The sequence below is a fragment of the Pseudomonas lactucae genome (genome assembly GCF_036688725.1).
In the GTDB taxonomy this organism is placed as follows: domain Bacteria; phylum Pseudomonadota; class Gammaproteobacteria; order Pseudomonadales; family Pseudomonadaceae; genus Aquipseudomonas; species Aquipseudomonas lactucae.
This window is the reverse complement of record NZ_JAQQPT010000005.1, coordinates 1-225,127: the sequence shown is the minus strand read 5'-3', so window position 1 is coordinate 225,127 and position 225,127 is coordinate 1. Positions and strand designations below refer to the sequence as shown.

The window sequence follows — 225,127 nt, the reverse complement described above, 5'->3', positions numbered from 1 at the left end:
CACCTCTTTCTGCAGTGGAAGTGATGCGCCGTCTGCCGAAGAATCTTGCCGTTGAACGGACGCGCCGACCCGAGCCCCCGATAGCGTCTGTATCCGGCTGCCTTTGACTTGTCAAAGTACGCACTATTCAGTAAGATCCGCCGTCTAATTTACAGGGCGGCCCCTGAGGCTATTAAAGAATGACAACTTTTACTGCAAAACCGGAAACAGTTCAGCGCGACTGGTTTGTCGTCGACGCCGCTGGTCAGACCCTGGGTCGTCTGGCCACTGAAGTCGCCAGCCGTCTGCGTGGCAAGCACAAGCCTGAGTACACCCCTCACGTTGACACCGGTGACTACATCGTGATCATCAACGCTGAGCAGGTACGTGTTACCGGCAACAAAGCGCAAGACAAAATGTACTACCGTCACTCCGGTTTCCCAGGCGGTATCAAGTCTTCGAACTTTGAAGGCCTGATCTCCAAGAAGCCTGAAGCCCCGATCGAAATCGCGGTCAAAGGTATGCTGCCTAAGGGCCCTCTGGGTCGCGATATGTTTCGCAAGCTGAAAGTCTATGCGGGCGCTGTACACCCTCATGCTGCTCAGCAGCCCCAAGAACTGAAGTTTTAACGGAATAGTTCATTATGTCGGCGACTCAAAATTACGGCACTGGCCGTCGCAAAACCGCAACCGCTCGCGTTTTCCTGCGTCCGGGCACTGGTAACATCTCGATCAACAACCGCACCCTGGACAACTTCTTCGGCCGCGAAACTGCCCGCATGGTAGTTCGTCAGCCGCTGGAATTGACCGAGACCGTTGAAAAGTTCGACATCTACGTCACCGTTATCGGTGGCGGTGTAAGTGGTCAAGCTGGCGCAATCCGCCACGGTATCACTCGCGCTCTGATGCAGTACGACGAAACCCTGCGTGGCGCTCTGCGCAAAGCTGGCTTCGTGACTCGCGATGCCCGTGAAGTTGAACGTAAGAAAGTCGGTCTGCGTAAAGCGCGTAAGCGTCCGCAGTACTCGAAGCGTTAATTCGCTTTACGTTCCACAAAAACGCCCAGCCTCCTCACGGAGCTGGGCGTTTTTTATTGCCTGCGATTTATGCACATTTTTTACCGTGACAACTTGCCACATCCGTAGACCCCCTATACTACAAGGCCTGGGGGTAGTGGTCCGGGCAATTCCCTTGTCATACGTGGGGCTTTTCATTACCATCCGTCAAAATTTTTATAAGTAAAGATTCAACACTTAGTAGACGCCTGATTTAACAGGCCAAAAAGCTGATGGGAGAGGACTGAATGAGCAATGACGGCGTGAATGCAGGCCGGCGTCGCTTCTTGGTAGCAGCCACATCCGTGGTGGGTGCTGCAGGAGCGGTGGGGGCTGCGGTCCCGTTCGTGGGGTCATGGTTTCCCAGTGCCAAGGCGAAAGCCGCAGGTGCACCGGTGAAGGTGAATGTCAGCAAGATCGAGCCAGGCCAGCAAATGATTGCTGAATGGCGCGGCCAGCCGGTATTCATTGTTCGTCGTACCGAGGAAATCCTGGGAAATCTGAAAAAGATCGAAGGTCAGTTGTCCGACCCGAAATCCGAGAAATCCGACCAACCCGCCTACGCCAAAAACGAAGCACGTTCGATCAAGCCAGAGATTCTGCTGCTGGTCGGGCTGTGTACCCACCTGGGTTGCTCGCCCACGTTTCGCCCGGAGGTCGCGCCTGTCGACCTGGGCAAGGACTGGGTTGGCGGTTATTTCTGCCCATGCCACGGTTCTCACTACGACCTCGCCGGTCGCGTCTACAAGTCCCAGCCTGCTCCATTGAACCTGCCCGTGCCCCCGCATACCTACGAAACTGACGACCTTATTGTCATTGGCCTCGATAAGGAGAACGCGTGATGAGCAAGTTCATGGATTGGGTCGATGCGCGCTTTCCCGCCACTAAAATGTGGGAAGACCATCTCAGCAAATATTACGCGCCAAAAAACTTCAACTTCTTCTACTTCTTCGGCTCCCTGGCCCTGCTGGTGCTGGTCAACCAGATCGTCACCGGCGTCTGGCTGACAATGAGCTATACCCCGTCGGCGGAAGAGGCGTTTGCCTCCGTCGAATACATCATGCGTGACGTCGAGTACGGCTCGATCCTGCGCCTGCTGCACTCCACCGGCGCTTCGGCGTTCTTCATCGTGGTCTATCTGCACATGTTCCGTGGTCTGCTCTACGGTTCCTACCAGAAACCGCGTGAGTTGGTGTGGGTCTTCGGCATGCTGATCTACCTGGCGCTGATGGCTGAAGCCTTCATGGGTTACCTGCTGCCATGGGGCCAGATGTCGTACTGGGGCGCCCAGGTGATCATCTCGCTGTTCGGTGCTATCCCGGTGATCGGCAATGACCTGACCCAGTGGATCCGCGGTGACTACCTGATCTCGGGCATCACCCTGAACCGCTTTTTCGCCTTGCACGTCGTGGCCCTGCCTATCGTGATCCTGGGCCTGGTGGTGCTGCACATCCTGGCGCTGCACGAAGTGGGTTCCAATAACCCGGATGGCGTGGACATCAAGAAGCACAAGGACGAGAACGGCATCCCGCTGGATGGCATTCCGTTCCACCCGTACTACACCGTGAAAGACATTGTCGGCGTCGTAGTGTTCCTGTTCGTGTTCTGCTCGATCGTGTTCTTTTTCCCGGAGATGGGCGGTTATTTCCTGGAGAAGCCTAACTTCGAACAAGCCAACGCCTTCAAGACACCTGAGCACATTGCTCCGGTCTGGTACTTCACGCCGTTCTACGCGATCTTGCGGGCGATCCCCGACAAGCTCATGGGTGTGATCGCCATGGGCGCGGCCATTGCGGTGCTGTTCGTACTGCCTTGGCTCGACCGAAGCCCGGTCAAGTCCATGCGCTACAAAGGCTGGCTGAGCAAGATCTGGCTGTGGGTGTTCTGCATTGCATTCGTGATCCTGGGCGTGCTGGGTGTGCTGGCGCCAACCCCTGAGCGTACGTTGCTGTCGCAGGTCTGCACCTTCCTGTATTTCGCCTACTTCATTCTGATGCCGTTCTACACCCGGCTCGAGAAGACCAAACCGGTTCCGGAAAGGGTGACTGGCTGATGAAAAAATTATTTGTTGCATTGATGCTTGCGGCGCTGCCGCTACTGTCCTTCGCCGCCGAGCACGGTGGCCCGGAACTGGAAAAAGTCGACATCGACGTGTCTGACAAGGCTGCCCTGCAAGACGGCGCGCGCACCTTCGCCAACTACTGCATGGGCTGCCATAGCGCCAAGTTCCAGCGTTATGAGCGCGTGGCCGATGACCTGGGCATCCCCCACGAGTTGATGTTGGATAAACTGGTGTTCACCGGCGCCAAGATTGGCGACCACATGAACATCGGCATGAAGCCGGCGGACGCCAAGGCCTGGTTCGGGGCTGCACCGCCCGATCTGACCCTGGTAGCCCGCGTGCGCGGCACCGACTGGCTCTACGGCTACCTCAAGTCCTTCTACGAAGACCCGGCGCGCCCTTGGGGTGTGAACAACAAGGTGTTCCCGAACGTCGGCATGCCTAACGTTCTGGTCGGCCTGCAGGGTCGCCAAGTGGTAGGATGCAAGCAGGTTCAGGTCGTTGATAACGGCAAGAAGCAATATGATCCGTTGACCGGTACGCCTCTGACTCATGAAGCATGCGATCAACTGACCATCGTGCCCAAGACCGGTACGCTGAACGAAGAGCAGTTTGACGAGAAGGTCAGGAACCTGGTGACCTTCCTGGCCTACTCGGCCAACCCGGTCAAACTGCAACATCAGCGCATCGGTACGTACGTCTTGCTGTACCTGGCTTTCTTCTTCGTATTCGCTTATCTGCTCAAGCGCGAATACTGGAAGGATGTGCATTGATCCAACCGTAAGCAATTGCTGTTAATCTTGCGCGCCCAGCGGCATCTCTGAACACGTAGCGACCCGGTTATCGGGTACTACAGAGATGCTCTCTGGGCGCGCTCGTTTTTGAGCTTTCGATAATTTCAACAAGCGAGGAGGACCGCCATGGGCGTGACCAATCGGTTGGCCTGTTACTCCGACCCCGCCGACCACTATTCCCACCGGGTACGTATCGTGCTCGCAGAGAAGGGTGTCAGCGCCGAGATCATCAGTGTGGAGGTGGGTCGTCATCCGCCGAAGCTGATCGAAGTGAACCCTTACGGCAGCTTGCCCACCCTGGTCGATCGTGACTTGGCGTTGTGGGAGTCGACCGTGGTGATGGAATACCTGGATGAGCGTTACCCGCATCCGCCTTTGCTGCCGGTGTATCCGGTGGCGCGTGCCAACAGCCGTCTGCTGATCCATCGGATCCAGCGTGACTGGTGTGGGCTGGTGGACCTGATACTCGATTCGCGCAGTAAAGAGGCGGCCCGTGTTGTGGCGCGTAAGGAATTGCGCGAAAGCCTGACAGGCGTTTCGCCGTTGTTCGCCGATAAACCTTTTTTTCTCAGTGAGGAACAAAGTTTGGTGGATTGCTGCCTATTGCCGATACTCTGGCGTTTGCCGATCCTGGGCATTGAACTGCCACGGCCGGCCAAGCCGTTGCTTGATTACATGGAGCGCCAATTTGCGCGTGAGGCTTTCCAGGCGAGTCTGTCTGGTGTAGAACGCGATATGCGCTAAGGCTTAAGGAGCCGCTGATGAACTCCAGTCGACCCTACCTGGTCCGCGCGCTCTACGAGTGGATTGTGGACAACGATTGCACCCCGCACATGCTGGTCAATTCCGAGTTTCCTGCGGTTCAGGTACCGCAGGGTTTTGCCAGTGACGGGCAGATTGTGCTGAACGTGTCACCCAGTGCCGTGCGCCACCTGCACATGGACAATGAAGCAGTCAGCTTCGAAGGGCGTTTCGGCGGTGTGCCGCACACGCTGTACGTACCGATTGGCGCCATCCTCGGGATCTACGCCCGGGAGAATGGCCAAGGCATGGTGTTCGATCTGGAGTCGCCTTTCGAGGATGACGAAACGATCGAAAGTGAAGACGGTGATGATCTGCCGCCGCCCGATTCCGAGCCACCGCGTCCAAGCGGCCGGCCGAGTCTGAAAGTGGTCAAATAAGCGGTTTTTCCGTCAGACCTGCCTGAAAAATGCCTCGATTGATGTCGGGGCATTTTTTTGCGCGCAGGATATGGATGAAAGTCGTGCCCGGACGGTGATCGTACAACCGCCATGGGCTATGATGCGTGCTCAAGTTCACCGAGAAAGATGATCCATCATGGAAAACGCCAACACCGCCTCTCGTCTTCCCCGCAAGCGCCGCAGCCTTGCCCAGGAATTGGTCACGGTGTTGTCCGAGCAGATCCGCGATGGCGAGCTTAAACGGGGCGATAAACTGCCCACCGAATCGGCGATCATGCAAGCCCACGGTGTAAGCCGTACGGTGGTACGCGAAGCCATTTCGCGCCTGCAGGCGGCGGGGCAGGTGGAAACCCGTCATGGCATCGGCACCTTTGTACTGGATACGCCGAGCCCCAGCGGTTTTCGCATCGACCCGGCCACGGTGGTCACACTGCGTGATGTGCTGGCGATCCTGGAGCTGCGCATCAGCCTGGAAGTAGAGTCGGCCGGTCTGGCCGCACTGCGTCGCAGCGACGAGCAACTGGCGGCCATGCGCGCGGCGCTCGATGCCTTGAATGAAAGCGCCGCCCATGCGGGCGATGCGGTCGCTTCCGACTTCGCGTTCCACCTCGAAATTGCGCTGTCCACCGGCAACCGCTATTTCACCGACATCATGACTCACCTGGGCACCAGCATCATTCCGCGAACCCGTCTGAACTCGGCGCGCCTGGCTCATGACGACCAGCAGCATTACATGGGGCGTCTGAGCCGCGAACACGAAGAGATTTATGAAGCGATTGCCCGTCAGGATTCGGATGCAGCGCGTGCGGCGATGCGTTTGCACCTGACCAACAGCCGGGAGCGGCTGCGCCATGCGCATGAAGAGGCGCAGGCGCAGCGGGGGTAATAACCACGTTCAGCCTTTGAATCGTACTTCTACTTTTTTGGAGAGGATAGTCTGTCCTCCGTAGGTTTGGACCTCGTAGGCCAGCCACGCAGTTTTGCCTCGTAGTCGTTGTTGTGTTTCGTCATCCGGCGCCGTGGTGAAGCTGACGATGCGTGGTATTTCGATCGCATTGCCCGCGTGGGCTTCGAAGTACTCTTTGCTGTCCAGATCACGAGTGTCCTCTGGATCAGTTTCCAATAAAACTGCGCGAACGCTGACAGGGTTATCAGGCAGCGTCAGGGTCAAACCGGGCAAATCCTTGAAGTCGAGTTCATAAACGGGCGGTTCTCCTGTTGGCTTAATTCCATCGAGAGTTGGTTTTGAGTATTCCATGTTGATCGCTCCTTTTGTTTGCATCGGTAGCTGTTGATCAGCGCCGAAGCGTGGCTTCAGCTTTCAGCGGGTTATCCTCCTTCTTCTTCCAGGCGTTCTGTAACTGTTAGAAATTACAGTTACGACAGACGGTCCCCTGCGCTGCTCAAGGGCGACACGGGACCGATTACGTCAGGGCTGTGGGTGGTTTGGCTTATAGTCCTTGAGCAACAAATACGTACTCCACCCCCACCAGTCATTGGTCCAGCGCTTGTCGTTCAAGTCATTCACGTCCTTGCGACGCAGCACCTTGTCATCCTCCACTTTGAACAACGGCGAAAAATTGTTCGCCGGATTTTGCGCGGCGTTCAAGTCCGGTACATACAGCGGCGCCTTGAAATTGGCCGGGGAGGGCGTTGCACCGCTGATAAAGGTTTCAAAGATTTCATCAGCGGAAGCTTGAACCGCACGTTTGACCTGTGCCCGATTAGCCGCATCGAGGGTGTCGAAGTAGCGTTTGTCCCCATAGGCGTGCCACTCATCGCCCATGGCATTTTGCACCTTGAGCCCGAACTTGCTGTCTTCGTCGTGCATGAAGCGGCTGATCAGCGAACCGAGTTCGCTGGGTGTCACCACCGCAGCCAATTGCTTGCGTGGCACGCGCAGATGGCCTGCGGAAAACAGGTCGGTCAAAAAGTGATCAGCAAAGCCGTTCATGGCGTAAGCCAGCTCCAATGCCTGGTCGGTGCCGGTCTGGTGCGCCACCAACGCTTGTTGCAGCGCTGCGGTATGCCCGGCGAGGTACGCCGATAAGGCCCATTCACCGAAGTGGTCGGCATTGTCCGCCGCCAGTTTCAGGTAGCGCCCCAAGGGAATCAGCGCCGAAACCGCGCTGCCGCCGCCGGTGATGCGGTTCCATTCCTCGGACAACGTATCACCGAGGGCATCGTAGGCTTCGTGGGGTTGTTTGCCATCCTTGATCGCCTGGTTGACCGCGTTGATCTCCATTTGCATCACGGCGAGAATCTTGCCGGCCTCCATCCGTGATGCCGGCAATACCGCCAGCGAGTTGAAGGCGGCGTTGAAGCGTTGCACCCGCTCAGCCGGGGAGGCGCCATCGCTGATGGGGTGGCCGGGAATGCCATAGAAATCACCACCCAGAGCGATCACTTGGCCGTAGGTCAGCGCCAGCCCGTTGGGCAGGTGCAGCTCGATTTGGCGTGCGGGAATCGCCGGGGCGTCCTTGGCGAAGCGCAACAGGGTATCGTCGCCGATGGCGGTGTGTTCGCCGCCTTCGAAACGCAGGGTAGGTGGGTTCTTTTCGGGGGTTGCGAGTTCAAGACCTGACATGTTAGCTCCTTGCTATGTCGTAGGAATCTTCCTTGATAGCTGTATGTATATACAGTTAATTCGAGTATATGCCGGAAAATTCCTACGTCAAGGGCGCACCTATCGACCAACCTGAAGATGAAGGTCGATGAATTGCAGTTGACGAATCTTTTTATAGTTGTACGATGACGTACGACATCACCAAAACCGACAACAATCTTTCGACAGAAAGTCTTTACCCAGGGTGTTCGAATAATGAATCCACAAGAACTGAAGTCCATCCTTTCCCACGGTCTGCTGTCTTTCCCCGTGACCGATTTCAATGCCCAGGGTGACTTCCACCAGGCGGGCTACATCAAGCGCCTTGAGTGGCTGGCCCCTTACGGCGCCACTGCTCTGTTCGCTGCCGGCGGCACCGGTGAGTTTTTCTCCCTGGCCGCCAGCGAATATTCCCAAGTGATAAAGACCGCTGTTGATACCTGCGCCACCAGTGTGCCGATCCTCGCGGGTGTCGGCGGTGCTACTCGCCAGGCGATCGAATACGCGCAAGAAGCCGAACGCCTCGGCGCCAAGGGCCTGCTGCTGTTGCCGCACTACCTCACCGAAGCCAGCCAGGACGGCGTTGCCGCCCACGTTGAAGCGGTCTGCAAATCGGTAAACATCGGCGTGGTGGTCTACAACCGCAACGTGTGCCGCCTGACCGCGCCGCTGCTGGAACGCCTGGCCGAGCGTTGCCCGAACCTGATCGGCTACAAGGACGGCCTGGGTGACATCGAGTTGATGGTGTCGATTCGTCGTCGTCTCGGCGACCGTTTCAGCTACCTCGGCGGCCTGCCGACCGCAGAGGTTTACGCCGCTGCCTACAAGGCTCTGGGCGTGCCGGTGTACTCCTCGGCGGTGTTCAACTTCATCCCGAAAACCGCGATGGACTTCTACCACGCGATTGCCAAGGACGATCACGCCACCGTTGCCAAGATCATCGATGACTTCTTCCTGCCGTACCTGGACATCCGTAACCGCAAGGCCGGTTATGCGGTGAGCATCGTCAAGGCCGGTGCAAAAATCGTCGGCTATGACGCAGGCCCGGTGCGCACGCCGTTGACCGACCTGCTGCCGGAAGAATACGAAGCCCTGGCCGCGCTGATCGACAAGCAAGGCCCGCAATAACTTATCTACAAGGCCGCTGAGCAATCAGCGGCCTTTTGCGTCAGGAGAAGATTCGTGTCCCAAGCCAAGCGTTATGAAAACTATATCAACGGTCAGTGGGTGGCCGGCGCCGACTATTGCGCCAATATCAACCCATCGGAGTTGTCCGATGTCATCGGCGAGTATGCCAAGGCCGACGTCGCTCAGGTCAACGCCGCTATCGATGCTGCCCGCGCCGCGTTCCCGGCCTGGTCCACCTCCGGGATCCAGGCTCGCCACGATGCGTTGGATAAAGTCGGCAGCGAAATTCTCGCGCGCCGCGAAGAACTCGGCACCCTGCTGGCCCGTGAAGAGGGCAAGACCCTGCCCGAGGCTATCGGCGAAGTAACCCGCGCCGGTAACATCTTTAAATTCTTCGCCGGCGAGTGCCTGCGTTTGTCCGGTGACTACGTGCCGTCGGTGCGTCCGGGTGTCAATGTCGAAGTGACCCGCGAAGCCCTCGGCGTGGTCGGCTTGATCACCCCGTGGAACTTCCCGATTGCCATCCCCGCGTGGAAGATCGCCCCGGCCCTGGCCTACGGTAACTGCGTGGTGATCAAACCGGCCGAACTGGTGCCGGGCTGTGCCTGGGCCCTGGCGGAAATTATTTCCCGCGCCGGTTTCCCGGCCGGCGTGTTCAACCTGGTGATGGGCAGCGGCCGTGTGGTCGGCGATGTGCTGGTCAACAGCCCGAAAGTCGACGGCATCAGCTTCACCGGTTCCGTCGGTGTGGGGCGTCAGATCGCAGTCAGCTGCGTGTCGCGCCAGGCCAAGGTGCAACTGGAAATGGGCGGCAAGAACCCGCAGATCATTCTCGACGACGCCGACCTCAAGCAGGCTGTCGAGCTGTCGGTGCAGAGCGCGTTCTACTCCACCGGCCAGCGTTGCACGGCATCGAGCCGTTTGATTGTCACCGCCGGTATTCACGACCAATTCGTCGCAGCCATGGCTGAGCGTATGAAGTCGATCAAGGTCGGCCACGCGCTCAAAAGCGGTACCGACATTGGCCCGGTAGTGTCCCAGGCCCAGCTTGACCAGGACATGAAATACATCGACATCGGCCAAAGCGAAGGTGCGCGGCTGGTCAGCGGTGGCGGCCTGGTGACCTGCGACACCGAAGGCTACTACCTGGCGCCGACGTTGTTTGCCGACAGCGAAGCCCAGATGCGCATCAGCCGTGAAGAAATCTTCGGCCCGGTGGCCAACGTAGTGCGCGTGGCGGACTACGAGGCGGCGCTGGCCATGGCCAACGACACCGAGTTCGGGTTGTCGGCGGGCATTGCCACCACTTCGCTGAAATACGCCAACCACTTCAAGCGCCACTCCCAGGCCGGGATGGTAATGGTCAACCTGCCGACCGCCGGTGTGGACTATCACGTTCCATTCGGTGGCCGTAAGGGCTCGTCCTACGGGTCGCGTGAGCAAGGTCGCTATGCGCAAGAGTTCTACACCGTGGTGAAAACCAGCTACATCGGTTCGTAACACGCAGTATCCGTGGGAGCCGGACGCCTGCCGGCTCCCACACTGAACACACATAACTATTACCCGCAAAAAAAATAATTAGTGGGAGTACATCTACATGCAAGCGACCAAGCCGACCCACGTCCGCTATTTGATCCTGCTCATGCTGTTCCTGGTGACCACGATCAACTACGCCGACCGGGCCACCATCGCCATCGCGGGCTCCAGCCTGCAAAAAGACCTCGGCATCGACGCGGTCACCCTCGGTTATATCTTCTCCGCATTCGGTTGGGCCTACGTGGCCGGGCAAATTCCCGGTGGCTGGCTGCTCGATCGTTTCGGCTCGAAAAAAGTCTATGCCCTGAGCATCTTCACCTGGTCACTGTTCACCGTGCTGCAAGGCTATGTCGGTGAGTTCGGTGTCTCCACCGCAGTGGTTGCGCTGTTCATGCTGCGCTTCATGGTGGGCCTGGCCGAAGCGCCGTCCTTCCCGGGTAATGCGCGAATTGTCGCCGCCTGGTTCCCCACCGCTGAACGCGGCACGGCATCGGCGATCTTCAACTCGGCGCAATACTTCGCCACGGTGTTGTTCGCGCCGCTGATGGGTTGGATCGTCTACCGCTTCGGCTGGCAGCACGTGTTTATCGTGATGGGCGTGATCGGCATTCTGTTTTCACTGGTCTGGCTGAAAGTTATCCACAGCCCGCGCCAGCACCCGATGATCAACGAAGCCGAGTTCAATCATATCGCCGCCAATGGCGCGATGGTCGATATGGACCAGGACAAGGGCAAGGGTAAGAAAACCGACGGGCCGAAGTGGGATTACATCCGCCAACTGCTGACCAACCGCATGATGCTGGGCGTTTACCTGGGCCAGTACTGCATCAACGGCATCACCTACTTCTTCCTGACCTGGTTCCCGGTGTACCTGGTGCAGGACCGTGGCATGACCATCCTCAAGGCCGGTTTCATTGCCTCCTTACCGGCGATTTGCGGGTTTATCGGCGGCGTGCTGGGCGGAGTGATTTCCGACTATCTGCTGCGCAAGGGCCATTCGCTGACCTTCGCGCGCAAGGCGCCGATCATTGCCGGTTTGCTGGTGTCCAGCAGCATCATTGCGTGTAACTACGTCGACGTTGAGTGGATGGTGGTGGGTTTCATGGCCTTGGCCTTCTTCGGCAAGGGCGTTGGCGCACTCGGTTGGGCGGTGGTGTCCGACACCTCGCCGAAACAAATCGCCGGCCTCAGTGGCGGCCTGTTCAACACCTTCGGTAACCTGGCCTCGATCACCACCCCGATCGTGATCGGCTACATCATCAGCACCACTGGCTCGTTCAAGTGGGCCCTGGTGTTCGTCGGCGCCAACGCGCTGGTGGCGGTGTTCAGCTACCTGGTCATCGTCGGCCCGATCAAGCGTGTAGTACTCAAAGAGCCGCCAAGCAAGGGGCCAGAGTTGAACAACCTAACCCAAGCGCATTCCTGAGAGGCACCGTGATGCAGTTGATTGAACATGCCGACTCGCCACGCTCCATTCGTTTGCACGAGCGCGACAACGTAGTGATCGTGGTGAATGACCAGGGCGTACCGGCCGGGACCGAGTTCCCGGACGGCCTGGTGACGGTGGATTTCATCCCCCAGAGTCACAAGGTGACCCTGGAAGATATCCCTGAAGGCGGAGAGATTATTCGCTACGGCCAGACCATTGGTTACGCCTTGGCGCCGATTCCACGCGGCAGTTGGGTCCAGGAAGATCAACTGCGCATGCCGACCGCGCCACCCCTGGACAGCCTGCCACTGTCCACCGAAGTGCCGGAGCGCCAGGCGCCGCTGGAAGGCTTCACGTTCGAGGGCTATCGCAACGCCGACGGTACTGTGGGCACGCGCAATATCCTGGGTATCACCACCACGGTGCAGTGCGTGACCGGGGTGCTGGACCATGCGGTCAAGCGCATCAAGGACGAGCTGCTGCCCAAGTACCCGCATGTCGATGACGTGGTGGCGCTGACCCACAGCTACGGCTGCGGGGTGGCGATCACCGCCACTGACGCTTACATTCCGATCCGCACCGTGCGCAATCTGGCGCGCAACCCGAACCTGGGAGGCGAAGCATTGGTGATCAGCCTGGGCTGCGAGAAATTGCAGGCCGGGCAGGTGATGCATGACAACGACAGCTCGGTCGACCTGAGCGAGCCGTGGTTGTACCGGCTGCAGGATTCCAGCCACGGTTTTACCGAAATGATCGAGCAGATCATGGCGTTGGCTGAAACCCGCCTGAAAAAACTCGACCAGCGCCGCCGCGAAACCGTGCCGGCCTCCGAGCTGATTCTGGGCATGCAATGTGGTGGCAGTGATGCGTTTTCCGGCATCACCGCCAACCCGGCGCTGGGCTACGCCTCGGACCTGTTGCTGCGGGCCGGGGCGACGGTGATGTTTTCCGAAGTCACCGAAGTACGCGATGCCATCTACCTGCTGACTTCTCGTGCGCAGACAAAGGAAGTTGCCGAAGAGCTGGTGCGTGAAATGGACTGGTACGACCGTTACCTGGCCAAGGGCGAGGCGGACCGCAGCGCCAACACCACGCCGGGCAACAAGAAGGGTGGGTTGTCGAATATTGTCGAGAAGTCCTTGGGCTCCATCGTCAAATCCGGCAGCAGCGCGATCAATGGCGTGCTGGGCCCTGGCGAGCGGTTCAAGGGCAAGGGTTTGATCTTTTGCGCCACGCCGGCCAGTGATTTTGTGTGCGGCACCTTGCAACTGGCGGCGGGGATGAACCTGCATGTGTTCACCACCGGGCGTGGCACGCCTTACGGGCTGGCGATGGCGCCGGTGGTGAAAGTCTCGACGCGTACGGAGTTGGCGCAGCGCTGGCCGGACCTCATCGATATCGACGCCGGGCGCATCGCCACCGGGCGGGCGACTATCGAGGAGCTGGGCTGGGAGTTGTTCCACTTCTACCTGGATGTGGCCAGCGGCAAGAAGCAGACCTGGGCGGAGCATCACAAGCTGCATAACGACATCACCCTGTTCAACCCTGCGCCGATTACCTGACTGTGGTGAGCGGGCTTGCCCCGCGTTGGATGGCGAAGCCGCCCCATCTCCGGCACTGAGTTTCTCCAGTTGGAACTCAGTCGCTTGGGTTTGGGCCGGCTTCGCCACCCAACGCGGGGCAAGCCCGCTCATTACAAGGATCTAGACCAGACGAAGCGGCCTACACTGGCTTATCATTAGCCACCTAACGACGCTCACCAAGGTTCTTCCCGGCATGCTGGTTATCTTCCTCACCACCCTCACCATCACCGCGCCGGTGTTTGCCATGCTGTTTCTCGGTGTGCTGCTCAAGCGCATCAACTGGATCAACGACAACTTCATCCACACGGCTTCGTCCCTGGTGTTCAACGTCACCATGCCGGCGCTGCTGTTCCTGGGCATCCTGCATGCCGACCTGCATTCGGCGCTCAAGCCGGGGCTGCTGATTTATTTTTCAATCGCCACGTTGGTGAGCTTTGCCCTGGCCTGGGGCTGGGCGATCTTTCGTTGCAAGCGTGAAGACCGCGGCATTTACACCCAGGGCGCGTTTCGCGGCAATAACGGGGTGATCGGCCTGGCGCTGGCGGCCAGCATGTACGGCGACTATGGGATCTCGCTGGGCGCGGTCCTCGCGGCGCTGGTGATCTTGTTCTACAACACCCTGTCGACCATTGTATTGGCGGTGTATAGCCCGGTGATCAAGTCCGACCCCTGGAGCATTTTCAAGAGCGTGGTGGCCAACCCGTTGATCATCAGCGTGATCGTGGCGGCGCCGTTCGCCTATTTTCAGATTGGCCTGCCCGGCTGGCTGGAAAAGTCCTTGGCGTACTTGGCCGATACCACCTTGCCACTGGCCTTGATCTGCATCGGCGGCACCTTGTCCCTGGCGGCGCTGCGCAAAAGCGGCAACATGGCCTTGAGCGCGAGCTTGATGAAAATGGTCTGGTTGCCGATTGTCGCCACCCTGGGTGCCTGGCTGCTGGGCTTTCGCGGGCCGGAACTGGGGATTCTGTTTTTGTACTTTGGCGCACCGACGGCTGCGGCGAGCTTTGTGATGGCCAGGGCGGCCGAGGGCAATCATGAGTTGGCGGCGGCGATTATCGTGATCACCACGCTGATGGCGGCGGTGACCACGAATATCGGTATTTTTGTGTTGCAGGCGGGTGGGTGGATCTGAATGCTGCCTGACAGTTACTGCTGATCGGCCTGATACGCCTCGATCACTTCCTGCGCCGCGCGAAACGCATCAATCGCCGCCGGCACGCCCGCATACACCGCGCAATGCAGCAGCGCTTCGCGAATCTCTTCCACGGTGCAGCCATTGTTCAGTGCGCCGCGCACGTGGCCTTTAAGCTCCTGCGGGCATTTGAGTGCGGTGAGGGCGGCGAGGGTGATCAGGCTGCGGGTCTTGAGCGGCAAACCTTCGCGACTCCACACGCTGCCCCAGGCATGTTCGTTGACGAAATCCTGCAGCGGCTGGGTGAATTCAGTGGCGTTGCCCAGGGCGCGGTCGACGAATACGTCACCCATGACCTGGCGGCGCATTTCAACTCCGGACTTTTTCTGATCGGTCATTGCGATTCCCTCTTGTGTTGGCGGCGCCAGGCGCGCAGTGAGGTGAACACCAGGAACACCACCAGCGCCGGCAGGACGTAATGCAGCATCAATTGTTCCAGCTTGTTGGCCAGGGGCATGCCGGTGGTGAATGACATCACATGCAGCCCATACGCCAGGTACAGCCCCAGCAGCACCAGGCCTTCGGCGCGGGTCACGCGGTAGCCGGTGTAGAACACCGGCAGGCACAACACCACCACGCCGAGCATCACCGGCAAGTCGAAGTCCAGAGCGTTGGGTGATACCGACAACGGCGACGGCGCCAACAGCGCGGTGAGCCCCAGCACGCCGAGCAGATTGAACAAATTGCTGCCGATCACATTGCCCACGGCAATTTCCCGCTGGCCGCGCAACGCGGCAATCAGCGAGGTGGCCAGGCAGGGCAGCGAAGTGCCGACGCCGATCAGCGTCAGGCCGACAATGCGTTCCGACAAGCCCAGGTCGCTCGCCACATCCACCGCCGCGCCCAGCAGCAGATGCCCGGCCAGCGCCAGGATCAGAAAGCCGCCGAGCATCAGCAGCACGCTGCTCAGCCAGGGCGCCTGGGCTACGGTGTCCAATGTGCGCGGGCGGCGCGAGTGGCGGGTCTGGTAGTGCAGCACCGCGAGGTAGGCCAGCAAGGCGATCAGCAGGAAAAGCCCGTCGATCGGGGTCAGCTCTTCGTTGGCCGCGAGGATAAACACCAGCAGGCCGGCAAGGATCATCACCGGGATATCCAGGCGCACCAGTTGCCGCGAGACGCGCAGGGGAATGATCAGCGCCGACAGGCCCAGGGTCACCAGGACATTGAAGATACTGCTGCCGATCACACTGCCCACGGCGATATCGGTGTTGCCGGCCAGGGTCGCCTGCAGGCTGACCGTCATCTGTGGTGCGCTGCTGCCGAAGGCCACGATGGTCAGGCCGATGATCAATGGCCGCACCTTGAGGCTTGCCGCCAGGCGCACGGCGGCGCGCACCAGGATCTCGGCACCAACGATCAGCAGCAGCAGGCCGCTGACCAGCTCGAGCAGGCTCCAGGGCGAAAGGGCGGTTAATCCGAAAATGGCCAGGCTCCCTCGTTCAGTTGCTCATGGCTTGCACGCGAACCCTGGCGGTGCCGCTGCGCAGCATGCCCAGTTGTTCGGCGGCGCGCCGTGAAAGATCAATCAAGCGCCCACGGGTATGCGGGCCGCGATCATTGATGCGGACCACGACGGATTTGTCGTTGTCCAGATTGGTGACCTTGACCTGGGTGCCGAAGGGCAGCCGCCGGTGGGCAGCGGTCAGGGAGTTTTGGTTGAAAGGTTCACCGCTGGCGGTTTTTTTGCCATGGTGCCGGGCGCCGTAATAGGAGGCGGTACCGGTTTCGTCGTAGCCGTTGGGGTCGATGAGGCCGCTGGCGCAACCGGTCAGCAGAGAAAACAGGGCCAGGAGGCCCAGTAGACGCTTCATTCAAGGAATCCCATATCAAATGTGGGAGGTCCGAGCCGAGCATGAGATCACACCCGGCCCCTTCATCGCAATCAGCCTTCGAGCTTGCTTTTGAGCAGTTCGTTCACCTGTTGCGGGTTGGCCTTGCCCTTGGAGGCTTTCATGGCCTGGCCGACAAAGAAACCGAACATTTTGCCGCGCTTGGCTTCGTCTGCCGCGCGGTATTGCTCGACCTGTTCGGCGTTGGCCGCCAGCATTTCATCGAGTACGGCCGAGATGGCGCCGCTGTCGGTGACTTGCTTGAGGCCGCGCTTCTCGATGATTTCGTCGGCAGTGCCTTCGCCAGCAGCCATCGCTTCAAACACGGTCTTGGCGATTTTGCCGGAGATCGTGTTGTCCTTGATGCGCAGCAGCATGCCGCCCAATTGCTCGGCGGTCACCGGGGCGTCGTCGATTTCCAGGCCCTGTTTGTTCAACAGGCTGCCCAGTTCGACCATTACCCAGTTGGCTGCCAGTTTGGCGTCACCGGCAATGCTCACGACTTTTTCGAAGTAGTTGGCTTGTTCGCGGCTGGAGGCCAAAACGCTGGCATCGTAGACCGACAGGCCGAACTGCGCCTGGAAGCGTTCGCGTTTCTGCTGCGGCAGCTCCGGCAGGGTGGCGCGCACGTCATTGAGGAACGAGTCCTCGAGCACCACCGGCAACAGGTCCGGGTCGGGGAAGTAACGGTAGTCGTTGGCTTCCTCTTTGCTGCGCATGGCGCGGGTTTCGTCTTTGTTCGGGTCGTACAGGCGCGTTTGCTGGATCACCTTGCCGCCGTCCTCGATCAGTTCGATCTGGCGACGCACTTCGGTGTTGATCGCCTTCTCGATGAAACGGAACGAGTTGACGTTCTTGATCTCGCAACGCGTGCCGTACTCGGCCTGGCCTTTGGGGCGCACCGACACGTTGCAGTCACAACGCAGCGAGCCCTCGGCCATGTTGCCGTCGCAGATACCCAGGTAGCGCACCAGCGCGTGGATGGTCTTGACGTAGGCCACGGCTTCCTTGGCGCTGCGCATATCCGGTTCGGACACGATCTCCAGCAGCGGCGTGCCGGCACGGTTCAGGTCGATACCGGTGGCCCCGGGGAATTCTTCGTGCAGGCTTTTGCCGGCGTCTTCTTCCAGGTGCGCGCGGGTCACGCCGACACGCTTGATGGTGCCGTCTTCCAGCGGAATATCCAGATGGCCCTTGCCGACGATCGGCAGCTCCATCTGGCTGATCTGGTAGCCCTTGGGCAGGTCCGGGTAGAAGTAGTTCTTGCGCGCAAACACGTTGTGCTGGCCGATCTCGGCGTCAATCGCCAGGCCGAACATCACCGCCATGCGCACCGCTTCCTGGTTCAGCACCGGCAAGACGCCGGGCATGCCCAGGTCTACCAGGCTGGCCTGGGTGTTGGGCTCGGAGCCGAACGTGGTGGCGCTACCGGAGAAAATCTTCGATTGGGTGGCGAGCTGGGTATGAATCTCCAGCCCGATCACAACTTCCCATTGCATAGTGTTCTCCTCAGAAGCCGGTAGGGGTGCGAGTGTGCCAGTCGGTGTTCAACTGGTACTGGTGCGCCACATTGAGCAGGCGGCCTTCCTGGAAATACGGGGCGAGCAATTGCACGCCCACCGGCAGGCCATCGACGAAACCGGCGGGCATAGACAAGCCCGGCAGGCCCGCGAGGTTGGCGGTGATGGTGTAGAGGTCTTCCAGGTACTCGGCGATCGGGTCGCCGGTCTTGGCACCGATCTTCCAGGCCGGGTTCGGCGTGGTCGGGCCGAGGATCACGTCGACTTCTTCAAAGGCGGCCATGAAGTCGTTCTTGATAAGGCGACGGATTTTTTGCGCCTTGAGGTAGTACGCATCGTAGTAGCCGGCCGACAGGGCGTAGGCCCCGACCATGATGCGGCGCTGTACTTCGGCGCCGAAGCCTTCGCCACGGGAGCGTTTGTACAGGTCAGTGAGGTCCTTCGGGTTTTCGCAGCGGTAGCCGAAGCGCACGCCGTCGAAACGCGACAGGTTGGAAGAGGCTTCCGCCGGCGCGATCACGTAGTACGCAGGAATCGCGTGCTGGTTGTTCGGCAAGCTGACTTCCTTGATCACGGCGCCGAGCTTTTCCAGCTCTTTGATGCTGTCGTGCACCAACTCGGCGATACGCGGGTCGAGGCCGGCGCTGAAGTATTCCTTCGGCACGCCGATGCGCAGGCCCTTGATCGAGGTATTGAGGCTGGCGCTGTAGTCCGGCACCGGTTCATCGATGCTGGTGGAGTCCTGCGTGTCGAAGCCTGCCATGCCTTGTAACAAGATCGCGCAGTCTTCAGCGGTACGGGCCAGCGGGCCGCCCTGATCGAGGCTGGAGGCGTAGGCGATCATGCCCCAACGGGAGACGCGACCGTACGTCGGCTTCAAACCGGTGAGGTTGGTGAACGCAGCGGGTTGGCGGATGGAGCCGCCGGTGTCGGTGGCCGTGGCGGCCGGCAGGAAGCGCGCGGCAACGGCGGCGGCCGAACCGCCGGACGAACCGCCAGGCACGTGCTCCAGGTTCCACGGGTTTTTTACCGCGCCGTAGTAGCTCGATTCGTTGGCCGACCCCATGGCGAATTCGTCCATGTTGGTCTTGCCCAGGGTCACTGCGCCGGCGGCGGCCAGCTTGGCGACCACGGTGGCGTCGTAGGGTGCCTTGAAGTTGTCGAGCATCTTCGAGCCGCAACTGGTGCGAATGCCCTGGGTGCAGAACAGGTCTTTGTGGGCGATCGGGGCGCCCAGCAGTGCGCCGTTTTCACCGTTGGCGCGACGTGCGTCGGCGGCCTTGGCCTGGCTCAGGGCCAGCTCTTCGGTGAGGCTGATGAAGCAGTTGACCTTGGGGCCCAGCTCGGCGATACGCGCCAGCAGGGTCGTGGTCAGCTCTTCGGAAGAAAACTTTTTGTCGGCGAGACCGCGGGCGATCTTGGCCAGAGTCATGTGATGCATGAAAGGCTCTTTCCCTTTAGTCGATGACTTTCGGAACCAGGTACAGGCCGTTTTCGACCGCTGGCGCGATGGATTGGTAGGCCTCGCGATTATTGCGTTCGGTCACGACGTCCGCGCGCAGGCGCTGGCTGGCTTCCAGCGGATGAGCCAGGGGCTCGATACCGTCGGTATTTACCGCCTGCATTTGGTCAACCAGCCCGAGAATGCTGTTCAGGGCTGCGGTGGTCTGTGGAAGATCGGCTTCATTCAGGCCAAGCGAGGCCAGATGAGCGATTTTTTCCACGTCGGAGCGTTCAAGCGCCATGGGAATCTCCAGTGGAAAACAGAACGGAAGCTGTCCGTGTGTTAGATTGTCGGAACACTACCGCATTTCTACGGTCTTACGGCCGCGATTGTGGGGTTAGGTGCACAGAAAGTCGGCCAATTTAGCACATTGGCGCCTTGCCCAAAATCCCTGTCGTTGTTAGAGTTTGCCGCACTTTTTTACCCACGCGTTGCCTAGGGTCCCTTTCCCATGTTCAAGAAACTGCGTGGCATGTTTTCCAGCGATCTTTCCATTGACCTGGGCACTGCCAACACCCTTATTTACGTGCGCGAGCGCGGTATCGTTCTGAATGAGCCATCGGTTGTGGCCATTCGGACCCATGGTAATCAGAAAAGTGTCGTTGCCGTCGGCACCGAGGCCAAGCGCATGCTCGGCCGAACACCGGGCAATATTGCCGCCATTCGTCCGATGAAGGATGGCGTGATCGCCGACTTCAGTGTCTGCGAGAAGATGCTGCAGTACTTCATCAACAAGGTTCACGAAAACAGTTTCCTGCAGCCCAGCCCTCGTGTGCTGATCTGCGTTCCGTGCAAGTCCACCCAGGTGGAGCGACGTGCCATCCGTGAATCGGCCCTCGGTGCCGGTGCCCGCGAAGTGTTCCTGATCGAAGAGCCAATGGCCGCTGCGATCGGTGCCGGCCTGCCGGTTGAAGAAGCGCGCGGTTCGATGGTGGTGGATATCGGTGGTGGTACCACTGAAATCGCCCTGATTTCCCTGAACGGTGTGGTGTATGCCGAATCCGTACGCGTTGGCGGCGACCGCTTCGACGAAGCGATCATCACGTATGTGCGTCGTAACTACGGCAGCCTGATCGGCGAATCCACCGCCGAGCGCATCAAGCAGGAAATCGGCACCGCTTACCCGGGCGGCGAAGTTCGCGAAGTCGATGTTCGCGGCCGCAACCTGGCCGAAGGCGTTCCGCGTGCCTTCACCCTGAACTCCAATGAAGTGCTGGAAGCTCTGCAAGAGTCCCTGGCCACCATCGTTCAGGCTGTGAAGAGCGCCCTGGAGCAATCGCCGCCGGAACTGGCTTCCGATATCGCCGAGCGCGGCCTGGTGCTGACCGGTGGTGGTGCATTGCTGCGCGACCTCGACAAGTTGCTGGCCCAGGAAACCGGTCTGCCGGTGATCGTCGCCGAAGACCCGCTGACCTGCGTTGCCCGTGGCGGTGGTCGTGCACTGGAAATGATGGATAAACACACCATGGACCTGCTCTCCAGCGAATAAGATCGTTGGTGGCGCCATGTTTCGCCCGCAGGCAGCACTTTGCAGTGCTGCCTGTTGGCGTTTATCGTCTTCAATCTGCATCCAGGCCGGTTAGATGCCGTATGAATAAAGAAAATATTTGCCTGGGAGGAGCGGCTTATTAAACCGCTTTTCGCCAAAGGCCCCTCATTGGGCGTGCGCTTATTGGTGCTGGTCGTGCTTTCGGTCGCGCTGATGGTGGTCGATGCCCGCTTCGCACTGCTCAAGCCCGTGCGCAGCCAGATGTCGCTGGTGTTGATGCAGACCTACTGGATCACCGACCTGCCGCAACGTCTCTACCAGGGCGTGGCCAGCCAATTCGGCAGCCGCACCGAGCTCGTCGCCGAAAACGAAAAACTCAAGACCGAAAACCTGCTGCTGCAGGGGCGCATGCAAAAGCTCGCGGCCCTGACCGAGCAGAACGTTCGGCTGCGCGAGTTGCTCAATTCTTCCGCGCTGGTCAACGAGAAGGTCGAAGTGGCCGAGTTGATCGGCATGGACCCCAATCCCTTCACGCATCGCATCATCATCAACAAGGGTGAGCGCGACGGCGTGGTTCTCGGCCAGCCAGTGCTCGATGCTCGTGGCTTGATGGGCCAGGTGGTGGAGTTGATGCCCTACACCTCGCGGGTCCTGCTGCTGACGGACACGACCCACAGCATTCCGGTGCAGGTCAATCGTAACGGTTTGCGCGCAATCGCCAGCGGTACCGGCAACCCGGAGCGCCTGGAGTTGCGGCACGTGGCCGACACCGCCGACATCAAGGAAGGCGACCTGTTGGTCAGTTCCGGCCTGGGCCAGCGCTTTCCGGCGGGATACCCGGTGGCGACGGTCAAGGAAGTGATCCACGATTCCGGCCAGCCATTTGCCATTGTGCGCGCCGTGCCGACCGCAGCGCTGAACCGCAGCCGTTACCTGCTGTTGGTATTCAGCGACAATCGCACCCCGGAAGAGCGCGCCAACGATGCCGCCCAGGCCCAGGAAGCGGAAGACCGGAAGAACGGCACCGCGCCGATCATTCCGGCAACGGTGCCCAAGCCTGCCTCGGCGACGCCTGCAGTGCCTGCGACAACTGCGCCGGCCACGGCGCCGGTGGCCACGCCCGTCAAGCCCGTCAAGCCTGCTGCCCACAGTACGCCCGCGGTGAAACCGGCAGCGGCCAAACCGCCGACCACCACGACGCCAGCCGTCAAGCCAGCGACCGCCGCCCCGACGACCACACGGCAGAGGGAGGAATAATGGCCGGTACACATTCACGCAATGGTTGGATCGTCTGGCTGACATTCGCCATCGGCTTGCTGCTCAGCGTTTCGCCGCTGCCGCAGTTCATGGAAATCCTGCGCCCGCTCTGGTTGGCATTGCTGCTGGCTTTCTGGTCGCTGAACCTGCCGCACAAAGTGGGCATGGTCACGGCCATGTTCCTGGGTTTGGCGGAAGATGTGCTGTACGGCACTTTGCTTGGCCAGAACGCATTGATCCTCACGCTGATCACGTTTCTTGTGCTGTCGTTGCAGCAGCGTTTGCGTATGTTCCCGATGTGGCAGCAATGCCTGGTGATCCTGGTGATCTTCGGCCTGGCGCAGCTTGTTCAATTATGGCTCAGCGCCTTGACCGGCAACCGCCAGCCAACCCTGGCGCTGGTGTTGCCGGCACTGGTCAGCGCGCTGCTGTGGCCGTGGATCAGTTTTGGCCTGCGTGGGCTGCGTCGTCGCTATAAAATCAATTGAATGGATTGCGAGGCTCTGCCTGGTTATCGAACTCTACAGGGAGAGTCTGCAATGAATTCGCTTTATCTGGCCTCGGGTTCTCCGAGGCGGCGTGAGCTGCTGACCCAGATCGGTGTTCCCTTCACCGTGGTGAGCGCCGCTATCGATGAAACACCTCTTACTGATGAACCGGCTGTGGCCTATGTCGAGCGTCTTGCACGCGGCAAGGCGACGGCCGGTTTTGCTGCGCTTGGGCACACGCCTGGCGTCTGCGTGCTGGGGGCGGACACCGCCGTGATCGTCGACGGCCAGATCCTCGGCAAACCGGTCGACCAGGCCGATGCGCTGGCGATGTTGATGACCTTGGCGGGGCGCGAGCATGAAGTCCTCACCGCTATCGCCGTCACTGACGGTCAACGTTGCGAAACCGTATGTGTAAGCAGTCGTGTACTTTTTCGTGGGATTTCTGTCGAAGAGGCAACCACCTACTGGCACAGTGGCGAACCCCGGGACAAGGCGGGCGGCTATGCTATCCAAGGGCTTGGGTCGGTGTTTGTCGCCGGGCTCAATGGCAGTTATTCCGCCGTGGTAGGCCTGCCGGTGTGCGAAACCGCACAACTGCTCGACCGATTCGGCATACCCTGTTGGCAACACCTTACCGCGCGCTGAACGCGTTACTCCAGCGCCCAGCCTTAAGCGACCGGTCACTATTGTGAAAACGCCTGAACGAGACCCAGCCATGAGTGAAGAGATTCTGATCAATATCACGCCGATGGAATCGCGCGTGGCGGTGGTAGAGAACGGTGTTCTGCAAGAAGTGCATGTTGAGCGCACCCAGAAGCGCGGGATCGTTGGCAATATCTACAAAGGCAAGGTGGTGCGCGTGTTGCCGGGGATGCAGGCGGCCTTCGTCGACATCGGCCTGGACCGCGCCGCCTTCATCCATGCTTCGGAAATTTCCCTGCGTGAGGGCCCTGCGGTAGAAAGCATCAGTGCCCTGGTGCACGAGGGGCAGAGCCTGGTGGTGCAAGTCACCAAGGACCCCATCGGTTCCAAGGGCGCACGCCTGACCACGCAACTGTCGATCCCTTCGCGCTACCTGGTGTACATGCCGCGTACGGCGCATGTCGGCATTTCCCTGAAAATCGAAGATGAAGGCGAGCGTGAGCGCCTGAAAAAGGTGGTCAGCGATTGCGTGGCCGCCGAAGGTATCAAGGAGGCGGGCGGTTTTATCCTGCGCACCGCCGCTGAAGGCGCCGGTGCCGATGAGATCCTGATGGACATCCGCTATCTGCGGCGTCTGTGGGACCAGATCGGCGCTCAGATCAAGACCATCGGCGCGCCAAGTGTCATCTATGAAGACCTGGGCCTGGCCCTGCGCACATTGCGTGATCTGGTCAGTCCCAAGATCGAGAAAATTCGCATCGACTCGCGGGAAACCTTCCAGCGCACCACGCAATTTGTTGCCGAGCTGATGCCGGAAATTGCCGACCGCCTGGAACACTATCCTGGCGAGCGGCCGATCTTCGACCTGTACGGCGTCGAAGACGAAATCCAGAAGGCTCTGGAGCGCAAGGTGCCGCTCAAGTCCGGTGGCTATCTGGTGGTGGACCCGGCGGAAGCCATGACCACCATTGACGTCAACACCGGCGCGTTTGTAGGCCATCGCAACCTCGAAGAAACCATCTTCAAGACCAACCTCGAAGCGGCCACCGCGATTGCGCGCCAACTGCGCCTGCGTAACCTGGGCGGGATCATCATCATCGACTTCATCGACATGGAAGATGAAGAGCACCAGCGCCAAGTATTGCGCACGCTCGAGAAGCAACTGGAGCGCGATCACGCCAAGACCAACATCATCGGCATTACCGAACTGGGACTGGTGCAGATGACCCGCAAACGCACACGCGAGAGCCTTGAACAGGTGTTGTGCGAGCCGTGCAGCAGTTGCCAGGGGCGCGGTAAGTTGAAGACGCCGGAAACGGTTTGCTACGAGATTTTCCGGGAAATCCTACGAGAGGCACGTGCCTACCAGGCCGAAGGTTATAGAGTGCTTGCCAACCAGAAAGTGGTCGACCGCCTGCTGGATGAAGAGTCCGGTAATGTTGCCGAGCTGGAGGGATTTATCGGGCGCACCATTCGCTTTCAGGTAGAAACCATGTATTCCCAGGAACAATACGACGTGGTGCTGCTCTGATCCGCATTCGCTTGCCTTTTTTGATGCCGGCAGACCTTGTTCTGTCGTCTGCCTACTGCCTTGAGGGTCGCCTGACATGGAGCGTCTGACACGCTTTTTTGCCGCTTTGACCCGTTGGGGCCTGGGCTTGTGCGCGTTGCTGCTGGTATTGGCGGCGGTGTACGTGAGCCTGGGTCGTGAGTTGACACCGCTGGTTGCCGAATACCGTGCGCAAGTCGAAGCCAGGGCCGAGGGCGCGGTCGGCATGCCGACGCACATTGGCAGTCTTGAGGGGCGCTGGAGCGGTTTCGCGCCGGTGCTTCTGGCCCGTGATGTGATGGTGGGCGAGGGCAGCAATGCCTTGCGCCTGGATCAGGTGGAAGTGGTGCCGGATATCTGGGCCAGCCTGATGGCGCGCGAAGTGCGCCTGGCTCACCTGCAACTCAGTGGGCTGCAACTGAGCGCCAAGGAAGACAAGGACGGCCATTGGGCACTGCAAGGCCTGCCGATGCAGGACGACCAGCCGCTGGACCCAGAGCAGCTGCTCACGCGCATGCAGATGGTCAAGCGTGTGTCGCTGCTCGACAGCCAGGTCACCCTGCAACCGCTTGACCAGGCACCGCTGACCCTTACCTATGTAGGCCTCAGCCTGCATACCGGCGTCGCCCGTCAACGCCTCGACGCGCGCCTGACCCTGCCCGACGGCCAGCCCCTGGCAGTGAGCCTGCGCAGCCGCATACGTGCCAGCCAATGGAAAGACGCACAAGTCCAGGCCTACCTCAGCCTGCCGCAGAGTGACTGGGCCAAGTGGATTCCGGCCAAACTGACTCAGCAGTGGAAACTCACGCAGTTCAAGGCCGGTGGGGAGTTCTGGCTGAACTGGGGCAAAGGCACCGTGCAAAGTGCGGTGGTGCGCCTCAACTCGCCGCAGGTCAAGGGCAGTTACGCCGAGCGTAAGCCGGTGCACATCGAAAACCTCGCCCTTACCGCCTACCTGCAACGCAGTGATAGTGGCCTGAAGGTGCTGTTTGATTCGTTGGCGATGAACCTGGGTGACACCCGCTGGGAATCGCGCCTGCAATTGCAGCAAAGCCTGGCGACCGACAAGGACCAGGAGGTCTGGAACCTGCAGGCCGACCGCCTCGACCTGACGCCGATCACGCCGCTGCTCAACGCCTTGGCGCCGTTGCCGGAAGGCGTCGCCAAAACCGTTGAACACCTCAAGGCCACGGGCGTGCTGCGTAATGTGCTGGTGGACTTCCGGCCCCAGGACACTACCGATCAAAAAGTCAGTTTTGCCGCCAACCTGGAGCGGGTGGGCTTTGATGCCTACTTTGGCGCGCCTGCCGCGCGCAACGTGTCCGGGAGCATCAGCGGTGACCTGGGCCATGGCGAATTGCGCATGGACAGCAAAGACTTCTCCCTGCACCTCGACCCGATCTTCGCCAAGCCCTGGCAATACCTCCAGGCCAACGCACGGCTGACCTGGAAGCTCGACGCACAAGGCTTCACCCTGATCGCGCCGTATATCAAGGTGCTGGGGGAGGAAGGCAAGATCGCCGCCGACTTCCTCATTCGCCTGAATTTCGACCACAACCAGGAAGACTACATGGACCTGCGGGTCGGCATGGTCGATGGCGATGGGCGCTTTACCCCCAAATACCTGCCCGCCGTGCTGAGCCCGGCGCTGGATGAGTGGCTGCGCACGGCGATTCTCAAGGGAGCGGTGGACCAGGGTTTCTTCCAGTACCAAGGCTCGCTGAGCCACGGTGCGTTGCCAGCCTCGCGCAATATCAGCCTGTTCTTCAAGGTGCATGACGCCGAGCTGGCGTTCCAGCCGGGCTGGCCTCATGTGAGCAAGGTCGATGGCGAAGTGTTTGTCGAGGAGAGCGGTGTGCGCATCCTGGCGAGCAAAGGCCAATTGCTCGACACCCAGGTCAACGACATCTACGTCAATATTCCCCATGCGCTGCCCGGCAAGGACAGTCATTTGCTGCTGACCGGCGCTTTTGCCGGTGGCCTGGGCGATGGCCTGAAAATCCTGCAGGAGGCGCCGATCGGCACCGCTTCGACCTTCGCCGGCTGGAAGGGCGAAGGCGATCTGCAAGGCAAGCTGGACCTGGATATTCCCCTGGTCAAAGGCACCGAGCCCAAGATCGTGGTGGACTTCCAGACCGACAAGGCGCGCCTGCAACTGGCCGAGCCGACCCTGGACGTGACGCAGCTCAAGGGCGATTTTCGCTTCGACAGCACCAAGGGCTTGAGTGGCGAGAAAATCACGGCCCAAGCGTTCGACCGGCCGATCACTGCGCAGATCTTCGCCAATGGCAAGCCGGGCGATCTCAGCACGCGGGTTGCGGTGAAGGGCCAGGTGACGGTCAAGCGGCTCACCGACTGGCTGAAAATCACTCAACCCCTGCCGGTGTCCGGCGATATTCCCTATCAGTTACAGCTCGACCTGGACGGTGCCGACAGCCAGCTGATGGTCAGCTCCAACCTCAAGGGCGTCGCGGTGGACTTGCCGGCACCGTTCGGCATGCCGGCCAGCCAGGGGCGTGACAGTGCGTTCCGTATGACCTTGCAAGGCGCCGAGCGCCGGTATTGGTTCGATTACGGCGAGCTGGCGAACTTCACCTTTGCTGCACCTGCGAGTTCATTCAATGAAGGCCGTGGCGAGTTGTTCCTCGGTGATGGCGACGCGGTGCTACCGGGCGCAAAGGGCTTGCGTATCCGAGGTGTGCTTTCGGAGCTGGATATCGATCCGTGGCGCAAGCTGGTCAACCAATACGCCGGCAATGACCCCGGCGGCAGCGCCAAGCAATTGCTCAGCGGTGCCGACTTCAAGATCGGCAAACTCACTGGCCTGGGTACTCAGTTCGATCAGGTCAACCTGCAGTTGAACCGCAAATCCGCCGCTTGGGGCTTGCAGCTCGACAGCCGGCAGGCCAAGGGCAGCGTCAACCTGCCGGACGCCAAGGGCGCGCCGATTGCGGTCAACCTGCAGTACGTGAAACTGCCGGCCGTGGACCCGACGATACAGGCTGATGAAAATGCACCGGACCCGCTAGCCAGCATAGACCCCAAGGATATTCCGGCGCTGGATATCGCCATCGATCAACTGTTCCAGGGGCCGGACCTGGTGGGCGCGTGGTCATTGAAAATTCGTCCAACCGCGAAGGGACTGGCCTTCAATGATCTGGACCTGGGTCTCAAGGGTATGCTGCTCAAAGGGGCCGGGGGATGGGAAGGTTCGCCGGGCGACAGCGGCAGTTGGTACAAGGGGCGTCTGGACGGCAAGAATATTGGCGATGTACTCAAGGGCTGGGGCTTTGCGCCCACGGTGACCAGTGAGGACTTCCACCTGGATGTGGATGGGCGTTGGCCGGGTTCGCCAGCCTGGGTTGGGCCTAAGCGCTTCTCCGGCAGCCTGGATGCAACCTTTCGCAAGGGCCAGTTCGTTGAAGTGGAGGGCGGCGCCCAGGCGTTGCGGGTATTTGGCCTGCTCAACTTCAACTCCATCGGGCGCAGACTGCGCCTGGACTTTTCGGACCTGCTTGGTAAAGGCTTGAGCTATGACCGGGTCAAAGGCTTGTTGGCCGCGAGCAATGGCGTGTTCGTGACTCGTGAGCCGATCACGCTGACCGGTCCGTCAAGCAATCTGGAACTCAACGGCACCCTGGATCTGGTGGCTGACCGCGTCGATGCCAAGCTGCTGGTGACGTTGCCGGTGACCAATAACCTGCCGATCGCGGCGTTGATCGTCGGCGCGCCGGCCATTGGCGGCGCGTTGTTCCTGATCGACAAGCTGATCGGTGATCGGGTGTCGCGCTTTGCCAGCGTGCAATACAAAGTGGAGGGGCCGTGGAAGGACCCGAAAATCACCTTCGACAAGCCATTTGAAAAACCAAACTGAGAGCCTGTGGAGTAGCATGACCGCATGCCCATTACGGAGTGTCGGCCCATGTCCTTTGCGGTAATTCAAATGGTCAGCCAGAGCGATGTGCTGACCAATCTGGCCCAGGCCCGGCGCTTGCTGGAACAAGCGGCGGCCGGCGGTGCGAAGCTTGCGGTGCTGCCGGAAAACTTCGCCGCCATGGGTCGCCGCGACGTCGCGGATATCGGCCGTGCCGAAGCGCTGGGCGAAGGTCCGATCCTGCCGTGGTTGAAACAGACCGCCCGCGACCTCACCTTATGGATAGTGGCTGGCACTTTGCCGTTGCCGCCCAGGGATCAACCGAACGCCAAGGCCAATGCCTGCTCGCTGCTGATTGATGATCGCGGTGAAATCGTCGCCCGTTACGACAAACTGCATTTGTTCGATGTGGATGTGGCGGACGCTCGGGGTCGCTATCGCGAGTCTGATGACTATGCTTTCGGAAGCAATGTGGTGGTGGCCGATACGCCGGTCGGCCGTTTGGGCCTGACGGTGTGTTACGACCTGCGCTTCCCCGAGTTGTACAGCGAGTTGCGTGCCGCAGGCGCTGAATTGATTAGCGCGCCTTCAGCGTTTACCGCCGTGACCGGGGCCGCGCATTGGGATGTACTGATTCGCGCGCGGGCCATCGAAACCCAGTGCTACCTGCTGGCGGCTGCCCAGGGCGGTGTGCATCCGGGGCCACGGGAAACCCATGGGCACGCGGCAATTGTCGACCCGTGGGGGCGTGTGCTGGCCCAACGGGATCAAGGCGAGGCGGTGTTGCTGGCCGAACGCGATAGTACTGAACAGGCGTCGATACGGGCGCGCATGCCGGTGGTCAACCATCGGCGCTTTTTCTCGCAGGGCGCACAGCGGCCTGCTTCGGAACGATGAATTTAAGGCCAAACCTATGAGCGAGTTGTTGTCCTCAGTCAGTGAACATCTCCTGGCACCCGGTGGCGTGACCATCGAAAGCTTGCAAACCGTGCTGGGCGATCTTGCCGGGCCAGGCATCGACGCCGCCGACCTGTATTTCCAAGGGCAGATATCCGAATCCTGGGCGCTGGAAGATGGCATCGTCAAGGAAGGCAGTTTCAACCTTGACCAGGGTGTAGGCGTGCGTGCGCAATCCGGGGAAAAAACCGGCTTTGCCTACAGTAACGCCATCACTCTGGAGGCCTTGGGATTGGCTGCCCGCGCGGCGCGTTCGATCTCCCGTGCCGGCCAAAATGGCACGGTGCAGGCATTCAGTACCCAGGACGTGGCCCAGTTGTACGCACCGGATAACCCCTTGGAAGTGATCAGCCGTGCGGAAAAGGTCGAGCTGCTCAAGCGCATCGATGCGGCCACCCGCGCCCTCGACCCGCGTATCCAGCAGGTCACTGTGAGCATGGCGGGGGTGTGGGAGCGCATTCTGGTGGCGTCCACTGATGGCGGGTTGGCTGCGGATGTACGGCCGTTGGTGCGCTTCAATGTCAGTGTGATCGTCGAGCAGAACGGCCGCCGCGAGCGTGGCGGCCATGGCGGCGGCGGGCGTACCGACTACCGTTATTTCCTCGCCGAGGACCGTGCCATGGGCTATGCCCGTGAGGCGCTGCGCCAGGCGCTGGTGAACCTGGAGGCCATTCCGGCGCCGGCGGGTACCTTGCCGGTGGTGTTGGGGTCAGGCTGGTCCGGTGTGTTGCTGCACGAAGCGGTGGGCCACGGCCTGGAAGGGGACTTCAACCGCAAGGGCAGCTCCGCCTACAGCGGGCGTATGGGTGAGATGGTTGCTTCCAAGCTGTGCACCATCGTCGATGATGGCACGCTGGCCGGGCGTCGCGGCTCGCTGAGCGTCGATGACGAAGGCACGCCGACCGAGTGCACCACGTTGATCGAAAACGGTGTGCTCAAAGGCTACATGCAAGACAAGCTCAACGCTCGCCTGATGGGCGTGGCGCGCACCGGCAATGGCCGTCGCGAGTCCTACGCGCACTTGCCGATGCCGCGCATGACCAATACCTACATGCTCGGGGGGCAAAGCGATCCGGCGGAAATCATCGCCTCGGTGAAGCGCGGGATCTACTGCGCCAACCTCGGCGGTGGCCAGGTGGATATCACCAGTGGCAAGTTCGTGTTCTCCACCAGCGAAGCGTACCTGATCGAAGACGGCAAGATTACCGCGCCGGTCAAGGGGGCGACGTTGATTGGCAACGGCCCGGAAGCCATGAGCAAGGTGTCGATGGTCGGTAATGACCTGTCGCTGGACAGTGGCGTGGGCACTTGCGGGAAGGATGGGCAGTCGGTGCCGGTGGGTGTCGGCCAGCCAACGCTGAAGATTGATGCAATCACCGTGGGTGGCACGGGGTCGTAAGGGGTGGAGCTTCGGGTGGCAAGGATCGCCACCCGGGGAAGGGCATCAACGCAGGCCGCGTTGAGTCTCGTCCAGCTCACGGATGTACTTGAAGATTTTACGGCTGGTGGCCGGCGCCTTGTTATGCGCCTGCTCATGCTGGGCTTGACGGATCAGGGAGCGCAATTGCTGGCGGTCCGCGTCCGGGTAGTCCAAGACGAATTTCTCCAGCACCGCGTCATCGCCCTCGATCAGGCGATCACGCCAACGCTCCAGGTTGTGGAAGCGTTCGTTGTACTGGCGAGTGGAGGCATCGGTTTGGTCGAGCAAGGTCAGAATGGCGTCAATGTCCTGATCGCGCATCAGCTTGCCGATAAACATGATGTGCCGTTTGCGCGCGATATTCGCGGTGTGCTTCGGTGCATCCGCAAGCGCCCGGCGCATTTCGTCGGTCAGTGGCAATTTTGCAATCAAGTCTTTCTTGAGCGTTGTAAGACGCTCGCCGAGGTCAACCAGAGCATGCAGCTCGCGTTTGACCTGGGTTTTGCTTTTCTCCCCATCGAGGGAGTCGTCGTAAGAATCAACCATGGTGGCAGTCCGCAAAGAAACGCCGCCATGATAACCAGTCGGGGGCCGCTTGTCCGGCCCGGTCGCTCGATGGCCTTAACCGAAAGCAGAATTTGAGTGGAGAAAACCATGAGTGCAGCCCAAAGCGTCGGTCCGCAAGCGTTACCGGCCCTGCAGGAACAAGTCGAGCAGATCCTGGCCGAGGCCAAGCGCCAGGGGGCCAGTGCCTGTGAAGTCGCGGTGTCGCTGGAGCAGGGCCTGTCGACATCGGTGCGCCAGCGCGAAGTGGAAACCGTTGAGTTCAACCGTGACCAGGGATTTGGCATCACCTTGTACGTGGGCCAGCGCAAAGGCTCGGCCAGTACCTCGGCCAGCGGTCCGGAAGCGATTCGTGAAACTGTGGCCGCGGCATTGGCAATCGCCAAGCACACCTCCGAGGATGAAAGCTCGGGCCTGGCTGACAAGGCATTGATGGCCAGGGACTTGAAGGATTTTGACCTGTTTCATGCCTGGGATATCACGCCGGAGCAAGCTATTGAACAGGCCCTGACCTGTGAGGCGGCGGCATTCGATGCCGATAGTCGGATCAAGAATGCCGATGGCACCACATTGAGTACGCATCAGGGTTGTCGCGTGTACGGAAACAGCCATGGTTTTATTGGCGGTTATGCGTCCACTCGCCATAGTTTGAGCTGCGTGATGATCGCTGAGGCCAATGGCCAGATGCAGCGCGATTACTGGTACGACGTGAATCGTCAGGGTGAGTTGCTGGCAGACCCGGTGAGCATTGGCCAACGCGCCGCACAACGCGCCGCGAGCCGTCTGGGTGCGCGCCCGGTGCCGACCTGTGAAGTGCCTGTGCTGTTTTCGGCTGAACTGGCCGGAGGGTTGTTCGGCAGTTTCCTGGGCGCGATTTCCGGCGGCAACCTGTATCGCAAGTCGTCGTTCCTTGAGGGGGCTATCGGCCAGAAGTTGTTCCCTGAATGGCTGACCATCGATGAGCGCCCACACTTGATGCGTGCCATGGGCAGCTCGGCGTTCGACGGTGATGGCTTGGCAACCTATGCCAAACCGTTCGTCGAGAACGGTGAGCTGGTCTCCTACGTACTGGGCACCTACGCTGGCCGTAAACTCGGCCTGCCCAGCACGGCCAACTCGGGCGGTGTGCATAACCTGTTTGTGACCCACGGGGACGAGGACCAGGCAGCATTATTGCGGCGCATGGGGCGCGGTCTGCTGGTGACCGAATTGATGGGCCATGGCCTGAACATGGTCACCGGTGACTATTCCCGAGGCGCGGCGGGTTTTTGGGTGGAAAACGGCGAGATTCAATTCGCCGTCCAGGAAGTGACCATCGCCGGCAACATGCGCGATATGTTCAAGCAGATCGTTGCCGTGGGTAATGACCTGGAACTGCGCAGCAATATCCGCACCGGTTCGGTGTTGATCGAGCGAATGACCGTCGCCGGTAGCTAACACCTCCCTCGCTTCATAAAAGGCACGCCATCCCACGATGGCGTGCTTTTTTTATGCGCGCGCCGCAGAACGATTAGTCGGCCGCTATTGTTTTGATTCTCAATATCATTTAATAATAAATATCATTACCGAGCGAGTGTGGAGCATGAGTTCTGTCCTGCATGAGGATCCGTACCTGGAAAGCTGGCGCTGGATGAGTCGTCAGATTCGCTGTGGCCTCGATCCCAATGAGCCTCGCCTGATCGAACATTACCTCAGCGAGGGGCGATACCTGGCGTGTTGCACCGCGACCCATCCGTGGACCATTGCTGAAACAGCGTTCCGCCTGTTGATCGACACCGCCACCGATATCGCGCTGCCGTGGCATTGGCGTTCCATGTGCCTGGACCAGGCCTGGCGCCCGCTGCGAGACCTGGAAAAACTTTCCCACTGTGCCTGCCGCCTCAAGCGCTGGCAGACCTTTGCCTGGCAATTGGCGACGTGCCAATTGCTGCCTTCGATTTCTCACTCCGACTTGGTGCAAGGATCTTCCGATGAGTAACACCCGTATCGAACGCGACAGCATGGGCGAGCTGCAAGTACCTGCCGAGGCCCTGTACGGTGCCCAAACCCAGCGTGCGGTGAATAACTTTCCGATCAGTCACCAACCCATGCCGGCACAATTCATTCGTGCACTGATCCTGGCCAAGGCCGCAGCGGCCAAGGTCAACGTCGATCTCAAGCAGATCAGCGAAGGGCAGGGCAAGGCCATTGTCGACGCCGCCCAGGGCTTGCTGGAAGGCGATTTCATGCCGCATTTCCCGGTGGATATCTTCCAGACCGGCTCCGGCACCAGTTCCAACATGAACGCCAACGAAGTGATCGCCACCCTGGCCAGCCGTTTGCTGGGCGAGGCGGTCAACCCCAATGACCATGTGAACTGCGGGCAAAGCAGCAACGACATCATTCCGACCACCATCCATGTCAGCGCCGCGCTGGTGTTGCATGAGCAAACATTGCCGGCCTTGCTGCACCTGGTGCAGGTGATCGAGCAGAAGGCAGAGGAGGTTCATCCCTTCGTCAAGACCGGCCGCACACACCTGATGGACGCTATGCCGGTACGCATGAGCCAGGTGCTCAATGGTTGGGCGCAGCAACTCAGGGCCAATATCGGCCACCTGCAAGGCTTGCTGCCGAGCCTGCAAGCCCTGGCGCAGGGCGGCACGGCGGTGGGTACCGGAATTAATGCGCACCCGGAGTTTGCCGCACGGTTCAGTCAGCAACTGAGCAGCCTGACCGGTGTGAAGTTCACGCCGGGCAAGAACCTGTTCGCGCTGATTGGCTCCCAGGACACCGCTGTCGCCGTCTCTGGCCAATTGAAAGCCACCGCCGTGTCGCTGATGAAAATCGCCAATGACCTGCGCTGGATGAACTCCGGCCCACTCGCAGGCCTGGGTGAAATCGAGCTGGAAGGCTTGCAGCCTGGCTCGTCGATCATGCCGGGCAAAGTCAATCCGGTGATCCCGGAGGCGACCGCCATGGTGGCTGCGCAAGTCATCGGCAATGACACGGTGATCACGGTTGCCGGCCAATCCGGCAACTTCGAACTGAACGTGATGCTGCCGATCATTGCCCAGAACCTGCTCAGCAGCCTGGAGCTGCTGGCCAATGCCAGCCGTTTGCTGGCGGACAAAGCCATTGCCAGCTTCAAGGTCAACGAGGCCAAGCTCAAGGAGGCGTTGTCACGCAATCCGATCCTGGTCACCGCGCTCAATCCGATCATTGGTTACCAAAAGGCCGCTGAAATCGCCAAGAAGGCCTATCAACAGGGTCGTCCAGTGATCGATGTCGCTCTTGAACACACTGACTTGCCTCGCAGCCAACTGGAAATTCTGCTGGATCCGGAAAAGCTCACGGCCGGCGGCGTGTAATCACCGACCCCGCTTTGGAGGCTCACCATGGAGCACTGGAAACGCACGATCGAACGCGCCAATCGCTGCTTTATGCAGGGTGATCTGGTCGATGCTCGCGAGGCCTATCTGCAGGCCCTGGCCCTGGCCCAGGTATTGTTTGAACGCTGGTCGGATGCTGACGAAGCTGTGGCGGCTTGCGTGATTTCCCATCACAACCTGGCGGACCTGCACCTGCGCCTGAACCAGCCAGAGGAAAGCGCCGAATACCTGTGCGCCATTCACCAACGCCTGCTTCAGACCATGCAGGACGCACGCTTGAGCCCACAACTGCGCGAAGCGGCGTTGCACCAGAGCAGTAAGACCTACGTCGAATTATTGAATTTCATCAGCGATCACGGTGAGTACCCGCGTACCCATCGTCTGCTGGGCGGTACTGCGGCGCATCCGACCCCTCCTCAATACGGAGCACATTGATATGACTTACACCTTGCCTGCCTTGCCTTACGCCTATGACGCCCTGGAACCGCATATCGATGCGCAAACCATGGAGATTCACTACACCAAGCATCACCAGACCTACATCAACAACTTGAACGCGGCGGTCGAGGGCACCGAATTCGCCGGTTGGCCGATAGAGAAACTGGTGTCCAGTGTTCAGCAATTGCCGGAGAAACTACGCGCGGCGGTGATCAACCAGGGCGGCGGCCACGCCAATCACTCGCTGTTCTGGGCCGTGATGTCGCCCGAAGGCGGGGGCAAGCCTGAAGGGGCCCTCGGCAAGGCAATCGAGGAGCAACTGGGTGGTTTCGACAGTTTCAAGGACGCGTTTACCAAGGCGGCGTTGACCCGTTTCGGCAGTGGCTGGGCGTGGCTGAGCGTTACCCCGCAAAAGACCCTGGTGGTGGAAAGCAGCGGTAACCAGGATAGCCCGTTGATGAACGGCAATACGCCGATCCTTGGTCTGGATGTCTGGGAACATGCCTACTACTTGCTGTACCAGAACCGTCGCCCGGAATACATCAATGCCTTCTACAGTGTTATCAACTGGCCGGAAGTCGCCGCACGCTATCAAGCCGCCCTGGCCTGACATTCACCCTCATAACAAGATCTAAGGCCGACTATGGGCACTGAAACATTGGCGATCAGCAGCGTGCGAATGTTCCGTTATGCATTTGGCTCGCTGCTGTTATTGGCAGGGACGACATTGCTGGTGGCCCACGGGCTGGCCTGGCTGGACCTGGCACCGCGCATCCTGCGCGCGTTGCAGGGCGGGGCGATCTGCGCGCTCGGCACGGCGTTGGGCGCGGTGCCGGTGCTGGTGATTCGGCGGATGCCGGTGGCCTTGGGCGATACCTTGTTGGGCTTTGGTGCCGGTGTGATGTTGGCGGCGACTGCGTTTTCATTGGTTGTGCCGGGCATAACGGCGGCACAAAGCCTGGGGCTCTCGCCCTGGGGCGCGGGCGGCTTGATCAGCTTCGGCATTATGCTGGGGGCGTTCGGGTTGTACCTGGTGGATCGCAGAGTCTCCGGTGCCAGCCCGGAAATGCTGGTGGGCACTCCGGAAAAACCGGTAATCCCGCCGCGCATCTGGCTGTTTGTATTTGCCATCATCGCTCACAACATCCCGGAAGGCATGGCGGTGGGTGTCTCCGCCGGTGGCGGCATGCCGGATGCGGACAGCCTGGCCATGGGCATTGCCTTGCAGGATGTACCAGAAGGCCTGGTAATTGCCTTGGTATTGGCCGGGGCGGGGATGTCGCGGGCCAAGGCGTTCCTGATCGGCGCCGCTTCAGGTTTGGTGGAGCCGGTATTCGCCGTGCTCTGCGCCTGGTTGGTGAGCCTGGCGCAGGTGCTGTTACCTCTGGGGCTGGCGCTGGCGGCTGGGGCGATGTTGCTGGTGGTGACTCACGAAGTCATCCCCGAATCGCGCCGCAATGGCCACGAAAAGCTGGCCAGCCTTGGCTTGTGCATCGGGTTCTGCTTGATGATGGTGATGGATACTGCGTTGGGCTGAGGCCATTGCGGCCTCGCCTGAGTCAAAAGCGGGTTTATTCGCCCTCGTCAAAGTAGTTGTTGATCAGCGCCACCAGGGCGTCCAGCGCTTCCTGCTCTTGCTCGCCTTCGGTCTTCAAATGAATCGTTGTGCCCTTGCCGGCAGCCAGCATCATCATGGCCATGATGCTTTTGCCATCGACCATGGATTCCGGGGTGCGCCCGGCGCGGATCTGGCAGGGAAACTGCCCGGCAACGCCGACGAACTTGGCCGAGGCCCGGGCGTGCAAACCCAGCTTGTTGATGATTTCAATTTCCAGAGCGGGCATCGCGGGGGTGTTCCTTTCAGCTAAGGTCGCGGTGGCGAACCTGGACGTTCTTGAGGGTTTGTTGCAGCACCTGGCCCAGGCGTTCGGTCAGGTAGACGGAGCGGTGGTGGCCGCCGGTGCAGCCGATGGCAATGGTGACATACGCGCGATTGCTCGCGGCGAAACGCGGCAACCATTTGAGCAAGTAGCTGGAAATGTCCTGGAACATCTCCTCTACATCAGGCTGCGCGGCCAGGTACTCAGCCACAGGCTGGTCCAGCCCGGACTGCTCGCGCAGTTCAGGCTTCCAATAGGGGTTGGGCAGGCAGCGCACATCGAACACCAGGTCGGCATCCACCGGCATCCCACGCTTGAAGCCGAATGACTCGACGAGAAACGCCGTGCCGGGCTCGGGCTGGCTCAACAGGCGCAGCTTGATAGCGTCGCGCAGTTGATACAGGTTGAGACTGGTGGTGTTGATCTTGAGGTCGGCCAGATCAATGATCGGGCCCAGCAGCTTGGTTTCGTCCTCGATGGCTTCGGCCAGAGAGCGGTGCGGGCTACTGAGCGGGTGGCGTCGACGGGTTTCGGAGAAACGCTTGAGCAGTGTCTCCTCGTCGGCGTCCAGGTACAGCACATCACAGTGGATATGCTTGGCGCGCACTTCTTCAAGCAGTTCCGGGAAGCGCGACAGGTGGCTGGGCAAGTTGCGCGCGTCAATCGAAACGGCTACCAGCGGTTGCGCCAATTCGGTGTGAATAAGTGCACGTTCCGCCAGTTCCGGCAGCAGGCCGGCGGGCAGGTTGTCGATGCAATAGAAGCCGCTGTCCTCAAGCACATTGAGCGCGGTGCTTTTACCCGAGCCTGAGCGGCCGCTGACGATGATCAAACGCATGATTAGTGCCCGTTTTGTTCATCCAGGACAACTTGATACAGCGCCTCATTGCTGCTGGCACTGCGCAGTTTGTCGCGGACGTCCTTGCGGTCGAGCATGCTGGCGATCTGCCGGAGCAGTTCCAGGTGCGCATCGGTGGCGGCTTCCGGGACCAGCAGCACAAACAGCAGGTCGACCGGGGCACCGTCGATGGCGTCGAAATCGATGGGCGCTTCCAGGTGCAGCAGGGCGCTCACGGGACTATTGCAACCTTTGAGGCGGCAGTGAGGAATGGCGATACCGTTGCCAAAACCTGTGGAGCCGAGTTTTTCACGGGCAACCAGCGCTTCGAAGACATCTTGCATCTCCAGATCCGGCACCTCGCGGTGGATCAGGTTGGCAATTTGTTCGAGGGCTTTTTTCTTGCTGCCGCCCGGCACGTTCACGAGGGAACGGCCGGGGGTCAGGATGGATTCAAGTCGGATCATGGGGGGAGGGTTAACGACCTGTACCTTGCATCAGGTGCAGATTCTTTTCCTTATGCTTTATGAGTTGGCGGTCCAGCTTGTCGTAGAGCGAGTCAATCGCCGCGTACATGTCCTCATGCTCAGCATTGGCGACGAGCTTGGCATTCGGTACGTGCAGGGTGGCCTCGATTTTCTGCTTGAGCTTATCGACCTCCATGATGACCTGCACGTTGGTGATCTTGTCAAAATGCCCCGCAAGCTTGTTCAGCTTGCTCTCGGTGTACTCACGCAGGGGCTTGGTGACTTCCAGCTGGTGTCCACTGATGTTGACTTGCATACAGCTTCTCCTTCGTTGCCAGTGCATAAAGCGGCGGGTAGGAATACCCGCCACTGGAACGCTGTGGCCCGCCCGTCACATCAAACGCTTACGCTCGCTGGAAGGCGCGATCCCAAGGGACTCGCGGTACTTGGCGACGGTTCGACGGGCGACCTGAATGCCTTGTGCCTCCAGTAAACCAGCGATCTTGCTGTCACTCAACGGCTTTTTCTGATTTTCCGCGGCAACCAGTTTTTTGATGATCGCGCGGATCGCCGTGGACGAGCATTCGCCGCCCTCGGAGGTGCTGACGTGGCTGGAGAAAAAGTATTTCAGCTCATAGATACCCCGTGGGGTATGCATGAATTTCTGCGTGGTCACCCGTGAAATCGTCGACTCGTGCATGCCCACCGCTTCGGCGATGTCATGCAGGACCAGCGGCTTCATCGCCTCGTCGCCGTACTCCAGGAAGCCGCGCTGGTGCTCGACGATCTGGGTGGCCACTTTCATCAGGGTTTCGTTGCGGCTTTGCAGGCTCTTAATGAACCAGCGCGCTTCCTGCAACTGGTTGCGCATGAAGGTATTGTCGGCACTGGTGTCGGCGCGTTTTACAAAACCGGCGTATTGCGGGTTGACGCGCAGGCGCGGCACCGACTCCTGGTTAAGCTCAACCAGCCAGCGTTCGTTGTCCTTGCGCACGATCACATCGGGAATCACGTATTCGGCTTCGCTGGATTCGATCTGCGAGCCTGGGCGCGGGTTGAGGCTTTGCACCAGCTCGATGACCTGGCGCAGGTCATCTTCCTTGAGCTTCATGCGGCGCATCAACTGGCTGTAGTCGCGGCTGCCCAGCAGGTCGATGTAATCGGTGACCAGGCGTTGGGCTTCCGCGAGCCACGCAGTCTTGGCGGGCAACTGGCGCAGTTGCAGCAGCAGGCATTCGCTGAGGGTGCGCGCGCCGATACCGGCGGGTTCGAACTGCTGGATGCGGTGCAGGACGGCTTCGATTTCGTCCAGTTCGATGTCCAGTTCCGGGTCGAAGGCATCGAGAATTTCTTCGAGCGTCTCGTCCAGATAGCCCTGGTTGTTGATGCAGTCGATCAGGGTCACGGCGATCAGGCGATCGGTGTCCGACATCGGCGCCAGGTTCAGTTGCCACAGCAGATGGCTCTGCAGGCTTTCGCCGGCGGAGGTGCGGGTGGTGAAGTCCCACTCGTCATCGTCGTTGCTGGGCAGGCTGCTGGCACTGGTCTGGTAGACGTCTTCCCAGGCGGTGTCCACCGGGAGTTCGTTGGGAATGCGTTCGTTCCAGTCGCCTTCCTCAAGGTTATCCACCGTCGGGGCGGTTTCCTGATAGGACGGTTCCTGCACGTCGGAATTGGGTTTTTGCTCGATGTTGTCGGCCAGCGGGTCTGCATTATCGAAGTCGTCGCCCTCTTCCTGGCGTTCGAGCATCGGATTGGACTCCAAGGCCTCCTGGATTTCCTGTTGCAGGTCCAGGGTCGACAATTGGAGCAGGCGGATGGCCTGTTGCAGCTGCGGTGTCATCGTCAGCTGCTGGCCCATTCTCAGGACTAGCGATGGTTTCATGGCAGGGGCTTAACACCTTATTCGCCGGCGCAGTGCGCCATCCACGACAGGGCGCGTGAGCGCCAAACATAAGCAAATTATATGCCTGATATCGGGGGCTTTGCCTAGAGCGCGGTAACAATAAAAAACTCGAGGTTTTTATTGACTCCCGCGCTCCAGGCGACCGACTTGCCGCCGCCTTGTCGGTACGGACAGGTTTACAGGCGGAACTCGTGACCCAGGTACACTTCCTTGACCAGTTCGTTGGCGAGGATAGTCGCGGAGTCACCCTCGGCGATCAATTGGCCATCGTTAACGATATACGCGGTTTCGCAGATATCGAGGGTTTCACGCACGTTGTGGTCGGTGATCAGCACACCGATACCCTTGGCCTTGAGGTGGTGGATGATCTGCTTGATGTCACCGACCGAGATCGGGTCGACGCCGGCAAACGGTTCGTCCAGCAAGATGAACTTGGGGGCGGTCGCCAGGGCACGGGCGATTTCCACGCGGCGGCGTTCACCACCGGACAGGCTCATGCCCAGGTTGTCGCGAATGTGGTTGATGTGGAATTCCTGCAGCAGGCTTTCCAGCTCCTTGCGGCGCCCATCGCGGTCGAGTTCCTTGCGGGTCTCAAGGATCGCCATGATGTTGTCCGCAACCGACAGTTTGCGGAAGATCGACGCTTCCTGGGGAAGATAGCCGATACCGGCCCGCGCACGGCCGTGCATCGGCTGGTGGCTGACATCCAGGTCGTCGATCAGAACGCGACCCTGGTCCGCCTGGACCAGGCCGACGATCATATAGAAGCAGGTGGTCTTGCCGGCGCCGTTGGGGCCGAGCAAGCCGACGATCTGGCCGCTGTCGATCGACAGGCTGACGTCGCGCACGACCTGACGGCTTTTATAGGCCTTGGCCAGATGCTGGGCTTTCAGGGTTGCCATTACTCGGCCTTCTTCTTCGGCTGGATAACCATGTCGATGCGTGGGCGCGGCGCGGTGACTTTGCTGCCATTGGCGCGACCGGCGTTAGCGATCTGCTTCACGGTGTCATAGGTGATTTTTTCACCTTCCGTGGAGTTGCCATCCGGGCTCAGCACCTTGGCCTGGTCAATCAGGACGATGCGATTCTGCTGGGCGTGATACTGGATAGTCTTGCCGTAGCCTTTCATCGGACCTGTGTCGGTAGCCGACTGCTTCTGTTCGAAGTAAGCCAGGTTGCCTACCGAAGTCACGACGTCGATGTCACCGCTTTGGGTGCGCGTCAGCGTTACGGTATTACCGGTGATCTTCATCGAACCTTGGGTGATGATCACGCCGCCGGTGTAGGTCGCTACACCTTGCTTGTCATCCAGTTGCGCATCATCAGCCGAAATGTGGATCGGCTGCTGGCTATCGTTCGGCAGAGCCCAGGCGCTCACGCTTCCCAGTACAGCGCCCAGGCCGAGCAAAATAGGGAGAGTTTTAACGAGCCTCATACTGTCCTCTTACGTTCGATAGCAGGTGTATCCTGCTTTCTTTCAAATACGCTTTCATTCCCTTGCCAGTCGATACACCGCCAGCGCCGTCGATTCTAACGTCTTGCTCGGTCTGCGCATATTGCTTCTGTGGGAATACGGTCATGCGGCTGCTGGTAATCACGGTGTCACGGTTCTTGGCATCGGTGCGCGCGACGCGCACCGAGTCAATCAGCTCCACCTGGGTGCCGTCCGGGTTCACTTCGCCACGCTTGCTGGTGACGTGCCAGGGAAACTCAGTGCCGCGATAAAGGTTCAAGTCCGGGTTGGTCAGCAAGGTAACTTCGCTGGCCTTCAAATGCTCGACCTTGTCCGAGGTCATTTCATACTGCACCTTGCCGTCGGGCAGGAACTGCACGCTGTAGGCGTTGGTGGCGTAATAGTCGATAGCGCCTTTGTCGACCTGCGCGGCAGGCTGGTCGAGGAAGCGCTCCGGGCTGATATTCCAGTAGCCCACCGCCAGGAACAGCGCGGCGATGACTCCGAATAGCAGGAAGTTGCGAATCTTTTTGCTCAGCATATAACGCTCTATAAGTAGGCGGCGTGGGCCGCTTCAAGGCTGCCCTGGGCTCGCAGAATCAGTTCGCAGAACTCACGGGCCGCACCTTCGCCACCACGGGCGGTGGTGATGCCATGGGCGTGCTCGCGAACGAACGCCGCCGCGTTGGCGACGGCCATGCCCAGGCCCACCCGGCGAATGACCGGCAAGTCCGGCAGGTCATCGCCCAGGTAGGCGACCTGCTCATAGCTTAGGTTGAGTTGGCCAAGAAGCTCGTCCAGCACCACCAGTTTATCCTCACGGCCCTGATACAGGTGAGCAATTCCCAGGTTTTGTGCGCGGCGTTCCACAACGGGGGTTTTTCGGCCGCTGATAATCGCCGTCTGCACACCTGCCGCCATCAGCATCTTGATGCCCTGGCCGTCCAGTGTGTTGAATGTCTTGAATTCGCTGCCGTCTTCGAGAAAGTACAGGCGGCCATCGGTCAGCACGCCATCAACGTCGAAAATCGCCAACTTGATGTGCTTGCCGCGTTGCAATAAATCGCTGGTCATTTACATCACTCCCGCACGCAACAAGTCGTGCATGTTCAGGGCGCCTACCGGGTGGTCGTGATTATCGACCACCACCAGCGCGCCGATCTTGTGGTCTTCCATGATCTTCAATGCTTCGGCCGCGAGCATCTCGGGGCGTGCGGTCTTGCCGTGTGGAGTCATGACCGCGTCGATGGTTGCGGTGTGGATATCGATGGTGCGGTCCAGGGTGCGCCGCAAGTCACCGTCGGTGAACACGCCGGCCAGGCGCCCGTCGGCTTCCAGGATCACGGTCATGCCCAGGCCTTTGCGGGTCATTTCCATCAGCGCGTCCTTCAGCAGGGTGCCGCGCTGCACGTGAGGCAATTCATCGCCCGAATGCATGACATTCTCGACTTTCAACAGCAGGCGCCGGCCCAGGGCGCCGCCAGGATGTGAAAACGCGAAATCTTCGGCGGTGAATCCGCGGGCCTCCAGCAACGCTACGGAGAGGGCATCGCCCATGACCAGCGCGGCGGTGGTGGAGGAGGTCGGCGCCAGGTTCAGCGGGCAGGCTTCGTGGGCCACGTGAACATTCAGGTTCACTTCGGCGGCCTTGGCCAGCGTCGAGTCCGGGTTGCCGGTGATGCTGATCATCTGGATCCCCAGGCGTTTGATCAGCGGCAGCAGGGTCACGATTTCGTTGGTGGTGCCGGAGTTGGACAGCGCCAGGATGATGTCATCCTTGGTGATCATGCCCATGTCGCCGTGGCTGGCCTCGGCGGGATGCACGAAAAACGCGGTGGTTCCGGTGCTGGCCAGGGTGGCGGCGATCTTGTTGCCGACGTGGCCCGATTTGCCCATGCCGACCACCACAACGCGGCCCTTGCTGGCCAGAATCATCTCGCAGGCGCGTACGAAATCTGCGTCGATATGTGCCAGCAAGCCTTCTACGGCTTCAAGCTCGAGGCGGATGGTGCGTTGTGCGGATTGAATAAGGTCGCTGGATTGGCTCATGTCTGAAATCGTATAGCCTGACGAAAAGTCGGCGATTATAGCGGTAATGATCGATTCCCTCACGCAAGTTCGTCATGCTTTATTCAGCGGGTGCCTGAGATTCCAGCCTTGGTAACATAGCCGGCAACGTTTTTTCCCTGTCCTGGATCTGAACAAGCGCAGTTCCGGCCTTGGGCGCGTTGTACCAGCAGTGATATAGTTCGCCGCCAGTTCGGTCCGCCCAGCCCATGTGGCTATCTATTGCGTCACCGTTGCAAACGTTTGTCGCAAGCGTGGTGTCTGAGTGAGAGGCTGCATCCCAAGGAGTTTAGATGAGTGCCGATAACGCCTACGCGGTCGAGCTGAAGGGTCTGACCTTCAAGCGCGGGACGCGCAGCATCTTCAATAACGTCGATATTCGCATTCCCCGCGGCAAGGTGACGGGCATCATGGGGCCGTCCGGCTGCGGCAAGACTACGCTGTTGCGCCTGATGGGCATGCAACTGCGCCCCAGTGCCGGCGAAGTGTGGGTCAATGGCCAGAACCTGCCGACGCTGTCGCGCAGCGATCTGTTCGATGCGCGCAAGCATATGGGCGTCCTGTTCCAGAGCGGTGCGCTGTTCACCGACCTCGATGTATTCGAGAACGTGGCGTTTCCGCTGCGCGTGCACACCCAGCTGTCTGATGAAATGATTCGTGACATTGTGTTGCTGAAACTGCAGGCCGTAGGCCTTCGCGGCGCCATCGACCTGATGCCTGACGAACTGTCCGGCGGCATGAAGCGCCGTGTGGCCCTGGCGCGAGCCATCGCCCTTGACCCGCAGATCCTCATGTACGACGAGCCTTTTGTTGGTCAGGACCCGATCGCCATGGGCGTGCTGGTACGCCTGATCCGCCTGCTCAACGATGCGCTGGGCATCACCAGCATCGTCGTGTCCCATGACCTGGCGGAAACCGCGAGCATTGCCGACTACCTCTATGTAGTGGGCGATGGCCAGGTGCTGGGGCAGGGCACGCCTGAAGAACTGATGAACGCCGACAACCCGCGTATTCGCCAATTCATGACCGGCGATCCTGATGGCCCTGTGCCTTTTCACTTTCCGGCAGCGGATTACCGCTCAGATCTTCTGGGGAAGCGCTGATGCGCAAGACATCTCTCATCGAAAAGGTTCGCCTTTTCGGTCGCTCCGGCATCGACATGGTCGAAGTGCTGGGCCGTTCGACGATTTTCCTGTTTCACGCCCTGCTCGGTCGAGGTGGCATTGGGGGCGGGTTTGGCCTGTTGATCAAGCAGCTGCATTCGGTTGGTGTAATGTCCCTGGTGATCATCGTGGTTTCCGGGATTTTCATCGGCATGGTGCTGGCGTTGCAGGGGTTCAATATCCTTTCCGGCTACGGTTCTGAGCAGGCCGTTGGGCAGATGGTCGCCCTGACGCTGTTGCGTGAGCTGGGGCCGGTGGTCACCGCATTGTTGTTTGCGGGCCGCGCCGGTTCGGCGTTGACCGCCGAAATCGGCAACATGAAGTCCACCGAGCAATTGTCCAGCCTCGAAATGATTGGCGTGGACCCGCTCAAGTACATTGTTGCCCCGCGCCTGTGGGCCGGCTTCATTTCCCTGCCACTGCTGGCGATGATCTTCAGCGTGGTGGGGATCTGGGGCGGTTCGTGGGTGGCGGTTGACTGGCTGGGCGTCTATGACGGCTCTTACTGGGGCAACATGCAGAACAGCGTGACCTTCAACGGTGACGTGCTCAACGGCATCATAAAGAGCATCGTCTTTGCCTTTGTAGTGACCTGGATCGCCGTATTCCAAGGCTACGACTGTGAGCCCACCTCAGAAGGGATCAGTCGCGCCACCACCAAGACCGTTGTGTACGCCTCGCTGGCGGTACTGGGCCTTGACTTCATTTTGACCGCCTTGATGTTTGGAGATTTCTGATGCAAAACCGCACTGTGGAAATCGGTGTCGGCCTTTTCTTGCTGGCTGGCATCCTGGCTTTACTGTTGCTGGCCCTGCGGGTCAGCGGCCTTTCGGCCAGCCCCACCGCCGATACTTATAAACTTTACGCGTACTTCGACAATATCGCCGGTTTGACTGTCAGAGCTAAAGTGACCATGGCCGGTGTGACCATCGGCAAGGTCACGGCAATCGATCTGGACCGCGACAGCTTTACCGGGCGCGTGACGATGCAACTGGACAAGAAGGTCGATAATCTGCCGACTGACTCCACTGCATCTATCCTCACTGCGGGTTTGCTGGGCGAGAAGTACATCGGTGTCAGCGTGGGCGGGGAAACAGCCCTGCTCAAGGATGGTTCGACCATCCACGACACGCAGTCGTCGCTGGTGCTTGAAGACCTGATCGGTAAATTCCTGCTCAATACGGTCAATAAAGACGCCAAATGAGGAATCTGCACATGATCTCTACCTTGCGACGTGGCCTTCTGGTACTGCTTGCAGCGTTGCCGCTGATGGCGAACGCGGCCGGCTCAGCGCACGAGCTGGTGCAGGACACGACCAACAAGATGCTGGCTGACCTGACTGCCAATAAAGAGCAGTACAAACAAGACCCAAGCAAGTTCTACAATGCGCTCAACACCATTGTCGGCCCTGTCGTCGATGCCGAAGGCATTTCCCGCAGCATCATGACGGTCAAGTATTCGCGCAAGGCAACACCTGCCCAGATGCAGACCTTCCAGGAAAACTTCAAGAAAGGCCTGTTCCAGTTCTATGGCAACGCGCTGCTTGAGTACAACAACCAGGGCATCACCGTCGCTCCAGCCGGGGATGAGTCAGGCGATCGCACCAGTGTGAACATGAGCGTCAAAGGCAATAACGGCGCCGTCTACCCTGTGCAGTACACGCTGGAAAAGGTCAACGGCGAGTGGAAGCTGCGTAACGTGATCATCAACGGCATCAACATCGGCAAGCTGTTCCGTGACCAGTTCGCCGACGCCATGCAGCGCAATGGCAATGACCTGGACAAGACTATCAATGGTTGGGCCGGTGAAGTCGCCAAGGCCAAGGAAACTTCCGATAAAGAAGCTGGGAAGACCGTGCAATGACCGAGTCGGCTGTTCGTCTTGGCGAAGCCGGTGAGCTGTTCCTCAGCGGCGTGCTGGATTACCGCACCGGGCCGGACCTGCGCAAGCAGGGCCAGGCGCTGATCAAGGCCAGCAGCGCTCCCGCGCTGGTGGTCGATTGCTCGGCGGTGACCAAGTCCAGCAGTGTCGGCTTGTCGTTGCTGTTGTGCTTCATGCGCGATGCCGATGCGGCCAAAAAACCGGTCAGCATCCGTGCGTTGCCCGACGACATGCGCGAAATCGCCGAGGTTTCCGGTCTGACCGAGCTGTTGGCGCATCCTTAATACATACTTTCAAGCTAGCCCCCCGTCAGAGTCCTGTTATACGGGGTTCGCAGGCGCGGGGCTTTTTTGTATGATGTGCGACCCGCGCGCACTGGGCGCCGATAGAGGTTGAGCATGCAGGCCAACGAAGTTAAAAGCTTTCTCGAAGGAAAGCTGCCGGAAACGACTGTTGAAGTTGAAGGCGAAGGCTGCAATTTCCAGCTGAATGTGATTAGCGATGAACTGGCGGCACTCAGCCCGGTCAAGCGTCAGCAGCAGATCTATGCCCATTTGAACCCGTGGATCACCGATGGCAGCATCCATGCGGTCACTATGAAATTTTTCAGCCGCGCGGCCTGGGCCGAGCGCACCTGAGCCCCCAAGGCGTCGAGATTCTTATGGATAAATTGATTATTACCGGTGGTGCCCGCCTTGATGGCGAGATCCGCATTTCCGGTGCGAAAAACTCTGCCTTGCCGATTCTGGCGGCGACCCTGCTGTGCGATGGCCCGGTGACCGTGGCCAACCTGCCGCACCTGCACGACATCACCACCATGATCGAGCTGTTCGGTCGCATGGGCATTGAGCCGGTGATCGACGAGAAACTCTCGGTCGAAATCGACCCGCGCACCATCAAGACCCTGATCGCGCCGTACGAGCTGGTGAAAACCATGCGTGCGTCGATCCTGGTACTGGGCCCGATGGTTGCCCGTTTCGGCGAAGCCGAAGTCGCATTGCCTGGCGGTTGCGCCATTGGCTCGCGTCCGGTGGACCTGCACATCCGTGGCCTCGAAGCCATGGGCGCGGTCATTGACGTCGAAGGCGGCTACATCAAGGCCAAGGCGCCGGAAGGCGGCCTGCGTGGCGCGAACTTCTTCTTTGATACCGTCAGCGTGACCGGTACCGAGAACATCATGATGGCCGCCGCCCTGGCCAAAGGCCGCAGCGTGCTGCAGAACGCCGCTCGTGAGCCGGAAGTGGTCGACCTGGCCAACTTCCTGAACGCCATGGGCGCGAAGGTTTCCGGTGCCGGCACCGACACCATCACCATCGATGGCGTAGAGCGTCTGCACACCGCCACCTACAAAGTCATGCCTGACCGCATCGAGACCGGTACCTACCTGGTCGCCGCCGCCGTTACCGGTGGTCGCGTCAAGGTCAAGGACACCGATCCGACCATCCTGGAAGCGGTCCTGGAAAAACTGCGTGAAGCCGGTGCGGAAATCACCACGGGTGAAGACTGGATCGAGCTGAACATGCACGGCAAGCGGCCAAAAGCCGTCAACGTGCGTACCGCTCCGTACCCGGCATTCCCGACCGACATGCAAGCTCAGTTCATTTCCCTGAACGCCATTGCCGAAGGCACCGGTGCGGTCATCGAGACGATCTTCGAAAACCGCTTCATGCACGTGTACGAACTGCACCGCATGGGCGCGAAGATCCAGGTCGAAGGCAACACGGCCATCGTCACCGGCACCGAGAAGCTCAAAGGCGCGCCCGTCATGGCGACCGACCTGCGTGCTTCGGCCAGCCTGGTCATTTCGGCGTTGATCGCCGAAGGCGATACACTGATCGACCGCATCTACCACATCGACCGTGGTTATGAGTGCATCGAAGAAAAACTGCAGATGCTCGGCGCCAAAATCCGCCGCGTACCGGGTTAGTCTTCGGATTGTGGCAAGGGAGCAAGCTCCCTTGCCACAGTTTGCTGTTAAGTGATTCGTTTCAAATCGAGGCTGTCATGGCCTCGATCTGTGTCTGGCGCTGTTTGTGTCCGGACCGCAATAGCCTGATGAAGGACTGACGTTTCCCATGTTGACCATCGCACTGTCCAAGGGCCGCATCCTTGACGACACGTTGCCGCTTCTGGCTGAAGCGGGCATCGTGCCGACCGAGAATCCGGACAAGAGCCGCAAGCTGATCATCCCCACGACTCAGGACGACGTTCGTCTGCTGATCGTGCGGGCTACCGACGTGCCGACCTACGTTGAACATGGCGCGGCCGACCTGGGCGTCGCCGGTAAAGACGTGCTGATGGAATATGGTGGCCAGGGCCTGTACGAGCCTCTGGACCTGCGTATCGCGTTGTGCAAACTGATGACTGCCGGCCGTGTCGGTGATGTCGAGCCCAAGGGTCGCCTGCGCGTGGCCACCAAGTTCGTCAATGTTGCCAAGCGCTACTACGCCGAACAAGGTCGTCAGGTCGACATCATCAAGCTGTATGGCTCGATGGAGCTGGCGCCGCTGATCGGTCTGGCCGACAAGATCATCGATGTGGTCGACACCGGCAACACCTTGCGTGCCAATGGCCTCGAACCCCAGGACTTCATCGCAGACATCAGCTCCCGCCTGATCGTCAACAAGGCGTCGATGAAGATGCAGCACGCCCGTATCCAGGCGTTGATCGACACCCTGCGCACCGCAGTGGAGTCTCGACACCGCGGTTGACTCACCCGCGTAGCCCAACAGCTGCGCCCGTCTATCCGCCTCATAGCCAGAATTCTCAGGTGCCCAAGCGGAAACGACTGCTAGTTTAGGGCGCCTGAGTTTTTGCCAATTCTATTGAGGCCCTCGCTATGACCACGTCCACTGCAATTGCCCGACTCAACGCTGCCGATCCGGATTTCGCCCATCATCTGGATCATCTGCTGAGCTGGGAAAGCGTGTCCGACGGCTCGGTCAATCAGCGAGTACTCGACATCATCAAGGCCGTGCGCGAACGCGGTGACGCGGCGCTGGTGGATTTCACCCGTCAGTTCGATGGTCTGGACGTCAAGTCCATGGCCGACCTGATCCTGCCTCGCGAACGCCTGGAGCTGGCCCTGACGCGCATTACCGCGCCGCAGCGCGAAGCCCTGGAAGTCGCGGCGGCGCGCGTGCGCAGCTACCACGAAAAACAGAAACAGGATTCCTGGAGCTACACCGAGGCCGACGGCACCGTGCTGGGCCAGAAGGTTACGCCGCTGGACCGCGCCGGCCTTTACGTACCGGGTGGCAAGGCGTCGTATCCGTCGTCCGTGCTGATGAACGCGATCCCGGCCAAAGTGGCGGGCGTGACCGAAGTGGTCATGGTGGTGCCGACCCCGCGTGGTGAAATCAACGAGCTGGTGCTGGCGGCGGCCTGCATCGCCGGTGTCGATCGCGTGTTCACCATCGGCGGTGCTCAAGCCGTGGCGGCGCTGGCCTATGGCACCGAGAGCGTGCCGAAGGTCGACAAGGTTGTCGGTCCGGGCAACATCTATGTGGCCACTGCCAAGCGCCACGTGTTCGGCCAGGTCGGCATCGACATGATCGCCGGCCCCTCGGAAATCCTCGTGGTCTGCGACGGCCAGACCGACCCGGACTGGATCGCCATGGACCTGTTCTCCCAGGCCGAGCACGACGAAGACGCCCAGGCGATCCTGGTCAGCCCGGACGCCGAGTTTCTCGACAAGGTCGCCGCCAGCATCGAGAAGCTGCTGCCGACCATGGATCGCGCCGAGATCATCGAGAAATCGATCAATGGCCGTGGTGCGTTGATCCTGGTGAGCGACATGGAGCAGGCCATCGAAGTAGCCAACCGCATCGCGCCGGAGCACCTGGAATTGTCCGTGGCCGACCCACAAGCCTGGCTGCCGTCGATTCGTCACGCCGGTGCGATCTTCATGGGGCGCCACACCAGCGAAGCCCTGGGCGACTACTGCGCAGGTCCCAACCATGTGTTGCCCACCTCCGGCACTGCGCGCTTCTCGTCGCCGCTGGGGGTGTATGACTTCCAGAAGCGTTCATCGATCATCTTCTGCTCGCCACAAGGCGCCTCCGAGTTGGGCAAGACCGCTTCGGTACTGGCCCGTGGCGAATCCCTGAGCGCCCACGCCCGCAGCGCGGAATATCGCATCCTTGACGACAAGAAAGGTAATTGAGATGAGCAAATTCTGGAGCCCCTTCGTCAAGGACCTGGTCCCTTACGTGCCCGGCGAACAGCCGAAGCTGACCAGGCTGGTCAAGCTCAACACCAATGAAAACCCCTACGGCCCTTCACCGAAGGCGCTGGCCGCGATGCAGGCCGAGTTGAACGACAACCTGCGCCTGTACCCGGACCCCAACAGCGACCTGCTCAAGCAGGCCGTGGCCAGGTATTACGGCATCGACGCCGCCAAGGTGTTCCTTGGCAACGGTTCCGACGAGGTACTGGCGCATATCTTCCACGGTCTGTTCCAGCACGACCGGCCGCTGCTGTTCCCGGACATCAGCTACAGCTTCTATCCGGTGTACTGCGGCCTCTACGGCATTGAGTCCGAGCCGGTGCCGCTGGACGAACAGTTTCAGATCCGTGTCGCGGACTACGCCAGGCCCAATGGCGGGGTCATCTTCCCCAACCCGAACGCGCCGACCGGCTGCGTGCTGGCGCTGGACGCGGTGGAGCAGATCGTCAAGGCCAGCCCGGACTCCGTGGTGGTGGTGGATGAGGCCTACATCGACTTCGGCGGTGAAACCGCCATCAGCCTGGTGGACCGTTACCCGAACCTGCTGGTAACCCAGACCCTGTCCAAATCGCGCTCACTGGCCGGTTTGCGTGTGGGCCTGGCCGTGGGCCATCCGGACCTGATCGAAGCGCTGGAGCGGGTCAAGAACAGCTTCAACTCCTACCCCCTGGATCGCCTGGCGATTGCCGGCGCGTCGGCGGCGTTCGACGATCGTGAGTATTTCGAGAAGACCTGCCAGAAGGTGATCGACAGTCGCAACACGCTGGTCGCGCAGTTGGAGGCCAAAGGTTTTGAGGTGCTGCCTTCGGCGGCCAACTTCATCTTTGCCCGCCACCCACGACATGATGCTGCCGGGTTGGCCGCCAAGCTGCGTGAGCAGGGTGTGATCGTGCGTCACTTCAAGCAGGAACGAATTGCTCAATTCCTGCGGATCAGCATCGGTACGCCGGAGCAGAACCAGGCGCTGATCGATGGTCTCGGCGAGCTCTAACAGGCGCTGAAATCAAATGTGGGAGGGAGCAAGCCCCCTTCCACATTGGTTTTGTGTTGCTAATTACAGCAGTGGCTCATCCGGCTTCTTGTTCTTCCAACCATCATTGCCCGGCAGCAACAGGTTCAAACCAATCGCTACCACCGCACACAGGGCGATGCCCTTGAGGCCGAAATCATCCGGGCCGGTGCCGGTGCCGACCAACACACCGCCAATGCCGAATACCAGGGTTACCGACACAATCACCAAATTACGCGCCTCGCCCAGGTCGATCTTGTGGCGGATCAGCGTGTTCATGCCCACTGCCGCAATCGAACCGAACAATAAGCACAGAATCCCGCCCATCACCGGTACCGGAATGCTCTGCAGTAGTGCGCCGAACTTGCCGATAAACGCCAGGCTGATGGCAAACACCGCGGCCCAGGTCATGATCTTCGGGTTGTAGTTCTTGGTCAGCATGACCGCGCCGGTCACTTCGGCGTAGGTGGTGTTCGGTGGGCCGCCGAACAGGCCGGCTGCCGTGGTGGCAATGCCGTCACCCAGCAGGGTGCGATGCAGGCCAGGCTTCTTCAGGTAGTCGCGACCGGTCACGCTGCCCACCGCAATCACACCGCCGATGTGTTCGATCGCCGGGGCAAGGGCCACCGGGACGATAAACAGGATGGCCTGCCAGTTGAATTCCGGCGCGGTGAAGTGGGGCAAGGCGAACCACGGCGCGGCGGCGATCTTCGCCGTGTCGACCACGCCAAAGTAGAACGCCATGGCAAAACCCACCAGTACGCCCGAGATGATCGGCACCAGGCGGAAAATGCCTTTGCCGAAGACCGCCACGATCAGCGTGGTGAGCAGCGCAGGCATCGAGATCATCATCGCCGTCTGGTAATGAATCAGCTCGGCACCGTCGCCGGACTTGCCCATCGCCATGTTCGCGGCAATCGGCGCCATGGCCAGGCCGATGGAAATGATCACCGGCCCGATCACGACCGGTGGCAGCAGCCGGTCGATAAAGCCGGTGCCCTTGATCTTCACCGCCAGGCCCAGGAACGTATAGACGAAACCGGCCGCCATCACGCCGCCCATGGTTGCCGCGAGGCCGAACTGGCCCTTGGCAAGGATGATCGGGGTGATAAAGGCAAAGCTCGATGCCAGGAATACCGGCACCTGCCGACCTGTCACCACCTGGAACAACAGCGTGCCCAGGCCGGCGGTGAACAGGGCGACGTTTGGATCAAGACCTGTGATCAGTGGCATCAACACCAACGCGCCAAATGCTACGAAAAGCATTTGTGCGCCAGACAGGATCTGGCGCCAAAGCGGGTCGTTGAATTCATCCTGCATGCTTACGCGTCCTTCTGCTTGGTGCCGAAGATCTTGTCACCGGCATCGCCCAGGCCCGGGATGATGTAGCCGTGTTCATTCAGGCGCTCGTCGATGGAGGCGGTATAGATCTGCACGTCGGGGTGCGCTTTCTCGACGGCGGCAATGCCTTCGGGCGCGGCGACCAGCACCATGGCGCGGATGTCCTTGCAGCCGGCTTTTTTCAGCAGGTCGATGGTAGCGACCATGGAGCTGCCGGTGGCGAGCATCGGGTCGATGATCATCGCCAGGCGCTCGTCGATTTCCGGGACGAGTTTTTCCAGGTAGGTGTGGGCTTGCAACGTTTGTTCATTGCGGGCCACGCCCACGGCGCTGACCTTGGCGCCCGGGATCAGGCTGAGTACACCTTCGAGCATGCCGATACCGGCGCGCAGGATCGGCACTACAGTGATCTTCTTGCCGGCGATTTTCTCGACCTGGACGGTGCCCGCCCAGCCTTGAATATCGTAGGTTTCCAAGGGCAGATCCTTGGTGGCTTCGTAAGTGAGCAACGCTCCGACTTCCTGAGCAAGCTCACGGAAATTCTTCGTGCTGATGTCGGCGCGGCGCATAAGGCCGAGCTTGTGTCGGATCAGCGGGTGGCGGATCTCGCGAGTGGGCATGGGAAAGGCTCCGGCAGCGGGCAAAAAAACCGGCCTAGATTAATCTATCCGAGAGTGTTGTCCTATAGACATCTAGTACGTTAGTCCATTAAGGCTTGCTCGGAGCGCACGAGAAGCGTACCTTCGCCCGCTTTTCTTGCCACAGCACCCCCTTGGAGAGCGCCATGTCCGCTGATCTCGAGCATATCCGTCAAATCATGCGCGAGGCTGACTGCCTGTACACCGAAGCGCAAGTCGAAGAGGCGATCGCCAAGGTCGGCGCGCACATCAGCCGCGAACTGGCCGACACCAACCCTGTGGTGTTCTGCGTGATGAACGGCGGCCTGATCTTCGCCGGCAAATTGCTCACCCATCTGCAATTCCCGCTGGAAGCGTCCTACCTGCACGCCACGCGTTATCGCAACGAAACCACCGGCGGCGACCTGTTCTGGAAGGCCAAGCCGGAAGTCTCGTTCATTGACCGCGACGTGCTGATCATCGACGACATTCTCGACGAAGGTCACACCCTGGGCGCGATCATCGACTTCTGCAAACACGCCGGCGCGCGCAAAGTGCACACCGCCGTGCTGATCGACAAAGACCACGACCGCAAGGCCCGTCCGGACCTGAAAGCCGATTACGTCGGTCTGCCGTGCATTGACCGCTACATCTTTGGTTACGGCATGGATTACAAAGGTTACTGGCGCAACGCCAATGGGATCTACGCCGTCAAAGGAATGTAAGTCATGACTCGCTTTCTTGATCAGACACTGTTTGCCGAACTGGCCGAGAAAGCGGACGCCAGCCCTCGCGGGCGTTACCACCATAACTTCCACCAGATGGAAGAGCCGTGTCATCGCCTGGCCGTGGGCCTGCAACCAGGCACCTATGTACCGCCGCATCGGCACTTGAGCGCGGACAAGGCGGAAACCTTGCTGGTGCTCAAGGGTAGCCTGGGTTTGCTGGTGTTCAATGACGCCGGTGACGTCATCGCCAAGCGCGTGATGCAGGCGGGCGGCGAGTGCGCGGGCGTTGATTTGCCGCCTGGCGTGTTCCACGGTCTTGTCGTGCTTGCGCCTGATACGGTGATGTTCGAGTGCAAGGCCGGGCCTTATCGTCCGGTGGGCGAGGGTGAGCTGGCCGATTGGGCGCCGCGTGAAGGCGATGCCGATGTGGTCGAGTATCTACGCTGGATGCTTGCCCAGTTCGATTGAGCTACAGTGCTGGGCCATCTCGCACGGAGCGGCCCATGAGCCTGTTGATACGCACTTGCGCCGCCCTGGCGCTGACCCTCAGTCTGCCCTTGGCCGCGGCGCCCGCGCCGATGCATGCGCAGTTCCTGCCGCCGGACGATCTGACCCTGCGCGCCGAAAGCCCTGACCAGCAGCAACTGTTACAAGTCACTGAGTATGCGGTGGTGGTGGGCAACCAGCGTCAATCCAACCAACAGCCGATTCCGGTGACCTCGCCGCTGATGATCCGCCTCAAGGGCAAGTCCCTGAACAAGGGCGCGACCATCAGCCAAGTCGTGCTCAACTTCGACGCCGAAAGCAAAAGCCTGAAGAAGCCGGTGTTTGACGACAAGACCAAGACCCTGACGCTGTCTTATCCCGTTGCCCAATACCGTGTGATCGTCGACCTGCTGCGCAATGACACGCTGTATGTGCAGTTTCTCAGTTATGCCAATGGGCATATCTGGGCGGACCTGCATACCGGTGCAGTCCGTACCCAATAGTAAAAACACTGAAAATCCAAATGTGGGAGGGGCTTGCTCCTGATGACGGTGGGTCAGCCAATAAATCTGTGCCTGATACTCTGCCGTCGGGAGCAAGTCGAATCGTCGCACCGCCCCACCCACAGGGTTTCTTCAGCGCTTTCGCAGCTTGCGTCTCGCAGGTAGACTTCAAGGCCCGTGTAAATGTCTGCAGGCTGGAGTCGGTAATGCGTAAAGATAAGAAACAGGTGATTGGTGACGAGATCGGCGACGATCAGATCAAGTTGTTCCTGGACTTCGAGCCGGTCGACGCGACTTCACCGTCCCTGCACAAGCTGATCAAGGCCTACCGTGGCCTGCGCATCGACGATTTCGAGCGGTTCCTGGGGTTTTTCAAGGACGCCGGCCTGGACCTGGATGGCAAGGATGAGCATGGCCAGACGTTTGTTGATCTGATCAAGGACCAGCGCCACGCCGCTGAGTACGTTGAGCTGATCGAAAAAGCTCGCGGTTGATTATTCGAGCCGTAAAAAAACGCCCCGAGGGGCGTTTTTTATTGCAGCAATGCCTCAAGCGTAGCTTTCGGCCTCGTTGCTTTGCTCAACCAGTTCAAGGCTGATGTTGTTCTGCGTGTTGATCTTGCGATACAGCTCGGCGTCCGTCTCCAGCACCTTCTCCCGAGCCGGGAAGATCTCGTGCAGCTTGGTCGCCCACTCACCGGCAGCTTTCTGCGGGAAGCAGCGTTCGATCAGTTCCAGCATGATCGAAACCGTCACCGACGCGCCTGGAGAGGCGCCCAGCAGCGCCGCCAGCGAACCGTCCTTCGCCGCGACCAGCTCGGTGCCGAATTGCAGCACGCCGCCTTTTTTCGGGTCCTTCTTGATGATCTGCACCCGTTGGCCGGCCACTTCCAGGCGCCAGTCTTCGGCTTTCGCCTCAGGGTAGAAGCGACGCAGGGACTCCAGGCGCTGCTCCATGGATTGGCGCACTTCGCTGACTAGGTACTTGGTCAGGTCCATGTTGTCGCGGGCCACGGCCAGCATCGGGCCGATGTTACCGGCGCGAATCGACATCGGCAGGTCAAGGAACGAGCCGTGTTTGAGGAACTTGGTGGTGAAACCGGCGTAGGGTCCAAACAGCAGGGACTTCTTGCCATCCACCACGCGGGTATCCAGGTGCGGTACGGACATCGGCGGCGAGCCCACGGCGGCCTGGCTGTAGACTTTGGCCTGGTGGTGCTTGACCACCTCCGGGTTGTCGCAACGCAGCCACTGGCCACTGACCGGGAAACCGCCAAAGCCTTTGCTCTCTTCGATACCCGAGGCTTGCAGCAGCGGCAGGGCCGCGCCGCCGGCGCCAAGGAACACGAATTTGGCGTCGACCTCACGGCTGTTGCCGCTGTTGACGTCCTTGATGCTTACAGTCCAGCCGGCGCCGTTGCGCTTGAGGCCGGTGACGCGCTTGCAGTATTTGACCTGGGCGTCCGGCGAGCTGGTCAGGTGGCCGAGCAATTGGTTGGTCAGGGCGCCGAAGTTGACGTCGGTGCCGTTCATGACGCGAGTGGCGGCGATTTTTTCGTCGAGCGGGCGGCCCGGCATCATCAGCGGCATCCACTCAGCCATTTCGCCGCGGTCTTCGGTGTAGTGCATATCCGAAAACGCGTGGTGCCGGCTGAGGGTTTCAAAACGTTTCTTGAGGAACGAAACGCCTTTTTCACCCTGCACGAAGCTCAGGTGCGGCACTGGGCTGATAAAGGATTTGGACGAGCCAAAGGTGCCCTTTTTGGTCAGGTACGCCCAGAACTGCTTCGACACCTCGAACTGGGTGTTGATGTGGATGGCTTTCTTGATGTCGATGGAGCCATCGGCGGCCTGGGGCGTGTAGTTCAGCTCACACAGCCCGGCGTGGCCGGTACCGGCGTTGTTCCACGGGTTGGAACTCTCCGCGGCACCCGAATCCATCAGCTCAACGACTTCCAGCGTGAGGCCGGGGTCGAGCTCTTTGAGCAGTACGGCCAGGGTGGCACTCATGATGCCGGCCCCTACCAGAACTACGTCGACTGCTTCGTTATGCGCCATTTAACGCGTCTCCAAAATCTGCAGCACCAAATTGACGGCATGGCTGCCAGGAGTGACGGGGCGGTTCACGTGTTGCCCCAGGTTACCCATGGCCAGGATCGCCATGTCCGTTTCGCAATTCTTTGCAACGTCAGCGCACGCTTCCTGCCTGCCTCATTCGCCTATGAACGCATTCATGGGCGTCTGTGGCAATTCGACTTATGGTCAAAGCGTGCAATTCGTGCAATCAATCCGTAGCGGACAGGCTCAAGCTCCGGTGATTGAGGAATACTCGGTCCTGTGTGATTGGGCTGTTCCAGACGCTGATGGTGCTTGTACAAACGCCAAACTATTCATTTGCTCGCCACACTCTTGTGAAGTTGTGAAAACCCGTTTTTTCACGCTCTTTTGAAGACGTGAACCTCAAAAAAGGGCTGCCCCGGCCTGGCACGGTGGCCGAGCGCAATGGCAGCTCTGGCAGATTCGGTAGAGGCGGGTGGTTTGCAAAGGAAACAGCAAGCGCGCCAGCTTCACTCGATCTGTGTGGGCGGCTCTCTGTGGGCGATTCTTGGGGGGTTAATACCGAGGCATTAACGTACTGCGAGGCCCGATCAGGAGACGTCCTTATAATCGGGGGGAGATTGTAGCGAAGAACGTCAGGGAAATGGGCGTGTTTTATGACTTTTATTAGGTATTCGGTCAGGCGGCCAACGGCTGGTGCCGCGACGACTGCACGGGGCGTGCGCTGACACGGGCGCGGGCGGGTAATGGATGGTGCATCCAGCTCAGGCGAATTTCATCGATTTCCACCCAGCCTTCGCCTACGGGCGGCTGGCTGCATTCCTTGAACGCCTGGCAGCGGCCTTGCGCATCGAGCCGGGCAAACCGGCGAGGGGCGGGCTTGCGGCTAAACAGCGAGAAGAGAAATTGCATGGCCATGGACCTCCTGAGATTGAGGCTAAGCGTGCCTTGCCGGGATGACGGGCCGATGTAACGGCGATGACATATCGGTGACAGCGAACCGCTGTCGGATCAGTGGGTCATAGGTTGTAACTGATGCTGGTTCCCTGCGGCGGCGCCCCGGTATACTGCCGGCCTGTCGGTACCTGATTTTCTGGAGAGAAGCGCATGTTGCAACGCCTGTTGTTCGGTTTGATCACTGTGACCAGCTTGACCCTGGTTGGCTGCGCCAACAGCCCGCAACAACTCAGCCCGCAACCGAAGCTCACCACGCAGTTGGCCCCGGTGGGTCACGGCCAGCCGGTGTCGGTGCGGGTGGTGGATGGTCGTCCGTCGCCGACCTTGGGTTCCCGTGGTGGCTTGTACCCCGAGACCGCGCTCATTTCCGTGACCGGCCAGGACGTGCTGCCCAAGCTGCAGGCCCAGGCTGAAGCCGCCGTACGCCTGCTTGGCTTCACGCCGAGCCCTAACGCGCCCGGCGCTCCCCAGTTGACCATTACCCTGGCCGAACTGAAGTATCAGTCGCCCAAGGAAGGCCTGTATGTGACTGAAGCCGCCATCGGCGCAACCTTCAAGTCCGACGTCACCGCCGGCACTCGTCGCTACAGCGGCCGTTACGGTGCGTCGCTGAACCAGCGCTTTGGCATGTCGCCGAACCAGGAGACCAACACCAAGCTGGTCAGCGATGTCCTGAGTGACGCGTTGACGCGTCTGTTCAAGGACCCCAGCATCGGTTCGCTGCTCAGTTCGCAATAACCCTCCAACAAAAAAACCGGGCTCAGTGATGAGTCCGGTTTTTTTGTGCCTGATCGTTCAAGCCGCGGTGTCGATACAGAAGTCCAGCAGGCTCACGCCCGTCAACAGGTCGGCCTCCGGCCAGTCCGCATGCTGGTGCCCGCCAAGGGCGCAATACACCAGCCAGTGGCGATCCTGAACGTTGAACGCCAGACCGCCGATCAGCGCTTCCTGCTCATCGCTTTGGGCAATCAGATACAGCCGATCCTGGTTGTGCGCGTGCAACATGACAAGCTCCCGGTATGTTCGAAGGGCAACAGAGTGGCTTGTTAAGGTGACGTTCAGGTGACGCTGTAAATTACTGGATACATTAGCCGTTCATGGGGGATGGAGCATTTTTGGTGCTGGACGCCACTATCGTTCAGGTTTGTAGCTGAGCCGATACCCGGATACTGCGTCACTGAGGTTTGCGATGGCACTGCCCGCACTTTTGATCAACGTTGTAGCGTTAGCCGTGGCCCTGCCGGGTGCCGCACTGCTGTGCATGACCCGCCTGCGCGAGCAACGCGCAATGACCGACCTGGCCACGCAAAGTGAAGACCGCGCGATCGACCAACCCATGCTGTTTCTGGATGTACGCACCGAGCGGGCGAACCGTGTGGCGTACCGAATCGGCTTCGTCTGCCTGGGACTGGCACTGACCATCTCCTGGCTCAGCACCCATCTCTAAGGACGCCGCAAGCAAATGTGGGAGGGAGCAAGTCGAATCGTCGCACCGCCCCTCCCACATTGTTTGCTCTGTGTTTACAGGGCAATGCCTGCTTTAACACGGTACTGGTTACGCACCGGCGTCGCATACTGCACCACCAGGTAGGGCCGGTGTTCTGCCGGGCATTCGTTCAAGCGCCGCTCCCACTCCGCTTTCGCCTTGGCCAGTTCCTCCGCGGGGAACAGCTCGGCCGCTTTGGGCACCTGCAGTTGCGGGTCGGCGTCGCTCCACTGGGCGTATGCCAGGTAGTGCACCGGGAACAACCGATAACCGCTCAGAATCTGCCGGTCCATTTCCACGGCCAGTACCTTGGTGTCTTCGAAACGCTCGGTAATCGGCGGCGCGAAGTTGATATGCACGCGGCCTTTGTAGCCGGTAATACCCAAGGCAATGCTCACGTCATCCTCGCCCGGCGCCTTGACGTAGGTGCCGGTGGTGGCGCGTATATACAGCTCGCGTGCCTTGGCCGAGTCGCACGGGTCGTACTCGTAGCTGATGGACACCGGCGTCAGGTTCAGCGACTGGATCACTTCGGCGAACGGCTCGTCCTTGCGGCTGACGTGGAACATCTTCAGGATCGCCGATTCGGTGCGGTCATCCCCATCCTTGGCACGGCCTTCGGCCTGGGCGATCCAGATCGACTGGCAATCGTGGCGGATCGAATGGTTGATGTAGGCGGACAGCAGGTTGAATGCCGCCATCTTCTCCTTTCGCCCGGTGATCGAACGGTGCACGATAAAGCTCTTGTTCAGGCGCATCAGGTCGCTGACAAACGGCTTTTGCAGCAGGTTGTCGCCGATGGCGATACGCGGCGTCGGCAGGCCGGCGTGGTACACGGCGTAGTTGACGAAGGCCGGGTCCATCACGATGTCGCGGTGGTTGGCCAGAAACAGGTAGGCGGTGCCCGATTTGAGCTGTTCGACGCCGGTGTAGGTCACGCCGTCGGTCGCCCGGTCGATGGTGTGGTCGACGTAGTACTCGACTTTATCCTGCAGCGTCGCCACGGTGGTGACACCAGCGAATTCACGGCGCAGCTTGCGGGCGATCATCGGCTTGAGCAGCCAGCCCAGGGGGCCGGCGAAGCGTGGGAAGCGGAAGTGGGTCAGGATGTCCAGAAAGGCCTTGTCACTGAACAGCCGGTCCAGCACTGCCGGGACTTCGCTGTCGTTGTAAGGTCGGATGGTATCGAATTCGCCCATCATGCTCTCTTGTTAGAAACGGCTAGGGTAAGTAAAGGAAATACCAGGGTGCGGACCAGGTAATGGGCCTGGCCGAAAATAACCCTGTAAATAGACCGGCGATTATACGCACAAGTCACTTGGGAGACTGCGATGCTGGAAACTGCGACGTACCATTGTCCTTATTGTGGTGAAGAGGTCGAAACGGCGGTGGATTTGTCCGGCGGAGATCAGGCTTACATAGAAGACTGTCAGGTGTGTTGCAGACCGGTCATTTTCGACCTGCAGGTACATGGTGACGAGTGGATGCTCGAGGTCCGTAGCGAAAATGAATAGCGGGTAAGGCGATGCAGCGAATCTACGAACCGGAAAACCTCATGGAAGGCGAGTTGCTGCAACAGATGCTCGCCAGCGAGGGCATCGAGGCGCACCTGGTGGGGCGCCATTTGCTCGGCGGCACCGGCGAGCTGCCGATCTTCGGCTTGTTGGGGCTGGAGGTGGATAACGACCGAGCTGTTGATGCTCGCGAGCTGATTACTGCCTATATCGGCGCACAACCCTTGCCCGGCGATGAACCCGACAGCTTTCCCGACGTGCTGGTCTGTTAGGCTGTCGGTCGGTTTACCCAAGAGTCGTGTTGCCCCATGTGTGGACGTTATGCCCTGTTTCGCTGGAATCCCGCCTTTGCTGCCTTGCCGGGCTTTCCGGCCGACCAGCAGGCCCAGTGGAACATCTCCCCGAATGATTCGGTGCTGATCCAGCGCGCCGCCGACGGCCAGCGCACCCTGGCCCGCGCCCGCTGGGGCCTCACGCCGCCCTGGCTCACCGACCTGTCCCGCACTCCGGCCCATGCCCGCGCCGAAACCCTGGCCGAACAACCGATGTTTCGCGAGGCGTTCCGCCAGCGCCGTTGCCTGCTGCCCGCCAATGGGTTCTACGAGTGGCGCGGCACCCAGCGCAAGCGTCCGTACTGGCTGACGCCGGGGGAGGGCTCCACCTTGTTTTTTGCCGCGATCTGGGAGGCCTACCCGGTGCAGGAGCAGGTGTGGCTGAGCACCGCGGTGGTGACCCAGGCCGCACAGAGTCAGCGCCGGCCGCTGATTCTGGATGCGGCGGGGCAGGCCGCCTGGCTCGATCCCGAGACGCCGTTGCATGTGTTGCAGTGGCTGTTGGCCAGTGAGCCCGTCGCATTGCGTGAGCGGGTCCTGGCCAACATGGTCAACGATCCCAAGCTCAATGGCCCGGAGTGCCTGACGCCGGCTTAGCCCGGCGACTGTGGGATGTATCCGAAAATTAGCGACTGCACGTCTGGTGTATCTGGCGCCGATACAAATGAGCGCCTACGATACGCGCCATGTTTTGAGGCCGTTTTCCAGGGAGAGAGTGTTGATGAAAAAAACATTGGCGGTAAGCGTATTGGCGGCGGCGATGCTGCTGGCAGGGTGTCAGTCGGTCAACACCACCAGCGGCGGTGCCGTTGGGGTTGAGCGCAAGCAATACATGTTCAGCATGCTGTCGAGTCAGGAAGTCGACCAGATGTATGCTCAGTCCTACCAGCAGACCCTGGGTGAAGCCAGTGGCAAAGGCGTCCTGGACAAGACCAGCGCCAACGCCAAGCGTGTGCAGGCCATCGCCAAGCGCCTGATCGCGCAGGCGCCGACCTTCCGTGCGGATGCCGCCCAATGGAACTGGGAGGTGAACCTGATCAAGAGCGATGAGATGAACGCCAACTGCGGGCCTGGCGGCAAGATCCTCGTGTACAGCGCGTTGATCGACAATCTCAAGCTTACCGATGATGAACTGGCTGCGGTGATGGGGCATGAAATCGCCCACGCCTTGCGCGAGCACGGTCGTGAAGCGATGTCCAAGGCCTACGGTATCGAAATGGCCAAGCAGGGCGCCGGCGCGTTGTTCGGCCTGGGGCAGGACAGCCTGGCGCTGGCCGACACCGTGGCCAACTACGGCATGACCTTGCCCAACAGCCGCAGCAATGAAAACGAAGCCGACCTGATCGGCCTGGAGTTGTCGGCCCGCGCCGGCTACAACCCGAACGCGGCCATCACGTTGTGGAACAAAATGGCCAAGGCTTCCGAAGGCGCTCCGCCAGAGTTCATGAGCACTCACCCGGCGTCCGACAGCCGTATCGCCTCGTTGCAGGCGGCGATTCCGAAGGTGATGCCGCTGTATCAACAGGCCAAGAAATCCTAAGGCTTGATGAAGATCCAGATGTGGGAGGGGCGGTGCAACGATTCGACTTGCCCTTCCCACATTGGGTTGGTTTTGCAGGCTTGGATCCTTAGATCCAGCCACTGCTCTGCATGGCTTTGTAGACAGCCACGATCGCCAGCACAAAGAACGCCGTTGCCGCCAATCGACGAATCAACGTCAGCGGCAGTTTCTCCGCCGCGAAATTCCCCGCCAGAACCACCGGCACGTTGGCAATCAACATGCCCAGGGTGGTACCGATAATCACCAGCCATAGCTCCGGATATTGCGCGGCCAGCATCACCGTGGCGATCTGGGTCTTGTCACCGATTTCCGCGAGGAAGAACGCAATCAGCGTGGTCAGGAATGGCCCGAACTTGCGTGTGGTGCTGGCTTCGTCATCGTCGAGTTTGTCCGGCACCAGGGTCCACAATGCCGTGGCGCAGAAGCTCGCCGCGAGGATCCAATGCAATACCGCATCCGAGAAAAAACTGCCAAACCAGGCACCCACGGCACCAGCGGCCGCATGGTTGGCCAATGTCGCGGCTACGATACCGGCGATGATCGGCCAGGGTTTGCGAAAGCGAGCCGCGAGAATGAGCGCGAGCAGTTGCGTCTTGTCGCCGATTTCGGCCAAGGCAACGATTGCGGTAGGAACGAGTAATGAATCCAGCATCAGGTAGGTTTCCAGGGGCGGGTCGACACGGCTATGACACGTACAGCCTTCCCGCCCCGGGTAAGGTGTGCGTGTCATAGGTCTTGTCAAACCCCGGTCCGTCTGTGCGGACTCCTGGGTCGCATACGCCATGGTCTGCTGACCAAGTATGTTGACGTATGCCGGACGAGCATTTCGCTCGTGGGAGACTACTCCCCTAGGACGGAGCGGATTCTGCCTAGGCAAAACCCATTCGGCAAGCCCTCTTTTTCAAACGCCCGTCAGGGGCGCTTGGCGCGGTAGACGCGAAAACCATTGCCCTCGGCCTTCACCGCACACACGCCCAGGTGCTCTTCGATCAGTGGCTGGTACTTCAGGAAACTATTCGCAACCAGGCGAAGTTCGCCACCTTTTGCCAGATGTTTGGCCGCTTTTCGCAGCAGGTTTTCGGTGGCGAAATAATCCGTGTGTACCCCGACATGGAACGGTGGGTTGCTCAAAATCGCATTCAAACCCATCGGCGCAGCGTCGATTCCATCACCGGTCAGCACGTCGGCTTCCAGGCCATTGGCGGCCAGGGTCAAGCGGCTGCTGGCGGCGGCAAACGCGTCCACATCCAGCAGGGTCACGCTGTTGTGCGGATAGCGGCGTTTGACCGCAGCCCCCAGCACGCCGGCGCCGCAACCGAAGTCCAGCAAATGGCCGCTGGGCAGTTTGTCCATATGCGCCAGCAGCAACTCGGTGCCTCGGTCCAGGCGGCCATGGCTGAACACGCCCGGCAGACTCACGACCTTGAGCGGCCCTTCGGCCAAGGGCACCTCGAAGACCTGCGCCAGGCTTTCCAGCGCCACCGCTTGCGGCGTGTTGGCCACGGTGATTTGCCACAGCTGGCAATGCCGCGCGTTGTCGAGCTTGCGCGGTTTGCCGAAGGGGATCATCTGTTTGGCGGCGCTTTCGATGCCGCCTTTTTTCTCCCCCACCAGGAACAGCTCGGCGCCGGGCAGGCGTGCGGCCACGGCGTTGAGCAGGTAGTCGGTGAGGTCTTTGGATTTGGGCAGGAAAATCACCGCGCTATCAAACGTGCGCTCCGGCACATTCACGCCAAACTGGCTGCGCTCCGGGAAACGCGCATCGAGCGCCGCCTGGTCGCCGGCGTGCCAGCACCAGCCATGGGCGTTGGGCAGGCGCCCCAGCAGATCGTCGGCGGGCAGGCCCACCAACAGCAAGTTACCTTGAAAAAGTTCGGCCTGACGAAGCAGTACTTCACTGCGCGGATCCATGGTCTGCTCCTTGAAAAGGGGCGCAGTTTATCAACTGACGACACGCAGCGGGGCGCCGTTGAAAAAGCCCCTAGCGTTTTCCGCCAGTTGGCCGACGATGCGCTGCCGTGCTTCACGGCTACCCCAGGCATTGTGCGGCGTAACGATCAGTCGCGGGATATCGCCGGCCAGCAGCGGGTTGCCGTTGACCGGCGGCTCCACGCTCAGTACATCAGTGGCCGCGCCGCCCAGGTGACCGCTGCGCAAGGCATCAGCCAAGGCCTGTTCATTGATCAATCCTCCACGCGCCGTGTTGACCACAAACGCGCCCGGCTTGAGCAGTGCCAGTTCACGGGCGCCGATAAAATCGCGGGTGTGTTCGTTGAGCGGGCAGTGCAGGGTGATCGCATCGGCCTGGGCCAGCAACTCATCCAGTGGCACGCGATCTGCGCGGGCAGGGCGCCCTGGGATGGCGCCGAGCAGCACGCGTATGCCAAAGGCTTCGGCCAGGCGCGCCACGGCACTGCCCAGCTCACCGTGGCCCAGCAGACCAAGGGTCTTGCCTTCCAGTTCGACGATAGGATGGTCCAGCAGGCAGAACTGCTTGGCTTCCTGCCACTTGCCGGCGGCCACGTCCTGTTGGTAGTCCTTCAAGCGCGTCGCCAGGTTCAGCAACAGCATGATCGTATGCTGCGCCACCGACGGCGTGCCGTAACCCTGGCAGTTGCTCACGGTGATGCCATGGGCGCGGGCAGCGTCCAGATCGACGTTATTGGTGCCGGTGGCCGATACCAGGATCAACTTGAGTTCCGGGCAGGCCGCAAGGGTTTCAGCGTTGAGAACGATCTTGTTGCTGATCGCGACTTGAGCGCCTTGCAAGCGGTCGATCACGTTCTGCGGCGTGGTCTGTTCGAATAGCTGCAGGTCGCTGAAGCTGCTGCGCAACGCGCTGAGGTCCAGGTCCCCAAGGTCCAGGGAGGGGTGATCAAGGAAGACGGCGCGGCGATTGTTCGTCATCAACTGTACCTTTTGCGACAGGGTTCGAAGGCGTAATCTGCCGAGCCTATCAGATGAAATAATCCGTTACGTAATTGGAGTGAGCATGTACCTCGCCGAGTTTTTGACCGTAGCCTTGATTCACCTGTTGGCGGTAGCCAGCCCCGGCCCGGATTTCGCCGTGGTGGTGCGTGAAAGCGTGACCCACGGTCGTCGCGCCGGTACCTGGACCGCATTGGGCGTGGGCTCGGCGATCTTCCTGCACGTCGGTTACTCGTTGCTCGGGATCGGCCTGATCGTGTCCCAGTCCATCGTGTTGTTCAACGCGCTGAAATGGGCGGCGGCGGCGTACCTGTTGTACATCGGCTTCAAAGCCTTGCGTGCGCAGCCGGCCAAGCCTGCCGCCGACGGCGAGCTGCACCGTGAAGCCGGCGAGCGCACCCCGCGCGGTGCGTTTACCGCGGGCTTTGTGACCAATGGTTTGAACCCCAAGGCGACGTTGTTCTTCCTGTCGTTGTTCACGGTGGTGATCAACCCGCACACGCCGCTGGCGGTGCAGGCCGGTTATGGCGTGTACCTGGCGGTGGCGACCGCGTTGTGGTTTTGCATGGTGGCGATGCTGTTCAGCCAGCAGCGTGTGCGAGCGGGGTTTGCGCGGATGGGGCACTGGTTTGATCGGACCATGGGCGCGGTGTTGATTGCCATCGGTGTGAAGTTGGCATTCACCAGCATGAAATAGGCTTGAGTGGGCACATTCCAAATGTGGGAGGGAGCACGTCCCCTCCCACATTGGATCTTCAGGAGTTCAAAGTAATGGCTAAAAGCTAGTACTCATGGGGCCCTGCAAATCATTCCTTCGGCTGATTTAGCTGCAACATAACCTCTCTACAGTGCAGGTCTTCAAGCCAAGACCGTGCAGTCATAAAAGGGATTCGTATGTTGCAGACCCGTGTTATTCCCCCCGCCGAAGGTGCATACCAGTACCCGCTGTTGATCAAGCGCCTGCTGATGTCCGGCGCCCGCTACGAAAAAACCCGGGAAATCGTCTACCGCGACAAACTGCGCTACACCTACCCGACTCTGATCGAACGGGTCGCGCGCCTGGCCAATGTGTTGAGCGAGGCCGGGGTCAAGGCCGGTGATACCGTGGCGGTGATGGACTGGGACAGCCATCGTTACCTGGAATGCATGTTCGCCATCCCGATGATCGGCGCAGTGATCCACACCATCAACGTGCGCCTGTCGCCGGAACAGATTCTGTACACCATGAACCACGCCGAGGACCGCTTCGTGCTGGTCAACAGCGAGTTCGTCGGGCTTTACCAGGCGATTGCCGGGCAGCTCACCACCGTCGACAAGACCCTGCTGCTCACCGACGGCGAGTCAACAACCGCTGAGTTGCCCAACCTTGTGGGCGAGTACGAAACCCTGCTGGCCGCTGCCAGCCCCCAATACGACTTTCAGGACTTCGACGAGCATTCCGTCGCCACCACCTTCTACACCACCGGCACCACCGGCAACCCCAAGGGCGTGTATTTCACCCATCGCCAACTGGTGCTGCACACCATCGGGGTGGCGACCATCATGGGCAGCATCGACAGCGTGCGGTTGCTGGGCACCAACGATGTGTACATGCCGATCACGCCGATGTTCCATGTGCATGCCTGGGGCCTGCCGTATGTGGCGACCATGCTTGGCTTGAAGCAGGTCTATCCCGGCCGCTACGACCCGGAATACCTGGTGCAGTTGTGGCGCAAGGAGAAGGTTACGTTCTCGCACTGCGTGCCGACCATCCTGCAAATGGTACTCAACGCCAAGGCCGCCCAAGGCGTGGATTTTGGCGGCTGGAAAATCGTCATCGGCGGCAGCGCGCTCAACCGGTCGCTGTACGAAGCGTCCAAGGCGCGGGGTATTCAGCTGACCGCTGCGTACGGCATGTCCGAAACTGGGCCGCTGGTGTCCTGTGCGCACCTCAACGACGAGTTGATGGCCGGCAGCGAAGATGAACGCATCACCTATCGCATCAAGGCCGGCGTGCCGGGGCCGTTGGTCGAAGCGGCGATCGTCGACGGTGAGGGCAACTTCCTGCCCGCCGACGGTGAATCCCAGGGCGAGTTGGTGCTACGCGCGCCCTGGCTCAGCGAAGGTTATTTCAATGAGCCGCAAAAGGGCGCCGAGCTGTGGGCGGGTGGCTGGATGCACACCGGCGACGTGGCCACGCTGGATGCGTTCGGCGTGATCGATATCCGCGACCGCATCAAGGATGTGATCAAGACCGGTGGCGAGTGGATCTCTTCCCTGGCCCTCGAAGACTTGGTCAGCCGTCACCCGGCGGTACGCGAAGTAGCGGTGGTGGGCATCGCCGATCCACAGTGGGGCGAGCGCCCGTTTGCGCTGTTGGTGGTGCATGATGGCCATGTGATAGGGGCCCGCGAACTCAAGGAGCACCTCAAGCCTTTTGTCGAATTGGGCCATTTGAGCAAGTGGGCGATTCCGAGCCAGATCGCCGTTGTTACTGAAATTCCCAAGACCAGCGTCGGCAAGCTCGATAAAAAACGTATCCGGATCGACATCATTGAATGGCAGGCCAACAACAGCACCTTCCTGTCCACCCTCTGACGCCCTTCGCCGTGCCCGTTCGGGCACGGCAATGCTCTATCTTGAGCCTTTACTTGTGATTTGCCGATTTTCAGCCATCCTCTGCGCGTCGGCCTTCGTCGACATGGCGAAAGGACTGTGGCAGACGGGTCGGTGATGCAAATCACACTTTAGAGGGATCAAGCCGTACCCCCTGCTGGCTATAGTCCGCCCATGGGTTTTTCAAGGATGCGTCGCTTCGGGCCATGGAGGTTCAGTTGCCAGGCGGCATTGGAATCGTTGTATTCCGGCCGTTACAAGCATCAACAGAAAGAACTCACTGCCATAACAATAATGCACATGGAGTAGCGTCGATGACCTCAGTAAACCAGTTCTGGCGCCGGGCAAGACTGCCCCTGGCCGTCAGTCTCGCTTCTACGCTCGCCGGGCCCGCATTCGGCGTCAGTTTCAACATTGGTGAAATCGAAGGGAGTTTTGACTCCTCGCTGTCCGTGGGGGCGAGCTGGTCCACAGCCAAACCCAACAAGGACCTGATCGGTGCCAACAATGGTGGCAATGGTCTGTCCCAGACTTCCGATGACGGCCACCTGAACTTCAAGCGCGGTGAAACGTTCTCGAAGATCTTCAAGGGGATTCACGACCTGGAACTGAAGTACGGTGACACCGGCGTGTTTGTGCGTGGCAAGTACTGGTATGACTTCGAACTCAAGGATGAAAGTCGTGAGTTCAAGGACATCAGTGACAACAACCGCAAAGAGGGCGCCAAGTCCTCTGGCGGGCAAATCCTCGATGCCTTCGTTTACCACAACTATGCGATTGCCGATCAGCCGGGTAGCGTGCGGTTCGGTAAGCAGGTCGTGAGCTGGGGCGAAAGTACCTTCATCGGTGGCGGTATCAACTCCATCAACCCGATCGACGTGTCCGCGTTCCGTCGTCCGGGTGCCGAGGTCAAGGAAGGCTTGATTCCGGTCAATATGTTCTATGTGTCGCAGACCTTGACCGATAACCTGTCGGCCGAAGCGTTTTATCAATTGGAATGGGACCAGACGGTTACCGATAACTGCGGGACGTTCTTCTCCCAGCCGGACGTGATCTCTGATGGTTGCGATAACAACCTTCGGGTCTTGAGCAAGCGCTCGCGCATTTCGCCTCTGGCCTATCCAACCCTCAATGCTGTAGGGGTTGATGTGAACGAAGAGGGCGTGCTGGTGCGCCGTGGCCCCGACCGCGATGCGCGTGACAGCGGCCAATTCGGCGTAGCGATGCACTACAACTTTGAACCGCTGGACACCGAGTTCGGCGCGTACTTCATGAACTATCACAGCCGTGCGCCGATTTTCAGTGCGCAGGGTGCGCCATCGTCCGCCTACACCCGGCCTCTGGGCCCCTTGGCGGCATTGCGCCCCGTGATCGTGGCGGGCAGCTCTAACTACTTTGTCGAATACCCCGAAGATATCCGCCTCTACGGCTTGAGCTTCTCCACCACGCTGCCTACGGGTACCGCATGGAGTGGTGAGTTGAGCTATCGGCCAAATGCCCCGGTGCAACTGAGTACCACCGACATCCTTTATGCCGGCGTCACGCCGATTCCAGGTTTTGGCAATGCCTCGGTGCTCAAAGGCTCGCCGGGTCAGGACCTGCATGGTTACAACCGTAAGGAAGTCACCCAGTTCCAGACCACGTTCACGCACTTCTTCGATCAGGTGATGGGCGCCAGCCGTTTGACCACGGTGGGTGAGATCGGGGTGACTCACGTGGGCGGTCTGGAAAGCAAATCCCAGGCACGTTATGGCCGCGACCCGGTGTTTGGTCCAGGCACGTTGCCGGGTGGTTTCTGTAATACGCTCAATAACTCGACCGCCGTCGGTGCCGGCCTGGGTAACGCCAACGGGCTCAATACCAACTGCAACAACGATGGCTTCACCACCGCCACTTCCTGGGGTTACCGCGCCCGTGCAATCTGGGAATACCCGGACGTCTTCTCGGGTGTGAACCTCAAGCCAAACGTGGCGTGGTCCCACGACGTGAAGGGTTACTCGCCGGGTCCTGGCGCCAACTTCGAAGAGGGGCGCAAGGCCGTCAGCCTGGGCCTGGATGCCGAATACCAGAACACCTACACCGCCAGCCTCAACTACACCAACTTCTTCGGTGGCGATTTCAGCACCGTGAATGACCGCGACTTCGTCGCTTTGAGCTTCGGCGCCAACTTCTAAGCACACTTTTTCCAAGTTGCAGGCATTTCAGGAAGACCAGAACATGAAAATAACCAAAAGTCTGTTGCACGTGGGTGTGCTTGGGCTGTCGATCCTGGCGAGCAACGTCATGGCGGCGGTGTCGGCGGATGAAGCCGCCAAGCTGGGCACGACCCTGACGCCGATGGGCGCCGAAATGGCCGGTAACGCAGCCGGCACCATTCCGAAATGGTCGCCAATGGCGACCAACGCCGGCGCTGTGGATGCCAGAGGCTTCCTGGCCAACCCTTACGCCAGTGAGCAACCGCAATTCACCATCACCGCGCAGAACGTCGAGCAGTACAAAGACAAGCTGGCGCCGGGGCAGTACGCGATGTTCAAGCGTTACCCGGAAACCTTCAAGATGCCGGTCTACCCGACCCATCGCGGCGCCACCGTGCCGGCGGATGTGTTCGCTTCCATCAAGAAGAACGCCACCACCACCAACCTGGTGTCCGGCGGCAACGGCCTGGAAAACTTTGAAACCGCCGTGCCGTTCCCGATCCCGAAAAGCGGTGTCGAAGTCATCTGGAACCACATCACCCGTTATCGCGGTGGCAGCGTGACCCGTCTGGTCACCCAGGCCACACCGCAAACCAACGGTTCCTACAGCCTGGTGTACTTCCGCGACCAGTTCGTGTTCCGCGACAAGATGAAGGATTTCGACCCGAAAAATCCGGGCAACATCCTGTTCTACTTCAAGCAGCAAGTGACCGCGCCGGCGCGTCTGGCCGGTGGTGTGCTGCTGGTGCACGAAACCCTGGACCAGGTTAAGGAACCGCGTTCGGCGTGGGTCTACAACGCCGGCCAGCGCCGTGTGCGCCGTGCGCCGCAAGTGTCCTATGATGGTCCGGGTACCGCCGCCGACGGCCTGCGTACCTCCGACAACCTCGACATGTACAACGGTGCGCCGGACCGCTACGACTGGAAACTGGAAGGCAAGAAAGAAATCTATATCGCCTCCAACAGCTACAAGATCGACGATCCGAAGCTCAAGTACGCCGACATCATCAAGGCCGGCCACATCAACCAGGACCTCACGCGTTATGAGCTGCGCCGCGTCTGGCATGTGGTCGCCACGTTGAAGGAAGGCCAGCGTCATATCTATGCCAAGCGTGACTTCTACATCGACGAAGACACCTGGCAAGCCGCGGTGATCGATCACTACGACGGTCGCGGTCAACTGTGGCGCGTCGCCGAAGCCCATGGCGAGAACTACTACGACAAGCAAGTGCCGTGGTACGCGCTGGAAACCCTCTACGACCTGCAGTCCGGCCGCTACCTGGCCCTGGGCATGAAGAACGAAGAGAAGCAGGCCTATGACTTCGGCTTCACCGCCACCACCAGCGACTTCACTCCGGCGGCCCTGCGCCAGGATGGCGTTCGCTAAACGAAAGCTGTAACCCAATGTGGGAGGGGGCAAGCCCCTCCCACTTTTTGTTGGTTAAGATATTTTTTGTCGCAGTTCTTTTTCAGGCCAATGTTGCAAAGATCTACAAAGCGGCGGCTTTTACCGCTAGTCTGCGGACATCTGCAATGCCGACAACAGCCTTCTACAAGAGCCCGGCGATGACTGATCTGTCCCGAATCCAAGGGCCTGCCAGTGCGGTAATCCCGACCCTGGAAGGTCGCTTCTACAGGCCTCCGCTGCCTGACGGCTACGTGCCGCGTCCGCGGCTGTGCGAACGGCTGCGCGCCGGGCTGGAGGGGCGACTGTTGCTGGTCAGCGCACCGGCGGGGTTCGGCAAGAGTTCGCTGGCGGTGGAGTTCTGCCAGAGCCTGCCGGGCCACTGGCAAAACCTGTGGCTGGGCCTGAGCCCACGGGACAGTGACCCGGGGCGTTTCCTGGAGCGCCTGCTCGAAGGTTTGCAGCAGTACTTTGCACACCTCGGCGCCCAGTCCCTGGGCTTGCTGAAAATGCGTCAGCGTCACCAACCCTTTGCCTTTGAAGAGTGGCTCGATGGCCTGCTCGATGAGCTGACTGAGCACCTGTCCATCCATGCCCCGTTGTTGCTGGTGCTGGATGACTACCACCTGGCCCAGGGCCCGGTGCTGGACCGTTGCCTGCAATTTTTCCTCAATCATCTGCCCGACGGCCTGCTGGTACTGGTCACCAGTCGCCAGCGTCCGGACTGGCACCTGGCGCGCTTGCGCCTGTCGCGGCATTTGCTGGAGTTGCACGAGCAGGACCTGCGCCTGACACATGCCGAATCCCTGGCGCTGCTGGACCGCCACAGCAGTTCCTTGAAGGGCGAGGCCCTCGATAACCTGATCCGCCGCAGTGAAGGCTGGGTCGCCGGCCTGCGCTTCTGGCTGCTGGCGGCTTCCGAAGCAGGCAGCGAAGGCGCCTTGCCGCAAAGCCTGCACGGTGGGGAAGGGCTGATCCGTGACTACCTGCTGGAAGAAGTGATCGACTGCCTGCCGCCCGAAGTGCAGGCGTTCCTGTTCGACACCGCCCCTCAGGAACGCTTTTGCAGCGAGCTGTGCGACGCGGTGCGCGAAGCCCATGACAGCGCCGAAATCCTGCGCTACCTGCAAGCCCATCAAGTCTTTTTGGTGCCGCTGGACGAGCAGGGCCACTGGTACCGCTATCATCATTTATTCTCGGACCTGCTGCGTACCCGGCGCGCCAGCAGCAATGTGCTGCCGGCCGCGAGTTTGCACCTGCGCGCCTGCCGCTGGTTCAACGCCCAGGGCTTGATCGATGAGGCGGTGGAGCAGGCATTGCGCGCCGGCCACCTCGACGTGGCGGCGAACCTGGTACAAAACCTCTCCGAAGAACAACTGCTGGCCGAACAGAACGTCGGCATGCTGCTGCGCTGGAAGATGGACCTGCCCGACAGCCTGTTGATCAGCACGCCGCGCCTGATCGTGCTGTACAGCTGGGCGCTGGGGCTGGCTTGCCAGCTGGATGCGGCGCAAGAGTTGTCCGGCTACCTCAGCCGCTTCCTGCCGGCGCCGTCGGCTACCGCACAGAAGTCGATGCTGGCCCAATGGCTCGCGCTGAGCGGCATCATTGCCCGGGGCCGGGGCGACCGTGAGTTGACCTTGCGCTATTGCAGCGAAGCCCTGGAAAGTCTGCCGCAGCGGCGCTACGGCCAGCGCCTGGTGTGCCTGTCGACCCTGTCCAACCTCGCCATCGCCGATGGCGACTTGTGGCGCGCCCGTGGCTTGAACCGCGAATCACTGGAGCTGGCGCAGCGCGTCGGCAACCCGCTGTTCGAGGCCCTGGCCCATTACGATCGTGCGCGGGTCTTGCAGGCGCGGGGTGAAATCCTGCGGGCCCTGGATGAAGTGCGTCAGGGGCTGCAACGCCTGCACGGCCTGGCGCCGCAGCGGTTATATGCAGTGCGTGCCCGCCTCTCGCTCTACGAAGGCTATTTGCTGTTGATGCGCAACCAGTCCGACGCCGGTCTCACCCTCCTGCGCGCCGGCCTGGCCGAGGCGCGCGCCTGCCGCGATATCAGCGTGCTGATCGGTCATTGCGTGATCGCCAGCTTCGAAGGGCGGTGCGGCGACTTTCCCACGGCCTTCGCCGAACTGGCCGAGGCGGAGCGTTTAATGCATATCTGGGATGTGCCGCCGATCTACTACCTGGCGATGATTACCCTGATCAAATGCGAGCTGTGGCTGGCCCAGGGCCGCACCGACCTGGCCGATGCCTGGTTGACGCGGCTGGGGCAGACCTATAACGGCGAGCACGCCGCCGCGGCGCCAGAATTTCACCCGCACCTGCCGCAGCATATCGGACTGCAACAAGCCGCACTCGACGCCGTCCGGCATCAGCCCGAAGCGGCACTCCAACGACTTGAAGAACTGGCGCAACACGCCCATCACTGCGGGCGTCAGATGATCGCGCTGCTGGCGCTGACTCAACTGGCGCAGCTTCTGCTGCTGGGGGGGCAGGAGGCCAAGGCGCGGCCGGTATTGGCGCGAGCCCTTGAGGCTGGCGCGGGAGGGGCACTGCAACCCTTTCAGCGCCTGCTGGACGGCCACCCGGACTGGATGCGCGAGCAACTGAGTAAAGACCCGCAAGGCCTGCTGAACCAAAGCCTGTTGGCGCTGTTGCCGGCGGCGGAGCAGATCGGGACCTCGCCCGTCCACGAAACCCTGAGCGTGCGCGAGCTGGCCGTCCTGCAACTGATCGCCGAAGGCTGTTCCAACCAGGAAATCAGCAACCGTTTGTTTATTTCCCTGCACACGGTCAAGACCCACGCCAGCCATATCAACAGCAAGCTGGGCGTGGAGCGACGTACGCAGGCGGTGGCGCGAGCGCAGGAGTTGAGGTTGATTGGTTAGCGCCTCAAGGCGCATGACGAGCCGGCTTTTTGTGGTGAGCGAGCTTGCTCGCGCTGGACCGCAAAGCAGTCCGGTCTGCTTTATAGTGCAAGTATTCTGGCGATATTCCCCTGGGAAACCCAATCGACTTGCACAGAGGCCCATTTATGACGACCGCAAAGCCGGCCCTTATCCGCGAAACCTTCCCCGTCGGCCCGTTGCAGTGCAACTGCACCATCATCGGCGACCCCATCACCAAAAAAGCCATTGTTGTCGACCCGGGCGGTAACCATGAACTGATCCTGGCTCGTCTCGACGCCTTGGGCCTGAAGGTAGTCAGCATCATCCACACCCACGCCCATCTGGATCATTTCCTCGCTTCCGGCCAGTTGAAAGAAAAAACCGGCGCCACCCTGCACCTGCACAAGGACGACCAGTTTCTGTGGGACAACCTGGAAATGCAGTGCCAGATGTTTCGCGTGCCTTACACGCCGGTACCGTCTCCGGACCGCTGGCTGGAAGATGACGAAGAGCTGGCCTGCGGCTGCGGTGTCGCGTTGCACACACCGGGTCACACGCCCGGCTCGATGAGTTTCTGGTTTGCCGATGCCCGGCTGCTGATTGCCGGCGACACATTGTTCCGGCGTGGCGTAGGGCGTACGGATCTGTGGGGCGGCGACCAGGCGACCATCGTGCGCTCGATCAAGCAGCGCCTCTACACGCTGGACGAGGGTGCCACGGTAGTCACGGGGCATGGGCCCGATACGCGGCTGGGTGATGAAATGCGTGAGAACCCGTTTGTGCGGGCGTGAAGGGCGAGCAGGCAACCTGTTGTAGCAAAAACACAGGTCGCGTTCAGCGTGGGTCTGCTACGGTTTCTACAGCAACGGCAAGCCGGAATGTTTTGTTACAGCTCGGGACGCGCCAACGGAATCTTTGCCGTTTGTCGCGTTCCAAACTCGGCACAGGTCCATTGCCAATTGTCCTCTGCACCACAGAATGCAAAAGTAGGAGCTCACCTTAATGTTCACTCCGCGTCGTCTGCTTGTTGTCGCTACCGCCGTAGCCCTGTTGTCCGGCTGCGCTTCACCTAATCCTTATGACGGCAGCCAGGGACAGGCGAATAATGAACCCAGCGGCATGAGCAAAACCGCCAAGTACGGCGGCCTCGGTGCCCTGGCCGGTGCGTTGGCCGGTGCCGCCATCGACCATAACAACCGCGGCAAGGGCGCGTTGATCGGCGCAGTCGTTGCCGGTGCCGGCGCTGCCGGCTATGGCTACTACGCCGATCAGCAAGAGAAGAAACTGCGTGAAAGCATGGCCAATACCGGTGTGGAAGTGCAGCGCCAGGGTGATCAGATCAAGCTGATCATGCCGGGTAACATCACCTTCGCTACCAATTCGGACGCGATTTCCAGCAGCTTCTACCAGCCGCTGAACAATCTGGCCAACTCCCTCAAGCAGTTCAACCAGAATACGATCCAGATCGTTGGCTACACCGATAGCACCGGCAGTCGCCAATTGAACATGGACCTGTCCCAGCGTCGTGCGCAGAGCGTGGCCAATTACCTGACGTCCCAAGGCGTCAATGGTGCCAACCTGAGCGCCCGTGGTGCCGGCCCGGATAACCCGATTGCCAGCAATGCCGATGTCAACGGTCGTGCGCAGAACCGTCGCGTAGAGGTCAACCTCGGCCCGATCCCAGGCCAGCAGTATGGCCAGCCGTCGGGCCAGCAGCAGGCACCTCAGCAAAACAACCAGTTCCAGGGCAATCCATACCAGCAGTACCAATAAACCCTGACAACTAAAAAGGGCGCCGTGCAGTCAATGCACGGCGCCCTTTTTTGTGGCTGTCGGTTACATCAATCGATGTATTCGAACACCTTCACGATCTTCTGCACGCCGGACACGCCCTGTACCAGGTTGGCGGCGCGAGTGGCTTCGGCCTGGGTCAGCAGGCCCATCAGGTAAACGATGCCGTTATCGGTCACGACCTTGATGCGCGAGCCGGGAATTGCATTGTCGGTCAGCATCTGCGCCTTGATCTTGGTCGTCAGCAGGGCATCGTTGCTGATGGCCAGCAGGGTGATCGGCTCCATGACCTGTAATTCGTTATGGACCTTCTTGACCCGCTGCACGGCCGAGGCGGCTTGTTCGGCCTGGGCCTTGAGGTCGGCGCGTGGTGTCTGGCCAGCCAGCAGCACCACACCGTTGAAGCTGGTCACGACGATGCGCGAAGCACCGTTGCCCAAATCCGTGGCGGCCTTGGCAACGTTGACTTCAACCTTGGTTTCGATCAACGAGTCGTCGATCTTGCTGCCGAAGGTACGGGTGCCCTTGTCGTCCTGAATAGGGGTGTCACGCGTCGCGGTGATTGCCGTGCTGCAGCCGCTGATGGCAAGGCACAGCGTAATGGCCATGAGACTGAGGCGGTTAACGGTCATTCTTCACTCCCGAACAGTTGGCTGTCGATCAGATCGCACAGGCAGTGGATCGTCAGCAGGTGGACTTCCTGAATACGTGCAGTGACATTGGCCGGGACGCGAATCTCCACATCTTCGGGCAGCAGCAGCGAGGCCATGCCGCCGCCGTCGCGTCCGGTCAATGCTACGACAATCATTTCGCGATCATGTGCGGCCTGGATCGCTTGAATAATGTTCGCCGAATTGCCGCTGGTGGAAATCGCCAGCAGCACATCGCCCGGTTGGCCCAGGGCGCGGATCTGTTTGGAGAAAATTTCGTTGTAGCTGTAGTCGTTGGCGATCGAAGTGATCGTCGACGAATCGGTGGTCAAGGCAATGGCCGGCAGGCTCGGGCGTTCACGCTCGAAGCGATTGAGCAGCTCGGAGGAAAAATGCTGGGCGTCGCCGGCCGAACCGCCGTTGCCGCAAGAAAGCATTTTGCCTTCGTTGAGCAAGGCGTTGACCATGACCTGGCTGGCTTGCTCGATGTGCGGTGCAAGTACGTCCATCGCCTGTTGCTTGGTGTCGATGCTGGCCTGGAATAGCTGGCGAATTCGGGATTGCATGTCCATCTGTGTGACCTTAAGTAGCGCGGCTGTTTGGCACAGGAATGTGCAGCCCGCAAAGCAAAGAGCAAAAGTGTGTGGTGAAAATGTCCGGCGAATCAGCTGTCGAAGGCATCTTTGAGCCAGGTCAGATCAGCTGTGCCTGACGGGGTGCTGTCCATGGCAACCACATCGAAACGGCAGGGGGAATCGGCCCAGCGAGACTCTTTTTGCAGGAAAAACTGCGCGGCGAGTATCAGCTTCTGACGCTTGCGCCCGTCGATACTGGCGAGCGCGCCACCCCATTGTGCGTGTTTTCTGTAGCGGACTTCGACGAATACTACTGTATCGCCGTCAAGCATGACCAGATCAAGCTCGCCGCGTGTGCACAACCAGTTCTGCGCCAGGAGGCGCAGACCCTGTTGCTGCAAGTGTTGCAGCGCTTGTTGTTCGGCGTCCTTGCCGCTTTGCGCGCTGGACCGCTCGGGCATCAGCGCGGGGTGTCCGGCAGGCGTTGGATCTCGCCACCGACAAACTTTGCCCATGGCATCTGGCGGTCAACACGCTGGTTGGCGCTGATGCCCAGGTTGCCCGAGAGGCCGTCAACGCGTGTGTCCGGCAGAGCCTTGAGCTGGCCCAGGCGTGGCGCCAGGCGGTAGGCATCGACGCCCATCGCGTACAGCCGACCAAGGCTGCCATTGGCTTGTGGCCATTGTGCGGCGACCTGGTTGCGCAGCGGGTCGGTAGTATTGAGCAGCCAAGGGGTTTCGCAGAACATCACGTTGGTCATGTCCAGGTACTGGTTGCGGTCACCGCTGGCACTGAAGACATGGGATGTCGCATACACCGGCACGTCACCGGCGTACTGGAAGTTCAGGGTCGGCTTGATCTGCTGGGCCAGTTGCGGGGTGACGGCCAGGAAGATGAACTCGATGTCCTGGCGACGCGACGGTTGTGCCGCTACGTCGGTACCGACGGTGCTTTGCAGGCTCTTGGCGCGGCCTTCGCTCTTGCGCAGTTGGAACAGGTCTGCGATCTGCTGGGCCAGGGCCACCGGCTGGTCGACATACTCGACACCCATGACGGTGCCGCCATTGGCTTCCCAGTCCTGGCGGAAAGCTTTGTAGACACGCTCACCCCATTCACCACGCGGCACCATGGCCGCGGCACGGTGCAGGCCATCGGCGCGGGCACGGCGCGACACTTCGCGGGCTTCGTCCTCAGCGGCCAGACCGAACTGGAACAATTGGGCCGGGCCTTGATCCGTTTCGCTGTAGTTCAGTGCCAGGGTCGTGATCGGCAATTGGGCGCGTGCGCTGAGTTGCTTGACCAGCGGTTTCTCCAACGGACCGACCACCAATTGCACGCCGGCGGCCTGGGCCTTGGCGTAGAAGTCGTCGATGGAGGTCAGGCGCGAGCTGTCATAGAACTCGATCACCGGCGGCTTTTGCCCCGCTTGCTCGGCCTGGTAGTGGGCGGCCATGAAGCCTTCGCGCAGCGCCTTGCCGACGGAGGCGAGGGGGCCGTCCTGTGGCAGCAACAAGGCGATCTTGTTCAGTGGCTGGCTGGCCAGTTCCTTGAGCTTGGTCAGCGGAGTCGGCAGTTGCACCGCAGCAGGGTGCCCAGGGTTCTGTGCGCGCCAGGTGTCGATGGCCGCTTGTTGCTGCTCCAGCGTGCCGGCACCCTTGACCGCCTGGGCCAAGGTGATCCAGCCGTCCAACACAGGGTTGCCACTGGTCTGCAACTGTTCGGCAGGCAAGGCGGCAATCAAGGTCCAGATGGCTTCGTGATTGCTCTTGGCGGCATCCCCCGTCAGTAATGGCGCCATGGCCACACGCTCGCGAGCCGCGGCCAGGATCTGGCCATCGGCTTCATACGCGCGGGCGTGCACGGTGCCGGTCCGGATCTGCTGTTCTGCCGGCAGCTCCTTGAGGCTCTGCAGGCTCGGATGGTTCAAGGCGGTCAACGCCGCCTTCGGCTGGTTGCGACCCATGGCCAATTCGGCGGCGAGGGTGCTGGCGAATATCTGCGCGGCAGGCTTGAGGATATCCAGGGGCACTTGCGCAAGAATCTGCGACGAGCGGCCAGGGTTGTTCTGGCGGTAGGCCATGTCAGCCGCACTCAGGCGCAGCAATGCGGCCTTTTCTGGCGTCTTGGCGGTGGAGGCCTGTTCGAGCAGTTGCTCGATACTGGCGTCTGGGGTCCGTGGAAGGTCGCCAAGGCTGGACGAGGGCGAGCTGGCGCAGGCGGCCAGCAAGGCAGCGAGGCAGAGGGCGGAGAGCAGCCGCAGGCAAGCGATCATGTAAGTGTTCCTGATACCGATCAAATTAGCGTGGAAGTGTACCCAAGCACTGGCCCAGGCGCGATGTTACTGGCGTGAAACCGTCGATTTAGGTCGTGCAAATGTTGCTATGGGTGATCAACGGCTGAAAGGGTATCGGCCGTGCTGGCATATTTTAAACGCCTCTACGCGCTACAATGTGGCTTTTGCCAACCATCGAGGTGTGCGTTTTGACTGCTCCAGGTCCTTTGAATTCCACTGCAGGCTCGCTTTTTGTCGTGGCGACGCCCATTGGCAACCTGGACGACATCAGTGCCCGTGCGCTGAAAGTGCTGCGCGAGGTCAAATTGATCGCGGCGGAAGACACGCGACACTCCCAACGGTTGATGCAGCATTTTGGTATCAGCACCCCACTAGCGGCGTGCCACGAGCATAACGAGCGCGAAGAGGGCAGTCGTTTTATCGTTCGGCTGCTGGCCGGTGACGATGTGGCGCTGATCTCCGACGCGGGGACGCCGCTGATTTCCGATCCCGGCTACCACCTGGTGCGCCAGGCGCGAGCGGCTGGTATCAATGTAGTGCCTGTTCCGGGGGCGTGCGCGCTGATCGCGGCATTGTCCGCGGCGGGACTGCCCTCCGATCGTTTTATTTTCGAAGGTTTCCTGCCGGCCAAGGCGGTGGGACGGCGTGCCCGTCTGCAGGCGGTAAAGGAAGAACCGCGCACGCTGATCTTCTATGAAGCCCCGCACCGCATCCTGGAGTGTCTGCAGGACATGGAGCTGGTTTTCGGTGGCGAGCGCCTGGCGTTGCTGGCGCGTGAACTGACCAAGACTTTTGAAACGCTCAAAGGCCTGCCGCTTGAAGAGCTGCGTGCGTTTGTCGAGGGTGACAGCAATCAGCAGCGCGGTGAGTGCGTGGTATTGGTGGCGGGCTGGACCGCGCCGGAGGCTGAAGACGCCGTCGGCAGCGAGGCCATGCGCGTGCTGGACCTGCTGCTCAAGGAGATGCCGCTCAAGCGCGCGGCCGCCTTGGCTGCGGAGATAACCGGCGTGCGCAAGAACGTGTTGTATCAGGTGGCGCTGGATAAGCAGAAAGCCGAATAGTTCCGGGTTTGAACCGGTATTTCGTCTGAACGTGATAGCAATGGCCCACTTTTAATACTTGTCCTGAGGCCGTCGTGCCGTTAACCTGCGCGGCGGAGAGTCGATTGGACAGTCGCTGCCCTCTATGAAAATTAGGGGGGGGAGGAAAGTCCGGGCTCCATAGGGCGAAGTGCCAGGTAATGCCTGGGAGGCGTGAGCCTACGGAAAGTGCCACAGAAAATAACCGCCTAAGCGCTTCGGTGCCGGTAAGGGTGAAAAGGTGCGGTAAGAGCGCACCGCACGACTGGCAACAGTTCGTGGCTAGGTAAACCCCACTTGGAGCAAGACCAAATAGGGTCCCAAGGCGTGGCCCGCGCTGGGACCGGGTAGGTTGCTAAAGATGTCCAGTGATGGCCATCGTAGACGAATGACTGTTCAAGACAGAACCCGGCTTACAGATCGACTCTCCACCTTTTTCTTCTGTCAGGCCTCTGGCAGAAAACCGGTAGTAACGCAAGAATCCCTCCCTGCCAAATCAATGGCAGATGCGTCTTCGTAATACCAAAAAAATCTTACTCTTAATAAATCACTTTAACTTTAAGTCGCAGCTCTTTGAGCTGTCAGCGCTTGCTGAGTCAAAAACCTCGCCTAACTCTGGTTTCTCCTCCTTTTACGCTCCTAAATCTCCGTTCTGTAAGGCTTTTCCTTGAATCCGTGCCTTGACGGTGTGGTGGGCGCATTCCTATAGTGTGCGCAAGTGGCGGAAAGTGGCACAAAGTGGGTTTTTTTGACGTAAAACGCTAAAATTTGGAGAAACGCATCTGTGTTTCGCGGAGCTAACGCTATCAGTCTCGATGCAAAAGGCCGTCTCGCCATGCCGAGCCGGTATCGTGACGAGCTGATTTCGCGAAGTTCCGGACAATTGATCATCACGATCGATGCCGTTGACCCTTGTTTATGTGTTTACCCCCTCGATGAGTGGGAGTTGATTGAAACCAAGTTGCGCGCCCTGCCTTCATTGCGTGAAGAGAACCGCCGCCTGCAGCGTTTGCTGATCGGCAATGCCGTCGACCTCGAACTCGATGGCAGCGGTCGTTTCCTGGTGCCGCCGCGTCTGCGCGAGTACGCCAAGCTGGATAAGCGCGCAATGCTGGTCGGCCAACTGAACAAGTTCCAACTGTGGGACGAAGATGCCTGGGATGCTGTTTCAGCAGCTGACCTGGCTGCTATTCAACAACCGGGCGCCATGCCTGATGAACTGCGTGATTTGATCCTGTGACTATTGATAGCGGCTTTAACCACATCACCGTACTGCTTGACGAAGCCGTTGAGGCTCTCGCCGTACGCGCGGATGGCTGCTATCTGGACGGCACCTTCGGCAGGGGTGGGCATAGCCGGTTGATACTCAGCCAGCTCGGGCCCGGCGGCAAACTTCTCGGGTTTGACAAAGACCCTCAAGCGATTGCCACCGGGCAAGCGCTGGCGGCCGAAGACGGCCGCTTTGTCGTTGTGCAGCGCAGCTTTGCCGAGCTGGGCGCCGAAGTGGCCGAGCGCGGCATGGCAGGCAAGGTGGCCGGGGTTCTGCTCGACCTTGGCGTGTCGTCGCCACAGCTCGATGATCCGGAGCGCGGCTTCAGTTTCATGAACGACGGCCCCCTCGACATGCGCATGGACCCTACCCGTGGGGTCAGCGCCGCACAATTCATCGCCACCGCGCCGGTGGAAGAAATTGCCCGCGTATTCAAAGAGTACGGTGAAGAGCGCTTCGCCGGGCGCATGGCCCGTGCCGTGGTCGAGCGCCGCGAGCTCCAGCCGTTCGAGCGCACCGCCGACCTGGCCGAAGTGCTCAAGGTTGCCAACCCGGCCTGGGAAAAGGGCAAGAACCCGGCGACCCGTGCGTTCCAGGGCCTGCGCATTCACGTCAATAACGAATTAGGTGATCTGGAAGCCGGCCTTGAGGCTGCGCTGGATGCCTTGGAAGTGGGCGGTCGTCTGGTGGTGATCAGCTTCCATTCCCTGGAAGACCGGATCGTCAAACTGTTCATGCGTCGCCTGGTCAAGGGCGAATCCGACAACCTGCCGCGCAACCTGCCGGTACGTTTCGAAGCCTTTGTGCCAAAAATCAAGATCCATGGCAAAGCGCAGTTCGCCTCTGAAGCCGAACTCAAGGCCAACCCACGCTCGCGCAGTGCCGTCATGCGTGTCGCGGAGAAGTTGCGGTGAGCAAGCTGTTCGCCAAGCCCCTCCCGGGCGGCAGCTTCTTCATGTTGCTGCTGTTTATCGGCGTGCTGGTGTCCGCGATCGCGGTGTCCTACAGCGCCCACTGGAATCGCCAGTTGCTTAACACCCTGTACGGGGAGTTGAGCGTGCGTGACAAGGCGCAGGCCGAGTGGGGCCGCTTGATTCTGGAACAAAGCACCTGGACGGCCCATAGCCGTATCGAAGTGCTGGCCACCGAGCAGCTGAAAATGCACATTCCGGGCGCGGCCGAAGTTCGGATGGTGGCGCCATGATGAAACTCGAAGGGGCACTCTACCCATGGCGCTTTCGCTTGATGCTCGGCTTGCTGGCCTTGATGGTGGGCGCGATCGTCTGGCGCATCTTCGACTTGCAGGTGGTCGACCGTGACTTCCTGATCGGTCAAGGCGATGCGCGCAGCCTGCGTCATATCCAGATTCCTGCGCATCGCGGCCTGATTACCGATCGTAATGGCGAGCCTCTGGCGGTCAGTACGCCGGTCACTACCCTGTGGGCCAACGCCAAGGAATTGCAGGTCGCCAAGGATCGCTGGCCGGCGCTCGCCGCAGCCCTGGGGCAAGACCCTAAAGCCTTGGCCGAACGCCTTGACGCCCAGGCCAATAAAGAATTCATTTACCTGGTTCGTGGGCTCACCCCCGAACAAGGCCAGCAGGTGCTCGACCTTAAAGTCCCCGGTGTCTATGGCATCGAGGAATTTCGTCGTTTCTACCCGGCCGGCGAGACCACGGCGCATATGGTGGGCTTTACCGACATCGACGATCACGGTCGCGAAGGTGTGGAGCTGGCCTACGATGAATGGCTGGCCGGCGTTCCCGGCAAACGACAAGTCATCAAGGATCGGCGCGGCAGACTGATCAAGGATGTCCAGGTCACCAAAAACGCCAAGGCCGGCAAGCCCTTGGCGTTGTCGATTGACCTGCGCCTGCAGTACCTGGCCAACCGCGAGCTGCGCAACGCGATCATCGAGAACGGCGCCAAGGCCGGCAGCCTGGTGATCATGGACGTCAAGACCGGCGAGATCCTCGCCATGGTCAACCAGCCGACCTATAACCCGAACAACCGTCGCAACCTGCAACCGGCGATGATGCGCAACCGCGCCATGATCGACGTGTTCGAGCCGGGTTCGACCATGAAAGCCATCTCCATGAGTGCCGCCCTCGAAACCGGACGCTGGAAACCCAGCGACAAAGTCGAGGTGTATCCAGGCACCTTGCAGTTGGGCAAATACACCATTCGAGACGTGTCGCGCACCGAAGGTCCGGTGCTGGATCTGACAGGTATCCTGATCAACTCCAGTAACGTGGGCATGAGCAAGGTTGCTTTCGATATCGGCGGCGAGACCATCTACCACCTGGCGCAAAAAATCGGCCTGGGCCAACCCACCGGCCTGGATTTCCCAGGTGAGCGCGTCGGTAACCTGCCGAACTACCGCGACTGGAAAAAAGCCGAGACCGCCACGCTTTCCTATGGTTACGGCCTGTCGGTGACCGCGATCCAACTGGCGCACGCCTTCTCGGTATTGGCCAACAATGGCCGTATGGTGCCGTTGAGCCTGATCCACGTCGACGAAGCGCCGAAAGCCACCCAGGTAATTCCGGAAAACGTCGCCAAGACCATGCAAGGCATGCTGCAACAAGTGATCGAAGCGCCGCGCGGTGTGTTCCGCGCCCAGGTGCCGGCCTATCACGTGGCAGGCAAGTCCGGTACCGCGCGTAAAACCTCGGTGGGCACCAAGGGTTATGCCGAAAACTCATACCGTTCGCTGTTCGCCGGCTTCGGCCCGATGAGCGACCCGCGCTATGCCATCGTCGTGGTGATCGACGAGCCGAGCAAGGCCGGTTACTTCGGTGGCCTGGTATCGGCGCCGGTGTTCAGCAAAGTGATGTCCGGCACCCTGCGCCTGATGAACATCACGCCGGACAACCTGCCGCCGACCCAGCAAGCGAACGCCGCGCCACCGGCCGCTGCAGTCAAAGCCAATGGAGGGCGCGGCTGATGTCTCTTAGTCTGAACAAGATTTTTGCCCACGCCGGCCGCGATCTGCTGATTCGCGAGCTGACCCTGGACAGCCGTAATGTGCGCGCCGGTGACCTCTTCCTGGCGGTGCCGGGCGGGAAGTTCGATGGCCGTGCGCACATCGCCGATGCCTTGCAGCGCGGCGCGGCGGCCGTGGCCTATGAAGTGGACGGCGCCACCGTGCTGCCGATCACCGACGTGCCGCTGATTCCGGTCAAGGGCTTGGCCAAGCAACTGTCCGATATCGCCGGCCGCTTTTATGGCGAACCGAGTCGCCACCTCAACCTGGTGGGCGTGACGGGCACCAACGGCAAGACCAGCGTGACCCAATTGGTCGCCCAGGCCCTCGATCTGCTGGGCCAGCATTGCGGCATCGTCGGCACCCTGGGCACCGGTTTCTACGGCGCGCTGCAAAGCGGCCTGCACACCACACCGAACCCGATTGCCGTGCAAGCGACCCTGGCTGACCTGAAGAAGGCCGGTGCCAAGGCGGTTGCCATGGAAGTGTCGTCCCACGGTCTGGACCAGGGCCGCGTCACCGCCCTGGCATTTGACGTGGCAGTGATGACCAACCTGTCCCGCGATCACCTGGATTACCACGGCACCATGGAGGCGTATGCCGCCGCCAAGGCCAAGCTGTTTGCCTGGAATGACCTCAAGTGCCGGGTGGTGAACCTGGACGATGAGTTCGGTCGTCACCTGGCCGCCCAAGACAGCGAGTCGCGCCTGATCAGCTACAGCCTGCAGGATTCCAGCGCGTACCTGTATTGCCGCGAAGCCCAGTTCAACGACGAAGGCGTGCGCGCCACCCTGGTGACGCCACAAGGCGAGCACCACCTGCGCAGCACCTTGCTCGGTCGTTTCAACCTGAGCAACGTGCTCGCCGCCATCGGCGCCTTGCTTGGCCTGGACTACGCCCTCGACGAAATTCTCAACGTATTGCCCAAGCTCGAAGGCCCGGCCGGCCGCATGCAACGCCTGGGCGGCGGTGAGCAGCCGCTGGTGGTGGTCGATTATGCCCACACCCCGGATGCCCTGGAAAAAGTCCTCGAAGCCTTGCGCCCTCACGCCAAAGGCAAGCTGCTGTGCCTGTTCGGCTGCGGCGGTGATCGCGATCGCGGCAAGCGCCCGTTGATGGCCGAGATCGTCGAGCGCCTGGCCGATGGCGTGCTGGTCACCGATGACAACCCGCGTACTGAAGACCCGGGCCAGATTTTCGACGATATCCGCGCAGGTTTCAAAGACGCGTCCAAGGCCGCCTTTGTTGCCGGTCGCGGTGCCGCCATTGCCCAATTGATCGCCAGCGCCAGTGCTGACGACGTGGTGGTGTTGGCCGGTAAAGGTCACGAGGACTACCAGGAAATCAACGGCGAGCGTCACGCCTTTTCCGATCTGGTCGAGGCCGATCATGCCCTGACCGCCTGGGAGGTTGCCCATGCTTAAGGCCATGACGTTCAGCGAACTGTCCCAGGCCCTGTCGGCCCGCGTCCTGTCGAGCGATTGCCGCTTCGACGGCGTGAGTATCGACAGCCGCGCGATCAAACCGGGGCAATTGTTTGTCGCCTTGACCGGGCCGCGCTTCGACGGCCACGACTACCTTAATGATGTCGCCGCCAAAGGCGCCGTCGGCGCGTTGGTGCAGTGCGAAGTGCCTGAGTCGACCTTGCCGCAGTTGCTGGTCGCCGATACCCGCCTGGCCCTGGGCCAACTGGGTGCGCTGAATCGCGCCGCGTTCGATAAGCCGGTTGCAGCCGTCACCGGCTCCAGCGGCAAGACCACGGTCAAGGAACTGCTCGCCGGTGTACTGCGTACCCGTGGTCCGGTGCTGGCGACCCGTGGCAACCTGAACAACGATTTCGGCGCGCCGCTGACTCTGCTCGAACTGGCCCCGGAACACACGGCGGCCGTGATCGAGCTGGGGGCTTCGCGTGTCGGTGAAATCGCCTATACCGTGGCGTTGACCAAGCCTCACGTGGCGATTATCAACAACGCCGGTACCGCCCACGTGGGTGAGTTTGGTGGCCCGGAAAAGATCGTCGAAGCCAAGGGCGAAATCCTTGAAGGCCTCGATGCTTCGGGTACTGCGGTATTGAATCTCGACGACAAGGCCTTCGAGACCTGGCGTGCCCGCGCCGCCGGTCGCAAGGTCCTGACGTTTGCCGTGCTGAACGCCGCCGCCGATTTTCATGCATCCGACATCACTGTCGATGCCCGTGGCTGTCCGTCGTTCACCCTGCACACCCCGCAGGGTCGCGAGTCGGTGCAACTGAACCTGCTCGGCAACCATAACGTTGCCAATGCCCTGGCCGCCGCCGCCGCCGCCCATGCCCTGGGCGTGTCGCTGTTCGGTATCGCCACTGGCCTGGGGGCGGTGCAGCCGGTCAAGGGCCGCACCGTCGCGCAGTTGGCGACCAACGGCATGCGCGTGATCGATGACACCTACAACGCCAACCCGTCCTCCATCAATGCCGCCGTGGATCTGCTTAAAGGCTTCGACGGCCGCAAGGTGCTGGTCCTGGGCGATATCGGTGAGTTGGGCGAATGGGCGGAACAAGGCCACCGCGAAGTCGGCGCGTATGCCGCCGGTAAAGTCGACGCGCTCTACGCCGTCGGCCCGAACATGGCCTACGCCGTGAATGCCTTTGGCCCCGGTGCGCAGCACTTCGCCACCCAGGCCGAGCTGATCCAGGCGCTGACGGCGGCCGAACACGATAAACACACAACCATTTTGATCAAGGGATCGCGCAGCGCGGTGATGGAAAACGTCGTCGTAGCCTTGTGTGGCTCAAGTACGGAGAAACATTAATGCTGCTGCTGCTGGCTGAGTATCTGCAACAGTTCCACAAAGGCTTTGCGGTCTTTCAGTACCTGACCCTGCGCGGGATCCTGGGTGTACTGACCGCGCTGTCGCTGTCGCTGTTTTTAGGGCCGTGGATGATCCGCACCCTGCAGAACCTGCAAATTGGTCAATCGGTTCGTAATGACGGCCCGCAGTCGCACCTGTCCAAGTCCGGTACCCCGACCATGGGCGGCGCGCTGATCCTGTCGTCCATCGGCATCAGCACCTTGCTGTGGGCCGATCTGCATAACCGTTACGTGTGGGTGGTCCTGCTGGTGACGCTGTTGTTCGGCGCCATCGGTTGGGTCGATGACTACCGCAAGGTGATCGAGAAGAACTCCAAGGGGTTGCCGAGTCGCTGGAAGTATTTCTGGCAGTCCGTGTTCGGCCTTGCCGCCGCGATCTTCCTCTACACCACGGCGCCAAGCGCGGTGGAAACCACCTTGATCATCCCGATGCTCAAGGACGCCAGCATTCCACTGGGTATTGGCTTTGTGGTGCTGACCTATTTCGTGATCGTCGGCTCCAGCAACGCCGTGAACCTGACCGACGGCCTCGACGGCCTGGCGATCATGCCGACGGTGATGGTGGGCGGTGCGCTCGGTATCTTCTGCTACCTGTCGGGTAACGTGAAATTCGCCGAATACCTGCTGATTCCTTACGTGCCGGGCGCGGGCGAACTGATCGTGTTCTGCGGCGCGCTGATCGGTGCCGGCCTGGGGTTCCTGTGGTTCAACACCTACCCGGCACAAGTCTTTATGGGCGACGTCGGCGCGCTGGCGCTGGGCGCGGCCCTGGGCACCATCGCAGTGATCGTTCGCCAGGAAATCGTGTTGTTCATCATGGGCGGTGTGTTCGTGATGGAAACCCTGTCGGTGGTCATCCAGGTGGCGTCCTTCAAGTTGACCGGGCGCCGTGTGTTCCGCATGGCGCCGATCCACCACCACTTTGAACTCAAGGGCTGGCCCGAGCCACGCGTGATTGTCCGTTTCTGGATCATCACCGTGATTCTGGTCCTGGTCGGCCTTGCCACCCTGAAACTGAGGTAGAAACGAGTGTCCCTGATCGCTTCAGACCACTTCCGCATCGTTGTCGGCCTCGGCAAGAGCGGCATGTCCCTGGTTCGCTTCCTGGCGAACCGGGGCACGTCGTTTTCCGTGGCCGATACGCGGGAAAATCCACCGGAGCTGGTCACGCTGCGCCGTGACTACCCGCACGTGGAAGTGCGTTGTGGCGAGTTGGATGTCGAGTTTCTATGCCGCGCCGATGAGCTTTACGTGAGCCCTGGCCTGGCCCTGGCGACACCGGCCCTGCAAGCCGCTGCGGCGCGTGGCGTGAAGCTGTCGGGCGATATCGACCTGTTTGCGCGTCACGCGAAGGCGCCGATCGTGGCCATCAGCGGTTCCAACGCAAAAAGCACCGTGACCACCCTGGTTGGCGAGATGGCCGTGGCGGCCGGCAAACGCGTGGCCGTGGGCGGCAACCTCGGTACGCCGGCACTGGACCTGCTCAGCGATGAGGTCGAGCTGTACGTGATGGAGCTGTCGAGCTTCCAGCTGGAAACCACCCACGACCTGGGCGCTGAAGTGGCCACCGTGTTGAACGTCAGTGAAGACCACATGGACCGCTACAGCGGCCTGCCTGCGTATCACCTGGCCAAGCACCGGATCTTCCGCGGCGCCAAGCAGTTTGTGGTCAACCGCCAGGATGCCCTGAGCCGTCCGCTGATCGGCGAGGGCATGCCCTGCTGGACCTTCGGCCTGGGCAAACCTGACTTCAAGGCCTTCGGCATCCGCGAAGAAAACGGCGAGAAATACCTGGCCTTCGAATTCCAGAACCTGATGCCGGTGCGCGAGTTGAAAATTCGTGGCGCCCATAACCAGTCCAACGCCCTGGCCGCGTTGGCGTTGGGGCATGCCGTCGGCTTGCCGTTCGACGCCATGTTGTCGAGCCTGCGCGCCTTCGGCGGCCTTGAACACCGTTGCCAATGGGTGCGCGACCTGGACGGCGTCAGCTATTACAACGACTCCAAGGCCACCAACGTCGGCGCGGCATTGGCCGCTATCGAAGGCCTGGGCGCCGATATCGACGGCAAGCTGGTGCTGATCGCCGGTGGCGATGGCAAGGGGGCCGACTTTAAAGACCTTAAAGCGCCCGTTGCCGAGCATTGCCGCGCCGTGGTGTTGATGGGCCGCGATGCCGATTTGATCGCCGCTGCCCTGGGTGATGCCGTGCCGCAAGTGCGCGCCACGTCCCTGGACGACGCGATCGCCCAGTGCAAAGCCCTGGCCCAGCCGGGCGATGCGGTGCTGCTGTCGCCGGCGTGCGCCAGTTTCGACATGTTCAAGAACTACGAAGAGCGCGGCCAGCTGTTCGCCCGCGCCGTGGAGGCCTTGGCATGAGTATCGACTTCAGAAACATCATCAAGCCGTACCCGTCGCCGATCATTACCGGGCGCGGTATCGACCTGGACTTCCCGATGCTCGCCGGTTGCCTCGCGCTGCTGGGCCTGGGCCTGGTGATGATCACCTCGGCGTCCTCTGAAGTGGCCGCCGTGCAGTCGGGCAACACCCTGTACATGATGATCCGTCACCTGGTGTACCTGATCATCGGCCTGGGCACATGCATCGTTACCATGATGATCCCCATCGCCACCTGGCAACGCCTGGGTTGGCTGATGCTGATCGGTGCGTTCGGCTTGCTGGTCATGGTGATCCTGCCGGGCATCGGCCGCGAAGTGAACGGCTCCATGCGCTGGATCGGCTTCGGTGCGTTCAACGTGCAACCGTCGGAAATCGCCAAGGTGTTCGTGGTGATTTACCTGGCCGGTTACCTGGTCCGTCGCCAGAAAGAAGTGCGCGAAAGCTGGATGGGCTTCTTCAAACCGTTCATCGTGCTGCTGCCCATGGCTGGCCTGTTGCTGATGGAACCCGACTTCGGCGCCACCGTGGTCATGATGGGCGCCGCGGCGGCGATGTTGTTCCTCGGCGGCGTCGGCTTGTTCCGGTTCACCTTGATGGTGGTGCTGGCGGTGGCCGCGGTGACTGTTCTGGTGCAGGCGCAACCCTACCGGATGGCGCGTCTTATCACCTTTACCGACCCGTGGTCCGATCAGTTCGGTTCCGGCTACCAACTGACCCAGGCCTTGATCGCCTTCGGTCGCGGCGAGTGGCTGGGCGTGGGCCTGGGCAACAGCGTGCAGAAGCAGTTCTACCTGCCCGAAGCGCACACCGACTTCGTGTTCTCGGTGCTTGCCGAAGAACTGGGCGTGGTGGGTTCGCTGTGCACCGTGGCGCTGTTCGTATTTGTCTGCGTACGCGGCATGTACATCGGCTTGTGGGCCGAGAAGGCCAAGCAATATTTCGCCGCGTATGTGGCCTACGGCTTGTCGTTCCTGTGGATCGGCCAGTTCCTGATCAACATCGGCGTGAACGTCGGGCTGCTGCCGACCAAAGGCCTGACCTTGCCGTTCCTCAGCTACGGCGGCAGTTCGTTGGTGATTTGCTGCGCCTGTCTGGGCTTGTTGCTGCGCATCGAGTGGGAGAGTCGAACCCACCTGGGCAGCGAAGAGATGGAGTTCAGCGAAAGCGACTTCGCCGAGGAGCCGACCCATGGGCGCTAATGTGCTGATCATGGCCGGCGGTACTGGGGGGCATGTGTTCCCGGCCCTGGCCTGTGCCCGTGAGTTCCAGAACCGTGGTTACACCGTGCACTGGTTGGGAACGCCGCGTGGCATCGAAAACGAATTGGTGCCGGCCGCCGGTTTGCCGCTGCATCTGATCAACGTCACCGGCCTGCGCGGCAAGGGCAAATTGTCCCTGCTCAAGGCGCCGTTCGTGTTGCTCAAGGCCGTATGGCAGGCGCGCAAGGTCATCCGTGACGTGAAGCCGGTGTGCGTACTCGGTTTTGGTGGTTATGTGACCGGCCCCGGTGGCGTCGCCGCCAGGCTCGCCGGTGTGCCCGTGATCGTGCACGAGCAGAACGCCGTCGCCGGTACCGCCAACCGTTTGCTGGTGCCCTTGGCCGCGCGGGTGTGTGAAGCGTTCCCGAACACCTTCGGTGCATCGAGCAAACGTCGCACCACCGGCAACCCGGTGCGCACCGAACTGTTCATGGATATCGCGCGTCAGGCCCTGGCCGGGCGCAAGGCGCATCTGCTGATCCTGGGCGGAAGCCTGGGCGCGGAGCCGTTGAACAAGTTGCTGCCGGAAGCGGTGGCGCAACTTCCTCAGGAAGTGCGCCCGGAAATCTTCCACCAGGCCGGCAAGAACCACGATGAAGTCACCGCCACGCGTTACCGCGACGCCGGTGTCGAGGCGAACGTACAGCCTTTCATCAAAGACATGGCCCAAGCCTATGGCTGGGCCGACCTGGTGGTCTGTCGCGCTGGTGCGCTGACCGTCAGTGAACTGGCCGCCGCCGGTCTGCCGTCGTTGCTGGTGCCTTTGCCCCATGCGATCGACGATCACCAGACCCGCAACGCCGAATATTTGGCCGGGGAGGGCGCTGCCTTCCTGCTGCCGCAAAGAACGACTGGCGCCGCCGATTTGGCCGCACGCCTGACCGAGGTTTTGATGCAACCGGAACGACTCAACCGCATGGCGAGCACCGCAAGCCGCCTGGCCAAACCTGACGCAACCCGCACCGTGGTCGATATCTGCCTGGAGGTGGCCCATGGTTGAGAATCAGAAAGCCATGCCACAACCGGAAATGCGCCGTATCCGTCGCATCCACTTCGTCGGGATCGGCGGCGTGGGCATGTGCGGTATTGCCGAAGTACTGCTGAACCTGGGCTACCAGGTCTCCGGTTCGGACTTGAAGGATTCGCCGGTCACCGAGCGCCTGAAGTCCTTTGGCGCACAGATTTTTATCGGCCACCGCGCCGAGAACGCCGCCGAGGCCGACGTGCTGGTGGTGTCCAGCGCCGTGAACACCTCCAACCCGGAAGTGGCCACCGCTCTTGAGCGCCGTATTCCCGTGGTACCGCGCGCCGAAATGCTGGCCGAGCTGATGCGCTATCGCCACGGCATCGCCGTCGCCGGTACCCACGGCAAAACCACCACCACCAGCCTGATCGCCTCGGTGTTCGCCGCCGGTGGCCTGGACCCGACTTTCGTGATCGGTGGCCGCCTGAATGCAGCCGGTACCAATGCCCAACTGGGCACCAGCCGCTACCTGATCGCCGAAGCCGACGAAAGCGATGCGAGCTTCCTGCACCTGCAACCGCTGGTGGCCGTGGTCACCAACATCGACGCCGACCACATGGCGACCTACGACGGCGACTTCAACAAGTTGAAGAAAACCTTCGTCGAGTTCCTGCATAACCTGCCGTTCTATGGGTTGGCGGTGGTGTGCCTGGACGACCCGGTGGTGCGCGAGATCCTGCCGCAGGTCAAACGCCCGACCGTGACCTACGGCTTCAGCGAAGACGCTGACGTGCGTGCGATCAATGTGCGCCAGGAAGGCATGCAAACCTATTTCACCGTGCTGCGTCCCGACCGCGAGCCGCTGGATGTGTCGGTGAACATGCCGGGCAACCACAACGTATTGAACTCCCTGGCGACCATCTGCATCGCCACCGACGAAGGCGTCAGCGATGAAGCCATCGTCGAAGGCCTGTCGCGCTTTGCCGGTGTCGGCCGTCGCTTCCAGGTCTACGGCCAACTGCCGGTAGACGGCGGTGATGTGATGCTGGTGGACGACTACGGTCACCACCCGACCGAGGTCGCCGCCGTGATCAAGGCCGTGCGTGGCGGCTGGCCGGAGCGCCGTCTGGTAATGGTGTACCAGCCACATCGCTACAGCCGCACCCGCGACCTGTACGACGATTTCGTCAATGTATTGGCCGATGCCAACGTACTGCTGCTGATGGAGGTCTACCCCGCCGGTGAAGAACCGATCCCGGGTGCCGACAGCCGCAAGTTGTGCAACAGCATCCGTCAGCGTGGCCAGTTGGACCCGATCTACATCGAGCGCGGTGTCGACCTGGCGCCAATCGTCAAGCCGCTGCTGCGTGCCGGCGACATTCTGCTGTGTCAGGGTGCCGGTGATATCGGCGGCCTTGCCCCCAAATTGCTGGCGAGCCCGCTGTTTGCGGCCAAGAAGGGGGCGTCGAAATGACCACTGACTACGCCTCTCTGTTTTCTACGATTGCGCCTGCCGACTTCGGCCGCGTGGCCGTGTTGTTCGGCGGCAAGAGCGCCGAGCGCGAAGTGTCGCTCAAGTCCGGCAATGCCGTGCTCGCGGCGCTGCAAAGCGCCGGCGTGAATGCGTTCGGTATCGACGTGGGCGATGACTTCCTGGCGCGCTTGCAGGCCGAGAAGATCGACCGCGCCTTCATCATTCTTCATGGCCGTGGCGGTGAAGACGGCAGCATGCAGGGCCTGCTGGAGTGCGCCGGCATCCCTTACACCGGCAGCGGCATCCTTGCCTCGGCATTGGCGATGGACAAGTTGCGCACCAAGCAGGTGTGGCACAGCCTGGGGATTCCCACCCCGCGTCACAGCGTGCTGTGCAGCGAAGACGATTGTATTTCTGCGGCCAAGGAACTGGGCCTGCCTTTGATCGTCAAACCAGCCCATGAAGGCTCCAGTATCGGCATGGCCAAAGTGAACTCGGCCGCCGAATTGATCGACGCATGGAAAGCGGCAAGTACCTACGATTCGCAAGTGTTGGTGGAACAGTGGATCCAGGGTCCCGAGTACACCATCGCCACCCTGCGTGGCCAGGTATTGCCGCCCATCGCATTGGGCACGCCCCACACTTTTTACGATTACGACGCCAAGTATGTGGCCTCCGATACCCAGTACCGGATCCCATGTGGCCTTGACGCAACCAAGGAACAGGAATTGATGGACCTCACGGCGAAAGCCTGTGAGGCGCTGGGTATCGCCGGTTGGGCACGGGCAGACGTGATGCAGGATGACCAGGGGAATTTCTGGTTCCTGGAAGTCAACACCGCACCGGGCATGACCGACCACAGCCTGGTCCCGATGGCCGCTCGCGCCGCCGGTCTGGATTTCCAGCAGTTGGTGCTGGCGATCCTGGCGGCAAGCGTCGCCGGTGAAGAAAGGAAACGAGGCTAAGACATGAAAGGCGCATCGCTTCGTCATCAGCCCCCCCAAGCACCGAGCCGCAAGCCGGTGCCACGGGGTGCCAGCCGAATGGTGGCTAAAGAGCCGATGTCGGCGCGCCTGCCGAAAGCCAACTTTGGTTTCCTCAAGGCGCTGTTCTGGCCGGTGTTGCTGGTGGTGTTGGGCTTCGGCACGTATGAAGGCGCGCAGCGTCTGTTGCCGTACGCCGACCGGCCCATCACCAAGATCAGCGTGCAGGGCGACTTGAGCTACATCAGCCAGCAGGCGGTACAGCAGCGCATCGGCCCGTACCTGGCCGCGAGCTTCTTTACCATCGACCTGGCCGGTATGCGCTCGGAGCTGGAACAGATGCCGTGGATCGCCCACGCCGAAGTGCGCCGCGTATGGCCCGACCAGGTCACGATCCGCCTGGAAGAACAACTGCCCGTGGCCCGTTGGGGCGATGAAGCGCTGTTGAACAACCAGGGCCAGGCGTTCACCCCGCGTGAACTGGCCAACTACGAGCACCTGCCGCAGCTGTTCGGGCCGCAGCGGGCGCAACAGCAAGTGATGCAGCAGTACCAGGCCTTGAGCCAGATGCTGCGGCCACTGGGCTTCTCCATTGCACGCCTGGAACTGCGTGAACGGGGCAGCTGGTTTTTGACGACCGGGGCAGGCAGTTCCGGCCCGGGTATCCAGTTGTTGCTGGGACGCGACCGCTTGGTGGAAAAGATGCGCCGCTTTATCGCCATCTATGACAAGACCTTGAAAGAACAGATTACGAACATTGCGAGCGTCGACCTGCGTTACGCCAACGGCCTTGCCGTCGGCTGGCGTGAACCGGCTGCGCCCACGGCAGCGCAACCCGCTGTCGCGAAGAATTAAGAAGAGGCAGGACCCATGGCAAACGTGCAAAGCGGCAAAATGATCGTCGGTCTCGATATCGGCACCTCCAAGGTGGTGGCGCTGGTGGGCGAGGTCGGGGAAGACGGCACGATCGAAATCGTCGGTATTGGCACGCATCCGTCCCGGGGCCTGAAGAAGGGCGTGGTGGTGAACATCGAGTCCACCGTGCAATCGATCCAGCGCGCCATCGAAGAAGCGCAGCTGATGGCCGGTTGCCGGATCCACTCGGCGTTCGTCGGCGTGGCGGGCAACCATATCCGCAGCCTGAACTCCCACGGCATCGTGGCGATCCGCGACCGTGAAGTCAGCTCGGCCGACCTTGAGCGCGTCCTCGACGCTGCCCAGGCCGTGGCGATCCCGGCTGACCAGCGCGTGCTGCACACCCTGCCGCAGGACTATGTGATCGATAACCAGGAAGGTGTTCGCGAGCCGCTGGGCATGTCGGGCGTGCGCCTGGAAGCCAAGGTTCACGTGGTGACCTGCGCCGTCAACGCCGCACAGAACATTGAAAAATGCGTGCGCCGCTGCGGCCTGGAAATCGACGACATCATTCTGGAGCAGCTTGCTTCCGCGTATTCGGTACTGACCGACGACGAAAAAGAACTGGGCGTGTGCCTGGTCGACATCGGCGGCGGCACCACCGACATCGCGATCTTCACCGAAGGTGCGATCCGTCACACCGCCGTGATCCCGATTGCCGGCGACCAGGTGACCAACGACATCGCCATGGCGTTGCGCACACCGACCCAGTACGCCGAAGAAATCAAGATCCGCTACGCCTGCGCCCTGGCCAAGCTGGCCGGTGCCGGTGAAACCATCAAAGTGCCGAGCGTGGGCGACCGGCCACCGCGCGAACTGTCGCGCCAGGCCCTGGCCGAAGTGGTCGAGCCGCGCTACGACGAGCTGTTCACCCTGATCCAGGCTGAACTGCGTCGCAGCGGTTACGAAGATTTGATCCCGGCCGGCATCGTGCTGACCGGTGGCACCTCGAAGATGGAAGGCGCGGTCGAACTGGCCGAGGAAATCTTCCACATGCCGGTGCGCCTGGGCGTGCCTCATGGCGTCAAGGGGTTGGGCGATGTGGTGCGCAACCCGATTTATTCCACCGGCGTGGGCTTGCTGTTGTACGGCCTGCAAAAGCAGACCGACGGCATTTCCCTGTCGAGCCCGAGCCACCGTGACAGCTACCGCAGCGACGATGAGGCCAAAGCGCCATTGTTCGAGCGGTTGCAGGCTTGGGTAAAAGGCAATTTCTAAAGATTTACCGCGACACCGCAACACCGAAAGAAGCAGTAGGCGAAAAAACTAGAGAAAACGAAAGGAGAGGGAACATGTTCGAACTCGTAGACAACATCCCCGCCAGCCCGGTCATCAAAGTGATCGGTGTCGGCGGTGGCGGCGGCAACGCTGTCAACCATATGGTCAAGAGCAACATTGAAGGCGTTGAATTCATCTGCGCCAACACTGATGCTCAGGCGCTGAAAAGCATCGGCGCACGAACCATCCTGCAATTGGGCACCGCGGTGACCAAGGGCCTTGGCGCTGGCGCCAATCCGGAAGTCGGCCGTCAAGCCGCCCTGGAAGATCGCGAGCGTATTGCCGAAGTGCTGCAGGGCACCAACATGGTGTTCATCACCACCGGCATGGGCGGCGGTACCGGTACCGGTGCTGCGCCGATCATTGCCGAAGTGGCCAAGGAAATGGGCATTCTGACGGTTGCGGTCGTGACCCGTCCGTTCCCGTTCGAAGGCCGCAAGCGCATGCAGATCGCCGACGAAGGTATCCGTCTGCTGTCTGAAAGCGTCGACTCGTTGATCACCATCCCCAACGAGAAGCTGCTGACCATCCTGGGCAAGGACGCGAGCCTGCTGTCCGCGTTCGCCAAGGCTGACGATGTACTGGCCGGTGCCGTTCGCGGTATCTCCGACATCATCAAGCGTCCGGGCATGATCAACGTCGACTTTGCCGACGTACGTACCGTGATGAGCGAAATGGGTATGGCGATGATGGGCACCGGCTGCGCCAGCGGTCCGAACCGTGCACGCGAAGCCACCGAAGCGGCCATCCGCAACCCGTTGCTCGAAGACGTGAACCTGCAAGGCGCACGCGGCATCCTGGTGAACATCACCGCCGGTCCCGACCTGTCCCTGGGTGAGTACTCCGACGTGGGTAGCATCATCGAAGCCTTCGCTTCCGAGCACGCCATGGTCAAAGTCGGTACCGTGATCGATCCGGACATGCGCGACGAGCTGCACGTGACCGTGGTTGCCACCGGCCTGGGCGCAAAAATCGAGAAGCCTGTGAAGGTCATCGACAATACGCTGCACGGCAGCCAGGCGAGCCAAGCGGCTGCCGCTCCAGCGCCTGCGCGCCAGGAACTGCCGTCGGTCAACTACCGTGACCTGGACCGTCCGACCGTGATGCGCAATCAGGCTCAGGCCGGTGCTGCGGCGTCCCGTAGCCCGAATCCGCAAGACGATCTGGACTACCTGGACATCCCGGCATTCCTGCGTCGTCAGGCCGATTGATGGAATGTATCAGGGCTATGAAGGTGATTGGTGTTCAGCAAAGGTCTGGTCTGCTATTATCGCCAGCCTTTGTTGATACCAGTTCGCAATTTGCGCTGAAGCGGTCCAAGCCATGATTAAACAACGCACCCTGAAGAATATTATTCGTGCCACAGGTGTAGGTCTGCACTCCGGGGAAAAGGTCTACCTGACCCTCAAGCCTGCACCTGTCGACACCGGCATCGTGTTTGTGCGTGCCGACCTTGACCCTGTGGTGCAGATTCCTGCTCGCGCGGAAAACGTTGGCGAAACCACTATGTCGACCACATTGGTCAACGGTGACGTCAAGGTGGACACGGTGGAGCACTTGCTCTCGGCCATGGCCGGTTTGGGCATCGATAACGCCTACGTCGAGCTCTCCGCGTCCGAAGTCCCTATCATGGATGGCAGCGCTGGACCCTTCGTATTCCTGATTCAATCTGCCGGCCTGGAAGAACAGGACGCAGCCAAGAAGTTCATTCGCATTCTGCGGGAAGTGACAGTAGAAGACGGCGACAAGCGCGCCACCTTCGTCCCGTTCGAAGGTTTTAAAGTGAGCTTTGAGATCGATTTCGATCACCCGGTATTCCGTGACCGCACCCAAAGTGCAAGCGTGGATTTTTCCAGCACTTCGTTCGTAAAAGAAGTCAGCCGCGCCCGTACCTTTGGTTTCATGAGTGACATCGAGTACCTGCGCAAGCACAACCTCGCACTCGGCGGCAGCGTTGAAAATGCCATTGTGGTCGACGCGGATGGTGTACTGAACGAAGACGGCCTTCGCTATGAAGACGAATTCGTGAAGCACAAGATCCTCGATGCAATCGGTGACCTCTACCTGCTGGGCAATAGCCTGATAGGCGAGTTCAAAGGCTTCAAGTCGGGCCACGCCCTTAACAACCAGCTGTTGCGCAAGTTGATTGAGCAGACAGACGCTTGGGAAGTCGTGACCTTCGAAGATGCCAGCACCGCACCGATCTCTTACATGCGTCCCGTTGCGGCGGTGTAAGTCACAACTCTCTTTCTTTAGTTTTTAAAGGCTGCCTTCGGGTGGCCTTTTTTTATCCGCAAAGTCGTGCTTATCGTGAACGATTACGCCCCTTTCGCGGCGCATCTGCTACGGCTGGATGGCATTCACTATCCGGTTACGCCCTGCACGCTTGGCCTCATACAGCGCCTGGTCCGCGCTCAACAGCAATGCTTCCAGCGACAGGCGGCTGCGTTTGTGCCACGTGCTCAAGCCAACGCTGACGGTGATCGGCCGTTCATCCCCGGCTACCCGTGGCAGACGCTCGACGCTGCTGCGGATATGTTCGGCGATGACCAGGGCACCCTTGGTATCGGTATGCGGCAGCACCACCGCGAACTCTTCCCCGCCGTACCGCGCCGCCAGGTCGGCGGGGCGGCGGATGTTGCTGCCGATCACCTGGGCGACGGTGCGCAATGCCTCGTCACCGCCTTGATGACCATGGCGATCGTTGAACGCCTTGAAGTGGTCCACATCGATCATCAGCAGCGTCAGTGGCTCCGTCGAGCGTTGGGCACGGTCCCATTCCAGACGCAGGCGCTCATCGAGGATGCGTCGGTTGGCCAGGCCGGTCAGGGCGTCGGTGGCTGCCAGTTCCGACAGCACCTGTTCGGCGCGAAAGCGGCGCCGCAGCTCGCGACGTAACATCCAAGTGAGCCATAGCAGGCCAATACACAGGATGCCGGTAGCGCCGCTGGTCAGCATCGCCGCACGTCTCCAAGGGGCGAAGACATCGTCGCTGGACAACGCCACCACCACAATCAGCGGCAGCTCTCCGACGTTGGTGAAGGTATACAAGCGTTCCTTGCCGCTGATGGCGGAGATGGCCTGAAAGCTGCCCATCCCTTCACGCAGGATGCGCTTGAAGTTCGGTCGCTCGCTCAAGTCCTTGTCGATCATGTCGCGTTCGAGCAGCGGCTGTTGGGCGAGCAGGATGCCCCGGTTGTTGAGCAGGTTGACGCTGCTGCTGTTGCCGATTGTGAGGGTGCTGAACAGCTGGTCGAAATACGCCAGGCGCATGGTCGCCACCGCCACGCCGACGAACTCGCCGTTGGGGCCTGAGACGCGTCGGCTGAATGCCATGCGCCATATCTGATCGCACTCGCAGTGGACTTTAAATGGCCGACTGATAAACAAGCCCGACTCGGGATCGCTGACATGCGCCTTGAAATAATCACGGTCGGCAAAGTTGCGCGGCGTGGGCTTGAGGGTCGATGAGTCGGCGATGACATTGCCACCGGCGTCCAGCATCAGCACTTCGCCTTTGAATGGCGCGGCGGTGGATAAGTCGAACTGCACCAGATGCTGGATAGTCGGTGTGACCTGGGACAGGTCTTCGCGTTGTCTGGCCGCGATCAGCCCTTTGAGGGCCAGATCGTACAGCTCAACGTTGCGCAGCACGTCGGCATTGATCAACTGGGCAATGTTGCCCGTCGAGCGCGTGGCCGCCTGCAGGGTGCTGGCGTGTTCGCGAATCAACAATGCCGCGACAATGATCACGATCAGGACAACGGTCAGGCCACTGCCGAACATCAGTAGCAGCTCGGGGTGTGCAGACGGGGTACGACGACGGCGTTGACTCATCAGGCGGACTTCAGCGGTGTGAATGCTGGCAGTTTAGTTCTACGCGCTGAAATTTAAATAGTGGGTTAAAAAGAAAGATCAGTGCCTTGGAACACCTCAAACGGATAGTGGATGATAGCGATTCGCAACAGCCTGAACTTCGGCTTCCACACTTGACCGAAGCGACTACAAGGGCAGGGTGATGCCAAAGGTATTGCCGCGGCTGTCACTGCGCACGAACACATCGCCACCATGCATCAACGCCACTGCCTTGACGATCGCCAGCCCCAACCCATGATTGGCCCCGCTGTTGCTGCGCGACGCATCCACCCGATAGAAACGCTCAAACAGCCGTGGCAGGTGCTCGCTGGCAATCGCCTCGCCAGGGTTGGTTACGTCGATCGCCACCTGGTGTTCCAGCACCTGAATGTTGACTTCGATCACCTGCCCCGGCGCCGTGTGCTGCACGGCATTGCTCAGCAGGTTGATCAGCGCGCGGCGCAGGTGGGCTTTTTCGATCTGCACCTGGGCATCGCCGTGGACCTGCACCTGGACCTGAGCGTCTTCCAGGATAAAGTCCAGGTAGTCGAGGGTGGTCGCCACTTCATCGGCCAGCGAGCTTTCGCTCAACTTGGTGGCCTTGCTGCCCTGGTCGGCGCTGGCGAGGAACAACATGTCGTTGATGATCGAGCGCAGGCGTTCCAGCTCTTCCAGGTTGGATTCCAGCACTTCCAGGTAGTGTTCGGCGGACCGCCCACGGGTCAGGGCCACTTGGGTCTGGCCGATCAGGTTGGTCAGCGGCGAGCGCAGCTCATGGGCGACGTCGGCATTGAAGGATTCAAGACGCGAATAGGCCTGCTCAACGCGGTCGAGAGTGGCATTGAACGAGTTGACGAATTGCTTGAGCTCTGGCGGCAGCGGCGACAGTTGCAGGCGCCCGGAGAGTTTGGGCGGGGCAAGTTTTTGCGCTTCCTCGGAGAGCTTTTCCAGCGGCTTGAGGCCCAGGCGCGAGACCCAGAAACCCAGCAGTGCCGCCAGCACCACGCCAACCAACGCCAGGCTGACCAGCGCCATCAGCAGATGGTGCTGGGTCGCCCGGAAATTCTCGGTGTCGATGGCAATCATGAAGCGCAGCGGCGGGCGTTGCTCCTTGGCCGGAAACTGGCTCACCAGCACCTTGAACGGGTCAGCGTGACCGGGCAGGCGCAAGTCGCGTTTACCCGTGGGACCCTGGGCAAAGGCACGGATCTGCGCGTCCGGCTCACCGTATTCGTAGTTCGGGTCGCTGCTGACTACCCAGAAGCGGATGCGCTTGTCTTCCTCGCCCAACAGCTTGAGCTTGGCCTTGATCTTCACCCAATGGTCCGGTGTACCAAAGCGATTCACCGAAGACTCCAGCACACTGTAGCGCGCGTCCAACTCCGCCCCCGGCAACAGGCCCAGGCCACGGTCTACCTGCTGATAGAGTACGCCGCCGATCAACACAAAGATCAGCAGCGCCACCAGGGTGAACATGCCGCTCAGGCGCAGGGCGATGGAATTAGCCGACACTACGGTTCTCCAGCACATAGCCCATGCCACGAATGGTGTGCAGCAGTTTGTGTTCGAACGGGCCGTCCAGCTTGGCGCGCAGGCGTTTGATCGCCACCTCGACCACATTGGCGTCGCTGTCGAAATTGATGTCCCAGACCATCTCCGCAATCGCCGTCTTCGACAGGATTTCACCCTGGCGCCGCGCCAATACGCTGAGCAGCGAGAACTCCTTGGCCGTCAGGTCCAGGCGCACGCCATTGCGGCTGGCCTTGCGGCTGATCAGGTCGATCCACAGGTCGGCCACCGTGACTTGCACCGGCTCATGCCCGCCGCTGCGGCGCGTGAGGGCTTGCAGGCGCGCCACCAGTTCCAGGAACGAAAACGGCTTGCCCAGATAATCGTCGGCGCCTTCGCGCAGGCCGCGGATGCGGTCTTCCACACGTTCGCGAGCGGTGAGCATGATCACCGGCGTCTGCTTGCGCGCACGCAAGGCGCGCAGCACGCCAAAGCCGTCGAGGCCGGGCAGCATCACATCCAGCACGATCACCGCATAATCGTTTTCCAGCGCCAGGTGCAGCCCCTCGACGCCTTCGCGTGCCACGTCGACGGTGTAGCCCTGTTCCGTCAGGCCGCGATGCAGGTAGTCCGCGGTTTTCTCTTCATCTTCAACAATCAGGATGCGCATGACACCGCCTCAATCTGTGGTCGCCAACGCAGGCGTGGGTGTGGCCCGGTGGAAAAAACGCTCGAGGTACAAGTATATGACCGGCGTGGTGAACAGCGTCAGTGCCTGGCTCACCAGCAAGCCGCCCACCACCGCGATACCCAGCGGCTGGCGCAGCTCCGCGCCGGGGCCACTGCCGAGCATCAGCGGCACGGCGCCGAGCAGGGCGGCGAGGGTGGTCATGATGATCGGCCGGAACCGCGTCACGCAGGCTTCGTAGATCGCTTCTTCCGGCGCCAATCCGCGAACACGTTGTGCCTCCAGGGCAAAGTCGATCATCAGGATGCCGTTCTTCTTGACGATGCCGATCAGCAGCACCAGGCCGATCAGCGCCATGATCGAAAAATCCTGGCCCATCAGCCACAGCATGATCAGTGCGCCCAAACCCGCCGAGGGCAAGGTGGAAATGATCGTCAACGGGTGCACGAAGCTCTCGTACAACACCCCCAGGATGATGTAGACCGCCACCAACGCCGCGAGGATCAGCCACGGCTGGCTGGACAACGAGCTCTGGAACGCCTGGGCCGCGCCCTGGAAATTGCCGATAAGGGTGGACGGCATGCCGATGTCGTTCTTGGCCTGGTTGAGCATGATCACCGCATCGCCCAACGCCACGCCGGGGGCCAGGTTGAACGACAGGTTGGCGGCCGGGAACATGCCATCGTGGCTGATGGACAACGGCCCCACGGTGGGCGGGTCGACCTTGGCCAGGGCCGACAGCGGCACCATCTCGTTGGTGAGCGGTGAGCGCAGGTAGAAGTAGTTCAGGCTCTCGACCTTGCCGCGTTGTTGGGTGTCCAGCTCCAGTACCACCTGGTACTGGTTGATCTCGGTCTGGAACTCGTTGATCTGGCGTTGGCCGAAGGCGTCGTACAGGGCCTGGTCGACATCGGTGGCGGTCAGGCCGAAGCGCGCGGCGGCCTGCCGGTCGATGCTGATGTGGGTGATGCTGCCCCCCAGTTGCAGGTCGTTGGACAGGTCGCGAAACGCCGGGTTGGCGCGCAGTTTTTCGGTAAGGCGCTGGGTCCAGGTATTGAGCGTCGGGCCGTCGTTGCTCTTGAGTACGTACTGGTACTGCGCACGGCTGGGGCCGGAGCTGAGGTTGATGTCCTGGCCCGCACGCAGATACAGCACGATGCCGGGTACCTTCGCCAGTTTCGGGCGGATGCGGTCGATAAACTGGCTGGCGGACACATCGCGATCACCGCGGTCTTTCAAGGCGATCCAGAAGCGGCCGTTGGCGATGGTCTGGTTGCTGCCGGTCACCCCCACCGAATGGGAAAACGCCTGCACCGCCGGGTCGTCCTTGATGATCTCGGCCAGGGCCTTGTGCTTGGCGACCATGTCCGGGTACGACACGTCGGCCGCCGCTTCGCTGGTGCCGAGCACGAAGCCGGTGTCTTGCACCGGAAAGAATCCCTTGGGAATAAACACGTAGCCGACCACGGCCAGGGCCAACGTCACGATGAAGATGGCGGCCATGGAGCGTTGATGGGCCAGCGCGCGGCGCAGGTTGCGTGCGTAACCGGCCAGCAGGCGTTCGCTGAAGCCGGGTTTGTCGTGGGCGCGATGGCTCGGCGCACGCATGAACAGCGCGGCCAGTGTCGGCGCCAGGGTCAGGGACACCACTACCGAAATCAGGATGGTCGAGGTCGCCGTCAGCGCAAATTCCTTGAACAAACGCCCGACCACGCCGCCCATGAACAGCAGCGGGATAAACGCCGCCACCAGCGAGAAGCTGATGGACACCACGGTAAAACCAATCTCGCCGGCACCCTTGATCGCCGCTTCGCGTTTGTCGAGCCCCGCCTCCAGATGCCGGTGGATGTTCTCCACCACCACGATGGCGTCGTCCACTACAAAGCCGACGGCGATCACGATCGCTACCAGGGTCAGGTTGTTCAGGCTGAAACCCATCACGTACATCAGTGCAAAACTGGCTACCAGCGACACACCGAGCACGCTGGACACAATCAGCGTCGCCGACAGCTGGCGCAGGAACAGCGCCATCACCGCCACCACCAGCAAAATCGCGATCAGCAAGGTGACTTCCACCTCATGCAATGAGGCTCGGATAGTCTTGGTGCGGTCGGTCAATACGCTGACCTGCACCGAGGCCGGCAGCATGGCTTGCAAGCGTGGAAGCTCAGCTTGAATACGGTCGACCGTCTCGACGATGTTGGCGCCGGGCTGGCGCGAAATCACCAGGTTGACCCCCGGCGTATCGCCGGACCAGGCCTGTACGTAGGCGTTTTCCGAGCCATTGATGACTTTGGCGATGTCGCGCAGTTGAACCGGCGCGCCATTTTTATAGGACACGATCAGTTGCGCGTAGTCCTGCGCTTTAAACAGCTGGTCGTTGGTCGACAGGGTTGACACGCTGTTCTCACCATAGATCGCGCCCTTGGCCAGGTTGAGGCTCGATTGCTGGATGCTCAGGCGCAGATCGGCGAGGGTCAGGCCGATGGCGGCGAGTTTGTCGGGTGAGGCTTGCACACGGATGGCCGGGCGCTGCTGACCGGTGATGTTGATCTGGCCTACGCCGTCGATCTGGCTGATCTGTCGGGCCAGCAGTGTTTCCACGTAGTCGCTCAGCTCGGTGCTGGGCATGCTGTCGGAACTGACGCTGAGGATCAGCACCGGGCTGTCCGCCGGGTTGACCTTCTTCCAGGTCGGCAGGCTCGGCATGTCGCTGGGCAGTTTGCCGGACGCCGTATTGATTGCCGCCTGTACTTCCTGGGCGGCGGTGTCGATGCTCTTGTTTAGGGTGAATTGCAGGGTCAACTGGCTGGAGCCCAAGGCGCTGCTGGAGGTCATTTGGGTCATGCCGGGGATAGCGCTGAATTGCACCTCCAAGGGCGTTGCCACTGAGGACGCCATGGTGTCGGGGCTGGCGCCGGGCAGCGTGGCGGTGACCTGGATGGTGGGAAATTCCGCCTCTGGAAGTGGCGCGATGGCCAAGCGCGGGAAGGCGATCGTCCCGAGCAGTACCAGGGCAAAGGTCAGCAACAGGGTGGCGACCGGGTGATCGACGCACCAGGCCGACGGCGAGCGGCTCACGGCTGCACCTTGGCGTCGACGGTCTGGATCACCTGCGGCGGTTCCTTGAGCACCTCCACCTGCGCACCGGCCTTGAGCCGCGACTGGCCATCGCTGACCAGGACATCCCCGGCCTGTACGCCCTTGATGATGTTCACATCGCTGTCCTGATAGGTCACCTGCACGGGTACCACCGCGACCTTGTCAGCGTTGACCCGGTACACAAAGTGCGAATCCAGGCCGCGTTGTACCACCGTCGGCGGCACCACCAAGGCATTCTTGTCGAGGGCGGTCTGGATCTTGATGGTCACCAGTTGGCCCGGCCACAGGCGTTGCGCAGCATTGTTGAACTCGGCCTTGGCGCGCAGGGTGCCGGTGGTGGAGCTGATCTGGTTGTCGATCAGGCTCAAGTGGCCTTCGCCCAGCAGGTCGCCGGTCTGGCCGTCGGTGTCGGCGCCCAGGTACGCGTCGACACTGGCCCGTGTGGGCGCGGCGATCAGGCCTTGCAGGGTCGGCAGCATCTGTTGCGGCAGCGAGAATTCGACGGCGATCGGGTCGATCTGGGTCACGGAGAACAAACCCTGGGCATCGCTGGTGCGCAGGAAGTTGCCTTCATCCACGTTGCGGATACCGACGCGGCCACTGACCGGTGAGCGAATTTGTGTGTAGGACAGTTGCACCTTGGCCGCATCGATGGCGGCCTGGTTGCCCTGGGCGGTGGCCTTGAGCTGGTTGACCAAGGCTTGTTGTTGATCGTAGGTCTGCTTGGACACGCCGTCGTCGACGCTCAATTGCTTGTAGCGCTTGAGGTTGACCAGCGCCACTTGCAATTGCGCCTGGCTCTCGCCCAGTTGCGCCTTGGCCTGATCAAGGCTGGCGCGAATCGAACGGTCATCGATGCTGGCCAGCAGGTCTCCGGCCTTGACCAATTGGCCTTCCTTGACCAGCACCTGGGTAAGGATGCCGTCGACCTGCGGACGAATCACCACACTGTGCAGCGACAACACCGTGCCGATGCCGCTGACAAAGCGTGGAACGTCCTGCTGCGCCACGCTCACCACCCGCACCGGGATCGCGGCGGGCGCCGCCAGCCTGGCCTTGGGCAGTCGGGTCAGCGCCCAGGCCGCAACCGCCAGCACCACGATGGCCCCCACTATCAGGACGGTTTTGCGTTGAATATGCATAGATAGGCGCCAGAGGCGCAGTTGCAGGTTTCAAGCTGCAAGCTGCAAGTTGGAGATTGGAGAGAAGCTTTATAGCGCTGTGATTCGGTCAGGAGCGTGACGCCAAACTGACAGAGCGGACAGCTAGCGCTCGTAACTTGCCGCTTGAAGCTTACCGCTTGCCGCCCCGGCCTCGCTATACTCGCGCTTTCACACAAATAGCTGCACCGGAGCCCCTATGACTTCCCCGACACACCCCCCTGTTGAAGCGACCGACATCGTCGATCCGGCCAGCCCTGACGGCGTTGAAAAAGCCGAAATCCCAGCGTTTAAGTTTCCGTTCAAACCAGGTGAGTTGGCCAGCGCCAAGGGGGCGGGGCAGCCTTGGTACAAAAACGGCGCGAAGAACGGCCACACCCAGTCGCCGGGCATGCCGCCACCCGGTACACGTCGTTCGATGGGTAAACGCTGAGATTAATAAGGCGAAGTCTGTGTCGACTGTTGCCTACAGCATCTGCTGAATCTTCTTATTGTATGCGGACGACCGTTTCTTGAAAGCTTGCTGCGTTGCTGCTCTGTCCTGCTGATTGCCGGGTAGGGCGTGGTGAAGCTTGTCTCTGCGGAAAAGGACGTTTCCTGTGGCCCTGATACACATCGGTGTAGCGCTTGCCCTCTTGCTCTCGGTTGGCACTGTTGCGGCGGATGAACACCCCCAGGGTGATATCCGTTTTGGCGTCGCAGCGCTTTTCCCGCCCTTCCAGAGCCGCAACCCGCAAGGGCAGTTGGTTGGCTTGAACATCGAGTTGGGTAACGCCCTGTGTGCGCAACTGAATAGGCGTTGCACCTGGGTCGACCAGGTGCAGGTCGAAGATTTTCGCGCCCTTGAAGCCCGCCGGTTCGACGCGATCATGGGCATGGCGCCCACGTCCGAACGGCGACGTTGGGCAAGCTTCACCGATAACCTCTACCCCTTCACCACGCGCCTGGTGGCTCGCCGCCGATCCGGCCTGTTGCCCAGCGCAAAGTCGCTCAAGGGCAAGCGGGTCGGTGTCTTGCTGGGCAGCAATCGCGAAGCCTTTGCCCACTCGAAGTGGGCGCCCAGGGGCGTCATCGTCAAGAGCTTCTGGCTCAATGACGATCTGGTCCGCAGCCTGGTCGCCGGCGAGATCGATGCAACCTTGCAGGGCACCGTGGAAATTCGACAAGCCCTGCTCGACACCGAGGCCGGCCAGGATTTCGATTTTGTGGGCGATCCTGTCACGGCGGCGCTGTTGGGCGATGGTGTGGCGATTGCAGTGCGCAGGCCCGATACCGCCTTGCGTAACGCACTCAACCGTGCGCTTGAGGCGCTTAAGAAGAACGGTGAGTACCAACGAATTATCCAGCCTTACCACTTGGATGCAGGCATCACGACGCCTTGATGGCCGCTGTGAGGTTAATGCAGTCCGCTGTTTAGGCTGTTTCCCACAACATTAGAGGAAGCGGCTCGATTCAATAGGGTGCATAGGCCTGCTAAAGAGTTTGCGGTATTCGGGCGGTCGATGATCGATGCCTGGACACCTTCCCACTCTTTGCAAGGACTGAATCATGACCCTGAACCGACTGATGTTGGCGCTGGTTTTATGCACCCTGACCGGTGTGCTGTGGGCTCCTGCCTACGCGCGGCAAACGCCATGGAATGTCATACACTCTGGCGTGGAATCGCGGGTGCCGCCCTTCGAAAGCCGTAACGTCCAAGGCGAACGGGTGGGGCGGAATATAGAGTCGGGCAATGCGCTGTGCACCGAGCCCAAGGTGCGCTGCGAGTGGGTTGAGCAGGACAGCGCGACCAATCTGGCGGCGCTTGACGCGGGTCGTTTCGATGCCATCATCCAGGGCTATCCGGTCGCGGCCTCAGACGCGCAGAGTACCGAGCGAAGTCCCCTGCGCTTTTCACCCGCCGCGCCGGGCTTTCCTGTTTCGCGGACCGTGCGGGCGGGGTCTTTTCTTTACTTGTCCGGCCTGCTTGGGCTGGATGAAAACCGCAAGCGCGTACCTGGCGGAGTAGAGGCCGAGACAGCCAGGGCATTGGAAAACATGCAAACGATCCTCCGGGAAAACGGGTTGTCGATGGAGCGCGTCGTCAAATGCACCGTCATCCTTGCCGATATCAAAGAGTTTGCCGCCATGAACAAGGTGTATGCCCGCTACTTTTCCATCGATCATCCGCCCGCCCGAACCACGTTCGCAGCGGCAGGGCTGGCGCTTGACGCTCGTGTCGAAATCGAGTGCCTGGCCAGCTATTGAGAATGGATTGGACCGAACCCACAGGCGGCTGATTTCGGCTTACGCTACCCGCAACGGGATAAACTCATAGTTGGCCGGCACCTCGGTGGCAATCTGCGCCCCTGCGTCCAGCAACTGTTCGGCGATGTCCATGCCCGACACATGAAACACCCACTCGCTGGCCATGGACGGCCGCTCAACCGCCAGTTCAATCGCCTGGGCAAACGCACCCATATCCGGCAGGTACGCGGTAAACCCGTCACCCTTGAGTGCGGTGGTGCGAATACCCAGCAAGGCGCACACCGCTTCTTTGGTCTGCACGTCATCCCGGTCGGCCTGGCGCGAGCGGCGGATCAGCTCCGTCAGTTCCAGGTCCACCAACTCGCCACCGACGATCAATGCCGGGCCCTGTTCCCAGGACTCGGGTGGGCAATCCTTGGCGGCGGGGGTCAATGGAATATGCGGGTTGATCTCCATCGGGTAGATCCGGCACACCAGCGGGCGGCGCTCATAGATGCGGCACAGGTTGTCTTCGTCAAGATTCCGGCAGCGACCGGCGTTGTACGCGGCAAAGGTGATCGCCACGAAGGCCTCGGCGCCGCCACTGGGCACCACCACCGAACGGCGTTCGGCGTGCTCGCGCTGTTGCACCGGCAGACCCAGGCCATTGCCCAGGAACCCCTCCACCAGCACGATGACATTACCGCCGTCCGCCGCCCACATACGGGCTTCGTCGAGGGTCAGGGGCACATGGTGGTCGCTGCAGCATTTGCCGCAACCGACGCAGGAAAAGTGGGTGTTCATGGGCAGATCTGTCACCAGGCTAGGTCAGAGGGCATGCAGCATGGGCGACGGGTTTTCACCTCTTTGCACCCTTGCGCCTCTGTTGGAAGCAAGTTATGCGCCAGCGTCCGTCAGTCCTCGGCGACGACATCGCGCAGCACAAACACCATGCCTGCGCTTTCGTACAGATGCCGGGCGCGCAGGTTGCTTTCCAGCACCTTGAGATCCACGTAGGGTTCGCCGCGTTGCTTGAACACCTGGAAGCAATGCAGCAACAAGGCCCGGCCCAGCCCCTGGCCTTGGGCACAGGGGTGCACGGACAGGTTCTTGATAAACGCGCTGGTCCAGCACTGCGCCACGCCAAGGATGCCCTCGTCGTTGCTGGCCACCAGGCATAGCCTGGGGTCGAACTCGGCATCGGTGGTGAACTGTCGCTGCCAGGTTTGCAGGCTGGGCACCCGGCCGCCACCCTGCTCCTGGGTCATGCGCAACACGGCATGAATCGCTGGCGCGAGGTCGTCGCGATAATGATCCAGCCGGGTATTGGCCGGCCACTGTGGCGCAGGCAGGCTGCCGGTAAGGTGACGGCGCAGCAGCTGGTAATACTCGGCCAACCCTTACCGCCTTTGTTGCGCGACGCTTTGGGCGGCGATCACCAGGCACTTGGTCAATTCCGGCGAGGAGAATTTGGTCAGCACCGAGTTGGCCCCGGCCAGGCGCGCTTTTTCGCTGTTCATCGCGCTGTCCAGGGAGGTGTGCAACAGCACATAGAGATGTTGGAAATCCGGGGTTTCTCGCAAGGTGCGGGTGAGGGCGTAACCGTCCATCTCTGACATCTCGATGTCCGACACCACCACGTTGATTTCCTCAGCCGTGCCTTGCAGCTCCAGCAGCACGTCGATGGCTTCCTTGGCACTGCGCGCGGTATGGCACGTCAGGCCGAGGTTGCGCAAGGTATGCACCGATTGCTGCAGGGCGACCTGGCTGTCGTCTACCACCAGAATCCGCGCGTGGCCCAAGACTTCCGCTTCTTCCATGGTCAGGTCGGTCGGCGCCACTTCAATCGGTGCCGGTGCAATGCCATGGATGACCTTTTCGATATCCAGCACCTGCACCAGCCCGCCTTCGACCTGGGTCACCCCGGTGATGAACGCGCGGTTGCCGCCGGAGCCGTAGGGCGGCGGGCGGATATCGGTGGTCAGGCAGTGCACGATCTTGCTCACCGCCTGCACATGCAGGCCCTGCTTGGAACGGCTCACGTCGGTGACGATCAGGCAACCGCCGTCCGGGTCTTCCAGGGGCATTTCCCCCAGGGCGCGGCTCAGGTCGATTACCGCCAACGAGTTACCGCGCAAGGTGGCGATACCTTTGACGTGGGGGTGTGACTCCGGCAGCTTGGTCAGCGGCGGGCAGGGAATGATTTCGCTGACTTTCAGCAGGTTGATGGCCATCAGCTTGCCGCTGCGCAAGGTAAAGAGCAGAAGCGAGAGTGAGTCTGCGCGGGCTTTAGTGGTGGGCATAAGAACCTTCTGTGGATCAGGGATGACGATCTTCTATGGAAGGTTATCGACTTGGGAGAGCCAGGCTTTAACCGGATTTTGTGTCGGACTGGGCCAGCCCCTCCGACATTGAGTCTGTATCAGCCCTTCCACACCTGCGGATTCACCAGGTCCTGCGGGCGTTGGCCCAGCAGGGCGCTGCGCAGGTTGTCCAGGGCGCGGTTGGCCATGGCTTCACGGGTTTCGTGGGTCGCCGAGCCGATATGCGGCAGGGTCACGGCATTGCTCAGTTGGAACAGCGGCGACTCGGCCAATGGCTCCTGCTCGTACACGTCCAGCCCGGCGCCACGAATGGTCTGGTTTTGCAGGGCCTGGATCAGCGCCGGTTCGTCTACCACCGGGCCGCGGGAGATGTTGATCAGGATCGCGCTGGACTTCATCAGCGCCAACTCATGGGTGCTGATCAGGTGACGAGTCTTGTCACTCAAAGGCACCACCAGGCAGACGAAATCCGCCTCGGCCAGCAACTGCTCCAGGCTGCGAAACTGCGCGCCCAGTTCCTGCTCAAGCTCGACCTTGCGGCTGTTGCCGCTGTACAGGATCGGCATGTTGAAGCCCAGGCGGCCACGACGGGCCACGGCCGCGCCAATATTGCCCAGGCCGACGATGCCCAGGGTCTTGCCATGCACATCGCTGCCAAACAACGGCGCGCCGACACTGGCTTTCCACTGGCCGGCCTTGGTCCAGGCGTCCAACTCCGCCACCCGGCGCGCGCTGCTCATCAGCAGGGCAAAGGCCAGGTCGGCGGTGCTTTCGGTGAGCACATCCGGGGTGTTGGTGAGCATGATCCCGCGCTCGTTGAAGTACGGCACGTCGTAGTTGTCGTAGCCCACCGATACGCTGGACACCACCTCCAGTTTGCTCGCGCCTTCGAGTTGCGTCCGGCCCAGCTTGCGGCCCACGCCAATCAGGCCATGGACGTGGGGCAGGGCTTCGTTGAACTGCGCGTTGATGTCACCCAGCTTGGGGTTGGGCGCGATCACCTCGAAATCCTGTTGCAGGCGTTCGATCATTGGCGGGGTGATACGGCTGAAGGCGAGGACAGTCTTTTTCATGGCAGGCGGGCTCATCGACTACGGAAGAATGCCAAGCACGCTAACATTCTTGTCGTCAATTGTCAGGACACCGCCCCTCCCACATTTGATCTCTATCGTCTGGTAGACATCAGTCAGTTCGACAACCGCGCCCCACCCAAACTGCCGCTCAATTCATACGCCACCAACTCCGCCTGATGCGCCGCCAGAATTTCCGGCAACGAACCGCGCAGGTATTCCACCCACGTTTTGATCTTCGCATCCAGGTACTGGCGCGACGGGTAGATGGCGTACAGGTTCAGCTCCTGGGAGCGGTAGTTGGGCATCACCCGCACCAGCGTGCCGTTGCGCAGGCCTTCGATGGCCGCGTACACCGGCAACAGGCCGACGCCCATGCCGCTGGTGATTGCGGTTTTCATCGCGTCCGCCGAGTTCACCAGGAAGGGCGAGGTGTTGATCGCCACACTCTCCTGGCCTTCGGGGCCGTTGAAGGTCCACTTGTCCAACTGCACCACAGGGCTGACCAGGCGCAGGCAGGCATGGTTAAGCAGGTCATGGGGACGGTGCGCGCAGCCCTTGGCCTTGACGTAATCCGGCGAGGCACAGGCGATGCTGTAGGTGATGCCCAGGCGCTGGGAGACGAAGCCCGAATCCGGCAGCTCGCTGGCCAGCACGATGGACACATCGTAGCCCTCGTCGAGCAGGTCCGGCACGCGGTTGGCCAGGGTCAGGTCGAAGGTTACGTCCGGGTGAGTGCGACGGTAGCGGGCGATGGCGTCGATCACGAAGTGCTGGCCGATGCCGGTCATGGTGTGCACTTTCAACTGCCCGGCGGGGCGCGCATGGGCGTCGCTGGCCTCGGCTTCGGCTTCTTCGACGTAGGCGAGGATCTGTTCACAGCGCAACAGGTAGCGTTTACCCGCCTCGGTGAGGGCAATGCGCCGGGTGGTGCGGTTGAGCAAGCGGGTTTGCAGATGGGCCTCCAGATTGGAGACCGCGCGCGAGACGTTGGCCGTGGTGGTGTCCAGTTGCGCGGCGGCGGCGGTGAAGCTGCCGGCGTCGGCCACACAACTGAAGGCGCGCATGTTTTGCAAGGTGTCCATGGAGTGTTCTCTGGGGAGATAGCAAATTGTGACAGAAAGTTACGTCGACCAGTGATCCCTACCAATGGATTATCGCCTGAACGGTAACAAAGAATCACAGGAATACCTGCTTATCGTGCCCCATGCTGCCGCCTAGAATTGCGCCACCTACCGTGCATCACCACCTCAGGAATTCGCTTGCCGTGCCGCGTCGCATCAGCAGAGAGCTGAAGACTCTCAGTGTTTGGGCTTTATCGTTAGCTATCAGCGGCTGCATCGGAACCGGAGGAATCGCCCCCCAGGGCCAGGCCCTCAACGCCAATACCCTGGCCACCGACGAAGCCATCCAGAGCGCCGTCCAGGATGCCCATTGGCCCACCGCCCAGTGGTGGTGGCAAGCCTACGGCGACCCGCAACTCGACCGCTGGGTCGAGCTGGCCACCCGTGACAGCCCGAGCATGGCCATGGCCGCCGCGCGGGTGCGCGAAGCGCGGGCCATGGCCGGGGTTGCCGAGTCGGCCGAGTCGTTGCAGATCAACAGCGACACCACCCTCAAGCGCCACAACTGGCCCGAGGATCAGTTCTACGGCCCCGGCGAATTGAGCGGTGCCAACACCTGGGACAACAATTCGTCGTTGGGCCTGAGCTACCCCCTCGACCTGTGGGGCCGCGAAAGCAACGCCAGCGAGCGCGCCGTGGACCTGGCGCACATGAGCGTCGCCGACGCGCGCCAGGCCCGGCTTGAACTGCAGAACAACGTCGTGCGCGCCTATATCCAGCTGTCGTTGCACTACGCCAATCGCGACATCGTCGCGGCGACCCTGGCCCAGCAACAGCAGATCCTCGACCTGGCCAACAAACGCCTGAATGCCGGCATCGGCACGCATTTGGACGTGAGCCAGGCCGAAAGCCCGTTGCCGGAAACCCACCGCCAACTGGACGCCCTCGACGAAGCCATCGCCCTGAGCCGTAACCAGTTGGCCGCATTGGCAGGCAAAGGACCGGGGGAGGGCGCGCAGCTGCAACGCCCGAGTCTGTCTCTGGCCGCGCCATTGAAACTGCCATCGACCTTGCCCGCGCAATTGCTCGGCCAGCGCCCGGACGTGGTCGCCGCCCGCTGGCAAGTCGCAGCCCAGGCGCGCGGAATCGACGTGGCTCATGCGGGGTTCTACCCCAACGTCGACTTGGTCGGCAGCCTCGGCTATATGGCCACCGGCGGCGGCATGCTGGCATTTCTGGCCGGCAAGAAATTCAACTACAGCGTCGGCCCGGCGCTCACCTTGCCGATCTTCGACGGCGACCGTCTGCGGGCCGAGCTGGGTGCAGCCAGCGCGGGCTATGACCTCGCCGTGGCGCGATACAACCAGACCCTGGTCAACGCACTCAAGGGCCTCAGCGACCAGTTGATCCGCCGCGAATCGATGGACAAGCAATCGTTGTTCGCCGCGCAGTCGGTGGCCTCGGCGCAGAAAACCTATGACATCGCGACGGTCGCTTACCAGCGCGGCCTCACCGATTACCTGAATGTGCTCAACGCCCAGACCCTGCTGTTTCGCCAGCAACAGATCGAACAGCAGGTACAGGCGGCGCGCCTGAGTGTGCATGCCGAACTGGTGACGGCCTTGGGCGGCGGCCTCGATGCCGGCAGGGACGTACCCCAAGATGCCCGGACCCTCCCGAGCAAAACCCCGGCGGCGCTGGCCGTGTTCGATCACTGAGTAGGTTGCGATGACGCCCTTGCCTGCACCGCTGCGCTGGCTGTATGCCCTTGAGTGGCGCCGTGGTTTTTTCGACTGGGCACGCAGCGACGGCGTGACCTGGGTGTATATCTTCAAGGTACTGATCGCGGCGTTTCTCACCCTGTGGTTGGCCATGCGCCTGGAACTGCCGCAACCGCGCACGGCAATGATCACCGTGTTTATCGTGATGCAGCCGCAAAGCGGCCAGGTGTTCGCCAAGAGTTTTTATCGCTTCCTCGGTACCCTGGCGGGCTCGGCGGTGATGGTGTTGCTGATCGCCTTGTTCGCGCAGAACACCGAATTGTTCCTTGGCGCGCTGGCGATCTGGGTGGGCATTTGCACGGCCGGCGCCACGCGTAACCGCAACTTTCGCGCCTATGGTTTTGTGCTGGCCGGCTATACGGCCGCAATGGTCGGTTTGCCGGCCCTGGCCCATCCGGACGGCGCGTTCATGGCGGCGGTGTGGCGTGTGCTGGAAATCTCTCTGGGAATTATCTGCTCGACGCTGGTCAGCGCGGCGATTCTGCCGCAGACCGCCAGCGCCGCCATGCGCAATGCCTTGTACCAGCGCTTCGGCGTGTTCGCGTTGTTCGTCACCGACGGCCTGCGCGGTCGCAGCCAGCGCGAAGGGTTCGAGGCCAGCAACGTGCGCTTTATCGCCGAAGCCGTGGGCCTGGAAGGGCTGCGCAGCATCACTGTGTTCGAAGACCCGCACATGCGGCGGCGCAACGGGCGGCTCAGTCGCCTCAACAGCGAATTCATGAGCATCACCACACGCTTCAATGCCCTGCACCAGTTGCTGGAGCGGCTGCGCAGCGATGCGGCTGATCATGTGGTTGCCGCGATCAAACCGGGCCTGCAAGACCTGGCCGAAGTGCTCGACGGTTTTTCCGGTCGCGCGCTCACCAGCCCCGACGCCGCGCGGTTGGTCAGCCAGCTCAGTGTCTATAAGGACGGCCTGCCCGCCACGGTGCGCAGCCTGCGCACGGCATTCCAGCAGGGCAACCCGAGCGACGCCGAGCAACTGGATTTTCATACCGCCTACGAGTTGCTGTACCGCTTTGTCGATGACCTGCACAACTACGCGCAAACCCACGCCTCCCTGGCCGATCACTCCCACGCGCGGGAAGACTGGGACGAGCCCTACACGCCGAAAACCAACTGGCTGGCCTGCGCCGCTTCGGGGATTCGTGCCTCATTTATTCTGATCGTGCTCGGCAGCTACTGGGTGGCCACGGCCTGGCCCAGCGGCGCCACCATGACGTTGATCGCCGCCGCCACCGTCGGCCTGTCCGCCGCCACGCCCAACCCCAAGCGCATGGCGTTCCAGATGGCCTGCGGCACCTTGATCGGTGCGCTGGTGGGCTTTGTCGAGATGTTCTTCGTGTTTCCGTTGATCGACTGCTTCCCATTGCTATGCGTAATGCTCGCGCCGGTGATCATCCTCGGTGCTTTCCTCGCTTCGCGCCCGCAATACGCCGGTGTCGGCGTGGGCCTGTTGATCTTCTTCAGCACCGGTTCAGTGCCGGACAACCTTACGGTCTACAACCCCTACACCTTTATCAACGACTACATCGCCATGGTCCTCGGCATGCTGGTGTGCGCAGCCGCCGGCGCGATCATCCTGCCGCCCAACAGCCGCTGGTTGTGGCGCCGCCTGGAGCAGGACCTGCGCGAGCAAGTGGTGTACGCGATCAGCGGCAAGCTCAAGGGCCTGACGTCGAGCTTCGAGAGCCGTACCCGTGACCTGCTGCACGAGGCCTACGGCCTCGCCGTCGGCCAGCCGCAGGTGCAGCGCGACCTGTTGCGCTGGATGTTCGTGGTGCTGGAAGTCGGCCACGCGATCATCGAGTTGCGCAAGGAACAGGCGATTTTGCCGGTGCATCCGGCCTACGCCGAATCCCAGCCGTGGCGCCAGGCGATCCGCGTGATGGGCCGCTCATTGGTGCGGCTGTTCCTGCAACCCAGCGCCAGCAATCTGGAGCGTGGGCTGATCGCCGTCGACCATGCGATCAGCCGCGTGCAGGCCACCGACGAACCCTTCGCCCCGCACTTCGACACCTCGGCCCTGCGTCGGGTGAAGAGCTACCTGCACTTTATCCGCACCTCGTTGCTCGACCCGCAATCGCCGTTGGCGGCCCTCAAAGGAGCCCCGCATGCCCCGTGAAATCGCGTTCCACGGCCTGTACATGCCGACCATGACCCTGATGTTCCTGATCGCCGCGGTGCTGGCCTGGGCACTGGACCGTTTCCTGGCCGGGTTCGACCTGTACCGTTTTTTCTGGCACCCGGCGTTGCTGCGCCTGAGTTTGTTCGTTTGCCTGTTCGGCGCCCTGGCGCTGAGCGTCTACCGTTGAGAATGCCCCGATGAAAAAGTTTTTCAGCCTGCTCGCCACCTTGCTCGTACTGGCCCTGGCGATCTGGATCGGCCGCACATTGTGGGTGCACTACATGGAGACCCCCTGGACCCGCGACGGCCGCGTGCGCGCCGACATCATCAACGTGGCGGCCGACGTCACCGGCGTTGTGATCGACGTGCCGGTGCGCGATAACCAGTTGGTTAAAAAGGGCGACCTGCTGATGCAGATCGACCCCGAGCACTACCGCATCGCCGTCAAACAGGCGCAGTCGTTGGTCGCTTCACGCAAGGCCACCTGGGAAATGCGCAAACTCAACGCCCACCGCCGCGCCGACCTCGATGCCCTGGTGATCTCCAGGGAAAACCGCGACGACGCCAGCAACATCGCCGACTCGGCCCAGGCGGATTACCAGCACGCACTGGCCCAGTTGGAAGCCGCCGAACTCAACCTGAAACGCACGCAAGTGCTGGCGGCGGTGGACGGGTATGTCACTAACCTCAACGTGCATCGCGGTGACTACGCGCGCATCGGCGACGCCAAGATGGCCGTGGTGGATATGAATTCGTTCTGGGTTTATGGCTTCTTTGAAGAGACCAAGTTGCCCCATGTGAAGGTCGGCGATAAAGCCGATATGCAATTGATGAGCGGCGAGACACTCAAGGGGCATGTGGAAAGCATCTCGCGGGGTATTTATGACCGCGATAACCCCGAGAGCCGGGAGCTGATTGCGGATGTGAACCCGACCTTCAACTGGGTGAGATTGGCCCAGCGGGTGCCGGTGCGGATTCATATCGATGAAGTGCCGGAGGGCGTGCTGTTGGCGGCAGGCATTACCTGCACCGTCATTGTGCAGACAAATCGGCTGTAAAAACGGGTTGTAAGTGTTAATTAAATAGCAAGGCGGTAGCGCCTGCGATGATGACTGATTTTGTTTGTTTCTTATGTGGCAAAGTTATGAGGCTGATCTACTTGGAAGGGGTGTTTAATTAGTACTCAAGATGTTGGTCTGTTTTTAGGTTTTGATAGTGAAGAGTTTGAGTGCGATGGGGTTTATTTAAGATTAAGCGGTAGGGCGTGATCCCGTTGATGAGTTGCGGTACATTCGTATGTTCAGAACTCAGTATGTGGCGAGGTCGCACCTTGCCAGAAGTAAGATGCGACACTTGATGTGAGGTTTGCTCGTTATAACTCAATCTTTGTATCCGTTACTTTTAGTTCGTTTGCAAATTCCAGCATAATTACTTCATGCCCTTTTGTTTCGGCGGTAGAGTCTTTGACGATTCTGCTGACCTCAGTTTTAAGATTTTTGTTTCGCGGGAGTCTATAGATCTGGAATGCACTCCATAAAGTTCCTGTGCGCCCTGCGCCGAATCCACAATAAATGAGAGCTTTATCTCCATTGGTAATAGTTTCATGCAGTAATTGACAGCAAATGTATAAATCTGCAAGCGTTGGTGTACCGAAGTCTTTTACTGGCTTGTTGATGTGAGTTATGCCCGCTGCTGTTAGTTTTAGCATGCCCTCTTCGGTTACACCGTACGCGTTTAAGCTGATAATTAGTTTTATATTGTATTCTTTTAATAGGCTGATGGCGTCATCATCGAAGTCTTGGATGGTGTCGTCATTTCCAGTGTAATAAGGTTGAGAGCTTCTAAATACATACGCCCCTGTTTTGTTGAGAGTCACCCAGTTTAAAAAAACTACCTTTCCATTTTTTCGAAGGGCATCTGTATAACCTTGCAGGTTGGATACATCTACGTTCATTTTATTCTCCGTTTGACTTGGGTTGTTGCAGTTCGCTGAATTAGAATCCGCTGAGCTGCCCAAGGTGTCTACTGTCAGAATTAACAGGTATGGAGAAAAAGCGATGAGCGGTAAATTAATGTTGATTAGGCATAAATACGGTGCGAAATTGCTAGGGGTACAAATGTTCTCGTCGATGTACAGGGTGGATATGGTTATGAGTAATCATGAAGTTAAAGAGCTACTTCGCTCTCTGATTGAACTTCTTGTACACAGCAAAGACTCAAAACGGAAGGGGCGATTGAGTTCCTGCAATCGCCAGCAAATCTGATTTCACCTATTCGATTAAGCCTTGATAAATGTCTCATGCAAGTGCCGCCACAACAGCGCGCCGCTGGCCTGCTTCTTAAATACCACCGTGGCGCGGCGGTCGGTCTGGGTGCCGCTGTCGTCAACCTGATGCTCGCGATACGTCACCGTGGCGCCGCGTGCATGGCGGTCGATGCCGGTCATTTCACTCAGGGTGATTTTCAATCCTGGGCGCATCCCGCCCAGGCGCGTAAACAACGCATTGACCCCAGCCCTGTTGACCCGCGTACCGGTGGCGGGCGCGATCATGCTGAACTCCGGTGAGAAGCGCGCGAGCAGATTTTCCAGCGTTCCCTGAGGCGCAACCCCGGCAAACCATTGCTCGATCTCGACGTGGGTCTGGATCACTTCTTCAAAAAAGTCGCTGTAGTCAATCATGCTTGGGCTCGCTGCAAGGGTGAAGCAGCATGCGTACTCTGGAAGCATCCAGGCGCAACACTGCGAAAAGCGGCAACAGGGTCAGAGCTGCCGCCATCGTGAAGGTTATGGCGAAGGAATCCAAGGCCGACAGGATTGCGCTGAGCACGGCGGCGCCGACGCAGAAGCTCACTTGGCGGTTGATATTCCACAGGGCACTGGCATGGCCCATGCGTGCGGCGGGAATATCCAGAAAGGCCAGGGTTTGCGCGGTGCTGCTGCACAGGCTGCCGCCCAGGCCCATCAAGACGTAGGCCGCAATAATCAGCGCGGGCTCGTTGAGCAACAGTATGCCAGCGCATTGCCCGCCAGCAGCAAGTGTTTGGGGCCGCAGCGATTGAAGAGTTTCTTGCTCAGGTAAATCGCCACTGCCGAGGCCAGTGCCCAGGGCAGCATCAGCGCGCCGGTTTGGGTGGCGTCATAGCCCAGGCTGCGCACATAAAGGATGGCGATCAGGCTGGTGCCGATAAACACGCCGGGAATGCACAGGTAGACCAGCAGCGCCACGCGCAGCATCGGACTGGCAATCTGTTTGAAAATAGTGCTCAGGTCCAGAGGTGGGCGCACGCTGGTGGGCGCGTCGGGCTTTATCCACAGCAAGGCCAGCAGCAGGGTGATCAGGGCCAGGGGCAGGTTGGCGTAGAAAATCCAGCGCCATGACACACTGTCGACAATCACCCCACCCAACGCTGGCGATAACGCCGGCACCAGCAACGCCATCGACATCACCCGCGCCGTCAGCTGGCTGCGCTCGACGGCGGGAAAGTGACGGTACGCCATGGCTTGCCCCGCGGGAATCAGCAAGCCGCCGCCGAGCCCTTGCAACGCGCGCCAGCCAATCAGCGCCTCTATGGAACCCGCCTGGCCCACCATCACCGAGGCGCCGGCGAACAGCAGCAGGCTGGTGGCGATCAGCGTGCGTTCGCCCAAGATCGCTGCCAGCCAGACAATCAAGGGAATGATCAGGGTCAGCCCGAGCATGTAGGCGTTGCTGATCCAGGCCAGTTGCGTGACCGAGGTGTGCAGCTCGCGGGCGATATCCGGGTAGGCGACGGTGGCGACAAACATGTTCACCAGGTCCAGGGCAAAACCCAATAAAAAGCCAGGCGACTTTCGAGCGGTAGGTCATGAACGCGTTCCTGCAAGTGAGGTCGGCAGGGTAGGCCGCGTGTAAGGTTTGGGATACGCCGGAGAGCCTGCTAGTTTGTCAAAAATATTTTGACAAAGGAGGGGGCACCCATGGTCAGCCTGGACCGTTTCGACACATTTAAAGCCGTGGTCGAGGCCGGCTCGCTCACCGCCGCTGCGGATCGACTGGGCCAGACTCGCGCCGTGGTCAGCTTCAACCTCAAGCGCCTGGAGGCGGAACTAGGCGTGACCCTGTTGACCCACAATACCCACCAGCTGGCGCTGACCGATGCCGGAGAACGTTTCTACCTGCGCTGCACGCGCATGCTTGAAGAGGCCGCGCCTCGCGGTGGAAGAAGCCCGCTCCGAACACGCCCAGCTCAAGGGCACCCCGCGTATTACCACAACTGTGGAGTATGCCCTGGCCGTGGTGGCCCCGGCGGTGGAAGCGTTTCGCAGCCTGCATCCCGACCTGAATATCCACTTATCCACATCCTCCACCCACGCCGATTTGATTGCCGAGCGTTTTGACGTGGCAATTCGCTTGGGACGCTTGATGGACTCCAATCACCGCGCCGTGCAGTTATCCACGTTCGACGTGTTCGCCGTCGCGGCGCCGCAGTTTGCCGGGGTTCAAAGCCGGGATGCATTGGAGCAGGTACCCAGGCTGGGCCACGGTCGCTTGACCGACTTGAGCGTGACCGACCCGGCAGGTTGTGAACATCAATACCGCGCTGGCCCTGCAGCGTTGGTGGCCGACAGTGCGGCGGTGCTTCATGCGTTTGCCGCGCGCGGCCATGGTGTGGCGATTTTGCCGCAGTGGCTGGTGCAGCAGGATCTGGCCGCAGGAAGATTGGTGCGTTTGTTGGCGGACCATCGCTTCGCGCCCCAAGGGATTTATGCGATGTATCCGGATACCCGACATTTGCCGCTGAAGGTGCAGGCGTTTATTGATTTTATGAAGGGCTAGAGCCTCCCGCTGATGTGGCGAATCACGTTTATTAAGACCGGAGAGAATGGTTTGAGTTGTCTGTTTTCATCGGGTTGTTGCAATTCTTCTTCAAGAATTGTCAGCAGGTCGATGTTTTCTATCGTGAGATCGGAACCATCCATACGGCTGTTGAAAAGAAGCGCGTTGATGATGTCTCGTCGATCATTGAACAGCGCGCGATTCTTCTCGCGACTGTCTCCTAAATTCAGGAATTGAATGGTCTTGATAGCTCTTGGGCTCAGCCCTTCCACTCTTCCCGAAAGGTAAAATTTCACCTCGGTTTCACATTCATCCATCAGCGCAGTGAGCGGCAGTGCCTGATGGGCGTGCGAATCTCCGCATTGGTTAGGACGATTGCAGCTCGCGACGATGTTAGAAAAGTCCACCGTGCGATTGGGGGCAATTCTCTGAGCCTCTACATGCTCGTTATGAGCACTATCCAGTGAGATTGCATTGCAGCAGTGAGCACATAGGCCGTATTGCTCTTCTATGCAGGCTTGGCGAATGGCGTTTCTTTCTACGTGCGTTAACTCCGGGTAGCGCGCCGCCGGGTGTATGCGTCTCCATTGTGTCAGTGCTGCCGGTTCAGGTCCTTTAGTGATCTTACGCACTGCGCAGCTCCAACTTGCGAATCAGTAGGGATGCTTTAGTCAGCTCAATATGACCTGGGGGGAGGTCTGTTGAAAGTTCTTCGAAAAGAGCCTTAGCCTCTTTCAATTTTTTGTCTTGCAGCAGATCCAGTAGACGATCTAGACGGTCCTGCACCTCGCTGTTACGTGCATCGGTGTCCATGACGCTGCGCAGGACCTGATTTGCGTCTAAGCCGTAGAGATCGTCGCGCTCCTCCAGTTCACCGTCGTCGAGGACGTAGCACAAGACATCCTTGGTATCGCTGATCACCAGTGGAGAATGAGTTGTCAGGATGAACTGGCAGTTGGGGAAGGTTTCAGTGAGTTGCTGGATCAGGTGGCGCTGCCATTGAGGGTGCAGATGAAGGTCTACTTCGTCGATTAGGACAACACCGGCGCCTTCAAGTGGATTCTTCAATGCAGGATTCATAAGTGACAAGCGGCGAGCAATGTCGCCGACAAGTGCCATCAGTGATTTTTCCCCTTGAGAAAGCTGAGAAACACTGAGTGTATTGCCTAGTTTGTCGATGGCCATATGCAATCTAGGCTTTCGCTGGACTCTAAGGTTGCTGAAATCAGGCATAAACTTGTTGACGGCGGACCGCACAGCATTTAGCTGAGGATCGCGTGATGCTAGGTGCATATTTTTCAGTTCAGATACCAGTTTTTCATCCGTACTAGAGATTTTTTTTAACTGTTCCATTACGGCCGAGGATATGCCCTGCTCGTTCTCAGTATCTTCTCTGTCACGGAACCATTCAAAAAAGCGTCCGAAATCTACGCCACCATTTAGAGCGTTTTCATATCCATCAAATTGATCGAATGGATTTTCGGATTTTCGGATTGTTAGTGGAACGTCAAGGACAGATCTTTCGACAGGGTAGAAGGCCACAAGGGGAAGTGAGCCGTTGTCGTCAATCAACCCTAGATGAAAGCGATAGAGTTCTGCCAGCTCAGTTAATTTAGTAAGAGAGCTATTTACCTTTGCTTTGTGGCCTCGCAAGGTGCGAGCAAGTGTCCATGAGTAGGTCGCAGAAGCTGATGCTGACGGGTGAGATATACCACTGACTTCAGCATCGATCGAGGCGAATCGCTCACCATTAGTGACGACATCCTCTTGAATGGGGCTGCCACCGCCACTGTCGGTGCGAATGCGGCCAACCAGCCAACTTAACGACGTGGCTATCGACTTCAAAATCGTCGTCTTCCCCGCCCCATTATTCCCCACAAACACCGTCACCTTCGACGCATGCTTTTCGGTAGGCGCAAAGGCGACTTCCAAGTCGGTAAAACGACCGACATTATTCAGTCGAATTTTTCTGATTTCCATCGCATTACCCTGTTGGGGTCAGTCAGTTTCAAGAGGCAGGAGGCGATTATGGCACTCAACCCGAGTTTTGGCAGGTATAGGCTTCACGCGTGCTTACAACACGCCGCCCAAGCCAAAGCGCTTTTTCAACACCCACTCCAACAACCCTTTGGGCAACAGTGCCGCCATCCACGGCAACGCCCGGCTGCCATTGCCCGAACGCAACAGGCGCGGCGGCTGTGGTTGTTGCACCGCCTTGAGCACATCCATTGCAAACACCGAGGCCGGTGTCGGCTTGTCCTGGGAGGCCTGGCTGCGTGCGCGGATGCCGTCGCGCAGCGGCCACCACGGCGATTGCTCGTTGATCAGCAGCTCGGCCTGGGCGCCGGCGTTTTTCGCAAAACTTGTATCGATAGCTCCCGGCTGCACTTCCATCACCCGAATCCCGAACGGCGCCAGTTCCATGCGCAATGCATCACTCAAGGCATGCACGGCGGCTTTGGAGGCGCAGTAGGCACCGGCAAATGGCGTGACCAGCACCCCGGAAACGCTGCCGATATTCACCACCAGCCCTTTGCGTTTACGCAGCGCCGGAAACAGCGCCTGGGTGACGCCGACGATAGAAAACACATTGGTCTCGAATTGGCGCTGCATCGCCTCGGTGCCGCCGTCGAGCAATGGGCCCATGGCACCGTAGCCGGCGTTATTGATGAGTACGTCCAACTCGCCCAGCTGTTCGGCCAGATGACACAGGGCGGTGCTGTCGTTGACGTCCAGTTGCACGGCGTGGAAGCCGGCTGCGGTGAGGGCCGCGACGTCATCGATGCGGCGGGCGCTGGCCCACACGTCGAAGCCTGCCGCCTTGAAGGCATCGGCCAAAGCGCGGCCGATGCCGCTGGAGCAACCGGTGATGAGTACGTTGGGCATGGCTCAATCCTTTGTCAGTCCGAGAAACTGCCTTGCAGGTGCTCGGCGCGAAATTCCAGGGTTTGCGGGCGGTAGCCGGGGCGCAGCGGTGGGGTGGGCAGGCAGTCGTCCCAGGTGGCGCCGGGCTGCAACTCGCCGGGGCCGCGATAGCGCGGGGCGGCGTAGACGTTGTCGGCCAGGTTTACGGTGTCGCCCGGCGCATAGGCGGCGACGCGCCAGCGCAGTTCGGTCAGTGGTACGTTGTTGCCGTTGTTGAGGGTCAGTTTCAGCGGACGGTCGGCGGGGCATTCATGCGGGGCGTAGGTGATGCGCAGTTCCAGGCGCGCCAGCTGCGAGGCTTCGCGGTTGTCCAGCCACACCACCCAGACGGCCACGCAACCCAGGCCCGCCAAGGCCGCGAGGGAAACCGGCAGGGCCCTGGCCGGGTAGCGCAGCAGCAGGATCAGCCAGGTGATGATCAGTAGAACGCCGAAGAACATGGAGACCGCCTCGAATAGGGAACGAGCATCCTAACTTAAGCTTAGGTGGGATTGGTTACCTTGAGAGGGGGGTGATTGGGCTTGCTCCCGATGGCTTACTTACTGAGCAGCAGAATCTGCCTGCAAACCATCAATTGAAGCTTCAACCAACGCCAGGCCGGTCTCGGCCAACTGCAGGCTGGCCCAATTCAGGTAGCTCTGGTGTTCGGTACACAGGTCCTGAGCCGCCAGGGTGAGCACGCGAGCAGTGCCCAATACATAACTGGCATGTTCCAGTACATGTTCGATGGGGATGCCGGGTCGGACGCAAAACAGCAGTTCTTCGCTGCGCTCGCAGGGGCCGAAAGGGGTGGGGCGGGTGGTCTGTTTGGACATGGTGGATCTCCTATAAAAACGGGAGTTGCCACGCATCGCCGTCAAACGAATGGGTGGCAACTGTACGCAGGTTGACGGACCGGTCATAGGAACCCGGCGCGCTCGAAAGCGCCCCACGCACAGTCGCCATAACGCTGTGCTTGGTCCTATGAGTGTCCGAGGCCGTCAAACCTCATCACGAATGAGTCGTGACAGGCGCGAGGATAGGCAGGATGGGGGCAGGGGTCAATGATGGCGTCCTCACAGGCAGCGCAAAATCCAAAGAAAAAGCCCCCACCCAACCCACTGCGGATAGGGGACGCAATGGGCTGGGCGAGGGCTTCTTGTACGACTGTTTTACTGCGCGATAGTTTTCACCGACACGCCACGTTCAACCGGCGTCGAGCGACCGTAGATATCTTCGAAGCGCTCGATATCGTCTTCGCCCAGGTAGCTGCCCGATTGCACTTCGATGATCTCCAACGGGATCTTGCCCGGGTTGCGCAGGCGGTGCACCGAAGCGATCGGGATGTAGGTGGACTGGTTTTCGCAGAGCAGGAACACGTTGTCGTCACAGGTGACTTCGGCGGTGCCGCTGACCACGATCCAGTGTTCGGCGCGGTGGTGGTGCATCTGCAGGGACAGGCACGCGCCCGGCTTGACCGAGATGTGCTTGACCTGGAAGCGCCCGCCCATGTCCACCGAGTCGTAGGAACCCCACGGGCGATAGACTTCACAGTGGTTCTGGGTTTCGCTGCGGCCCTGTTCGTTGAGGGTGTTGACCATCTGTTTGACGCCCTGGACCTTGTCCTTGTGGGCAATCATCATCGCGTCCTTGGTTTCCACCACGACGATGTTGTCCAGGCCGATCACCGACACCAGCTTGCCGTTGCCGTGCACCATGCAGTTGCGGCTGTCCTGGATCACCACGTCGCCTTTGCTCACGTTGCCGTTGGCGTCTTTATCGTTGACCGCCCACAGCGAGGCCCAGCAACCCACGTCGCTCCAGCCGGCGCTCAGCGGCACCACACAGGCGCGCTGGGTTTTTTCCATCACGGCGTAGTCGATGGAATTGTCCGGGCAGCAGGCGAAGGTGGCATCGTCGAAGGTCACGGTGTCGGCGGTCTGCTCGCTGCGCTCCAGGGTCAGTACACAAGTGTCGTAGATATCCGGGTCATGCTTTTTCAGTTCTTCGAGGAAGCGGCTGGCGCGGAACAGGAACATGCCGCTGTTCCAGAAGTAACCGCCGCTTTTGACGAACTCGACGGCGCGTTTTTCATCGGGTTTTTCCACGAACTGCTGCACACGGCTCACGCCTTCGGGCAGCAGCGAATCGTTGGTGGACTTGATGTAGCCATAGCCGGTTTCCGGACGGGTCGCCGGTACACCGAACAGCACCATCTCGCCACGTTCGGCGGCCACGGTGGCCAGGGCCAGGGCGCGTTGCAGGGCTTTCTGATCATCGATCACGTGGTCGGCGGGCAGCACCAGCATCAACTCGTCACGACCTTCGTTGACCAGCATCATCGCGGTCAGGGCCACGGCCGGCGCGGTGTTGCGGCCGAAGGGCTCCATCAGGATGCGTTGGCATTCGAGCTTGCGCGCGCTCAACTGCTCATTGACGATGAAACGGTGATCCTTGTTGCAGACCACAATCGGGCTGTCCATGCCTTCGAACACCAGGCGTTCCAGGGTTTGCTGGAACAACGTGTGCTCACCGGTCAGGGCCAGGAACTGCTTGGGGAACTGTTTGCGGGAAAGCGGCCAAAGACGTGAGCCGCTACCACCGGAAAGGATTACTGGGATCATGGGGGTTTCTCCTTGAATCGATATGGGTCAGAGCTACGAAGGTTTGTCGTTTCACTCTTGTTTTTGTCTCGGTCCGAACTGACCTCCTCGGTCCTTGTGGGAGCTGGCTTGCCTGCGATAGCGGCGGTGGATTCACCGCCGCTATCGCGGGCAAGCCCGGCTCCCACAGGGGGGAAGTGTCAATCCGGGAAAATAATCAGCGGGTCGACACTGGGCGTTTCACCCAGACTGGCGACAGGCTCGAACCGGAGCCTGTGACATACAGCACCGCCGCTTCGCCACGTTCCAACGCAACCGGCTTCACATCGCCGACTTTCTTGTCACCGTCATACAACGCCAGGCTCACTTTCACCGGGTTGATTTCACGCTCGCCACGGCCCTTGGCCGCCACCGACTTGACCACATCGGTCTTGCCGTCGGCGGTTTTCAGGGTCAGGGCCTTGTCGCTGAGGTTCTGCACGCGCACCAGGGATTTCTGCTTGTTCTTGAACGGCGGTTCTTCGATCAGCTGGGGCTGGCCGCTGCCGCTGTTGACCAGGGTGTAGTAGTGGTCGGCGGCGAGTTTGACCGGTACGGTCTGGCTGCCGACCTTGGCGCTGTAGTCACCGCCCGGCATAAAGCTGAAGTCGCTGCTGGCCAGGGGCGCAACCTCGCTGAGGTTGGTGTTGCCGACGGTGGCGCTGACCTCCTGGTTGCTGGCGTTGTAGATGCGCACGAAGCTCGATCCTTTTGGCGCGACAGGGCCGTACAGGGCGGCATCACCACCGGCGAAGGCCGACATCGATACGACGCTCAGGCCGGCAGCGATGGCCAGAGTCTTGGCGAGACGACGAGGAGTTGTAGTGAAAGTCATGTGAGTTACCTCTCTTTCAGTTTTGCGCCCGGTCGGGCGTCTCGGGTTTCTGATTTTTAAAAGCAGGGGTGTTGATAGCCATGTTTTGTTGGCGCGAACCGGCTTGTTTAAGCTGCGCAACCCACGCGGGGTCGGCATCGCCGATTTCGTTGTTGACGGGCAGATAGCGTTCAGGGAACTCCCAGATCAGCACCTGTGGCGGGCTGTTCTTGAAGTCGTCGCTTTTGAGGTAGCTGAGCATCGGCAGGATCGGGCCGTGGCCGTCTTCGGCGTAGCTGACCACGTCGCTGCCCAGGGCTTGCTTGAGGGCGCCGACGAAGTTCCAGTTGGGGTTGGCGCTGTAGCTGGTACCGACCAGGGCCACCGGGGTTTCGCTGTCGCTGAACAGCGCGTCGTCGCCTTTCTCTTCGGCCAGGTGCGTGACGCGTTTTTCCAATGGCTCTTTAGGTGGCATCAGGTTTTCGAACAGCGGATCCAGCGGCAGGAACAGACGCAGGTCGCCTTTATGCGGCTCGATTTTTTCCGCTTCGGTGATAAAGCGCTGTGGCTCGCCGCTCAGTGGCGTCTTGTCGGCAATCGCCTTGGCCAATTGCTTGGCGGCGATTTCCGCACCGTCCGGTGTCCAGTGAGTGTCGGTGCGCAGGAACACTTGCTTGCCGGCGAGCTTGGCTTGTTGCAGCGGGCCGAGCAGGTCCGGGGCAGGGATCTTGTCTGCCGCCACGCGGGCGTGGAAGTCCTGGTACAGGTTGGCGTGGATGCTTGCCGGTTTCACCTCACCCAGGTGCTCCGGGTACAGGCGTACCTTGGCCGGCACGATCGCCATCACCAGTTGGATACCCTGGGCCTTGAGCTTCTGGCGTACGCCTTCGACCAGCGCGTAGTTGCCTTGCAGGTTCTGGTCTTCGTTGACGGCGGGGTTGAATTCCTCGTCGCTGTACAACCAGTGATCGCGGCCCAGCACCACGCCAGGGCGACCTTCGTTGAACAGCTTGTAGTCCAGCGCCGCCCACAGGTTGGTGCCCAGGCGCTTGATCGGAAACTCGTCGTCGTAGTGCGTCTCGACGGCCTTGGTCCAGCGACCGTTGAGCACGGTCGCATCGGCGTTGGTGCTGAAGCCGAAGAAACTGCGCAGCGACCAGGCGCCCAGGACCAGCAGCAGCGCCATGAACAGGCTGATATAGAGGACGCGTAATGAACGGGTCATGGTCGGCTCCCTCAGAATTGGAAGTAAAGGAACGGCGAGAAACTCTGCGCCGACAGTTTGAGAATCGACGCCACGAACAGCAGCAGCACCGCAGCGCGCATGGCGTAGCGTGGCCAGTCAGCGGTCCAGTAGGCTGGTTGCACGGCCGCGTCGCGGCCTACGCTGAAACCAGGCTCGTGGATGCTGCCGGGGTTGTCGCCCGGCACAGCCTTGATCAGGCTCGGATCGGCCGGCTTGGTCTTCTCTGCAGGGCGGTTGGTGTAGAAGTCGCGCAGGCCAAAGAACGCCAAGGTTGCATACGCCACCACCAGGGTTGCCACTTGCAGGCCGGTGAGGTTGGCGCGGTTGAGTTCCGACAGCGACCACTCGCCAAAGCTGAACATCGCGCCGTACATACGCCCGGCGACGTGCAGGTTTTCGGCGCGGAAGATCACCCAGCCCATCACCACCAGCAGGAAGGTGAAGGCCCAGCGCACCACGTTGAAGCTGCGTGGCGCGGTGTTCAGGCCGATGGCTTTTTCAATCGCCAGCCACATGCCGTGCCAGGCACCCCACACGATGTAAGTGATGTTCGCGCCGTGCCACAGGCCACCGAGCAACATGGTCAGGAACAGGTTGCGGTAAGTGGTCAGCGTGCCTTTACGGTTGCCGCCCAGGGTGATGTACAGGTAGTCACGCAGCCAGGTCGACAGGCTGATATGCCAGCGGCGCCAGAACTCGGTGATCGACTGGCTGATGTACGGCTGCTTGAAGTTTTCCATGAAGCGGAAACCCATCATCAAGCCCAGGCCGATGGCCATGTCGCTGTAGCCGGAGAAGTCGAAGTACAGCTGCGCGGTATACGCCAGCGCACCCAGCCAGGCGTCGCCGGTGGTGGGGTTTTGCAGGGCAAAGCAATGGTCGGCCACCACCGCCAGGGTGTCGGCGATGAAGACTTTCTTGATGAAACCCTGCATGAACCGCGTGCAGCCCTCGGAGAATTTATCCAGGGTATGGGTGCGGTTGTTGAACTGGTCGGCCAGGTCGCGAAAACGCAATACGGGACCGGCGATCAAGTGCGGGAAGATCGCCACGAACGCCGCAAAGTCGATGAGGTTGCGGGTTGCCGGGGTGTCACCACGGTACACGTCGATGATGTAGCTGATGGACTCGAAGATGTAGAACGAGATCCCGATCGGCAACAGCACGTGGGTGAGGATGAACGGCTCCAGGCCGGCCGACTTCATCATCACGTTGATGCTGTCGACACCGAAGTTGGCGTACTTGAAGTAGCCGAGGATGCACAGGTCAACCGCCACGCCGAGCAGCAGCCAGCGCTGGGCCGGCTTGGTGCGCACGCCGGCTGCGCCGACCTTGAGGCCGATCCAGTAGTTCCACAGCGTGACGGCCGCGAACAGCGCCAGGAAGTCCACTCGCCACCAGGCGTAGAACACGTAGCTGGCAATCAGCAGCAGCAGATTGCGATAGCGTTGCCCGCTCAAGTAGTACAAGCCGAGAAAGATCGGCAAGAACAGAAACAGGAACACATTGGACGAGAAAACCATCCCGATCTCTCCATGTTTAACCAACAGTCAAGGGCCGCAGCCCCCCCAAACCCCCCCACGATTTCGGGGGAGGCTGTGATCGTTCCCACGCTCTGCGTGGGAATGCCTCTTGTGACGCTCTGCGTCACGCTTTGGGACGCAGAGCGTCCTGTGCTGCATTCCCACGCAGAGCGTGGGAACGATCAGCGACTAGCTGCCTTTGTTGCCTTTCTCGTGCGTCGGGTCGTAGACCTTGGTCAGGTCACCCCCCAGGCGGAAGGTCTTGAACGGTTGCATCCCGTGCTTGCGCTCGATCACATCCGGAGCGCAGGTGTAGAGGGTGCAGAACGGCTCAAGCCAGGCGTATTTCATGTCCTCCTTGAGGTCTTTCATGTCCTGTTCCTTGCCGTTCTTCTGCTCGAAGATTTCCGGGTCCTTGACCCCAGCCAGCACTTTGTCGCCCAGGCGCTTGAGCGCGCTGTTGTTTTCCTGGCGCAGGTCCACGCCGTTGACCAGGGCAAAACTGGCGATCATCGACAACGGCGGCAGGGCGTAGTTGTGGTACGACAAGGCGCGTTGCTGACGCTTCAATTCGTTGGGCAAAAAGCCCTGGTCGTCGACCTGGTTGACGCCGACCTTGTATTCCTTGACGGCCCAATCAAACAGGTCGCGACGGTTGGTGGCGATGGAGGTCGCCATCACCGACCAGGCGGCCCAGTACGAATGGTTGTTGGTTTTTTCCAGCGGCAGGTTGTCCCAGTCGCTCACCACCTGATCGGCCAGTTTGTTGAACCAGGCTTCGATCAGTTGCGACTCCTGCTGGTGGTTGGCCAGTGGGTGCGAGTCGGAAAACTTCAGGCGCACATAGGCCGAAGCCATGCTGCCCAGCGCCCATTTGCGCATGGACTTGCCGGTGTGGTTGAAGTCCTTGGACATCAACGCATCGGCCTTGGCCCATGACACCAGCCAGTTCAGCGTGCATTCGAGCTGCTCCGGACGGCCGTCGCGCATGAACTGCATCACGCGCTTGCTGGTGTCTTTTTCCAGCTTGGTGATGTCGGCGGTGCTGTCACGAAAGGCTTTTTCCGACTGCACATTCAGCGTCGAACGCGCCTTGTCGGAGCCTTCGTACTTGCTGCGAAATTGCAGGGGCCCGGTATAGGGCGTCGGCATGGTGTCGCAGCTTTCCTTGGAGGCGCCGGTCTTGAGCGATTCGATCGGTGCGAAATAGCCCTGGGGCGGACGCAGCGGCGCGGCGGCGTTGACTGAACCGGCAAACATCGCCAGGCCCAGCAGTGTTGGGATCAATAACTTCTGCATAGGTAACCTCATTGCCCGGTTGAGGCGGTCTGTTGACCACCGGCCGGGAATACGTTGCGTGTGCAAATTTTCGCTTCGACTTTCTGCGCGGCAGCGCCCGCTTCAGGGCCCTGCACTTCCACGGCCAGCAAGTTCTGCGAGGCCCAGTCTTCATCGGTGCGCAGTTCAAAGGCGAAACGCCCGTCTGTATCGGATGTTTCGGGTTTCTCGATCTTGATGTCCTCGTGGCGCCCGTTCATGTACCAGAGGGTGGCTTGCAAGGTTTTCACCGACGGATCGGCGAAGCGGATATCGACCTGGTGATTGGCATTACGCAGGTCTTTGTTCGAGCTGTTGACCATCAATTCGTTCTTGCCGGGTTTGAGCGTGGTGCTCGCGCTCATCTGTGCGGTCTTGCCTTCACAGCCGTTGTCGAGCAGCGCCATCATCTGGCGGTAGATGGTTTCCTGGTCCAGGCGATACAGCGGCGAGAATTCCCAGATCAGGATTTTCGGCGGGTTTTTCTGGAATTCTTCGCTGCCCAGGTACTGGATCATCGAACCTTCCAGGCCACCGCCGGGAAAGGCGACGTTGAGGATGTCGGCGCCGATTTCTTCTTCCAGGAACCCGGCGAAGTTGTAGTTCTTGCCGCTGTGACTGGTGCCCACGAGCGTGATCTGCGGGTTGCCCGAATCGCCGAACAGGTCGCCGTCGCCCGCTTCGCCCTTGGGCTCGGTGGTGAACTGGTCCATGTACTGGATCGCGTAGCTGGTGCCGCACAGTTGCCCGGCCATGTTGTGCAGGGTGCCGGTCTTGCCCATGCGCCCGGAGCGTTTGGTCTCGAATTCGCGCTTGGGGATATCGGCGAATTCAGGCAGTTGTTTGACCTTGGCCGCGACGATTTTGGCGGTGCGCTGGGCGCCGTAAGGGGTCCAGTGCTGGTCGCCGCGGAAATAGAAATCGTGAGCCGGCAGTTCATCCGGCAATTGCTCATTGGTCAACGGCGACAGGTCAGGCACCACGTAGCCCATCTTGGCGAAACGGCCGAGCATGGTCTTGTAGTTGGTCAACGCCTTGTCGAAATCGTACGAGGCTTTTTCTTCCGGGTTGAGCTTGTTGCGGTTCACCAGGCCACGGGTCGGCTGGTAGACCAGCACCAGTTCCACGCCCTTGCTTTTGAACGCATCGTGCAGCTGTTGCAGGCGTTTGTAGCCGGAGGGGCTGGTGTCGAATTCGGTGCGCAAGTCTTCCTGGGTACGGAACAGCCAGTCGCCCTGGGCTTGCACCAGGGTGGTGAAGTTCTGCTGGTAGCGCGTGGTGTAGTTCTTCGCGTCATGGGCGGCCGGGCACAGGCTGCAGCACGGTTCGGCGGTGAAGGTCGGGGCTTTCACCTCATCGGCGCGTACGCCTTGGCTGGCCGCGAGCAGGCCGAGGGTCAGACCCGAGAGGCTCAGCAGTTTGATCATGTGTGGGTGCATAAGGGTCATCCTCAGTCCTGCATTTCGGTCTGGCGTTCGACAGGGTCGATCAGCACGGCTTTCTGCTGGCGCACCAGCAGGTCGAGAATCTCTTCCTGGCGATCGCCAAGAACACCGGAGAAGCTGATGCCGCTGGATTTGGTCGGCGCCAGCATCGACACGCGGTACAGCTCGATGCTCAACGGCGAATCGATGGACAGCGGCCCGCTGCCGTTACCCGCCAGCTCACCGCCGACCACGATCAGCGAAACCTTGGCATCGAACGGGTCGAGGGCGATGTCACGGTCGGTGTCGGTCAGATCCTTGATGTGGCCGTACACGCCGGTCAGGCCGTTGGCCATGGCGGTGTTCTCGTACAGCTTGATGTTCACGCTGTTACGCACGCGGATGCCGTGGCGCCGGTTGCTGATCACCTTGTTGCCCCACAGCAGGTTGTCACCGCTCTCATAGAGGGTTATGCCGTCGGTGTGGTTGCGGTAGATCTCGTTGTCGGCGATCAGGTTGTTCACGCTGTTACGGTCGATCACCAGGCCCGAGAGTTTGTTCTCGTAGCTGCGGTTGTTGAAGATGAAGCTGTCGTTCACTTCCCGGGAAATGATGATGCCGTGCTTCTTCTTGGTGCCATATACGGTGTTGTCCGCGATGATCAGGCCGTGGGAACGGTCGTGGGGGTCAATGCCGTAGACGATGTTGTCTTTGTAGGTGTTGCCCTTGATCACAAAGCCGGTGGTCTCGTAGCAGTAGAAGCCGTACCACATGTCCGAGAACTCGGAATCGATGATCCAGCCGGTCGGTTCCGCACGCTTGAGCACCTTGGCCATGTTCGGCGTGTACTGGGAAATACTCACCCCGTACGACTTACTGTTGGCGTAGCCGAAACTGGCCATCTTGCTGTTGGCGATGTAGGTCTCGGTGCCGCCCCAGGCCAGCAGGAATGGGCGAAATTCCTTGGGCGACTTGAACAGCGCCGGGCCATTGGCCTTCTCGTCCCAACCGGTGATCTTGGTGTCGCGCACGAACAGCTGGCCGTCGTTGATCAGGAACGAACCGGCTTGCTGGGACAGGCGCAGTTCCTGGGTTTTCTTATCGATTTCCAGGATGCCTTTGCGCCCGACCACAATCGGCAACTTGGCCAGGAACACCCCCGGTGAGATTTCGCTCAGGTACTGCTTGGGCACTTTGCCGAGCAGGTCCTTGAGGTTCATATAGCCGTCGTCGACAAAGATCGCCTGGGGAATGCCGTGCTGGCGCACTACCCATTCGGCCATCTTGTTATCGCCGCCGATAAAGTCCTTGAGCGCGTCTTCCTGCATCATGCGACGGATGCTGACTTTGCCGGGTTTGCCGCGCACGATCTTTTTCTCGATGGCGGCGCTGGTGTAGCCCGACAGGTCGGGCAGGGCCGGCTTGGCCATTTCCAGCGGCGCGGTCGGCGGGCTGGAAATGGTGTAGGTCTTGGCCTGCTGGAGTTCCTTGGCGATGGTCGGCGCCTTGGCCGCCGTATCGGCAAACGCTGTGGCGCTGGCCATCAGCATTGCCGCGACGAGTAGGCTTTGAGCATTCATTGCACAGGCTCCCATCAGAATTTCCAGATCACGTCGACAAAGGCGCGGTGCATGTACGAGTCGACCTGGCTGCCATAGGCGTCGCCCGGTTTGAACACACCGGCACGAAAGCGCACCAGCGCCGACGGCTCTTCGACCGACTGGCTCAACGCGGCTGGCAACAGGCCGGTCTTGAAGTACTTGGTGACCACCAGGTCCATCTCCTGACCCAGGTCTTTCTTGCCGTCTTCCAGCGGCAGGGACGTGCTGGACAGAATCGCGCCGGTCACGTCGTCGGTGTTGTTCTGCACCGCATCGATGCCGTTGCTGCCCACTGGCTTGTTGCCGTCGACGCGCCAGAACTTGTGGTACACCAGGCTTGCGTCGTAGTCCTCGCGCAGTTGCCAGGAACCGAACAGGCTCATGGACTGCATGTTGTTCATCTCGCCACGGAACGCTTCGCCGAAGCGGTGCACGCGAGACTGGGTGCCGGTCCAGTTCGAACGGTTGCTTTGCAGGCCGTTCTGCTCGTACTCGGCGCTGGCGCGGGCATAGGCCGCACCCACTTGCCACTGCGGGTCGAGACGCAGGCGGATGCCCAGGTCGGTGGCCCAACCGCTCACGTCATCGCTGCGCTTGGCGTTGGTGGGGCGGGTGCCGTCGGCGTTCAGCGCGTTGACGGTGTCGCGGTCGCCCTGCATGCCGGTGATGCTGGCCCAGTAGTTGACGGTGTTGGTGTTGCGCCAGTTATAGGCATCGCTGTTGGCTTCGATGCCGAGCCAGGTCAGGTCGCCGTTCTCGCGCTTGTCCAGCGAGTCGGTGGGCACGCCCGGTTGCGGGTAGTCGAGCTTGCCGTTGTCATGGGTGTGGTGACCGCGCAGGCCGATCCACTGGCCCGGCGTCCACTGGTAGGACGCGTCGGCGTAGAGGTGCTGGCGGTCCTTGTCCTTGGGCGACAGTTCCTTGAGGTCGGTGCGGTATTCGCTGAAACGCTCGGCGACGCCGACATTGGCCTTGAGCAAGGTGGTGTCGAAGGTCCAGTTCAGCGCTTCGATGTTGGTGTCGCGCCATTGGCCGTCGTCATTGCGCAGGCGCTGGCGGCCAAGCTTGAGGATCTCGCCGGGGTAGGGCGTGAAGCCGCTGTAGCCGACCCAGAACTCGCGCATGGCCAGGTAGTTTTTCTTGGTCTTGCGGTCGCTGTTGCTGGTCTGCTGGTTTTCGTCATCGGCCGACTGTTGCAGGGTGTCGGTCTCGATGATGTCGCTGGAAGCAACGGCCTGGCCCATGGCGTAGGCGCTCCAGTTGCCGCTTTCGCCGTAGATCCAGGGGCGCAGGTCGATACCGACGCCGTTGACGTCGCCGCCTTTCTGCGTGCCGAGGTCACGGTCGTCTTCGGACTGGCCGGTGATTTTGACTTCCAGACCGAAGTTCTTGGCTTCGGTCAGCGCCGCCAGGGTCGGGCACGACCACAGCAGGGCGAAGGTCAGGCCGATACCAGCCTTGACGAATGGATTGAGCTTCATAGGGATTCCTCGCCGTCGTCTTCTTCATCCAGAGCGTGCAGTTGCAACGTGCTCTGGGCCAGGGTGCCGCGCGCAGCCAGTTCCTGTTGCACCAGGCGTTGGCCCTGGGCGCGTTGTTCCGGCGTCAGGGGCGCTTCGAGCTGGGCCGCCAGGTCATTGGCTTCGGGGGTGTCCTGGGCCTTGGCCAACTGGCTGAAGACATAGGCGTTGATGGGGTCGGGCTTGGTGCCCTTGCCTTGGGAAAACAGTTGGGCGATAGCGAAGTCGGCGCTGTTCTGGCCGTTACGCGCAGCGGTGAGCAGGTGGTCCAGGGCTTTTTGCGGGTAGACCTTGCCCAGGTAGCCACGGCGGTAGATCTGGCCGAGGTAGTAATCGGCGGCGACTTCCCTGCCCACGGCTTTTTCGAAGTGCGCTTGCGCGGCCTTGGCGTCGGCCGGCACCCACTTGCCTTCGTAGTAGAGCTTGCCCAGCAGCAGTTCGGCGCGTGGCTGGTCGGCGGCGCGGCCGTTGTCGAGGTACTTCATCATCTGGTCGACGTCGCCCAGTTCGGGGAAGTCGTAGAGCAGTTGCGCCAGGCTGACCCAGGACGCCGGGTAGCCAGGGGCGATTTTTTCCAGCAGGGCCTGGGCGGTTTTTTCGTCCGGGGTGCCCAGGGTGGCATCGCCGAGCACGCGGGCGACGCTGTCGACCCGCTGGGCGGTGACGGTTCCCGCGCTGTAGCCGGCTTCCATCTGCTTGAGCAGTTCGGCCTGTTTCTCCGGCTGCTGTTTTTTCTGGTAGACCGTGGCCAGCTCGACATAGCAGATGTCGGTGGTATTCAGCGCGGCCTTGCAGATGCGCTCCACATCATCCAGGTGCTGGTCGTAGGTGCCCTGGGTGCGATACAGCAGCACCTGGGCCAGACCGGCTTCCGAGTAACCGGCGGCTTGCCATTTACTGATCTGCTGCTGGGCGTTCACGTTGGGGAAGCTGTGCGGGTATTGCAGGTACAGCATCGCCAGCGGGATCAGGGTGTTGCCTTCGCCATTGGCAAAGGCTTTTTTCAGCAGGCCTTCGGCTTCATGGTGTTCGGCTTCGGTGCTGCCGGGCTTGGCCACCAGCAGGCGACCGAGGCGGGCCTGGGCACGCGGCGAGGTCGCTGCCGCTGCGCGATAAGTGGCCTCGGCCTGTTTGATCTGTGCCGGGTCGCGGGTGCCGACCTGGATATCGGCCAGGCCCACCTGGGCTTCGCTGTAACCCAGCTCTGCCAGTTGCTGGTAATTCTGCTGGGCGGTGACGGTGTCGCCGCGCTTCAATGCTTCGTTGGCCAGGCGTTGGTCGGGCAGGCCGGCGCAACCGGCGAGGCTGACGGCCAGGGCAAGCAGAGCTACCGAACCAAAGTGGGCAATGTCTTTGTGGCGAGGGAGCTTGCTCCCGCTGGGGTGCGCAGCGCCCCCAAGAGCCGGCTCCAGCTGCGCTGTCGAGCGGGAGCAAGCTCCCTCGCCACAGCAAGCCCGCTCCCACAGGGATTGTTTTGTTCTTGAAATAGGGTTCACAGGCATGTCCTCGCTTACAGACCGTGAGCCATGGCTTTATCGATCAGCCAGTTCAGCGATGGGCCACGGTCGCTGGTCACTTCTACCGGACGGCCGGCGTAGGTGCTGTCCAGCGGTGCATCAGGTTTGATCTGCACGCGGATGTCGGAGGACAGGTCGGCGCTGTTCAGGCTGGTGCTGCTGACGATGGTGCCGGTGCGCACTTGTTCTTCGTCGGCGACCTGGAAGGTCACCGGCGTGCCTGGGCGTACGTCACCGAACTGGCGATAGGTGAAGCGCGCTTCCACGTTGGCCTGGCTGCCGCGCGGCACCAATTGGAAGATCACATCGCCCTTGCTGGCGTACTGGCCGTCGGCGACCAGTTGCTGGGCAACCACGCAATCGCACGGCGAGGTCAGAGTGCCGGTCATTTGCTTGCCGAACAGCTCTTCAACCTTGGCCGGTTGCAGTTGGTCTTCGTCCAGATGGCCCTTGAGCACATCAAGCATGCTGGTGCTGAACGTCGCCAACGGTGCGCCTTTGGCGGCAACCGCGTCACCTTTGAGCAGGCTTTGCACGGTGCCGTCGCGCGGCATGGTTACGTTCATGCCGGGTACGCTGACGAGGCCGGCCTGGGCGTGGCTGACGAAGTACATGCCGTAGATGGATTTGAACACGAACCCGAACGCGGCCAGGCCGACCAGGAAGATCGCCAGGCTGAACGTCACGGCGCGCAGCCGGCCGAAGAAGCTCATGCCACTGCCGCCGTCCTTGACCTTGCGTGCCTTGGTGAAGTTGTCGCGTTGCAGGGTCGCCAGCACGTCGCCCATGGTCACGATGTCGCCGGACAAGTGCGAGGTGATCAGGTGGCGCAGGGTGGAAATATCCTGGGCGTCGAGGTTCTGGAACTGGCACCCGGTACGGCCGCTCTGGCGGTCGTAGGAGCGGATCTGCAGCTCTACGTCCATGGCAAGGCCCAGGTTATCGATCACGAACTGCAGGCGGCCCTTATGTACTTGGCCGACGGTGAGCGGCTGGGTGGCGGTGAACGCCAGGCCGCCGGCGGACAGGTCGATCACCCGTGCTTCGGTCGGCGTGCGGTCGCTGTTGAAGAAGCGCAGCTTGGCCGGGATTTTGACCCGGGCATGCTGGCGCTGGGCTTCGGATTCGTGGACAACGTTGGCGTTTACTTGGCTGTTCATAATGTTCTAGTTCCTAGTTAATTCAGGCTTGGCAGGGTCAGACCATCATCAGCAACACGGCAACGAAGATGCTGCCGGCGGAGAAGGTCATGGTCCGAGACGACCAGGTGTTGAACCAACGTTGAAAGCTGGCCAAATCGCGGGTCAGTTTGGTGTCCTGGCGGGTCCAGGACTGTTGATCAAGGCGGAAGAACACGTAGATCTTCACTAGTGCGCCCATGATCTGGTTGTAATAGAGAATCAGCGGGTAGGCCGGGCCGATCTTGTGCCCGGAGCACGACAGCAGCAGCGTGAGGATCAGGCGGGTGATACCGATCCACAGCAGGTACGCGAGGATGAACGCGCCGCCGTACTTGAAGGTGGCGATGATTGCCACGGTCAGGCCGAGCAGGGAGGTCCACATCGACACGCGCTGGTCAAACAGCACCACGCTGGTGAACAGACCCAGGCGGCTTACGCCCAGGCCCAGTGCACGGGAGTTCTGGCGCAGGTTGTTGCCGTACCAGCGGAACATCAGCTTGCGGCTGGCCTTGATAAAGCTCTTTTCCGGCGGGTGTTCCACGGTGTTGATCGCGGCGTCCGGCACGTAGAACGTGTCGTAGCCCAGGCGCATCAGGCTGAACCAGCTGGACTTGTCGTCACCGGTGAGGAACTTGAAACGGCCCAGGCGCCAGTGTTGCAGCGAGTCGCTTTCCACGTCGGCGATAAAGCCCGGGTCGGTGACCACGCTGGCGCGGAACACCGACATGCGACCGGTCATGGTCAGCACGCGCTTGGACAGGGCCATGGAGCACATGTTGATGTGGCGCTGGGCGAAGCGCAGCTTGTGCCATTCGCTCATGATGTAGCCGCCGCGCACTTCGCAGAATTCGTTGGTGGTCAGGCCACCGACGTTGCCGAACAGTTGGAACCACGGCACGGTCTTGCGTACCACGCCTTCGGCGAGCACGGTGTCGCCATCGATCACCGCTACCACGGCGCGGTCATCCGGCAGGTGGCGGGAGATGGCGCGGAAACCGAAGGCCAGGCCGTCGCGCTTGCCGGTACCGGCGATGCGCACGAAGTCGAGCTTGACGTGTTCGGGCGGGTTCATCTTTTCCCAGAGGCTCTTGACCAGCAGCTCATCGGACATTTCCACCAGCGAGCAGACCACGGTGGTGGGGAAGCCGCATTCGATGGCTTCGCGGATCACCGAGCTGTAGACCTGCGCGGTGGTCAGCGCATCGATGCGGAAACTGGTGACCATCAGGAACACGTGGGACGGGTCGGCCGCCTTGCCCAGCTTGCGCACTTTGCGGCGCAGGTGCGGGTACACCACATACAGGAACAGCATGCCGCGAAAGAAATGCGTAGCACCCATCGAGTAGCGCCAGATACCGACGGCGCCAATCAGGAAAATAAAATTCTTCGACTCGGAGTCGAACGTACTCGCCGGCAATAGCAGGGCGAGACCCATCAGCAGGCTGAGGAAGAACAGCCAGCCGGCGGATTGCAGTAGTACGTGTTTTAACTTGGACATAAGCGTCATCCGAAGGTGAAGAAGGCTTCGCGCTGCACGTGCTGGGGATCAGGCCACGTGCAGCGCGAAACTTGCCGTTGCTGTTACCAGCAAATGCCTTCGGTACGGCCGTTCGCGCTGGTGGCCTTGGACATGAAGCCCACCAGGTCGATCACTTGCTTGCCGTCCGGAGCGTTCTGCGCCAGGGCGCGGAATTTCTCGTCACGGTTGCCCAGGATGATCACGTCGGAGTTGTTGATCACGTCGTCGAAGTCCGAGTTGAGCAGGGACGACACGTGCGGGATCTTGCCTTCGATGTAGTCCTTGTTCGCACCGTGGACACGGGCGTACTCGACGTTGCTGTCGTAGATGCTCAGGTCGAAGCCCTTGCCGATCAGCATTTCCGCCAGTTCCACCAACGGGCTTTCGCGCAGGTCGTCGGTGCCGGCCTTGAAGCTCAGGCCCAGCAGGGCGACTTTGCGTTTGTCGTGGCTGGAGACGATGTCGAAGGCGTTCTGCACCTGGGATTCATTGCTGCGCATCAGCGAGTTGAGCAGCGGCGCTTCCACGTCCAGGGAACTGGCGCGGTAGGTCAGGGCGCGTACGTCCTTGGGCAGGCACGAACCGCCGAACGCGAAGCCTGGGCGCATGTAGTACTGGGACAGGTTGAGGGTCTTGTCCTGGCAGACCACCTCCATCACTTCACGCCCGTCGACGCCGACGGCCTTGGCGATGTTGCCGATCTCGTTGGCGAACGTCACTTTGGTGGCGTGCCATACGTTGCAGGTGTACTTGATCATCTCGGCAACGGCGATGTCCTTGCGGATGATCGGCGCATCGAGTTCTTCGTACAGCGACTGCAAGACATCGCCCGACGCTTTGTCGAATTCACCGATAACGGTCATCGGTGGCAGGTCGTAGTCGGCGATGGCGGTGGATTCACGCAGGAATTCCGGGTTGACCGCGACGCCGAAATCGACGCCGGCTTTCTTGCCGGAGCAGTCTTCGAGGATCGGGATCACCACGTTGGCCACGGTGCCCGGCAGTACGGTGCTGCGTACCACCACGGTGTGGCGGGTGGCTTTGTCACGCAGGACAAAACCGATCTCGCGGCACACGGCTTCGATGTAATTGAGTTCCAGGTCGCCGTTTTTCTTGCTTGGCGTGCCGACGCAGATCATCGACAGGTCGGTATCGCGGATGGCTTCGGCGAAGTTGGTCGTGCCACGCAGTCGACCGGTTGCGATGCCTTGGTTCAACAGTTCGCCCAGACCCGGTTCAACGATCGGCGATTTGCCGGCATTGATCAGGTCGATCTTTTCCTTGGAGATGTCTACGCCGACCACGTCGTGGCCACGGGCAGACAGGCAACCGGCACAGACTGCGCCAACGTAACCCAAACCAAATATGCTGATGCGCATCGCATTTACCTCGTTGTCATTGAAGACGGTGTTAATTGTGCCAATAGATGGCCGGAGTTCATGTTTGCAAGCGTCACTAATGCCACGGAAGTTGGGCGAATAGACGCCGACTTACCGCGTACAGGCATGTTTAATAGTGAGTGACTAACTATTGCACTCAAGTTGTGCGCAACGTGGCCTTGTTATTGGGGCTTGCCCTCAAATGCAGCCAGTCTTCCGGGGGGAAGGATCTGACGCCGGCGCCGTAGAGCCTTGATAGAGGCGGTTAGCCCTTGGATATCAATCTCTTAAGCGTTGGCACCGACACATTTGGGTAAGCGCTGCCTTGGCCTATAGGGGATAGCAAATCATCCTTATCGCCGCCCTCAACTCATCTCAATTGATGATATGACCCGTGAGTCAAAGTTGATGAGGCAACTTTGCTACTTCCTTGGGTCGGTATGTAAGTCATCTCTTACAGGAACAGAGAATTTCGTTACCGGTGGTATGAGCAGTGGTTTTGGGTGAAGTTCCTGGCCGCTCATCCTGTTTGCCGAAATTTTTTGAAATATTGGAATAGATGGCACTGGTACTATATTGATAGCACTTGCTATTTGAGCCAGTAGTTACAGGTAGTTGGCGCGATGGGATAGTTTTGTGCCACTACTGATTGAAAAAAGTGGTGCCACTACGAAAAAAAACGACGAATGTCGAGTGAAAGAATTGTTAGAGTTGCTTCATGATGTTTTTTGACGCCAAATTAATGACGCTTGTGATGTGAAATGCAATCAAAAATGTGGGAGGGGCTTGCTCCCTCCCACATTTGATCTTCTGTGTCTGTCTCGCCTTATTCCGGTGCGTGATCGCGCAAAAACACCAGGTTATCCGGCTTGGACTGCTCCGCATTGAAGCGATAGCCCTGCACATCGAACTGCTTGAGCTTGGCCGGATCGTTGATGCGCTCTTGGATCACGAACCGGCTCATCATGCCGCGGGCTTTTTTGGCGTAGAAACTGATGATCTTGTACTGGCCGTTCTTGAGGTCCTTGAACTCGGTGTTGATGATCCGCGCGTTCAGGGCTGTGCGCTTGACCGCCGAGAAGTACTCGTTGGAGGCGAGGTTGAGCAGCACGTCATCGCCTTGCTCGGCCAGCGCTTCGTTGAGCCACTCGCTGATGCGGGTGCCCCAGAACGCGTACAAGTCCTTGCCACGCGCATTCGCCAGTTTGGTGCCCATTTCCAGGCGGTACGGCATCATCAGGTCCAGAGGGCGCAGCAGGCCGTACAGGCCCGAGAGCATGTGCAGGTGGTCCTGGGCGTAGCTGAAATCGGCGTCGTCGAAGGTTTCGGCGTTGAGACCGGTGTACACGTCGCCCTTGAAGGCGAGCAGCGCCTGCTTGGCATTCTCAGGGGTGAAGGCTGGGGTCCAGCTGCCGAAACGCGCGGCGTTGAGGCCACCGATCTTGTCGGACACGTGCATCAGCTCGCTGATTTGCGCCGGGCTCAGCGCGCGCAACTGTTCGATCAACTCTTGGGAGTGGTCGAGGTATTGCGGCTGGGTGAAGCGCGGGGTTACCGGCTTTGACTCGAAATCGAGGGTCTTGGCGGGGGAAATCACCATCAGCATGAAGTCGTCTCCTGTAATCGTGGGCGCGATTCTAGGGGCTGGGGCGTTTTGACTCCACCTATGATGGCGATAGGTACGATCCGCTATGATGGCCGGTAACTATGGAAAGGAAGACCCCGTGTGCGATTAGCGCTTTTATTGTCGGCTTGTTTGCTATGTGTCACCGCCCAAGCGGCGCCGGTGGACATCGCCAGCCTGGACCGCGACACCTGGCCCGAAAAACTCAGCAGCCCGGCGCTGTTCGATGTGGCTTCGCGCGCGGAAATCCTGATGTTCTCCCGCAGCCTGCTGGCCAGTGAAGCCCTGGATGAGGCGGCGCTCAAGCAGCGCCTGGGCTTGAAGATCATCAACCTGGCCGCCATCGACGACCTGCGTCGCCAACTCTGGCAGCGCCTGCTGGAGAACTACACGGCCGCCCAACAGAGCTGCGAGGAGGATGCCTCGTTCTGCTACCTGGTGGAAAACATGGACGACCTGCGCGAGGAGGCCGGCAAGTTCGAGGTCAGCGCAGATTCCTTCTATATAGGCTGGGCCGCTCCCAGCCACGCTTTCCATGCGCGCTACCTGGACGAACTGCTGCGCAAGGCCGCGCTGTTCCCGCAGATCAGCAGCGAAGTCGCGCGCTTTGGCGACCATGAGCGCAATGGTGATGAATTCAACGACCGTCTGTTCCTGCTGACTTTTGACGGCGGCCCGGCGCCGGTGAGCGGCAATACCGACTGGCTTGTCGACTATTTGCGCAAACAAAAGCTGAGCGCCACGTTCTTCGCCCTCGGCAGCAGCCTGCAAGCCCGCGTGGAGCGCAGTTCCGCCGCCGAGGTGGAGGCGTTGTACCAGGGTCAGTGCGTCGGCACCCAGGGCTGGCAATACCGCTCACACAGCCATTGGGTGGACTGGCAAAGTTCGATCACCCGCAGCGCCGCGCTGGTGCAGAACCTGATGCCGGAAAACTATGTGCCGCTGTTCCGCCCGCCTTATGGTCAACGCCGGGCGGACAGCCAGGGATTCTTCCAGTCGCAGGGTGTGCAGGTAGCGTTGTGGGACATCGATTCCCAGGACGAGCCGGGCAAGCTCAAGGCCGAAGAGTCGGCGCAACGGGTGCTGACGCTGATGCTGTTGTGGCGCAAAGGGGTGATTGTGTTTCACGACACCCAGGACAAGGCGCGGGTGGCATTGCCGCTGTTGTTGCAGGCAACGGCGCAGAGTGGCCTGGGGTGGCAGGACTGCCGCGAGGCATTTCGTTGAGGTGCCCGGCCCTGTTGGGGTTGGGGTGTTTTCGGGGCAATTTTCTGCGACATTTCGATACAGGCCGACTTCCGACTTTAACGGGGTGCATGGTACTCGGCTAGTGCTATTCGTCATCCTGAAAAATAAACTTCAAAAAAGCGTCAAAGTGCTTTTTCCTGTCATGGGTTTTGCGGTATTACGAAGTCAGACCGCCGAAACCTGCAACACAGGTGGCGTCTTACAAGACTCCTCATGTGGGCACTGCGCTTGACGTCACTCAAGGTGCAGTCGGTGGTCGAATCGAGGCGCAGCACCGCCCAGGTATTGCGTCGAATGGCTCCCACAAAGGTGACCGAGTATGGATGATCATGGACGTAACCCTTCTTCCGACCAGCCAATCCTTTATGTGCTTGATACCAATGTACTGATCCACGATCCAAACGCACTGCTGAACTTTGAAGAACACCACGTCGCCATCCCGATGATCGTGCTTGAGGAGCTCGACAAACTCAAAAGCGGGCACCACAGCGTCGCCGCCGAATGCCGCCAGGCCATTCGCCTGATCGACAAGACCCTGGGTGAAGCGTCGCCTGAAGATGTTGAGGTCGGCGTGCCGATCCAGCGCGGTAAAAGCGGACCCAAAGGCTTGCTGTCGATTCTGATGAGCAAGCGCGGCGAGCCCAACAGCCTGCTCCCGGAAAACCTCAACGACAACAAAATCATCAACCAATTGATCGACCTGCACGCACGCGACAAGGACCTGCGCCTGGTGCTGGTGACCAAAGACATCAATATGCGCCTCAAGGCACGAGCGTGTGGGATCGCTGCCGAGGACTACAGTACCGACCAACTGGTCGACGACGTGTCGATGCTGTCGCGTGGGTATCACACGGTGACAGGCTCGTTCTGGGACCTCGTCAGCAAGGTCGAAACCCGTCAGGACCATGGCCGCACCTGGCACCAGGTACAGTTGATCGACAACCTACCGGCCGTGCATATCAATGAGTTCATCATCGACGAACAGGGCTTCGTGGGCTGGATCAAAGAAATCCAGGTCGACAAGCTGCTGATCCTCGACCTGCATCAGGAACCCCTGTTGCACCAGGAAGCCTGGGGCCTGAAACCGCGTGATGTCTACCAGAGCCTGGCGCTGTATGCGCTGCTCGATCCGGACATTCACCTGGTCAACCTGACCGGCGCCGCAGGCTCGGGTAAAACCATCCTCGCCCTGGCGGCCGCCATCGAACAGACCATGGTGACCAAGCGCTATCGCCGCATCATCGCCACCCGCAGCGTACAGGGCCTGGACCAGGAAATCGGTTTCCTGCCCGGCACCGAAGCGGAAAAAATGGAGCCGTGGCTGGGGGCGATCACCGACAACCTCGAAGCCTTGCACATGGATGACGAAAACACCCATGGCAGCGTCGACTACATCCTCAGCAAAGTGCCATTGCAGTTCAAATCCCTCAACTACATCCGAGGTCGCAGCTTCCAGCAGAGCCTGATACTGATCGATGAATGCCAGAACCTCACGCCGCACCAGATGAAAACCATCATCACCCGTGCCGGCGCCGGTTCCAAAGTGGTGTGCCTGGGCAACCTGGCGCAGATCGACACGCCTTACCTGTCCGCGACCAGCTCCGGGCTGACCTACCTGACGGAACGCTTCAAGGATTTCCCGAACGGCGTGCATATTGCGCTGCAAGGGGTGCCTCGCTCGATTCTGGCTGAATACGCCGAATCCCATCTCTGACCTTAAATACAGACTGAAACGGGCGACCCTGGGTCGCCCGTTGTGTTATCAGGCCATTTAGGTGCTGGGCGTAAAACGCTTTGGCGCGATCGGGAGCGTCCACGTACAGTGCGGTCTCAATGATTCGTTTGAGTTGAGGCATGGCTTGCTCCTTGTTGAAGAGTTGCTCCCTGAGATGGAATTCACAGCATGGTCACGGTTCTACTACGCAATATCGATTTGAATCTGTTGGTGGTGCTTGATGCGCTGCTCACCGAAAAGCACGTTACCCGTACCGGCGCGCGCCTGCATTTGAGCCAGCCGGCTATCAGCCACTCCCTGAGCAAGTTGCGGGTGCTGCTCGATGATCCGATCCTGATTCGCGAGGGCAACGAGGTTGTGCTCAGTGCTCTGGCCCAGAATATTCAGACGCCGCTGCGGGAGATTCTCAGCGGGATCGAGACGCTGTTTGGCAAGTCCATAGAATTTGACGCCGCCAGCTCCCAGCGTACGTTCCAGCTGGCGATGTCGGATTATGGCGCGGCGATTATCTTGCCCAAGTTGCTGGTGCGACTGCGCAGCGAGGCGCCGAACACGACCCTGGTGGTCACCCAGGGCAGTCGGCATGCGATGTTCGAACAAGTGGCACAGGGCAAGATCGACCTGGCCCTGGGAGTGTTTCCCAGCCTGACGACCGACGTGTCGATGGAGGTGTTGTTCGAGGAGAGTTTTTCCTGTCTGCTGGACCGGCGCACGCTGCCCAAGGACGGTGTGCTGGACTTGGAGAGCTACCTGGAGCGCCCCCATATCCAGGTGTCCATGGACGGTGGCGCCAATGGCGAGGTCGACAGCCTGCTGCGTGCCGAAGGCATGCGCCGACGGATCGCCGTCAGTGTGCCGCACTGGCGCACGGCGCCGAGCCTGCTGCACCACACCGACCTGATTCTCACCGTGGCGACACGTACCCTGGAAGACACCTTGCTTAACCCGGACCTGGTGCAACTGTCGCCACCGTTCAACATTCCGCGCTTTCCGTTTGTGCAGATCTGGCACCAGCGTTTCTGTGACGATCCGGCACATGCCTGGTTGCGCGAACAGGTCAAGCAAGTGGTGGCTCATACCGTGCAGGTCGACTGATCCGGTCGCAGGTGCAAGTTCTGACCGCCCATTGGCTCGTCATGAGCTCACCTCTAAGTTAATGACTGACTAGTTGACGTTCACGTGCGCGTGGTAATTAGAAAACCGCCTATAACGACGACAGCGCCGACCACTTTGTTTATATTCAGAGATTGTTTTGGGAAGCCCATCAGGCCGAAATAGTCAATGGCTATTGATACAACCAATTGTCCTACCAGTACCGCCATGATGAAGTTGAGCGCACCCAGTCGGGGCGCCATTAACAAGGCGACGGTAATATAAAATACGCCGGCGACTCCGCCCATCCAGATCCACCAGGGGCCCTCTTGGATGGCTGCAAGATTGGGACGCGGGGCTTTCGTCACAATAATGATGAGAATAAGAACCGCCAGGCTGACCAATAATGAAACTGCGGTCGCCCACAAAGGGTGGCCCAGCAGATTACCCAGTTTGGCGTTAGTCCCGGCTTGCAGGGGAACGGCGAAGCCGGCGAATAAACTGAGCAGGATGAAAGGCAGTAAGGTCATGACGTCTACGTTCCGATTTTTTTAAAGTTTTACGGTGGTTGGTTTGACGGCGCCAATTCTTTGTTCTGATGGCGCGTATTCGCCACACTGATCGGGCAATTAGCTATTAGTGATCAAGCAATCAAGCGTGCGCGATCTTGAGTGGCGGGTTTACAATCGCGGCTCAAGATCAGGAGTATCGCTGTGCTGACTCATCTCGATTCCCAAGGCCGCGCCCATATGGTCGACGTCACCGACAAGTCCGTGACGTTCCGTGAGGCGGTGGCCGAAGCGCGGGTGCGCATGTTGCCCGAAACCCTGCAAATGATTGTCGACGGCGCCCACCCCAAGGGTGACGTGTTTGCCGTGGCTCGCATTGCCGGGATCCAGGCCGCGAAAAAAACCAGTGACCTGATCCCCTTGTGTCATCCGCTGATGTTGACGGGCGTCAAGGTCGAACTCAGTGCCGAGGGCGCAGACTCTGTGCATATCGTCGCGCGCTGCAAGCTCTCCGGGCAGACCGGTGTGGAGATGGAAGCATTGACCGCTGCCAGTGTCGCGGCGCTGACCATCTACGACATGTGCAAGGCGGTGGATCGCGGCATGACCATCGAAACCATCCGCCTGCTGGAGAAACTCGGCGGTAAAAGTGGGCATTTCAAGGTGCAGGAGCAATGAGTATCAACGTACTGTTTTTTGCGCGCTACGCCGAAGCGGTGGGCTTTGATTCGCTGGAAATGGAAGGCGACTTCGCAACTGTCGACGCGGTGCGCCTGGCATTGGCCGCTGATTCGGAATTTGCAGTCCTCAAGGAGAAGAGCCTGATGTGCGCGCGCAATGAGCAATTGTGTGCCCTCGATGAACCGGTGCAGCCGGGTGATGACGTCGCCTTTTTCCCGCCTGTTACAGGAGGCTGAGCATGGCCATCCGTGTGCAGGTCGAGGCGTTTGACCCCGGCGCCGAAGTCAACGCGATGCACGCGGCCAATGTGGGCGTGGGCGCGGTGGTGAGTTTTGTCGGCTATGTGCGCGACTTCAATGACGGTCGCGATGTGTCAGGGATGTTCCTTGAACACTACCCCGGCATGACCGAAAAGGCCCTGGCCAAGATCGCCGTGGAAGCCGAGCAGCGCTGGCCGTTGCTCAAGCTGGAGGTGCTGCACCGCGTCGGCGCGCTGGAGCCGGGCGAACCGATCGTGTTTGTCGCGGCTGCCAGCGCCCATCGTCAGGCGGCGTTCGATGCCTGTGCGTTTGTGATGGACTATTTGAAGACGCGGGCGCCGTTCTGGAAGAAGGAAAATACCAGCGAGGGGCCGCGTTGGGTTGAGGGGCGCGACAGCGACCACGCTGCTGCTGATCGCTGGAAATAGCACCGCCCCTCCCACATTTTTACCGCATTCCAGGCCTTAAGGGCGTTTGCGTTCTACGGCCCGCAACAGATGCGTCGGCGGCGTTTCGCAGCTGATCTTGCGCCCCAGCAGCGTCTCGATCGAGGGCAACTGGTACGAGTCATCTTCCCCGGCAAAGCTGATCGATACACCCGCGGCGCCCGCACGACCGGTACGGCCAATGCGGTGCACGTAGTCGTCCGGTACTTCCGGCAGGGTGAAGTTGATCACGTGGCTGATGCCGTCGATGTGAATCCCGCGCCCGGCCACGTCGGTGGCCACCAGCACGCGAATCTTGCCTTCGCGAAAGCCTTCCAGGGTCTTGATGCGCTTGTGCTGCGGCACATCGCCCGACAATTGCGCGGCATTGACGCCATCGCGCACCAGGCGCTCTTCGATGCGGCGCACTTCGTCCTTGCGGTTGGCGAACACCATCACGCGTTCCCAGCCGTTGTCGTTGATCAGGTTGTAAAGCAGCTTGTACTTGTCCGCGCCGGCCACCGCATAGATGTGCTGTTCGACGTTTTCACTGGCGACGTTCAGCGCTTCGATCTCGACGATGGACGGGTCGGTGGTCCACTGCTTGGCGAGGTTCATCACGTCTTCGGTGAAGGTTGCGGAGAACAGCAGGGTCTGGCGCTCGGCCTTCGGCGGAGTCTGGCGAATGATCTGGCGTACCTGTGGGATAAAACCCATGTCGAGCATGCGGTCGGCTTCGTCCAGTACCATCACTTCGACCATGTCCAGATGCACGTCGCCGCGTTGGTTGAAGTCCAGCAGGCGGCCCGGGGTCGCCACCAGGATGTCGCAGTGACGGGCTTCGAGGTGCTTGAGCTGCTTGTCGAAATCCATGCCACCGACGAACGTCATCACGTTGAGGCCGGTGTACTTGGTCAGGTCGGCGGCGTCCTTGGCGATCTGCACCACCAGCTCCCGGGTCGGGGCGATAATCAGCGCGCGCGGTTCACCCATGTAGCGTTCTTTGGGTGGCGGCGTCTGCAACAGCTGGGTGATGATCGAGATCAGGAACGCGGCGGTCTTGCCCGTGCCGGTCTGGGCGCGGCCGATGGCGTCTTTGCCGGCCAGGGTGAAACCCAGCACCTGCGCCTGGATCGGCGTGCAGTAAGGGAACCCCAGGTCCTGAATGGCGTGCATCAGTTCCGGGGCCAGCTTGAAATCATGGAAGCGGGTCTTGCCTTCCTGGGGCTCGACGACGAAGTCTTCGAGTTTCCACGGGATAACGACGGGTTTCGGTGCTCGTTCGCGGCGCGGCTTGGGCGCGGGTGCGGCTTGAACCTCGGCAGGTGTCGCCGGCTCGGGTGACGTCACTGGCAGTGTCGTCGGCTGGGCGACAGCTGCGGTCCGGCCTGGCTGTTGACCGTCAGTGCGGTTGCCGGACGCGGGAGTGGGAGCACTGGAATCAGGCGCGAGCGGCTCAGCTTCGTGTTTGCCGAACATCTTCTTGAGTGCTTTGAGCACGGTGATCTCATTAATTGGTTAAGGAATGTACGCCGGCCAGTGTAATGCAAGAATCGGGCGCGGCGTAGTGCGTCTGTCATACAGCTACATAAACGCGGGTTTCAGCGCAGGCGCTCGGCCAACCAGGTGCCGATATCGCGTATCTCCTCGGGTAACACTTCGTGGCCCATTGGGTATTCCTGCCATGTCACGGTGACACCACGGCTCTTCAAATGCTCGTAGGCCGTGCGGCCCATGGCGTTCTGCACCACATCGTCGTACTGGCCGTGCAGGCACAGCGTTGGAATGCGCTGCTGGCTGGCCGATAAGTCCAGCTCATTATCGAAGGTGGGCGCGTAGGTGGAGAGGGCAATGACGCCACCCAATGGACCTTCCCAATTCATAAACGCAGTGTGGAAGACCACGGCGCCGCCCTGGGAAAACCCCGCGAGAAAAATTCGCGAAGCGTCTATTCCGGTTCTCTTCTGGGTCTCGATCAAATCCGTAAGGGTCTTGGCCGACACTTCCAGCTCTTCCAGGCTGATCGAACGTGCCGGGCTCATGGCCTTGATGTCGTACCAACTCGGCATCTCGTAACCGCCATTGATGGTTACCGGACGGGTCGGTGCCTGGGGCAAAACGAAGCGGGTGCTCAGCAGGGTTTCCTGCAGGGCCTCGGCCACCGGCAGGAAATCGTAGCGATCGGCACCCAGGCCATGCAGCCAGATGACGCAGGCGTCTGCGGGCTTGGCGGGCTGAAGAATCAAGGGTTCGGTCATGTCTGCTCCATAAGTGTGCGTGCGCTCCGATTAAGTGCGACGGAACGGTGCGTGCGGTGTTGATCTGTTACGAGAATGTCGCAAGGTTGAATCTTTTCCTCTTGACCTTAGGCTGAATCGACTCGGCCGCCACTCTGGTACGGGCCTTGCTATGTGTTGGTCGATGTCAGAACTATCCACAGACGGTAACACTATCAGTGACTGTCGTTTGTGGGATAGCCGCTGGAATTATTGCGACAGCCTCATGCCGCTTGACCCTAAAAAAAGCCAACACGGGTCAATATCGCCTCATAAGGGTGCGCTGAGGTTCGAGCTCCGACACAACAAGAGCAAAACTGGAGGTTTGAATGAAGGTATTGAAATCCACCCTGGCCATCGTTTGCGCGGCTGCTGTACTGGGTGTCAGTGGTTTCGCCCAAGCCGGCGCCACCCTGGACGCCGTGCAGAAGAAAGGCTTTGTGCAATGTGGCGTGAGTGACGGCCTGCCGGGTTTCTCGGTACCGGATGCCAGCGGCAAGATCCTGGGGATCGACGCTGACGTATGCCGCGCTGTCGCCGCTGCCGTGTTCGGCGACGCGACCAAGGTCAAGTTCAGCCAGTTGAACGCCAAGGAGCGTTTCACCGCGCTTCAGTCGGGCGAAGTCGACATCCTGTCCCGTAACACCACCATGACCAGCTCCCGCGACGCCGGCATGGGCCTGAAATTCCCGGGCTTCATTACCTACTACGACGGCATCGGTTTCCTGGTTAACAACAAGCTGGGCGTGAAAAGTGCCAAGGAACTGGACGGCGCTACTATCTGCATCCAGGCCGGTACCACCACCGAGCTGAACGTTTCCGACTACTTCCGTGGCAACGGTCTGAAATACACCCCGATCACCTTCGACACCTCCGACGAAAGCGCCAAGTCGCTGGAATCCGGTCGTTGCGACGTGCTGACCTCCGACAAGTCCCAGCTGTTCGCCCAGCGCAGCAAGCTGGCTTCGCCGAAGGACTACGTGGTACTGCCGGAAACCATTTCCAAGGAGCCCCTGGGCCCGGTCGTGCGTAATGGCGACGACGAGTGGCTGGCTATCGTGCGCTGGGTAGGCTACGCCATGCTCAACGCTGAAGAAGCGGGTATCACCTCGAAAAACGTTGAAGCTGAAGCCAAGTCCACCAAGAACCCGGACGTCGCGCGTCTGCTCGGTGCCGACGGCGAATACGGCAAAGACCTGAAAGTGAAGAAAGACTGGGTCGTACAGATCGTCAAGCAAGTGGGTAACTACGGCGAAGTGTTCGAGCGCAACCTCGGCAAGAGCACTCCGCTGGAAATCGACCGTGGCCTGAACGCGCTGTGGAACAACGGCGGCATTCAATACGCACCGCCTGTGCGCTGATCGCTGATGGTTCTGTCACCCGGTGGGCCAACCGCCGGGTGATGTTCTGTTCCATTCTTTCCGGGGCACTTCATGCAAAATCAAATCGGCGCACCAAAGCAGAAGCTCAGCTTCAGCGATCCCAAAGTGCGTGCGTGGCTCTTCCAGATCATCACGATTGTGGCGGTGGTCTCGCTGGGCTGGTACCTCTTCAACAATACCCAGACCAACCTTCAACACCGGGGCATCACCTCGGGTTTCGACTTTCTCGAGCGCAGTGCCGGCTTCGGCATCGCGCAGCACTTGATCGACTACACCGAATCGGACAGCTACGCCCGCGTCTTCGTGATCGGCCTGCTCAATACCTTGCTGGTGACCTTTATCGGCGTGATCCTGGCAACGCTGCTCGGCTTTATCGTCGGCGTGGCGCGGCTGTCGCCGAACTGGATGATCAACAAGCTGGCGACGGTGTATGTGGAAGTGTTCCGCAACATTCCGCCGCTGCTGCAGATCCTGTTCTGGTATTTCGCGGTGTTCCTGACCATGCCGGGGCCGCGCAACAGCCATAACTTCGGCGATACCTTCTTTGTCAGCAGCCGTGGCCTGAACATGCCGGCGGCGATGGCCGCTGATGGGTTCTGGCCGTTCGTGGCAAGCATCGTGGTTGCCATTGTGGCGATCGTGCTGATGACACGTTGGGCCAACAAACGCTTTGAAGCCACCGGCGTTCCGTTCCATAAATTCTGGGCGGGCCTGGCGCTGTTCATCGTGATCCCGGCACTGTGCGCGTTGATCTTCGGCGTGCCGCTGCACTGGGAAATGCCCAAACTGCAAGGCTTCAACTTTGTCGGCGGCTGGGTGCTTATCCCTGAACTGCTGGCACTGACCCTGGCCCTGACGGTATACACCGCTGCGTTCATCGCTGAAATCGTGCGTTCGGGCATCAAGTCCGTCAGCCACGGCCAGACCGAAGCGGCCCGTTCCCTGGGCCTGCGCAACGGTCCGACGCTGCGCAAGGTCATCATTCCGCAAGCCCTGCGGGTGATCATTCCGCCGCTGACCAGCCAATACCTGAACCTGGCGAAAAACTCGTCGTTGGCCGCCGGTATCGGTTACCCGGAAATGGTTTCGCTGTTTGCCGGCACGGTGCTCAACCAGACCGGCCAGGCCATCGAAGTCATTGCCATCACCATGAGCGTGTACCTGGCGATCAGCATCAGCATTTCCCTGCTGATGAACTGGTACAACAAGCGCATTGCGCTGATCGAGCGGTGAGGAAACGCACATGAGTTCTCATACTTTCAAACCGGATATGCCGCCGCCGAGCAAAGTCTTCGGCCCGGTGGCATGGATGCGCGCCAACCTGTTTTCCAGTTGGCTCAATACCCTGCTGACCTTGCTGTCGATCTACCTGGTGTACCTGGTGGTGCCGCCGATCCTGCATTGGGCCATCCTGGATGCCAACTGGGTGGGCACGACGCGCGCCGATTGCACTAAAGAGGGCGCTTGCTGGGTGTTTATCCAACAGCGCTTCGGGCAGTTCATGTACGGCTACTACCCCGGCGACCTGCGCTGGCGCGTGGACCTCACCGTGTGGCTGGCGATTGTCGGCGTGGCGCCGTTGTTCATCTCGCGCTTTGCGCACAAAGCGATCTACGGCCTGAGCTTCCTGGTGCTGTACCCGATCGTTGCCTACTTCCTGCTGCACGGTGGCGTGTTCGGCCTGGCCAACGTGGCGACCAGCCAATGGGGCGGCCTGATGCTGACCCTGGTGATCGCCACCGTCGGCATCGCCGGCGCCTTGCCGTTGGGCATCGTGCTGGCATTGGGACGACGTTCGAACATGCCGGCGATTCGTGTGGTCTGTGTGACCTTCATCGAATTCTGGCGCGGCGTGCCGTTGATCACGGTGCTGTTCATGTCCTCGGTGATGCTGCCGCTGTTCCTGCCTGAAGGCATGAACTTCGACAAGCTGCTGCGGGCGCTGATCGGCGTGATCCTGTTCCAGTCGGCCTACGTGGCCGAAGTGGTGCGCGGCGGGTTGCAGGCGATTCCCAAAGGTCAGTACGAAGCGGCTGCGGCAATGGGCCTGGGCTACTGGCGCAGCATGGGCCTGGTGATTCTGCCGCAAGCCCTGAAGCTGGTAATCCCGGGCATCGTCAACACCTTCATTGCGCTGTTCAAGGACACCAGCCTTGTGATCATCATCGGCCTGTTCGACCTGCTCAACAGCGTCAAGCAAGCCGCCGCCGATCCTAAATGGCTGGGCATGGCCACCGAAGGCTACGTGTTCGCCGCCCTGGTGTTCTGGATTTTCTGTTTTGGTATGTCGCGCTATTCCATGCATCTGGAACGCAAGCTCGACACAGGCCACAAGCGTTAGGAGTTCTTTTTATGAGCGAAGCAATCAAACAGCCTGTGAGCCCTGAAGGCATTATCCAGATGCAGGGCGTCAACAAGTGGTACGGCCAATTCCACGTGTTGAAAGACATCAACCTCAACGTCAAGCAGGGCGAGCGTATCGTGCTGTGCGGCCCGTCGGGTTCGGGCAAGTCCACCACCATCCGCTGCCTCAACCGCCTGGAAGAGCACCAGCAGGGCCGCATCGTGGTCGATGGCGTGGAGCTGACCAACGACCTCAAGCAGATCGAAGCGATCCGTCGTGAAGTCGGCATGGTGTTCCAGCACTTCAACCTGTTCCCGCACCTGACCATCCTGCAGAACTGCACGCTGGCGCCGATGTGGGTGCGCAAGATGCCCAAGCGCAAGGCCGAGGAAATCGCCATGCATTATCTTGAGCGTGTGCGCATTCCGGAGCAGGCCCACAAGTTTCCGGGGCAACTGTCCGGCGGCCAGCAACAACGCGTGGCGATTGCCCGTGCCTTGTGCATGAAGCCGAAAATCATGCTGTTTGACGAACCGACTTCGGCGCTGGACCCGGAAATGGTCAAGGAAGTACTCGACACCATGATCGGCCTGGCCGAAGACGGCATGACCATGTTGTGCGTGACCCACGAAATGGGCTTCGCGCGCACCGTGGCCAACCGCGTGATCTTCATGGACAAGGGCGAAATCGTCGAGCAGGCGGCGCCGAATGACTTCTTCGACAATCCGCAGAATGATCGGACCAAGTTGTTCTTGAGCCAGATTTTGCATTGATCGATGGATGATGTTTGAAAATAAACCCGGCCTTGGCGCCGGGTTTATTTTTGCCTGCTCAAGAGGCCTTGAGTGCCTCGGGTTCGGTGTTTACGGTATGAGTGAATCCACGCATGTCAGCTCCTTCGGCCAATACCTTGGCGTCGGCGAGTAAATGCGGATATCTATCCAGCAGCCGCATTAACAGTACCAATGGTTTGGGAGGGAGAAGCTCACCGCGCTCATAGCGTGAAAAAGCGTTGTGACCGCCTCCGGATAACAGTTGCACGGTTTCTTTTTGCGTAAGGTGCAGCTTGCGACGGATGCGCTTCATCTCAGAGCCGATCATCCTCCTGGCTGCGTGGATGAGTTCATCACCTGCTTTCGCATGGCGCTCTGAGCTATCTGGGTCATACATGCCGTCGCTGCATGCGTGGCATTCCCAGCCAGAAAGATCATCGACGCGACGTTCCATACCTTTGACGCTGAGGGTCTCGCTCCGCCCCTCGAAGCGAGTCATTCCGTCGAGCGATCCGCAGATAAAGCATTGTTGAGTTTTCATGAGTCGCACTCCTTGAAGGAGATCACCGGTGGGATACCGCCTGAGCGATAAGTAACTTTTATGTAAATCTCCATACCGCGTGAACTGATGTGATACACGTCCTGCCAGATTCTATGGTCTGCATAGGTAGTCATTGATTTGTACAACATGCCCGTTTGCAATTGAAAAATGACGTCTTGCATCTCGTGGATATCAAGGCCGAGTTTCCGTCCGGTGTTCCTTGCGGTTGAGGTAAATGCCTTCTCCCCAAGGCCTGACATCCGCCTTGATCACAGCCAGATCGTAATGAGGTGTGTACTTTTCCATAAGACACCTGAGTCCAATAATTACCCTCTAAGGGTAATTTTACCAATCGAAAATACTGCTCCTTTGCCTGCCCAAAAACCCTAGCGCCTTGCCTTTGTAGGAGTCTCCGAATAGCCTGTAGGAAAATTCATCCTATGATTGGACGAAAGCGCGAAACCCATGACAGACATCGCCCCTTTGATCAAACGCTCGCTGGTCGATCAGGCTCTGGAGCAACTGCGTCTGCGCATCACCCGAGGTATGTGGGCGGTCGGTGAGCGCTTGCCCACCGAACCCGAGCTGTCCGCCGAGTTGGGCATCAGCCGTAACACCGTGCGCGAGGCCATGCGCGTGTTGGCGTTTTCCGGGCTGATCGAAGTCCGCCAGGGCGATGGCAGTTACCTGCGTTCGATGACCGACCCGTTGGGCGCGATGCGGGCGTTGTCCCATTGCTCCCTGGCGCAGGCGCAGGAAACGCGGCAGATCCTGGAAGTGGAGGCCATCGGGCTCGCGGCGTTGCGTCGCAGCGATGCGGACCTCGTCGCGTTGCGCCAGGCGCTCAAGGCCAGCGCCGTGCTGTATCACGGTGATCTGGAGGCGTATATCAGCGCCGACCTGGTGTTCCACAAGCGCCTGGTGGACGCTGCGCACAACCCGGCGTTGAGCGAGCTGTACCACTATTTTTCCGCCGTTGTCGGTGCCCAGTTGCGCCAGACCCTGACGGTTTCGCCGCGTCGCCAGGCGGTGTTCGACCTGCATATCGAGTTGCTCGATGCGGTGGAACAACAAGACCCGGAACGCGCCAAATCCCTCTGCCGACAGTTGATCCATGAACCGTGAAACCAAACCTGTACAAGAACTCGATGAGCTGTTGATCGATGCCGAAGCCGACGACGATGCCGTGCAACAGGCGCATCCGCCGGTGCTTCGCCCGTGGTTGTTGTTGCTGGGCCTCGTGCTGGTGGCCCTGAACCTGCGTCCGGCGTTGTCGAGCCTGTCGCCGTTGCTCAGTGAAGTGTCCGACAGCCTGGGCTTGTCGGCCGCCAGGGCCGGTTTGCTGACCACCTTGCCGGTGCTGTGCCTGGGGCTGTTTGCGCCCGCCGCACCGAGGCTGGCGCGACGCTTTGGTGCCGAGCGTGTGGTGCTCGGCATCCTGCTCACGCTGGCCACCGGCATCATCCTGCGCAGTGCGTTCGGCGAAGTGGGGCTGTTCGCCGGCAGTCTGATCGCCGGCGCGAGCATCGGCATTATCGGCGTGTTGCTACCGGGCATCGTCAAGCGTGATTTCGCCCGACAGGCCGGTGCCATGACCGGTGTCTACACCATGGCCCTGTGCCTGGGCGCGGCGCTGGCGGCCGGGGCTTCGGTGCCGCTCAGTGATTATTTCGCTGGCAGTTGGGCGCTGGCCCTGGGGTTCTGGACGGTGCCGGCGCTGCTGGCCGCGTTGTTCTGGCTGCCGCAGGTAGGGCACAGGCATGGGGCGCACCGCGTCGCCTATCGTGTGAAGGGGTTATTGCGCGATCCGCTGGCATGGCAGGTGACCGTGTACATGGGCCTGCAATCCTCCCTGTCCTACATCGTGTTCGGTTGGCTGCCGTCGATCCTGATCGGTCGCGGCCTGAGTGCCACCGAAGCGGGGTTGGCGCTGTCCGGCTCGATCATCGTGCAGTTGTTCAGCTCCCTGTCTGCGCCCTGGTTGGCCACGCGCGGTAAAGACCAGCGCCTGGCCATTGTAGTGGTGATGCTGCTGACGCTGGGCGGCCTGTTCGGTTGCCTGTATGCGCCGCTGGACGGCTTGTGGGGTTGGGCGATCCTGCTGGGGCTGGGCCAGGGCGGTACGTTCAGCCTGGCACTGACCTTGATCGTGTTGCGCTCGCGCGACGCGCATGTTGCGGCCAACCTGTCGAGCATGGCCCAGGGCTTCGGTTACACCCTGGCCTCCATGGGGCCGCTGGCGGTCGGTGTGCTGCATGACTGGACCGGCGGCTGGGGCGCTACCGGCTGGGTCTTCGGCGTGATCGGGCTGGGTGCGATTGTCGCCGGTTGCGGTGCCGGACGTGCGTTGTACGTGGGCGTGACCAGCGAGAAGGTCTAGCGCTACAAATACACCACTTCCAATGTGGCGGAGCCGTCCATGGGCGTCTCCACGCTCAGGTCCAGGTTCTGCCGGGCATTGATCACGGCTTCCAGAGTCAATGTGCTGGTCAGGTTCTGGATTGCCGACGGGCCGGCGTTGCTGCCGGCGACCTCCGTGAAACCCAGCAAACTGCGCGAGCCGATGTCGATCGGGTTGCTGTTGGACGTGCGCCAGGCCAGGCCGCCTGTGGTCGACTCGGTGCCGTAGATCACCGGCAGGGCATCGGCCACGGTTTTCCGAGGGTCGAATTTCACCGAGTACACGCCGATCTTGTTGCCTGCGCTGTCCAGGCCCAGCCCGTAGTAGATCTCGCTGTTGACGTGGGCGGTGCCGTCGCGGTTGTCGCGCATGCGCAGGGCATAGCGGCCAGGGGCGTTGCAACTGACGGTCAAGGTCAGCGACTTGAGCGGCAAGCGCGTGCCGGTCGACTGGTTGAGGTCCTGCCGGGAGATCTTGCCGAAGTCGATCAACCCACCGCCGGACAGCACTGGGGTGCAGGCCATGGGGGTGATCAGGCCGCCGACGGTCAGTTCGACGGTGGAAGCGGCCTGGGCCGATGCACTGGCGGCCAGCCAGGCGACGGTCGCCAAAGCGCTCAATAACGTTTTCATGGGTGTGCGCCTACAGGTAGTGGATGGACAGGGTCACGGAACCGTCGATGGGCATCTCTTCTGCCAGGGGCAGGGAGTTGGACGGAGCAATGGTGGGAGCCAGGTGCAGGTCGGCGTTCAGTTGCTGGAGCGGCGCCGGGGTCAATGAATTGGGGCTCAGCGAGAACGAGGAAAGGTAGTAGTGCGACAGCAGGCTGGTCGGCGCCCAGGTATCGGGTGCGGTCGAACCGATGGGATACCTGCCCGCGCCATCGGCCACGATCGAGGCCAGACTCAACGACAGGTGCCCCAGCTTTATGGTGTCGTTGATCAGCCCCAGGCCAAACCTGAAGGCTTGGTCGCCACTGTCGGAATTGGAGCCGAGGCGGTTATCCCTGGGCGCCAGAGCCAGCAAGGTCGTGGCTTCGCAGATGATCGACAGGTGCAGAGTGTGGGTGGGCAGGTGGGTGGGTTGATCGACATTCAGGTCCTTGGCCGCAATCTTGCCCAGGTCATAGATGCCGCCATTGGACAGGCCGGGTTCGCAGGCACTGGGGGTAATCAGCCCGGTCACGCTGAGGTCGACGGTGGAGGCGGCATGGGCCGTCAAGGCAGCGGTCAGCCCTGTGAGGGCCAGCACTGGCGTCAAAAAAGGTTTCACGTGGATGCTCCTATAAATAGTGAATTTCGAGTGTGCCCGAGCCGTCGAGCCGTACCTCGTTGCCCAGGTCCAGCGAATTCAATGGCGCGATTACCGCTTCCAGACTCAGCGTGGCGTTGAGATTCTGGATGGCACTGGGGCCGTCGGTACTGCCGGCAGTGGCGCTCAAACCCAGGTAGCGATTGGCGCTCACTGCGCTGACGCGGGTGCCGGCGCTGCTCCAGGGCAGCCCGCCGGTGGCGGAGTCGGTGGTAAACACCTGGGCGAAGCTGTCGGCGCTGATGCGTGTCGGATCGAACAACAGCCGATAGCGGCCGATCTTCTGTTGGCGAGCGTCCAGGCCCAGCCCGTAAACGCTTGGATCGGCGAGACCGGTGGCCGAGCCTTCGCGGTTGTCTTGCATACGCAGGGCGAACGCGGTCGGCGCGTCGCAGGTCACGCCCAGCGATAACGCGCGTGGGGGCAGGGCGGTGTCCTTGTCGACGTTCAGGTCGCTGACCGACAGCTTGCCCAGCTCCACATGGCCACCGTTGGAGAGCGTGGGCGTGCAGGCCGCCGGGGCAAAGTGCGCCATCAGGCGCAGTTCGCGCGAGCGGCCGGCGACGATGGCGTCGAACAGCCCGGCGGTGTCCCAGGTCACGGCATCACGTACCCGCGCGGCGTCTTCGCTGGCCCAGGCGCTGATGTCGAGCTGCAGCGACAGGCTGCGACCGGTCACGGCCATTCCATTGCGCATGGGCACAACGCCGTGGTCCGGCTGCCAGGCCAACTGGGCGCTGGTGGCGGAGGGCGCTTGCCCGGCGCCGGCAATCAAGCCCAGTTCGACCGCCTGGCCGTCCACTATTGCTTCGCTCACTCGCAGGCCATAACTGCCGCGTTCAGTAAAGCGAAAGCGCTCCGGCCCCGCCCCTGGCCCGCGATAAAACAGGCTCAGGTCGGTGGCTTGCGCGCAGTTGAGCGTCAGGCTCACGCGCCGCTCGCCGAGCAAACGCTCAGGAGCTGGCACCAACGCCACGGCGCGGTTCATCAGGCCGAAGTCCAGTTGTGCCTGGCTGAGGTTGAGCCGGCAGTCTTCGGCGCTCCAGGCAGGGTTGCCCAACAGTAGAAAAACCAGGGGATACAGCGCCTGCTTCAGGCTCATCGCACATGTCCTCATGGCTGTTCGCACCGGGCCGGTGCGGTTTCGAAATACACCTCGGGGTCGGGGTCCTGCGGTAATGCATAGCTCAGGCGGCAACGCGGCTGGCCCGCCGCTTTGATCCACAAGGGACGTGGGTCGAGTACGTCGGGCAGGAACACTTGGCTGCCTTCCTGCACCAGGGTGACGAATTCGCCATCGGCGGTACTGACGCTGGCGCCGCGTGGTATTGGCGCGCCGTCGGCGTCGGTCACCTGTAGCAGGGCACGACGGGTGATGGCGACGCCAAACTGCACCTTATCTACCGCACCCCGTCCGGCGGCGATAACCGCCAGGCCGTTGTGGATGTCGGCATTGCGCGGCAGTGAGCGGGTGTGCACTTCCACCGGACTGCGGCCATAGGCGCTGAGCTGTGGCACCACGGCCTGGCCTTGCCAATCGGTCCATACCGGGCCACTCGGGGTGTTGATCTTGATCCCGGCCATGTCACCCACCGACATCAGCGCAAAGGTGTCGCGCACCGGATATGGCGAGAAGGTCACGCCGTCCCCATGCAGCACGATGCCGCCACGGGCACCGCCCTGGTAACTGGCGCTGCGGTCATCGGCGCGGGTGTAGCTGAAATCCAACTGGCTGTACCACGGCAAGGCCGACACACCGAGCGAGGCTTCGACTTCGCGGTCACGGCTGTCACGTTCCACACCGACGCGGTAGCTCAATTGATCGTTGAACTGCTCGCTCACCCCCACGCCCACGCGGTGTTCGCCGCCCGTGTTGCGTGCCCAGGCCCGGGCACGACGGGTTTCCCCCAGCGGCAGGCTGAGGTTGAGGTAAAGGCTGTTGTCGTTCTGTTGGCGGCCACCCACTTGCCACTCGGCGCTGGCCGACACCGATACCCGGCCGAGCTGCGTGCCCCAGGAGGCCAGCGCGCGGCTGCTGCTTTCACCGTTGTACGATGCCGTGCGTGACACCCCGGCACTGAACGCGCCCAGCGCCGGGTGCGCCCAGGAGGCGGTCAGGCTTTGCTGGTCGCGGTAGCGCGAGCGTTGTTGGTCGCGGCCGACGTAGGTCGAGTCTTCCAGGTTGCGGTAACCCTGGGAGCGCCATGAACCGGACGTGCTCATCGACCAGCTGTCGCTCAAGCGCTGGGACCACGACACATCCGTTTGCACCCCGCGATCACGCCCTTCACGGCTGGCCTCGGCACCTTGGGCGGTCAACTGCAACTGGCTGTCCTGCCACGGCAACCAACTCAGGTTCACCCCCGCCGCACGATAGGCATCCGCCATCAGCACGCCGCCGCCCACACTGACTTGCGGGTGCACCGCGCCGCTCCAGCCGGCGCTGACCACCCAGGGTTCCTGGCCGTCGCTGTCGCCGATCTGGCGCACGCGCCCGGCCGCCACCGAGTAGCCCGGTGCCGGCAAACCCAGGCCGAGCATGCCGGCGGGCACGGTGAAGCGGCGTTGTTCGCCGGTGGTTTCCTTGACCGTGACTTCTACGTCGGAGCGGCCGTTGAGGCGGCGCACATCGGTCAGGGCGAAGGGACCGGCCGGCACCACGGTGGAGTGGATCAACGCGCCGTTCTGGCGGACCTCCACCTGGGCCGGGCTGTTGGCGATACCGGTGATCGTCGCCCCCTGGTTCTGATCCTGCAGTGCGGTCTCGGTCAGTACTTGCGCACCGGTGATCTGCGTACCCGCCAGCACCGGGTTGTACAGGCTGATCTGCCCGGCCTGCAGCACCGCCTGGTGCTCGGCGAACGTGCGTTGGGCGTAGGCGTCCAGGTGGGTGGTGCGCGAGCGGCTGTCTTGCCAAGTCTTGACCTGACGGCTGCGCACGATCCAGTCACCGGCATTGAAGCCCACTTCGGTGTTGGCCGAGCCGAAGCGACTGCGGTTGTCGCCCATTTCGTTATAGAGCCCGGTGAGGTCGTAGTTGAGCAGGCCCGCAAAGCCGCCGGTCTGGTAGCCCGAGATGTCCTGTTGTGCGGGGCGCAGCGCGTCGGTGGGTACGATGAGTGCCAGGCCCAGGCCGGCGGGGTCCTGCTCGATGACGGTTTGCGGGTAGCGGTCGATAAAGGGATGGCAGAGCGGGTCGCCTTCGTTATCGGGCACGCTCAGGTTGCCGGCATCCAGCAGGGCGCGGTTGAAACACAGCCCGCCCTGGCGATTGAACTCTACGTCGACGCGGCCACGACGATGGCCGTTGACACTCAGGTTGACGGCGTGCCGGCCGGCCGCGAAGTGCGGGGCTTGCAGCAGCAAATTGGCCAGTTCCGGGTCGATGCCGCGCCGAGACAGGGTCTGTGGATCGAAAGACCCGACACTCGGGTTTTCATTGGCCAGCAGCGTACCGCCAGGCCATGCGCCGCCAACAGCCAGCGCCAGCCCAGCGAGTATCCTGGCGACTTGGCGCGGTGAAACGTCGGGCACTGTTCTGCCGTCGCGGTCAGTGGTTGCTGTGCTCACAAGGTTGTACTCAACTGTCGGTGGCCTGCCCACTCTGCGGTGGCGTCAGGCCGTTGGGTGGCGTTGGCAGGCCACCTTATTTCTAGAGGGCGATCGGTGCTTCGTAGGGCGCCACGGCAAAGCCGTACACCGTGGCCGGCTGCAGTTGCACGCGGCTCGCCGCGGCGCCGCTGGTCGTGACCGTCAGGGTTTCCCCAGGCAGTACATAGGTGCGCGGCAGCAGCGCCGAACCGCCGCCGGGCAGCAGTCGCAGTTCCTGGGCCAGGCGCACCACATAGGGGCTCGGGTTGTGCACGCTCAACTGGTCGTTGTTCAAACGCCACTCCAGTCCGGTCCAGGGCGTGCGGTTGGGCGCCAGGCCTTTGGGATGCACGATCACCGGCAGGTTCTGGCGTACTGTCACCCCCACTCGCGCATGCCCGGCCTCGGCCGCCGCACGGCCCTGGGGCATGCCTTCGAAAATCACCCGTTTGAGGCGTTGAGTGGTCAGGGGCTCGGGCGATTGCAGGATGAAGCGGATCAGTTGGCTCTTGGCCGGTTCGACCCTGGCCAGCGGCGGGGTGACGAACAGCAGCGGTGCCGGGTCTTCGGGAATGTCTTCAAGGGTTACGTGCAACAGCGCCAGCTTGTCGTCGGTGTTGGTCACCGTGACCGAGGCTTCGCCGTCCGCCTCGTTGACGATCACCACCGAGGTGTCCGGCACCATGCCGTCGGCCAGTACCCATGTGGGGACGCCGAATGCCAGGGCAAGCGCGCCGAGGTACACACCGGCGTGGCGCACCCAGGTGAAGGCGCAATTGAAAAAGGGCAGGGGAGGCATGGTTACAGGTACCTCAGGTCGAGCACGATGGAGCCGTCCAATGGCACTTCCTGCTTGAGGGTCAGGTAGGCGGCCGCATTGATGGAGGTGTTGATCTGCAAGGTGGCGGTCAGCAGGCGATGGGGCTCAGGCACCAGGGTGCCGAGGTGGGCGAACCCCATGTAGTTGTCGGGGTAGGCGTTGGATTCCGGGAACCAGGTCAGGCCCTCGTTGCTGGAAGCCAGCACCAGCACGCGCTTGCCGTCGCCCATTGCATCGCGAAAGGCGAGAGACACGGTGCCCAGCCGTTCGCTCGGCGCGTGAATATTGTGGCCCAGTCCGTAATAGAAACCGGGTCCCAATGAGGAGTCGGCGCGATTGTCCAGGCCCACCAACACAAACAGCACCGGTTCGTTACAGCTCACGTTCAAGTCCAGGGACTGAGTCGGCAAGGCGCTGTATTCGTACTGGTTGAGGCTGCTGGCCGGCACCTTTCCGTGGTCGACAATGCCGTTGGCCGACAGCGTCGTCGTGCAGGCGCTGGGGGTGATCAGGCCGGTGACGTTCAGCTCGGTGCTGGAGGTTGCCAGCGCCAGCGACTGGGCGCCGAGCAGGTAAAACAGGGCAAGAAGGCGTGAAGAGTAGTGCTTCATGGGGAAGGTTTACCGGTTGCCTGGTTTATCGTTTGCGTACGGGACGAGGGCAGGCGTGAAGGCCTGCCGTTGTTCGAGTCAGGGTGTTACAGATAACGCACGGTGATGGTTGCCGAACCGTCGATGGCGACTTCGTTGGTGAGGGTCAATCCGCTGGCCGGGGCGATTGCCGAGGAGATGCTCAGGTCCGAGGTCCACACCTGCACCGGGATCGGCGCATCAACGCCCGTTGCGGCGGGCGCAAGGAGTTCGACGGGCGTCAATGCGCGGCTGCCGACCCAGCTGATACCGCCATCGATGGAACTGATGGTCCTGACCGGCACACCATCGGCGATTGGGTTTAACACTCGCAGCGACATGAGGCCGAGCTTTTCCGTATCGTTGATCAGGCCGAGTCCGAAGTCGTACTCGTCGTCACCGTGGTTCGAGCCGGCGCGGTTGTCGTCGGCGTCCAGCGCTATCAACGTGGCTGCATCACAGGTGACGGTGAGTTGCAGGGTTTGCGGGTCGAGCCAGGTCTCTTTGTCGACGTTGAGGTCCTTGGCCGAAATTTTGCCGTAGTCCACCGAGCCGCCGTTGGACAGGACGGGCGTGCAGGCGCTTGGGGTGATCAGGCCTTTGACGGTCAGGTCGACACTGGACGCGGCAAAGGCGCTGCTGCTGCCGGCAAACAGCAGGGCGGCGGTCAGGGTTTTGAAGGCAATGTTCATCGTGGAGCTCCGGGAATAGCGATTAGGGGGAATAAGGGTTACCAATACTTGAGTTGCAATGTGGCCTGGCCGTCGATCGGCACCTCGTCGAGCAAGGTCAGGTCCGTGGCGGGCACGATCATGGTGAACGCGCGCAGGCGAGCGTTCAGGGTTTGCACGGCCATTGGCGTGTACGGGCCGCCGGGGGCGGAGAACGAAGTCAAGGCGGCGTGCCCGAGATACGCCGAGGGGCTCCAGTGGGCCCCACCGTCGCGTGACAGAATGGTTTGCACCGGTACGCTGTCGGCCACCGGGTCGAATAGCCCAAAGGCCACGCTGCCGAGTTTCTGGTCATCGTTGACGATGCCCAGGCCGTGATGCGCCGGGTTGATCGCCGAGCTGCCGGCGCGGTTGTCGATGGTGTTCAGGGTGAAAAACGTCGCGCCTTCACACACCACTTGCAGGGTCATTTCGCCGACTTGCAGGCTGGTGGGTTTGTCCGGATGCAGGTCCTTGGCGGTCAGTTTGCCGTGGTCGACCACGCCGCCATGGGACAGGTTGGGCGTGCAGGAAGCTGGGGTAATGGTTCCGTGGACGCTCAGGTCGGTATTGCTGGCGGCGACGGCGCCGGATGCGCAGGCCGCCAACACAATGGCGAGGGCGGCCGGGGTGGTTCTGTCCATGGGCACAAGTCCTTGTGGGTAAGCGTTCTGGCCCTGCGCTAAGACAGGGATGTGTCAGCCCCGGCGCGCCGTCCTGAGGCTGAGCGACGGCAACTGTAGCGACGGCCCTGTCGTGTGTGAATGCAACTATTACGATAGTGGGTGGCGATACCGCCGAGCGACGGAAAAGACACCCTTCCCTGTAAGAGAAACGGTATTGTCGTAGTTGTTGTATCGCCCTGAGTTATTCATTCGGATACGTTCCTTTGCTCTTCAATAACCTCCATCCATTTAAATGAATGGAGGCGCAGGCCCTTGCGCGAAAAAATCGAGTGAGGTCGACCGTCCGGTCGGCAACCGTCGGCCACCCGTGGGCCGGCGCGCTGATCTTTTTGCACGAGGTAGCTATGCAGGACCCCACTGCTGGCTGTAGTCCACACAGCACATCGCCAATACCGTCGCATTGGCAGACTCTGCGGGTATTACTGGCCGACGATCACCGTGCCTATCGGCTGTTGATCGGTTCATTTCTGCGCACGCTGGGGCTGGCCCATGAAACGGTTGGGGATGGCCAGTCGGCGCTGGAGGCCTTGGCGGCGCGTCCGTTTGATCTGCTGATCAGTGATTGCCGCATGCCGGTGATGGACGGTTACGCCCTGACCCTTGAACTGCGTCGCCGTGAAGGTCTGGCCGGCACCGCGCGGTTGCCGGTGATCGCCTTGACCGGATGCCTGGGCGCGGAGCAGATCCAGCGTTGCGTGGCGTGCGGCATGGACGACTGGATGCTCAAGCCCATTACCCTTGAACGATTGCGAGAGGTGCTGCTGTATTGGCTGCCCAACCCCAACGTGCGTCCGCACCGGCCAAGACGCCCGGTGGATTTGGCACGCTTGCATGGCAAGCTCCCAACTCGTGCCAGTCTGATCGCGACCTTCGGTTTTTGGGAGGTGGTGGAGCCTTTGTTGTTTTGTTTGATCCAGGAGGCTTACGAAGACCTGGCAGCGCTGAAACAGGCGCTAAACGATCAAGATATCGTCATCACCACCCAGCGCTTGCATCGGCTGGTGGGAGGTATGGCATTTTTGGGCGATACGGGCCTGGAACAGCGCGCCATGCACCTGATTGAGCGTATACAACGCACCGGCGTGGCAGCCAACGCATCGCTGCTTGCGCGTTTTGAAAAGGACATCGAACATTATTTGTCGTACTTGGTCAGTCTCTAGTGGGCTACGAGAAAATGCAGGAATTTTTCCATCTGATAAGTAGGATGTTTCTGTACGACTGGTCCTTTTATTTTGTAGGTGTAAGTTGAACGTACGTAAATACGGGGTGTGGTGAAAACCTGTGCGCGATCACCGGTTGTTGTCCAAGGTTTGCCGGGGTATTTTCTGAGATTCAAGTTGCCATCATGGAAAATACGATGCTTCGGATAATTATTGCCGACGATCACCCCATTGTTCGTGTTGGGCAGAAAGTGGTAATCGAGGCCGGTGGTGTATACAAAGTCGTGGGCGAGGCCAATGGCCCTGACCAGTTGCTGGCGTTGGTGGCGAGTACACCGTGCGATGTGATCGTCACGGACTTCGCCATGCCCGGCGACCAGCAAGCGGATGGGTATGGTTTGTTGGGCTTGTTGCAGCGTCAATACCCGACATTGCCGGTGATTCTGGTGACGATGTTCGCCAATGTCGCCACGCTGCGTTCGGCGTTCGCCCATGGCGCGCGGGCGATTGTCGCCAAGAGTGCCTCGGCGCGGGAATTGCCTTTTGCGTTGAGAGCGGTGGTCAGCGGGCGCACCTTTGTCAGTGAGTCCCTGCGTGTACAGATGGAGCTGGCCGGCAATTCAAAGAACGACGCGTCGCCGCAGCTGTCGGGCAAGGAACGCGAAGTGGTGCGCATGTTGGCCAGCGGCATGACCGTCAGCCAGATCGCTGCCCAGGTCAATCGCAGTATTTCTACCATCAGTAAGCAGAAAAGTACCGCGATGCATCGTTTGTGTATTTCCACCGATGTGGATTTATTTGCCTATGCTCGCGAGGTAGGCATGGTGCCTTAGTCAGGGTGGGTATAAGACGGTTGTTGTGTAAGTCGAAAGGTATTCATGTTCGTATTTATTGTATTGGGTGCGACGCGCTAATTCTTTAATGTGTTGTCTGGTTTCTGACGTTCATGTAGCGCGAGTGAGTCATTCTGTGGGGTGGAAACTATTTGGTGTGGCAACGTTTTCGAACGCCACGGCAAGGCACCCTCGTTAATGCCGCAGTGAGTGATACGCCGCCTTCAACCAAGAGCAAAGACAGCAAGTGGTTGCAAGAAAACGTCTGAAAAACGGATATCCTTTTGAATAAGGGGGAGAGTATTAAATGAGTAACAAGCGTTGTGCCGGCGTCGCCGTAGGAATACTGGTGGTATTTATGGGGTTGAATGCTCAGGCAGTCGATCTTTTTGTTAAAGGTTCTATCGTGCCGCCCAGTTGCAGCTTTAACCTCACCCAATCGACTTTTGACTATGGTCGAATTCAATTGAGTTCGTTAAGTGCGACTCAATTTACCAAGCTGGAAAGGCAAAGTACTCCTTTTACCATAGAGTGTGACGGGGATACGTTGGTTAGTATCAAAACGCAGGATAATAGAACTTCCAGTGTCGTGCCTGGGATGATGAAGGTGGCGTTTAATTCAACGTTCACGGATGTCTATAATTACGGGCTTGGTGTTTCCGCCAATAATGAAAAAGTGGGTGGGTATATCCTGCACATGGGCAATAGCGTGGCGGATGGAAAAGCCGTTCGTGTCCTGAGGTCGAAAAACAATGGCGTATCCTGGTATGCCGGGGATGGGTATATAGGACAGGCGCCACACCTGACGAGTTGGGCGCCATCGGGTAATGTGGTGCCGGTAAAGCTCACCACCGTCTCGGGAGACCTGGCGGTTCAAGCGGTAATTAATAAAACCTCTGAGTTTACTGCGGGCAGTGACATCAGCCTGGACGGTAACGTGGTACTTGAGTTGAACTACCTCTAAGTTGTCATCTCCTGTCACGCGTGTGGTGGGCCTATTAGATGAGTCGAGTTAACACGTTGTCGGCCCATGTCTGTCGAGGCTGTTAACTAATCGACCGCAAGCGAGCATTCTCATGCAAAAGTTTCATGTACTTACGGCCGCGGGTTTATTACTGGCGGGTGCTTCCAATGTATTTGCCGCCTCCAGTGTGGACTTGAGCGTTACTGGCACTCTTACTCCATCGGCCTGTACGCCTGCGTTGTCCAATGGCGGTGTGGTGGATCACGGCAAGATATCGGTCCAGGACCTCGACAGGCTGACTACACAACTGCCGGACGCCACGTTGACGTTGACCATCAATTGCGACGCGACGGCGCTGATTGCCATCAAGGCGATGGATAATCGCTCTGGGACCGCTGCGCCGGATTGGACTGGGCCGTCGCCTGTTTCATATTTCGGGCTGGGGTTGGCGTCTGGCGGCGAGAAAATCGGCGGGTATAGGCTTGGCACAAGTAACGCGACAGCCGACGGCGTTGCGCGCGCCGTGATCGAGTCTACGGATGGCCAGACCTGGTTCGAAACCTGGAGTTCAAGCTGGCAGCCGAACTGGATGCGCACGGTGAACGGGGGAAGCACCCAACTGCCGGCGCCACTGCCGTTGCAGGCCTTCAAGGCTGATCTGTTGATTTCCACCTATATTGCTCCGAAAAGCTTTTTGCCTATTACCGAAGACATCCGGATCGACGGCAGCGCCACCCTGGACATCGTCTACCTGTAAGGCGCAACGCCCGCGCTATTTTTGTCATGAATGCCCATGGCCTTCACAGCCTGCACCGACTATCGTGCAGGCCTGACAAAAATGTTTACGGAACCTGCCCCATGAGTGATGCCCACAGCGCCCTGATCACCCGCTTCTACGAGGCGTTCCAACGCCTGGATGCCGAGGCCATGGCGGCCTGCTACACCGACGATGTGCTGTTCAGCGACCCGGCCTTCGGTGAACTGCGTGGCCGGGATGCCGGCGATATGTGGCGCATGCTCACCACCCGCGCCAAGGATTTCTCCCTGACCTTCGACAATGTACGCAGCGATGATCGCAGCGGCGGTGCGCATTGGGTCGCCACCTACCTGTTCAGTGCCACCGGCAACAGGGTCGTCAACGATATCCAGGCGCGCTTTGTGTTTCGTGACGGCAAGATCTGCGAACATCACGACAGCTTTGACGTGTGGCGCTGGTCGCGCCAGGCATTGGGCACCAAAGGCCTGCTGCTGGGCTGGACGCCGCTGGTGAAAAACGCCGTGCGTGCCCAGGCGCGCAAAGGCTTGAAGGCATTCCAGGCCAGTCGTTGATAAGCTTGGCGTTCCTCTGGACTGTTGAATCCGCCTGTGACTGATCCTGTCGAACCCAACCCCTGGTTTGTGTACCTGGTGCGCGCCGCCAATGGCGCGCTGTATTGCGGCATCAGCAACGACCCGGTGCGCCGTTTTGCCTCGCACCAGAGCGGCAAGGGCGCACGGTTTTTTTTGTCCAGCCCGGCGGTCGCGCTGGTGTATACCGAGCGGTGCGCGAGCAAGGGCGAGGCGCTGCGCCAGGAACGGCTGATCAAGAAATTGAAGAAGAGCGCCAAGGAGTGCCTGGCGGCGAGCGGGTCATTGATCTGACTGATGGGCGCCCATCACGCCGCCGCAGCCGATTGCGCGCTAAGCTGCGGGTTCATCATTGGAGTGGACCCCGGCATGTCTGAGCTAATCCTGCACCACTACCCCACGTCTCCCTTCGCGGAAAAAGCTCGGCTGCTGCTGGGCTTCAAAGGCTTGTCCTGGCACTCGGTGCATATCTCGCCGGTGATGCCCAAGCCGGACCTGACCGCCCTCACCGGAGGCTACCGTAAAACCCCGGTGCTGCAGGTCGGCGCCGATATCTATTGCGACACTGCATTGATCGCCCGCCGCCTGGAACAGGAAAAAGTCGCGCCGGCGCTGTTTCCGCTGGGCCAGGAAATGATCACGCAAACCTTCGCCACCTGGGCTGACAGCGTGGTGTTTGCCCATGCCGTGAGCCTGGTGTTCCAGCCGGAATCGGTGGCGGTGCGTTTCGGAAAATTGCCGCCGGAAGCGATCAAGGCCTTTCTCGCCGACCGCGCTGCGCTGTTCAGCGGCGGTACGGCGAGCAAACTCCCGAGTGAATTGGCCAAACATCAATGGCCGGCGATCATGGCGCGGTTGGAGCAGCAACTGCAGCGTGAACCGGGTGACTTCCTGTTCGGCGAGCCGTGCATAGCCGACTTCGCCCTGGCCCACTCGTTGTGGTTCCTCAAGGCCACGCCCGTGACCGCGCCGTTGGTGGATGCGTATCCGGCCGTGTCGGCGTGGTTGGGACGCGTGCTCGGTTTCGGCCACGGCACCGCCAGCCAGATGAGCGCTGAGCAGGCCCTGGAAATCGCCCGCGAGGCTACCCCCGCTGAGTTGCCCGAGGAGGTATTCGAAGACTTGAATGGTTTTAAGGCCGGGCAACAGGTGACCATCAGCGCGATCGATTACGGGGTCGATCCGGTCGCCGGCGAGTTGCTCTTTGCCGGTCGCGAAACGCTGATCCTGCGCCGCACCGACCCACGCGCAGGCACTGTGCATGTGCACTTCCCACGCTTCGGTTTTCGCCTCCAGGCGCAATAAACCAAAAATATTTGCAGATAAAGGTGAGGTAAACCTGTGGCCCACCCGTGTAGTGCTTGAAACTGCGATTTATTCGCATTAACAGCGTTTTCTACACGGGTTCTCACAGCATGAAGTCGATGGCGGGCGGTTTGGTTAAACAGTGGTTGGGCGCGTCGGTACTGGTCGTATCGGGGCTGGCGTTGCTGCCGCTGTGCGTGGCGCAGGCGCAAGAGCAGCAAATTGCTCAATTCACCTTTGCCCTGGCTGCCAAGCCGTTGCCCCAGGCTCTTAGCGATTTCAGTCGGGTCACCGGCATCAGCGTGATCTATACCGATGAAGCGCCTTATGGCCTGAGCGCACCGGCGGTCAGCGGGCAGATGAGCGCGGCCCAGGCCCTGCAACGCCTGCTGGGTAACTCCGGCTTTACCTTCCGCCAGATCGACGCCCGCACCCTGGCGCTGGAGCCCGTGCCCACCGACGGTACGCTCAACCTGGGCGCCACCACCATCAGCGGTGTCGGCCAAACCCAGGACAGCACCAGCTACCAGCCGCCGCCCACCAGTTCGGTGATGCGCTCCCATGCGCTGCTGCTGGAAACCCCGCAAACCGTCAATGTGGTCCCGGCCCAGGTATTGCGCGACCAGACCCCACGCAATCTGGATGACGCCCTGGGCAATGTCAGCGGCATCACCCAGGCCAACACCCTCGCCAGTACCCAGGACGCCGTGATGCTGCGCGGCTTTGGCGACAACCGTAACGGCTCGATCATGCGCGACGGCATGCCGGTGGTGCAGGGCCGTGCTTTGAATGCCACGGCCGAGCGCGTCGAAGTGCTCAAGGGGCCGTCGTCGCTGCTGTATGGCATCCAGGACCCCGGCGGCGTGGTGAATATCGTTAGTAAAAAGCCCGAGTTGACCCAATCCACGTCCCTGACCGTGCGCGGCTCCACCTTCGGCGACGGCAAGAACGGCAGCGGCGGCGGCCTCGATACCACCGGCCCGATCGGTGATTCGGGCTTGGCCTATCGCCTGATCGTTGACCATGAGGACGAAGACTACTGGCGCAACTTTGGCACCCACCGCGAGACGCTGGTGGCACCGTCCCTGGCCTGGTACGGCGACAGCACCCAGTTGCTGTTCGCCTACGAACACCGTGAATTTCTCTCGCCATTCGACCGTGGTACCGCCATCGATCCCAAGACCAACCACCCGTTGGACATCCCCGCCACACGGCGCCTGGATGAGCCGTTCAACAACATGGAAGGGCGCTCGGACCTGTACCGCTTCGAAGCCGATCATGATTTGAAGGACGCGTGGAAAGCTCACTTTGGCTACAGCTGGAACCGCGAAACCTACGATGCCAGCCAGGTGCGCATCAGTGCGGTGAACAGCAACGGCACATTGACCCGCAGGATGGACGGCACCCAAGGCGCAATCACCACCGACCGTTTCGCCACCGCCAGCCTGGAAGGCAAGGTCAACGTGCTGGGCATGCAGCATGACCTGGTGTTCGGCCTGGACGACGAATACCGCAAGATCTATCGCGCCGACCTGATTCGCCAGGGCTCGCGCGCCAACTTCAACTACAACGACCCGGTGTACGGCAACGAAGTGGCGGGCACCACGGTCAGCGCCGCCGACAGCGCCCAGACCGACCTGTTGCGCAGCGACTCGCTGTTTTTCCAGGACGCGATTCACCTCACCGACCAGTGGATCTTTGTGGCTGGCGCGCGCTACCAGATGTACGACCAATACGCCGGCAAGGGCGTGCCGTTCAAGGCCAATACCGACGGCAAGGGCCAGGCCTGGGTGCCGCGCGCAGGCTTGGTGTACCGCTACACCGATCAATTGTCGTTCTACGGCAGCTACACCGAGTCGTTCAAACCCAACTCCACCATCGCCGCCCTGGCCGATGGCAGCACCTTGACCGGCGATCTGACGCCCGAGGAATCCAAGTCCTGGGAACTGGGCGTCAAGCTCGACATGCCGGGGCGCATCACCGCCAGCGCGGCGTTGTTCAACATCGACAAGCGCAATGTGCTGGTCTCGGTAGGTTCCGGTGCCAACACCATCTACAGCATCGCCGGCCAGGTGCGCTCCCGTGGCCTGGAACTGGACGCCGGCGGGCAGTTGACCGACCAATGGAGCGTGATCGGCAGCTACGCGTTCACCGACGCCGAGGACATCAAGGACCAGGACCCGACCCTGCAAGGCAACCGCCTGCAAAACGTCGCCAAACACACCGGCTCGCTGTCGGCGGTGTACGACTTCGGCAACGTGTTCGGCGGCGACCAATTGCGAGTGGGCGCGGGCGCGCGTTATGTGGGCGAGCGCGCCGGCGATGCGGCCAACGATTTCGACCTGCCGGGCTACACCGTGGCGGATGCGTTCGCGACCTACGACACCAGAATCGAGGGGCAGAAGGTCAAGTTCCAGCTCAACGTGAAGAACCTGTTTGACCGCACCTACTACACCTCGGCGGCCAGCCGGTTTTTCGTGTCGATGGGCGATGCGCGGCAGGTGTCGGTGTCGAGTACGTTGCAGTTCTAAGGGGAATTGCGAGAGCGGTGAGGCCCCAATGTTGGATCAAGCCCGCTCGCCACAACAGGACGGAGCTGTTAGCGTTGCCCGCACTGATGACTTGCTGGAACACAATACCGATGCACTCTGGACGATGGCTACACCTGCTGTGCATGAGCTTTTTACTCGCGGGTTGCGCCAGCGTTTCGCCAAGCTCCACCGCAACGCTCGATCAACTGCTGGCCGACCCGGCGCTCAACGGCGCCACCGTCTCCCTGATGGTGCGCGACGCCCGCAGCGGCAACACCCTTTATCAACACAATCCGCGCACGCGGCTGGTGCCGGCGTCCAACCTCAAATTGCTGACCACCGCCGCCGCGATGGAGGTGCTGGGGCCGCACTACCGGTTTTCCACGCAATTGCGCAGTAACGGTGTGCGGCAGGGCGAGCGCCTGACTGGCAACCTGTACCTGCGCGGCCTGGGCGACCCGACCACGCAATTGGCCGATTACCAGGCGCTGGCCGCGCAACTGGCGAGCCAGGGCGTGCGTCAGGTGCAGGGGGATCTGGTGTTGGATGACACTTGGTTCGACGCCGAACGCCTCGGTGTGGACTGGGCCCAGGACGATGAAAGTACCTACTACGGCGCGCAGATTTCGGCACTGACGGTGTCGCCCGATACGGATTTTGATGCGGGCACATTAATCGTCACGGCCAAGGCCCCGGTGATAACCGGCCAGCCAGTTAACGTGGGGGTGAGCCCGGCAACCGATTACGTGCAACTGAGCAATCGCGCGGTCAGCGGCCCTGGCGATACCTATGGCATTACCCGCCGGCATGGCACCAACCTGCTGCAACTCACCGGCGCGCTGGCGCCGGGCACGCAAAGCCGACAGTGGGTGAGCGTATGGGAGCCGACGCAACTGGTCGCCAACCTGTTCGAACAGGCGCTGGCGCAGCAGGGCATCAAGGTCTTGGGACGACGCGTGATCGGTGGTGCAACCCCGGTCACCGCCACGATTCTGGCCGAGCACCAATCGGCGCCGTTGCAGGCACTGATCACGCCGCTGCTTAAACTGTCGAACAACAACATGTCCGAAGTCTTGCTCAAGGCCATGGGGCGCAAGACGGCGAATGCGGGCACCGCGCAGGCGGGCGTGGCGGCGGTGGCGGCGTTCATGAAACGCCAGGGCATGGACCCGGCGACGCTGAGCCAGGTGGACGGTTCGGGCTTGTCGCGGCGCAATCTGGTGTCGTCGCAGACCCTGACCGACCTGTTGCTGGCCGCGTCCAGACAGCCCTGGTTCGACGCCTGGTACAACGCCCTGCCGATTGCCGGCAACGCCGACCGCATGAGCGGGGGCGGCCTGCGTTATCGCCTGCGTGGCACGGCCGCCGAAAACAACCTGCACGCCAAGACCGGCTCGATGGCCGGCGTCTCGTCGTTAAGTGGCTACATCACCGATGCCGGTGGGCGACGCCTGGTGTTCTCGATGGTGAGCAACAATTACCTGAGCGATGCCGCGCCGATCCACGCCCTGGAAAACCGCCTGGCCGTCGCCCTGACGCAGTGGCACGACTGATTCAGGGCTGATAGCCCATGCGCCAACTCACGGCCCGGGTCGCCGCCAGCAAGCGCTGCGCCGCCGGGCCATCTTCGTCGGCATGGAACAGCGAGGTGGGGCCGACCACGGTCATCACCGCCGCAACGTGCCCGACGGCGTTGAACACCGGCGCCGACAACGCATCCACGCCCGGCATCAATAACCCGTGCACAAAGTGCAGGCCACGGCTGCGGATCTGTGCACAGGTGGTGGCGTAGGCCTCATCGTCCGCCAGCGCATGGGCGATGCCCGCCTGGACCTCACGCTCGCGCAGCTCCACGGTTTCCCGCGACGGCAGGAAGGCGCTGAACACCAGCCCGGTGGACGAACTGAGCAGCGGCAGCACCGAGCCCAACTGCGTCACCACCGTGACCGCGCGCACCGCCGGTTCGATGTGTACCACGGTCGCACCCTGGTTGCCCCAGACCGCCAGAAAGCAGGTTTCATTCAACTCGTCGCGCAGCTCGGCCAGGGGCAGGGCGCCGACTTTCAGCACGTCCATGCTGCCCAGTGCGGCCAAGCCTACCCTGAGCGCCTCGCGGCCAAGGCCGTAATGGTTGGTGGCGGTGTTCTGTTCGGCGAACCCCGAGGCGATTAACGCCTGCAGATAACGGTGCACCTTGCTCGCCGGCATCTGCACATGTTCAGCCAGGCGCGACAGCGAAGTGGCCGGTGACAATTCGGCCAGGGCCTTGAGGATATCGGTGCCCACTTCGGCCGAGCGGACTTTTTGTTTGCCTGTGTCGCGGGGCTTTTCCATGGAGGGGCGAGAATCCGAGAGATGAATGGGCGTCTTTATAGCTTGACGGTCGATAGCGATCAAATTACGTTAAGCGTAACTGGATTACGATAAAAACAACTTGCACGCAGAGGACGCTCCATGAACCTCGAGTACCTGTCGGGCTTCGGCAATGAATTCGCCAGCGAAGCCCTGCCCGGCGCCTTGCCGGTCGGCCAGAATTCCCCGCAAAAAGCGCCCTACGGGCTGTACACTGAACTGTTCTCCGGCACCGCGTTTACCATGGCGCGCAGCGAAGCCCGGCGTACCTGGCTGTACCGTATCCAGCCGTCGGCCAACCACCCGGCGTTCGTCAAGCTCGAGCGGCAATTGGCCGGTGGGCCGTTGGGGGCGGTGACACCTAACCGACTGCGTTGGAACCCTCTGGACATGCCGAGCGAGCCGACCGACTTTATCGATGGCCTCGTCGGCATGGTTGCCAATTCGGCGTCGGAAAAACCCTCGGGCATCAGCATCTATCACTACCGCGCCAACCGTACGATGGAGCGCGTGTTCTTCAACGCCGATGGCGAGTGGTTGATTGTCCCGCAGCAAGGTCGCCTGCGCATCGCCACCGAACTGGGTGTGCTGGACGTGGAACCCTTGGAAATCGTCGTGCTGCCGCGCGGGCTCAAATTCCGCGTCGAACTGCTGGATGCGCAAGCGCGCGGTTATGTCGCCGAAAACCATGGCGCCTCGCTGCGCCTGCCGGACCTGGGCCCCATCGGCAGCAACGGCCTGGCCAACCCGCGCGACTTCCTCACGCCGGTCGCTCATTACGAGGACCTGAAGCAGCCTACGACCCTGGTACAGAAATTCCTCGGCGAGTTGTGGGCCTGCGAGCTGGATCATTCGCCGCTCAATGTGGTGGCCTGGCACGGCAATAACGTGCCGTACAAATACGACCTTCGCCGCTTCAATACGATCGGTACGGTGAGTTTCGATCACCCGGACCCGTCGATCTTCACCGTACTGACCTCGCCGACCAGCACCCATGGCCTGGCCAACCTTGATTTCGTGATCTTCCCGCCACGCTGGATGGTGGCCGAGAACACCTTCCGGCCGCCGTGGTTCCACCGCAACCTGATGAACGAATACATGGGCCTGATCCAGGGCGCCTACGATGCCAAGGCCGAAGGCTTCCTGCCCGGCGGTGCGTCGCTGCACGGTTGCATGAGCGCCCACGGCCCGGACGGCGAGACCTGCACCAAGGCCATCAATGTCGAGCTGGCGCCGCACAAGATCGATAACACCATGGCCTTCATGTTCGAGACCAGCCAAGTGCTGCGTCCCACCCAGTTCGCCCTTGACTGCCCGCAACTGCAACCTGCCTATGACGCGTGCTGGGCCGCGCTGCCCGTCACCTTCAACCCGAACCGGAGATAACCCATGACGCAACAGACGCTAGCCCGCAGCTGGGTGGCTTCGGCCAACGGTCACCCTGATTTCTCGCTGCAAAACCTGCCGCTGGGTATCTTCAGCATCAACGGCTCGGCGCCGCGCAGTGGCGTGGCGATTGGCGATTGCATCTTCGACCTGCTGGCGGCGCTGGACCTGTTTGACGGCGAGGCCCGCCGCGCCGTTGAAGCGACTGCCGGTGGCCAGCTGAATGCCTTTTTCGAACTGGGCCGTGGTCCGCGCGTGGCCTTGCGTGAACGCCTGCTGCAATTGCTGGCCGAGGGCAGCCCGTTGCAAGCCCGAGAGGCGCAGGTGCTGCACCGCGCTGCCGATTGTCAGATGCACGTGCCGGCGCGGATCAACGACTACACCGATTTCTACGTCGGCATCGAACACGCGCAGAACGTCGGCAAGCTGTTCCGCCCCGACAACCCGTTGCTGCCCAACTACAAATACGTACCGATTGGCTACCACGGCCGCGCGTCGACCATTCGCGCGTCGGGCGCCCAGGTGCGTCGCCCTAAAGGCCAGACACTGCCCGCCGGCCAGGCCGAACCGACCTTCGGCCCGTGTGCGCGTCTGGATTACGAATTGGAACTGGGGATCTGGATCGGCCAGGGCAATGCCATGGGCGACTCGATCGCCATTGGCGACGCGGCCGAGCATATCGCCGGGTTCTGCCTGCTCAATGACTGGTCGGCACGCGATATCCAGGCCTGGGAATACCAGCCGCTGGGGCCGTTTTTGTCGAAAAGCTTTATCACCACCATCTCGCCCTGGGTGGTTACGGCCGAAGCGCTGGAGCCGTTCCGCAAGGCCCAACCGGCGCGTCCCGAGGGCGACCCGCAACCGCTGCCATACCTGCTGGACAAACGTGACCAGGCCAACGGCGCGCTGGATATCGAGCTGGAAGTACTGCTGACCACTGCCGCCATGCGCGAACAGAACCTGCCGGCCCATCGCCTGGCACTGAGCAACAGCCTGCATATGTACTGGACCGTGGCGCAACTGGTGGCGCATCACAGCGTCAACGGCTGCCAGTTGCAGGCCGGTGACTTGTTCGGCTCCGGCACGTTATCCGGGCCGCAAGCGGGACAATTCGGCAGCCTGCTGGAGATGACCGAAGGCGGCAAGAAGGTGATCGAATTGCCATCCGGTGAGGTCCGCAGGTTCCTTGAAGACGGCGACGAAATCATCCTGCGCGCGCGTTGCAGTCGTGACGGTTTTGCCTCGATCGGCTTCGGCGAATGCCGGGGTACCGTCATTGCGGCACGCTAAGAGGGCTGGGTGATGGAACTCTATACCTACTATCGCTCCACCGCGTCATACCGGGTACGCATCGCCTTGGCGCTCAAGGGGCTGGACTTTACGGCGGTGCCGGTGAACTTGCTGGTGCCGGCCGGTGGCGCCAACCGTCAGCCGGAGTACCTGGCCATCAATCCGCAAGGCCGTGTGCCGGCTTTGCGTCTCGATGAGGGTGAGTTGCTGATCCAGTCGTCGGCGATCATCGAATACCTGGACGAACGTTATCCACAGGTGCCGTTACTGTCCAAGGACCTGGCTACCCGTGCCCATGAGCGCGCGGTGGCGGCGATCATTGGCTGCGACATTCACCCCTTGCACAACTCCAGTACCCAGAACCTGCTGCGCCAGTGGGGGCATGATGAGGCGAAGGTGCTGGAGTGGATCGGCCATTGGATCAGCCAGGGGCTGGGCGCGGTGGAGCAGTTGATTGGCGACACAGGGTTTTGCTTTGGCGAACCGCCGGGGCTGGCGGATGCGTTCCTGATACCGCAGTTGTATGCGGCGCAGCGCTTCAAGGTGCCGTTGGCGGCGTATCCGCGTATTGGGCGGGTGGCGGAGTTGGCGGCGCAGCATCCGGCGTTCATCCAGGCGCACCCCGCCAACCAACCGGACACCCCATAACGCTCAAGGCTTGCATTGAACAAAATGTGGGAGGGAGCAAGTCGCGGCGCCCCTCCCACATTGGATTTTCGCCACCTACCCATAAAAATAAACAGGTACCTTGCGATGCACACTCAGATTGCCAGCTTTCGCGCGGCACTCGATGCCCGTCCGGTATCGCGCTATCAGTGGTTGATCCTCCTGTTGCTGGCGCTGCTGCTGGTGACCGATGGCTATGATGCCCAGGTGCTGGGCTATGTGGTGCCGGCGCTGGCCAAGGACTGGGGCCTGGAAAAAGCCGCGTTCGGTCCGGTGTTCAGCGCCAACCTGTTGGGGCTTACCTTGGGCTCGCTGCTGGTGACACCCCTGGCCGACCGGTTTGGTGTGCGGCGTATCCTGCTGGGCTGTGTGTTGATCTACGCCAGCCTCACTGTGCTGATGGTGTTCGCCCACTCGCTGACCTCGTTGATGGCCGCACGATTTATCTGTGGCATTGGCATGGGCGGCGCGATGCCCAGTGCCATGGCATTGATGTCGGATTATTCGCCGCCACGCCTGCGCACCTTGATGGTGACCCTGGCGGCGTGCGGGTTCTCATTCGGTGGCGCGGCGGGTGGGTTTGTGGCGGCGGGATTTATCGACCGCTTTGGTTGGCAGGCAGTATTTCTGGCGGGCGGCGTTACACCGTTGCTGTTGTTTCCGTTCCTGGCGTGGCTGCTGCCTGAGTCGTTGCCGCGTCTGTTGCGCGACGCACCGCCGTATCTGCGATTGCGCAAAGTCACTTCGCGCCTGTTGCCCGATTGGCAACCGCCACTGGCGAGCGCGGCACAAAACACGCCGCGGCTGGGCAGCAAGCTGACGGTGGTGGAGCTGTTTCGCAACGGCTATGCACGCCCGACCTTGCTGATCTGGTCGACGTTCTTTGTCAGCCTGATCCTGCTGTATTTCATGATCAGCTGGCTGCCGTCGCTGTTGCTCGAAAGCGGCCTGGCACTCAATGAAGCCAACCTGGTGACCTCGATGTTTCTGTTTGCCGGCACCCTGGGTGCGATCGGCATGGCCTGGTTTGCCGACCGCCTCAAAAGCAAGGTGCGGCTGTTGTCCGGCGTGTTGGCGGCAGCGGCGGTGTGTACGATCCTGCTGGGGCTGAACCACGACAATCGGCACTATCTGGTGGCCTGCGTATTCGCTGCCGGCTTCTGCATCATCGGTGGGCAGTTGACCCTTAATGCCTTCGCCAGCAATTTCTACCCTGCGCATGTGCGCGCCACCGGCACGGGGTGGGCATTGGGTGTGGGCCGCTTCGGCTCAATCCTGGGGCCGTTGTTCGGCAGTCTCTTGCTGGCGATGCATATCCCGGTGCAGCAGATTTTCTTTTTCTGTGCGATTCCGGCGGTCATTGCCGCGCTGCTGATCATCCAGGTGCGCTCGCCGGTGGCCGAGGTGCCAAAGTCGCCGTTGCCCGGTGATATCCTCAGGGCGCCACAGGCCTAATGCACCACTGAATTGGGCGGCAAGTGCCCCAGCCGCTCGGTCAGGCGCAGGCGCTGGATCGGGTCTTCGCTGAGCAACAGCGCGTGTTCCAGGTCGAAACGTTCGGCGTTGGGGCAGTCCAGGCGTTGGTACAGGCTGGCCCGCGCCAGGTAATCGGCGGCGTTGGCGCTGCCCAGTTCCAGCACGCGTTCGGCGTCGATCAGGGCGGCCAATGGGTTGTCGTTGGACAGGTGCAGTTGGCGCAAGTTACGTGACAGCCGTTGCAGGATCGCACGCGGTTCGGCCGTCAGCACATGCTCGGCCTGCAACTTGAGGTGAGGGCCGTATTGGCGCTGCAGCAGCTCGCGGCAATCGTTGGGGTAAAGGCGCCTGCCGCCGCAAGGGTCCAGCAGGTGATCGGCGCCGGGCACCCGCAGCAGGAAATGCCCCGGGAAATTCACGCCGACCATGGGGATGTCCAGGCGTCGCGCCAGCTCCATGGCAATCAACCCCATGGCCAGGGGTTGCCCGCGTTTGCGTTGCAGCACTTTGTCGAGCAGGGCGGCGGCGGGGCGCAGCGGGGTGAAATCATCCTGGGCGAACCCGAGGTCATTCATCCGGCGCAACAACGGTTGGCCCAGCTCATCCGCCGGCAACAGCGGCATGCCCAGGCTGACCTGCTGCTGCAACAAGGCCAATTGCTGCAGGACCAGCTGCGGTTGCACGGCCGGGTCGTGCTCGGCGGCGATCCAGAGCGCGGCTTCGAACAGCGCCGGTGGCGAGCGTTGCAGACAGGCGAAAAAGGCTTGGCGGGACTTCATTGCGTTCTCCGACAGATGCCCTCGTTTTAGCCTTGCTGGGAATATTCGTCCAGTGCTGTACGTAATATCCCACTCACTTATGTCGCAAGCCCCATAAAATCTGTCGGCTTATTCCTGCGCGCTTCGAGCAGTTTTCCGCCGCAAGCCTATACTTGGGCCACTACCAGAAGTGATTCGGGAGCTTGACGATGTTTGCGCTCATGCACAGCTCCCGCCTTGAATCGCTGCACCTGAGCATCGATCCGGTTACCGGGCTCAAGGCGGTCATCGCCATTCACAACAGCCGCCTGGGGCCTGCCTTGGGCGGCTGTCGCTATATTGCCTACCCCGACGACGACAGCGCCGTGGCCGATGCCGCGCGCCTGGCCCAGGGCATGAGCTACAAGGCGGCCCTGGCCGGGTTGCCGGTGGGCGGTGGCACGGCGGTGATCCTGCGCCCGCCCCATGTGGAAAGCCGCGCGGCGTTGTTTGAAGCCTTCGGGCGTTGTGTCGAACAACTCAATGGCCGCTACATCACCGCCATCGACAGCGGCACCTCGGTAGCCGACATGGATTGCATCGCCCAGCACACCCGCTTCGTCACCAGCACCACCGCCGCCGGCGACCCTTCGCCCCATGCGGCGATGGGCGTGTTCGCCGGCATCCGTACCACCGCCATGGCGCGCCTGGGCAGCGACAACCTCGAGGGCCTGCGCGTGGCGATCCAGGGCCTGGGCAACGTCGGATACGCCCTGGCCGAACAGCTGCACGCCGCCGGTGCCGAACTGCTGGTCAGCGACATCGACCACGGCAAGGTGCAACTGGCCATGGAACAACTGGGCGCGCACCCCATCGCCAACGACGCCTTGCTCAGCACCCCCTGCGACATCCTTGCGCCCTGCGGCCTGGGCGCGGTGTTCAACCGCACCAGCGTCGGCCAACTGCGCTGCGCCGCCGTGGCCGGTTCCGCCAGCGCGCAACTGACCAACCTGCAAGTGGCCGACCAACTGGAAGGTCGCGGCATCCTCTACGCCCCCGACTATGTGATCAACTCCGGTGGCCTGATCTACGTCGCGCTCAAACACAGCGGCGCCGAACTGCCGACCATCACCGCGCACCTGTCCAACATCGGCAAGCGTCTCACCGAAATCTATGCCCACGCCCAGGCCGAAAAACGCTCCCCCGCACGGGTCGCGGACGAACTCGCAGAGCGTCTGCTCTACCAATGAACAGGCATTAAAAAGGCCCTGGATCCAGTGATTCAGGGCCTGTTCAATTCGGGCTTTATTCCGCCGCTGCGTTGAGCAACTCGGACAACGCGTCCGGCTGGCTCTTGAACGCCTTGGCAAATACATCGCGGTTTTTCGCCATGTAGATCCCCGCTTCCTCCACCTGCTGCTCGCTCAGGGACGGCACGGCTTTTTGCAACACTTCTGCCAGCAACTCAGCGAGTTCAAGCATCTTGTCATGACGGTCAGCTTCGGCTTTATCCATGAACAAACGCTCCAGATCTCGGCTGCTGCGGTATACCACTTCGACGGCCATTCACCACCTCACATGCCTTCACGATAGTTGTCTTTTGCTACTACTGTATCGATATACAGCTAAAAGGATATGCCAAACGCCGGGGTTTGGATAGTAGGTTTTTAATGTAGTTGGGAAATGGGGGTTTGCTACACCGGAAATTTCTCATATCGCTGGGCTTTATTGTGGTGAGCGAGCTTGCTCGCGCTGGGCTGCGCAGCAGCCCCAATTCAGGCGAAGGTGTTTTTCCAGAGAGATCACGTTGCAGGGTTTGGGGGCGCTTCGCACCCCAGCGCGAGCAAGCTCGCTCACCACAGGTTAGGCGTTGGTGTTGATCAATCTGTGCCTCATATCACCCTGCCATCATCTTATACCCGCCTCTGGCCTTTTTTCTGCATGCAGAACAACCGTCACGTCCAACCCGCATTATCCGGTCGAACCGACCTAAGGAAGCACCTTCGTGAAAATCAACTGGGCCGAAAAGCTGCGTCAGCAAGTTCATGGGCTGGCCGAGTCGCTGGGCAATCTGTTTGTGGAGACGTTCCACTACCTGGCGCTGTTCGCCATTGGTGCGGTGACCGCCTGGGCGGCGGTGATGGAATTTTTGGGGATGCTGGAGAACGGGCACATCAAGATCGATGACATCTTGCTGCTGTTCATCTACCTGGAATTGGGTGCGATGGTCGGGATTTATTTCAAGACCAACCACATGCCGGTGCGCTTCCTGATCTACGTGGCGATTACGGCGCTGACGCGGCTGCTGATCTCCAACGTGTCGCACCACAACCCGCCGGACCTGGGCATCATCTACCTGTGTGGCGGCATTCTGCTGCTGGCCTTCGCGATCCTGGTGGTGCGCTATGCGTCGTCGTCGTTTCCGTCGGTGAAGGTTGAAGGCCCGCGTCGCAAGGGCGAGGCGAGCCTGGAGACCGAGAAGGGCGAGCTTTAAAGCCCGACGCTGAAGGGCAGGGGACGGCTGGGTGGCCGTTGCAACAGTTTGTGACTGTCGCCATCGGTCATCACCGCCAGGATCTCCATGGCGCTGTGGCCCTGCTCGATGGCGATGCCGAACTGGATGCTCTGCACCAGGCGTTTGAGCCGTTGCGGGTCTTTGCGTTGTTCGGCGCTGATCATGCGCTTGGCCACCACGCCGGTCTCATCGGAGAGGGTGAGCATGATGCTGCCGTCGAGCCGTTGAATGCTCAGGTTGACCCGGTATTTTGGGCTGAAGGTGTCCGTGATGATCTGAAAAGGATTGTCCATGGTGCGTTACCGCCTGATAAGAACATGCAGTCATTGACGACCGGTGTCGGGATTAGTTCGCGTTGCCTGACCACCGGCCAAAGTCCGTTTCCCTCAGAAGCTCTACAGCAAGGGGCGTGCCGTACAGCGATCCGCCTGGCGATGAGCACTCAATGTGGGAGGGGGCTTGCTCCCGATAGCGGTGTATCAGCAATGAATATTGGCCTGTGCGACCGCAATCGGGAGCCAGCCCCCTCCCACATGGGGGCTGCGTTGTGACGAAGGCCGGTGGGCTATTTCAGGGCAACACGAAAAAAACGATCGCAGACAGCGCAGTCAGCACTCCACCCAGCTGACCGCCAGGCCGCCCCGTGACGTTTCTTTGTATTTGTCATGCATGTCGGCGCCGGTGTCGCGCATGGTGCGGATCACCCGGTCGAGGGAAATGAAGTGTTTGCCGTCGCCGCGCAGGGCCATTTGTGTGGCGTTGATCGCCTTGACCGCCGCAATGGCGTTGCGCTCGATGCACGGCACCTGCACCAGGCCGCCGACCGGGTCGCAGGTCAGGCCGAGGTTGTGCTCCAGACCGATTTCGGCGGCGTTTTCCAGTTGCTCGGGCGTGGCGCCGAGGATCTCCGCCAGCCCGGCGGCGGCCATGGCGCAGGCCGAACCGACTTCGCCCTGGCAGCCCACTTCGGCACCGGAGATGGAGGCGTTTTTCTTGCACAAAATGCCAACGGCGGCTGCGGCCAGGAAGAAATTGACTACATCGTCGTCGCACGCGTCGGCGTTGAACTTCATGTAGTAATGCAGCACCGCCGGGATGATCCCTGCCGCGCCATTGGTCGGCGCGGTGACCATGCGCCCACCGGCGGCGTTCTCTTCGTTGACGGCGAGGGCGAACAGGTTGACCCATTCCATGGCCGACAAGGTCGAGGTGATGACATTGGGTTTGCCGATTTCCAACAGGCTGCGGTGCAATTTCGCCGCGCGCCGTGGTACATCCAGGCCGCCGGGCAAGATGCCTTCATCGCGCAGGCCTTGCTCCACGCATTCGCGCATCACCGACCAGATATGCAGCAGGCCGCTGCGGATGTCCTCCTCGCTGCGCCAGGCGCGTTCGTTGGCCATCATCAGTTCGCAAACGCGCAGGCCGTGTTTGTTGCACAGTGCCAGCAGTTCCACGGCACTGGAAAAGTCGTAGGGCAACTCGACATCGCTGGTCGGCGCGATACCCGACGCGGCTTCGGCCGCTTCGATGATGAAGCCGCCGCCCACCGAGTAGTACGTCTGCTCGCTGAGCAGGCCGCTGTCGCCATAGGCGTGCAGGGACATGGCGTTGGGGTGGTAGGGCAGGCTTTCGTCCAGCAGCAGGAGGTCGGTGTGCCAGTTGAAGGCAATGTCTTGTGTGCCGGCCAGCAACAAGCGGCCGGACTCGCGCAACCGCTGGATGCGTGTGTTGATTGAGGTGGGGTCGACACGGTCCGGCCATTCGCCCATCAGGCCCATCAGACAGGCGCGGTCGGTGGCGTGGCCGACGCCGGTGGCGGATAACGAGCCGTATAGGCGCACTTCGACGCGGACAATATCGCCCAGCAGGTGCTGATCGCTCAGGGCCTGGGCAAAGGTTGCCGCCGCCCGCATGGGGCCGACGGTATGGGAGCTGGACGGGCCGATGCCCACCTTGAATAGATCAAAAACACTGATAGCCATGCTAAACCCTTCCAAGCAATGGAGTAGAAATCGCTGCCATTTTTTGTCGAGCGAGCGCAATTGGCGCGATACTGAGCCGCTGGATCGGCGCTGACCAACGAATTATCCTAAGACACCCTTTAGCAGGACTAAACTCTATGACGCGCCCCCTTCATGGTCAGACTTACGTCTGGCTGCACGTGTTTTCCTGCGCAGCGCGGCATTTGTCATTTACCCGTTGCGCCGAGGAACTGCACATCACACCAGGGGCGGTGAGCCAGCAAATCCGCCAGTTGGAGGAGCGTTTGGGCTTTCGGTTGTTTCATCGGCGGGCCCGCGGCGTGGAACTCAGCGCCGAGGGGCAACGGCTGGCGGCGACGGTGGGAGAGGCTTACGGCAGCATCGATGCCGAGTTGCAGCGGCTCGATGCGGGCATGATCAGCGGCACCTTGCGCCTGCGTTCGATCCCGTCGTTTCTCGGCAAGTGGCTCACCCCACGCTTGCCGCGTTTGCAGCAACGTTTCCCGGATATCCAACTGCGCATGGTCGCCGAGGACAGCAGTATTGCCCTGCACGAGGGCGATTTCGACCTGGCCGTCGACTTGAACGACGGCAGCTACCCCGGCCTGTTATCCACCGCCCTGCTGGATGAGCAGATCTTCCCGGTGTGCGCACCGAGCCTGCTGCGTGGCCGCCCGCCCTTGCATGGTCCGGCCGACCTGGTGCATTTCCCGCTGCTGCACGACATTACCGCCTGGCGTGGGAGTTATGAGTACGCCGAGTGGGAGTTTTACCTTAACGCGATCGGCCACCCCGACGCTGATGTGCGCCGCGGCCACACCTTCAACCGCAACCACCTGACCATCGAAGCCGCCATCGCCGGCATGGGGGTGGCGATTGCACGACGCACCTTGCTGAACGATGAACTGGAGCGCGGCACCTTGATCGTGCCGTTCGGCCTGGCGGTGCCCAACCATAAGCGCTATGTGCTGCTGTATGCGCCGGGCGCGCTGAGTCATCCGGGCGTGCGTGCGGTGCACGACTGGCTGGTGGAGGAAGCGGAGATTTTTCGCGGATTGCATCCCTTGGGAGAGGGGCAATTGTAAGGTCCGCGGGGCGTAAGAAGATGTAACTAACTCCCCACCCTAACAGCGTTTTTGCTTGTCGTCAGGCTTAATTTGTAATGTAGGATTTATCTTTGCAAAGGGGTTGAATTGTTTCTGCAGGTGCTCAATTGTGTAATCAAGAGGTCATGGTTTCACCACCCTGGTGTCGCAGTTGTGACCTCTCGCGAGCTAGCTGAAATAAGGGAAGAACTATGCAAATCCAAGTCAATAGCGATAACCATATTGAAAGCAGCATCCGACTGGAGGAGTGGGTACGTACTACCATTGAGAGCACGCTCGAACGTTATGAAGAAGACCTGACCCGTGTGGAGGTCTATCTGCGGGATGAGAACGGCGACAAGCCCGGTCCCCACGATTTAAGTTGCCGCCTGGAAGCGCGGCCAAAAGGCCATCAGCCGCTGTCGGTATCCGCCAAGGGCGATACCCTGGAACAGGCAATTGACAGTGCGGCAACCAAGCTCGAACACGCTTTGGAGCATCTGTTCGGCAGACTGCAAGGTAAACCTCGCGCTGCCGGGAAGAACCAGCCGATCAACAAAGTGAATGAAGACGCGCTGGAAGAGGAATTCCTGGAAAACGAAAACGCTGTGATCAACGGCTGATCGATTTTTAACCTCCTACAAGCGGGCCTGCAAATGCAGGCCCGTTTTCGTTCAGCGGCCGCCTCGGAAAAAGTGCCGGCTCAGCACTGCCAGGCCGCCAGCCCCCAACCCTGCAAACAACATCGCCCAACCGGCGCCATGTCGCAGTGCCGCCCGGGCCTCGTTGAAGGTCAGCCCCGCCGAATCCAGTTTGCCGGCGGCAATGCTTTGGCTGATGGCCGGCCAATCCATGGCGGTGCTGTCGGGTATCACTGCCGCCAGTTGATGGCTGATCCCCAGCAACAGCACCAGGCCCATCAATGCGATGTTGAGCGCCAAGGTAATCAGTCGCGCACTGAGGTCGATGCCCGAGGCCATGCCGGCGCGATCCGCCGACACCGAACCGGTGGTGGTATTGGTGGTGGGCGAATTGGTCAGCGCCAGGCCCACGCCGGCGATCACGCAACTGAGCAGCACCAGGCCGATATTCGGTTGTTCGACCCCGTTGGCCGCCGCCATGGCCAAAAAGCCCACGCCCATCGCGCCCAGTCCCAGGGGAATGATGCGTTCAGCGCCATAGCGCAAGGCCAGGCGCTCGGCCAATGGTGGTACCAGCAAGGTGGGCAAGGTGTAGGCGAGCAGGGCGCCGCCGGTGGTCATCGTGTCGTAGCCCAGGCCCGCCTGGAAGTACAGCGGCAGATAGATCATGAATGGCCAGAAGCTGAAGTTCATGCCGATCGAACCCATCAACGCGCCGTTGAAGCGCCGGATGCGAAACACCGAAAAATCGAACATGGGGTGCGCGCTGCGCCGCTCAATACAGATGAACAGCAGGAACCCAACCAGCGCCAAACCCGCCCAGGCGAGCATGGTCGGTGTGCCGAAGCCGCGCTCGCTGCCTTGGGTGATGAAGTAAACCAAGGCAAACACTGACAGCGTCAACGTGAGCATCCCCGCGATGTCCAGCCGGTGCTCGGCCGGGTCGCGGGACTCCACCACACTGACGCGCAGCAGCACCAGGGTGAACAGGGTCAGCGGCACATGCACCAGGAACACCCAGCGCCAGTCCGCCACCGCCAGGATCAACGCGCCCACCATCGGCCCGAAGCCCAGGCCCACGCCAGCAATCACGCCCCAGATCGCAAACGCTCGTGCCCGTGCCGCCGGTTCGCGGAACAGGTGCGACAGGATGGCGAACTGGCAAATCATCATGGCACCGCCGCCGATACCCTGGACGAATCGCGCCGCGATCAGCGTGGCGGTCGAGTCGGCCAGCCCGCATGCCAGCGAGGCCAGGGCAAATACCCACAGGCACAGTACCAGCATGCGCCGCCGGCCAAAGCGGTCGGCCAATGTACCCGCCGCCATCAGCACGCTGGTACATGCCAGGGTGTAGGCGTTCATGATCCATTGAGCGTCTTGAAAACCACTGCCCAGTTGTTGCTCCAGGGTGGGCAGGATCACCGGCACGCTGGAGATTTCCAGGCCAAACATCAGGGCCACCAGGCACACGGCGGTGAGGGCGAGATTATTCCTGGCGGTGCTTGGGGCGCGGGTGACCGATAACGTCGTGGCGGGTGGCATGGGATTCTCCTGTCGATAATGGATCGGTTTATTCTCAGGGGAATCTGGTTCTTTATTTGTGATAAGTTTTCCGCTTATAGGGGAATGCAGGGCGACAAATAAACCATGGCTACTCCGCGTTTTGATGGCGTTGAACTCTTTTTACACATTGTCGAAAGCGGCAACCTGACCGAGGCCGCCGAACGGTTGAACCTCACGCGTTCCGCGGTGGGTAAAGGCTTGGCGCGATTGGAGGCGCGGTTGGGCACGTGCCTGTTGCAGCGCTCCACCCGTCGCCAGCGTTTGACCGAAGACGGGCAGGCTTACTACGAACACTGCCTGCGCGCGCTGGCGGAACTCGAGGCGGCCGAATCCGTGCTGGAAAGCGGTCGGCAACAGCCACGCGGGCGTTTGCGGGTGAGCTTGCCGCTGGCTTTCGGGCACCACTATGCGGCACCCGCGCTGTGGAGCTTGATGGATCGCTATCCCGCCTTGGAGATTGAGATTTGCTTCGCTGACCGGTTGGTGGACCTGGCGCAGGAGGGGTTCGACGTCGCCGTACGCATCGGCCCGCTGCCCGACACCGACCGCCTGAGCGCGCGGCGCCTGGGTGAACAGTCGGTGTGCCTGGCGGCGGCGCCGGCGTATATGCAGCGCGTCGGCCCGATTGAATCCATCGAAGACCTGGCCACCCATCGCGGCATCGCCTACCGCCACAACACCCCGCACCGTTCCCGCGTAGCTTCGCCGTTGCTGATGGATGATCTGCAGGCAGTGGCCGACGCCGCTATCGCAGGCGTCGGCCTGGCCTGGCTGCCGAGCTGGCTGGTTGCCCACTATGTGCTGCGCGGGCAATTGGAAGCGGTGCTGCCGGGCTACCGCGAGCAGCCGTCACCCATTCATGTGATCTGGCCGACAGCGGCGCATATGCCGGCCAAGACGCGCTGTGCGATCGACGCGTTGGTGGCCGGCACGCCCAGTTGCCTGGCGGGGAGTTGATCAGAACGCAACGGACGTCTGCACATACACCGTACGCGGTTCCCCCACATACTTACCCTTGTTGTTATCGTCAAACGAACGCGTGAAATACTGCTTGTTGAGGATGTTCTTCACCCCCACCGCCACATTCAAGTCCGACAATTGCGGGCCGAAGTCATAGGCCGCGCGGCTGTTGAACAGCATGTAGCCGGGGATGCGCCCGTTGGCGCCGTCTGCGCTTTCGGCCTGGGTATTGGCGTTGTCGGCGAACTGGCTGCTTTGGTAGCTGCTGTCGAGGTTGAGTTTCCAGCGGCCTTCGGTGTAGCCCACGCCGAGGGTGCCTTTGTGCTTGGACGAGAAGGGCACGCGGTTGCCTTTGTTCGGGCCGTCTTCGCGGATGGTGGCGTCGACATACGCGTAGGTGGCGTACACATCGAAGCCGGCCAGCGCCGGGCTCAGGCCGTCGAGTGCGTAGTTGACGCTGGTCTCGATGCCCTGGTGGCGGGTTTCGCCGCGGGCGATCACCGAGTCGTTGGTCTGGTTGCTTTCGTACTGGTTGTCGAAGTTGATCAGGAATGCGCCGATTTCCGCGCGCAGGCTGCCGTTGTCATAGCGCGTGCCCAGTTCCCAGGTGCGGGCTTTTTCCGGTTTCACTTCGCCGCTGGTCACGCGGTTGGGCATTTGGCTGTACTGCACGCTGCCGAACGAGCCTTCGGTGTTGGCGTAGAGGTTCCAGTCGTCGGTCAGGTGGTACAGCACGTTCAGCGCAGGCAGCGCGGTGTTGTAGTCGCCCTTGTATTTCACATTGGTGAGTTTGTTGGTCTGCTGGGACTCGATCATCTCGTAGCGAATGCCCGGCGTGAGGGTCCATTTGCCGATATCGATGCGGTCGTCGATGAAGAACGCATTGGCTTCGGTGCCGCCACGGGTGTCGCGGTCGTTGCGGCTGTCGGTGCTGGGCAGTTGCTGGTTGTTGGCGGAAATGGGCGTGCGGTAGCGCAGTTCGTGGCCGGCCTCGTTGATGTAGCGATAGCCCACGCCGACTTCATGGCTGGTAGGGCCGAGATCGAAGCCCTGGGCGAAACGGGTTTCCAGGCCGCGTACCCAATATTCACGCGGGGACAGCGAGAGGAATGTGCCCTGGTCCAGGTAGCCGCTGCGCAGGGTCTTGGTGAAGAAACTGTTGACGGTGAACTCGCGCCGGTCCTGCTCATAGCGATAGCCGACGTTGAACATCGTACGGCGGCCCCAGAATTTGTCGTAGGCGCGGGTGGACTGGTACGGGTCGGCCTTGTAGTCCGCCACGTTCAAACCACCGGGCATGTCGGCCTGACCTTCGTAGTACTGCGCCATGGCGTTGAAACTGTTGGCGTCGTCGAGCTGATATTTGCCCTTGAGGATCAGGTCGTCGATGTGTGTATCGCTGCGCTCGCGCCAGTCACCGCCGCGGGTGCCGGAGTACAGAATCGCGCCGCCCAGGCCGTTGTCGGCGGTACCGCCGGCCAGCAGGTTACCGGTGGTCTTGAAGCCGTCGTGGCTGGAGGACGGGCTGGTTTCGGTCTGCAAGCCGCCCTTGACGGTGGGCGCGTCCGGGATCGCACGGGTCACGAAGTTGACCACGCCACCGACGTTCTGCGGGCCGTAGCGCACGGCGCCGCCTCCGCGCACGACGTCCACCGCATCCATGTTGCCCATACTGATCGGCGCGAACGATAGCTGCGGCTGGCCGTATGGCGCGAAGGGCACCGGGATGCCGTCCATCAGCACCGTGGAGCGCGACGCCAGGCGCGGGTTGAGGCCGCGAATGCCGAAGTTAAGCGCCATGTCGTGGCTGCCGGTGCCGTTGTTGTCCGGCGCGTTGACGCCGGGGATGCGGTTGAGCACGTCCTTGGCCTGGGTGGCGCCTTGGCGTTCGAACTCCTCGCGGCGGATCACGTCACGGGCGCCGGGGTGTACGAACACATTGGTCTGCGCCGCATCGCCGAGCCAGTCGCCGACCACGCTGGAGGTGGCCAGCTCAACGCTCGTGGATGCATTGGCCGGTTGCAGGCTGAAGGCGTTGTCGCCTTCGGGCCGGGCTTGCAGACCGGTGCCTTCCAGCAGTTTTTGCAGGCCGTCGGCGGCGCTGTAATTGCCGGACAAACCACGGCTCTGCAAGCCCGCCGTTACGTCGGAACCGAAGGAAATCAGCACGCCGGCTTCGCGGCCAAACTGGTTCAGCGCAGCCTCAAGCGAGGTCGGGGCGATGTGATAAGGCTTGGCGTCGGCCGCCATCACGCAAGGCAATACCGTGAAACTGAGGCTGGCGCCCAGGAACAGTTGGCGCAAGGTGCGGGCGATAAGGGTCGGCTGCTGGGGCATGAAGGGCGGTCCTGAGAAGGAAGGATCAAGGTGGCTTTCCTTCTCTGTCACGCGAGGCTGGGAAAACGGCTCACTGTTTTTTAAATGGATTCAGACGCGTGCCTGGACGGTCACCCAGTAGCGGGTAAAACGTCGCACTTTTACCGGCAGGCTGACCTCCAGCAGGTCGAGAATGCGTTCGCTGTTATCCAGCGGGTAGCTGCCGGAGATCAGCAGGTCGGCCACCTGCGGGTCGCAATTGAGCTGGCCACGACGGTAACGGCCCAACTCGCCGAGGAAGTCTTCCAGGCGCATATGCGCGGCCACCAGCATGCCGTCGGCCCAGGCGCCGCTGTTGGCCTCGGTGGAGCGCGGCGTGTCCCAGCCTTTAGCGGTGAAATTGACCTGGCGCCTGGCCTCTACCCTGAGCGGCGGGCCGCTGTAATCGTTGGGCATCACCTCGACCTGGCCGGCGAGTGCCGCCAGTTGGGTGTGGTCATTGAACTGGCGCACATTCAGGCGCGCCGCCTGGCTGGTGAGCAGGCCCTGGCCGGTGAGCACCTGCAGTGGCGCGTTGCCGGCGATGCCGCTGAGCATGATCTCGCCTTCGAGCAGGCGGATCAGGCGCTGGCTGCCGTCGAAATGCACATCCACCGCACTGCCGGTATTGAGCTGCAACTGGCTGCCGTCGGCCAATTGCACCTTGCGCCGCTGGCCCACCGGGCTGCGGTAGTCGGCGCTCAGCGGTGGCAGGATATGTTGCTGGCGCAGGCTCCAGGCCGCGGCAGAACCGGCGCCGAGGATGAGCAGCAGCTTGAGCGCCTGGCGCCGGCTGGTGGTGGTCGGCGCATTCAAGGCGGCCTGGGCCAGGGGCGAGGGCATGCCGCGCAGACGTTGGTTGACGTGCTGGATATGGTCCCAGGCGCGCTGGTGTTCGCTGTGGGCATTCAGCCAGCGCTGCCAGGCTGCGTGCTGGCGCGGGTTGAGTGCGCCTTGCTGCGTTTCCATCAGCCAGCGCACGGCTTGTTCGGCGACCTGGTTCGAGACATTCATAGGGCGAAGTAGCAGCGCAGGGCGGCTTTATGCAGGTGGCGTTTGACGGTGGCGATGGAGATACCCAGTTCGGCGCCGATTTGCGCGTAGGTCAGGCCATCGAGTTGCGCCAGCAGGAAGGCGCGCTTGACCTGGACGGGCAGGCCGTCGAGCAGTTGGTCCAGCTCCACCAGGGTTTGCAGGATGATCGCGCGTTCTTCTTCCGACGGCGCCACGCATTCGGGCATCTGCGCCAGGGCGTCGAGGTAGGCGCGTTCCAGGTCCTGGCGACGGTAGAAGTTGTACAGCACGCGCTTGGCGATTGTGGTGAGGAACGCGCGCGGTTCGATCAACGTGGGAACTTCGCGGGCAGTGAGCACGCGGATGAAGGTGTCCTGCGCCAGGTCGGCGGCGCTTTCCGGGCAGCCGAGTTTGCGTCGCAACCAGCCGGTAAGCCAGTGGTGATGGTTGTTGTACAGGACTTCGACGGTGTGGGACGGGCTCAACAGGAACACTCCACAAGCCTCGACAAGCTTTAGAGAACAAGAATTGTTCGCATTGTAGGGTGCCGGACCAGGTTCGGCAATCCGCTTGGCAGGGTGATTCATCCGTTCTGTTTTGCTTGTGAGAATATTTATCATTAATATTGCGCACTGATCACCCTGGCGCCTCCCGTATGAAAAGCAAACCCTCATTGCCCCTTGCTTATCGCTTCGCCGTCGCCTCGCGTGTGCTGGCCGCGGTCGTCGGCGGCTATCTGATGGCGTCCCTGGCCAGTATCTGCCTGGCATTGTGGCTGCCCGCCTCCCGAGCGGATGCAGTGATCACCGGGATGCTGAGTTCGTTTGCGTACTACCTGTTGGCGGTCTTGTGGTGCTTTGCCTGCCGTACGGCATGGCGCGCCTGGGCTGGCGTCATGTTGCCGAGCGCGGCGTTTGCCACCCTGGCGGGTGTAGGCGTGTGGATGACGCGAGCATGAAAGAGGGATTTCGCCAAGCCATGGCCTGGTTGCACACCTGGGTCGGATTGGTTTTTGGCTGGCTGCTGTTTGCGATTTTCCTGACGGGCACGCTGACCTATTTCAAGCAGGAGATCAGCCATTGGATGCAGCCGGAAGTGCAGGCCTATCCGCGGGACGATGCGCGCAGCCTCAGCGTCGCGCAAAACTACCTGCAACACGTCGCGCCCACCGCCGCGCGCTGGTTCATTATCCTGCCAAATAGCCGCGACCCCGGCCTGTCGGTGATGTGGCAAGACAAGCTCGACCCCGGCAAGCGCGGCAATTTCAGTCGCAAAACCCTCGACCCCGTCAGTGGGCAAGCGGTGGCGGCGCGTGAAAGCAAGGGCGGCGAGTTTTTCTACCGTTTCCACTACGAGTTGCAAATGCCTTACCCCTGGGGGCGCTGGCTGGCCACCGTCGCGGCAATGGCGATGTTCGTGGCACTGATCACCGGCATCATTACCCACAAGAAAATCTTCAAAGACTTTTTCACCTTCCGTCCCCGCAAAGGCCAGCGTTCCTGGCTCGACGGGCATAACGCGGTGGGTGTGCTTGTGCTGCCATTCCACCTGATGATCACCTACAGCAGCCTGGTGATCTTTATGAACATGGTGATGCCGGCGCCGATCCTGGCTGCCTATGAAGGAGATACACGCGCCTTCTTCAGCGAGTTATTCCCCGCCACCGACAACGCACCGGCTCAGGGTGTGCCGGGCAAGTTGCTGGCGCTGCTGCCGATGTACGAGCAGGCGCGGGCGCAGTGGGCGGGCGGAGAAGTCGGGCGTATCGCGGTGAATAACCCGAGTGATGTGAACGCGTCGGTCAATGTGTTCCGCGCCGGTTCCGACAACGTGGTGCATGACTTCGGCAGCGTCGTGCAATTCAACGGCACTACTGGCCAGTTGCTACGGGTCAGCGGTGAACCGTCGCTGCCGACGGTCATCGCCGGCGGGTTCTTCGGTCTGCACATGGGCCATTTCGCCGGCCCGGTGTTGCGCTGGTTGTACTTTATCTGCGGCCTGGCGGGCACGGCGATGATCGGCACCGGGCTGGTGCTCTGGCTGGGCAAGCGCCAGCTCAAGCACGCCAAGACCGCTGTGATGCCGTTCGAGCTGCGGCTGGTGGAAGTGCTGAACGTTGCCAGCATGTCCGGGTTGTTGATCGCCATCGCGGCGTTCTTCTGGGCCAACCGTCTGCTGCCGGTAAGCTTCGCCGAGCGTTCCGGCTGGGAGGTGCAGACCTTTTTTATCGCCTGGGGCCTGAGCCTGTTGCACGCCGTCCTGCGTCGTGGTCGCCAGGCGTGGGTGGAGCAATTGAGCTTCGCTGCGCTGCTGTTTATGGCGGTGCCGCTGCTCAATGCCCTCACCACGCATCAACATCTGGGCGTATCCCTGGCACGGGGCGACTGGGCCATGGCCGGCTTCGACCTGACCTGCCTGGCCAGCGGCGTGTTCCTCGCCTGGGCGGCCTGGAAGATGCAGCACCGCGCGGCGCCGCAGCCCAAGGCGCAACGCATGCCTGCGCTGCCGCTCAAGCAGGAGGCGAACTGAATGTTGCTCGCGCTCTTGATGTGTTATGCCGGGTTCACCGCGTTGTGCCTGACCACAGACCGCCATCACGGTGAACTGCTGCACAGCAAGCCAACGCCGCGTCGGCGCCTGGGGTTGCGTGTGGCGGGAGGGTTGCTGCTGGCCCTTGCGATCGGGCCCGCCGTGAGTGCTACCGGTTGGGCCCAGGGTCTGGTGGAGTGGTGCGCGGTGTTGATGCTCAGCGCACTGCTGCTGGTGCTGTTGTTGCCGTATCGGCCAAGGCTGGCCTTGATCCTCGCGGGTGTCGGCCTGCTGACCAGCCCCGTCGTGGCCTTTGCCGTCCTCTGAGCCCCGCCATGATGATCAGCCCCCCATCCGAACCCCAGGACAGCCCGCAGGCTGACGCGACGGGCGGGCGTGCGTATTTCCTGCAGGTGTTTTTGTCCCAGCGTTCGCAGATGGAGGCCCTGGTGAGCCGACGCGTGGGCTGCCGCGCCACGGCGGCCGACCTGGTGCAGGACCTGTTCCTGCGCTTCTGGCGCCGGCCGCTGGTGCAGGTCGAAGAGCTCAGCACCTATCTGCTGCGCTGCGCCGGCAATATCGCCATCGACCACCTGCGCAGCGAAGGCGCGCGGGCGCGCAGCAGTGAAGGCTGGTTGCCCGAGCAGCAGGACAACCAGGGCTGCGAACCCCAGGCCGCACTGGAGGCAGGCAACGATTTGCGCCATGTCGAAGCCGCCTTGCGCAGCCTGCCCGAGCGCACACGCCAGATTTTCCTGCTCAACCGTATCCACGGCCGCAAGTACGCGCAAATCGCCAAGGCCATGGGGCTGTCCCAAAGCGCCGTGGAAAAACATATGATGCGTGCCCTCGAAGCCTGCAAGGCCAGCCTTCGTGAGCCATCGCCCCCACGCACGCCAGGGAAAGCACCGTGACCGTCACTCCCACGCCCGATCAGGAACACGCCGCGCTGGCCTGGTTGAGCCTGCTGCACGACCAGCCCAGCAGCGGCGACCAGGCCACGTTCAGCCGTTGGCTGCGTGCCGATCCCGCCCATGCCGAGGCATATGCCCAGGCTCAGGTGTTGTGGGAATTGAGCGAGCAACCCGCGCGTAGGCTGGCGGACGAAGAAGCCCTGGCGCTGCAGGGCTACCTCAATGCGATGAATACGTCCAAGCGCTCGCGTGCAGTGCGCGGGGCCGGCGCTTTGGCCATGGCGGCGTGCCTGCTGCTGATGGTGTCGATGGGTGCCGGTTGGCAGCCGTTGCGCTGGGTCGATGACTTGGGCGCCGATTACGTCACGGCGCCGGGGGAATTGAAGACTGTCACCCTGGCCGACCAGTCCCAGGTCACCCTCGACGCCGATAGCGCGATTGCCGTGGATTTCAGCCATGGCGAGCGGCACATCCAACTGCGCCGTGGCGCCGGTTTTTTCAGCGTGAACCACACCGGCGAGTCCTTTGTAGTGGAGGCGGGCGGTGGGCAAGCACGGGTGTTGGGGACGCAGTTCGAGGTGCGCCTGCAGCCGGTGGGGGCCGAGGTCACAGTGCTGTCGGGGCGAGTGGGCGTGACGCCGTCGAAGCAGGCCCGGCAGCAAATCCTCACGGCAGGCCAGCAAGTGGCCTACGCCGAGGGTATGGCTGGGCCACTGCAGGCGGTGGACAGCCAATCGCGCCTGGCCTGGCGCGATGGCTGGCTCAACTATTACAAGGCGCCGTTGGCCGATGTGATCAAGGATTTGGCTCGCTACTACCCTGGCCGCATCCTGCTGCTCAACGAAGAGATGGGCGCCAGGCGCGTCAGCGGCAGTTTCCCGAGCAAAGACCCGCAAGCGGTGTTGAACGCGTTGCAGGCGGTGCTGGGGTTTGAGCAGCACAAGCTGCTGGGGCGGATGATCGTGGTGCGCTGACTACTTCAGCGCCGCCATGATCGCATCCGGGTTGTAGTCGCGAATCAGCGTCCCGTTCACGTCCACAAACGGAATCCCGCCGCCGCCCAGCGCCTCATATGTCTTGCGCGCCTGGGCGTCCTTCTCGATATCGAACGCCTGGTAGGGAATGCCTTTGTGGTCCAGAAAGCGGCGGATCTGCTTGCAGTAGCCGCACCACTCGGTGGCGTAGAGCACCACGCGCGCCGAGGTGCGTACCGGCTCCGGCGCCACCTGCGAGGGGTTGAACACCCGCTCGATCTTGCCCCAGTTCTGGATCGCCACCACGACCAACAACACCAGCAGGACTTTCTTGAGTACCCCGCCCAGCATCAGTTACGGCGCTTGAGCTGATCGGTCAATTGCGTCGGCAGGCCCTTGATGATCAAGGTGCCGGCAGCTTCGTCGTATTCGATCTTGTCGCCCAGCAGGTGTGCTTCAAAACTGATCGACAGGCCTTCGGCGCGGCCGGTGAAGCGACGGAACTGGTTGAGCGTGCGCTTATCCGCCGGGATTTCCGGCGACAGGCCGTAGTCCTTGTTGCGGATATGGTCGTAGAACGCTTTAGGCCGATCTTCATCAATCAACCCCGACAGTTCTTCCAGGCCCATGGGCTCGCCGAGCTTGGCCTGGCTGCTGGCGTAGTCCACCAGGGTCTTGGTTTTTTCGCGGGCGGATTCGTCCGGCAGGTCTTCGCTTTCAACGAAGTCACTGAAGGCCTTGAGCAGGGTGCGGGTCTCGCCGGGGCCGTCGACGCCTTCCTGGCAGCCGATAAAGTCGCGGAAGTACTCCGAGACCTTCTTGCCGTTCTTGCCTTTGATAAACGAAATGTACTGCTTGGACTGCTTGTTGTTCTGCCATTCAGACACGTTGATCCGCGCGGCCAGGTGCAGTTGGCCCAGGTCAAGGTGACGGGACGGGGTCACGTCCAGCTCATCGGTCACCGCCACGCCTTCGCTGTGGTGCAGCAGGGCGATGGCCAGGTAATCGGTCATGCCTTGCTGGTAATGGGCAAACAACACGTGGCCGCCGGTGGAAAGGTTGGATTCTTCCATCAGCTTCTGCAGGTGTTCGACCGCGGTGCGGCTGAACGTGGTGAAATCCTGGCCACCGTCGAAATACTCCTTCAACCAGCCGCTGAACGGGTGCGCGCCGGACTCGGCATGGAAGAAACCCCAGGCCTTGCCTTGTTTGGCGTTGTAGCTCTCGTTGAGGTCGGCAAGCATGTTCTCGATGGCGGCCGATTCAGACAGCTCCGAATCGCGGGCGTGGAGAACTGCGGGTGTGCCGTCGGGTTTTTTGTCGATCAGGTGGACGATGCAATGACGGATCGGCATGGGCTTCTCGGCTGGTTGAAGGGGAGCGGTTGGCCTCCCCGAAAAGTCGACAAGTGTACCGCACCCATTGGCCAAGACACCCCTCGAAGGCGGTTTTGGCCTTCCTCTGACGAGGCATATGCCTTTTTTTCACGGTTTAGAGCGATAAAGCTGACCAAATGGGTAGGTAGAGGCGGATATTTCCCCGTCTCTGTGCTAGTTTTGCCCCGTCTTACGCCGCGTCTCGGCGTTAAGCGTGCATTCAGCATCTGTCAGGTCGAACCAATCCCCGTTTCAAGCATCTATAACCCCGATCTCCGAGGTTATAGCCAGGGGTGCCAGACCTAGACGGTCGGGCTCGATGGCTGACACTGCACTCTGCAATCCATATGAATTTGATAGGGAAGGAACACCACAATGGCTATTACTAAAGACCAACTGATCGCTGACCTGGCTGAAGCAGTAGACGCACCGAAAACCACCGTGCGCGCTCTGCTGGACCAACTGAGCCAAGTTGTTGCTGATCAGCTGGAAAACGGCGGCGAAATCACTCTGCCAGGTATCGGCAAACTGAAAGTGACCGAGCGTCCTGCCCGTACTGGCCGTAACCCTTCGACTGGCGCTGCCATCGAAATCGCTGCCAAGAAAGTTATCAAGCTGGTTGTGGCCAAAGGCCTGACCGACGCTGTTAACAAGTAAGACGCAGCAAAAAAAACCGTGCTCCGGAGTCATTCGGGCACGGTTTTTTGTTGCCTGCGATTCGGTGTTATCGCACCCAGCGCTGGCGCCAGATCTGCTGTTCGTTCTTGGTCTGGAAGGTCCAGGCGACGAAACGGCTTTGCTTCTGGCCCTGGGACATTTCGACTACCTGGCTTTCCAGCACGCCGGCTTTTTTCAGGGCGGTCTCGATCGCGGGCAAGTTCGACGCTTTTGACACCAGGGTGCTGAACCACAGCACCTTGTGGGCAAAATGCGCGCTCTCGGCGATCAACTGCGTCACAAAGCGCGCTTCGCCACCTTCACACCACAGCTCGGCCGATTGGCCACCGAAGTTCAGCACCGGCAACTTGCGTTTCGGGTCGGCCTTGCCCAGGGCGCGCCACTTGCGTTCGCTACCCTTGGTGGCTTCGTCCATGGACGCGTGGAACGGCGGGTTGCACATGGTCAGGTCGAAGCGCTCGGCCGGCTCCAGCAGACCCAACAGGATGTGCTTGGGGTTGGGCTGCTGGCGCAGCTGGATGACCTTGCTCAGGTCGTTGGACTGCACGATGGCCTTGGCGGCGGCTACGGCGATAGGGTCGACTTCCGAACCGAGGAAATTCCAGCGGTATTCCATGTAGCCGATCAGCGGATAGACGCAGTTGGCGCCCATGCCGATGTCCAGCACCTTGACGATTGAACCCCGCGGGATCTTGCCGTCATTGGTGCTTGCCAGCAGGTCGGCGAGGAAATGCACGTAGTCGGCACGCCCCGGCACTGGCGGGCACAGGTAATCCGCCGGGATATCCCAATGCTGGATGCCATAGAACGACTTGAGCAACGCCCGGTTGAATACCCGCACCGCATCCGGGCTGGCGAAGTCGATGCTTTCCTTGCCGTAGGGGTTGAGAATCACGAACTGCGCCAGTTCCGGCGTGGTCTTGATCAGCGCCGGGAAGTCGTAACGGCCTGTGTGGCGGTTGCGCGGGTGCAGAGTGGCCTCTTTGCGCGGGACCACGGGCTTGGCCGGGGTTGCGGTTTTAGGCTTCTTGCGCGGAGGTTTGGGTGTGCTGGGGGCGGTCATGATGATTCTGGTGTTGGCTCAAAGTGGCGGGCATTGTCACACATTCCCGAGGAGAACTCGGTCAAATGTGGGAGGGGGCCCCCGATAGTGGAGGGTCAGCCAGTTTATAGGCAGCTGACATACCGGAATCGGGGGCAAGTCGAATCGTCGCACCGCCCCTCCTACATTGACTGTATTGCCAGCAAGGGATTGGGAATATCCAGGCAAAAAAAGAGACCCGAAGGTCTCTTTCTCCACGCGAATCAAGCCTTACAGGCTGGAAATCCGCGCATGTTGCTCGGCCAGCTTGCCCAAAGCCTGTTCGGCCTCGGCCAACTTGGCGCGTTCTTTCTCGATCACTTGCGCCGGCGCCTTGTCGACGAATGCCGCGTTGGACAGCTTGCCGCCCACGCGCTGCACTTCGCCTTGCAGGCGCGCAATCTCCTTGTCGAGACGGGCCAGTTCCGCGCCCTTGTCGATCAGGCCGGCCATTGGTAGCAGCACTTCCATGTCGCCGACCAGTGCGGTGGCGGACAGCGGTGCTTCGGCGCCTTCGGCCAATACGGTGATCGACTCCAGCTTCGCCAGCTTCTTGAGCAGGGCGTCGTTCTCGCTGAGGCGACGCTGGTCCTCGACGCTGGCGTTCTTCACGAACACCGCCAGTGGCTTGCCTGGCCCGATGTTCATCTCGGCGCGGATGTTACGCGTGCCGAGCATCAGGGTCTTGAGCCATTCGATATCGCTTTCGGCCGCCTCATCGATACGTGCCTCGTTGGCCACCGGCCAAGGCTGCAGCATGATGGTCTTGCCTTCGATACCGGCCAGCGGCGCGAGGCGCTGCCAGATTTCTTCGGTGATGAACGGCATGAACGGATGCGCCAGGCGCAGCGCCACTTCCAGTACGCGCACCAGGGTGCGACGTGTGCCGCGCTGGCGTTCGACCGGCGCGGTTTCGTCCCACAGCACCGGCTTGGACAGCTCCAGGTACCAGTCGCAATACTGGTTCCAGATGAACTCGTACAAGGCCTGGGCGGCCAGGTCGAAACGGAACTGGTCGAGCTGGCGGGTCACTTCGGCTTCGGTGCGTTGCAGCTGCGAGATGATCCAGCGGTCGGCCAGGCTCAGTTCATAGGCTTCGCCGTTCTGGCCGCAGTCTTCGCCTTTATCCAGCACATAGCGCGCAGCGTTCCAGATCTTGTTGCAGAAGTTGCGATAGCCTTCGACGCGGCCCATGTCGAACTTGATGTCGCGACCGGTGGACGCCAGTGAGCAGAAGGTGAAGCGCAGGGCGTCGGTGCCGTAGCTGGCGATGCCGTCGGCGAATTCGTCGCGGGTCTGCTTCTCGATCTTTTTCGCCAGTTTCGGCTGCATCAGGCCCGAGGTGCGTTTGTGCACCAGGGTTTCCAGGTCGATGCCGTCGATGATGTCCAATGGGTCCAGCACGTTGCCTTTGGACTTGGACATCTTCTGGCCCTGGCCATCGCGCACCAGGCCGTGCACATACACGGTCTTGAACGGTACCTGCGGGGTGCCGTCTTCGTTTTTCACCAAGTGCATGGTCAGCATGATCATCCGGGCAACCCAGAAGAAGATGATGTCGAAGCCGGTGACCAGTACGTCGGTGGAGTGGAATTTCTTGAGGAATTCAGTCTGCTGCGGCCAGCCCAGGGTCGAGAACGTCCACAGGCCCGAACTGAACCAGGTGTCCAGTACGTCGTTGTCCTGTTGCAGCGCCACGTCCGCGCCAAGGTTGTGCTTGGCACGCACTTCGGCTTCGTCGCGGCCCACGTAGACCTTGCCCGACTCGTCGTACCAGGCCGGAATGCGGTGGCCCCACCACAGTTGACGGCTGATGCACCAATCCTGGATGTCGCGCATCCACGAGAAGTACATGTTCTCGTACTGTTTAGGCACGAACTGGATACGGCCGTCTTCCACGGCGGCAATCGCAGGCTCGGCCAGCGGCTTGGTGGACACGTACCACTGGTCGGTCAGCCACGGCTCGATCACGGTGCCGGAGCGGTCGCCCTTCGGCACTTTGAGGCCGTGGTCATCGACGCTCACCAGCAAACCGGCGGCGTCGAAGGCGGCCACGATCTGCTTGCGCGCTTCAAAACGGTCGAGGCCGGCGTATTCGGCCGGGATCTGGCCGTCGATGCTCTCGTTCAGCGTACCGTCCAGGTTGAACACCTGGCAGGCCGGCAGGACGGCGGCATTTTTGTCGAAGATGTTCAGCAACGGCAGGTTGTGACGCTTGCCGACTTCGTAGTCGTTGAAATCGTGGGCCGGGGTGATTTTCACGCAGCCGGTGCCGAATTCAGGGTCGCAGTAATCGTCCGCGATAATCGGGATGCGACGACCAACCAGCGGCAATTCGACGAACTTGCCGATCAGTGCCTGGTAACGCTCGTCGTTCGGGTTAACCGCGACGGCGGCGTCACCCAGCATGGTTTCCGGGCGGGTGGTGGCGACGATCAGGTAGTCGTTGCCTTCGGCGGTTCTGGCGCCGTCGGCCAGCGGGTACTTGAGGTTCCACAGGAAACCTTTCTCGTCGTGGTTTTCCACTTCGAGGTCGGAAATTGCCGTGTGCAACTTGGTGTCCCAGTTGACCAGGCGCTTGCCGCGGTAGATCAGGCCGTCTTCATGCAGGCGCACGAAGGCTTCTTTCACGGCTTCGGACAGGCCGTCGTCCATGGTGAAGCGCTCGCGGCTCCAGTCGACGGACGAACCCAGGCGACGGATCTGACGGCTGATATTGCCGCCGGACTGGTCTTTCCATTCCCAGACTTTTTCCAGGAATTTCTCGCGACCCAGGTCGTGACGGTTCTGGCCGGTGGCTTCGAGTTGACGCTCCACCAGCATCTGCGTGGCGATGCCGGCGTGGTCGGTGCCCGGCTGCCACAGGGTGTCGCGACCCTGCATGCGGCGGAAACGGATCAACGCATCCATGATCGCATTGTTGAAGCCATGGCCCATGTGCAGGCTGCCAGTGACGTTCGGTGGCGGGATCATGATGGTGTAGGACTCGCCCGCACCTTGCGGAGCGAAATAGTTCTCGGACTCCCAGGTGTTGTACCAGGAAGTTTCAATAGCGTGCGGCTGGTAGGTCTTATCCATGCGCGGCGGGACCCTAGTTGGCATTTATTCAGGAAAGCCGGCAAGTATAAGGGGTGAGGCAGCTGCAAGCTATAAGCTGCAAGCTGCAAGCAGCAAGCGGGTCGCAGTGCTCTCACTTGCAGCTTATAGCTAGTTACTTGTGGCTGCGGCGATCAGACGCTCCATCCGCGCATCCATCCGGCGCTTGATTTCGGTTTCGATATGCGGGGCAAAGTCGTCGATCACGTCTTGCATGATCAGTTGTGCGGCGGCGCGCAGTTCGTTGTCCAGGTGCAGCAGCAGGGCGTCCTGGGTTTTCTCGGCGGCGGCGGCAACGGGGGGCGCTTCTACGGCGGGCGGCTCGACCGGTGCGGGGGCTGGCTTGCCGCCTACCATGTCGAACAACAGCGGAATCTGTACCTCGCCATCGGCCTGTTCGGTCAACAGCGGCGGTTGCAAGTCGTCATCACCCAGCAACTTGCGGATCGACTCGAGGTCGTCCAGCAGGTGGTCATCTTTTTTTACGGGGTTGGAAGTGTCCATCGTGTGCTCAAAGTCGTTGTAGCCGGTGATCTTGCAAAGGATAGCCCTGTTCGCGGTAGAAACGGAAACTCTCCCGCGCGGCCTGACGAATAGCCGGATCTTCCACCACCACTTCCGCCACGCGGGCGAAGGCCTTGGCAAAGGGCGGTACTTTCAGGTCCAGGTTGACCAACAGGTCATGGTGGTCGCCGCAATGGTCGCCCAAACCCAGCACGATCAGGCCTTCGGGTTCGGATTCCGCGGGGCCGTGGGGCACGAAGCTTTCACCCTTGAAGCGCCACAGGCGGGCATCGAGCTCGTCGCGTTGGGTGGCATCGCTGCAATGCAGGTAGATGCGGTGGCCCATGCGCCAGGCTTTTTCGGTGAGCTTGCAGGCAAAGTCCAGGCGCGCGAGCGGGTCGGCGCTGGGCAATATATAGAAGTCGACTTGGGTCATTGCGGTTCCTGAAGTCCGGGGCGGTTATCGAAGCAACCGCCCCGGGGGCTTCATTGTCAGGCCTTGGCGCGATCCAGCAGGTACTGGGTCAGCAGTGGAACCGGACGGCCGGTGGCGCCCTTGTCCTTGCCACCGCTGGTCCAGGCGGTGCCGGCGATGTCCAGGTGCGCCCAGTTGAAGTTCTTGGCAAAGCGCGACAGGAAGCAGGCGGCGGTGATGGTGCCGGCTTTCGGGCCGCCGATGTTGGCGATGTCGGCGAACGGGCTGTCCAGCTGTTCCTGATACTCATCGAACAGCGGCAGTTGCCAGGCGCGGTCGTCGGCGGCCTTGCCGGCGCTGAGCAGTTGCTCGATCAGTTCGTCGTTGTTGCCCAGCAGGCCTGAGGTGTGGGCACCCAAGGCAACGACGCACGCGCCGGTCAGGGTCGCGATGTCGATTACCGCCTGCGGCTTGAAGCGCTCGGCGTAGGTCAGGGCATCGCACAGCACCAGGCGGCCTTCGGCGTCGGTGTTGAGGATTTCTACGGTCTGGCCGCTCAGGGTGGTGACGATGTCGCCTGGGCGAGCAGCGCCGCCGCTCGGCATGTTCTCGGCGCAAGCCAGGATGCACACCAGGTTGATCGGCAGCTTGAGTTCCAGCACGGCACGCAGGGTGCCGAACACGCTGGCGGCGCCGCCCATGTCGTACTTCATCTCATCCATGCCCAGGCCTGGCTTGAGGCTGATGCCGCCGGTGTCGAAGGTGATGCCTTTACCCACCAGGGCGTAAGGCTTCTCGGACTTCTTGCCGCCGTTGTATTGCATCACGATCAGGCGTGGCGGCTGGTCGCTGCCCTGGCCCACGGCATAGAACGAGCCCATGCCCAGTTCCTTGATCTTTTTCTCGTCCAGGACTTCAACTTTCAGGCCCTTGAATTCTTTACCCAGTGCCTTGGCCTGTTCGCCCAGGAAAGTCGGGTGGCAGATGTTCGGCGGCAGGTTGCCCAGGTCGCGAGTGAACGACATGCCGTTGGCAATGGCGGTGGCGTGGGTCACGGCGCGCTGGACTTCAGCCTGTGCGGCCTTGATGGTCAACAGGGTGATTTTCTTCAGCGCGCGGGGTTCGGCTTTCTGGCTCTTGAACTGGTCGAAGGTATAGCCGCCATCTACCAGCGACTCGGCCAACAGGCGGGTCTTGCCGTAGCTGTCACGGCCTTTGACGACGACTTCGTCGAGGGCCAGTACCGCGTCGCTGCCGCCCAGGCCCTTGAGGGTGCTGAGGATGGCGCTGACGATCTTGCGGAACGGGCGGTCGCCCAGCTCGGCGTCCTTGCCCACGCCCACCAGCAATACGCGGTCGGCCTTGAGGTTGGGCAGGCTATGCAGCAGCAGGCTCTGGCCGACTTTGCCGGCTAGGTCGCCGCGCTTGAGCACGGCGCTGATGGCGCCGCCGCTGAGCTCGTCGACTTGCTTGGCGGCCACGCCAAGCGTGCGGCCTTCGCCGATGGCGACCACGAGGGTGGCGGTCTTCAACGTTTCGGGGCTAACGCTTTTTACAACCAATTCCATGTTCGGGTCCCTTATAAAGGTCTGTGAGCCTGGCGTGTGTCCCCAGGCTTTAAAGCGTGGCAGCCTTTGTAAACCGCCAGCGACAAAGGCCGCAGTTTGAACCTCGCCGGCGGAGCCTGACAACCCTTGGCGCAGCCTTTGTGCATACGCGTGAGGTTGCGCAGTGACAGGCGCGGTCAATCACAGGATAATGCGCCATCTTTTTAGCCGGCCCTGTGTAAAGGGGCTGACTCGGTATGCTTGCTTGTTTGGCCGCCTTAGCCTGACAACCCTGGAGTGTCTGGTTTGATTGTCTTCCGTTATCTGTCCCGCGAAGTCCTGTTGACCCTGAGTGCCGTGAGTGCGGTATTGCTGGTCATCATCATGAGTGGTCGTTTCGTCAAATACCTGGCCCAGGCCGCTTCCGGCGCCCTGGATCCGGGTTCGCTGTTCCTGATCATGGGGTTTCGCCTGCCGGGCTTTTTGCAGCTGATCCTGCCGCTGGGCCTGTTTCTCGGCATCCTGCTGGCCTACGGCCGGCTGTACCTTGAAAGTGAAATGACCGTGCTCTCGGCCACCGGCATGAGCCAGCAGCGCCTGCTGGGCATGACTATGATCCCGGCCGCCGGCGTTGCCCTGGTGATGGCCTGGTTGAGCCTGAGCCTGGCGCCCCAGGGTGCCATGCAGTTCCAATTGTTGCTGAACAAGCAGGATGCGATGACCGAGTTCGACACGCTCGAGCCGGGACGCTTCCAAGCGCTCAACGACGGTACGCGGGTGACCTACACCGAAACCATGACCGATGACCGCGCCAACCTCGGCGGTGTGTTTATTTCTCAGAAAAATCAGGGCGAGAACCAGAAAGACCGTGGTATTTCAATTCTGGTGGCCGACAGCGGGCGCCAGGAAGTGCGCCCCGATGGCAGCCGTTACCTGGTCCTGGAAAACGGCTATCGCTATGACGGCAGCCCTGGTCTGGCGGACTATCGGGCGATCAAGTACGACACCTATGGCGTAATGCTCGCACGGCCGGATATCAGTGAAGAGGTGACCGACCGCGACGCGCTGCCGACGGCGTCGCTGTTCGGCAGTCAGGAGCTGCGCTCCATCGCCGAGCTGCAATGGCGCATTTCCCTGCCGCTGCTGGTGTTCATCGTGACCTTGATGGCCGTGCCGCTGTCCCGGGTCAACCCGCGTCAGGGCCGTTTCCTCAAGCTGTTGCCGGCCATCCTGCTGTATATGACCTACCTGACATTACTGACTTATGCCCGTGGCTGGCTGGAGAACGGCAAGACCCCGCTCGTGCTCGGCTTATGGTGGGTTCACGCGATATTCCTGACAGTTGGCTTGGCTCTACTTTATTGGGAGCCGTTGCGCTTGAAGATGCAGAGTCGTCGCAGTATGAAGGAGATGGCTCGTGGTTAAGCTCGACCGCTACATCGGCAGCAGTGTACTGATCGCCATCCTGGCCGTACTTGGCATCATTATCGGCCTGGCATCGCTGTTCGCTATGGTTGATGAAATGAAAAGCATCAATGACACCTACACCGTATGGAACGTGCTGAACTACGTGCTCCTCACCGCCCCGCGACGTCTCTACGAGATGATGCCGATGGCCGCACTGATCGGCTGCCTGATCGGCCTGGGCAGCTTGGCCAGCAACAGCGAACTGACCATCATGCGTGCCGCCGGTGTGTCCATCGGCCGTATCGTCTGGGCGGTCATGAAGCCCATGCTGTTACTGATGGTCTGCAGCGTGCTGATCGGCGAATACGTGGCGCCGCCGGCCGAAGCCACAGCCCAGGCCAATCGCGCCCTGGCCCAGGGTTCGGGCGATGCGCAAAGCGCCAAGCACGGCTTGTGGCACCGCCAGGGGGATGAGTTCATCCACATCAACGCTGTTCAGCCCGGCGGACTGTTGATTGGTGTCACGCGCTACAGGTTCGACAAAGAGCGTCATATGCTGTCGTCCAGTTTCGCCAAAAGTGCGCAGTACAGTAATGAAAAATGGCAACTGACGGACATCACCACGACTTATTTCCGCAATGTCGGCCAAGGTACCCAGGCCAGCACCGAAGTGATCAACGTGCCGAGCGAAGAGTGGGGTATCTCGCTTAAGCCGGAATTGCTCAATACGGTGGTGATGATTCCCGAAAGCCTGCCGATCTCCGGCTTGTGGAGCTATATCCATTACCTCAAGGACCAGGGCCTGAACAACGGCCGCTACTGGCTGGCATTTTGGGTCAAGGTGCTGCAGCCGGTAGTGACCGCTGCGCTGGTGCTGATGGCGATCTCGTTCGTCTTCGGCCCGCTACGTTCGGTGACTCTCGGTCAGCGCGTGTTTACCGGCGTATTAGTGGGCTTTATCTTCCAGATCGCCCAGAACTTGCTCGGCCCCTTGAGCCTGGTGTTCGGTTTCTCGCCGCTGTTTGCGGTGTTGGTGCCCACCACCATCTGCGCCCTGGCCGGCTTCTGGCTGTTGCGCCGGGCCGGTTGATACCCCGCTTATGCACAAAAAATGCCCCGCTCGAATGAGTGGGGCATTTTTGTTCTGGTCAGCAAAGATGACGTCTGGCCCGAGCATCAGGTACAATTCCCGGCTATTTTTCAGCGGGCAATCTGCCTGCAGCCTTTTTGAGTGTTGATCCGTGAGTGATTTGAGTCATATCCGCAATTTCTCCATCATCGCCCACATTGACCATGGTAAGTCGACGCTGGCCGATCGATTCATCCAGATGTGCGGCGGCCTTGCCGAGCGTGAAATGGAAGCCCAGGTACTGGACTCCATGGACCTCGAACGCGAGCGCGGGATCACCATCAAGGCCCACAGCGTTACCCTGTATTACACCGCCAGAGACGGTATCAAGTACCAGCTGAATTTCATTGATACCCCCGGCCACGTCGACTTCACCTATGAAGTCAGCCGCTCCCTGGCGGCCTGCGAAGGCGCGCTGCTGGTCGTGGACGCGGGTCAGGGCGTGGAAGCCCAGTCCGTGGCCAACTGCTACACCGCGATCGAGCAGGGCCTGGAAGTCATGCCGGTGCTGAACAAGATCGACCTGCCACAGGCCGATCCGGACCGCGTCAAAGAAGAAATCGAAAAAATCATCGGCATTGACGCCACCGACGCCGTCGAGTGCAGCGCCAAGACCGGCCTGGGCGTCGACGAAGTGCTCGAACGCCTGGTCAAGACCATCCCCGCGCCCACCGGCAATATCGAAGATCCGCTGCAAGCGTTGATCATCGACTCCTGGTTCGACAACTACCTGGGCGTTGTTTCCCTGGTCCGCGTGCGCCATGGCCGTGTGAAGAAAGGCGACAAGATCCTGGTCAAATCCACCGGCAAGATCCACCTGGTGGACAGCGTCGGTGTATTCAACCCGAAACACACCGCCACCGTTGATCTGAAAGCCGGTGAAGTAGGTTTCATCATCGCCGGCATCAAGGACATTCACGGTGCCCCGGTCGGTGACACCCTGACCCTGAGCACCACCCCTGACGTCGATGTGCTGCCGGGCTTCAAGCGTATCCAGCCGCAGGTCTACGCCGGCCTGTTCCCGGTCAGCTCCGACGACTTCGAAGACTTCCGCGAAGCCCTGCAAAAGCTCACCCTCAACGATTCGTCGTTGCAGTACACCCCGGAAAGCTCCGACGCCCTGGGCTTCGGCTTCCGCTGCGGCTTCCTCGGCATGCTGCACATGGAGATCATCCAGGAGCGCCTCGAGCGCGAATACGACCTGGACCTGATCACCACCGCGCCAACCGTTATTTTCGAGCTGTTGTTGAAAAACGGTGAAACGATTTACGTCGACAACCCGTCCAAGCTTCCAGACCTGTCCTCTATTGAAGACATGCGCGAGCCGATCGTGCGGGCCAATATTCTTGTGCCGCAGGAACACCTGGGCAACGTCATTACCCTGTGTATCGAAAAGCGTGGCGTACAGCACGACATGCTGTTCCTCGGTACCCAGGTGCAAGTGACCTACGATTTGCCGATGAACGAAGTGGTCCTGGACTTCTTCGACCGTCTCAAATCCACCAGTCGCGGCTATGCTTCGCTGGATTACCATTTCGATCGTTATCAGTCGGCTAATCTGGTGAAGCTGGATGTGTTGATCAACGGCGACAAGGTCGATGCACTGGCACTGATCGTGCACAAGGACAACGCGCACTACAAAGGGCGCCAGTTGACCGAAAAGATGAAAGAACTGATTCCGCGCCAGATGTTCGACGTTGCGATCCAGGCCGCCATTGGCGGGCAGATCATTGCACGGACCTCCGTCAAGGCTCTCAGAAAGAACGTACTGGCCAAATGCTACGGCGGTGACGTAAGCCGTAAGCGCAAGCTGCTTGAGAAGCAAAAGGCCGGTAAAAAACGCATGAAGCAAGTGGGCAACGTGGAAATTCCACAAGAAGCCTTCCTTGCGGTGCTCAGGTTGGATAGTTAGGTCCTATGTCACTAAATTTCCCGCTGTTGCTGGTCATCGCCGTTGCCGTTTGCGGCCTCCTGGCGTTGCTCGATCTGGTGTTCTTCGCCCCGCGTCGGCGTTCGGCTATCGCGGCCTATCAGGGCAGCGTCAGCCAGCCCGATGCGGTGGTGGTCGAAAAGCTGAACAAAGAGCCCTTGCTGGTTGAATACGGCAAGTCGTTCTTTCCGGTGCTGTTCATCGTGCTGGTGTTGCGCTCGTTCCTGGTGGAGCCGTTTCAGATCCCTTCGGGGTCGATGAAACCCACCCTGGACGTGGGCGACTTCATCCTGGTGAACAAGTTTTCCTACGGGATTCGCCTGCCGGTGATCGACAAGAAAGTCATTGAAGTCGGCGACCCGCAGCGCGGCGATGTGATGGTGTTCCGCTACCCGGCAGACCCGAGCGTCAACTACATCAAGCGCGTGATCGGCTTGCCCGGCGATACCGTTCGCTACACCCACGACAAGCATCTGTACGTCAACGATCAACTGATCACCGACCAGATGATCGGCACCACATACGACCCGCAACTGGGTGATGTGGCGGTGTACAAGGAACAACTGGGCGCCGCTTCCGAGCACTTGGTGCACAAGGCCATGAGCCGCTCGATGCAGGGCGGCCAGTGGAAAGTCCCGGCCGGTCATTACTTCATGATGGGCGATAACCGCGACAACTCCAACGACAGCCGCTACTGGGACGATTCAACCATTCCCAAGGAGCTGCAGGGCATGGTCCCCGACGAGAATATTGTCGGCAAGGCTTTCGCGGTCTGGATGAGCTGGCCGGAACCCAAACTCAGCCACCTGCCGAACTTCTCGCGGGTCGGGTTGATCAAGTAATACAGACGGCGCTGTGAACACAGCGCCGAATGCTTTTCTGGGGTGGGGACAAATCGGTCCTGCCTCATGCAACACCCATCAGGATTTGAATTTGAACACTGCGTCAATCGTCGATGGCCGCCGGTGCCACCAACTCACTATGGATAAACCGTGACCGTTTCTCTCAGTCGTCTCGAGCGCCAGCTCGGCTACACCTTCAAGGACCAGGAATTGATGGTCCTTGCCCTCACACACCGCAGTTTTGCAGGGCGCAATAACGAGCGCCTGGAATTCCTCGGTGATGCCATCCTTAATTTTGTCGCCGGTGAGGCGCTGTTCGAGCGTTTCCCGCAGGCCCGTGAAGGCCAGTTATCGCGCCTGCGCGCGCGCCTGGTAAAAGGCGAGACCCTGGCCGTGCTGGCCCGTGGTTTTGGCCTTGGGGAGTACCTGCGCCTGGGGTCCGGTGAATTGAAAAGCGGTGGTTTCCGCCGCGAATCGATCCTGGCCGATGCCCTCGAGGCGCTGATCGGCGCGATCTACCTGGATGCCGGCATGGAAGCAGCCAAGGCGCGCGTCACCGCGTGGCTGACCTCCGAGATCGAGAGCCTCACCCTGGTCGACACCAACAAGGACCCCAAGACCCGCCTGCAGGAATTCCTGCAATCACGCGGGTGCGAACTGCCACGCTACGAAGTGGTGGATATCCAGGGTGAACCCCATTGCCGCGTGTTCTTCGTGGAATGTGAAATCACCTTACTGAATGAAAAAAGCCGAGGTCAGGGTGTGAGCCGTCGTATTGCCGAACAGGTAGCGGCCGCAGCAGCACTGATTGCCCTGGGCGTGGAGAATGGCCATGACTGATTCAACCGCAACACGCTGTGGCTATGTTGCCATCGTTGGCCGCCCCAACGTGGGCAAGTCGACGCTGCTCAACCACATCCTCGGCCAGAAGCTCGCGATCACCTCGCGCAAGCCGCAGACCACTCGCCACAACATGCTGGGCATCAAGACCGAAGGCAACGTGCAAGCGGTCTACGTCGATACCCCAGGCATGCACAAAGGCGGCGAGAAAGCTCTGAACCGCTACATGAACAAGACCGCTTCGGCGGCGTTGAAAGACGTCGACGTGGTGATCTTCGTGGTCGACCGCACCAAGTGGACCGACGAAGACCAGATGGTCCTGGAGCGTGTGCAGTATGTGACCGGCCCGTTGATCGTCGCGTTGAACAAGACCGACCGCATCGAAGACAAAGCCGAACTGATGCCGCACCTGACCTGGTTGCAGGAACAACTGCCCAACGCGCAGATCATGCCGATCTCGGCCCAGCACGGCCATAACCTCGAAGCCCTGGAGCGCGTGATCGCCGGTTACCTGCCGGAGAACGAGCACTTCTTCCCGGAAGACCAGATCACCGACCGCAGCAGCCGTTTCCTCGCCGCCGAACTGGTACGCGAGAAAATCATGCGTCAGATGGGTGCCGAGCTGCCGTACCAGATCACCGTCGAAATCGAAGAGTTCAAGCAGCAGGGCAAGACCCTGCATATCCATGCGCTGATCCTCGTTGAACGTGATGGCCAGAAAAAAATCATCATTGGCGACAAGGGCGAGCGCATCAAGCGCATCGGCACCGAAGCGCGCAAAGACATGGAGCTGCTGTTCGACTCCAAGATCATGCTCAACCTGTGGGTGAAGGTGAAGGGTGGCTGGTCGGATGATGAACGCGCGCTGCGTTCGCTCGGTTACGGCGACCTGTAAGCACGCCGCAAGACAAAATGCGGGAGGGGGCTTGCTCCCGATAGCGGTGGATCAGCCATACCTGTGGTGACTGAAATACCACTATCGGGAGCAAGCCCCCTCCCACATTGAACAGGCGTCGTTATCAAGATCGTGTTCCCTCAACGAGAACTCAATGTCTCAAGCTCCCCCCAGCCAACCCGCCTATGTCCTGCACAGTCGCGCCTACCGCGAGACCAGCGCGCTGGTGGATTTTCTCACGCCCCAAGGCCGCCTGCGTGCAGTCTTGCGCAGTGCGCGGGGCAAGGCGGGTACGTTGGCGCGGCCGTTCGTTGCATTGGATGTGGAGTTTCGCGGCAAGGGTGAGCTGAAAAACGTCGGCCGCCTGGAAAGCGTCGGCACGTCGGCCTGGCTCAACGGCGATGCGTTGTTCAGCGGCCTCTACCTCAACGAACTGCTGATTCGTCTGCTGCCCGCCGAAGACCCGCACCCGGCGGTCTTCGATCACTACGCCGCCACCTTGCTGGCCCTGGCCGAAGGCCGCCCGCTGGAGCCGCTGCTGCGGGCTTTCGAATGGCGCCTGCTCGACGACCTGGGCTATGGCTTCGAACTCGCCAACGACCTGCACGGTGAGCCCATCGCCGCCGATGGCATGTACCGCCTGCAAGTCGACGCGGGACTGGAGCGTGTGCACCTGCTGCAACCGGGCCTGTTCCAAGGCACCGAATTGCTCGCCATGAGAGAAGCGGACTGGTCGGCTCCCGGCGCGTTGTCGGCCGCCAAGCGCCTGATGCGCCAGGCCTTGGCCGTGCACCTGGGCGGACGGCCGCTGGTCAGTCGCGAGTTGTTTCGAAAGCCCTGACATCCCCGTGTATGCTGTGCACCGTTTCTTTCCCTTTTCAGGAGCGCTTCCGTGACCACCAGCAATCGCATTCTTCTTGGCGTCAACATCGACCACGTCGCTACCCTGCGTCAGGCCCGGGGCACTCGTTACCCGGACCCGGTCAAGGCGGCGTTGGATGCCGAAGAAGCGGGCGCCGACGGTATCACCGTGCACCTGCGTGAAGACCGCCGCCACATCCAGGAGCGCGATGTGCTGCTGCTCAAGGATGTGCTGCAAACCCGCATGAATTTCGAAATGGGCGTCACCGAAGAAATGATGGCGTTCGCCGAACGCATCCGCCCGGCGCACATTTGCCTGGTGCCGGAAACCCGCCAGGAACTTACCACCGAAGGTGGGCTGGATGTGGCCGGCCAGGAGGCGCGGATCAAGGCCGCCGTGGAGCGCCTGTCGAGGATCGGCAGCGAAGTGTCGCTGTTCATCGACGCCGACGAACGCCAGATCGAAGCCTCGCGCCGCGTCGGCGCGCCGGCCATCGAATTGCATACCGGCCGTTATGCCGATGCCACCACCCCCACTGAAGTGGCCGATGAACTGCAACGCATCATCGACGGCGTGAACTGTGGGCTAGGCGAAGGCCTGATCGTCAACGCCGGCCACGGCTTGCATTACCACAACGTTGAAGCCGTGGCCGCTATCAAGGGCATCAACGAGCTGAACATCGGCCATGCGCTGGTGGCGCATGCGCTGTTCGTCGGGTTCAAAGGCGCGGTGGCCGAGATGAAGGCCCTGATCCTGGCTGCCGCCAAGGCCTAAAACACAATGAGGATCGAGTGTGGGAGGCGCATTCCGGAATTCACCCATGCGGCAATGCGAAGCCTTACTGTTTAGCCGACGCAGGTGTATCGTATCCGCCCTTTGCAGGCCACTGGCCTGCCGCCGATACGTGAGGTTGTTGTGTCCCGATCCTTTTCCCGTCGACAAATCCTGGGTGGCCTTGCAGGCCTGGCCGTAGTGGGCGTCGGTGCCGGTGGCGCCTATCGCTATTGGCTGGGGAAAGTCGCCGAGGCGGAGGCGGGCCATGACTACGAGCTGATCGCCGCACCGCTGGACGTGGAGCTGGTGCCGGGCCACACCACCCAAGCCTGGGCGTTCGGCCCCTCGGCACCGGGCACCGAATTGCGTGTGCGCCAGGGCGAATGGCTGCGGGTACGCTTCATCAACCACCTGCCGGTCGCCACCACCATTCACTGGCACGGCATCCGCCTGCCACTGGAAATGGACGGTGTGCCCTACGTCTCGCAATTGCCGGTACTGCCCGGTGAGTACTTCGACTACAAATTCCGCGTGCCCGACGCCGGCAGCTACTGGTACCACCCCCATGTGAGCAGCAGCGAAGAACTCGGCCGTGGCCTGGTCGGCCCTTTGATCGTGGAAGAGCGCGAGCCCACCGGTTTCAAATACGAACGCACCTTGAGCCTGAAGAACTGGCACATCGACGAAGAGGGCGCCTTTGTCGAGTTCAGCATCCCGCGTGAAGCAGCGCGTGGCGGTACCGCCGGGCGCCTCTCGACCATTAACGGCGTGCCCCAGGCGGTCATCGACCTGCCTGCCGGGCAGATCACCCGCGTGCGCCTGCTCAACCTCGATAACACCCTGACCTACCGCATCAACATCCCCGGCGTCGAAGCGCAGATCTACGCGCTGGACGGCAACCCTATCGAGCCGCGCCCGCTGGGCAAGGAATACTGGTTGGGCCCGGGCATGCGCATTTGCCTGGCGATCAAGGCGCCGCCGGCGGGTGAAGAGCTGTCGATCCGCAACGGCCCGGTACGCCTCGGCACCTTCCGCTCAGTGGTCAACAACGATGCGCCGACCGCGTGGCCGCCGGCACTGCCGGCCAACCCAGTGGCCGAGCCGGACCTGGCCAACGCCGAGAAACTCAACTTCAATTTCGAATGGGTCGGCTCGGTGTCGGTCAACGTCGACAACGGCAAGCCGCCCAGCCTGTGGCAGATCAACGGCCAGGCCTGGGACATCACCGACAAGACCTGCGCCGACCGTCCAATTGCCAAGCTTGAGCTGGGCAAGAGCTACATTTTCGAACTCAAGAACATGACCCAGTACCAGCACCCGGTCCACTTGCACGGCATGAGCTTCAAGGTCATCGCCTCGAACCGCCACAAGGTGATCCCGTACTTCACCGACACCTACTTGCTGGGCAAGAACGAGCGCGCCCGTGTAGCGTTGGTGGCGGATAACCCAGGGGTATGGATGTTCCACTGTCACGTGATCGACCATATGGAAACCGGCCTGATGGCCGCCATCGAGGTGGCGTGATGCGTCAGATTCGTCCCACCGCGATCATCGACCGCAGCCGCGATCAGCATTTCATGCGCGAAGCCCTGGCCCTCGCCGCCCAAGGCGCCGTACTGGGTGAAGTGCCGGTGGGCGCTGTGCTGGTGCAGGACGGTGAAATCATCGGTCGCGGCTTCAACTGCCCCATCAGCGGCAACGACCCCAGCGCCCATGCCGAAATGGTCGCCATCCGCGCCGCCGCGCGAGCGATCAGCAATTATCGTCTGGTGGGCAGCACGCTGTATGTGACGCTGGAACCGTGCAGCATGTGCGCCGGCCTGATCGTGCATTCGCGGATTGCGCGGGTGGTGTATGGCGCGCTGGAGCCTAAGGCGGGGATTGTGCAAAGCCAGGGGCAGTTTTTTACCCAGGGGTTTCTGAACCATCGGGTGTTGTTTGAAGGCGGGGTGTTGGCTGAGGAATGTGGGACGGTGTTGAGCGAATTCTTCAAGGCCCGCCGGGCTAAGCCCCCGCTCTAAAAAACACTGGAGATCAAATGTGGGAGGGGGCGGGCCCCTCCCAGATTTAGATCTCTGTTGTTTCAGGGAGATCGGGGTTATTTCCTGGCGATGATGACGGCCCGCATCGGCGCCGGCAGCCCTTCAATCGTCTTGCTGTGATCTTCCGGATCGAGAAAATCGCTGAGCGACTGATACTTCATCCACGCCGTCCCTCGCTGCTCCTCTACCGTGGTCACGCTCACATCCACGCAGCGCACATCACTGAACCCGGCACGCCGCAGCCAGAGCATCAGCGCCGGCACCGATGGCAGGAACCACACATTACGCATCTGGGCGTAGCGGTCCTCCGGCACCAGCACCTGTTGCTGGTCGCCTTCGACCACCAAGGTTTCCAGCACCAGCTCGCCGCCCTTGACCAGAGTGTCTTTCAGCGCAAGCAAATGCTCGATCGGCGAGCGGCGGTGATAAAACACGCCCATGGAAAATACCGTGTCGAAGCCTTCCAGGTTTGCCGGCAAATCTTCGAACGGGAATGGCAAGTGCCACGCCTTGGGCTCAGACAGATAACGCTGCACCGCCTGGAACTGGCAGAAGAACAGCCAGTTGGGGTCGACGCCGATCACGCTGTCGGCGCCGGCGCCGAGCATTCGCCACATGTAGTAACCGTTGCCGCAGCCCACATCGAGGATGCGCTTGCCCGTAAGGTTCAAGTGCGGCGCTACGCGGGACCATTTCCAGTCCGAGCGCCATTCGGTGTCCACATGCACGCCGAACAGGTGGAACGGCCCCTTGCGCCAGGGGCTGAGCCCCATCAGGGCGGTGTGCATTTGTGCGCGGGTGGCGTCATCGCACTCGGTATCGAGGGTCAGGCCATTGAGCAAGTCGACGTTGCTGGGCTGAATCTTCGGCAGCGCATCCAGCGCGCTTTGCCAGCGCTCCAGGTCGCCGTGACCCTTCTCCATCTTGCTGTCGAGCTGCGCTTGCAGGCCCTGGGCCCAAACGGCCAGGGGAGTGCCGACCAAATGGCGGGCGAGGGGGGACAAATCAATCATGGCAAGGCAATCAACGAGGCAAAGTTAAGACACTGGAACCACGGCACGACTTTCGAGAACCCGGCCGCCAGCAGGCGTTCGCGATGTTCTTCGAGGCTGTCGGGCTTCATGACATTTTCGATGGCGCTGCGCTTCTGGGCGATTTCCAGTTCGCTGTAGCCGTTGGCGCGTTTGAACGCGATATGCAGATCGGTGAGCAGGGCATGTTCTTCAGCATCGTTGAAGCGCAGCTTTTCCGAGAGGATCAGCGCGCCGCCGGGCAACAGCGCTTGGCGAATGCGCCCAAGCAACGCCAGGCGTTCTTCCGGGGCGATGAATTGCAGGGTGAAATTCAGCGCCACCACCGAGGCCGGCTGGAACTGCAGTGCGAGAATATCGCCCTCGATCACCTCCACCGGCAGCAGCTCCTGGAACATCGAGTCCTGGCCATTCAGGTATTGGCGGCAACGCTCGACCATCGCCGCCGAGTTATCCACCGCGATCACCCGGCAGCCATCGGTACGCACATGCCGGCGCAACGCCTGGGTCACCGCGCCAAGGGATGAACCGAGGTCGTAGAGCACGCTATTGGGTTGGGCAAACTGCGCGGCGAGCACGCCAAGGTTTTCGACGATGGTCGGGTAACCCGGCACCGAGCGCTTGATCATGTCCGGGAACACCCGCACCACGTCCTCGTTAAAGGCGAAGTCCGGCACCTGGGGCAGGGGCTGGGCGAATAGGCGATCGGGTTCTTTGCTCACGGTTGTTCCGGCGACGATGGGGGAAAGGCCGGCATTTTAGCCAAGTTGGCCCTCGTGTGCGCGGGTTGTCTGATGGAAAGCCGAAGCGGTGATACCCCACTGCCCGAGCCAGTAGGTGGCGATCAACGCATACGGCGCTGCCTCGAACGCCACGACAAAACGATTAATACCGATCAACGTGTCGGAAAACACGAACGACACCGCGCCGGCTGCCGCCAATAGCGCCGAGCGTTTCGGCACATCACTGCCCAGGCGTGCCAGCGCGCGCCAGAGCATGGCGCTGATCACCAGCGCGTAAACCACCACGGGAATCAGCAAATTGCCGAGTCCGTGGAAAATCAGGATGCTCAACAGGACCGCACCCACGCCCAGTGCCAGTACCAACGGCAACAGGGCCAAGCGTCGGCAATCGCTGAAATAGGCTTTGAGGTAGGCCAGGTGCGCAAACAGAAACGCACCAAGGCCGAAGATAAACAGGTCGCCCGGCCAGGCGAGCAACACATCGCCGACCAGAGAAAAAATCAGCCCCAGGCTGATCCAGCGTCGATAGTCGGTGGGCGGCGCGTCATGCAGCCAGCCAAGCAGCGCCAGCACCGGCAGCGGCTTGACCAGCAGGCACAGCAAGGCCGCATGCGTGGCCAGGCCGTAGACAAAAGTGGCGGCGCCCATCAACGCCAGAATCAGCCACGGCATTTCAGTTCACCGTAATGGCGCAGTCGAAGACTTCGGCCGGTTCGGCTTCCGGTTCCCACGGTTGCTGGGAGGTCAGGCGCAAACGGCCCTGGCCGGCGGCGAACGCCTGGAAGCGCCAGGTCGACTGGCCACCACCACCGATCACGCCGGACTCCGTGCTGCTGTAGACCTCGGGGCTCAGCGCGCGCAGCACGCCGCCGGCGGAGTCCTGGATGGCCCAGCGGTAGCCGGTGGTGGGGTTGCTGGGCAGGGTCAGGATCAGGTTTTGCCCGGATTTAAGCTGGAGCGGGCAGGCGCTCTGGTTGTCCACGGTGACGTTTTGCTTCGGCGCGCTGGCGCACGCGGCCAGCAGGGCAAGGCTCAAGGGGAGAAGCAGGCGGGCAGCGGTCATGAGGGCTCCGTTTATACACGACGAAGGGCGAGCATAACCGAAGATGGGGCAAGGTGTGACAGGAGGGAAATGACAGAAGTGAGTGTGAGCTTGCTTGTTGTGGTGAGCGGGCTTGCCCCGCGCTGGGCTGCGCAGCGGGCCCAAAGAGAGTGTCAGTTTTTTTGTGTGCGGGCCGATAACGGCCTGCCGTCAGGCAGGCCATGCTTTTACCAGGTCGGCCTG

General features: G+C 60.9%; 218 protein-coding genes, 1 other RNA gene, 3 pseudogenes and 1 riboswitch. Of the genes and pseudogenes, 126 read left to right on the top strand and 96 right to left on the bottom strand.

Annotation, left to right across the window (positions count from 1 at the left end):
• Nucleotides 1-179: 179 nt before the first annotated feature.
• The 8 genes from rplM to V6M90_RS07565 all read left to right on the top strand — a co-directional run bounded on the left by rplM (nt 180) and on the right by V6M90_RS07565 (nt 5,977).
• Nucleotides 180-608, top strand: a complete 429-nt coding sequence (rplM, locus tag V6M90_RS07600) for a 50S ribosomal protein L13 (protein ID WP_003171742.1) — start codon at nt 180-182, stop codon at nt 606-608.
• A gap of 14 nt (nt 609-622) precedes the next feature.
• Nucleotides 623-1,015: a 30S ribosomal protein S9 gene (gene rpsI, locus V6M90_RS07595; RefSeq protein ID WP_003171743.1), complete on the top strand. Its 393-nt coding sequence runs from the start codon at nt 623-625 to the stop codon at nt 1,013-1,015.
• 266 nt (nt 1,016-1,281) lie between these two features.
• A complete protein-coding gene (gene petA, locus V6M90_RS07590; RefSeq protein WP_034095877.1) occupies nt 1,282-1,875 on the top strand; it encodes a ubiquinol-cytochrome c reductase iron-sulfur subunit in 594 nt (197 codons plus the stop codon).
• On the top strand, nt 1,875-3,086 hold the full coding sequence (locus V6M90_RS07585) for a cytochrome b (protein ID WP_003171746.1): 1,212 nt from the start codon (nt 1,875-1,877) through the stop codon (nt 3,084-3,086). Before petA ends, V6M90_RS07585 begins: the two co-directional genes overlap by 1 nt.
• Nucleotides 3,086-3,868, top strand: coding sequence for a cytochrome c1 (locus tag V6M90_RS07580; protein ID WP_332846268.1), 783 nt, complete (start codon nt 3,086-3,088; stop codon nt 3,866-3,868). Before V6M90_RS07585 ends, V6M90_RS07580 begins: the two co-directional genes overlap by 1 nt.
• Before the next feature lie 147 nt (nt 3,869-4,015).
• Complete coding sequence (locus V6M90_RS07575) at nt 4,016-4,633, top strand: glutathione S-transferase N-terminal domain-containing protein (protein WP_003171748.1); 618 nt, start codon at nt 4,016-4,018, stop codon at nt 4,631-4,633.
• A 17-nt stretch (nt 4,634-4,650) separates the two neighbouring features.
• Nucleotides 4,651-5,070, top strand: a complete 420-nt coding sequence (locus V6M90_RS07570) for a ClpXP protease specificity-enhancing factor (RefSeq protein ID WP_003171749.1) — start codon at nt 4,651-4,653, stop codon at nt 5,068-5,070.
• Nucleotides 5,071-5,227: 157 nt separating this feature from the next.
• Entirely contained in the window at nt 5,228-5,977 is a 750-nt protein-coding gene (locus V6M90_RS07565; protein ID WP_003171750.1) for a FadR/GntR family transcriptional regulator, read from the top strand.
• A gap of 9 nt (nt 5,978-5,986) precedes the next feature.
• Here V6M90_RS07565 and V6M90_RS07560 read toward each other — a convergent pair whose 3' ends face one another.
• Nucleotides 5,987-6,349: a hypothetical protein gene (locus V6M90_RS07560; protein WP_003171751.1), complete on the bottom strand. Its 363-nt coding sequence runs from the start codon at nt 6,347-6,349 to the stop codon at nt 5,987-5,989.
• Nucleotides 6,350-6,520: 171 nt separating this feature from the next.
• Nucleotides 6,521-7,678 carry a phospholipase gene (locus tag V6M90_RS07555; RefSeq protein ID WP_332846267.1) on the bottom strand — a complete coding sequence of 386 codons (1,158 nt, stop codon included), beginning with the start codon at nt 7,676-7,678 and terminating at the stop codon, nt 6,521-6,523.
• Between the two features lie 234 nt (nt 7,679-7,912).
• Between V6M90_RS07555 and kdgD the strand changes: the two genes are divergently transcribed.
• The 5 genes from kdgD to V6M90_RS07530 all read left to right on the top strand — a co-directional run bounded on the left by kdgD (nt 7,913) and on the right by V6M90_RS07530 (nt 14,507).
• Nucleotides 7,913-8,824 carry a 5-dehydro-4-deoxyglucarate dehydratase gene (gene kdgD, locus V6M90_RS07550; protein ID WP_003171753.1) on the top strand — a complete coding sequence of 304 codons (912 nt, stop codon included), beginning with the start codon at nt 7,913-7,915 and terminating at the stop codon, nt 8,822-8,824.
• A gap of 54 nt (nt 8,825-8,878) precedes the next feature.
• The gene (locus V6M90_RS07545) at nt 8,879-10,324 is read left to right on the top strand and encodes an aldehyde dehydrogenase family protein (protein ID WP_141064362.1); all 1,446 of its coding nucleotides are present in this window, start codon (nt 8,879-8,881) and stop codon (nt 10,322-10,324) included.
• Between the two features lie 97 nt (nt 10,325-10,421).
• A complete protein-coding gene (locus V6M90_RS07540; protein WP_003171755.1) occupies nt 10,422-11,786 on the top strand; it encodes an MFS transporter in 1,365 nt (454 codons plus the stop codon).
• Nucleotides 11,787-11,797: 11 nt separating this feature from the next.
• Nucleotides 11,798-13,351, top strand: coding sequence for a galactarate dehydratase (garD, locus tag V6M90_RS07535; protein WP_003171756.1), 1,554 nt, complete (start codon nt 11,798-11,800; stop codon nt 13,349-13,351).
• Between the two features lie 214 nt (nt 13,352-13,565).
• A complete protein-coding gene (locus V6M90_RS07530) occupies nt 13,566-14,507 on the top strand; it encodes an AEC family transporter (protein ID WP_332846266.1) in 942 nt (313 codons plus the stop codon).
• Nucleotides 14,508-14,521: 14 nt separating this feature from the next.
• Here the strand turns inward: V6M90_RS07530 and V6M90_RS07525 are convergent, their stop codons facing one another.
• The 6 genes from V6M90_RS07525 to gatC all read right to left on the bottom strand — a co-directional run bounded on the left by V6M90_RS07525 (nt 14,522) and on the right by gatC (nt 19,661).
• Entirely contained in the window at nt 14,522-14,905 is a 384-nt protein-coding gene (locus V6M90_RS07525) for a carboxymuconolactone decarboxylase family protein (RefSeq protein WP_003171758.1), read from the bottom strand.
• Nucleotides 14,902-15,948 (bottom strand): calcium/sodium antiporter, encoded by a 1,047-nt coding sequence (locus V6M90_RS07520; RefSeq protein WP_042944178.1) that lies wholly within the window; start codon nt 15,946-15,948, stop codon nt 14,902-14,904. The genes V6M90_RS07525 and V6M90_RS07520 overlap by 4 nt, the downstream gene beginning before the upstream one ends.
• A 58-nt stretch (nt 15,949-16,006) precedes the next feature.
• Entirely contained in the window at nt 16,007-16,378 is a 372-nt protein-coding gene (locus tag V6M90_RS07515) for a septal ring lytic transglycosylase RlpA family protein (protein ID WP_003171760.1), read from the bottom strand.
• Between the two features lie 71 nt (nt 16,379-16,449).
• Entirely contained in the window at nt 16,450-17,895 is a 1,446-nt protein-coding gene (gatB, locus tag V6M90_RS07510; RefSeq protein WP_003171761.1) for an Asp-tRNA(Asn)/Glu-tRNA(Gln) amidotransferase subunit GatB, read from the bottom strand.
• A 10-nt stretch (nt 17,896-17,905) separates the two neighbouring features.
• The gene (gene gatA, locus V6M90_RS07505; protein ID WP_332846265.1) at nt 17,906-19,357 is read right to left on the bottom strand and encodes an Asp-tRNA(Asn)/Glu-tRNA(Gln) amidotransferase subunit GatA; all 1,452 of its coding nucleotides are present in this window, start codon (nt 19,355-19,357) and stop codon (nt 17,906-17,908) included.
• A 16-nt stretch (nt 19,358-19,373) separates the two neighbouring features.
• Nucleotides 19,374-19,661, bottom strand: coding sequence for an Asp-tRNA(Asn)/Glu-tRNA(Gln) amidotransferase subunit GatC (gatC, locus tag V6M90_RS07500; RefSeq protein ID WP_003171764.1), 288 nt, complete (start codon nt 19,659-19,661; stop codon nt 19,374-19,376).
• A 210-nt stretch (nt 19,662-19,871) separates the two neighbouring features.
• On the opposite strand from gatC, the gene mreB reads away from it, so the two are divergent.
• From mreB to tldD, 8 genes are all read left to right on the top strand, one after another.
• Nucleotides 19,872-20,909, top strand: a complete 1,038-nt coding sequence (mreB, locus tag V6M90_RS07495; RefSeq protein WP_002555108.1) for a rod shape-determining protein MreB — start codon at nt 19,872-19,874, stop codon at nt 20,907-20,909.
• 138 nt (nt 20,910-21,047) lie between these two features.
• A complete protein-coding gene (gene mreC, locus V6M90_RS07490) occupies nt 21,048-22,166 on the top strand; it encodes a rod shape-determining protein MreC (RefSeq protein WP_080547064.1) in 1,119 nt (372 codons plus the stop codon).
• A complete protein-coding gene (mreD, locus tag V6M90_RS07485; RefSeq protein ID WP_003171788.1) occupies nt 22,166-22,654 on the top strand; it encodes a rod shape-determining protein MreD in 489 nt (162 codons plus the stop codon). The genes mreC and mreD overlap by 1 nt, the downstream gene beginning before the upstream one ends.
• Nucleotides 22,655-22,705: 51 nt before the next feature.
• The gene (locus V6M90_RS07480) at nt 22,706-23,302 is read left to right on the top strand and encodes a Maf family protein (RefSeq protein ID WP_332846264.1); all 597 of its coding nucleotides are present in this window, start codon (nt 22,706-22,708) and stop codon (nt 23,300-23,302) included.
• Nucleotides 23,303-23,372: 70 nt separating this feature from the next.
• Nucleotides 23,373-24,830, top strand: a complete 1,458-nt coding sequence (gene rng / locus V6M90_RS07475; RefSeq protein WP_003171790.1) for a ribonuclease G — start codon at nt 23,373-23,375, stop codon at nt 24,828-24,830.
• 76 nt (nt 24,831-24,906) lie between these two features.
• On the top strand, nt 24,907-28,722 hold the full coding sequence (locus tag V6M90_RS07470; RefSeq protein WP_332846263.1) for a YhdP family protein: 3,816 nt from the start codon (nt 24,907-24,909) through the stop codon (nt 28,720-28,722).
• 48 nt (nt 28,723-28,770) lie between these two features.
• A complete protein-coding gene (locus tag V6M90_RS07465; protein WP_332846262.1) occupies nt 28,771-29,619 on the top strand; it encodes a carbon-nitrogen hydrolase family protein in 849 nt (282 codons plus the stop codon).
• Between the two features lie 16 nt (nt 29,620-29,635).
• A complete protein-coding gene (tldD, locus tag V6M90_RS07460; RefSeq protein WP_003171793.1) occupies nt 29,636-31,078 on the top strand; it encodes a metalloprotease TldD in 1,443 nt (480 codons plus the stop codon).
• A gap of 45 nt (nt 31,079-31,123) precedes the next feature.
• On the opposite strand, the gene yjgA is transcribed toward tldD, so the two are convergent.
• Complete coding sequence (gene yjgA, locus V6M90_RS07455; RefSeq protein WP_042944182.1) at nt 31,124-31,645, bottom strand: ribosome biogenesis factor YjgA; 522 nt, start codon at nt 31,643-31,645, stop codon at nt 31,124-31,126.
• A gap of 108 nt (nt 31,646-31,753) precedes the next feature.
• On the opposite strand from yjgA, the gene pmbA reads away from it, so the two are divergent.
• From pmbA to V6M90_RS07425, 6 genes are all read left to right on the top strand, one after another.
• Nucleotides 31,754-33,100, top strand: a complete 1,347-nt coding sequence (gene pmbA / locus V6M90_RS07450) for a metalloprotease PmbA (RefSeq protein ID WP_003171795.1) — start codon at nt 31,754-31,756, stop codon at nt 33,098-33,100.
• A gap of 145 nt (nt 33,101-33,245) precedes the next feature.
• A complete protein-coding gene (locus V6M90_RS07445) occupies nt 33,246-33,641 on the top strand; it encodes a FagA protein (RefSeq protein ID WP_332846261.1) in 396 nt (131 codons plus the stop codon).
• On the top strand, nt 33,634-35,010 hold the full coding sequence (locus V6M90_RS07440) for a class II fumarate hydratase (RefSeq protein WP_003171797.1): 1,377 nt from the start codon (nt 33,634-33,636) through the stop codon (nt 35,008-35,010). The genes V6M90_RS07445 and V6M90_RS07440 overlap by 8 nt, the downstream gene beginning before the upstream one ends.
• 27 nt (nt 35,011-35,037) lie before the next feature.
• Complete coding sequence (locus V6M90_RS07435) at nt 35,038-35,466, top strand: hypothetical protein (protein ID WP_003171798.1); 429 nt, start codon at nt 35,038-35,040, stop codon at nt 35,464-35,466.
• A gap of 1 nt (nt 35,467) precedes the next feature.
• Nucleotides 35,468-36,079 carry a superoxide dismutase gene (locus V6M90_RS07430; protein WP_003171799.1) on the top strand — a complete coding sequence of 204 codons (612 nt, stop codon included), beginning with the start codon at nt 35,468-35,470 and terminating at the stop codon, nt 36,077-36,079.
• 33 nt (nt 36,080-36,112) lie between these two features.
• A complete protein-coding gene (locus V6M90_RS07425; protein ID WP_003171800.1) occupies nt 36,113-37,006 on the top strand; it encodes a ZIP family metal transporter in 894 nt (297 codons plus the stop codon).
• Between the two features lie 34 nt (nt 37,007-37,040).
• On the opposite strand, the gene V6M90_RS07420 is transcribed toward V6M90_RS07425, so the two are convergent.
• The 10 genes from V6M90_RS07420 to V6M90_RS07375 form a co-directional block, all read right to left on the bottom strand.
• Nucleotides 37,041-37,313 (bottom strand): HPr family phosphocarrier protein, encoded by a 273-nt coding sequence (locus V6M90_RS07420; RefSeq protein ID WP_003171801.1) that lies wholly within the window; start codon nt 37,311-37,313, stop codon nt 37,041-37,043.
• A gap of 16 nt (nt 37,314-37,329) precedes the next feature.
• Complete coding sequence (rapZ, locus tag V6M90_RS07415; protein ID WP_078731581.1) at nt 37,330-38,187, bottom strand: RNase adapter RapZ; 858 nt, start codon at nt 38,185-38,187, stop codon at nt 37,330-37,332.
• Nucleotides 38,188-38,189: 2 nt separating this feature from the next.
• Nucleotides 38,190-38,654, bottom strand: a complete 465-nt coding sequence (ptsN, locus tag V6M90_RS07410) for a PTS IIA-like nitrogen regulatory protein PtsN (protein ID WP_003171803.1) — start codon at nt 38,652-38,654, stop codon at nt 38,190-38,192.
• A gap of 10 nt (nt 38,655-38,664) precedes the next feature.
• The gene (gene hpf / locus V6M90_RS07405; protein ID WP_003171804.1) at nt 38,665-38,970 is read right to left on the bottom strand and encodes a ribosome hibernation-promoting factor, HPF/YfiA family; all 306 of its coding nucleotides are present in this window, start codon (nt 38,968-38,970) and stop codon (nt 38,665-38,667) included.
• A gap of 75 nt (nt 38,971-39,045) precedes the next feature.
• On the bottom strand, nt 39,046-40,539 hold the full coding sequence (locus V6M90_RS07400) for an RNA polymerase factor sigma-54 (protein ID WP_078731583.1): 1,494 nt from the start codon (nt 40,537-40,539) through the stop codon (nt 39,046-39,048).
• Nucleotides 40,540-40,736: 197 nt separating this feature from the next.
• Nucleotides 40,737-41,462, bottom strand: a complete 726-nt coding sequence (lptB, locus tag V6M90_RS07395) for an LPS export ABC transporter ATP-binding protein (protein ID WP_003171806.1) — start codon at nt 41,460-41,462, stop codon at nt 40,737-40,739.
• Nucleotides 41,462-41,995: a lipopolysaccharide transport periplasmic protein LptA gene (gene lptA / locus V6M90_RS07390; protein ID WP_003171807.1), complete on the bottom strand. Its 534-nt coding sequence runs from the start codon at nt 41,993-41,995 to the stop codon at nt 41,462-41,464. Before lptA ends, lptB begins: the two co-directional genes overlap by 1 nt.
• Nucleotides 41,982-42,554, bottom strand: a complete 573-nt coding sequence (gene lptC, locus V6M90_RS07385; RefSeq protein ID WP_003171808.1) for an LPS export ABC transporter periplasmic protein LptC — start codon at nt 42,552-42,554, stop codon at nt 41,982-41,984. Before lptC ends, lptA begins: the two co-directional genes overlap by 14 nt.
• A gap of 8 nt (nt 42,555-42,562) precedes the next feature.
• Complete coding sequence (locus V6M90_RS07380; protein ID WP_003171809.1) at nt 42,563-43,087, bottom strand: KdsC family phosphatase; 525 nt, start codon at nt 43,085-43,087, stop codon at nt 42,563-42,565.
• Complete coding sequence (locus tag V6M90_RS07375) at nt 43,088-44,062, bottom strand: KpsF/GutQ family sugar-phosphate isomerase (RefSeq protein ID WP_003171810.1); 975 nt, start codon at nt 44,060-44,062, stop codon at nt 43,088-43,090. It lies immediately after the preceding gene.
• Nucleotides 44,063-44,373: 311 nt separating this feature from the next.
• Between V6M90_RS07375 and V6M90_RS07370 the strand changes: the two genes are divergently transcribed.
• The 10 genes from V6M90_RS07370 (at nt 44,374) to hisC (ending at nt 52,343) form a co-directional block, all read left to right on the top strand.
• Nucleotides 44,374-45,183, top strand: a complete 810-nt coding sequence (locus V6M90_RS07370) for an ATP-binding cassette domain-containing protein (RefSeq protein ID WP_003171811.1) — start codon at nt 44,374-44,376, stop codon at nt 45,181-45,183.
• Nucleotides 45,183-45,980 carry a lipid asymmetry maintenance ABC transporter permease subunit MlaE gene (gene mlaE / locus V6M90_RS07365; protein WP_003171812.1) on the top strand — a complete coding sequence of 266 codons (798 nt, stop codon included), beginning with the start codon at nt 45,183-45,185 and terminating at the stop codon, nt 45,978-45,980. Before V6M90_RS07370 ends, mlaE begins: the two co-directional genes overlap by 1 nt.
• A complete protein-coding gene (gene mlaD, locus V6M90_RS07360) occupies nt 45,980-46,447 on the top strand; it encodes an outer membrane lipid asymmetry maintenance protein MlaD (protein ID WP_003171814.1) in 468 nt (155 codons plus the stop codon). Before mlaE ends, mlaD begins: the two co-directional genes overlap by 1 nt.
• 11 nt (nt 46,448-46,458) lie before the next feature.
• Nucleotides 46,459-47,106 (top strand): MlaC/ttg2D family ABC transporter substrate-binding protein, encoded by a 648-nt coding sequence (locus V6M90_RS07355; protein WP_141064026.1) that lies wholly within the window; start codon nt 46,459-46,461, stop codon nt 47,104-47,106.
• Nucleotides 47,103-47,408 (top strand): STAS domain-containing protein, encoded by a 306-nt coding sequence (locus V6M90_RS07350; protein ID WP_305428513.1) that lies wholly within the window; start codon nt 47,103-47,105, stop codon nt 47,406-47,408. The genes V6M90_RS07355 and V6M90_RS07350 overlap by 4 nt, the downstream gene beginning before the upstream one ends.
• A gap of 114 nt (nt 47,409-47,522) precedes the next feature.
• Nucleotides 47,523-47,762, top strand: coding sequence for a BolA family protein (locus V6M90_RS07345; RefSeq protein ID WP_003171818.1), 240 nt, complete (start codon nt 47,523-47,525; stop codon nt 47,760-47,762).
• A gap of 23 nt (nt 47,763-47,785) precedes the next feature.
• The gene (gene murA / locus V6M90_RS07340) at nt 47,786-49,051 is read left to right on the top strand and encodes a UDP-N-acetylglucosamine 1-carboxyvinyltransferase (RefSeq protein WP_071494136.1); all 1,266 of its coding nucleotides are present in this window, start codon (nt 47,786-47,788) and stop codon (nt 49,049-49,051) included.
• 148 nt (nt 49,052-49,199) lie between these two features.
• Entirely contained in the window at nt 49,200-49,835 is a 636-nt protein-coding gene (gene hisG, locus V6M90_RS07335) for an ATP phosphoribosyltransferase (RefSeq protein ID WP_003171824.1), read from the top strand.
• A gap of 128 nt (nt 49,836-49,963) precedes the next feature.
• Complete coding sequence (gene hisD, locus V6M90_RS07330) at nt 49,964-51,289, top strand: histidinol dehydrogenase (protein ID WP_003171825.1); 1,326 nt, start codon at nt 49,964-49,966, stop codon at nt 51,287-51,289.
• Nucleotide 51,290: 1 nt separating this feature from the next.
• Nucleotides 51,291-52,343, top strand: a complete 1,053-nt coding sequence (gene hisC, locus V6M90_RS07325; RefSeq protein WP_332846260.1) for a histidinol-phosphate transaminase — start codon at nt 51,291-51,293, stop codon at nt 52,341-52,343.
• 63 nt (nt 52,344-52,406) lie between these two features.
• Here the strand turns inward: hisC and V6M90_RS07320 are convergent, their stop codons facing one another.
• Nucleotides 52,407-53,681 (bottom strand): uracil-xanthine permease family protein, encoded by a 1,275-nt coding sequence (locus tag V6M90_RS07320; protein ID WP_003171827.1) that lies wholly within the window; start codon nt 53,679-53,681, stop codon nt 52,407-52,409.
• A gap of 2 nt (nt 53,682-53,683) precedes the next feature.
• Entirely contained in the window at nt 53,684-54,322 is a 639-nt protein-coding gene (gene upp / locus V6M90_RS07315; protein ID WP_003171828.1) for a uracil phosphoribosyltransferase, read from the bottom strand.
• Nucleotides 54,323-54,486: 164 nt separating this feature from the next.
• On the opposite strand from upp, the gene V6M90_RS07310 reads away from it, so the two are divergent.
• The 4 genes from V6M90_RS07310 (at nt 54,487) to V6M90_RS07295 (ending at nt 56,530) form a co-directional block, all read left to right on the top strand.
• Nucleotides 54,487-55,044 carry a hypoxanthine-guanine phosphoribosyltransferase gene (locus V6M90_RS07310; protein ID WP_003171830.1) on the top strand — a complete coding sequence of 186 codons (558 nt, stop codon included), beginning with the start codon at nt 54,487-54,489 and terminating at the stop codon, nt 55,042-55,044.
• 3 nt (nt 55,045-55,047) lie between these two features.
• Nucleotides 55,048-55,515, top strand: coding sequence for a WbuC family cupin fold metalloprotein (locus tag V6M90_RS07305; protein WP_003171831.1), 468 nt, complete (start codon nt 55,048-55,050; stop codon nt 55,513-55,515).
• Nucleotides 55,516-55,550: 35 nt separating this feature from the next.
• Nucleotides 55,551-56,036 carry a hypothetical protein gene (locus tag V6M90_RS07300; protein WP_003171832.1) on the top strand — a complete coding sequence of 162 codons (486 nt, stop codon included), beginning with the start codon at nt 55,551-55,553 and terminating at the stop codon, nt 56,034-56,036.
• Between the two features lie 206 nt (nt 56,037-56,242).
• Nucleotides 56,243-56,530, top strand: a complete 288-nt coding sequence (locus V6M90_RS07295) for a PA4642 family protein (protein ID WP_003171833.1) — start codon at nt 56,243-56,245, stop codon at nt 56,528-56,530.
• A 54-nt stretch (nt 56,531-56,584) separates the two neighbouring features.
• On the opposite strand, the gene mqo is transcribed toward V6M90_RS07295, so the two are convergent.
• Both mqo and V6M90_RS07285 read right to left on the bottom strand, forming a co-directional pair.
• Nucleotides 56,585-58,093, bottom strand: coding sequence for a malate dehydrogenase (quinone) (mqo, locus tag V6M90_RS07290; RefSeq protein WP_003171834.1), 1,509 nt, complete (start codon nt 58,091-58,093; stop codon nt 56,585-56,587).
• A gap of 678 nt (nt 58,094-58,771) precedes the next feature.
• A complete protein-coding gene (locus V6M90_RS07285; protein WP_078823668.1) occupies nt 58,772-59,005 on the bottom strand; it encodes a hypothetical protein in 234 nt (77 codons plus the stop codon).
• A gap of 195 nt (nt 59,006-59,200) precedes the next feature.
• Here V6M90_RS07285 and V6M90_RS07280 point away from each other — a divergent pair, with 195 nt between their 5' ends.
• Nucleotides 59,201-59,788 (top strand): YajG family lipoprotein, encoded by a 588-nt coding sequence (locus V6M90_RS07280; protein ID WP_053131509.1) that lies wholly within the window; start codon nt 59,201-59,203, stop codon nt 59,786-59,788.
• A 57-nt stretch (nt 59,789-59,845) separates the two neighbouring features.
• On the opposite strand, the gene V6M90_RS07275 is transcribed toward V6M90_RS07280, so the two are convergent.
• Nucleotides 59,846-60,055, bottom strand: a complete 210-nt coding sequence (locus V6M90_RS07275; RefSeq protein ID WP_003171840.1) for a hypothetical protein — start codon at nt 60,053-60,055, stop codon at nt 59,846-59,848.
• A 184-nt stretch (nt 60,056-60,239) separates the two neighbouring features.
• Between V6M90_RS07275 and V6M90_RS07270 the strand changes: the two genes are divergently transcribed.
• Complete coding sequence (locus V6M90_RS07270; RefSeq protein WP_305428516.1) at nt 60,240-60,497, top strand: hypothetical protein; 258 nt, start codon at nt 60,240-60,242, stop codon at nt 60,495-60,497.
• A 74-nt stretch (nt 60,498-60,571) separates the two neighbouring features.
• Here V6M90_RS07270 and V6M90_RS07265 read toward each other — a convergent pair whose 3' ends face one another.
• Complete coding sequence (locus V6M90_RS07265; protein ID WP_003171842.1) at nt 60,572-61,735, bottom strand: 1-acyl-sn-glycerol-3-phosphate acyltransferase; 1,164 nt, start codon at nt 61,733-61,735, stop codon at nt 60,572-60,574.
• A 132-nt stretch (nt 61,736-61,867) separates the two neighbouring features.
• On the opposite strand from V6M90_RS07265, the gene V6M90_RS07260 reads away from it, so the two are divergent.
• The 4 genes from V6M90_RS07260 to V6M90_RS07245 all read left to right on the top strand — a co-directional run bounded on the left by V6M90_RS07260 (nt 61,868) and on the right by V6M90_RS07245 (nt 63,922).
• Nucleotides 61,868-62,050, top strand: a complete 183-nt coding sequence (locus V6M90_RS07260) for a CPXCG motif-containing cysteine-rich protein (protein WP_141064030.1) — start codon at nt 61,868-61,870, stop codon at nt 62,048-62,050.
• Between the two features lie 11 nt (nt 62,051-62,061).
• On the top strand, nt 62,062-62,322 hold the full coding sequence (locus V6M90_RS07255) for a putative signal transducing protein (protein WP_003171843.1): 261 nt from the start codon (nt 62,062-62,064) through the stop codon (nt 62,320-62,322).
• A gap of 36 nt (nt 62,323-62,358) precedes the next feature.
• Nucleotides 62,359-62,979, top strand: coding sequence for an SOS response-associated peptidase (locus V6M90_RS07250; protein WP_003171844.1), 621 nt, complete (start codon nt 62,359-62,361; stop codon nt 62,977-62,979).
• A gap of 124 nt (nt 62,980-63,103) precedes the next feature.
• Nucleotides 63,104-63,922, top strand: coding sequence for a M48 family metallopeptidase (locus V6M90_RS07245; protein ID WP_003171846.1), 819 nt, complete (start codon nt 63,104-63,106; stop codon nt 63,920-63,922).
• 88 nt (nt 63,923-64,010) lie between these two features.
• Here the strand turns inward: V6M90_RS07245 and V6M90_RS07240 are convergent, their stop codons facing one another.
• From V6M90_RS07240 to V6M90_RS07230, 3 genes are all read right to left on the bottom strand, one after another.
• Nucleotides 64,011-64,595 (bottom strand): TMEM165/GDT1 family protein, encoded by a 585-nt coding sequence (locus V6M90_RS07240; RefSeq protein ID WP_005784895.1) that lies wholly within the window; start codon nt 64,593-64,595, stop codon nt 64,011-64,013.
• A gap of 88 nt (nt 64,596-64,683) precedes the next feature.
• Nucleotides 64,684-64,805: riboswitch (yybP-ykoY riboswitch) on the bottom strand.
• 50 nt (nt 64,806-64,855) lie between these two features.
• Nucleotides 64,856-65,854: a class I SAM-dependent methyltransferase gene (locus V6M90_RS07235; RefSeq protein WP_332846259.1), complete on the bottom strand. Its 999-nt coding sequence runs from the start codon at nt 65,852-65,854 to the stop codon at nt 64,856-64,858.
• A 30-nt stretch (nt 65,855-65,884) separates the two neighbouring features.
• Nucleotides 65,885-66,850 carry a 2-hydroxyacid dehydrogenase gene (locus V6M90_RS07230; RefSeq protein ID WP_332846258.1) on the bottom strand — a complete coding sequence of 322 codons (966 nt, stop codon included), beginning with the start codon at nt 66,848-66,850 and terminating at the stop codon, nt 65,885-65,887.
• A gap of 85 nt (nt 66,851-66,935) precedes the next feature.
• Here V6M90_RS07230 and V6M90_RS07225 point away from each other — a divergent pair, with 85 nt between their 5' ends.
• The 7 genes from V6M90_RS07225 to V6M90_RS07195 all read left to right on the top strand — a co-directional run bounded on the left by V6M90_RS07225 (nt 66,936) and on the right by V6M90_RS07195 (nt 77,730).
• Entirely contained in the window at nt 66,936-67,568 is a 633-nt protein-coding gene (locus V6M90_RS07225) for a LysE family translocator (protein WP_003171850.1), read from the top strand.
• 197 nt (nt 67,569-67,765) lie between these two features.
• Complete coding sequence (locus V6M90_RS07220; protein WP_003171851.1) at nt 67,766-69,448, top strand: fatty acid--CoA ligase; 1,683 nt, start codon at nt 67,766-67,768, stop codon at nt 69,446-69,448.
• A gap of 332 nt (nt 69,449-69,780) precedes the next feature.
• The gene (locus tag V6M90_RS07215; RefSeq protein ID WP_003171854.1) at nt 69,781-71,640 is read left to right on the top strand and encodes a DUF1302 domain-containing protein; all 1,860 of its coding nucleotides are present in this window, start codon (nt 69,781-69,783) and stop codon (nt 71,638-71,640) included.
• Nucleotides 71,641-71,683: 43 nt separating this feature from the next.
• A complete protein-coding gene (locus tag V6M90_RS07210) occupies nt 71,684-73,048 on the top strand; it encodes a DUF1329 domain-containing protein (RefSeq protein ID WP_003171855.1) in 1,365 nt (454 codons plus the stop codon).
• A gap of 179 nt (nt 73,049-73,227) precedes the next feature.
• The gene (locus V6M90_RS07205) at nt 73,228-75,957 is read left to right on the top strand and encodes a LuxR C-terminal-related transcriptional regulator (protein ID WP_003171857.1); all 2,730 of its coding nucleotides are present in this window, start codon (nt 73,228-73,230) and stop codon (nt 75,955-75,957) included.
• Between the two features lie 146 nt (nt 75,958-76,103).
• Nucleotides 76,104-76,748 carry an MBL fold metallo-hydrolase gene (locus V6M90_RS07200; RefSeq protein ID WP_003171858.1) on the top strand — a complete coding sequence of 215 codons (645 nt, stop codon included), beginning with the start codon at nt 76,104-76,106 and terminating at the stop codon, nt 76,746-76,748.
• A 211-nt stretch (nt 76,749-76,959) separates the two neighbouring features.
• Nucleotides 76,960-77,730, top strand: coding sequence for an OmpA family lipoprotein (locus V6M90_RS07195; protein WP_003171859.1), 771 nt, complete (start codon nt 76,960-76,962; stop codon nt 77,728-77,730).
• A gap of 68 nt (nt 77,731-77,798) precedes the next feature.
• Here the strand turns inward: V6M90_RS07195 and V6M90_RS07190 are convergent, their stop codons facing one another.
• The 4 genes from V6M90_RS07190 to V6M90_RS07175 form a co-directional block, all read right to left on the bottom strand.
• On the bottom strand, nt 77,799-78,380 hold the full coding sequence (locus V6M90_RS07190; RefSeq protein ID WP_003171861.1) for a BON domain-containing protein: 582 nt from the start codon (nt 78,378-78,380) through the stop codon (nt 77,799-77,801).
• A complete protein-coding gene (locus V6M90_RS07185) occupies nt 78,377-78,970 on the bottom strand; it encodes a phosphoheptose isomerase (RefSeq protein WP_003171862.1) in 594 nt (197 codons plus the stop codon). Before V6M90_RS07185 ends, V6M90_RS07190 begins: the two co-directional genes overlap by 4 nt.
• A 92-nt stretch (nt 78,971-79,062) precedes the next feature.
• The gene (locus tag V6M90_RS07180) at nt 79,063-79,434 is read right to left on the bottom strand and encodes a YraN family protein (protein ID WP_332846257.1); all 372 of its coding nucleotides are present in this window, start codon (nt 79,432-79,434) and stop codon (nt 79,063-79,065) included.
• Nucleotides 79,434-81,245 (bottom strand): penicillin-binding protein activator, encoded by a 1,812-nt coding sequence (locus tag V6M90_RS07175; protein ID WP_332846256.1) that lies wholly within the window; start codon nt 81,243-81,245, stop codon nt 79,434-79,436. Before V6M90_RS07175 ends, V6M90_RS07180 begins: the two co-directional genes overlap by 1 nt.
• Nucleotides 81,246-81,421: 176 nt before the next feature.
• Here V6M90_RS07175 and rsmI point away from each other — a divergent pair, with 176 nt between their 5' ends.
• The 18 genes from rsmI to lpxC all read left to right on the top strand — a co-directional run bounded on the left by rsmI (nt 81,422) and on the right by lpxC (nt 100,951).
• Entirely contained in the window at nt 81,422-82,327 is a 906-nt protein-coding gene (gene rsmI, locus V6M90_RS07170) for a 16S rRNA (cytidine(1402)-2'-O)-methyltransferase (RefSeq protein ID WP_141064037.1), read from the top strand.
• A gap of 96 nt (nt 82,328-82,423) precedes the next feature.
• An RNA gene (rnpB, locus tag V6M90_RS07165) (RNase P RNA component class A) lies at nt 82,424-82,777 on the top strand.
• 352 nt (nt 82,778-83,129) lie between these two features.
• Entirely contained in the window at nt 83,130-83,585 is a 456-nt protein-coding gene (mraZ, locus tag V6M90_RS07160; RefSeq protein ID WP_003171868.1) for a division/cell wall cluster transcriptional repressor MraZ, read from the top strand.
• Complete coding sequence (gene rsmH, locus V6M90_RS07155; protein ID WP_003171870.1) at nt 83,582-84,529, top strand: 16S rRNA (cytosine(1402)-N(4))-methyltransferase RsmH; 948 nt, start codon at nt 83,582-83,584, stop codon at nt 84,527-84,529. Before mraZ ends, rsmH begins: the two co-directional genes overlap by 4 nt.
• Nucleotides 84,526-84,819, top strand: a complete 294-nt coding sequence (gene ftsL, locus V6M90_RS07150) for a cell division protein FtsL (RefSeq protein ID WP_003171871.1) — start codon at nt 84,526-84,528, stop codon at nt 84,817-84,819. The genes rsmH and ftsL overlap by 4 nt, the downstream gene beginning before the upstream one ends.
• Nucleotides 84,819-86,561 carry a peptidoglycan D,D-transpeptidase FtsI family protein gene (locus V6M90_RS07145; protein WP_003171872.1) on the top strand — a complete coding sequence of 581 codons (1,743 nt, stop codon included), beginning with the start codon at nt 84,819-84,821 and terminating at the stop codon, nt 86,559-86,561. The genes ftsL and V6M90_RS07145 overlap by 1 nt, the downstream gene beginning before the upstream one ends.
• Entirely contained in the window at nt 86,561-88,024 is a 1,464-nt protein-coding gene (gene murE, locus V6M90_RS07140) for a UDP-N-acetylmuramoyl-L-alanyl-D-glutamate--2,6-diaminopimelate ligase (RefSeq protein ID WP_003171873.1), read from the top strand. Before V6M90_RS07145 ends, murE begins: the two co-directional genes overlap by 1 nt.
• On the top strand, nt 88,017-89,387 hold the full coding sequence (locus tag V6M90_RS07135; RefSeq protein ID WP_332846255.1) for a UDP-N-acetylmuramoyl-tripeptide--D-alanyl-D-alanine ligase: 1,371 nt from the start codon (nt 88,017-88,019) through the stop codon (nt 89,385-89,387). The genes murE and V6M90_RS07135 overlap by 8 nt, the downstream gene beginning before the upstream one ends.
• On the top strand, nt 89,387-90,469 hold the full coding sequence (gene mraY / locus V6M90_RS07130) for a phospho-N-acetylmuramoyl-pentapeptide-transferase (protein ID WP_003171875.1): 1,083 nt from the start codon (nt 89,387-89,389) through the stop codon (nt 90,467-90,469). Before V6M90_RS07135 ends, mraY begins: the two co-directional genes overlap by 1 nt.
• Before the next feature lie 6 nt (nt 90,470-90,475).
• A complete protein-coding gene (murD, locus tag V6M90_RS07125) occupies nt 90,476-91,822 on the top strand; it encodes a UDP-N-acetylmuramoyl-L-alanine--D-glutamate ligase (RefSeq protein ID WP_332846254.1) in 1,347 nt (448 codons plus the stop codon).
• Nucleotides 91,819-93,042 carry a putative lipid II flippase FtsW gene (gene ftsW, locus V6M90_RS07120; RefSeq protein ID WP_003171877.1) on the top strand — a complete coding sequence of 408 codons (1,224 nt, stop codon included), beginning with the start codon at nt 91,819-91,821 and terminating at the stop codon, nt 93,040-93,042. Before murD ends, ftsW begins: the two co-directional genes overlap by 4 nt.
• Complete coding sequence (gene murG / locus V6M90_RS07115) at nt 93,032-94,102, top strand: undecaprenyldiphospho-muramoylpentapeptide beta-N-acetylglucosaminyltransferase (protein WP_003171878.1); 1,071 nt, start codon at nt 93,032-93,034, stop codon at nt 94,100-94,102. The genes ftsW and murG overlap by 11 nt, the downstream gene beginning before the upstream one ends.
• Nucleotides 94,095-95,540, top strand: a complete 1,446-nt coding sequence (gene murC, locus V6M90_RS07110; RefSeq protein WP_003171880.1) for a UDP-N-acetylmuramate--L-alanine ligase — start codon at nt 94,095-94,097, stop codon at nt 95,538-95,540. The genes murG and murC overlap by 8 nt, the downstream gene beginning before the upstream one ends.
• Nucleotides 95,537-96,505: a D-alanine--D-alanine ligase gene (locus V6M90_RS07105; RefSeq protein WP_003171881.1), complete on the top strand. Its 969-nt coding sequence runs from the start codon at nt 95,537-95,539 to the stop codon at nt 96,503-96,505. The genes murC and V6M90_RS07105 overlap by 4 nt, the downstream gene beginning before the upstream one ends.
• A gap of 3 nt (nt 96,506-96,508) precedes the next feature.
• On the top strand, nt 96,509-97,378 hold the full coding sequence (locus V6M90_RS07100; protein ID WP_003171882.1) for a cell division protein FtsQ/DivIB: 870 nt from the start codon (nt 96,509-96,511) through the stop codon (nt 97,376-97,378).
• Between the two features lie 15 nt (nt 97,379-97,393).
• Nucleotides 97,394-98,656, top strand: a complete 1,263-nt coding sequence (gene ftsA / locus V6M90_RS07095) for a cell division protein FtsA (RefSeq protein WP_003171883.1) — start codon at nt 97,394-97,396, stop codon at nt 98,654-98,656.
• A 74-nt stretch (nt 98,657-98,730) separates the two neighbouring features.
• Complete coding sequence (gene ftsZ, locus V6M90_RS07090) at nt 98,731-99,927, top strand: cell division protein FtsZ (protein WP_078823296.1); 1,197 nt, start codon at nt 98,731-98,733, stop codon at nt 99,925-99,927.
• Nucleotides 99,928-100,039: 112 nt separating this feature from the next.
• Nucleotides 100,040-100,951 carry a UDP-3-O-acyl-N-acetylglucosamine deacetylase gene (gene lpxC / locus V6M90_RS07085; protein WP_003171886.1) on the top strand — a complete coding sequence of 304 codons (912 nt, stop codon included), beginning with the start codon at nt 100,040-100,042 and terminating at the stop codon, nt 100,949-100,951.
• A gap of 108 nt (nt 100,952-101,059) precedes the next feature.
• On the opposite strand, the gene V6M90_RS07080 is transcribed toward lpxC, so the two are convergent.
• From V6M90_RS07080 to V6M90_RS07060, 5 genes are all read right to left on the bottom strand, one after another.
• Entirely contained in the window at nt 101,060-102,553 is a 1,494-nt protein-coding gene (locus V6M90_RS07080; RefSeq protein ID WP_332846253.1) for a sensor domain-containing diguanylate cyclase, read from the bottom strand.
• Nucleotides 102,554-102,718: 165 nt separating this feature from the next.
• On the bottom strand, nt 102,719-104,083 hold the full coding sequence (locus V6M90_RS07075; protein ID WP_003171889.1) for a heavy metal sensor histidine kinase: 1,365 nt from the start codon (nt 104,081-104,083) through the stop codon (nt 102,719-102,721).
• On the bottom strand, nt 104,073-104,750 hold the full coding sequence (locus tag V6M90_RS07070) for a heavy metal response regulator transcription factor (protein ID WP_003171890.1): 678 nt from the start codon (nt 104,748-104,750) through the stop codon (nt 104,073-104,075). Before V6M90_RS07070 ends, V6M90_RS07075 begins: the two co-directional genes overlap by 11 nt.
• A 9-nt stretch (nt 104,751-104,759) precedes the next feature.
• Nucleotides 104,760-107,849 (bottom strand): multidrug efflux RND transporter permease subunit, encoded by a 3,090-nt coding sequence (locus tag V6M90_RS07065; RefSeq protein WP_332846252.1) that lies wholly within the window; start codon nt 107,847-107,849, stop codon nt 104,760-104,762.
• The gene (locus V6M90_RS07060; RefSeq protein ID WP_332846251.1) at nt 107,846-109,012 is read right to left on the bottom strand and encodes an efflux RND transporter periplasmic adaptor subunit; all 1,167 of its coding nucleotides are present in this window, start codon (nt 109,010-109,012) and stop codon (nt 107,846-107,848) included. Before V6M90_RS07060 ends, V6M90_RS07065 begins: the two co-directional genes overlap by 4 nt.
• 217 nt (nt 109,013-109,229) lie before the next feature.
• Here V6M90_RS07060 and V6M90_RS07055 point away from each other — a divergent pair, with 217 nt between their 5' ends.
• From V6M90_RS07055 to V6M90_RS07045, 3 genes are all read left to right on the top strand, one after another.
• On the top strand, nt 109,230-109,463 hold the full coding sequence (locus tag V6M90_RS07055) for a hypothetical protein (RefSeq protein ID WP_332846250.1): 234 nt from the start codon (nt 109,230-109,232) through the stop codon (nt 109,461-109,463).
• Nucleotides 109,464-109,629: 166 nt separating this feature from the next.
• Entirely contained in the window at nt 109,630-110,412 is a 783-nt protein-coding gene (locus tag V6M90_RS07050; protein WP_332846249.1) for a transporter substrate-binding domain-containing protein, read from the top strand.
• A gap of 166 nt (nt 110,413-110,578) precedes the next feature.
• Complete coding sequence (locus tag V6M90_RS07045; protein WP_003171896.1) at nt 110,579-111,277, top strand: Rid family hydrolase; 699 nt, start codon at nt 110,579-110,581, stop codon at nt 111,275-111,277.
• A 39-nt stretch (nt 111,278-111,316) separates the two neighbouring features.
• Here the strand turns inward: V6M90_RS07045 and V6M90_RS07040 are convergent, their stop codons facing one another.
• The 5 genes from V6M90_RS07040 to V6M90_RS07020 all read right to left on the bottom strand — a co-directional run bounded on the left by V6M90_RS07040 (nt 111,317) and on the right by V6M90_RS07020 (nt 115,735).
• Nucleotides 111,317-112,060: a YkgJ family cysteine cluster protein gene (locus tag V6M90_RS07040; protein WP_332846248.1), complete on the bottom strand. Its 744-nt coding sequence runs from the start codon at nt 112,058-112,060 to the stop codon at nt 111,317-111,319.
• A gap of 110 nt (nt 112,061-112,170) precedes the next feature.
• The gene (locus V6M90_RS07035) at nt 112,171-112,653 is read right to left on the bottom strand and encodes a GNAT family N-acetyltransferase (RefSeq protein WP_003171899.1); all 483 of its coding nucleotides are present in this window, start codon (nt 112,651-112,653) and stop codon (nt 112,171-112,173) included.
• 3 nt (nt 112,654-112,656) lie between these two features.
• Entirely contained in the window at nt 112,657-113,559 is a 903-nt protein-coding gene (locus V6M90_RS07030) for a chemotaxis protein CheV (protein ID WP_003171900.1), read from the bottom strand.
• A gap of 119 nt (nt 113,560-113,678) precedes the next feature.
• Entirely contained in the window at nt 113,679-114,653 is a 975-nt protein-coding gene (locus V6M90_RS07025) for a 2-hydroxyacid dehydrogenase (RefSeq protein WP_332846247.1), read from the bottom strand.
• Between the two features lie 113 nt (nt 114,654-114,766).
• Complete coding sequence (locus V6M90_RS07020; RefSeq protein WP_078731632.1) at nt 114,767-115,735, bottom strand: LysR family transcriptional regulator; 969 nt, start codon at nt 115,733-115,735, stop codon at nt 114,767-114,769.
• A 182-nt stretch (nt 115,736-115,917) separates the two neighbouring features.
• Between V6M90_RS07020 and V6M90_RS07015 the strand changes: the two genes are divergently transcribed.
• From V6M90_RS07015 to V6M90_RS07000, 4 genes are read left to right on the top strand one after another with little or no spacing between them, the layout of a single operon-like run.
• Nucleotides 115,918-117,432, top strand: coding sequence for an efflux transporter outer membrane subunit (locus V6M90_RS07015; protein WP_332846246.1), 1,515 nt, complete (start codon nt 115,918-115,920; stop codon nt 117,430-117,432).
• Between the two features lie 10 nt (nt 117,433-117,442).
• A complete protein-coding gene (locus tag V6M90_RS07010; protein ID WP_332846245.1) occupies nt 117,443-119,620 on the top strand; it encodes an FUSC family protein in 2,178 nt (725 codons plus the stop codon).
• Nucleotides 119,610-119,810 carry a DUF1656 domain-containing protein gene (locus V6M90_RS07005; protein ID WP_003171907.1) on the top strand — a complete coding sequence of 67 codons (201 nt, stop codon included), beginning with the start codon at nt 119,610-119,612 and terminating at the stop codon, nt 119,808-119,810. The genes V6M90_RS07010 and V6M90_RS07005 overlap by 11 nt, the downstream gene beginning before the upstream one ends.
• 10 nt (nt 119,811-119,820) lie before the next feature.
• The gene (locus V6M90_RS07000) at nt 119,821-120,681 is read left to right on the top strand and encodes an HlyD family secretion protein (RefSeq protein ID WP_332846244.1); all 861 of its coding nucleotides are present in this window, start codon (nt 119,821-119,823) and stop codon (nt 120,679-120,681) included.
• 314 nt (nt 120,682-120,995) lie between these two features.
• Here V6M90_RS07000 and V6M90_RS06995 read toward each other — a convergent pair whose 3' ends face one another.
• The 3 genes and pseudogenes from V6M90_RS06995 to V6M90_RS06985 all read right to left on the bottom strand — a co-directional run bounded on the left by V6M90_RS06995 (nt 120,996) and on the right by V6M90_RS06985 (nt 123,471).
• On the bottom strand, nt 120,996-121,577 hold the full coding sequence (locus tag V6M90_RS06995; protein WP_332846243.1) for a protein-tyrosine phosphatase family protein: 582 nt from the start codon (nt 121,575-121,577) through the stop codon (nt 120,996-120,998).
• A 324-nt stretch (nt 121,578-121,901) separates the two neighbouring features.
• On the bottom strand, nt 121,902-122,303 hold the full coding sequence (locus V6M90_RS06990) for a DUF4440 domain-containing protein (protein ID WP_332846242.1): 402 nt from the start codon (nt 122,301-122,303) through the stop codon (nt 121,902-121,904).
• Nucleotides 122,296-123,471, bottom strand: a pseudogene (locus tag V6M90_RS06985) (MFS transporter). The gene V6M90_RS06990 and the pseudogene V6M90_RS06985 overlap by 8 nt, the downstream one beginning before the upstream one ends.
• A 110-nt stretch (nt 123,472-123,581) precedes the next feature.
• Here V6M90_RS06985 and V6M90_RS06980 point away from each other — a divergent pair.
• Nucleotides 123,582-124,440: pseudogene (locus V6M90_RS06980) on the top strand (LysR family transcriptional regulator).
• Here the strand turns inward: V6M90_RS06980 and V6M90_RS06975 are convergent.
• The 18 genes from V6M90_RS06975 to yaaA form a co-directional block, all read right to left on the bottom strand.
• Nucleotides 124,437-125,072: an HNH endonuclease family protein gene (locus tag V6M90_RS06975; protein WP_332846241.1), complete on the bottom strand. Its 636-nt coding sequence runs from the start codon at nt 125,070-125,072 to the stop codon at nt 124,437-124,439. The pseudogene V6M90_RS06980 and the gene V6M90_RS06975 sit on opposite strands and share 4 nt — an antisense overlap.
• Entirely contained in the window at nt 125,065-126,420 is a 1,356-nt protein-coding gene (locus V6M90_RS06970) for an AAA family ATPase (protein WP_332846240.1), read from the bottom strand. Before V6M90_RS06970 ends, V6M90_RS06975 begins: the two co-directional genes overlap by 8 nt.
• A gap of 93 nt (nt 126,421-126,513) precedes the next feature.
• Nucleotides 126,514-127,326 carry an SDR family oxidoreductase gene (locus V6M90_RS06965; protein ID WP_332846239.1) on the bottom strand — a complete coding sequence of 271 codons (813 nt, stop codon included), beginning with the start codon at nt 127,324-127,326 and terminating at the stop codon, nt 126,514-126,516.
• Nucleotides 127,327-127,340: 14 nt separating this feature from the next.
• Nucleotides 127,341-127,805 (bottom strand): multidrug transporter, encoded by a 465-nt coding sequence (locus tag V6M90_RS06960; protein ID WP_332846238.1) that lies wholly within the window; start codon nt 127,803-127,805, stop codon nt 127,341-127,343.
• 99 nt (nt 127,806-127,904) lie between these two features.
• Nucleotides 127,905-128,180, bottom strand: a complete 276-nt coding sequence (locus V6M90_RS06955; protein ID WP_332846237.1) for a DUF3077 domain-containing protein — start codon at nt 128,178-128,180, stop codon at nt 127,905-127,907.
• A 336-nt stretch (nt 128,181-128,516) separates the two neighbouring features.
• Entirely contained in the window at nt 128,517-129,968 is a 1,452-nt protein-coding gene (locus tag V6M90_RS06950) for a mannose-1-phosphate guanylyltransferase/mannose-6-phosphate isomerase (protein WP_141064046.1), read from the bottom strand.
• A gap of 196 nt (nt 129,969-130,164) precedes the next feature.
• Entirely contained in the window at nt 130,165-130,821 is a 657-nt protein-coding gene (locus V6M90_RS06945) for an alginate O-acetyltransferase AlgF (RefSeq protein WP_305394421.1), read from the bottom strand.
• 16 nt (nt 130,822-130,837) lie between these two features.
• Entirely contained in the window at nt 130,838-132,025 is a 1,188-nt protein-coding gene (locus V6M90_RS06940) for an alginate O-acetyltransferase (RefSeq protein ID WP_141064047.1), read from the bottom strand.
• A gap of 11 nt (nt 132,026-132,036) precedes the next feature.
• Nucleotides 132,037-133,569: an MBOAT family O-acyltransferase gene (locus tag V6M90_RS06935; protein WP_078823315.1), complete on the bottom strand. Its 1,533-nt coding sequence runs from the start codon at nt 133,567-133,569 to the stop codon at nt 132,037-132,039.
• Between the two features lie 189 nt (nt 133,570-133,758).
• Nucleotides 133,759-134,868, bottom strand: coding sequence for a mannuronate-specific alginate lyase (locus V6M90_RS06930; RefSeq protein ID WP_080547065.1), 1,110 nt, complete (start codon nt 134,866-134,868; stop codon nt 133,759-133,761).
• A gap of 8 nt (nt 134,869-134,876) precedes the next feature.
• The gene (locus tag V6M90_RS06925) at nt 134,877-136,325 is read right to left on the bottom strand and encodes an alginate O-acetyltransferase (protein ID WP_003171921.1); all 1,449 of its coding nucleotides are present in this window, start codon (nt 136,323-136,325) and stop codon (nt 134,877-134,879) included.
• A gap of 11 nt (nt 136,326-136,336) precedes the next feature.
• Nucleotides 136,337-137,905, bottom strand: coding sequence for a mannuronan 5-epimerase AlgG (gene algG, locus V6M90_RS06920; protein ID WP_003171922.1), 1,569 nt, complete (start codon nt 137,903-137,905; stop codon nt 136,337-136,339).
• Entirely contained in the window at nt 137,905-139,392 is a 1,488-nt protein-coding gene (locus V6M90_RS06915; protein ID WP_003171923.1) for an alginate export family protein, read from the bottom strand. Before V6M90_RS06915 ends, algG begins: the two co-directional genes overlap by 1 nt.
• On the bottom strand, nt 139,389-140,933 hold the full coding sequence (gene algK / locus V6M90_RS06910) for an alginate biosynthesis TPR repeat lipoprotein AlgK (protein WP_305428534.1): 1,545 nt from the start codon (nt 140,931-140,933) through the stop codon (nt 139,389-139,391). Before algK ends, V6M90_RS06915 begins: the two co-directional genes overlap by 4 nt.
• An 8-nt stretch (nt 140,934-140,941) precedes the next feature.
• Complete coding sequence (locus V6M90_RS06905; RefSeq protein WP_141064050.1) at nt 140,942-142,108, bottom strand: alginate biosynthesis protein Alg44; 1,167 nt, start codon at nt 142,106-142,108, stop codon at nt 140,942-140,944.
• A gap of 37 nt (nt 142,109-142,145) precedes the next feature.
• Nucleotides 142,146-143,627 (bottom strand): mannuronan synthase, encoded by a 1,482-nt coding sequence (alg8, locus tag V6M90_RS06900; protein ID WP_181408617.1) that lies wholly within the window; start codon nt 143,625-143,627, stop codon nt 142,146-142,148.
• Nucleotides 143,628-143,710: 83 nt separating this feature from the next.
• Nucleotides 143,711-145,027, bottom strand: coding sequence for a nucleotide sugar dehydrogenase (locus V6M90_RS06895; protein WP_305428535.1), 1,317 nt, complete (start codon nt 145,025-145,027; stop codon nt 143,711-143,713).
• 826 nt (nt 145,028-145,853) lie between these two features.
• Nucleotides 145,854-146,633 (bottom strand): peroxide stress protein YaaA, encoded by a 780-nt coding sequence (yaaA, locus tag V6M90_RS06890; RefSeq protein WP_332846236.1) that lies wholly within the window; start codon nt 146,631-146,633, stop codon nt 145,854-145,856.
• Between the two features lie 120 nt (nt 146,634-146,753).
• Here yaaA and V6M90_RS06885 point away from each other — a divergent pair, with 120 nt between their 5' ends.
• The 3 genes from V6M90_RS06885 to V6M90_RS06875 all read left to right on the top strand — a co-directional run bounded on the left by V6M90_RS06885 (nt 146,754) and on the right by V6M90_RS06875 (nt 150,729).
• Nucleotides 146,754-147,878 carry a polysaccharide deacetylase family protein gene (locus V6M90_RS06885; protein WP_078823322.1) on the top strand — a complete coding sequence of 375 codons (1,125 nt, stop codon included), beginning with the start codon at nt 146,754-146,756 and terminating at the stop codon, nt 147,876-147,878.
• Between the two features lie 340 nt (nt 147,879-148,218).
• Nucleotides 148,219-149,613: a PhoH family protein gene (locus tag V6M90_RS06880; protein ID WP_003171930.1), complete on the top strand. Its 1,395-nt coding sequence runs from the start codon at nt 148,219-148,221 to the stop codon at nt 149,611-149,613.
• Nucleotides 149,614-149,802: 189 nt separating this feature from the next.
• Nucleotides 149,803-150,729, top strand: coding sequence for a LysR family transcriptional regulator (locus V6M90_RS06875; protein ID WP_078823327.1), 927 nt, complete (start codon nt 149,803-149,805; stop codon nt 150,727-150,729).
• Nucleotides 150,730-150,809: 80 nt separating this feature from the next.
• Here the strand turns inward: V6M90_RS06875 and V6M90_RS06870 are convergent, their stop codons facing one another.
• Nucleotides 150,810-151,256 (bottom strand): DMT family transporter, encoded by a 447-nt coding sequence (locus tag V6M90_RS06870; protein ID WP_003171932.1) that lies wholly within the window; start codon nt 151,254-151,256, stop codon nt 150,810-150,812.
• A gap of 183 nt (nt 151,257-151,439) precedes the next feature.
• On the opposite strand from V6M90_RS06870, the gene moaC reads away from it, so the two are divergent.
• From moaC to moaE, 3 genes are read left to right on the top strand one after another with little or no spacing between them, the layout of a single operon-like run.
• Nucleotides 151,440-151,913 carry a cyclic pyranopterin monophosphate synthase MoaC gene (gene moaC / locus V6M90_RS06865; protein WP_305428537.1) on the top strand — a complete coding sequence of 158 codons (474 nt, stop codon included), beginning with the start codon at nt 151,440-151,442 and terminating at the stop codon, nt 151,911-151,913.
• The gene (locus V6M90_RS06860; RefSeq protein WP_003171935.1) at nt 151,910-152,152 is read left to right on the top strand and encodes a MoaD/ThiS family protein; all 243 of its coding nucleotides are present in this window, start codon (nt 151,910-151,912) and stop codon (nt 152,150-152,152) included. Before moaC ends, V6M90_RS06860 begins: the two co-directional genes overlap by 4 nt.
• A gap of 2 nt (nt 152,153-152,154) precedes the next feature.
• Nucleotides 152,155-152,604 carry a molybdopterin synthase catalytic subunit MoaE gene (moaE, locus tag V6M90_RS06855; protein ID WP_305428539.1) on the top strand — a complete coding sequence of 150 codons (450 nt, stop codon included), beginning with the start codon at nt 152,155-152,157 and terminating at the stop codon, nt 152,602-152,604.
• Nucleotides 152,605-152,640: 36 nt separating this feature from the next.
• Here the strand turns inward: moaE and rhlB are convergent, their stop codons facing one another.
• Both rhlB and V6M90_RS06845 read right to left on the bottom strand, forming a co-directional pair.
• Nucleotides 152,641-154,107 (bottom strand): ATP-dependent RNA helicase RhlB, encoded by a 1,467-nt coding sequence (rhlB, locus tag V6M90_RS06850; protein WP_176156604.1) that lies wholly within the window; start codon nt 154,105-154,107, stop codon nt 152,641-152,643.
• A 95-nt stretch (nt 154,108-154,202) separates the two neighbouring features.
• Nucleotides 154,203-154,859 carry an alpha/beta hydrolase gene (locus V6M90_RS06845; protein ID WP_003171938.1) on the bottom strand — a complete coding sequence of 219 codons (657 nt, stop codon included), beginning with the start codon at nt 154,857-154,859 and terminating at the stop codon, nt 154,203-154,205.
• Nucleotides 154,860-155,206: 347 nt separating this feature from the next.
• On the opposite strand from V6M90_RS06845, the gene V6M90_RS06840 reads away from it, so the two are divergent.
• The 4 genes from V6M90_RS06840 to V6M90_RS06825 all read left to right on the top strand — a co-directional run bounded on the left by V6M90_RS06840 (nt 155,207) and on the right by V6M90_RS06825 (nt 159,376).
• Nucleotides 155,207-156,238 carry an amino acid ABC transporter substrate-binding protein gene (locus tag V6M90_RS06840; RefSeq protein WP_034096005.1) on the top strand — a complete coding sequence of 344 codons (1,032 nt, stop codon included), beginning with the start codon at nt 155,207-155,209 and terminating at the stop codon, nt 156,236-156,238.
• A gap of 72 nt (nt 156,239-156,310) precedes the next feature.
• A complete protein-coding gene (locus V6M90_RS06835; protein ID WP_003171940.1) occupies nt 156,311-157,492 on the top strand; it encodes an amino acid ABC transporter permease in 1,182 nt (393 codons plus the stop codon).
• 10 nt (nt 157,493-157,502) lie between these two features.
• Nucleotides 157,503-158,600, top strand: a complete 1,098-nt coding sequence (locus V6M90_RS06830; RefSeq protein ID WP_003171941.1) for an amino acid ABC transporter permease — start codon at nt 157,503-157,505, stop codon at nt 158,598-158,600.
• Between the two features lie 11 nt (nt 158,601-158,611).
• Nucleotides 158,612-159,376: an amino acid ABC transporter ATP-binding protein gene (locus V6M90_RS06825; RefSeq protein ID WP_003171943.1), complete on the top strand. Its 765-nt coding sequence runs from the start codon at nt 158,612-158,614 to the stop codon at nt 159,374-159,376.
• Between the two features lie 58 nt (nt 159,377-159,434).
• Here V6M90_RS06825 and V6M90_RS06820 read toward each other — a convergent pair whose 3' ends face one another.
• Both V6M90_RS06820 and V6M90_RS06815 read right to left on the bottom strand, forming a co-directional pair.
• Complete coding sequence (locus V6M90_RS06820; protein WP_042944203.1) at nt 159,435-159,917, bottom strand: type II toxin-antitoxin system MqsA family antitoxin; 483 nt, start codon at nt 159,915-159,917, stop codon at nt 159,435-159,437.
• Nucleotides 159,914-160,223 (bottom strand): annotated as a pseudogene (locus tag V6M90_RS06815) (type II toxin-antitoxin system MqsR family toxin). The gene V6M90_RS06820 and the pseudogene V6M90_RS06815 overlap by 4 nt, the downstream one beginning before the upstream one ends.
• 159 nt (nt 160,224-160,382) lie before the next feature.
• Between V6M90_RS06815 and V6M90_RS06810 the strand changes: the two are divergent.
• Both V6M90_RS06810 and V6M90_RS06805 read left to right on the top strand, forming a co-directional pair.
• Complete coding sequence (locus tag V6M90_RS06810) at nt 160,383-161,042, top strand: FadR/GntR family transcriptional regulator (RefSeq protein ID WP_003171946.1); 660 nt, start codon at nt 160,383-160,385, stop codon at nt 161,040-161,042.
• Nucleotides 161,032-162,297 carry a CynX/NimT family MFS transporter gene (locus tag V6M90_RS06805; RefSeq protein WP_042944206.1) on the top strand — a complete coding sequence of 422 codons (1,266 nt, stop codon included), beginning with the start codon at nt 161,032-161,034 and terminating at the stop codon, nt 162,295-162,297. Before V6M90_RS06810 ends, V6M90_RS06805 begins: the two co-directional genes overlap by 11 nt.
• Before the next feature lie 2 nt (nt 162,298-162,299).
• Here V6M90_RS06805 and V6M90_RS06800 read toward each other — a convergent pair whose 3' ends face one another.
• The 8 genes from V6M90_RS06800 to V6M90_RS06765 all read right to left on the bottom strand — a co-directional run bounded on the left by V6M90_RS06800 (nt 162,300) and on the right by V6M90_RS06765 (nt 170,023).
• Nucleotides 162,300-162,950: a DUF1120 domain-containing protein gene (locus tag V6M90_RS06800; RefSeq protein WP_141064056.1), complete on the bottom strand. Its 651-nt coding sequence runs from the start codon at nt 162,948-162,950 to the stop codon at nt 162,300-162,302.
• 10 nt (nt 162,951-162,960) lie between these two features.
• Nucleotides 162,961-163,590: a DUF1120 domain-containing protein gene (locus V6M90_RS06795; RefSeq protein ID WP_003171950.1), complete on the bottom strand. Its 630-nt coding sequence runs from the start codon at nt 163,588-163,590 to the stop codon at nt 162,961-162,963.
• A gap of 10 nt (nt 163,591-163,600) precedes the next feature.
• Nucleotides 163,601-164,731, bottom strand: coding sequence for a DUF1120 domain-containing protein (locus V6M90_RS06790; RefSeq protein WP_332846235.1), 1,131 nt, complete (start codon nt 164,729-164,731; stop codon nt 163,601-163,603).
• Between the two features lie 11 nt (nt 164,732-164,742).
• Nucleotides 164,743-167,199, bottom strand: coding sequence for a fimbria/pilus outer membrane usher protein (locus V6M90_RS06785; protein WP_332846234.1), 2,457 nt, complete (start codon nt 167,197-167,199; stop codon nt 164,743-164,745).
• An 82-nt stretch (nt 167,200-167,281) separates the two neighbouring features.
• On the bottom strand, nt 167,282-168,019 hold the full coding sequence (locus V6M90_RS06780) for a fimbria/pilus chaperone family protein (RefSeq protein ID WP_003171953.1): 738 nt from the start codon (nt 168,017-168,019) through the stop codon (nt 167,282-167,284).
• A gap of 2 nt (nt 168,020-168,021) precedes the next feature.
• Entirely contained in the window at nt 168,022-168,651 is a 630-nt protein-coding gene (locus V6M90_RS06775) for a DUF1120 domain-containing protein (protein ID WP_003171958.1), read from the bottom strand.
• An 86-nt stretch (nt 168,652-168,737) separates the two neighbouring features.
• On the bottom strand, nt 168,738-169,361 hold the full coding sequence (locus V6M90_RS06770) for a DUF1120 domain-containing protein (protein WP_003171959.1): 624 nt from the start codon (nt 169,359-169,361) through the stop codon (nt 168,738-168,740).
• Nucleotides 169,362-169,399: 38 nt separating this feature from the next.
• On the bottom strand, nt 169,400-170,023 hold the full coding sequence (locus V6M90_RS06765; RefSeq protein WP_003171960.1) for a DUF1120 domain-containing protein: 624 nt from the start codon (nt 170,021-170,023) through the stop codon (nt 169,400-169,402).
• Between the two features lie 386 nt (nt 170,024-170,409).
• Between V6M90_RS06765 and V6M90_RS06760 the strand changes: the two genes are divergently transcribed.
• The 9 genes from V6M90_RS06760 to dacB all read left to right on the top strand — a co-directional run bounded on the left by V6M90_RS06760 (nt 170,410) and on the right by dacB (nt 179,758).
• A complete protein-coding gene (locus V6M90_RS06760; protein ID WP_332846233.1) occupies nt 170,410-171,225 on the top strand; it encodes a response regulator in 816 nt (271 codons plus the stop codon).
• Between the two features lie 197 nt (nt 171,226-171,422).
• Nucleotides 171,423-172,058: a response regulator transcription factor gene (locus V6M90_RS06755; RefSeq protein WP_003171962.1), complete on the top strand. Its 636-nt coding sequence runs from the start codon at nt 171,423-171,425 to the stop codon at nt 172,056-172,058.
• 307 nt (nt 172,059-172,365) lie between these two features.
• A complete protein-coding gene (locus V6M90_RS06750; protein WP_003171963.1) occupies nt 172,366-173,022 on the top strand; it encodes a DUF1120 domain-containing protein in 657 nt (218 codons plus the stop codon).
• Nucleotides 173,023-173,134: 112 nt separating this feature from the next.
• Nucleotides 173,135-173,779, top strand: coding sequence for a DUF1120 domain-containing protein (locus V6M90_RS06745; RefSeq protein WP_332846232.1), 645 nt, complete (start codon nt 173,135-173,137; stop codon nt 173,777-173,779).
• A 101-nt stretch (nt 173,780-173,880) separates the two neighbouring features.
• Nucleotides 173,881-174,351 carry a nuclear transport factor 2 family protein gene (locus V6M90_RS06740; RefSeq protein WP_042944211.1) on the top strand — a complete coding sequence of 157 codons (471 nt, stop codon included), beginning with the start codon at nt 173,881-173,883 and terminating at the stop codon, nt 174,349-174,351.
• Between the two features lie 36 nt (nt 174,352-174,387).
• A complete protein-coding gene (locus V6M90_RS06735) occupies nt 174,388-174,663 on the top strand; it encodes a GIY-YIG nuclease family protein (protein ID WP_042944213.1) in 276 nt (91 codons plus the stop codon).
• Between the two features lie 75 nt (nt 174,664-174,738).
• Nucleotides 174,739-175,674: a glutathione S-transferase family protein gene (locus tag V6M90_RS06730; protein WP_003171968.1), complete on the top strand. Its 936-nt coding sequence runs from the start codon at nt 174,739-174,741 to the stop codon at nt 175,672-175,674.
• Between the two features lie 110 nt (nt 175,675-175,784).
• The gene (locus tag V6M90_RS06725) at nt 175,785-178,205 is read left to right on the top strand and encodes a TonB-dependent siderophore receptor (protein WP_332846231.1); all 2,421 of its coding nucleotides are present in this window, start codon (nt 175,785-175,787) and stop codon (nt 178,203-178,205) included.
• A gap of 110 nt (nt 178,206-178,315) precedes the next feature.
• On the top strand, nt 178,316-179,758 hold the full coding sequence (gene dacB / locus V6M90_RS06720) for a D-alanyl-D-alanine carboxypeptidase/D-alanyl-D-alanine endopeptidase (RefSeq protein WP_332846230.1): 1,443 nt from the start codon (nt 178,316-178,318) through the stop codon (nt 179,756-179,758).
• Between the two features lies 1 nt (nt 179,759).
• On the opposite strand, the gene V6M90_RS06715 is transcribed toward dacB, so the two are convergent.
• Nucleotides 179,760-180,539 (bottom strand): IclR family transcriptional regulator, encoded by a 780-nt coding sequence (locus V6M90_RS06715; RefSeq protein ID WP_003171972.1) that lies wholly within the window; start codon nt 180,537-180,539, stop codon nt 179,760-179,762.
• A gap of 120 nt (nt 180,540-180,659) precedes the next feature.
• Between V6M90_RS06715 and hmgA the strand changes: the two genes are divergently transcribed.
• The 4 genes from hmgA (at nt 180,660) to V6M90_RS06695 (ending at nt 185,354) form a co-directional block, all read left to right on the top strand.
• Nucleotides 180,660-181,943, top strand: a complete 1,284-nt coding sequence (hmgA, locus tag V6M90_RS06710; protein ID WP_305428549.1) for a homogentisate 1,2-dioxygenase — start codon at nt 180,660-180,662, stop codon at nt 181,941-181,943.
• 3 nt (nt 181,944-181,946) lie between these two features.
• Complete coding sequence (gene fahA / locus V6M90_RS06705) at nt 181,947-183,233, top strand: fumarylacetoacetase (protein WP_332846229.1); 1,287 nt, start codon at nt 181,947-181,949, stop codon at nt 183,231-183,233.
• 12 nt (nt 183,234-183,245) lie between these two features.
• Nucleotides 183,246-183,881 (top strand): maleylacetoacetate isomerase, encoded by a 636-nt coding sequence (gene maiA, locus V6M90_RS06700; RefSeq protein ID WP_003171975.1) that lies wholly within the window; start codon nt 183,246-183,248, stop codon nt 183,879-183,881.
• A gap of 105 nt (nt 183,882-183,986) precedes the next feature.
• Nucleotides 183,987-185,354 (top strand): MFS transporter, encoded by a 1,368-nt coding sequence (locus tag V6M90_RS06695; protein WP_003171976.1) that lies wholly within the window; start codon nt 183,987-183,989, stop codon nt 185,352-185,354.
• Here V6M90_RS06695 and V6M90_RS06690 read toward each other — a convergent pair.
• Nucleotides 185,351-186,154, bottom strand: coding sequence for a SirB1 family protein (locus V6M90_RS06690; RefSeq protein WP_003171977.1), 804 nt, complete (start codon nt 186,152-186,154; stop codon nt 185,351-185,353). The genes V6M90_RS06695 and V6M90_RS06690 overlap by 4 nt on opposite strands.
• Before the next feature lie 188 nt (nt 186,155-186,342).
• Here V6M90_RS06690 and V6M90_RS06685 point away from each other — a divergent pair, with 188 nt between their 5' ends.
• A complete protein-coding gene (locus V6M90_RS06685; protein ID WP_078731687.1) occupies nt 186,343-187,362 on the top strand; it encodes a Glu/Leu/Phe/Val dehydrogenase family protein in 1,020 nt (339 codons plus the stop codon).
• Nucleotides 187,363-187,417: 55 nt separating this feature from the next.
• Here V6M90_RS06685 and V6M90_RS06680 read toward each other — a convergent pair whose 3' ends face one another.
• Complete coding sequence (locus tag V6M90_RS06680) at nt 187,418-187,678, bottom strand: YebG family protein (protein ID WP_003171979.1); 261 nt, start codon at nt 187,676-187,678, stop codon at nt 187,418-187,420.
• A 439-nt stretch (nt 187,679-188,117) separates the two neighbouring features.
• On the opposite strand from V6M90_RS06680, the gene V6M90_RS06675 reads away from it, so the two are divergent.
• Nucleotides 188,118-188,606, top strand: a complete 489-nt coding sequence (locus tag V6M90_RS06675) for a phosphate-starvation-inducible protein PsiE (protein ID WP_003171980.1) — start codon at nt 188,118-188,120, stop codon at nt 188,604-188,606.
• Here the strand turns inward: V6M90_RS06675 and V6M90_RS06670 are convergent.
• Nucleotides 188,603-188,920 carry a DUF3509 domain-containing protein gene (locus V6M90_RS06670; protein ID WP_003171981.1) on the bottom strand — a complete coding sequence of 106 codons (318 nt, stop codon included), beginning with the start codon at nt 188,918-188,920 and terminating at the stop codon, nt 188,603-188,605. The genes V6M90_RS06675 and V6M90_RS06670 overlap by 4 nt on opposite strands.
• Before the next feature lie 315 nt (nt 188,921-189,235).
• Nucleotides 189,236-190,612, bottom strand: a complete 1,377-nt coding sequence (locus V6M90_RS06665) for an L-serine ammonia-lyase (RefSeq protein ID WP_332846228.1) — start codon at nt 190,610-190,612, stop codon at nt 189,236-189,238.
• Between the two features lie 137 nt (nt 190,613-190,749).
• On the opposite strand from V6M90_RS06665, the gene V6M90_RS06660 reads away from it, so the two are divergent.
• Both V6M90_RS06660 and V6M90_RS06655 read left to right on the top strand, forming a co-directional pair.
• Nucleotides 190,750-191,697, top strand: a complete 948-nt coding sequence (locus V6M90_RS06660; RefSeq protein WP_003171983.1) for a LysR substrate-binding domain-containing protein — start codon at nt 190,750-190,752, stop codon at nt 191,695-191,697.
• 212 nt (nt 191,698-191,909) lie between these two features.
• The gene (locus V6M90_RS06655; protein WP_003171985.1) at nt 191,910-192,320 is read left to right on the top strand and encodes an HPF/RaiA family ribosome-associated protein; all 411 of its coding nucleotides are present in this window, start codon (nt 191,910-191,912) and stop codon (nt 192,318-192,320) included.
• A 51-nt stretch (nt 192,321-192,371) separates the two neighbouring features.
• Here the strand turns inward: V6M90_RS06655 and V6M90_RS06650 are convergent, their stop codons facing one another.
• Nucleotides 192,372-193,883 carry an MFS transporter gene (locus V6M90_RS06650; RefSeq protein WP_141064064.1) on the bottom strand — a complete coding sequence of 504 codons (1,512 nt, stop codon included), beginning with the start codon at nt 193,881-193,883 and terminating at the stop codon, nt 192,372-192,374.
• A 105-nt stretch (nt 193,884-193,988) separates the two neighbouring features.
• Between V6M90_RS06650 and V6M90_RS06645 the strand changes: the two genes are divergently transcribed.
• Nucleotides 193,989-194,861: a LysR family transcriptional regulator gene (locus V6M90_RS06645; protein ID WP_141064065.1), complete on the top strand. Its 873-nt coding sequence runs from the start codon at nt 193,989-193,991 to the stop codon at nt 194,859-194,861.
• Here V6M90_RS06645 and fecA read toward each other — a convergent pair whose 3' ends face one another.
• The 3 genes from fecA to V6M90_RS06630 form a co-directional block, all read right to left on the bottom strand.
• Entirely contained in the window at nt 194,862-197,201 is a 2,340-nt protein-coding gene (gene fecA / locus V6M90_RS06640) for a TonB-dependent Fe(3+) dicitrate receptor FecA (RefSeq protein ID WP_332846227.1), read from the bottom strand.
• A gap of 90 nt (nt 197,202-197,291) precedes the next feature.
• Nucleotides 197,292-198,233, bottom strand: a complete 942-nt coding sequence (locus V6M90_RS06635; RefSeq protein WP_332846226.1) for a FecR domain-containing protein — start codon at nt 198,231-198,233, stop codon at nt 197,292-197,294.
• Complete coding sequence (locus V6M90_RS06630; RefSeq protein ID WP_042944217.1) at nt 198,230-198,718, bottom strand: sigma-70 family RNA polymerase sigma factor; 489 nt, start codon at nt 198,716-198,718, stop codon at nt 198,230-198,232. The genes V6M90_RS06635 and V6M90_RS06630 overlap by 4 nt, the downstream gene beginning before the upstream one ends.
• A gap of 170 nt (nt 198,719-198,888) precedes the next feature.
• Here V6M90_RS06630 and V6M90_RS06625 point away from each other — a divergent pair, with 170 nt between their 5' ends.
• Genes V6M90_RS06625 through V6M90_RS06605 form a run of 5 tightly spaced genes read left to right on the top strand, consistent with a single transcriptional unit; the run spans nt 198,889 to nt 202,650 of the window.
• Nucleotides 198,889-199,191 (top strand): DUF3649 domain-containing protein, encoded by a 303-nt coding sequence (locus tag V6M90_RS06625; RefSeq protein WP_042944219.1) that lies wholly within the window; start codon nt 198,889-198,891, stop codon nt 199,189-199,191.
• Nucleotides 199,188-200,762 carry a PepSY-associated TM helix domain-containing protein gene (locus V6M90_RS06620; RefSeq protein ID WP_141064069.1) on the top strand — a complete coding sequence of 525 codons (1,575 nt, stop codon included), beginning with the start codon at nt 199,188-199,190 and terminating at the stop codon, nt 200,760-200,762. Before V6M90_RS06625 ends, V6M90_RS06620 begins: the two co-directional genes overlap by 4 nt.
• Nucleotides 200,763-201,089 (top strand): DUF3325 domain-containing protein, encoded by a 327-nt coding sequence (locus V6M90_RS06615; protein ID WP_141064070.1) that lies wholly within the window; start codon nt 200,763-200,765, stop codon nt 201,087-201,089.
• An 8-nt stretch (nt 201,090-201,097) separates the two neighbouring features.
• Nucleotides 201,098-201,676, top strand: a complete 579-nt coding sequence (locus tag V6M90_RS06610; RefSeq protein WP_003171994.1) for an RNA polymerase sigma factor — start codon at nt 201,098-201,100, stop codon at nt 201,674-201,676.
• Nucleotides 201,673-202,650: a FecR family protein gene (locus V6M90_RS06605; protein WP_332846225.1), complete on the top strand. Its 978-nt coding sequence runs from the start codon at nt 201,673-201,675 to the stop codon at nt 202,648-202,650. The genes V6M90_RS06610 and V6M90_RS06605 overlap by 4 nt, the downstream gene beginning before the upstream one ends.
• Here V6M90_RS06605 and V6M90_RS06600 read toward each other — a convergent pair whose 3' ends face one another.
• Together V6M90_RS06600 and yejK are read right to left on the bottom strand one after the other, a co-directional pair.
• On the bottom strand, nt 202,651-203,001 hold the full coding sequence (locus V6M90_RS06600) for a glutaredoxin family protein (RefSeq protein WP_003171996.1): 351 nt from the start codon (nt 202,999-203,001) through the stop codon (nt 202,651-202,653).
• On the bottom strand, nt 203,001-204,005 hold the full coding sequence (yejK, locus tag V6M90_RS06595; protein WP_003171997.1) for a nucleoid-associated protein YejK: 1,005 nt from the start codon (nt 204,003-204,005) through the stop codon (nt 203,001-203,003). Before yejK ends, V6M90_RS06600 begins: the two co-directional genes overlap by 1 nt.
• A 396-nt stretch (nt 204,006-204,401) precedes the next feature.
• On the opposite strand from yejK, the gene V6M90_RS06590 reads away from it, so the two are divergent.
• The gene (locus tag V6M90_RS06590; protein WP_003171999.1) at nt 204,402-204,683 is read left to right on the top strand and encodes an HU family DNA-binding protein; all 282 of its coding nucleotides are present in this window, start codon (nt 204,402-204,404) and stop codon (nt 204,681-204,683) included.
• A 67-nt stretch (nt 204,684-204,750) separates the two neighbouring features.
• Here V6M90_RS06590 and rlmF read toward each other — a convergent pair whose 3' ends face one another.
• The 5 genes from rlmF to V6M90_RS06565 all read right to left on the bottom strand — a co-directional run bounded on the left by rlmF (nt 204,751) and on the right by V6M90_RS06565 (nt 211,368).
• Nucleotides 204,751-205,767, bottom strand: coding sequence for a 23S rRNA (adenine(1618)-N(6))-methyltransferase RlmF (gene rlmF / locus V6M90_RS06585; protein WP_078823375.1), 1,017 nt, complete (start codon nt 205,765-205,767; stop codon nt 204,751-204,753).
• 249 nt (nt 205,768-206,016) lie between these two features.
• A complete protein-coding gene (locus V6M90_RS06580; protein WP_332846224.1) occupies nt 206,017-208,863 on the bottom strand; it encodes a valine--tRNA ligase in 2,847 nt (948 codons plus the stop codon).
• Nucleotides 208,864-208,992: 129 nt separating this feature from the next.
• A complete protein-coding gene (locus tag V6M90_RS06575; RefSeq protein WP_003172003.1) occupies nt 208,993-209,385 on the bottom strand; it encodes a hypothetical protein in 393 nt (130 codons plus the stop codon).
• A gap of 7 nt (nt 209,386-209,392) precedes the next feature.
• Nucleotides 209,393-209,821, bottom strand: coding sequence for a DNA polymerase III subunit chi (locus V6M90_RS06570; RefSeq protein ID WP_003172004.1), 429 nt, complete (start codon nt 209,819-209,821; stop codon nt 209,393-209,395).
• Nucleotides 209,822-209,877: 56 nt separating this feature from the next.
• Nucleotides 209,878-211,368, bottom strand: a complete 1,491-nt coding sequence (locus V6M90_RS06565; protein WP_141064073.1) for a leucyl aminopeptidase — start codon at nt 211,366-211,368, stop codon at nt 209,878-209,880.
• Between the two features lie 285 nt (nt 211,369-211,653).
• Here V6M90_RS06565 and lptF point away from each other — a divergent pair, with 285 nt between their 5' ends.
• From lptF to tadA, 10 genes are all read left to right on the top strand, one after another.
• Nucleotides 211,654-212,772: an LPS export ABC transporter permease LptF gene (gene lptF, locus V6M90_RS06560; protein WP_003172006.1), complete on the top strand. Its 1,119-nt coding sequence runs from the start codon at nt 211,654-211,656 to the stop codon at nt 212,770-212,772.
• Nucleotides 212,765-213,844, top strand: coding sequence for an LPS export ABC transporter permease LptG (lptG, locus tag V6M90_RS06555; protein ID WP_003172007.1), 1,080 nt, complete (start codon nt 212,765-212,767; stop codon nt 213,842-213,844). The genes lptF and lptG overlap by 8 nt, the downstream gene beginning before the upstream one ends.
• 151 nt (nt 213,845-213,995) lie before the next feature.
• The gene (gene lepA, locus V6M90_RS06550; protein ID WP_003172008.1) at nt 213,996-215,795 is read left to right on the top strand and encodes a translation elongation factor 4; all 1,800 of its coding nucleotides are present in this window, start codon (nt 213,996-213,998) and stop codon (nt 215,793-215,795) included.
• 5 nt (nt 215,796-215,800) lie between these two features.
• On the top strand, nt 215,801-216,655 hold the full coding sequence (gene lepB, locus V6M90_RS06545; RefSeq protein WP_003172009.1) for a signal peptidase I: 855 nt from the start codon (nt 215,801-215,803) through the stop codon (nt 216,653-216,655).
• Between the two features lie 150 nt (nt 216,656-216,805).
• Nucleotides 216,806-217,495 carry a ribonuclease III gene (rnc, locus tag V6M90_RS06540; RefSeq protein ID WP_003172010.1) on the top strand — a complete coding sequence of 230 codons (690 nt, stop codon included), beginning with the start codon at nt 216,806-216,808 and terminating at the stop codon, nt 217,493-217,495.
• Entirely contained in the window at nt 217,488-218,390 is a 903-nt protein-coding gene (era, locus tag V6M90_RS06535) for a GTPase Era (protein ID WP_005785147.1), read from the top strand. The genes rnc and era overlap by 8 nt, the downstream gene beginning before the upstream one ends.
• A gap of 154 nt (nt 218,391-218,544) precedes the next feature.
• Nucleotides 218,545-219,231, top strand: coding sequence for a DNA repair protein RecO (recO, locus tag V6M90_RS06530; protein WP_332846223.1), 687 nt, complete (start codon nt 218,545-218,547; stop codon nt 219,229-219,231).
• Nucleotides 219,232-219,282: 51 nt separating this feature from the next.
• Entirely contained in the window at nt 219,283-220,026 is a 744-nt protein-coding gene (gene pdxJ / locus V6M90_RS06525; protein ID WP_003172014.1) for a pyridoxine 5'-phosphate synthase, read from the top strand.
• 141 nt (nt 220,027-220,167) lie between these two features.
• On the top strand, nt 220,168-221,550 hold the full coding sequence (locus V6M90_RS06520; RefSeq protein WP_003172015.1) for a multicopper oxidase family protein: 1,383 nt from the start codon (nt 220,168-220,170) through the stop codon (nt 221,548-221,550).
• Complete coding sequence (gene tadA, locus V6M90_RS06515) at nt 221,550-222,047, top strand: tRNA adenosine(34) deaminase TadA (RefSeq protein WP_003172018.1); 498 nt, start codon at nt 221,550-221,552, stop codon at nt 222,045-222,047. Before V6M90_RS06520 ends, tadA begins: the two co-directional genes overlap by 1 nt.
• Nucleotides 222,048-222,124: 77 nt before the next feature.
• Here the strand turns inward: tadA and cmoB are convergent, their stop codons facing one another.
• The 4 genes from cmoB to V6M90_RS06495 are packed head-to-tail and all read right to left on the bottom strand — an operon-like array spanning nt 222,125 to nt 224,905.
• Nucleotides 222,125-223,081, bottom strand: a complete 957-nt coding sequence (cmoB, locus tag V6M90_RS06510; protein ID WP_003172019.1) for a tRNA 5-methoxyuridine(34)/uridine 5-oxyacetic acid(34) synthase CmoB — start codon at nt 223,079-223,081, stop codon at nt 222,125-222,127.
• Nucleotides 223,078-223,821: a carboxy-S-adenosyl-L-methionine synthase CmoA gene (cmoA, locus tag V6M90_RS06505; protein ID WP_078823387.1), complete on the bottom strand. Its 744-nt coding sequence runs from the start codon at nt 223,819-223,821 to the stop codon at nt 223,078-223,080. Before cmoA ends, cmoB begins: the two co-directional genes overlap by 4 nt.
• Nucleotides 223,822-223,857: 36 nt before the next feature.
• Entirely contained in the window at nt 223,858-224,514 is a 657-nt protein-coding gene (locus V6M90_RS06500) for a lysoplasmalogenase (protein WP_003172021.1), read from the bottom strand.
• A gap of 1 nt (nt 224,515) precedes the next feature.
• A complete protein-coding gene (locus V6M90_RS06495; protein ID WP_003172022.1) occupies nt 224,516-224,905 on the bottom strand; it encodes a protease inhibitor I42 family protein in 390 nt (129 codons plus the stop codon).
• Nucleotides 224,906-225,127: the final 222 nt, after the last annotated feature.

Excerpts from the sequence above, each read along its gene's own strand:
- rplM (WP_003171742.1), top strand. The coding sequence starts at position 180 with ATGACAACTTTTACTGCAAAACCGGAAACAGTTCAGCGCGACTGGTTT.
- rpsI (WP_003171743.1), top strand. The coding sequence starts at position 623 with ATGTCGGCGACTCAAAATTACGGCACTGGCCGTCGCAAAACCGCAACC.
- petA (WP_034095877.1), top strand. The coding sequence starts at position 1,282 with ATGAGCAATGACGGCGTGAATGCAGGCCGGCGTCGCTTCTTGGTAGCA.
- V6M90_RS07585 (WP_003171746.1), top strand. The coding sequence starts at position 1,875 with ATGAGCAAGTTCATGGATTGGGTCGATGCGCGCTTTCCCGCCACTAAA.
- V6M90_RS07580 (WP_332846268.1), top strand. The coding sequence starts at position 3,086 with ATGAAAAAATTATTTGTTGCATTGATGCTTGCGGCGCTGCCGCTACTG.
- V6M90_RS07575 (WP_003171748.1), top strand. The coding sequence starts at position 4,016 with ATGGGCGTGACCAATCGGTTGGCCTGTTACTCCGACCCCGCCGACCAC.
- V6M90_RS07570 (WP_003171749.1), top strand. The coding sequence starts at position 4,651 with ATGAACTCCAGTCGACCCTACCTGGTCCGCGCGCTCTACGAGTGGATT.
- V6M90_RS07565 (WP_003171750.1), top strand. The coding sequence starts at position 5,228 with ATGGAAAACGCCAACACCGCCTCTCGTCTTCCCCGCAAGCGCCGCAGC.
- V6M90_RS07560 (WP_003171751.1), bottom strand. The coding sequence starts at position 6,349 with ATGGAATACTCAAAACCAACTCTCGATGGAATTAAGCCAACAGGAGAA.
- V6M90_RS07555 (WP_332846267.1), bottom strand. The coding sequence starts at position 7,678 with ATGTCAGGTCTTGAACTCGCAACCCCCGAAAAGAACCCACCTACCCTG.
- kdgD (WP_003171753.1), top strand. The coding sequence starts at position 7,913 with ATGAATCCACAAGAACTGAAGTCCATCCTTTCCCACGGTCTGCTGTCT.
- V6M90_RS07540 (WP_003171755.1), top strand. The coding sequence starts at position 10,422 with ATGCAAGCGACCAAGCCGACCCACGTCCGCTATTTGATCCTGCTCATG.
- garD (WP_003171756.1), top strand. The coding sequence starts at position 11,798 with ATGCAGTTGATTGAACATGCCGACTCGCCACGCTCCATTCGTTTGCAC.
- V6M90_RS07530 (WP_332846266.1), top strand. The coding sequence starts at position 13,566 with ATGCTGGTTATCTTCCTCACCACCCTCACCATCACCGCGCCGGTGTTT.
- V6M90_RS07525 (WP_003171758.1), bottom strand. The coding sequence starts at position 14,905 with ATGACCGATCAGAAAAAGTCCGGAGTTGAAATGCGCCGCCAGGTCATG.
- V6M90_RS07515 (WP_003171760.1), bottom strand. The coding sequence starts at position 16,378 with ATGAAGCGTCTACTGGGCCTCCTGGCCCTGTTTTCTCTGCTGACCGGT.
- gatB (WP_003171761.1), bottom strand. The coding sequence starts at position 17,895 with ATGCAATGGGAAGTTGTGATCGGGCTGGAGATTCATACCCAGCTCGCC.
- gatA (WP_332846265.1), bottom strand. The coding sequence starts at position 19,357 with ATGCATCACATGACTCTGGCCAAGATCGCCCGCGGTCTCGCCGACAAA.
- gatC (WP_003171764.1), bottom strand. The coding sequence starts at position 19,661 with ATGGCGCTTGAACGCTCCGACGTGGAAAAAATCGCTCATCTGGCCTCG.
- mreB (WP_002555108.1), top strand. The coding sequence starts at position 19,872 with ATGTTCAAGAAACTGCGTGGCATGTTTTCCAGCGATCTTTCCATTGAC.
- mreD (WP_003171788.1), top strand. The coding sequence starts at position 22,166 with ATGGCCGGTACACATTCACGCAATGGTTGGATCGTCTGGCTGACATTC.
- V6M90_RS07480 (WP_332846264.1), top strand. The coding sequence starts at position 22,706 with ATGAATTCGCTTTATCTGGCCTCGGGTTCTCCGAGGCGGCGTGAGCTG.
- rng (WP_003171790.1), top strand. The coding sequence starts at position 23,373 with ATGAGTGAAGAGATTCTGATCAATATCACGCCGATGGAATCGCGCGTG.
- V6M90_RS07470 (WP_332846263.1), top strand. The coding sequence starts at position 24,907 with ATGGAGCGTCTGACACGCTTTTTTGCCGCTTTGACCCGTTGGGGCCTG.
- V6M90_RS07465 (WP_332846262.1), top strand. The coding sequence starts at position 28,771 with ATGTCCTTTGCGGTAATTCAAATGGTCAGCCAGAGCGATGTGCTGACC.
- tldD (WP_003171793.1), top strand. The coding sequence starts at position 29,636 with ATGAGCGAGTTGTTGTCCTCAGTCAGTGAACATCTCCTGGCACCCGGT.
- yjgA (WP_042944182.1), bottom strand. The coding sequence starts at position 31,645 with ATGGTTGATTCTTACGACGACTCCCTCGATGGGGAGAAAAGCAAAACC.
- pmbA (WP_003171795.1), top strand. The coding sequence starts at position 31,754 with ATGAGTGCAGCCCAAAGCGTCGGTCCGCAAGCGTTACCGGCCCTGCAG.
- V6M90_RS07445 (WP_332846261.1), top strand. The coding sequence starts at position 33,246 with ATGAGTTCTGTCCTGCATGAGGATCCGTACCTGGAAAGCTGGCGCTGG.
- V6M90_RS07440 (WP_003171797.1), top strand. The coding sequence starts at position 33,634 with ATGAGTAACACCCGTATCGAACGCGACAGCATGGGCGAGCTGCAAGTA.
- V6M90_RS07435 (WP_003171798.1), top strand. The coding sequence starts at position 35,038 with ATGGAGCACTGGAAACGCACGATCGAACGCGCCAATCGCTGCTTTATG.
- V6M90_RS07430 (WP_003171799.1), top strand. The coding sequence starts at position 35,468 with ATGACTTACACCTTGCCTGCCTTGCCTTACGCCTATGACGCCCTGGAA.
- V6M90_RS07425 (WP_003171800.1), top strand. The coding sequence starts at position 36,113 with ATGGGCACTGAAACATTGGCGATCAGCAGCGTGCGAATGTTCCGTTAT.
- V6M90_RS07420 (WP_003171801.1), bottom strand. The coding sequence starts at position 37,313 with ATGCCCGCTCTGGAAATTGAAATCATCAACAAGCTGGGTTTGCACGCC.
- rapZ (WP_078731581.1), bottom strand. The coding sequence starts at position 38,187 with ATGCGTTTGATCATCGTCAGCGGCCGCTCAGGCTCGGGTAAAAGCACC.
- ptsN (WP_003171803.1), bottom strand. The coding sequence starts at position 38,654 with ATGATCCGACTTGAATCCATCCTGACCCCCGGCCGTTCCCTCGTGAAC.
- hpf (WP_003171804.1), bottom strand. The coding sequence starts at position 38,970 with ATGCAAGTCAACATCAGTGGACACCAGCTGGAAGTCACCAAGCCCCTG.
- V6M90_RS07400 (WP_078731583.1), bottom strand. The coding sequence starts at position 40,539 with ATGAAACCATCGCTAGTCCTGAGAATGGGCCAGCAGCTGACGATGACA.
- lptB (WP_003171806.1), bottom strand. The coding sequence starts at position 41,462 with ATGGCAACCCTGAAAGCCCAGCATCTGGCCAAGGCCTATAAAAGCCGT.
- lptA (WP_003171807.1), bottom strand. The coding sequence starts at position 41,995 with ATGAGGCTCGTTAAAACTCTCCCTATTTTGCTCGGCCTGGGCGCTGTA.
- lptC (WP_003171808.1), bottom strand. The coding sequence starts at position 42,554 with ATGCTGAGCAAAAAGATTCGCAACTTCCTGCTATTCGGAGTCATCGCC.
- V6M90_RS07380 (WP_003171809.1), bottom strand. The coding sequence starts at position 43,087 with ATGACCAGCGATTTATTGCAACGCGGCAAGCACATCAAGTTGGCGATT.
- V6M90_RS07375 (WP_003171810.1), bottom strand. The coding sequence starts at position 44,062 with ATGAGCCAATCCAGCGACCTTATTCAATCCGCACAACGCACCATCCGC.
- V6M90_RS07370 (WP_003171811.1), top strand. The coding sequence starts at position 44,374 with ATGAGTGCCGATAACGCCTACGCGGTCGAGCTGAAGGGTCTGACCTTC.
- mlaE (WP_003171812.1), top strand. The coding sequence starts at position 45,183 with ATGCGCAAGACATCTCTCATCGAAAAGGTTCGCCTTTTCGGTCGCTCC.
- mlaD (WP_003171814.1), top strand. The coding sequence starts at position 45,980 with ATGCAAAACCGCACTGTGGAAATCGGTGTCGGCCTTTTCTTGCTGGCT.
- V6M90_RS07355 (WP_141064026.1), top strand. The coding sequence starts at position 46,459 with ATGATCTCTACCTTGCGACGTGGCCTTCTGGTACTGCTTGCAGCGTTG.
- V6M90_RS07350 (WP_305428513.1), top strand. The coding sequence starts at position 47,103 with ATGACCGAGTCGGCTGTTCGTCTTGGCGAAGCCGGTGAGCTGTTCCTC.
- V6M90_RS07345 (WP_003171818.1), top strand. The coding sequence starts at position 47,523 with ATGCAGGCCAACGAAGTTAAAAGCTTTCTCGAAGGAAAGCTGCCGGAA.
- murA (WP_071494136.1), top strand. The coding sequence starts at position 47,786 with ATGGATAAATTGATTATTACCGGTGGTGCCCGCCTTGATGGCGAGATC.
- hisG (WP_003171824.1), top strand. The coding sequence starts at position 49,200 with ATGTTGACCATCGCACTGTCCAAGGGCCGCATCCTTGACGACACGTTG.
- hisD (WP_003171825.1), top strand. The coding sequence starts at position 49,964 with ATGACCACGTCCACTGCAATTGCCCGACTCAACGCTGCCGATCCGGAT.
- hisC (WP_332846260.1), top strand. The coding sequence starts at position 51,291 with ATGAGCAAATTCTGGAGCCCCTTCGTCAAGGACCTGGTCCCTTACGTG.
- V6M90_RS07320 (WP_003171827.1), bottom strand. The coding sequence starts at position 53,681 with ATGCAGGATGAATTCAACGACCCGCTTTGGCGCCAGATCCTGTCTGGC.
- upp (WP_003171828.1), bottom strand. The coding sequence starts at position 54,322 with ATGCCCACTCGCGAGATCCGCCACCCGCTGATCCGACACAAGCTCGGC.
- V6M90_RS07310 (WP_003171830.1), top strand. The coding sequence starts at position 54,487 with ATGTCCGCTGATCTCGAGCATATCCGTCAAATCATGCGCGAGGCTGAC.
- V6M90_RS07305 (WP_003171831.1), top strand. The coding sequence starts at position 55,048 with ATGACTCGCTTTCTTGATCAGACACTGTTTGCCGAACTGGCCGAGAAA.
- V6M90_RS07300 (WP_003171832.1), top strand. The coding sequence starts at position 55,551 with ATGAGCCTGTTGATACGCACTTGCGCCGCCCTGGCGCTGACCCTCAGT.
- V6M90_RS07295 (WP_003171833.1), top strand. The coding sequence starts at position 56,243 with ATGCGTAAAGATAAGAAACAGGTGATTGGTGACGAGATCGGCGACGAT.
- mqo (WP_003171834.1), bottom strand. The coding sequence starts at position 58,093 with ATGGCGCATAACGAAGCAGTCGACGTAGTTCTGGTAGGGGCCGGCATC.
- V6M90_RS07285 (WP_078823668.1), bottom strand. The coding sequence starts at position 59,005 with ATGCAATTTCTCTTCTCGCTGTTTAGCCGCAAGCCCGCCCCTCGCCGG.
- V6M90_RS07280 (WP_053131509.1), top strand. The coding sequence starts at position 59,201 with ATGTTGCAACGCCTGTTGTTCGGTTTGATCACTGTGACCAGCTTGACC.
- V6M90_RS07275 (WP_003171840.1), bottom strand. The coding sequence starts at position 60,055 with ATGTTGCACGCGCACAACCAGGATCGGCTGTATCTGATTGCCCAAAGC.
- V6M90_RS07270 (WP_305428516.1), top strand. The coding sequence starts at position 60,240 with ATGGCACTGCCCGCACTTTTGATCAACGTTGTAGCGTTAGCCGTGGCC.
- V6M90_RS07265 (WP_003171842.1), bottom strand. The coding sequence starts at position 61,735 with ATGGGCGAATTCGATACCATCCGACCTTACAACGACAGCGAAGTCCCG.
- V6M90_RS07260 (WP_141064030.1), top strand. The coding sequence starts at position 61,868 with ATGCTGGAAACTGCGACGTACCATTGTCCTTATTGTGGTGAAGAGGTC.
- V6M90_RS07255 (WP_003171843.1), top strand. The coding sequence starts at position 62,062 with ATGCAGCGAATCTACGAACCGGAAAACCTCATGGAAGGCGAGTTGCTG.
- V6M90_RS07250 (WP_003171844.1), top strand. The coding sequence starts at position 62,359 with ATGTGTGGACGTTATGCCCTGTTTCGCTGGAATCCCGCCTTTGCTGCC.
- V6M90_RS07245 (WP_003171846.1), top strand. The coding sequence starts at position 63,104 with ATGAAAAAAACATTGGCGGTAAGCGTATTGGCGGCGGCGATGCTGCTG.
- V6M90_RS07240 (WP_005784895.1), bottom strand. The coding sequence starts at position 64,595 with ATGCTGGATTCATTACTCGTTCCTACCGCAATCGTTGCCTTGGCCGAA.
- V6M90_RS07235 (WP_332846259.1), bottom strand. The coding sequence starts at position 65,854 with ATGGATCCGCGCAGTGAAGTACTGCTTCGTCAGGCCGAACTTTTTCAA.
- V6M90_RS07230 (WP_332846258.1), bottom strand. The coding sequence starts at position 66,850 with ATGACGAACAATCGCCGCGCCGTCTTCCTTGATCACCCCTCCCTGGAC.
- V6M90_RS07225 (WP_003171850.1), top strand. The coding sequence starts at position 66,936 with ATGTACCTCGCCGAGTTTTTGACCGTAGCCTTGATTCACCTGTTGGCG.
- V6M90_RS07220 (WP_003171851.1), top strand. The coding sequence starts at position 67,766 with ATGTTGCAGACCCGTGTTATTCCCCCCGCCGAAGGTGCATACCAGTAC.
- V6M90_RS07215 (WP_003171854.1), top strand. The coding sequence starts at position 69,781 with ATGACCTCAGTAAACCAGTTCTGGCGCCGGGCAAGACTGCCCCTGGCC.
- V6M90_RS07210 (WP_003171855.1), top strand. The coding sequence starts at position 71,684 with ATGAAAATAACCAAAAGTCTGTTGCACGTGGGTGTGCTTGGGCTGTCG.
- V6M90_RS07205 (WP_003171857.1), top strand. The coding sequence starts at position 73,228 with ATGACTGATCTGTCCCGAATCCAAGGGCCTGCCAGTGCGGTAATCCCG.
- V6M90_RS07200 (WP_003171858.1), top strand. The coding sequence starts at position 76,104 with ATGACGACCGCAAAGCCGGCCCTTATCCGCGAAACCTTCCCCGTCGGC.
- V6M90_RS07195 (WP_003171859.1), top strand. The coding sequence starts at position 76,960 with ATGTTCACTCCGCGTCGTCTGCTTGTTGTCGCTACCGCCGTAGCCCTG.
- V6M90_RS07190 (WP_003171861.1), bottom strand. The coding sequence starts at position 78,380 with ATGACCGTTAACCGCCTCAGTCTCATGGCCATTACGCTGTGCCTTGCC.
- V6M90_RS07185 (WP_003171862.1), bottom strand. The coding sequence starts at position 78,970 with ATGGACATGCAATCCCGAATTCGCCAGCTATTCCAGGCCAGCATCGAC.
- V6M90_RS07180 (WP_332846257.1), bottom strand. The coding sequence starts at position 79,434 with ATGCCCGAGCGGTCCAGCGCGCAAAGCGGCAAGGACGCCGAACAACAA.
- V6M90_RS07175 (WP_332846256.1), bottom strand. The coding sequence starts at position 81,245 with ATGATCGCTTGCCTGCGGCTGCTCTCCGCCCTCTGCCTCGCTGCCTTG.
- rsmI (WP_141064037.1), top strand. The coding sequence starts at position 81,422 with ATGTGGCTTTTGCCAACCATCGAGGTGTGCGTTTTGACTGCTCCAGGT.
- V6M90_RS07145 (WP_003171872.1), top strand. The coding sequence starts at position 84,819 with ATGAAACTCGAAGGGGCACTCTACCCATGGCGCTTTCGCTTGATGCTC.
- murE (WP_003171873.1), top strand. The coding sequence starts at position 86,561 with ATGTCTCTTAGTCTGAACAAGATTTTTGCCCACGCCGGCCGCGATCTG.
- V6M90_RS07135 (WP_332846255.1), top strand. The coding sequence starts at position 88,017 with ATGCTTAAGGCCATGACGTTCAGCGAACTGTCCCAGGCCCTGTCGGCC.
- mraY (WP_003171875.1), top strand. The coding sequence starts at position 89,387 with ATGCTGCTGCTGCTGGCTGAGTATCTGCAACAGTTCCACAAAGGCTTT.
- ftsW (WP_003171877.1), top strand. The coding sequence starts at position 91,819 with ATGAGTATCGACTTCAGAAACATCATCAAGCCGTACCCGTCGCCGATC.
- murG (WP_003171878.1), top strand. The coding sequence starts at position 93,032 with ATGGGCGCTAATGTGCTGATCATGGCCGGCGGTACTGGGGGGCATGTG.
- murC (WP_003171880.1), top strand. The coding sequence starts at position 94,095 with ATGGTTGAGAATCAGAAAGCCATGCCACAACCGGAAATGCGCCGTATC.
- V6M90_RS07105 (WP_003171881.1), top strand. The coding sequence starts at position 95,537 with ATGACCACTGACTACGCCTCTCTGTTTTCTACGATTGCGCCTGCCGAC.
- V6M90_RS07100 (WP_003171882.1), top strand. The coding sequence starts at position 96,509 with ATGAAAGGCGCATCGCTTCGTCATCAGCCCCCCCAAGCACCGAGCCGC.
- ftsA (WP_003171883.1), top strand. The coding sequence starts at position 97,394 with ATGGCAAACGTGCAAAGCGGCAAAATGATCGTCGGTCTCGATATCGGC.
- ftsZ (WP_078823296.1), top strand. The coding sequence starts at position 98,731 with ATGTTCGAACTCGTAGACAACATCCCCGCCAGCCCGGTCATCAAAGTG.
- lpxC (WP_003171886.1), top strand. The coding sequence starts at position 100,040 with ATGATTAAACAACGCACCCTGAAGAATATTATTCGTGCCACAGGTGTA.
- V6M90_RS07080 (WP_332846253.1), bottom strand. The coding sequence starts at position 102,553 with ATGAGTCAACGCCGTCGTCGTACCCCGTCTGCACACCCCGAGCTGCTA.
- V6M90_RS07070 (WP_003171890.1), bottom strand. The coding sequence starts at position 104,750 with ATGCGCATCCTGATTGTTGAAGATGAAGAGAAAACCGCGGACTACCTG.
- V6M90_RS07060 (WP_332846251.1), bottom strand. The coding sequence starts at position 109,012 with ATGCATATTCAACGCAAAACCGTCCTGATAGTGGGGGCCATCGTGGTG.
- V6M90_RS07055 (WP_332846250.1), top strand. The coding sequence starts at position 109,230 with ATGACTTCCCCGACACACCCCCCTGTTGAAGCGACCGACATCGTCGAT.
- V6M90_RS07045 (WP_003171896.1), top strand. The coding sequence starts at position 110,579 with ATGACCCTGAACCGACTGATGTTGGCGCTGGTTTTATGCACCCTGACC.
- V6M90_RS07040 (WP_332846248.1), bottom strand. The coding sequence starts at position 112,060 with ATGAACACCCACTTTTCCTGCGTCGGTTGCGGCAAATGCTGCAGCGAC.
- V6M90_RS07030 (WP_003171900.1), bottom strand. The coding sequence starts at position 113,559 with ATGCCCACCACTAAAGCCCGCGCAGACTCACTCTCGCTTCTGCTCTTT.
- V6M90_RS07025 (WP_332846247.1), bottom strand. The coding sequence starts at position 114,653 with ATGAAAAAGACTGTCCTCGCCTTCAGCCGTATCACCCCGCCAATGATC.
- V6M90_RS07020 (WP_078731632.1), bottom strand. The coding sequence starts at position 115,735 with ATGGACACCTTGCAAAACATGCGCGCCTTCAGTTGTGTGGCCGACGCC.
- V6M90_RS07010 (WP_332846245.1), top strand. The coding sequence starts at position 117,443 with ATGACGCCCTTGCCTGCACCGCTGCGCTGGCTGTATGCCCTTGAGTGG.
- V6M90_RS07005 (WP_003171907.1), top strand. The coding sequence starts at position 119,610 with ATGCCCCGTGAAATCGCGTTCCACGGCCTGTACATGCCGACCATGACC.
- V6M90_RS07000 (WP_332846244.1), top strand. The coding sequence starts at position 119,821 with ATGAAAAAGTTTTTCAGCCTGCTCGCCACCTTGCTCGTACTGGCCCTG.
- V6M90_RS06995 (WP_332846243.1), bottom strand. The coding sequence starts at position 121,577 with ATGAACGTAGATGTATCCAACCTGCAAGGTTATACAGATGCCCTTCGA.
- V6M90_RS06990 (WP_332846242.1), bottom strand. The coding sequence starts at position 122,303 with ATGATTGACTACAGCGACTTTTTTGAAGAAGTGATCCAGACCCACGTC.
- V6M90_RS06970 (WP_332846240.1), bottom strand. The coding sequence starts at position 126,420 with ATGGAAATCAGAAAAATTCGACTGAATAATGTCGGTCGTTTTACCGAC.
- V6M90_RS06965 (WP_332846239.1), bottom strand. The coding sequence starts at position 127,326 with ATGCCCAACGTACTCATCACCGGTTGCTCCAGCGGCATCGGCCGCGCT.
- V6M90_RS06960 (WP_332846238.1), bottom strand. The coding sequence starts at position 127,805 with ATGTTCTTCGGCGTTCTACTGATCATCACCTGGCTGATCCTGCTGCTG.
- V6M90_RS06955 (WP_332846237.1), bottom strand. The coding sequence starts at position 128,180 with ATGTCCAAACAGACCACCCGCCCCACCCCTTTCGGCCCCTGCGAGCGC.
- V6M90_RS06950 (WP_141064046.1), bottom strand. The coding sequence starts at position 129,968 with ATGATCCCAGTAATCCTTTCCGGTGGTAGCGGCTCACGTCTTTGGCCG.
- V6M90_RS06945 (WP_305394421.1), bottom strand. The coding sequence starts at position 130,821 with ATGACTTTCACTACAACTCCTCGTCGTCTCGCCAAGACTCTGGCCATC.
- V6M90_RS06940 (WP_141064047.1), bottom strand. The coding sequence starts at position 132,025 with ATGACCCGTTCATTACGCGTCCTCTATATCAGCCTGTTCATGGCGCTG.
- V6M90_RS06935 (WP_078823315.1), bottom strand. The coding sequence starts at position 133,569 with ATGGTTTTCTCGTCCAATGTGTTCCTGTTTCTGTTCTTGCCGATCTTT.
- V6M90_RS06930 (WP_080547065.1), bottom strand. The coding sequence starts at position 134,868 with ATGCAGAAGTTATTGATCCCAACACTGCTGGGCCTGGCGATGTTTGCC.
- V6M90_RS06925 (WP_003171921.1), bottom strand. The coding sequence starts at position 136,325 with ATGCACCCACACATGATCAAACTGCTGAGCCTCTCGGGTCTGACCCTC.
- algG (WP_003171922.1), bottom strand. The coding sequence starts at position 137,905 with ATGGGAGCCTGTGCAATGAATGCTCAAAGCCTACTCGTCGCGGCAATG.
- V6M90_RS06915 (WP_003171923.1), bottom strand. The coding sequence starts at position 139,392 with ATGAAGCTCAATCCATTCGTCAAGGCTGGTATCGGCCTGACCTTCGCC.
- algK (WP_305428534.1), bottom strand. The coding sequence starts at position 140,933 with ATGCCTGTGAACCCTATTTCAAGAACAAAACAATCCCTGTGGGAGCGG.
- V6M90_RS06905 (WP_141064050.1), bottom strand. The coding sequence starts at position 142,108 with ATGAACAGCCAAGTAAACGCCAACGTTGTCCACGAATCCGAAGCCCAG.
- alg8 (WP_181408617.1), bottom strand. The coding sequence starts at position 143,627 with ATGTCCAAGTTAAAACACGTACTACTGCAATCCGCCGGCTGGCTGTTC.
- V6M90_RS06895 (WP_305428535.1), bottom strand. The coding sequence starts at position 145,027 with ATGCGCATCAGCATATTTGGTTTGGGTTACGTTGGCGCAGTCTGTGCC.
- yaaA (WP_332846236.1), bottom strand. The coding sequence starts at position 146,633 with ATGCTGATGGTGATTTCCCCCGCCAAGACCCTCGATTTCGAGTCAAAG.
- V6M90_RS06880 (WP_003171930.1), top strand. The coding sequence starts at position 148,219 with ATGGATGATCATGGACGTAACCCTTCTTCCGACCAGCCAATCCTTTAT.
- V6M90_RS06875 (WP_078823327.1), top strand. The coding sequence starts at position 149,803 with ATGGTCACGGTTCTACTACGCAATATCGATTTGAATCTGTTGGTGGTG.
- V6M90_RS06870 (WP_003171932.1), bottom strand. The coding sequence starts at position 151,256 with ATGACCTTACTGCCTTTCATCCTGCTCAGTTTATTCGCCGGCTTCGCC.
- V6M90_RS06860 (WP_003171935.1), top strand. The coding sequence starts at position 151,910 with ATGAGTATCAACGTACTGTTTTTTGCGCGCTACGCCGAAGCGGTGGGC.
- moaE (WP_305428539.1), top strand. The coding sequence starts at position 152,155 with ATGGCCATCCGTGTGCAGGTCGAGGCGTTTGACCCCGGCGCCGAAGTC.
- V6M90_RS06845 (WP_003171938.1), bottom strand. The coding sequence starts at position 154,859 with ATGACCGAACCCTTGATTCTTCAGCCCGCCAAGCCCGCAGACGCCTGC.
- V6M90_RS06840 (WP_034096005.1), top strand. The coding sequence starts at position 155,207 with ATGAAGGTATTGAAATCCACCCTGGCCATCGTTTGCGCGGCTGCTGTA.
- V6M90_RS06835 (WP_003171940.1), top strand. The coding sequence starts at position 156,311 with ATGCAAAATCAAATCGGCGCACCAAAGCAGAAGCTCAGCTTCAGCGAT.
- V6M90_RS06830 (WP_003171941.1), top strand. The coding sequence starts at position 157,503 with ATGAGTTCTCATACTTTCAAACCGGATATGCCGCCGCCGAGCAAAGTC.
- V6M90_RS06825 (WP_003171943.1), top strand. The coding sequence starts at position 158,612 with ATGAGCGAAGCAATCAAACAGCCTGTGAGCCCTGAAGGCATTATCCAG.
- V6M90_RS06820 (WP_042944203.1), bottom strand. The coding sequence starts at position 159,917 with ATGAAAACTCAACAATGCTTTATCTGCGGATCGCTCGACGGAATGACT.
- V6M90_RS06810 (WP_003171946.1), top strand. The coding sequence starts at position 160,383 with ATGACAGACATCGCCCCTTTGATCAAACGCTCGCTGGTCGATCAGGCT.
- V6M90_RS06805 (WP_042944206.1), top strand. The coding sequence starts at position 161,032 with ATGAACCGTGAAACCAAACCTGTACAAGAACTCGATGAGCTGTTGATC.
- V6M90_RS06800 (WP_141064056.1), bottom strand. The coding sequence starts at position 162,950 with ATGAAAACGTTATTGAGCGCTTTGGCGACCGTCGCCTGGCTGGCCGCC.
- V6M90_RS06790 (WP_332846235.1), bottom strand. The coding sequence starts at position 164,731 with ATGAGCCTGAAGCAGGCGCTGTATCCCCTGGTTTTTCTACTGTTGGGC.
- V6M90_RS06780 (WP_003171953.1), bottom strand. The coding sequence starts at position 168,019 with ATGCCTCCCCTGCCCTTTTTCAATTGCGCCTTCACCTGGGTGCGCCAC.
- V6M90_RS06775 (WP_003171958.1), bottom strand. The coding sequence starts at position 168,651 with ATGAAGCACTACTCTTCACGCCTTCTTGCCCTGTTTTACCTGCTCGGC.
- V6M90_RS06770 (WP_003171959.1), bottom strand. The coding sequence starts at position 169,361 with ATGAACATTGCCTTCAAAACCCTGACCGCCGCCCTGCTGTTTGCCGGC.
- V6M90_RS06765 (WP_003171960.1), bottom strand. The coding sequence starts at position 170,023 with ATGGACAGAACCACCCCGGCCGCCCTCGCCATTGTGTTGGCGGCCTGC.
- V6M90_RS06760 (WP_332846233.1), top strand. The coding sequence starts at position 170,410 with ATGCAGGACCCCACTGCTGGCTGTAGTCCACACAGCACATCGCCAATA.
- V6M90_RS06755 (WP_003171962.1), top strand. The coding sequence starts at position 171,423 with ATGCTTCGGATAATTATTGCCGACGATCACCCCATTGTTCGTGTTGGG.
- V6M90_RS06750 (WP_003171963.1), top strand. The coding sequence starts at position 172,366 with ATGAGTAACAAGCGTTGTGCCGGCGTCGCCGTAGGAATACTGGTGGTA.
- V6M90_RS06745 (WP_332846232.1), top strand. The coding sequence starts at position 173,135 with ATGCAAAAGTTTCATGTACTTACGGCCGCGGGTTTATTACTGGCGGGT.
- V6M90_RS06740 (WP_042944211.1), top strand. The coding sequence starts at position 173,881 with ATGAGTGATGCCCACAGCGCCCTGATCACCCGCTTCTACGAGGCGTTC.
- V6M90_RS06730 (WP_003171968.1), top strand. The coding sequence starts at position 174,739 with ATGTCTGAGCTAATCCTGCACCACTACCCCACGTCTCCCTTCGCGGAA.
- V6M90_RS06725 (WP_332846231.1), top strand. The coding sequence starts at position 175,785 with ATGAAGTCGATGGCGGGCGGTTTGGTTAAACAGTGGTTGGGCGCGTCG.
- dacB (WP_332846230.1), top strand. The coding sequence starts at position 178,316 with ATGCACTCTGGACGATGGCTACACCTGCTGTGCATGAGCTTTTTACTC.
- V6M90_RS06715 (WP_003171972.1), bottom strand. The coding sequence starts at position 180,539 with ATGGAAAAGCCCCGCGACACAGGCAAACAAAAAGTCCGCTCGGCCGAA.
- hmgA (WP_305428549.1), top strand. The coding sequence starts at position 180,660 with ATGAACCTCGAGTACCTGTCGGGCTTCGGCAATGAATTCGCCAGCGAA.
- fahA (WP_332846229.1), top strand. The coding sequence starts at position 181,947 with ATGACGCAACAGACGCTAGCCCGCAGCTGGGTGGCTTCGGCCAACGGT.
- maiA (WP_003171975.1), top strand. The coding sequence starts at position 183,246 with ATGGAACTCTATACCTACTATCGCTCCACCGCGTCATACCGGGTACGC.
- V6M90_RS06695 (WP_003171976.1), top strand. The coding sequence starts at position 183,987 with ATGCACACTCAGATTGCCAGCTTTCGCGCGGCACTCGATGCCCGTCCG.
- V6M90_RS06690 (WP_003171977.1), bottom strand. The coding sequence starts at position 186,154 with ATGAAGTCCCGCCAAGCCTTTTTCGCCTGTCTGCAACGCTCGCCACCG.
- V6M90_RS06685 (WP_078731687.1), top strand. The coding sequence starts at position 186,343 with ATGTTTGCGCTCATGCACAGCTCCCGCCTTGAATCGCTGCACCTGAGC.
- V6M90_RS06680 (WP_003171979.1), bottom strand. The coding sequence starts at position 187,678 with ATGGCCGTCGAAGTGGTATACCGCAGCAGCCGAGATCTGGAGCGTTTG.
- V6M90_RS06670 (WP_003171981.1), bottom strand. The coding sequence starts at position 188,920 with ATGGACAATCCTTTTCAGATCATCACGGACACCTTCAGCCCAAAATAC.
- V6M90_RS06665 (WP_332846228.1), bottom strand. The coding sequence starts at position 190,612 with ATGGCTATCAGTGTTTTTGATCTATTCAAGGTGGGCATCGGCCCGTCC.
- V6M90_RS06660 (WP_003171983.1), top strand. The coding sequence starts at position 190,750 with ATGACGCGCCCCCTTCATGGTCAGACTTACGTCTGGCTGCACGTGTTT.
- V6M90_RS06655 (WP_003171985.1), top strand. The coding sequence starts at position 191,910 with ATGCAAATCCAAGTCAATAGCGATAACCATATTGAAAGCAGCATCCGA.
- V6M90_RS06650 (WP_141064064.1), bottom strand. The coding sequence starts at position 193,883 with ATGCCACCCGCCACGACGTTATCGGTCACCCGCGCCCCAAGCACCGCC.
- V6M90_RS06645 (WP_141064065.1), top strand. The coding sequence starts at position 193,989 with ATGGCTACTCCGCGTTTTGATGGCGTTGAACTCTTTTTACACATTGTC.
- fecA (WP_332846227.1), bottom strand. The coding sequence starts at position 197,201 with ATGCCCCAGCAGCCGACCCTTATCGCCCGCACCTTGCGCCAACTGTTC.
- V6M90_RS06635 (WP_332846226.1), bottom strand. The coding sequence starts at position 198,233 with ATGAATGTCTCGAACCAGGTCGCCGAACAAGCCGTGCGCTGGCTGATG.
- V6M90_RS06625 (WP_042944219.1), top strand. The coding sequence starts at position 198,889 with ATGAAAAGCAAACCCTCATTGCCCCTTGCTTATCGCTTCGCCGTCGCC.
- V6M90_RS06620 (WP_141064069.1), top strand. The coding sequence starts at position 199,188 with ATGAAAGAGGGATTTCGCCAAGCCATGGCCTGGTTGCACACCTGGGTC.
- V6M90_RS06615 (WP_141064070.1), top strand. The coding sequence starts at position 200,763 with ATGTTGCTCGCGCTCTTGATGTGTTATGCCGGGTTCACCGCGTTGTGC.
- V6M90_RS06610 (WP_003171994.1), top strand. The coding sequence starts at position 201,098 with ATGATGATCAGCCCCCCATCCGAACCCCAGGACAGCCCGCAGGCTGAC.
- V6M90_RS06600 (WP_003171996.1), bottom strand. The coding sequence starts at position 203,001 with ATGCTGGGCGGGGTACTCAAGAAAGTCCTGCTGGTGTTGTTGGTCGTG.
- yejK (WP_003171997.1), bottom strand. The coding sequence starts at position 204,005 with ATGCCGATCCGTCATTGCATCGTCCACCTGATCGACAAAAAACCCGAC.
- V6M90_RS06590 (WP_003171999.1), top strand. The coding sequence starts at position 204,402 with ATGGCTATTACTAAAGACCAACTGATCGCTGACCTGGCTGAAGCAGTA.
- rlmF (WP_078823375.1), bottom strand. The coding sequence starts at position 205,767 with ATGACCGCCCCCAGCACACCCAAACCTCCGCGCAAGAAGCCTAAAACC.
- V6M90_RS06580 (WP_332846224.1), bottom strand. The coding sequence starts at position 208,863 with ATGGATAAGACCTACCAGCCGCACGCTATTGAAACTTCCTGGTACAAC.
- V6M90_RS06575 (WP_003172003.1), bottom strand. The coding sequence starts at position 209,385 with ATGGACACTTCCAACCCCGTAAAAAAAGATGACCACCTGCTGGACGAC.
- V6M90_RS06570 (WP_003172004.1), bottom strand. The coding sequence starts at position 209,821 with ATGACCCAAGTCGACTTCTATATATTGCCCAGCGCCGACCCGCTCGCG.
- V6M90_RS06565 (WP_141064073.1), bottom strand. The coding sequence starts at position 211,368 with ATGGAATTGGTTGTAAAAAGCGTTAGCCCCGAAACGTTGAAGACCGCC.
- lepB (WP_003172009.1), top strand. The coding sequence starts at position 215,801 with ATGTCACTAAATTTCCCGCTGTTGCTGGTCATCGCCGTTGCCGTTTGC.
- era (WP_005785147.1), top strand. The coding sequence starts at position 217,488 with ATGACTGATTCAACCGCAACACGCTGTGGCTATGTTGCCATCGTTGGC.
- recO (WP_332846223.1), top strand. The coding sequence starts at position 218,545 with ATGTCTCAAGCTCCCCCCAGCCAACCCGCCTATGTCCTGCACAGTCGC.
- tadA (WP_003172018.1), top strand. The coding sequence starts at position 221,550 with ATGCGTCAGATTCGTCCCACCGCGATCATCGACCGCAGCCGCGATCAG.
- cmoB (WP_003172019.1), bottom strand. The coding sequence starts at position 223,081 with ATGATTGATTTGTCCCCCCTCGCCCGCCATTTGGTCGGCACTCCCCTG.
- V6M90_RS06500 (WP_003172021.1), bottom strand. The coding sequence starts at position 224,514 with ATGCCGTGGCTGATTCTGGCGTTGATGGGCGCCGCCACTTTTGTCTAC.
- V6M90_RS06495 (WP_003172022.1), bottom strand. The coding sequence starts at position 224,905 with ATGACCGCTGCCCGCCTGCTTCTCCCCTTGAGCCTTGCCCTGCTGGCC.